The 220528-nt window shown below is 67.1% G+C and carries 229 protein-coding genes and 3 tRNA genes (2 of these 232 only partly in view); 135 read left to right on the top strand and 97 right to left on the bottom strand.

Features of this window, described 5'->3' with window-relative positions; genetic code table 11:
- Positions 1-1243 carry the 3' portion of a glucarate dehydratase gene (gene gudD, locus ABL840_RS27420; RefSeq protein ID WP_093303546.1) on the top strand. 119 nt of this gene lie to the left of the window's left edge, so only the last 1243 of its 1362 coding nucleotides appear in the window; the start codon falls outside the window, past its left edge; its stop codon occupies positions 1241-1243.
- A 90-nt stretch (positions 1244-1333) separates the two neighbouring features.
- On the top strand, positions 1334-2770 hold the full coding sequence (locus ABL840_RS27415; protein ID WP_093303548.1) for an aldehyde dehydrogenase family protein: 1437 nt from the start codon (positions 1334-1336) through the stop codon (positions 2768-2770).
- A 7-nt stretch (positions 2771-2777) separates the two neighbouring features.
- Here ABL840_RS27415 and ABL840_RS27410 read toward each other — a convergent pair whose 3' ends face one another.
- Positions 2778-4331 carry a glycine betaine ABC transporter substrate-binding protein gene (locus tag ABL840_RS27410; RefSeq protein WP_093303551.1) on the bottom strand — a complete coding sequence of 518 codons (1554 nt, stop codon included), beginning with the start codon at positions 4329-4331 and terminating at the stop codon, positions 2778-2780.
- A 111-nt stretch (positions 4332-4442) separates the two neighbouring features.
- Here ABL840_RS27410 and ABL840_RS27405 point away from each other — a divergent pair, with 111 nt between their 5' ends.
- Positions 4443-5516: an ROK family protein gene (locus ABL840_RS27405; RefSeq protein WP_093303553.1), complete on the top strand. Its 1074-nt coding sequence runs from the start codon at positions 4443-4445 to the stop codon at positions 5514-5516.
- Between the two features lie 5 nt (positions 5517-5521).
- On the opposite strand, the gene ABL840_RS27400 is transcribed toward ABL840_RS27405, so the two are convergent.
- From ABL840_RS27400 to ABL840_RS27375, 6 genes are all read right to left on the bottom strand, one after another.
- The gene (locus tag ABL840_RS27400) at positions 5522-7168 is read right to left on the bottom strand and encodes an Ig-like domain-containing protein (protein ID WP_418116024.1); all 1647 of its coding nucleotides are present in this window, start codon (positions 7166-7168) and stop codon (positions 5522-5524) included.
- Between the two features lie 307 nt (positions 7169-7475).
- Positions 7476-9011 (bottom strand): efflux transporter outer membrane subunit, encoded by a 1536-nt coding sequence (locus tag ABL840_RS27395; RefSeq protein ID WP_093303558.1) that lies wholly within the window; start codon positions 9009-9011, stop codon positions 7476-7478.
- 15 nt (positions 9012-9026) lie between these two features.
- Positions 9027-10154, bottom strand: a complete 1128-nt coding sequence (locus ABL840_RS27390; RefSeq protein ID WP_093303560.1) for an ABC transporter permease — start codon at positions 10152-10154, stop codon at positions 9027-9029.
- A 10-nt stretch (positions 10155-10164) separates the two neighbouring features.
- Complete coding sequence (locus ABL840_RS27385; protein WP_093303563.1) at positions 10165-11301, bottom strand: ABC transporter permease; 1137 nt, start codon at positions 11299-11301, stop codon at positions 10165-10167.
- Positions 11298-13079, bottom strand: coding sequence for an ATP-binding cassette domain-containing protein (locus tag ABL840_RS27380; protein ID WP_093303565.1), 1782 nt, complete (start codon positions 13077-13079; stop codon positions 11298-11300). The genes ABL840_RS27385 and ABL840_RS27380 overlap by 4 nt, the downstream gene beginning before the upstream one ends.
- Positions 13079-14119 (bottom strand): HlyD family efflux transporter periplasmic adaptor subunit, encoded by a 1041-nt coding sequence (locus tag ABL840_RS27375; protein WP_093303568.1) that lies wholly within the window; start codon positions 14117-14119, stop codon positions 13079-13081. Before ABL840_RS27375 ends, ABL840_RS27380 begins: the two co-directional genes overlap by 1 nt.
- Positions 14120-14219: 100 nt before the next feature.
- Here ABL840_RS27375 and ABL840_RS27370 point away from each other — a divergent pair, with 100 nt between their 5' ends.
- A complete protein-coding gene (locus tag ABL840_RS27370; protein WP_093303571.1) occupies positions 14220-14885 on the top strand; it encodes a TetR/AcrR family transcriptional regulator in 666 nt (221 codons plus the stop codon).
- Here the strand turns inward: ABL840_RS27370 and ABL840_RS27365 are convergent.
- From ABL840_RS27365 to ABL840_RS27355, 3 genes are read right to left on the bottom strand one after another with little or no spacing between them, the layout of a single operon-like run.
- Positions 14863-16239, bottom strand: coding sequence for a phospholipase D-like domain-containing protein (locus tag ABL840_RS27365; RefSeq protein ID WP_093303573.1), 1377 nt, complete (start codon positions 16237-16239; stop codon positions 14863-14865). The two genes, ABL840_RS27370 and ABL840_RS27365, sit on opposite strands and share 23 nt — an antisense overlap.
- 46 nt (positions 16240-16285) lie before the next feature.
- Complete coding sequence (locus tag ABL840_RS27360) at positions 16286-16951, bottom strand: glutathione S-transferase family protein (protein WP_093303576.1); 666 nt, start codon at positions 16949-16951, stop codon at positions 16286-16288.
- A gap of 28 nt (positions 16952-16979) precedes the next feature.
- Complete coding sequence (locus ABL840_RS27355; protein WP_093303579.1) at positions 16980-18101, bottom strand: 5-methyltetrahydropteroyltriglutamate--homocysteine S-methyltransferase; 1122 nt, start codon at positions 18099-18101, stop codon at positions 16980-16982.
- 149 nt (positions 18102-18250) lie between these two features.
- Between ABL840_RS27355 and ABL840_RS27350 the strand changes: the two genes are divergently transcribed.
- The 9 genes from ABL840_RS27350 to ABL840_RS27310 all read left to right on the top strand — a co-directional run bounded on the left by ABL840_RS27350 (position 18251) and on the right by ABL840_RS27310 (position 27715).
- Positions 18251-19357 carry an aromatic ring-hydroxylating dioxygenase subunit alpha gene (locus ABL840_RS27350; protein WP_093303583.1) on the top strand — a complete coding sequence of 369 codons (1107 nt, stop codon included), beginning with the start codon at positions 18251-18253 and terminating at the stop codon, positions 19355-19357.
- A 5-nt stretch (positions 19358-19362) separates the two neighbouring features.
- The gene (locus ABL840_RS27345; protein WP_176947532.1) at positions 19363-20139 is read left to right on the top strand and encodes a GntR family transcriptional regulator; all 777 of its coding nucleotides are present in this window, start codon (positions 19363-19365) and stop codon (positions 20137-20139) included.
- Positions 20140-20178: 39 nt separating this feature from the next.
- A complete protein-coding gene (locus ABL840_RS27340) occupies positions 20179-21168 on the top strand; it encodes a PDR/VanB family oxidoreductase (protein WP_093303586.1) in 990 nt (329 codons plus the stop codon).
- 165 nt (positions 21169-21333) lie between these two features.
- Positions 21334-22506, top strand: a complete 1173-nt coding sequence (locus ABL840_RS27335) for an ABC transporter substrate-binding protein (RefSeq protein WP_093203464.1) — start codon at positions 21334-21336, stop codon at positions 22504-22506.
- Positions 22507-22644: 138 nt separating this feature from the next.
- Positions 22645-23517 carry a branched-chain amino acid ABC transporter permease gene (locus tag ABL840_RS27330; protein WP_019655845.1) on the top strand — a complete coding sequence of 291 codons (873 nt, stop codon included), beginning with the start codon at positions 22645-22647 and terminating at the stop codon, positions 23515-23517.
- Entirely contained in the window at positions 23518-24519 is a 1002-nt protein-coding gene (locus tag ABL840_RS27325; RefSeq protein ID WP_093303590.1) for a branched-chain amino acid ABC transporter permease, read from the top strand. It abuts the gene before it with no gap.
- The gene (locus ABL840_RS27320) at positions 24516-25277 is read left to right on the top strand and encodes an ABC transporter ATP-binding protein (protein WP_093303593.1); all 762 of its coding nucleotides are present in this window, start codon (positions 24516-24518) and stop codon (positions 25275-25277) included. Before ABL840_RS27325 ends, ABL840_RS27320 begins: the two co-directional genes overlap by 4 nt.
- Positions 25270-25974 (top strand): ABC transporter ATP-binding protein, encoded by a 705-nt coding sequence (locus tag ABL840_RS27315; protein WP_093303596.1) that lies wholly within the window; start codon positions 25270-25272, stop codon positions 25972-25974. Before ABL840_RS27320 ends, ABL840_RS27315 begins: the two co-directional genes overlap by 8 nt.
- Positions 25975-26011: 37 nt before the next feature.
- Complete coding sequence (locus ABL840_RS27310) at positions 26012-27715, top strand: tannase/feruloyl esterase family alpha/beta hydrolase (protein WP_093303598.1); 1704 nt, start codon at positions 26012-26014, stop codon at positions 27713-27715.
- 18 nt (positions 27716-27733) lie between these two features.
- Here the strand turns inward: ABL840_RS27310 and ABL840_RS27305 are convergent, their stop codons facing one another.
- The 3 genes from ABL840_RS27305 to ABL840_RS27295 form a co-directional block, all read right to left on the bottom strand.
- Complete coding sequence (locus ABL840_RS27305) at positions 27734-28462, bottom strand: DsbA family protein (RefSeq protein WP_093303601.1); 729 nt, start codon at positions 28460-28462, stop codon at positions 27734-27736.
- Positions 28450-29349 (bottom strand): MBL fold metallo-hydrolase, encoded by a 900-nt coding sequence (locus ABL840_RS27300; RefSeq protein ID WP_093303603.1) that lies wholly within the window; start codon positions 29347-29349, stop codon positions 28450-28452. The genes ABL840_RS27305 and ABL840_RS27300 overlap by 13 nt, the downstream gene beginning before the upstream one ends.
- 143 nt (positions 29350-29492) lie before the next feature.
- Positions 29493-30395, bottom strand: a complete 903-nt coding sequence (locus tag ABL840_RS27295) for a LysR family transcriptional regulator (protein ID WP_093203453.1) — start codon at positions 30393-30395, stop codon at positions 29493-29495.
- Positions 30396-30498: 103 nt separating this feature from the next.
- Here ABL840_RS27295 and ABL840_RS27290 point away from each other — a divergent pair, with 103 nt between their 5' ends.
- From ABL840_RS27290 to ABL840_RS27280, 3 genes are read left to right on the top strand one after another with little or no spacing between them, the layout of a single operon-like run.
- Positions 30499-31446 carry a hydroxymethylglutaryl-CoA lyase gene (locus ABL840_RS27290; RefSeq protein ID WP_093303605.1) on the top strand — a complete coding sequence of 316 codons (948 nt, stop codon included), beginning with the start codon at positions 30499-30501 and terminating at the stop codon, positions 31444-31446.
- On the top strand, positions 31443-32651 hold the full coding sequence (locus tag ABL840_RS27285; RefSeq protein ID WP_093303608.1) for a CaiB/BaiF CoA transferase family protein: 1209 nt from the start codon (positions 31443-31445) through the stop codon (positions 32649-32651). The genes ABL840_RS27290 and ABL840_RS27285 overlap by 4 nt, the downstream gene beginning before the upstream one ends.
- A gap of 45 nt (positions 32652-32696) precedes the next feature.
- Entirely contained in the window at positions 32697-33686 is a 990-nt protein-coding gene (locus ABL840_RS27280; protein WP_418116023.1) for a tripartite tricarboxylate transporter substrate binding protein, read from the top strand.
- Positions 33687-33693: 7 nt separating this feature from the next.
- Here the strand turns inward: ABL840_RS27280 and sugE are convergent, their stop codons facing one another.
- The 5 genes from sugE to dnaG form a co-directional block, all read right to left on the bottom strand.
- The gene (gene sugE / locus ABL840_RS27275; RefSeq protein ID WP_093303611.1) at positions 33694-34014 is read right to left on the bottom strand and encodes a quaternary ammonium compound efflux SMR transporter SugE; all 321 of its coding nucleotides are present in this window, start codon (positions 34012-34014) and stop codon (positions 33694-33696) included.
- A 33-nt stretch (positions 34015-34047) separates the two neighbouring features.
- On the bottom strand, positions 34048-35181 hold the full coding sequence (locus ABL840_RS27270; RefSeq protein ID WP_093203606.1) for an HPP family protein: 1134 nt from the start codon (positions 35179-35181) through the stop codon (positions 34048-34050).
- A gap of 13 nt (positions 35182-35194) precedes the next feature.
- Positions 35195-36430 (bottom strand): multidrug effflux MFS transporter, encoded by a 1236-nt coding sequence (locus ABL840_RS27265; RefSeq protein WP_093203447.1) that lies wholly within the window; start codon positions 36428-36430, stop codon positions 35195-35197.
- A 101-nt stretch (positions 36431-36531) separates the two neighbouring features.
- Positions 36532-38865: an RNA polymerase sigma factor RpoD gene (gene rpoD / locus ABL840_RS27260; protein ID WP_093303613.1), complete on the bottom strand. Its 2334-nt coding sequence runs from the start codon at positions 38863-38865 to the stop codon at positions 36532-36534.
- Positions 38866-39162: 297 nt separating this feature from the next.
- Positions 39163-41193 (bottom strand): DNA primase, encoded by a 2031-nt coding sequence (dnaG, locus tag ABL840_RS27255; RefSeq protein ID WP_093304151.1) that lies wholly within the window; start codon positions 41191-41193, stop codon positions 39163-39165.
- A gap of 82 nt (positions 41194-41275) precedes the next feature.
- Between dnaG and ABL840_RS27250 the strand changes: the two genes are divergently transcribed.
- Complete coding sequence (locus ABL840_RS27250) at positions 41276-42226, top strand: YihY/virulence factor BrkB family protein (RefSeq protein ID WP_093303615.1); 951 nt, start codon at positions 41276-41278, stop codon at positions 42224-42226.
- Here the strand turns inward: ABL840_RS27250 and ABL840_RS27245 are convergent.
- Entirely contained in the window at positions 42174-42932 is a 759-nt protein-coding gene (locus tag ABL840_RS27245; protein ID WP_093303617.1) for a 3-hydroxyacyl-CoA dehydrogenase, read from the bottom strand. The genes ABL840_RS27250 and ABL840_RS27245 overlap by 53 nt on opposite strands.
- 127 nt (positions 42933-43059) lie before the next feature.
- A complete protein-coding gene (locus ABL840_RS27240; protein WP_093203441.1) occupies positions 43060-43611 on the bottom strand; it encodes a phasin family protein in 552 nt (183 codons plus the stop codon).
- A 221-nt stretch (positions 43612-43832) separates the two neighbouring features.
- On the opposite strand from ABL840_RS27240, the gene ABL840_RS27235 reads away from it, so the two are divergent.
- On the top strand, positions 43833-44279 hold the full coding sequence (locus ABL840_RS27235; RefSeq protein ID WP_093303620.1) for an acyl-CoA thioesterase: 447 nt from the start codon (positions 43833-43835) through the stop codon (positions 44277-44279).
- An 82-nt stretch (positions 44280-44361) separates the two neighbouring features.
- On the opposite strand, the gene ABL840_RS27230 is transcribed toward ABL840_RS27235, so the two are convergent.
- Together ABL840_RS27230 and ABL840_RS27225 are read right to left on the bottom strand one after the other, a co-directional pair.
- Positions 44362-44769 carry a hypothetical protein gene (locus ABL840_RS27230; protein WP_093203438.1) on the bottom strand — a complete coding sequence of 136 codons (408 nt, stop codon included), beginning with the start codon at positions 44767-44769 and terminating at the stop codon, positions 44362-44364.
- A gap of 67 nt (positions 44770-44836) precedes the next feature.
- Complete coding sequence (locus ABL840_RS27225) at positions 44837-45070, bottom strand: CsbD family protein (protein ID WP_093303623.1); 234 nt, start codon at positions 45068-45070, stop codon at positions 44837-44839.
- A 178-nt stretch (positions 45071-45248) separates the two neighbouring features.
- On the opposite strand from ABL840_RS27225, the gene pncB reads away from it, so the two are divergent.
- From pncB to ABL840_RS27185, 8 genes are all read left to right on the top strand, one after another.
- Positions 45249-46469, top strand: a complete 1221-nt coding sequence (gene pncB, locus ABL840_RS27220; protein ID WP_093203434.1) for a nicotinate phosphoribosyltransferase — start codon at positions 45249-45251, stop codon at positions 46467-46469.
- Positions 46470-46507: 38 nt separating this feature from the next.
- Positions 46508-47923, top strand: coding sequence for a sodium:proton antiporter (locus ABL840_RS27215; protein WP_093303626.1), 1416 nt, complete (start codon positions 46508-46510; stop codon positions 47921-47923).
- Between the two features lie 10 nt (positions 47924-47933).
- Entirely contained in the window at positions 47934-48920 is a 987-nt protein-coding gene (locus ABL840_RS27210) for a 2-hydroxyacid dehydrogenase (protein ID WP_093303629.1), read from the top strand.
- A gap of 22 nt (positions 48921-48942) precedes the next feature.
- Positions 48943-50337, top strand: coding sequence for a DNA recombination protein RmuC (locus ABL840_RS27205; protein ID WP_093303631.1), 1395 nt, complete (start codon positions 48943-48945; stop codon positions 50335-50337).
- The gene (locus ABL840_RS27200; protein WP_093203428.1) at positions 50334-51497 is read left to right on the top strand and encodes an MFS transporter; all 1164 of its coding nucleotides are present in this window, start codon (positions 50334-50336) and stop codon (positions 51495-51497) included. Before ABL840_RS27205 ends, ABL840_RS27200 begins: the two co-directional genes overlap by 4 nt.
- 107 nt (positions 51498-51604) lie before the next feature.
- Complete coding sequence (locus ABL840_RS27195) at positions 51605-53143, top strand: MFS transporter (RefSeq protein ID WP_093303633.1); 1539 nt, start codon at positions 51605-51607, stop codon at positions 53141-53143.
- 86 nt (positions 53144-53229) lie between these two features.
- On the top strand, positions 53230-53688 hold the full coding sequence (locus ABL840_RS27190; RefSeq protein WP_093303636.1) for a hypothetical protein: 459 nt from the start codon (positions 53230-53232) through the stop codon (positions 53686-53688).
- 8 nt (positions 53689-53696) lie between these two features.
- Positions 53697-54362, top strand: a complete 666-nt coding sequence (locus ABL840_RS27185; protein WP_093303638.1) for a TetR/AcrR family transcriptional regulator — start codon at positions 53697-53699, stop codon at positions 54360-54362.
- Between the two features lie 31 nt (positions 54363-54393).
- On the opposite strand, the gene ABL840_RS27180 is transcribed toward ABL840_RS27185, so the two are convergent.
- The 3 genes from ABL840_RS27180 to earP form a co-directional block, all read right to left on the bottom strand.
- Positions 54394-55257, bottom strand: a complete 864-nt coding sequence (locus ABL840_RS27180; RefSeq protein ID WP_093203601.1) for a TIGR00730 family Rossman fold protein — start codon at positions 55255-55257, stop codon at positions 54394-54396.
- Between the two features lie 140 nt (positions 55258-55397).
- Complete coding sequence (efp, locus tag ABL840_RS27175; protein WP_093203421.1) at positions 55398-55952, bottom strand: elongation factor P; 555 nt, start codon at positions 55950-55952, stop codon at positions 55398-55400.
- Positions 55953-56127: 175 nt separating this feature from the next.
- Positions 56128-57207: an elongation factor P maturation arginine rhamnosyltransferase EarP gene (gene earP, locus ABL840_RS27170; protein ID WP_093303641.1), complete on the bottom strand. Its 1080-nt coding sequence runs from the start codon at positions 57205-57207 to the stop codon at positions 56128-56130.
- A gap of 74 nt (positions 57208-57281) precedes the next feature.
- On the opposite strand from earP, the gene ABL840_RS27165 reads away from it, so the two are divergent.
- Positions 57282-58706 carry a M20/M25/M40 family metallo-hydrolase gene (locus ABL840_RS27165; RefSeq protein WP_093303644.1) on the top strand — a complete coding sequence of 475 codons (1425 nt, stop codon included), beginning with the start codon at positions 57282-57284 and terminating at the stop codon, positions 58704-58706.
- A gap of 42 nt (positions 58707-58748) precedes the next feature.
- Here ABL840_RS27165 and ggt read toward each other — a convergent pair whose 3' ends face one another.
- Positions 58749-60803, bottom strand: a complete 2055-nt coding sequence (gene ggt, locus ABL840_RS27160) for a gamma-glutamyltransferase (protein ID WP_093303646.1) — start codon at positions 60801-60803, stop codon at positions 58749-58751.
- Positions 60804-60945: 142 nt separating this feature from the next.
- Here ggt and uvrC point away from each other — a divergent pair, with 142 nt between their 5' ends.
- The 3 genes from uvrC to ABL840_RS27145 are packed head-to-tail and all read left to right on the top strand — an operon-like array spanning position 60946 to position 64409.
- Positions 60946-62910 (top strand): excinuclease ABC subunit UvrC, encoded by a 1965-nt coding sequence (gene uvrC / locus ABL840_RS27155; protein ID WP_093303649.1) that lies wholly within the window; start codon positions 60946-60948, stop codon positions 62908-62910.
- A 48-nt stretch (positions 62911-62958) separates the two neighbouring features.
- The gene (gene pgsA / locus ABL840_RS27150; RefSeq protein ID WP_093203413.1) at positions 62959-63525 is read left to right on the top strand and encodes a CDP-diacylglycerol--glycerol-3-phosphate 3-phosphatidyltransferase; all 567 of its coding nucleotides are present in this window, start codon (positions 62959-62961) and stop codon (positions 63523-63525) included.
- Positions 63522-64409 carry a DMT family transporter gene (locus tag ABL840_RS27145; protein WP_093303651.1) on the top strand — a complete coding sequence of 296 codons (888 nt, stop codon included), beginning with the start codon at positions 63522-63524 and terminating at the stop codon, positions 64407-64409. The genes pgsA and ABL840_RS27145 overlap by 4 nt, the downstream gene beginning before the upstream one ends.
- 19 nt (positions 64410-64428) lie before the next feature.
- On the opposite strand, the gene ABL840_RS27140 is transcribed toward ABL840_RS27145, so the two are convergent.
- A complete protein-coding gene (locus ABL840_RS27140; RefSeq protein ID WP_093303654.1) occupies positions 64429-65388 on the bottom strand; it encodes a LysR substrate-binding domain-containing protein in 960 nt (319 codons plus the stop codon).
- Positions 65389-65426: 38 nt separating this feature from the next.
- On the opposite strand from ABL840_RS27140, the gene ABL840_RS27135 reads away from it, so the two are divergent.
- From ABL840_RS27135 to ABL840_RS27110, 6 genes are all read left to right on the top strand, one after another.
- Positions 65427-66377, top strand: a complete 951-nt coding sequence (locus ABL840_RS27135; protein WP_418116022.1) for an alpha/beta fold hydrolase — start codon at positions 65427-65429, stop codon at positions 66375-66377.
- Positions 66374-67459 carry a tartrate dehydrogenase gene (locus ABL840_RS27130; RefSeq protein WP_093303656.1) on the top strand — a complete coding sequence of 362 codons (1086 nt, stop codon included), beginning with the start codon at positions 66374-66376 and terminating at the stop codon, positions 67457-67459. The genes ABL840_RS27135 and ABL840_RS27130 overlap by 4 nt, the downstream gene beginning before the upstream one ends.
- Before the next feature lie 220 nt (positions 67460-67679).
- Positions 67680-67952, top strand: a complete 273-nt coding sequence (locus ABL840_RS27125) for an HU family DNA-binding protein (RefSeq protein WP_007830705.1) — start codon at positions 67680-67682, stop codon at positions 67950-67952.
- Between the two features lie 29 nt (positions 67953-67981).
- A tRNA-Val gene (locus tag ABL840_RS27120) sits at positions 67982-68057 on the top strand.
- 77 nt (positions 68058-68134) lie between these two features.
- Entirely contained in the window at positions 68135-70048 is a 1914-nt protein-coding gene (locus tag ABL840_RS27115; protein ID WP_093303659.1) for a SurA N-terminal domain-containing protein, read from the top strand.
- Between the two features lie 123 nt (positions 70049-70171).
- Positions 70172-70846: a histidine phosphatase family protein gene (locus tag ABL840_RS27110; protein ID WP_093303661.1), complete on the top strand. Its 675-nt coding sequence runs from the start codon at positions 70172-70174 to the stop codon at positions 70844-70846.
- A 22-nt stretch (positions 70847-70868) separates the two neighbouring features.
- Here ABL840_RS27110 and ABL840_RS27105 read toward each other — a convergent pair whose 3' ends face one another.
- Together ABL840_RS27105 and ABL840_RS27100 are read right to left on the bottom strand one after the other, a co-directional pair.
- Entirely contained in the window at positions 70869-71201 is a 333-nt protein-coding gene (locus ABL840_RS27105; RefSeq protein ID WP_093203403.1) for a hypothetical protein, read from the bottom strand.
- Positions 71202-71251: 50 nt separating this feature from the next.
- Positions 71252-71500 carry a GlsB/YeaQ/YmgE family stress response membrane protein gene (locus tag ABL840_RS27100; protein WP_126472780.1) on the bottom strand — a complete coding sequence of 83 codons (249 nt, stop codon included), beginning with the start codon at positions 71498-71500 and terminating at the stop codon, positions 71252-71254.
- Between the two features lie 297 nt (positions 71501-71797).
- Between ABL840_RS27100 and ABL840_RS27095 the strand changes: the two genes are divergently transcribed.
- Positions 71798-71873: transfer RNA gene (locus ABL840_RS27095), tRNA-His, on the top strand.
- Positions 71874-71955: 82 nt separating this feature from the next.
- Here the strand turns inward: ABL840_RS27095 and ABL840_RS27090 are convergent.
- The 22 genes from ABL840_RS27090 to ABL840_RS26985 form a co-directional block, all read right to left on the bottom strand.
- Positions 71956-73017 (bottom strand): site-specific integrase, encoded by a 1062-nt coding sequence (locus ABL840_RS27090; protein ID WP_093303664.1) that lies wholly within the window; start codon positions 73015-73017, stop codon positions 71956-71958.
- Positions 73017-73265, bottom strand: coding sequence for a DUF4224 domain-containing protein (locus ABL840_RS27085; RefSeq protein ID WP_143093968.1), 249 nt, complete (start codon positions 73263-73265; stop codon positions 73017-73019). The genes ABL840_RS27090 and ABL840_RS27085 overlap by 1 nt, the downstream gene beginning before the upstream one ends.
- Complete coding sequence (locus tag ABL840_RS27080) at positions 73262-73531, bottom strand: hypothetical protein (RefSeq protein WP_176947518.1); 270 nt, start codon at positions 73529-73531, stop codon at positions 73262-73264. The genes ABL840_RS27085 and ABL840_RS27080 overlap by 4 nt, the downstream gene beginning before the upstream one ends.
- The gene (locus tag ABL840_RS27075; RefSeq protein WP_093303673.1) at positions 73528-73731 is read right to left on the bottom strand and encodes a hypothetical protein; all 204 of its coding nucleotides are present in this window, start codon (positions 73729-73731) and stop codon (positions 73528-73530) included. The genes ABL840_RS27080 and ABL840_RS27075 overlap by 4 nt, the downstream gene beginning before the upstream one ends.
- Positions 73728-74036, bottom strand: coding sequence for a hypothetical protein (locus ABL840_RS27070; RefSeq protein WP_093303676.1), 309 nt, complete (start codon positions 74034-74036; stop codon positions 73728-73730). Before ABL840_RS27070 ends, ABL840_RS27075 begins: the two co-directional genes overlap by 4 nt.
- Complete coding sequence (locus ABL840_RS27065; RefSeq protein ID WP_143042945.1) at positions 74024-74314, bottom strand: hypothetical protein; 291 nt, start codon at positions 74312-74314, stop codon at positions 74024-74026. The genes ABL840_RS27070 and ABL840_RS27065 overlap by 13 nt, the downstream gene beginning before the upstream one ends.
- Positions 74311-74850 carry a DUF1643 domain-containing protein gene (locus ABL840_RS27060; RefSeq protein ID WP_176947519.1) on the bottom strand — a complete coding sequence of 180 codons (540 nt, stop codon included), beginning with the start codon at positions 74848-74850 and terminating at the stop codon, positions 74311-74313. Before ABL840_RS27060 ends, ABL840_RS27065 begins: the two co-directional genes overlap by 4 nt.
- Positions 74847-75734: a hypothetical protein gene (locus tag ABL840_RS27055; RefSeq protein WP_418116021.1), complete on the bottom strand. Its 888-nt coding sequence runs from the start codon at positions 75732-75734 to the stop codon at positions 74847-74849. Before ABL840_RS27055 ends, ABL840_RS27060 begins: the two co-directional genes overlap by 4 nt.
- Positions 75721-76797 (bottom strand): phage Gp37/Gp68 family protein, encoded by a 1077-nt coding sequence (locus ABL840_RS27050; RefSeq protein WP_093303683.1) that lies wholly within the window; start codon positions 76795-76797, stop codon positions 75721-75723. Before ABL840_RS27050 ends, ABL840_RS27055 begins: the two co-directional genes overlap by 14 nt.
- 111 nt (positions 76798-76908) lie before the next feature.
- The gene (locus tag ABL840_RS27045) at positions 76909-77187 is read right to left on the bottom strand and encodes a KTSC domain-containing protein (RefSeq protein ID WP_418116020.1); all 279 of its coding nucleotides are present in this window, start codon (positions 77185-77187) and stop codon (positions 76909-76911) included.
- A 23-nt stretch (positions 77188-77210) separates the two neighbouring features.
- Positions 77211-77639 (bottom strand): hypothetical protein, encoded by a 429-nt coding sequence (locus ABL840_RS27040; protein WP_143042946.1) that lies wholly within the window; start codon positions 77637-77639, stop codon positions 77211-77213.
- A gap of 25 nt (positions 77640-77664) precedes the next feature.
- A complete protein-coding gene (locus tag ABL840_RS27035; protein ID WP_093303688.1) occupies positions 77665-78777 on the bottom strand; it encodes a hypothetical protein in 1113 nt (370 codons plus the stop codon).
- An 8-nt stretch (positions 78778-78785) separates the two neighbouring features.
- The gene (locus ABL840_RS27030; protein ID WP_176947520.1) at positions 78786-79721 is read right to left on the bottom strand and encodes a lambda exonuclease family protein; all 936 of its coding nucleotides are present in this window, start codon (positions 79719-79721) and stop codon (positions 78786-78788) included.
- Entirely contained in the window at positions 79718-80527 is an 810-nt protein-coding gene (locus ABL840_RS27025; protein ID WP_418116019.1) for an ERF family protein, read from the bottom strand. The genes ABL840_RS27030 and ABL840_RS27025 overlap by 4 nt, the downstream gene beginning before the upstream one ends.
- 5 nt (positions 80528-80532) lie before the next feature.
- Positions 80533-80772: a hypothetical protein gene (locus ABL840_RS27020; protein WP_093303693.1), complete on the bottom strand. Its 240-nt coding sequence runs from the start codon at positions 80770-80772 to the stop codon at positions 80533-80535.
- Positions 80773-80884: 112 nt separating this feature from the next.
- Positions 80885-81076: a hypothetical protein gene (locus tag ABL840_RS27015; protein WP_093303696.1), complete on the bottom strand. Its 192-nt coding sequence runs from the start codon at positions 81074-81076 to the stop codon at positions 80885-80887.
- Complete coding sequence (locus tag ABL840_RS27010) at positions 81073-81303, bottom strand: hypothetical protein (protein ID WP_093303698.1); 231 nt, start codon at positions 81301-81303, stop codon at positions 81073-81075. The genes ABL840_RS27015 and ABL840_RS27010 overlap by 4 nt, the downstream gene beginning before the upstream one ends.
- Entirely contained in the window at positions 81300-81524 is a 225-nt protein-coding gene (locus ABL840_RS27005; RefSeq protein WP_093303701.1) for a hypothetical protein, read from the bottom strand. Before ABL840_RS27005 ends, ABL840_RS27010 begins: the two co-directional genes overlap by 4 nt.
- Complete coding sequence (locus tag ABL840_RS27000) at positions 81517-81738, bottom strand: hypothetical protein (RefSeq protein WP_143042947.1); 222 nt, start codon at positions 81736-81738, stop codon at positions 81517-81519. Before ABL840_RS27000 ends, ABL840_RS27005 begins: the two co-directional genes overlap by 8 nt.
- The gene (locus ABL840_RS26995; protein WP_418116018.1) at positions 81735-81857 is read right to left on the bottom strand and encodes a hypothetical protein; all 123 of its coding nucleotides are present in this window, start codon (positions 81855-81857) and stop codon (positions 81735-81737) included. Before ABL840_RS26995 ends, ABL840_RS27000 begins: the two co-directional genes overlap by 4 nt.
- A complete protein-coding gene (locus ABL840_RS26990) occupies positions 81854-82054 on the bottom strand; it encodes a hypothetical protein (RefSeq protein WP_093303706.1) in 201 nt (66 codons plus the stop codon). The genes ABL840_RS26995 and ABL840_RS26990 overlap by 4 nt, the downstream gene beginning before the upstream one ends.
- A 163-nt stretch (positions 82055-82217) precedes the next feature.
- On the bottom strand, positions 82218-82973 hold the full coding sequence (locus ABL840_RS26985) for a S24 family peptidase (protein ID WP_176947521.1): 756 nt from the start codon (positions 82971-82973) through the stop codon (positions 82218-82220).
- A 70-nt stretch (positions 82974-83043) separates the two neighbouring features.
- On the opposite strand from ABL840_RS26985, the gene ABL840_RS26980 reads away from it, so the two are divergent.
- The 17 genes from ABL840_RS26980 to ABL840_RS26900 are packed head-to-tail and all read left to right on the top strand — an operon-like array spanning position 83044 to position 94041.
- Positions 83044-83241 (top strand): helix-turn-helix domain-containing protein, encoded by a 198-nt coding sequence (locus tag ABL840_RS26980; RefSeq protein WP_093303708.1) that lies wholly within the window; start codon positions 83044-83046, stop codon positions 83239-83241.
- Complete coding sequence (locus ABL840_RS26975; RefSeq protein ID WP_093303710.1) at positions 83241-83420, top strand: hypothetical protein; 180 nt, start codon at positions 83241-83243, stop codon at positions 83418-83420. Before ABL840_RS26980 ends, ABL840_RS26975 begins: the two co-directional genes overlap by 1 nt.
- Before the next feature lie 27 nt (positions 83421-83447).
- Positions 83448-83762 (top strand): hypothetical protein, encoded by a 315-nt coding sequence (locus tag ABL840_RS26970; RefSeq protein WP_093303713.1) that lies wholly within the window; start codon positions 83448-83450, stop codon positions 83760-83762.
- Positions 83762-86323, top strand: coding sequence for a DNA methyltransferase (locus ABL840_RS26965; protein WP_093303715.1), 2562 nt, complete (start codon positions 83762-83764; stop codon positions 86321-86323). The genes ABL840_RS26970 and ABL840_RS26965 overlap by 1 nt, the downstream gene beginning before the upstream one ends.
- Positions 86320-87114 (top strand): hypothetical protein, encoded by a 795-nt coding sequence (locus ABL840_RS26960; protein WP_093303717.1) that lies wholly within the window; start codon positions 86320-86322, stop codon positions 87112-87114. The genes ABL840_RS26965 and ABL840_RS26960 overlap by 4 nt, the downstream gene beginning before the upstream one ends.
- Positions 87111-87419 carry a hypothetical protein gene (locus ABL840_RS26955; RefSeq protein ID WP_093303720.1) on the top strand — a complete coding sequence of 103 codons (309 nt, stop codon included), beginning with the start codon at positions 87111-87113 and terminating at the stop codon, positions 87417-87419. The genes ABL840_RS26960 and ABL840_RS26955 overlap by 4 nt, the downstream gene beginning before the upstream one ends.
- Positions 87413-89221: a DNA cytosine methyltransferase gene (locus ABL840_RS26950; protein WP_093303723.1), complete on the top strand. Its 1809-nt coding sequence runs from the start codon at positions 87413-87415 to the stop codon at positions 89219-89221. Before ABL840_RS26955 ends, ABL840_RS26950 begins: the two co-directional genes overlap by 7 nt.
- Positions 89218-90183: a hypothetical protein gene (locus ABL840_RS26945; RefSeq protein WP_093303725.1), complete on the top strand. Its 966-nt coding sequence runs from the start codon at positions 89218-89220 to the stop codon at positions 90181-90183. Before ABL840_RS26950 ends, ABL840_RS26945 begins: the two co-directional genes overlap by 4 nt.
- Positions 90180-90410, top strand: coding sequence for a hypothetical protein (locus ABL840_RS26940; RefSeq protein ID WP_093303728.1), 231 nt, complete (start codon positions 90180-90182; stop codon positions 90408-90410). The genes ABL840_RS26945 and ABL840_RS26940 overlap by 4 nt, the downstream gene beginning before the upstream one ends.
- A complete protein-coding gene (locus ABL840_RS26935) occupies positions 90407-90934 on the top strand; it encodes a hypothetical protein (protein ID WP_093303730.1) in 528 nt (175 codons plus the stop codon). The genes ABL840_RS26940 and ABL840_RS26935 overlap by 4 nt, the downstream gene beginning before the upstream one ends.
- Positions 90934-91368 (top strand): hypothetical protein, encoded by a 435-nt coding sequence (locus tag ABL840_RS26930; RefSeq protein WP_093303732.1) that lies wholly within the window; start codon positions 90934-90936, stop codon positions 91366-91368. Before ABL840_RS26935 ends, ABL840_RS26930 begins: the two co-directional genes overlap by 1 nt.
- Positions 91365-91628: a hypothetical protein gene (locus ABL840_RS26925; protein WP_093303735.1), complete on the top strand. Its 264-nt coding sequence runs from the start codon at positions 91365-91367 to the stop codon at positions 91626-91628. The genes ABL840_RS26930 and ABL840_RS26925 overlap by 4 nt, the downstream gene beginning before the upstream one ends.
- Positions 91625-92059, top strand: a complete 435-nt coding sequence (locus tag ABL840_RS26920) for a hypothetical protein (RefSeq protein WP_093303737.1) — start codon at positions 91625-91627, stop codon at positions 92057-92059. Before ABL840_RS26925 ends, ABL840_RS26920 begins: the two co-directional genes overlap by 4 nt.
- Positions 92056-92556, top strand: coding sequence for a hypothetical protein (locus ABL840_RS26915; RefSeq protein ID WP_093303740.1), 501 nt, complete (start codon positions 92056-92058; stop codon positions 92554-92556). Before ABL840_RS26920 ends, ABL840_RS26915 begins: the two co-directional genes overlap by 4 nt.
- Positions 92553-92774: a hypothetical protein gene (locus ABL840_RS26910; protein ID WP_093429329.1), complete on the top strand. Its 222-nt coding sequence runs from the start codon at positions 92553-92555 to the stop codon at positions 92772-92774. Before ABL840_RS26915 ends, ABL840_RS26910 begins: the two co-directional genes overlap by 4 nt.
- The gene (locus ABL840_RS26905) at positions 92771-93316 is read left to right on the top strand and encodes a nuclease domain-containing protein (RefSeq protein ID WP_418116017.1); all 546 of its coding nucleotides are present in this window, start codon (positions 92771-92773) and stop codon (positions 93314-93316) included. Before ABL840_RS26910 ends, ABL840_RS26905 begins: the two co-directional genes overlap by 4 nt.
- Before the next feature lie 26 nt (positions 93317-93342).
- The gene (locus tag ABL840_RS26900) at positions 93343-94041 is read left to right on the top strand and encodes a hypothetical protein (protein WP_093303746.1); all 699 of its coding nucleotides are present in this window, start codon (positions 93343-93345) and stop codon (positions 94039-94041) included.
- Here the strand turns inward: ABL840_RS26900 and ABL840_RS26895 are convergent.
- Complete coding sequence (locus ABL840_RS26895) at positions 94014-94487, bottom strand: hypothetical protein (protein WP_176947522.1); 474 nt, start codon at positions 94485-94487, stop codon at positions 94014-94016. The two genes, ABL840_RS26900 and ABL840_RS26895, sit on opposite strands and share 28 nt — an antisense overlap.
- Positions 94488-94598: 111 nt before the next feature.
- Between ABL840_RS26895 and ABL840_RS26890 the strand changes: the two genes are divergently transcribed.
- From ABL840_RS26890 to ABL840_RS26765, 26 genes are all read left to right on the top strand, one after another.
- Positions 94599-94675 (top strand) — tRNA-Met (locus ABL840_RS26890).
- Between the two features lie 425 nt (positions 94676-95100).
- On the top strand, positions 95101-95394 hold the full coding sequence (locus ABL840_RS26885; RefSeq protein WP_093303748.1) for a hypothetical protein: 294 nt from the start codon (positions 95101-95103) through the stop codon (positions 95392-95394).
- 362 nt (positions 95395-95756) lie between these two features.
- A complete protein-coding gene (locus tag ABL840_RS26880) occupies positions 95757-96338 on the top strand; it encodes a hypothetical protein (RefSeq protein WP_093303751.1) in 582 nt (193 codons plus the stop codon).
- 53 nt (positions 96339-96391) lie between these two features.
- Positions 96392-97372, top strand: coding sequence for a terminase small subunit (locus ABL840_RS26875; protein WP_093303753.1), 981 nt, complete (start codon positions 96392-96394; stop codon positions 97370-97372).
- Positions 97356-99107 (top strand): terminase, encoded by a 1752-nt coding sequence (locus ABL840_RS26870; protein WP_093303756.1) that lies wholly within the window; start codon positions 97356-97358, stop codon positions 99105-99107. The genes ABL840_RS26875 and ABL840_RS26870 overlap by 17 nt, the downstream gene beginning before the upstream one ends.
- A 9-nt stretch (positions 99108-99116) precedes the next feature.
- Positions 99117-101462 (top strand): hypothetical protein, encoded by a 2346-nt coding sequence (locus tag ABL840_RS26865; RefSeq protein ID WP_093303760.1) that lies wholly within the window; start codon positions 99117-99119, stop codon positions 101460-101462.
- A gap of 54 nt (positions 101463-101516) precedes the next feature.
- On the top strand, positions 101517-101906 hold the full coding sequence (locus tag ABL840_RS26860) for a hypothetical protein (protein ID WP_143042948.1): 390 nt from the start codon (positions 101517-101519) through the stop codon (positions 101904-101906).
- A gap of 186 nt (positions 101907-102092) precedes the next feature.
- The gene (locus ABL840_RS26855) at positions 102093-103232 is read left to right on the top strand and encodes a Gp49 family protein (RefSeq protein ID WP_418116016.1); all 1140 of its coding nucleotides are present in this window, start codon (positions 102093-102095) and stop codon (positions 103230-103232) included.
- 235 nt (positions 103233-103467) lie between these two features.
- A complete protein-coding gene (locus ABL840_RS26850) occupies positions 103468-104577 on the top strand; it encodes a hypothetical protein (protein WP_176947523.1) in 1110 nt (369 codons plus the stop codon).
- Between the two features lie 40 nt (positions 104578-104617).
- Complete coding sequence (locus ABL840_RS26845) at positions 104618-105907, top strand: DUF4043 family protein (protein WP_093303768.1); 1290 nt, start codon at positions 104618-104620, stop codon at positions 105905-105907.
- Positions 105908-105962: 55 nt separating this feature from the next.
- A complete protein-coding gene (locus tag ABL840_RS26840) occupies positions 105963-106442 on the top strand; it encodes a hypothetical protein (RefSeq protein WP_093303770.1) in 480 nt (159 codons plus the stop codon).
- A 59-nt stretch (positions 106443-106501) separates the two neighbouring features.
- Positions 106502-107110 carry a hypothetical protein gene (locus ABL840_RS26835; RefSeq protein ID WP_093303773.1) on the top strand — a complete coding sequence of 203 codons (609 nt, stop codon included), beginning with the start codon at positions 106502-106504 and terminating at the stop codon, positions 107108-107110.
- Between the two features lie 3 nt (positions 107111-107113).
- Positions 107114-107788 (top strand): DUF6682 family protein, encoded by a 675-nt coding sequence (locus tag ABL840_RS26830; RefSeq protein WP_093303774.1) that lies wholly within the window; start codon positions 107114-107116, stop codon positions 107786-107788.
- A complete protein-coding gene (locus tag ABL840_RS26825; protein ID WP_093429328.1) occupies positions 107788-108009 on the top strand; it encodes a hypothetical protein in 222 nt (73 codons plus the stop codon). Before ABL840_RS26830 ends, ABL840_RS26825 begins: the two co-directional genes overlap by 1 nt.
- Entirely contained in the window at positions 107990-108397 is a 408-nt protein-coding gene (locus ABL840_RS26820; protein WP_093303776.1) for a hypothetical protein, read from the top strand. Before ABL840_RS26825 ends, ABL840_RS26820 begins: the two co-directional genes overlap by 20 nt.
- Positions 108398-108414: 17 nt before the next feature.
- Positions 108415-108756, top strand: coding sequence for a hypothetical protein (locus ABL840_RS26815; RefSeq protein ID WP_093303778.1), 342 nt, complete (start codon positions 108415-108417; stop codon positions 108754-108756).
- Positions 108753-109715, top strand: a complete 963-nt coding sequence (locus ABL840_RS26810) for a hypothetical protein (RefSeq protein WP_093303781.1) — start codon at positions 108753-108755, stop codon at positions 109713-109715. The genes ABL840_RS26815 and ABL840_RS26810 overlap by 4 nt, the downstream gene beginning before the upstream one ends.
- Before the next feature lie 3 nt (positions 109716-109718).
- Positions 109719-110072, top strand: coding sequence for a hypothetical protein (locus ABL840_RS26805; RefSeq protein ID WP_143042949.1), 354 nt, complete (start codon positions 109719-109721; stop codon positions 110070-110072).
- A gap of 9 nt (positions 110073-110081) precedes the next feature.
- Positions 110082-110741: a discoidin domain-containing protein gene (locus tag ABL840_RS26800; RefSeq protein ID WP_093303783.1), complete on the top strand. Its 660-nt coding sequence runs from the start codon at positions 110082-110084 to the stop codon at positions 110739-110741.
- Between the two features lie 3 nt (positions 110742-110744).
- The gene (locus ABL840_RS26795; protein ID WP_143042950.1) at positions 110745-111122 is read left to right on the top strand and encodes a hypothetical protein; all 378 of its coding nucleotides are present in this window, start codon (positions 110745-110747) and stop codon (positions 111120-111122) included.
- Between the two features lie 11 nt (positions 111123-111133).
- Positions 111134-114043, top strand: a complete 2910-nt coding sequence (locus ABL840_RS26790; RefSeq protein WP_093303789.1) for a hypothetical protein — start codon at positions 111134-111136, stop codon at positions 114041-114043.
- The gene (locus ABL840_RS26785; protein WP_093303791.1) at positions 114043-115230 is read left to right on the top strand and encodes a hypothetical protein; all 1188 of its coding nucleotides are present in this window, start codon (positions 114043-114045) and stop codon (positions 115228-115230) included. The genes ABL840_RS26790 and ABL840_RS26785 overlap by 1 nt, the downstream gene beginning before the upstream one ends.
- Positions 115231-115304: 74 nt before the next feature.
- Positions 115305-115892, top strand: a complete 588-nt coding sequence (locus ABL840_RS26780; protein WP_093303794.1) for a hypothetical protein — start codon at positions 115305-115307, stop codon at positions 115890-115892.
- A gap of 3 nt (positions 115893-115895) precedes the next feature.
- The gene (locus tag ABL840_RS26775) at positions 115896-118493 is read left to right on the top strand and encodes a hypothetical protein (protein ID WP_093303796.1); all 2598 of its coding nucleotides are present in this window, start codon (positions 115896-115898) and stop codon (positions 118491-118493) included.
- Positions 118486-119637, top strand: coding sequence for a hypothetical protein (locus ABL840_RS26770; protein WP_176947524.1), 1152 nt, complete (start codon positions 118486-118488; stop codon positions 119635-119637). The genes ABL840_RS26775 and ABL840_RS26770 overlap by 8 nt, the downstream gene beginning before the upstream one ends.
- Positions 119637-121529: a hypothetical protein gene (locus ABL840_RS26765; protein WP_093303799.1), complete on the top strand. Its 1893-nt coding sequence runs from the start codon at positions 119637-119639 to the stop codon at positions 121527-121529. The genes ABL840_RS26770 and ABL840_RS26765 overlap by 1 nt, the downstream gene beginning before the upstream one ends.
- Here the strand turns inward: ABL840_RS26765 and ABL840_RS26760 are convergent, their stop codons facing one another.
- On the bottom strand, positions 121530-122153 hold the full coding sequence (locus ABL840_RS26760; protein WP_176947525.1) for a DUF4124 domain-containing protein: 624 nt from the start codon (positions 122151-122153) through the stop codon (positions 121530-121532). It lies immediately after the preceding gene.
- A 106-nt stretch (positions 122154-122259) separates the two neighbouring features.
- Here ABL840_RS26760 and ABL840_RS26755 point away from each other — a divergent pair, with 106 nt between their 5' ends.
- Complete coding sequence (locus ABL840_RS26755; RefSeq protein ID WP_143042951.1) at positions 122260-124266, top strand: hypothetical protein; 2007 nt, start codon at positions 122260-122262, stop codon at positions 124264-124266.
- Positions 124267-124533: 267 nt separating this feature from the next.
- Here the strand turns inward: ABL840_RS26755 and ABL840_RS26750 are convergent, their stop codons facing one another.
- Complete coding sequence (locus ABL840_RS26750) at positions 124534-125016, bottom strand: hypothetical protein (protein WP_143042952.1); 483 nt, start codon at positions 125014-125016, stop codon at positions 124534-124536.
- An 84-nt stretch (positions 125017-125100) separates the two neighbouring features.
- Between ABL840_RS26750 and ABL840_RS26745 the strand changes: the two genes are divergently transcribed.
- The 5 genes from ABL840_RS26745 to ABL840_RS26725 are packed head-to-tail and all read left to right on the top strand — an operon-like array spanning position 125101 to position 136527.
- A complete protein-coding gene (locus tag ABL840_RS26745; RefSeq protein ID WP_093303809.1) occupies positions 125101-134484 on the top strand; it encodes a PLxRFG domain-containing protein in 9384 nt (3127 codons plus the stop codon).
- Between the two features lie 51 nt (positions 134485-134535).
- On the top strand, positions 134536-134847 hold the full coding sequence (locus ABL840_RS26740; RefSeq protein ID WP_093303812.1) for a hypothetical protein: 312 nt from the start codon (positions 134536-134538) through the stop codon (positions 134845-134847).
- Positions 134847-135407, top strand: coding sequence for a glycoside hydrolase family protein (locus tag ABL840_RS26735; protein WP_093303815.1), 561 nt, complete (start codon positions 134847-134849; stop codon positions 135405-135407). Before ABL840_RS26740 ends, ABL840_RS26735 begins: the two co-directional genes overlap by 1 nt.
- Positions 135408-135431: 24 nt before the next feature.
- A complete protein-coding gene (locus ABL840_RS26730; protein ID WP_176947513.1) occupies positions 135432-136004 on the top strand; it encodes a hypothetical protein in 573 nt (190 codons plus the stop codon).
- Position 136005: 1 nt separating this feature from the next.
- A complete protein-coding gene (locus tag ABL840_RS26725) occupies positions 136006-136527 on the top strand; it encodes a DUF2514 family protein (RefSeq protein ID WP_176947526.1) in 522 nt (173 codons plus the stop codon).
- On the opposite strand, the gene ABL840_RS26720 is transcribed toward ABL840_RS26725, so the two are convergent.
- Genes ABL840_RS26720 through ABL840_RS26710 form a run of 3 tightly spaced genes read right to left on the bottom strand, consistent with a single transcriptional unit; the run spans position 136524 to position 138340 of the window.
- Positions 136524-137036, bottom strand: coding sequence for a nucleoside 2-deoxyribosyltransferase (locus tag ABL840_RS26720; RefSeq protein ID WP_093303820.1), 513 nt, complete (start codon positions 137034-137036; stop codon positions 136524-136526). The two genes, ABL840_RS26725 and ABL840_RS26720, sit on opposite strands and share 4 nt — an antisense overlap.
- 18 nt (positions 137037-137054) lie before the next feature.
- Positions 137055-137795, bottom strand: coding sequence for an SOS response-associated peptidase (locus ABL840_RS26715; protein WP_093303822.1), 741 nt, complete (start codon positions 137793-137795; stop codon positions 137055-137057).
- 23 nt (positions 137796-137818) lie between these two features.
- On the bottom strand, positions 137819-138340 hold the full coding sequence (locus ABL840_RS26710) for a hypothetical protein (RefSeq protein ID WP_143042953.1): 522 nt from the start codon (positions 138338-138340) through the stop codon (positions 137819-137821).
- A gap of 73 nt (positions 138341-138413) precedes the next feature.
- Here ABL840_RS26710 and ABL840_RS26705 point away from each other — a divergent pair, with 73 nt between their 5' ends.
- The gene (locus ABL840_RS26705) at positions 138414-138740 is read left to right on the top strand and encodes a hypothetical protein (RefSeq protein ID WP_093429324.1); all 327 of its coding nucleotides are present in this window, start codon (positions 138414-138416) and stop codon (positions 138738-138740) included.
- A 450-nt stretch (positions 138741-139190) separates the two neighbouring features.
- Entirely contained in the window at positions 139191-139535 is a 345-nt protein-coding gene (locus ABL840_RS26700) for an H-NS family nucleoid-associated regulatory protein (RefSeq protein WP_093303831.1), read from the top strand.
- A gap of 93 nt (positions 139536-139628) precedes the next feature.
- On the opposite strand, the gene ABL840_RS26695 is transcribed toward ABL840_RS26700, so the two are convergent.
- On the bottom strand, positions 139629-140615 hold the full coding sequence (locus tag ABL840_RS26695) for an NADPH:quinone oxidoreductase family protein (RefSeq protein ID WP_093203395.1): 987 nt from the start codon (positions 140613-140615) through the stop codon (positions 139629-139631).
- Between the two features lie 127 nt (positions 140616-140742).
- On the opposite strand from ABL840_RS26695, the gene surE reads away from it, so the two are divergent.
- The 5 genes from surE to rlmD are packed head-to-tail and all read left to right on the top strand — an operon-like array spanning position 140743 to position 145727.
- The gene (gene surE, locus ABL840_RS26690) at positions 140743-141501 is read left to right on the top strand and encodes a 5'/3'-nucleotidase SurE (protein WP_093303834.1); all 759 of its coding nucleotides are present in this window, start codon (positions 140743-140745) and stop codon (positions 141499-141501) included.
- A gap of 1 nt (position 141502) precedes the next feature.
- Positions 141503-142276 carry a protein-L-isoaspartate(D-aspartate) O-methyltransferase gene (locus tag ABL840_RS26685; protein WP_093303836.1) on the top strand — a complete coding sequence of 258 codons (774 nt, stop codon included), beginning with the start codon at positions 141503-141505 and terminating at the stop codon, positions 142274-142276.
- An 11-nt stretch (positions 142277-142287) separates the two neighbouring features.
- Complete coding sequence (locus ABL840_RS26680) at positions 142288-143208, top strand: peptidoglycan DD-metalloendopeptidase family protein (RefSeq protein WP_093203388.1); 921 nt, start codon at positions 142288-142290, stop codon at positions 143206-143208.
- 4 nt (positions 143209-143212) lie between these two features.
- Positions 143213-144259 (top strand): sigma-70 family RNA polymerase sigma factor, encoded by a 1047-nt coding sequence (locus ABL840_RS26675; protein WP_093303838.1) that lies wholly within the window; start codon positions 143213-143215, stop codon positions 144257-144259.
- Between the two features lie 31 nt (positions 144260-144290).
- Entirely contained in the window at positions 144291-145727 is a 1437-nt protein-coding gene (rlmD, locus tag ABL840_RS26670; RefSeq protein ID WP_093303841.1) for a 23S rRNA (uracil(1939)-C(5))-methyltransferase RlmD, read from the top strand.
- 48 nt (positions 145728-145775) lie between these two features.
- On the opposite strand, the gene ABL840_RS26665 is transcribed toward rlmD, so the two are convergent.
- Positions 145776-146477, bottom strand: a complete 702-nt coding sequence (locus tag ABL840_RS26665; RefSeq protein ID WP_093203380.1) for a Bax inhibitor-1/YccA family protein — start codon at positions 146475-146477, stop codon at positions 145776-145778.
- 177 nt (positions 146478-146654) lie between these two features.
- Here ABL840_RS26665 and ABL840_RS26660 point away from each other — a divergent pair, with 177 nt between their 5' ends.
- On the top strand, positions 146655-147062 hold the full coding sequence (locus tag ABL840_RS26660) for a GlcG/HbpS family heme-binding protein (RefSeq protein ID WP_019655898.1): 408 nt from the start codon (positions 146655-146657) through the stop codon (positions 147060-147062).
- Positions 147063-147246: 184 nt separating this feature from the next.
- Here ABL840_RS26660 and hemP read toward each other — a convergent pair whose 3' ends face one another.
- The 13 genes from hemP to bfr all read right to left on the bottom strand — a co-directional run bounded on the left by hemP (position 147247) and on the right by bfr (position 158421).
- Positions 147247-147459, bottom strand: a complete 213-nt coding sequence (gene hemP, locus ABL840_RS26655) for a hemin uptake protein HemP (RefSeq protein ID WP_019655899.1) — start codon at positions 147457-147459, stop codon at positions 147247-147249.
- A 100-nt stretch (positions 147460-147559) separates the two neighbouring features.
- Positions 147560-147973: an ExbD/TolR family protein gene (locus ABL840_RS26650; protein ID WP_093203378.1), complete on the bottom strand. Its 414-nt coding sequence runs from the start codon at positions 147971-147973 to the stop codon at positions 147560-147562.
- Between the two features lie 5 nt (positions 147974-147978).
- Positions 147979-148695, bottom strand: a complete 717-nt coding sequence (locus ABL840_RS26645) for a MotA/TolQ/ExbB proton channel family protein (RefSeq protein ID WP_093203375.1) — start codon at positions 148693-148695, stop codon at positions 147979-147981.
- A gap of 22 nt (positions 148696-148717) precedes the next feature.
- Complete coding sequence (locus ABL840_RS26640; protein ID WP_371287184.1) at positions 148718-149404, bottom strand: energy transducer TonB; 687 nt, start codon at positions 149402-149404, stop codon at positions 148718-148720.
- A 113-nt stretch (positions 149405-149517) separates the two neighbouring features.
- Positions 149518-149790, bottom strand: coding sequence for a (2Fe-2S)-binding protein (locus tag ABL840_RS26635; protein ID WP_093203373.1), 273 nt, complete (start codon positions 149788-149790; stop codon positions 149518-149520).
- A gap of 113 nt (positions 149791-149903) precedes the next feature.
- Positions 149904-150584, bottom strand: coding sequence for a Fe2+-dependent dioxygenase (locus ABL840_RS26630; RefSeq protein WP_093303844.1), 681 nt, complete (start codon positions 150582-150584; stop codon positions 149904-149906).
- Between the two features lie 93 nt (positions 150585-150677).
- Complete coding sequence (locus tag ABL840_RS26625; RefSeq protein WP_093303847.1) at positions 150678-153071, bottom strand: catecholate siderophore receptor Fiu; 2394 nt, start codon at positions 153069-153071, stop codon at positions 150678-150680.
- 236 nt (positions 153072-153307) lie between these two features.
- Positions 153308-154699: a sulfite reductase subunit alpha gene (locus ABL840_RS26620; RefSeq protein ID WP_418116015.1), complete on the bottom strand. Its 1392-nt coding sequence runs from the start codon at positions 154697-154699 to the stop codon at positions 153308-153310.
- Positions 154675-155685: an FAD:protein FMN transferase gene (locus ABL840_RS26615; RefSeq protein ID WP_093303850.1), complete on the bottom strand. Its 1011-nt coding sequence runs from the start codon at positions 155683-155685 to the stop codon at positions 154675-154677. The genes ABL840_RS26620 and ABL840_RS26615 overlap by 25 nt, the downstream gene beginning before the upstream one ends.
- Positions 155686-155723: 38 nt before the next feature.
- On the bottom strand, positions 155724-156536 hold the full coding sequence (locus ABL840_RS26610) for a DUF4198 domain-containing protein (protein WP_093303854.1): 813 nt from the start codon (positions 156534-156536) through the stop codon (positions 155724-155726).
- Positions 156537-156600: 64 nt separating this feature from the next.
- Positions 156601-157101 carry a DUF2271 domain-containing protein gene (locus tag ABL840_RS26605; protein ID WP_418116378.1) on the bottom strand — a complete coding sequence of 167 codons (501 nt, stop codon included), beginning with the start codon at positions 157099-157101 and terminating at the stop codon, positions 156601-156603.
- Positions 157102-157176: 75 nt separating this feature from the next.
- Positions 157177-157824 carry a PepSY-associated TM helix domain-containing protein gene (locus tag ABL840_RS26600; protein ID WP_093203357.1) on the bottom strand — a complete coding sequence of 216 codons (648 nt, stop codon included), beginning with the start codon at positions 157822-157824 and terminating at the stop codon, positions 157177-157179.
- A 120-nt stretch (positions 157825-157944) separates the two neighbouring features.
- Positions 157945-158421, bottom strand: coding sequence for a bacterioferritin (bfr, locus tag ABL840_RS26595; protein ID WP_056583098.1), 477 nt, complete (start codon positions 158419-158421; stop codon positions 157945-157947).
- Between the two features lie 254 nt (positions 158422-158675).
- Between bfr and ahpC the strand changes: the two genes are divergently transcribed.
- The 7 genes from ahpC to ABL840_RS26560 all read left to right on the top strand — a co-directional run bounded on the left by ahpC (position 158676) and on the right by ABL840_RS26560 (position 167164).
- Positions 158676-159248 (top strand): alkyl hydroperoxide reductase subunit C, encoded by a 573-nt coding sequence (ahpC, locus tag ABL840_RS26590; RefSeq protein WP_093203355.1) that lies wholly within the window; start codon positions 158676-158678, stop codon positions 159246-159248.
- Between the two features lie 91 nt (positions 159249-159339).
- On the top strand, positions 159340-160896 hold the full coding sequence (gene ahpF, locus ABL840_RS26585; protein WP_093303859.1) for an alkyl hydroperoxide reductase subunit F: 1557 nt from the start codon (positions 159340-159342) through the stop codon (positions 160894-160896).
- A gap of 159 nt (positions 160897-161055) precedes the next feature.
- Complete coding sequence (locus tag ABL840_RS26580; protein WP_093303862.1) at positions 161056-163284, top strand: TonB-dependent hemoglobin/transferrin/lactoferrin family receptor; 2229 nt, start codon at positions 161056-161058, stop codon at positions 163282-163284.
- A 43-nt stretch (positions 163285-163327) separates the two neighbouring features.
- Complete coding sequence (locus tag ABL840_RS26575; RefSeq protein ID WP_093304171.1) at positions 163328-164431, top strand: ChuX/HutX family heme-like substrate-binding protein; 1104 nt, start codon at positions 163328-163330, stop codon at positions 164429-164431.
- The gene (locus ABL840_RS26570; protein WP_418116014.1) at positions 164428-165330 is read left to right on the top strand and encodes a heme/hemin ABC transporter substrate-binding protein; all 903 of its coding nucleotides are present in this window, start codon (positions 164428-164430) and stop codon (positions 165328-165330) included. Before ABL840_RS26575 ends, ABL840_RS26570 begins: the two co-directional genes overlap by 4 nt.
- A complete protein-coding gene (locus ABL840_RS26565) occupies positions 165327-166361 on the top strand; it encodes a FecCD family ABC transporter permease (RefSeq protein WP_093303864.1) in 1035 nt (344 codons plus the stop codon). The genes ABL840_RS26570 and ABL840_RS26565 overlap by 4 nt, the downstream gene beginning before the upstream one ends.
- 20 nt (positions 166362-166381) lie before the next feature.
- Positions 166382-167164, top strand: a complete 783-nt coding sequence (locus tag ABL840_RS26560; protein ID WP_093304176.1) for a heme ABC transporter ATP-binding protein — start codon at positions 166382-166384, stop codon at positions 167162-167164.
- A gap of 39 nt (positions 167165-167203) precedes the next feature.
- On the opposite strand, the gene ABL840_RS26555 is transcribed toward ABL840_RS26560, so the two are convergent.
- Complete coding sequence (locus ABL840_RS26555; protein WP_093203586.1) at positions 167204-168025, bottom strand: pyruvate, water dikinase regulatory protein; 822 nt, start codon at positions 168023-168025, stop codon at positions 167204-167206.
- A 184-nt stretch (positions 168026-168209) separates the two neighbouring features.
- Between ABL840_RS26555 and ppsA the strand changes: the two genes are divergently transcribed.
- The 7 genes from ppsA (at position 168210) to dnaB (ending at position 174361) form a co-directional block, all read left to right on the top strand.
- Positions 168210-170603, top strand: coding sequence for a phosphoenolpyruvate synthase (ppsA, locus tag ABL840_RS26550; RefSeq protein ID WP_093303867.1), 2394 nt, complete (start codon positions 168210-168212; stop codon positions 170601-170603).
- Between the two features lie 145 nt (positions 170604-170748).
- Positions 170749-171198: a hypothetical protein gene (locus ABL840_RS26545; RefSeq protein ID WP_093303869.1), complete on the top strand. Its 450-nt coding sequence runs from the start codon at positions 170749-170751 to the stop codon at positions 171196-171198.
- Between the two features lie 115 nt (positions 171199-171313).
- Positions 171314-171688 (top strand): 30S ribosomal protein S6, encoded by a 375-nt coding sequence (gene rpsF / locus ABL840_RS26540; protein WP_019655917.1) that lies wholly within the window; start codon positions 171314-171316, stop codon positions 171686-171688.
- A gap of 4 nt (positions 171689-171692) precedes the next feature.
- A complete protein-coding gene (gene priB / locus ABL840_RS26535; RefSeq protein WP_093203337.1) occupies positions 171693-172007 on the top strand; it encodes a primosomal replication protein N in 315 nt (104 codons plus the stop codon).
- A gap of 21 nt (positions 172008-172028) precedes the next feature.
- Positions 172029-172310, top strand: coding sequence for a 30S ribosomal protein S18 (rpsR, locus tag ABL840_RS26530; RefSeq protein WP_007830781.1), 282 nt, complete (start codon positions 172029-172031; stop codon positions 172308-172310).
- A gap of 12 nt (positions 172311-172322) precedes the next feature.
- The gene (rplI, locus tag ABL840_RS26525) at positions 172323-172775 is read left to right on the top strand and encodes a 50S ribosomal protein L9 (RefSeq protein WP_093203335.1); all 453 of its coding nucleotides are present in this window, start codon (positions 172323-172325) and stop codon (positions 172773-172775) included.
- Between the two features lie 179 nt (positions 172776-172954).
- Positions 172955-174361, top strand: coding sequence for a replicative DNA helicase (gene dnaB, locus ABL840_RS26520; protein ID WP_093203332.1), 1407 nt, complete (start codon positions 172955-172957; stop codon positions 174359-174361).
- 37 nt (positions 174362-174398) lie between these two features.
- Here dnaB and ABL840_RS26515 read toward each other — a convergent pair whose 3' ends face one another.
- From ABL840_RS26515 to ABL840_RS26480, 8 genes are all read right to left on the bottom strand, one after another.
- On the bottom strand, positions 174399-175163 hold the full coding sequence (locus ABL840_RS26515; RefSeq protein ID WP_093203329.1) for a helix-turn-helix transcriptional regulator: 765 nt from the start codon (positions 175161-175163) through the stop codon (positions 174399-174401).
- Positions 175163-175633 carry an MGMT family protein gene (locus ABL840_RS26510; RefSeq protein WP_093303872.1) on the bottom strand — a complete coding sequence of 157 codons (471 nt, stop codon included), beginning with the start codon at positions 175631-175633 and terminating at the stop codon, positions 175163-175165. The genes ABL840_RS26515 and ABL840_RS26510 overlap by 1 nt, the downstream gene beginning before the upstream one ends.
- Positions 175630-176079: a GyrI-like domain-containing protein gene (locus tag ABL840_RS26505; RefSeq protein WP_093203324.1), complete on the bottom strand. Its 450-nt coding sequence runs from the start codon at positions 176077-176079 to the stop codon at positions 175630-175632. The genes ABL840_RS26510 and ABL840_RS26505 overlap by 4 nt, the downstream gene beginning before the upstream one ends.
- 11 nt (positions 176080-176090) lie before the next feature.
- Complete coding sequence (locus ABL840_RS26500) at positions 176091-176540, bottom strand: EVE domain-containing protein (protein WP_093303875.1); 450 nt, start codon at positions 176538-176540, stop codon at positions 176091-176093.
- 6 nt (positions 176541-176546) lie between these two features.
- Entirely contained in the window at positions 176547-176918 is a 372-nt protein-coding gene (locus tag ABL840_RS26495) for a VOC family protein (protein ID WP_093303877.1), read from the bottom strand.
- A 158-nt stretch (positions 176919-177076) separates the two neighbouring features.
- Positions 177077-178855 carry a PhoH family protein gene (locus tag ABL840_RS26490; protein ID WP_093303880.1) on the bottom strand — a complete coding sequence of 593 codons (1779 nt, stop codon included), beginning with the start codon at positions 178853-178855 and terminating at the stop codon, positions 177077-177079.
- A 211-nt stretch (positions 178856-179066) separates the two neighbouring features.
- On the bottom strand, positions 179067-179543 hold the full coding sequence (locus ABL840_RS26485; RefSeq protein ID WP_019655927.1) for a peroxiredoxin: 477 nt from the start codon (positions 179541-179543) through the stop codon (positions 179067-179069).
- Positions 179544-179692: 149 nt separating this feature from the next.
- Positions 179693-180076: an Mth938-like domain-containing protein gene (locus ABL840_RS26480; RefSeq protein WP_093077666.1), complete on the bottom strand. Its 384-nt coding sequence runs from the start codon at positions 180074-180076 to the stop codon at positions 179693-179695.
- A 110-nt stretch (positions 180077-180186) separates the two neighbouring features.
- On the opposite strand from ABL840_RS26480, the gene ABL840_RS26475 reads away from it, so the two are divergent.
- Genes ABL840_RS26475 through ABL840_RS26440 form a run of 8 tightly spaced genes read left to right on the top strand, consistent with a single transcriptional unit; the run spans position 180187 to position 187668 of the window.
- Positions 180187-181419 (top strand): pyridoxal phosphate-dependent aminotransferase, encoded by a 1233-nt coding sequence (locus ABL840_RS26475; protein ID WP_093303884.1) that lies wholly within the window; start codon positions 180187-180189, stop codon positions 181417-181419.
- Positions 181416-182456: a DUF1176 domain-containing protein gene (locus ABL840_RS26470; RefSeq protein ID WP_093303886.1), complete on the top strand. Its 1041-nt coding sequence runs from the start codon at positions 181416-181418 to the stop codon at positions 182454-182456. Before ABL840_RS26475 ends, ABL840_RS26470 begins: the two co-directional genes overlap by 4 nt.
- Positions 182457-182479: 23 nt before the next feature.
- The gene (locus ABL840_RS26465; RefSeq protein ID WP_093203307.1) at positions 182480-183802 is read left to right on the top strand and encodes a homoserine dehydrogenase; all 1323 of its coding nucleotides are present in this window, start codon (positions 182480-182482) and stop codon (positions 183800-183802) included.
- A 26-nt stretch (positions 183803-183828) separates the two neighbouring features.
- Positions 183829-184143 (top strand): response regulator, encoded by a 315-nt coding sequence (locus ABL840_RS26460; RefSeq protein ID WP_093303889.1) that lies wholly within the window; start codon positions 183829-183831, stop codon positions 184141-184143.
- 9 nt (positions 184144-184152) lie between these two features.
- Positions 184153-185568, top strand: a complete 1416-nt coding sequence (gene thrC, locus ABL840_RS26455; protein WP_093203304.1) for a threonine synthase — start codon at positions 184153-184155, stop codon at positions 185566-185568.
- A gap of 18 nt (positions 185569-185586) precedes the next feature.
- The gene (gene mobB, locus ABL840_RS26450) at positions 185587-186132 is read left to right on the top strand and encodes a molybdopterin-guanine dinucleotide biosynthesis protein B (protein WP_093203301.1); all 546 of its coding nucleotides are present in this window, start codon (positions 185587-185589) and stop codon (positions 186130-186132) included.
- The gene (gene glp, locus ABL840_RS26445; RefSeq protein WP_093303891.1) at positions 186125-187411 is read left to right on the top strand and encodes a gephyrin-like molybdotransferase Glp; all 1287 of its coding nucleotides are present in this window, start codon (positions 186125-186127) and stop codon (positions 187409-187411) included. The genes mobB and glp overlap by 8 nt, the downstream gene beginning before the upstream one ends.
- Positions 187412-187416: 5 nt before the next feature.
- On the top strand, positions 187417-187668 hold the full coding sequence (locus tag ABL840_RS26440) for a MoaD/ThiS family protein (protein ID WP_093303893.1): 252 nt from the start codon (positions 187417-187419) through the stop codon (positions 187666-187668).
- Here the strand turns inward: ABL840_RS26440 and dapA are convergent.
- Positions 187655-188551: a 4-hydroxy-tetrahydrodipicolinate synthase gene (gene dapA, locus ABL840_RS26435; RefSeq protein WP_093303895.1), complete on the bottom strand. Its 897-nt coding sequence runs from the start codon at positions 188549-188551 to the stop codon at positions 187655-187657. The genes ABL840_RS26440 and dapA overlap by 14 nt on opposite strands.
- Positions 188552-188815: 264 nt before the next feature.
- Between dapA and ABL840_RS26430 the strand changes: the two genes are divergently transcribed.
- Complete coding sequence (locus ABL840_RS26430) at positions 188816-189292, top strand: molybdenum cofactor biosynthesis protein MoaE (protein ID WP_093303898.1); 477 nt, start codon at positions 188816-188818, stop codon at positions 189290-189292.
- 9 nt (positions 189293-189301) lie between these two features.
- Here ABL840_RS26430 and ABL840_RS26425 read toward each other — a convergent pair whose 3' ends face one another.
- The gene (locus tag ABL840_RS26425; RefSeq protein ID WP_093203289.1) at positions 189302-190294 is read right to left on the bottom strand and encodes a Bug family tripartite tricarboxylate transporter substrate binding protein; all 993 of its coding nucleotides are present in this window, start codon (positions 190292-190294) and stop codon (positions 189302-189304) included.
- A 109-nt stretch (positions 190295-190403) separates the two neighbouring features.
- Between ABL840_RS26425 and clpB the strand changes: the two genes are divergently transcribed.
- The 4 genes from clpB to arfB all read left to right on the top strand — a co-directional run bounded on the left by clpB (position 190404) and on the right by arfB (position 195101).
- Positions 190404-193025, top strand: a complete 2622-nt coding sequence (clpB, locus tag ABL840_RS26420) for an ATP-dependent chaperone ClpB (RefSeq protein ID WP_093203286.1) — start codon at positions 190404-190406, stop codon at positions 193023-193025.
- Positions 193026-193031: 6 nt separating this feature from the next.
- On the top strand, positions 193032-193379 hold the full coding sequence (locus tag ABL840_RS26415) for a hypothetical protein (protein ID WP_093203284.1): 348 nt from the start codon (positions 193032-193034) through the stop codon (positions 193377-193379).
- A 124-nt stretch (positions 193380-193503) separates the two neighbouring features.
- Positions 193504-194688 (top strand): acetyl-CoA C-acyltransferase family protein, encoded by a 1185-nt coding sequence (locus ABL840_RS26410; protein ID WP_093303901.1) that lies wholly within the window; start codon positions 193504-193506, stop codon positions 194686-194688.
- A 5-nt stretch (positions 194689-194693) separates the two neighbouring features.
- Positions 194694-195101 (top strand): alternative ribosome rescue aminoacyl-tRNA hydrolase ArfB, encoded by a 408-nt coding sequence (gene arfB / locus ABL840_RS26405; protein ID WP_093303903.1) that lies wholly within the window; start codon positions 194694-194696, stop codon positions 195099-195101.
- Here arfB and ABL840_RS26400 read toward each other — a convergent pair.
- Entirely contained in the window at positions 195070-195603 is a 534-nt protein-coding gene (locus ABL840_RS26400) for a hypothetical protein (RefSeq protein WP_093304180.1), read from the bottom strand. The genes arfB and ABL840_RS26400 overlap by 32 nt on opposite strands.
- Before the next feature lie 128 nt (positions 195604-195731).
- Here ABL840_RS26400 and ABL840_RS26395 point away from each other — a divergent pair, with 128 nt between their 5' ends.
- Complete coding sequence (locus tag ABL840_RS26395) at positions 195732-196316, top strand: DUF3299 domain-containing protein (RefSeq protein ID WP_093303906.1); 585 nt, start codon at positions 195732-195734, stop codon at positions 196314-196316.
- A 10-nt stretch (positions 196317-196326) separates the two neighbouring features.
- Here ABL840_RS26395 and ABL840_RS26390 read toward each other — a convergent pair whose 3' ends face one another.
- The 4 genes from ABL840_RS26390 to ABL840_RS26375 form a co-directional block, all read right to left on the bottom strand.
- Positions 196327-197214 carry a LysR substrate-binding domain-containing protein gene (locus tag ABL840_RS26390; RefSeq protein ID WP_093203274.1) on the bottom strand — a complete coding sequence of 296 codons (888 nt, stop codon included), beginning with the start codon at positions 197212-197214 and terminating at the stop codon, positions 196327-196329.
- A 13-nt stretch (positions 197215-197227) separates the two neighbouring features.
- Positions 197228-198946 carry a SulP family inorganic anion transporter gene (locus ABL840_RS26385; RefSeq protein ID WP_093203271.1) on the bottom strand — a complete coding sequence of 573 codons (1719 nt, stop codon included), beginning with the start codon at positions 198944-198946 and terminating at the stop codon, positions 197228-197230.
- A gap of 82 nt (positions 198947-199028) precedes the next feature.
- Positions 199029-199493: a DUF2501 domain-containing protein gene (locus ABL840_RS26380; RefSeq protein ID WP_093203269.1), complete on the bottom strand. Its 465-nt coding sequence runs from the start codon at positions 199491-199493 to the stop codon at positions 199029-199031.
- 95 nt (positions 199494-199588) lie between these two features.
- A complete protein-coding gene (locus ABL840_RS26375) occupies positions 199589-200953 on the bottom strand; it encodes a M20/M25/M40 family metallo-hydrolase (RefSeq protein WP_093303907.1) in 1365 nt (454 codons plus the stop codon).
- 157 nt (positions 200954-201110) lie between these two features.
- Between ABL840_RS26375 and ABL840_RS26370 the strand changes: the two genes are divergently transcribed.
- Positions 201111-202022, top strand: coding sequence for a LysR substrate-binding domain-containing protein (locus ABL840_RS26370; RefSeq protein ID WP_093303910.1), 912 nt, complete (start codon positions 201111-201113; stop codon positions 202020-202022).
- Here the strand turns inward: ABL840_RS26370 and ABL840_RS26365 are convergent.
- The 4 genes from ABL840_RS26365 to ABL840_RS26350 form a co-directional block, all read right to left on the bottom strand.
- The gene (locus ABL840_RS26365) at positions 202019-203227 is read right to left on the bottom strand and encodes a beta-ketoacyl-[acyl-carrier-protein] synthase family protein (protein WP_093203261.1); all 1209 of its coding nucleotides are present in this window, start codon (positions 203225-203227) and stop codon (positions 202019-202021) included. The two genes, ABL840_RS26370 and ABL840_RS26365, sit on opposite strands and share 4 nt — an antisense overlap.
- Entirely contained in the window at positions 203224-203466 is a 243-nt protein-coding gene (locus ABL840_RS26360; protein WP_093203258.1) for an acyl carrier protein, read from the bottom strand. Before ABL840_RS26360 ends, ABL840_RS26365 begins: the two co-directional genes overlap by 4 nt.
- Before the next feature lie 96 nt (positions 203467-203562).
- The gene (locus ABL840_RS26355; RefSeq protein ID WP_093303913.1) at positions 203563-204297 is read right to left on the bottom strand and encodes a phosphatase PAP2 family protein; all 735 of its coding nucleotides are present in this window, start codon (positions 204295-204297) and stop codon (positions 203563-203565) included.
- A gap of 62 nt (positions 204298-204359) precedes the next feature.
- Positions 204360-205238: an AraC family transcriptional regulator gene (locus ABL840_RS26350; RefSeq protein ID WP_093203253.1), complete on the bottom strand. Its 879-nt coding sequence runs from the start codon at positions 205236-205238 to the stop codon at positions 204360-204362.
- 89 nt (positions 205239-205327) lie between these two features.
- Between ABL840_RS26350 and ABL840_RS26345 the strand changes: the two genes are divergently transcribed.
- Together ABL840_RS26345 and ABL840_RS26340 are read left to right on the top strand one after the other, a co-directional pair.
- Positions 205328-206593 (top strand): MFS transporter, encoded by a 1266-nt coding sequence (locus tag ABL840_RS26345; RefSeq protein ID WP_093303915.1) that lies wholly within the window; start codon positions 205328-205330, stop codon positions 206591-206593.
- 49 nt (positions 206594-206642) lie between these two features.
- A complete protein-coding gene (locus tag ABL840_RS26340; RefSeq protein WP_093303918.1) occupies positions 206643-207395 on the top strand; it encodes a sulfite exporter TauE/SafE family protein in 753 nt (250 codons plus the stop codon).
- A gap of 559 nt (positions 207396-207954) precedes the next feature.
- Here the strand turns inward: ABL840_RS26340 and ABL840_RS26335 are convergent.
- A complete protein-coding gene (locus tag ABL840_RS26335; protein ID WP_176947535.1) occupies positions 207955-208872 on the bottom strand; it encodes an AEC family transporter in 918 nt (305 codons plus the stop codon).
- Between the two features lie 110 nt (positions 208873-208982).
- On the opposite strand from ABL840_RS26335, the gene ABL840_RS26330 reads away from it, so the two are divergent.
- The 7 genes from ABL840_RS26330 (at position 208983) to ABL840_RS26300 (ending at position 215371) form a co-directional block, all read left to right on the top strand.
- Complete coding sequence (locus tag ABL840_RS26330) at positions 208983-209957, top strand: tripartite tricarboxylate transporter substrate binding protein BugE (protein ID WP_093203242.1); 975 nt, start codon at positions 208983-208985, stop codon at positions 209955-209957.
- A gap of 70 nt (positions 209958-210027) precedes the next feature.
- Positions 210028-210948: a site-specific tyrosine recombinase XerD gene (gene xerD, locus ABL840_RS26325; RefSeq protein WP_093303922.1), complete on the top strand. Its 921-nt coding sequence runs from the start codon at positions 210028-210030 to the stop codon at positions 210946-210948.
- 43 nt (positions 210949-210991) lie between these two features.
- Positions 210992-211963 (top strand): Bug family tripartite tricarboxylate transporter substrate binding protein, encoded by a 972-nt coding sequence (locus tag ABL840_RS26320; RefSeq protein ID WP_176947527.1) that lies wholly within the window; start codon positions 210992-210994, stop codon positions 211961-211963.
- A 51-nt stretch (positions 211964-212014) separates the two neighbouring features.
- Entirely contained in the window at positions 212015-213007 is a 993-nt protein-coding gene (locus ABL840_RS26315; RefSeq protein WP_093203237.1) for a Bug family tripartite tricarboxylate transporter substrate binding protein, read from the top strand.
- A gap of 55 nt (positions 213008-213062) precedes the next feature.
- A complete protein-coding gene (locus ABL840_RS26310) occupies positions 213063-213638 on the top strand; it encodes a TetR/AcrR family transcriptional regulator (protein ID WP_093303926.1) in 576 nt (191 codons plus the stop codon).
- Between the two features lie 95 nt (positions 213639-213733).
- Positions 213734-214867 (top strand): thiolase family protein, encoded by a 1134-nt coding sequence (locus ABL840_RS26305; protein ID WP_093303928.1) that lies wholly within the window; start codon positions 213734-213736, stop codon positions 214865-214867.
- 51 nt (positions 214868-214918) lie between these two features.
- Complete coding sequence (locus ABL840_RS26300; RefSeq protein ID WP_093303930.1) at positions 214919-215371, top strand: MaoC family dehydratase; 453 nt, start codon at positions 214919-214921, stop codon at positions 215369-215371.
- A gap of 7 nt (positions 215372-215378) precedes the next feature.
- Here the strand turns inward: ABL840_RS26300 and ABL840_RS26295 are convergent, their stop codons facing one another.
- Together ABL840_RS26295 and ABL840_RS26290 are read right to left on the bottom strand one after the other, a co-directional pair.
- Entirely contained in the window at positions 215379-216065 is a 687-nt protein-coding gene (locus ABL840_RS26295) for a pentapeptide repeat-containing protein (RefSeq protein WP_093303933.1), read from the bottom strand.
- On the bottom strand, positions 216062-216874 hold the full coding sequence (locus ABL840_RS26290) for a ferritin-like domain-containing protein (RefSeq protein WP_093303935.1): 813 nt from the start codon (positions 216872-216874) through the stop codon (positions 216062-216064). Before ABL840_RS26290 ends, ABL840_RS26295 begins: the two co-directional genes overlap by 4 nt.
- 41 nt (positions 216875-216915) lie before the next feature.
- Between ABL840_RS26290 and ABL840_RS26285 the strand changes: the two genes are divergently transcribed.
- Both ABL840_RS26285 and ABL840_RS26280 read left to right on the top strand, forming a co-directional pair.
- The gene (locus ABL840_RS26285) at positions 216916-217440 is read left to right on the top strand and encodes a gamma carbonic anhydrase family protein (protein WP_093303938.1); all 525 of its coding nucleotides are present in this window, start codon (positions 216916-216918) and stop codon (positions 217438-217440) included.
- 124 nt (positions 217441-217564) lie between these two features.
- Positions 217565-218563, top strand: a complete 999-nt coding sequence (locus ABL840_RS26280; RefSeq protein ID WP_093303940.1) for an Hsp33 family molecular chaperone HslO — start codon at positions 217565-217567, stop codon at positions 218561-218563.
- A 21-nt stretch (positions 218564-218584) separates the two neighbouring features.
- On the opposite strand, the gene ABL840_RS26275 is transcribed toward ABL840_RS26280, so the two are convergent.
- Together ABL840_RS26275 and ABL840_RS26270 are read right to left on the bottom strand one after the other, a co-directional pair.
- Entirely contained in the window at positions 218585-219439 is an 855-nt protein-coding gene (locus ABL840_RS26275) for an NAD(P)-dependent oxidoreductase (protein ID WP_093303943.1), read from the bottom strand.
- A gap of 34 nt (positions 219440-219473) precedes the next feature.
- Positions 219474-220241 (bottom strand): SDR family oxidoreductase, encoded by a 768-nt coding sequence (locus tag ABL840_RS26270; RefSeq protein ID WP_093303945.1) that lies wholly within the window; start codon positions 220239-220241, stop codon positions 219474-219476.
- Between the two features lie 145 nt (positions 220242-220386).
- On the opposite strand from ABL840_RS26270, the gene ABL840_RS26265 reads away from it, so the two are divergent.
- Positions 220387-220528: the start of an AraC family transcriptional regulator gene (locus tag ABL840_RS26265; protein WP_093303947.1), read on the top strand. It continues 662 nt past the right edge of the window; the window shows 142 of its 804 coding nt (coding positions 1-142); it begins with the start codon at positions 220387-220389; its stop codon lies off the right edge, out of view.

The raw sequence follows: 220528 nt of genomic DNA, 5'->3' as shown, positions 1-220528 counted from the left end.
CGGCCCGTTCTTCACGCGCAACCTGCTGATCCTGACCGACAGCGCCGGCCACACCGGCGTGGGCGAAGTGCCCGGCGGCGAGAAGATCCGCCAGACGCTGGAAGACGCGCGCGATCTCATCGTCGGCCAGCCCATCGGCCGCCACAACGCGATCCTCAACAGCATGCGCAGCGCTTTTGCCGGCCGCGACAGCGGCGGGCGCGGCCTGCAGACCTTCGACCTGCGCGTGACCATCCATGCGGTCACCGCCGTCGAAGCCGCGCTGCTCGACCTGCTGGGCCAGTTCCTCGAAGTGCCTGTGGCGGCCCTGCTCGGCGAAGGCCAGCAGCGCGACGCGGTGCAGATGCTCGGCTATCTCTTCTACGTGGGCGACCGCAAGAAGACCGATCTGCCTTACGAGAGCGCCCCCGGCGCCGACAACGACTGGTTCCGCTTGCGCCACGAGGAAGCCATGACGCCCGAGGCCATCGTGCGCCTGGCCGAGGCCACGCATGCGCGCTACGGTTTCACCGACTTCAAGCTCAAGGGCGGCGTGCTGCGCGGCGAGGAAGAAGTCGAGGCGATCCGTGCGCTGCACGAGCGCTTTCCGAATGCCCGCGTCACGCTCGACCCCAACGGCGGCTGGCTGCTGCAGGACGCGATCCGCCTGTGCCGCGACCTGCACGGCGTGATGGCCTATGCCGAAGACCCGTGCGGCGCCGAGGGCGTGTTCTCGGGCCGCGAGGTCATGGCCGAGTTCCGCCGCGCCACCGGGCTGCCGACCGCGACCAACATGGTCGCCACCGACTGGCGCGAGATGGTGCACAGCCTCTCGCTGCAGTCTGTCGACATCCCGCTGGCCGATCCGCATTTCTGGACCATGCAGGGCTCGGTGCGCGTGGCGCAGCTGTGCCAGGCCTGGGGCCTGACCTGGGGCTCGCACTCGAACAACCACTTCGACGTGTCGCTCGCGATGTTCACGCACGTGGCCGCAGCGGCGCCGGGCAAGGTGACCGCCATCGACACGCACTGGATCTGGCAGGACGGCCAGCGCCTGACCAAGGCACCGCTGCAGATCGAGGAAGGCTTCGTGAAGGTGCCCACGCGCGGCGGCCTGGGCGTGGAGCTCGACATGGACGAAGTCGAGAAGGCGCACCAGCTCTATCTGAAGCACGGCCTCGGCGCACGCAACGATGCGCAGGCGATGCAGTACCTGATTCCCAACTGGACCTTCGACAACAAGAAGCCCTGCATGGTCAGGTAAAGGCGTAGTCTCCGTTTCTCATCATTCCCGCAGCCGGAGCCCTCGCTCCGGCTTCTTTCTTTTCATCCATCGAGCAGCAAGGAACCCAACATGCAGAACTTCGACAACCTCATCGGCGGCGAATGGCGTGCCGGCGCGGGCTACGGCCCGAACGTCAATCCGAGCAACCTGTCGGACGTGATCGGCCAGTACACACAGGGCGATGCCTCGCACGTCGACGCGGCAGTGGCCGCCGCCACCGCGGCCTTCCCGGCCTGGGCCACGGGCAGCGTGCAGGCGCGCTCCGACGCGCTCGACAAGATCGGCAACGAGATCCTCGCGCGCAAGGAAGAGCTGGGCACGCTGCTCGCTCGCGAAGAAGGCAAGACCAAGGCCGAAGGCATCGGCGAGGCCGCGCGCGCGGGCTACATCTTCAAGTTCTTCGCGGGCGAGTGCCTGCGCCTGTCGGGCGAGGTGCTGCCTTCGGTGCGGCCCAACATCGGCGTGGAGATCACGCGCGAGCCTGTCGGCGTGGTTGGCCTCATCACGCCATGGAACTTTCCGATTGCCATTCCGGCCTGGAAGATCGCGCCTGCACTGGCCTTCGGCAATTGCGTGGTGCTGAAGCCCGCCGACCTCGTGCCGGGCTGCGCCTGGGCGATCGCGGAAATCATCAGCCGCTCGGGCATTCCGGCGGGCGTGTTCAACCTCGTGATGGGGCGCGGCAGCGTGATCGGCAATGCGCTGGTCAACCACCCCGGCATCCACGCGATCAGCTTCACCGGCTCGGTGGGCGTGGGGCGCAACATCGCGGTGCAGTGCGTCACCAACCACAAGAAGGTGCAGCTCGAGATGGGCGGCAAGAACCCGCAGGTGGTGCTCGACGACGCCGACCTCGCGCAGGCCGTGGAGCTCAGCGTGCAGAGCGCGTTCTACTCGACCGGCCAGCGTTGCACTGCGTCGAGCCGGCTCATCGTCACCGAAGGCATCTATCCGAAGTTCATCGACGCCATGAAGGAACGCATGGCGAAGATCAAGGTGGGCGACGCGCTCGCGCAGGGCACCGACATGGGCCCGGTCTCGTCGAAGTCGCAGCTCGACCAGGACATGGAATACGTCGCCATCGGCAAGGGCGAGGGCGCCACGCTGGCCGCTGGCGGCGAGCTGCTGAAGCTGGAGACCGACGGCTACTACATGTCTCCCGCACTCTTCAGCGAATCGTCGGCCGCGATGCGCATCAACAAGGAAGAGATCTTCGGCCCGGTGGCCAGCGTGATCCGCGTGAAGAACTACGAGGAAGCACTGGCCACGGCCAACGACACCGAGTTCGGGCTCTCGGCCGGCATCGCCACCACCTCGCTTAAGTACGCCACGCACTTCAAGCGCCACAGCCAGGCCGGCATGGTGATGGTCAACCTGCCGACGGCGGGTGTCGACTACCACGTGCCTTTCGGCGGTCGCAAGGGCAGCAGCTACGGCCCGCGCGAGCAGGGTCGCTACGCCCAGGAGTTCTTCACGACGGTGAAGACGGCCTACACGCTGGCCTGATCGATATTCAGGCGGGCGGAAGCGAAGACGGCGGCGCGCGGCGGCGTCTTCGCATGATGTATTCGACGAGCTCGAACACGCCTTCGCTCAGCAGTGCCAGCGCGGCTGCAGGCAGCGCGCCCGCCACCAGCAGCTCGCGGTCGTTGAGCGCCAGCCCCGTCACGATGCGCTCGCCGAATCCGCCAGCGCCGATGAAGGCCGCGATGGTCGCCGTGCCGATGGCGATCGCCGTGGCCGTGCGCACGCCCGCCAGCAGCGTGGGCAGCGCGAGCGGCAGCAGCACCAGCCGGAGGCTCTGCGGCGGCGTCATGCCAAGTGCCGTGCCTGCCAAGCGCAGGCCGTTAGGCACTTCGGTCAGCCCCGTCACCGTGTTACGCATGATCGGCAGCAGCGAATAGAGCGTGAGCGCGATCAGCGCCGGCAGCGCGCCGATGGCTCCCAGCATCGAGATCAGCACGGCCAGCAGCGCCAGCGAGGGCACGGTCTGCAGCAGGCTCGCGAAGCCCAGCACCACCGCGCGCAGCCGCACATGAGGGAACACCAGGATCGCGATCGGCACGCCGACGAGGATGGCGATGCCCACCGACAGCGCCACCAGCAGCAGGTGCTGGCGCGCGAGCTTCCACAGATCGGGCCCGAACAGCTTGGCTGTGAAGCCGCGGCGTTCTTCCTGCGGCTGTGCACTTGCACCCTTGCCTGTGCTCGCAATGAAGTCGCGCGCGATCGCATCGAAGGGCACGCCCTGCAGCTCGGCCCGCGCATTCATCGCGATCATCGCGTGCTCGTCGACCTTGCCTTCCAGCGTCTTCAGCGCGGCCCAGGCCTTGGGCAGCCGGGTGGGCAGGTCGAGCTTGTAGAGCACCACGGCGTCGTAGCGCGGAAAGTACTTCCTGTCGTCCTCCAGCACGCGCAGGCCGAGGTGGTCGATCTTGGCGTCGGTGGTGTAGATGTCGATCACGTCGATCTGCTTCGCGGCCACCGCGTCGTAGGCCAGCCCGTGGTCGAGGCCGGTGGGCGTCTGCGTGAAGCCGTAGCGTCCGGCCAGGCCCTTCCAGCCGTCGGCGCGGCCGATGAATTCGTTGGACAGGCCGAACTTCAGCTCGGGGTGCTTCGCCAGGTCGCTCAGCGTTCGGAGGCCCAGCCGCTCGGCGTCGGCGGCGCGCACCGCGAGCGCATAGCCGTCGTTGAAGCCCAGCGGGATCGCCACGCCCAGGCCCATCGGCGCGAGCGCGGCGTTCATTGCTTCGCGCGTGTCGGCCGGTGCGCCCTTGAGAATCTCGAGCGCGATGGTGCCGGTGTATTCGGCGTACAGGTCGATGGCGCCCGAGCGCAGCGCCTCGTACACGATGGCCGTGTTGCCCAGCCCCTGCCGCACGACGGGCGGCGTGGCCGTGTGCGGTGCCGCCGTCTGCGCCAGCAGCTCGGCCAGGATGTACGACTCGGTGAAGCGCTTGGAGCCGACGCGCAGCGTCTCGTCCGCCGCCCGCGCGATGCCGCAGACGGCAAGCCAGGCGAGGGCGAAGAGCAGGGCGGCGCGCAGGAAGCTGCGGGGCAGGTGCATCCGGGCCAGTGTATAGACAACGCCCCGTTCGGCGTACCCGCCAATCTCCTACACGCCATGGTGCGCCGAGCCGATGGGGCGGGCGGCCGGCGAGGCTCACAGTCGGGTGCGATGAAGAAGACCAAGCCCGCGAAAGAAGAAGTCGACCTTCCCGGCCCCGACGTCCACGGCCTGCGCGAACTGCCAGGCCTGCAGGTCGACGGCTACAGCCTGCAGTTGCGCGACAAGGACGGCTTCGTCGGCGACCAGGCCAGCCAGACCGCATTTCGCGAACTGCTCGAACACTGGCGCAAGCGCCGCCGCAGGAAGGGCAAGGATCCGCTGGGCAAATCGCATTCGCGCGACCTCGCCAAGAAGGAGCTCGACCGCGTGCTGCAGGAGAAGAAGGCGTCCGAAGCCACCGACCTGATGCATGTGGCCATCGAGGAGTTCGCGCAGGAACTGGCCTCCGTGATCCAGCGCTTCATGCGCCAGCCCTCGTGGAAGAAGGTCGAGCGCATCGTGATCGGCGGCGGCTTTCCCGAGAGCGACGTGGGCGAGCGCGCCATCCTGCAGACCGCCGCCATCCTCGAGGAGCTTGGCCTGCACGTGCAGATCGCCCGCCTGTCGCACGACGTGGACGATGGCGGCCTGATCGGCTGGGCGCACCTCGTGCCGCCCGCCATGCTGAAGGGCCACGACGCGATCCTCGCCGTGGACATAGGCGGCACCAACGTGCGCTGCGGCATCGTGAAGACGCGCCACCGCAAGGCGCCCGACTTCTCGCTGGCGAAGGTGGTGCGCCGCGAGAAGTGGCGCCACGCGGACGAAGGCCCGAACCGAGGCGGCATGGTCGACCACATCGCCGGCATGCTCGAGGAGATGGTGCGCTACAGCGAGCGCAAGAAGATCCGGCTCGCGCCCTTTGTCGGCATCGGCTGCCCGGGGCTGATCCGGCCCGACGGCTCCATCGCGCGCGGCGCGCAGAACCTGCCGGGCGACTGGGAGGGCCACGCCTTCCACCTGCCCAGCCAGCTGTGGCGCCGCATGCCGATGATGGGCTCCGGCCCGACGCTGGTGCTGATGCACAACGACGCGGTGGTGCAGGGCCTGAGCGAGCTGCCTTTCATGCGCGACGTGAGGCACTGGGGCGTGCTGACCATCGGCACGGGGCTCGGCAACGCGAGCTTTACCAACAGGGACTGACCGGGTCAGAGGTCTTCTGGCCGTAGGCCTTCGATGCGCATGCCGGCCGAGCTGGAAGCGACGTTGCCGGCCGCATCCATGGCGCGCGCCTCGATGTTCACGGCGCCGGGTCTCTTCGGCGTCCACGCGCACACGTACGGCGCGGCGCGCAGCGTGCACGCGGTCTTGCCGTCGACGATGAACTTCAGCTCGGCCACGGCCACGTTGTCGGAAGCAGTGGCGGTGAGCCTTGCCGCAATGCCGGTCGCGACGCTCGCGGGCGCGGAGAGCGCCACGGTGGGCGGCACCGTGTCCGAGGGCGGATTGACGATCACGTTGGCCGAGGCCACGGCCGAGTTGCCCGCCGCGTCGACGGCGACCACGCGGATCGTCTGCACGCCTGGCGCGCTCGGTGTCCAGCTGCAGGTGTAGGGCGGGGCGGTGAAGGTGCAGATCGGGATGCTGTCCCTGCCCAGCACCTTGACGCCCCACACGCCGGCGTTGTCCACCACGGCCGGCGCGATGACCGTGAGCTGCCCGACGGTGGCCATGGAGGGCGCGGCCACCGACACGGTGGGCGGCGCGGTGTCGGCACCGCCGAGCGCCAGGTCGATGGTGAACATCTGCTGGCCCTGCACCGCCTTCTGCTCGAAGGCATCGAAGATGGTGAACCAGCTCGCGCCGGGCGCGCGGTTGGCGGCGCGGGCCTTGACCAGCAGCGTCGTCTTGCCGGTGGCGAAGCAGCTGAAGCCGCAGTCCCAGTCGAACACGAAACGGCCGGAGGCGTCGGCCACGCCGGTCACCAGCATCGTCAGCGGCTTGCCGGCGCCCGGGTTGCGCCACACCGAGACCTGCGCGCCGGGCAGGGCGGTGCCGGTGTCGCGATCGGTCACGCGCACCTGGGTGGCGTTGGTGCCGGCCATGAACTTCGAGCTGCCGAGCTTGGGCCAGTCGGTCCAGTCGGTGTTGATGTTGGCCTTGGTGCCTTCGGTGAAGCGGATCAGCTCGAGCGTGGCGACGCGGTTGGCCGCCGGATCGCGGCGCTGCTCGAAGACGGTGCCCAGAAGGGGGTCGAGCCGCCAGTGCTGACGGGGCCACCAGTAGCGGTCGGCATCGTTGGCCAGCGCCAGATCGGTGACTGGCGCGACGCCGGTGGTGTCGGCGACGGCGATGCCGTTGTAGTACTCGCCCGCGCCGGCGCCGAACACATGCTCCAGCTCGTGCATCAGCGTCTTGAGCTGGCGGCCCAGGTAGTCCTTCTCGGTGGATTCGGGGGCGCCCGGCGTGGGCGCGCGCGAGAGGCGCAGCGGGTCGTGGATGGCGATCCAGTTCAGGTTCCAAGCCACGCCCTTCTGCGGAAAGGTCCAGCTCATCGACAGCCCGCCGTGGCTGTAGCCGCGCGTGGACTTCGAGACGCACACCACCACCTCGCCGTTGACCAGCCCGTTGTAGCTGCACTGCGGCGCGTTCGCGGGCGCGAGCAGCTGCAGGTCGGCAGCGGGGTCGAAGGCGAAGCTGCGCACCGTCTCGCGCGTGAACACGGTGTTGACGTCGGCCACGTACTGGGCGAGCCGGCGGCCGGCTTCGGCGGGGCCGATGTCGGCGGCGAGCTCGGGGTCGACGATGAACTTCAGGCGATGAGTGCTGGGGGCGGCCCGGCCGACCTCGTCCATGGCGGCGAAGGCGGGCGTCGCGATTCCAGACAGTGCGAATACCGTTGGTATGGCAGCAAACGCCAGATTGGCCAGGGTGCGCAGCGAGAAGAAAGCTCGCATCGGTTTTCCCCGGAGGCCGGGGCGCAGGACTCGGACGGACGGCGCTTCGGTCGGCCCCGCGGGAGGCCGTGCCCAAGCGGGCTACCCCGCTACGCAGGGGGTGCAGGGAGATCCGTTCGAGCCCTTCCGATGGCGAACCGGTGGCTGGGCAAGCCTGTCAATCCCCGAAACCGGTAGGTATTTTAGTCTGCATGTTCAATTGGTTTCAATTGTGTTGCATTTGTGCTTCCGGCGCCACAGCTTCGCCGCCCAGTGCCTTGTAGACCGCCACCAGCCCCACCGCCAGCCGGCTGGAGCTTTGTGCCTGGTCGCGCCTCGCCTGCAGCAGGGTGCGGCGCGCGTCGAGCTCCACGCCGAAGTCGGTGAGCCCGCCCTTGTAGCGCGCCGACGCTAGCACCAGCGCGTCGCGGCTGCGGCGCTCGCGCTCGGCCAGTTCGGCTTGCCGTTGCCGCTCGGCGGCGTAGGCGGTGAGGGCCGAGTCGATCTCGTGCCAGGCCTTGAGCACGGTCTGCTGGAACGCCACGGCCGCTTCCTGCTGCTGCAGCTCGCGCAGCTCGACGGTGCCGCGGCGACGGCCGCCGTCGAAGATCGGCAGACTGATCGACGGCCCCACGTGCCATTGCCTGCTGCCCCATTCGCCGAAGCGCTCGCTGCCCACCGATTCGTAGCCGAAGCCGGCGCCCAGCGTCACGCGCGGATAGAGGTCGGCCACCGCCACGCCGACGCGGGCTGTGGCCGCGTGCAGTTGCGCCTCGGCGGCCGCGATGTCGGGGCGGCGGCGCGCGAGTTCGCCCGGCTGGCCCAGCGCGAGCGCGGGCAGCGTGGGGGTATCGAGTGCGTCGCCGGCTGCGGTGTCGGCCAGTTCGGCGTTCAGCGTGCCCGGCGCGGCGCCGGCCAGCAGCGTGATGCGGTTCATCGCGTCGGCCTCTTGCTGCAGCAGCGCGGGAATGCGTGCGCGAAGTTCGGCGAGCAGCGCGCGCTGGCGCGCCGGGTCCAGGTCGGTCACGAGGCCGCCGTCGGCGCGCGCCTGAACCAGCTCGAGCGATTCGGCGGCCGCCGCGTTGTCGGCGCGCGCAATGCGCAACTCGCGCTGCGTGCCACGCAGCTCGAAGTAGTTGCGCGCCAGCTCGGCCTGCACGCTGAGCCGGGCCTGCCGCAGCAGCGCGGCCGAGGCGCCTGCGTCGGCATCGGCGGCCTCGATGGAGCGGCGCACGCGGCCCCACAGGTCGATTTCCCACGAGGCATCGAAGCCGGCCTGGTAGAGGTTGTAGGGCTCGCTGAGCGTGCGGATGAGCTGGTCGCGGTTGGAGACCGACGAGCCCAGCGCGTCGATCATCCGCGTGGCGGCGCCGGTCTCGCTCTGGCGCTGCCGGGTGACGCCCGCGCTGGCATTGAGCTGCGGCCCTTGTTGCGCCGCTGTGGTGGTGCGCTGCACGCGGCTTTGCGCGAAGCGCAGCGCGGCCGTCTGCAGATCGGGGTTGCTGGCGAGCACCATGGCTTCGAGGCGGTCCAGCACCGGATCGCCGAAGGCCTTCCAGTCGCCCGATGCGATGCCGGTGCCCGCGGCGCTCTGCCGTTCCGCGCCGAGCAGCGTGGGCGAACCGCCATGCCATGTGGACCAGTCGGCGGGCGCATCGGTCTTTGGCGACTGGTGATCGGGCCCCACGGCGCAGCCGGCAAGAGCGAGGGCGAGCGAGAGCGATGCAGCGGCGCAGGCAAGGGAAGAAAGAGGATGGGACATGGCGTGCTCCCGTTTTCAGACAAGGCGATTGCGGAACAGCCACGCCGCCAGCGGCAGCGTGACGGCGGCGATGACGGCCAGCGGAATCAGGTTGTGCCAGACCGTGGCCAGCCCGACGCCTTCGAGGTACACGCGCTGCACCAGGTCGATGGCGAAGCGCAGCGGATTGGCCAGCGTCGCCACCTGCAGCGCGTGCGGCATGTTGCGCACCGGCGTGGTCAGGCCCGACAGCAGCATCAACGGCATCAGCAGCACGAAGGCGTAGAGCATGGCCTGCTGCATGTTGGCCGACACGGCGGAGATCGACAGGCCGATGCCCACGCTCGCCACCGTGAAGAACAAGAGCCCCGTGTAGAGCGTGACGAGCGAGCCCGCCATCGGAATGCGGAACCAGAAGAGCGCCACCAGCAGGATCAGCGAGGACTGCACCAGCCCCACGAGCACCGGCGGCAGCGCTTTGCCGATCATGATTTCGAGCGGCGACATCGGCGTCACCAGCAGCTGGTCGAAGGTGCCTTGCTCGCGTTCGCGTGCCACCGACAGCGCCGTGAGCAGCAGCGTTTGCAGCATGCTGAGCGCGGCGATCATGCCCGGCAGCAGGTTCCAGCGCGTCTCCAGGTTCGGGTTGAACCATGCGCGCGATTCGACGGTCAGCGAAGGCGGCGGCGCGCCCGCGCGCATGCGCAGCTCGGCGTTGTAGCGCTCGACCACCGCGCTCACGTAGCCCGCCGCCGAGCCCGCGGTGTTGGAGTTGCGCGCATCCAGGATGAGCTGGATGGGCGCCGTCTGCCCCGAGCTGAGCTGTTGCTCGAAGTTCGCCGGAATCTGGATGACGAGCAGCGCCTTCTCGGTATCGATCACTTCGCGGATGTCGGCCTGCGAGCGCAGCGTGGCCACGCGGTGGAACACGCCCGTGCTGTCGAGGTGTGCGATCAGTTCCGACGATGCGCCGTTGCGGCTCTGGTCGAGCAGCGCATAGGGCACGTCGTTGAGGTCGTAGGTGGCGCCGTAGCCGAAGACCAGGCTCTGCATGATCGCCGGCGCCACCAGGATGGCGCGCGTGGCAGGGTCCTTGAGGATGGTCAGAAGCTCCTTGCGGCAGAGGTTGGCCACGCGAAGAAAGAAGTCGATGAGGGCGTTCATGGCCGTGCTTTCAGTCGAGGCTCTTTCGCGTCACCGCACGGGCCACCAGCAGCAGGCCCACGGCGTACGCCAGCAGGATCGCGCAGTTGCGCCACACCAGCGGCCAGACGTCGCCCGCGAGGAACAGCGTCTTGATGAGGTCCATGAAATAGGTCGCCGGCAGCAGGTGGCCGATCACCCACACAGCGGTGGGCACGTTGCGCAGGTCGAAGAGAAAGCCCGACAGCATCATCGAGGGCATGAAGGTCGCGATCAGTGCCACCTGGCTCGCGAGGAACTGGTTGCGCGTGACCGAGGAGATCACCAGGCCCAGGCTCACCGCCACGATCAGGTAGAGCATCGAGGCGAACACCACCACGATGAGCGAGCCGTACATCGGCACCGCGAACAGGTAGCGCGCCGACAGCAGGCACAGTGCGAGGCCGAGCATGCCGACCGCGAAGTACGGAATGATCTTCGCCAGCAGGATCTCCACCGGCCGCACCGGCGTGACGAAGAGCGCCTCCAGCGTGCCGCGCTCCCACTCGCGCGCCATCACCAGCGCGGTGAGGAAGGCGCCCACCAGCGTCATGATGAGCACGATGAGCCCCGGCACCAGGTACCAGGTGCTGGTGTTCGCCGCGTTGAACCACATGCGCTGCTCGACCGTGACGCTGCCGGTGGGCGGTGCGTCGGCGCCGGTGCTGTTGCCGCCCCGGTCGAGCCGCCGCACCGACGACTGCATGAGCGCACCCGTCACGTAGGCCTGGATGATGCTCGCGCGCCCCGCGTCGGAGCCGTGCACGATGAGCTGCACGCGCGCATTGCCCGCGGCGAGCGAGCGCGAGAAGTCGGAGGGCACGCGCACGATGCCGTCGACCTTGCGCTCGCGCATGAGCTCCTCGGCGTCGTGCATCGAGCCCAGCAGCACCGGCGCGATGGTGGGCGAGAGCTCCAGCCCGGCGATGGCCTCGTGCGCCGCGGGTGAGGCGTCTTCCATCACCACCGCCACGGGCGCGTTCTTCACGTCGAGCGACATGCCGTAGCCGAAGATCAGGATCAGCACCATCGGCAGCAGGATGCCGATGGCCAGGTTGCTGCGGTCGCGCAGCAGCTGGCGGAACTCCTTGCGCGTGAGGGAGAGCAGGCGGGACCAGAAGCCGCTCATGCCGGTACCTCTGCGCGGACCTTGCGCCGCGCCTTCTCGACGATGCCGATGAAGGCCTGTTCCATGTCGATGCGCTTTTCCTTGTCGTCGCCGAGTGCCTGCGCGCGCACCTCCTGCGGCGTGCCGATGGCCAGCACCTTGCCCACGTCCTGGATCACGATGCGGTCGCAGTACTCGGCCTCCTCCATGAAGTGCGTGGTGATGACGACCGTGGTGCCGCCTTCGGCCAGCGCGGTGATGCGCCGCCAGAACTCGCGGCGCGCGAGCGGGTCGGCACCGCTGGTGGGCTCGTCGAGGAACAGGATCTCGGGCTCGTGCAGCAGGCCCGTGGCCATGGCCAGGCGCTGCTTGTAGCCGCCGGGCAGCTGGCCGCTGGGCGAGTCGAGCGAGTGGGCGAGGTCGAACTGGCGCAGCACCGTGTCCATGCGCTCGCGCAGCTTCGCTCCGCGCAGGCCGTAGGCGCCGCCGAAGAACGAGAGGTTCTCGCGCACCGTGAGGTTGCCGTAGAGCGCGAACTTCTGCGAGACATAGCCGATGCGCTGGCGCGCCTGCGCACGGGCATGCCGAAGGTCGACGCCGGCCACGCGCAGTTGCCCGCCGCTGGCCGGCAGCAGGCCGCACAGCATGCGGAAGGTGGTCGTCTTGCCCGCGCCGTTGGGGCCGAGCAGGCCGAAGATCTCGCCGCGACGCACCGAGAAGCTGGTGCTGGCCACCGCGACGAAATCGCCGAAGCGGCGCACGAGGTCCTTCACTTCGATGACCACTTCGCCGGGCTGGCCGGCGTCTTGCCGCGGCGTGGCTGGCATGGCCGCCGGCGTGGTGTCTTCATGCGAGGCCTGGGTGCGCAGCAGCGTCATGAAGCCGTCTTCGAGGCGCGGCGCGACGGGCTCGGCGTGTGCGCCTTCCAGCAGTTCGTCGAGCCGCGCTTCGCCCGTTGCCTCGCGACGGATGAATCGCACCTCGCCGCCCTGGGGCACCGCATCGACGATCTCCTGCCGCGCATCGAGCAGGCGGGCCTGCAGCAGCCGCGGCGGCTCGTCGCCGGGCGGCGTGGCGACGAAGCACAGGCCGTCCGCACGGTCGCGCAACTCGGCCGGCGCTCCCTGCGCCAGCAGCTTGCCGCCGTGCAGCACGAACACATGGCTGCAGCGCTCGGCCTCGTCGAGGTAGGCGGTGCTGACGATGACGGAGAGCTTTTCCTCGTCCACCAGCTGCTGCACGATCTCCCACAGCTCGCGCCGCGAGAGCGGGTCGACGCCCACGGTCGGCTCGTCGAGCAGCAGGAGGTCGGGCGAACGCACCAGCGTGCAGGCCAGCCCGAGCTTCTGCTTCATGCCGCCCGAGAGCTTGCCTGCCGGGCGGTCGGTGAAGCGGCCGAGGTCGATCATCTCCATCAGCCGCGCGTAGCGCTCGCGCCGCCTGTCGCGGGGCACGCCGTGCAGGTCGGCGTAGAGGTCGAGGTTCTCCTGCACGCTCAGGTCGTCGTAGAGGCCGAAGCGCTGCGGCATGTAGCTGATGCGGTCCTGCACCGACTGCGGATCGGCCGACACGTCGATGCCGAGCACGCGCAGTTCGCCCGAATCGGCGCGCATCAGGCCGGCCATGAGGCGCAGCAGCGTGGTCTTGCCGGCGCCGTCGGGGCCGACCAGCGCGGTGAGCGTGCCGGCGGGAATTTCGAGCGACACGTCGTCGAGCGCATGCACGGCCGCGGCCGGCGGCTTCGGCACGAAGCGCTTGTGCAGCGAGCGTCCGGCCACGGCCGGCCCGGTGGCGGTCATCAGGGCTTGCCGGTGGCAGTGGAGGAAGAACCGGAAGAGGGCGGTGGCGACAGCTGCAGCCGCACGGTGGCCGGCATGCCGAGGCGAAGCCGGTCCTGCGGGTCGTCGACCATCACGCGGACTTCGTAGACCAGGCTGCTGCGCAGCTCCTCGGTCTGCACGGTCTTGGGCGTGAACTCGGCCACCGACGAGATGTAGCCGACCTTGCCCGCGATGGTCTCGCCGGGCTGGCTGTCGGTGCTCACGCGGGCTTCCTGCCCAGCGCGCACGCGGCCGAGGTCTGGTTCAGCCACGTAGGTCCGCACCCACTTGGGATCGGTGATGGCGAGCGTGAAGGCCGGGCGCTGCGGAGAGGCCATGTCGCCGGGTTCGAGCAGGCGGGCGCGCACGATGGCGTCGATCGGCGCCTTGAGCTCGGCCTCGGTCAACTGGTGGTTCATGAGCGCGAGTTCGGCGCGGGCCGATGCGAGCTGGGCCTGCGCCTGTCCGATGTCTTCCTTGCGCGGGCCGGTCACCACCAGCTGCTGCGCCTTGCGTGCGTTGTCGAGCTGCGCCAGCGCCACCTTGCGCCGGGCCTGCGCGCTGTCGAGATCCTGCTGGCTCACTGCCCGGCCGGCGGTGGTGGTGCCGATGGCCTGCAGGCGAGCGAGCTGCTGCTGCGCCAGTTCGGCGTCGGCCTGCGCGGCGGCCACCTGTGCGCGTGCCTGCGCCACTTCCTCGGGACGGCTGCCGGTCTTCAGGCGCAGCAGGGCCTGTTCCTGCACGCCGATGCGCGCCTGCGACTGCGCCACGCGCAGCACCAGCGAGCGGGTGTCGAGCCGGCCCAGCACCTGCCCGGCGCGCACGCGGTCGCCCTCGCGCACCGTCAGCTCGGCGATGCGGTCGTTGGCGTTGAAGGCCAGCGAGACCTGTCGCAGGTCGACGTTGCCGTACAGCACGAGCTGGTCGGAGGGCGTGGCGGAGCGGTTCGCGTACCACCAGCCGCCCGCCGCGGTGGCGATGGCCACGACGGCGACGGCGATGAGGGGTTTCCTGTTCATGGCGTGTTTCCTGGCGGGGCTGCTGCCCGGGAGTCGGCGCGATGTTATCAAATTGAAATTTGAATTTGAAGTATTTTTTTGTTTGGGTTAGCCTCGGGGCATGGCAACCCGCACTCCGCGCACCGACGGCAACGCAACGCGCCTGCACATCCTCGAAACCGCCGGACAGCTGTTCGCGGCGCAAGGCTTCGCGGAAAGCACCAGCAAGGAAATCTGCACCCGCGCCGGCACCAACATGGCGGCCATCAACTACCACTTCGGCGGCCGAGACGGCCTCTACGAGGCGGTGCTGATCGATGCGCACAGGCAACTGGTGAGCCTCGACGAGCTGATGGCGCTGTCGGTGGAGTCGAGCGATCCGCGCCAGAAGCTGCGCGCCTTTCTCGCGCACATGGTCGAGATGAGCGCGCAGCCGAAGGCGCCCTGGGGCTTTCGCGTGGTGCTGCGCGAGGCGCTGTCGCCGTCGCCGGCCATGCCGGCGCTGATCCAGCGCGCTGTGCTCCCTAAGGCCAAGCTGCTGCGCGGCATCGTCGGCGAGATCATGGGCCTGCCCGACGACCATCCCTCGGTGCAGCGCAGCCTGCTGCTCACGGTGCTCCCTTGCCTGGTGATGACGGTGGCGCCCAAGGATCTGAGCAGCAAGGTGCTGCCGGCGCTGAAGGACACGCAGGCCCTGGCCGACGAAGTCGTGCGCTACGTGCTTGCAGGGCTCGACGCGGTGGCAAAGGCCGCCGAGCCGCCGCCTAAAGCTGGAAAGCGACGGTGAGCAGCAGGCCTTCTGCCACGTCGCGCACCAGCCCCGGCCTGCGCGCGCGATAAGGCTCGCCGGCCGAAGCGGTGGTCTCGATCCACTCGGCCAGCCACTCGATGTGGTCGTGGCCGTAGAACACCACGGCAGCCTCGTGGTTCAGCAGCAGGCTGCGCAGGTCGAGGTTGATCGATCCGCACATCGCGAGCTCCTCGTCCACCACCACCGCCTTGGCGTGCGCCATGAAGGGCAGCATGCGAAAGCTCACGCCTGCGCGCGCCAGGTCGCGCATGGCGCGTGCGCGCACGAAGTCGGCCAGCCGGTGGTTGGATTGCGCGGGCATCGCGATGGTCACCTGCACACCGCGTCGCGCAGCCAGCCGTAGTGCGTCGCGCAGGCCGTCGCCGGGCACGAAGTAGGGCGTGATCGCCAGGATGCGGTGCTCGGCACGGAAGCAGGCGTCGATCAGCAGCGCGTGCGCCGTGTCCTCCGTCTGGTCGGGGCCGCTCGGCAGGAACTGCGCCATGGCCGTGTCCGGGCCTGCGGCATCGGGAGCGGTGATGGCGCGCGCCTTGCGGCTGCGCACCGAGGCCCAGTCGTGGTCGAACTGCCGCGCCGCCGCGGCCGCCACGCTGCCGCGCAGGTCGAACGAAAGGTCGCGCCAGGCCTCGGGATGCTTGTCGTTGCCGGTGAAGTATTCGCCCGCGAGGTTGCGTCCGCCCGACCATAGCCAGCGGTCGTCGGCGATGGTGAACTTGCGGTGGTTGCGCAGGTTGCGCGGGCCGATGCGGCGCAGGCTGAAGAAGGGGCGGAACACCGCCACCTCGCCGCCCGCCGCGCGCAGCCGGTCGAAATGATGGCGCGGCAGCGAGAGCGCGCCGAAGCCGTCGAGCAGCACCCGCACCTTGATGCCTTCGCGCGCCCGCCGGGCCAGCCGGTCGAGCACCGCGTGACCGAGGGCGTCGTCGCCGATGATGAAGGTGCACACGTCGATGCGCTCGCGCGCACCGTCGATCACCTCCCACAGCGCGTCGCGCGCGGCCTCGCCGTCGGCATGCATGCGGATCGCGCAGCGCCCCGGCGGCGCGAGGCCGAAGCTCTCGATCAGGTCGGCCGCCCAGTGGCCCGGCGGCACCGAGCGCGGCGGCCGGGGCGAGCCCGCCGGGCGCAGCTTGCGCTGGCCGAACAGCAGGTACATCGGAAGGATGAAGTAGGGCATCAGCACCAGCCCCATGACCCAGGCGATGGCGGTGGTGGGAGCGCGCTGCTCGCGGCGCGCTCGCGTGGTCAGCACGTAGACCAGCAGCGCGAAAGTGACGACGAGGAAATGCTGCGAGGGAGAGGGCAGCCAGTCGAACTCTTTGGTCGGCATGGATCGATGATGCCTCAGCGTCGTCTGCCGTGCCTTCAGTGTCCCTTCAGCGTTGCAGGAAGGCGGGCACCTCACGTCCTTCCGAGGCGAGGAACCGCATCATCGGCTCGACCACCGCGCGCACCGCGGGCCGGTCGCCCACGCGCGTGCGCCAGGCCAGCAGGCGGGGCGTGGCGCCGGTCATGCCCGCGCCCTTGCGGTCGGCGAAGATGCAGGCCATGTAGAAGGCGATGTCGGCGAAGGAGTAGGGGCCGGCGATGTACTCGCGCGTGGCGAGCAGGCCTTCCATCTCCTCGTAGAAGCGCGCGCAGCCGGCGCAGGCCGCGATCGCCGGAGCGCTCTGCATGGCCTCCTGCAGGCCGAAGAGCTTGATGACGTTGGGGAAGAAGACCTCGTCCGACTTCTGTTCCAGCTGCCGCGCGCGGGCCCGCTCGGCAATGCCCTCGGGCCACAGCGCGGGGCTGGGATAGCGGTCTTCCAGGTACTCGAAGATCTGCGTCGAGTCGAAGAGCGACACCTCGTCGTCGACCAGCACCGGAACCTGCTGCTTGACGGGATTGACCCGAAGCACCTCGGGGTGCTTGGGCTCGTAGTGGTCGCCTTCGATGAAGGGCACCATGACCAGCTCGAAGGGCACGCCTTTCTCGCGTGCCGCGATCTCGACCTTGGCGCCGAACATGCTGAGGGGACCGGAATAGATGTGAGTCGTCATGGTCCCCGACTTCAACAGAAACCGGGCTTCAGGTCGAGCCCCAGACCTCCTGCGCCGTCTCGACCACCAGGCGCAGCTTGTTGCGCTGCGCTTCCACCGCGATGTTGTTGCCGTGCACGGTGCTGGAGAAGCCGCACTGCGGCGACAGCGCGAGCTGGTCGAGCGAGGCGTACTTGCTCGCGTCCTCGATGCGGCGCTTGAGCTCGTCCTTGTCTTCCATCTCGCCGAACTTGGTGGTCACGAGGCCGAGCACCACGGTCTTGCCCTTGGGCAGGTAGCGCAGCGGCTTGAAGTCGCCCGAGCGGGCGTCGTCGTATTCCATGAAGTAGGCGTCGAGGTCCATCTCCTTGAGCAGCGCCTCGGCCACGGGCTCGTAGTTGCCGGCGGCGGCGTGCGTGCTCTTGAAGTTGCCGCGGCACAGGTGCATGGCCAGCAGCATGCCCGGCGGCTTCTGCGCCACCACCTTGTTGATGAAGGCGGCGTAGCGGTGCGGCAGTTCGTTCGGATCGTCGCCGCGCTTGCGGGCGGCTTCGCGCATGTGCTCGTCGCACAGGTAGGCGAGGTTGGTGTCGTCCATCTGCACGTAGGTGCAGCCGGCGGCGGCCAGCGAGCGCAGCTCGTCGCCGTAGGCCTTGGCCACGTCGTCGTAGAACGTGGGGTCGAGCTCGGGGTAGGCGTCCTTGCTGATGCCGGCGCGGCCGCCGCGGAAGTGCAGCATGGTCGGCGAGGGAATCGTCACCTTCGGCGTACGGCCGGCCGAGACCTGGCTCTTGAGGTACCGGAAGTCGGCAAGCTGGATGTCCTTGACGTGGCGGACCTTGTCGATCACGCGCATCGCGGGCGGCGCGAGCTCCTCGGTGCCGTCAGGCTTGCGGATGGTGACCGGAATGTCGGTCTTCACGCCGCCGAGCTGGTCGAGGAAGTCGATGTGGAAGTACGTGCGGCGGAACTCGCCGTCGGTGATGCTTTTCAGGCCGATGTCTTCCTGGAACCGGACGATCTCGGTGATCGCCTTGTCCTCGACGAGGCGAAGCTGCTCGGGCGTGATCTCGCCCTTGGCCTTCTGCTCGCGGGCTTCGAGCAGGTACTTGGGACGCAGGAAACTGCCCACGTGGTCGTAGCGGGCAGGCAAGGCGGCGTGCTGTGTCATGGATGACTCCGTCGGGATTCTTTGGGGAATGAGCGGAACATCGTATCGCCTTCGAAAAGGTGATTGCTGTATACAGATATCTCGGTGTTTACCCTCGAAATACCTCGAAAGGCTGGAAATTTCCTGTTTTCTGTATACATTGAGTATTCATGAAAACGCCCACGACCGCCTTTCCCCTGAACGCCTGGTACGCAGCCGCCTACGACGTCGAAGTGCGCCATGCACTGCTGCCTCGCACCATCTGCAACCAGAAAGTGGTGCTGTTCCGCCGTACCGACGGGCAGGTCGCCGTGCTCGAGGACGCCTGCTGGCACAGGCTGATGCCGCTGTCGCTCGGCCGCCTGGAGGGCGACGAACTGGTCTGCGGCTATCACGGCCTCGTCTACAACAGCCAGGGCCGCTGTACGCACATGCCCAGCCAGGAAACGCTGAACCCCTCGGCCTGCGTGCGCAGCTTTCCGGTGGCGGAGAAGCACCGCTTCGTGTGGATCTGGCCCGGCGACCCGGCCAAGGCCGACCCGGCGCTCATTCCCGACATGCACTGGAACGACGACCCCGCCTGGGCCGGCGACGGCAAGATGATCCGCGTCAACTGCGACTACCGCCTCGTGGTCGACAACCTCATGGACCTGACGCACGAGACCTTCGTGCACGGCTCCTCCATCGGCAACCGCGAAGTCGCCGAGGCCCCCTTCGTCGCCACGCACGGCGACCGCTCGGCCACCGTCACGCGCTGGATGGAGAACATCGATCCGCCGCCGTTCTGGGGCAGCCAGATCCGCCATGCGCGTGGCTACACCGGCAAGGTCGACCGCTGGCAGATCATCCGCTTCGAAGGCCCGTGCACAGTGAACATCGACGTCGGCGTGGCCGAGGCCGGCAGCGGCGCGGTGCCGGGCAACGGCAACCCTGGCGACCGCAGCAAGGGCGTGAACGGCTACGTGCTCAACACCATCACGCCCGAGACCGACAAGACGTGTCTCTACTTCTGGGCTTTCGCGCGCAACTACTGCCTGGGCGAACAGCGCCTCACGCACGAGCTGCGCGAGGGCGTGTCGGGCATCTTCCGCGAGGACGAGCTCGTGCTCGAGGCGCAGCAGAAGGCCATCGACGAGCACCCCGACCACCAGTTCTACAACCTCAACATCGACGCAGGCTCGATGTGGGCGCGCAAGCTGATCGACCGCATGGTCGAGAAGGAGAAGCCCGCGCGCGCGGCGATCCCGATCCGGCCGGTAGAGAAGGAGGCCGCGTGAACCGCGTGAAGGTCGCGGCAGTGTCCAACGCCGCCGAGCCTGGCGACAGCGGCAGTTCGCAGGCCGTGAAGGCGCAGCTGAGGCTGCGCGAGATGATCCTCGCGGGCGAGCTGCCCGGCGGTGCGCGCATTGCCGAGGTGGCGATCTCCGAGCAGCTCGGCGTGTCGCGCACGCCGGTGCGCACCGCGCTCATGCGGCTGGAACAGGAAGGCCTGCTCGAGGCGCTGCCCAACGGCGGCTATGCAGTGCGCACTTTCTCCGAGCGCGACGTGGCCGATGCCATCGAGCTGCGCGGCACGCTCGAAGGCCTGGTGGCCCGGCTCGCAGCCGAGCGCGGCGCGGCGCCGGTGGTGCTGCGCGAGGCGCGCGCCTGCCTGCAGCGCATCGATGAACTGCTGCGCGAGCCCGCGCTCGACGACGCGGCCTTCTCGCGCTACGTGACGCACAACGAGCGCTTCCATGCGCTGCTGTGCGAGATGGCGGGCAGCCCCGTCATCGCGCAGCAGCTGGAGCGCGTGGTCAACCTGCCGTTCGCCTCGCCCTCGGGCTTCGTCGTGGTGCAGGCCAACTCGCCGGCCGCGCGCGACATGCTCGTGGTCGCGCAGGACCAGCACGTGCAGGTGCTCGACGCCATCGAGTCCGGCGAAGGCTCGCGCGCCGAGGCGCTGATGCGTGAGCACAGCCGCATCGCGCGACGCAACCTGCGCGAGGCGCTGCATGGCACGCCCACGGCGGAACAGCGTCCGCTGCCGGGCGTGCAGCTGATCCGCAGGCGCGGCTGATTCCATCTTTCTCCCATTTCTCCTTCCTGTTGTTCCCCGATGAAAAGCGATCTTCAATGGATGCAGGCGCAGGTCGTCGCGCTGCGCGACGTGACGCCCACCGTGCGCGAGTTCGAGCTGCGCCCCGATGGCGGATTCGCCGCCGCCCATGAACCCGGCGCCCATCTGCAGGTGCAGGTGATGACGGCGCAGGGGCGCGTGCAGACCCGCTCGTACTCGCTGGTAGGCGAGGGCGACGGCAAGTGCTGGCGCATCGCCGTCAAGCGGCTCGACGACGGCCGCGGCGGCTCGCTCGCGATGTGGCGGCTCGCGGTGGGTGATCGCCTGCAGGTGAGCGCGCCGCAGAACCACTTTCCGCTCGACCTCTCCGCGCCGGGCTATTTGCTGGTGGCCGGCGGCATCGGCATCACGCCGCTGGTGCTGATGGCGCAGCGGCTGGGCGCGCACGCGAAGCGCACCGGCGTGCCGGTGAAGATGCTCTATGGCGCGCGCAATGCGGGCGAGTTCGGCTACCTGCCGCACCTGCGCGAGGCGCTGGGCGAGAGCGGTGTCGAAGCCCACGAAGGCGCGACGCCGATCGACTTCGCCGCCGCCATCGCCGCGCTGCCGCCAGGCGGCCAGCTCTACACCTGCGGCCCGGTGCCGATGCTCGAAGCCGTCAAGCGCGCGTGGCACGCTGCCGGGCGTGCCATCGAGGACCTGCGCTTCGAGACCTTCGGCAGCAGCGGCCGCCTAGCCACGCAGCCCTTCCAGGTGCGCATTCCACGGCACGACCTGGCCATCACCGTGCCGGCCGACTGCACGCTGCTCGAGGCGCTCGACGCGGCGGGTGTGCAGACGCTTTCCGACTGCAAGCGCGGCGAATGCGGCCTGTGCGCCATGGACGTGATCTCCGTCGACGGCGAGATCGACCATCGCGACGTGTTCCTCAGCGAGCACGAGAAGAAGTCGGTCACGCGCATCTGCGCCTGCGTGTCACGTGCCGTGGGTACGCTCACGCTCGACTCCGCGTACCGCGCCGACAGCTGACCGGCTCCCCCGGAATACACCCTGCGCGATGATCGCGCAGTTAATTTGTCAATCGCGCAACAAAGGCCGGCGACGGCGACCGGCTAGGTGATTGCCTGCCCCGCCGGATGTTGCAAAGTGTTCAAAATAGCCCCGGTTCGCGTTCAGCCCCTCAAAGGAAAAAACATGCAAAGACGCCATCTCATCCAGACCGCCGCCCTGTCGGCTCTTGCGCTTTCGATGTCGCTGGCCAGCGCCCAGGACAACAAGTTCAAGATCGGCCTGATCCTTCCGATGACGGGCCAGTCGGCCTCCACGGGCCGCCAGATCGAAGCCGCCGCGCGCCTGTACATGGCCCAGAACGGCGACACCGTGGCCGGCAAGAAGGTGGAACTCATCGTCAAGGACGACACCGGCCTGCCCGACGTGACCAAGCGCCTCGCGCAGGAGCTGGTGGTGAACGACAAGGTCAACGTGCTGGCCGGCTTCGGCCTGACGCCGCTGGCCCTCGCGGTGGCGCCCATCGCCACCCAGTCGAAGACGCCCGAGGTGGTGATGGCCGCAGCCACGTCGAGCATCACCGAGGCATCGCCCTACATCATCCGCTCGAGCTTCACGCTGCCGCAGGTGTCGGTGGCCATGGGCGACTGGGCGCCGAAGAACGGCGTGAAGACGGTCGTGACGCTGGTGGCCGACTACGGCCCGGGCAACGACGCCGAGAAGTTCTTCACCGAGCGCTTCCAGCTCAACGGCGGCAAGGTGCTCGACAAGCTGCGCGTGCCGCTGCGCAACCCCGACTTCGCTCCCTTCCTGCAGAAGGTGCGCGACGTGAAGCCCGATGCGCTCTTCGTCTTCGTGCCCTCCGGCGCGGGCGCGGCGGTGATGAAGCAGTTCCTGGAGCGCGGCATGGACAAGGCCGGCATCCGCATGATCGCCACCGGCGACGTGACCGACGACGACCAGCTCAACGACATGGGCGACGGCGCGCTCGGCGTGGTCACCTCGCACCACTACTCGGCGGCGCACCCCTCGGCGATGAACAAGAAGTTCGTCGAGGCCTTCGAGAAGGCCAACCCCAAGATGCGCCCCAACTTCATGGCCGTGGGCGGCTATGACGGCATGCGCGTGATCTACGAGGCGCTCAAGGCCACCAAGGGCCAGGGCGGCGGCGAGGCGCTGCTGGCGGCCATGAAGGGCCAGGTCTTCGAGAGCCCGCGCGGCCAGGTGCTGATCGACGCGCAGACGCGCGACATCGTGCAGGACGTGTACCTGCGCAAGGTCGAGAAGAAGGACGGGCAGCTCTACAACGTCGAGTTCGACGTGATCAAGGGCGTGAAGGACCCGGGCAAAGCAAAATAAAGGCTCGCCCCCAGGCTGCGCGCACTTCGTGTCGCTTCGCCAACCCCCTACCGGGGGCAACACCGCAGGCCCGGCAAAGCCGGTTCCTGGGTGTTCCCGAAGGAGTCGCGCCGTGCGGCAAGCTGCTGAGTCGCTCATATGTTGACCATCCTTTTCGACGGCATCGCCTACGGCATGCTGCTCTTCGTGCTCGCCGTCGGGCTGGCCGTGACGCTGGGGCTGATGAACTTCATCAACCTCGCGCACGGCGCCTTCGCCATGGCGGGCGGCTATCTCACGGTGTTCGCGATGCAGAAGCTGGGCGTGCCGTTCCTGGCTTGCCTGCCGCTCGCGTTCATCGTCGTCGCGCTGGCCGGCGCGCTGCTGGAGCGAACGCTCTACCGACCGATGTACGGCAAGCCGCACCTCGACCAGGTGCTCTTTTCCATCGGCCTGGCCTTCATGGCCGTGGCTGCCGTCGACTACTTCGTGGGCTCGTCGCAGCAGAACGTGCAGCTGCCCGAATGGCTGCGCGGTCGCACCGAGATCGGTGACGGCGCGCTGCTGCTGGGCATGGGGCACTACCGGCTCTTCATCATCGGCGTGTGCGCGGTGCTCACGGTGGTGCTGCAACTCATCCTCTCGAAGACGCGCTTCGGCAGCCGGCTGCGCGCCGCGGTCGACGACCCGCGCGTGGCGGCGGGGCTGGGCATCAACGTGAACGTCGTGTTCCTGCTGACCTTCGCCGTGGGCTCGGGGCTCGCGGGGCTGGGCGGTGCGCTGGGCGCGGAGATTCTCGGGCTCGATCCGACCTTCCCGCTCAAGTACATGATCTATTTCCTGATCGTGGTCTCGGTCGGCGGCACCTCGTCGATCACCGGGCCGCTTGCGGCGGCGCTGCTGCTGGGCATCGCCGACGTGGCGGGCAAGTACTTCATTCCGAAGATGGGCGCGTTCACCGTCTACCTGCTGATGATCCTGATCCTGATGTGGCGCCCGCAGGGCCTGTTCACGCGCAAAGGGGGCCGCTGAATGAGCACGCCTCCCGTCGTTGCCGATTTCCAGTCGGCCCTGCTGCGCAAGGCGCGCTGGCGTCCGCTCGAGTTCGTCGTCTGGGCCGCGGCCTTCGCGCTGCCGCTGGTGATGCCGTCGCACTCGCTGCTGGTCAACGAGATCGCCATCGTCGCGCTGTTCGCGATGTCGCTGGACCTGATCCTGGGCTACACCGGCATCGTGTCGCTGGGCCATGCGGCCTTCTTCGGCTTCGGTGCTTATGCGGCGGCACTCTTCGCCAAGCTCGTGATGCCCGACCCGACCGTGGGCCTGCTGTTCGCGACCGTGCTGGCCGCGCTGCTGGGCCTGGTGGCCAGCGTGACGATCCTGCGCGGCAGCGACCTCACGCGGCTGATGGTCACGCTGGGCACGGCGCTGTTGCTGCTCGAACTCGCCAACAAGCTCGACTGGCTCACCGGCGGCGCCGACGGCCTGCAGGGCGTGGTGATGGGGCCGGTGCTCGGCATGTTCGAGTTCGACCTGTACGGCCGCACGGCAGCCTGGTATTCGCTGGCGGTGATGCTGGTGCTGTTCCTCGTGATGCGCCGCCTCGTGCATTCGCCCTTCGGAGCCACGCTCAAGGCCATTCGCGACAACCGGCTGCGCGCCATGGCCATCGGCATCCCGGTGGTGTCGCGTCTGGTGGTGATCTACACGGTGGCGGCGGGCATCGCCGGCGCTGCCGGTGCGCTGCTGGCGCAGACCACCGGCTTCGCCTCGCTCGACGTGCTGGCCTTCGATCGCTCGGCCGACGTGCTGCTGATGCTGGTCATCGGCGGCGTGGGCTGGCTCTACGGCGGTGTGGCGGGCGCCATCGTCTTCAAGCTGCTGCAGACCTGGCTGTCGGTCGTGACGCCGCAGTACTGGATGTTCTGGATCGGCCTGATCCTCGTGCTGCTGGTGCTCGTCGGGCGCGACCGCCTGCTCAAGCCGTGGGCGTGGTTCGGCGCAAGCAAGGGCAAGAAGGGCGGTGCGGCATGACCGACACCGTGCTTTCCACCCACGGCCTCGTGATGCGCTTCGGCGGCATCACGGCCACCAACAACGTGACGATGGAGCTCAGGCGTGGCGCACGCCATGCGCTCATCGGCCCGAACGGCGCCGGCAAGACCACGCTGATCAACCAGCTCACCGGCGTGCTCACGCCCACCGAGGGTCGCATCACGCTGATGGGCGAGGACATCACCTCGCTCGCACCGCACAAGCGCGTGGCGCGCGGGCTGGTGCGCACCTTCCAGATCAACCAGCTGTTCGACTCGATGACGCCGCTCGAAACGCTGGCGCTCGTGGTGTCGCAGCACCAGGGCATCGGCGCGCAGTGGTGGAAGCCGCTGGGTTCGAGCAAGGCCATTGCCGAGCGTGCGGCGCAGTTGCTGGAGCAGTTCCACCTCAGTGACGTGGCGCAACAGCAGGTGAAGCACCTGGCCTACGGCAAGCGCCGCCTGCTTGAAATCGCCATCGCGCTGGCCTGCGAGCCGCGCGTGCTGCTGCTCGACGAACCGGTGGCGGGCGTGCCCGCCGGCGAGCGCGAGGAACTGCTGCAGACCGTGGCCGCGCTGCCGGCCGACGTGTCGGTGCTGCTGATCGAGCACGACATGGACCTGGTGTTCAGCTTCGCCGACCGCATGACGGTGCTGGTCAACGGCACCTTGCTGACCGAAGGCGACCCTGAGGCCATCGCCAACGATCCGAAGGTGAAGGAGGTCTATCTGGGCCACGGGGAGAGCGCGCATGTCTGAACTCCTGCGCATCGAGAACCTGAGTGCCGGCTACGGCGAGGCCGTGGTGCTGCACGACGTGGCCTTCTCGCTCGGAGAGGGACAGACGCTCGCGCTGCTGGGGCGCAACGGCACGGGCAAGACCACGTTGATCAACACGCTCGCGGGCGCGACGCGCCAGCACGGCGGCAGCATCGCGCTGGGCGGCCAGGCCCTGCACAAGCTTGCGCCGCACCTGCGCGCGGCGGCCGGCATCGGCTGGGTGCCGCAGGAGCGCAACATCTTCAAGTCGCTCACGGTGCATGAGAACCTCACCGCGGTGGAGCGGCCCGGCAAGTGGAATCCGCAGCGCGTGTACGAGATGTTCCCGCGCCTTGCCGAGCGCAAGACCAACCTCGGCACGCAGCTCTCGGGCGGCGAACAGCAGATGCTGGCCGTGGGCCGCGCGCTGGTGCTCAACCCGAAGCTGCTGCTGCTCGACGAGCCGCTCGAGGGCCTCGCGCCCATCATCGTGGAAGAACTGCTGCGCGCCATTCGCCGCATCACGCAGGACGAAGGGCTGGCCGCGATCATCGTGGAGCAGCACCCGCAGGCGATCCTCGCGATCTCCGACGAGGCGGTGGTGCTCGATCACGGCACCATCGTCCACACCGACAGCGCCGCGGCGCTGCGCAGCCAGCCGCAGGTGCTCGACCGGCTGCTGGGCGTGGCGCGGTAGCAGGCAGACACGACAAACCAAAAAAGGAGACAGACAGATGGCGACCCCGAAGACAGTGTTCAGCGGGGGCGCCATGCTGGCGACCGCCGCGTTGTTGCTCGCCGCGTGCGGCACCACCACCGGCCCGAAGAGCCTCTCGCTCGGCGGCAATCCGGCGACGGCCTGCGCGGCGCTGGTCGCGCCGGTCGCTGCGTCGGCGATAGGCCTGCCGAGCGGCGCGGCGACCATCGATTCCGCGACGCTGGTGCCGGCCTCCGCGCTCGCGGTGGCCGAGCGCGGGCCCAGCCCCGCGGCACGCATCACGCCGGCGATGCCCTCGTACTGCAAGGTGCTGGGCCGCATCGCGCCTGTCGATGCCAGCGCCCCGCCCATCCTGTTCCAGGTCAACCTGCCGCTCGCGTGGAACGGGCGCAGCGTGCAGTACGGCGGGGGCGGCTTCAACGGCGTGCTGATCACCGGCCTCTCGCTGGTGCCGGCCGCGCGCTTCGACCTGCCCACGCCGCTGGCGCAGGGCTACGTGACCTACGGCACCGACTCAGGTCACCAGACCGTGGCCGGCCAGCCGCCGCAGGCCTTCGCGCTCAACGACGAGGCACTGGCCAACTTCGCGCACGCCTCGTACAAGAAGGTGCGCGACGTGGCCGTGGCTCTGATGCAGCGCGCCTACGGGCAGGCGCCGCAGAAGCTGTACTTCATGGGCAGCTCCGAAGGCGGACGCGAGGCGCTCACGATGGCGCAGCGCTATCCGCAGGACTTCGACGGCATCTTCAGCCGCGTGCCGGTGATCAACTGGACGGGACTGCAGCACGCCGGCACGCGCAACGGCATCGCCACCTTCGGCGAGGGCTGGCTGCGGCCGGCGCAGGTGCAGCTGGTGCACGACGCGGTGCTCGCGTCGTGCGACGCGGCGGACGGCGTAGCCGACCGCATCGTGTCGAACCCGGTGGCCTGCCTGCAGCGCTTCGATCCGGCCGCGCTGCGCTGCGCGGCGGGCACGAGCGGCGACAACTGCCTCAACGATGCGCAGGTGCAGGCGGTGCGCACGCTGCGTACGCCGTGGCGCGCGCCGGTGCCGCTGGCCAACGGCATCAACGAGTACCCCGGCTGGGGCATCGGCGGCGAGGCGACGCCGGCCTTCGCCTCCATGGGGGGCTGGAACGCATGGTGGACCGGCACCGCCGCGCCGACCGTGCCGCCGCAGCCCAGCAACGGCATCGCATGGTTCTACGGCAGCGGCGCGCTGCAGTATTTCTATGCACGCAATCCTTCGCTCGACGTGCGCAACTACCGCGCTGAAGACTATGCCGCGCGCATCGCCACGGTGTCGCAGCTCATGGACTCGACCAACCCCGACCTGAGCGCATTCAACGCCCGCGGCGGTAAGCTGCTGATGCTGGAGCACATGGCCGACTACGCGCAGAGCCCGTTCGCCGGCATCCGCTACTACGAGTCGGTGGTCGCGCGCCTGGGCCGCGACAACGTGGACCGCTTCATGCGCCTGTACACCGCGCCCGGCGTCGACCACGTGGGAAGCGGCGCTCCGGCCAATGTCGACATGCTCGGCGCGCTGGCCGACTGGGTCGAGCGCGGAAAGGCGCCTGGCGGCCTGCAGTTGGTGGAGCAGGAAGTGCAGCCGCCGTTCAAGGTCACGCGTGCGCGTCCGCTGTGCGAGTGGCCGATGTGGCCGCGCTACGTGAGCGGCGACGCTTCGCAGGCGGCGAGCTTCCAGTGCAGCAGGTAGCGCGAAGCTTCTGACTGGTCAGATCGCGCAGCCGTCCGGCCCGCACGCGTTCGGCTCCGCGGAGGGCGACTGCGGCGGCGCGACGAACGCGCCGAGTTGCGCCTTCCACTCGTTCGCGCGGCCGAGCCATGGGCCGATGTCGACGCGGCTCGCGCTGCCGTCGGGTTGCGCGAGCACGAAGGTCGGAAAGCCCTGGCCGCCCGCCTGCTGCAGCAGACGGCGGCTCTGCGCGATGTGCCGCGCGGTCGCTTCCCCCGACTGGCTATCGAAGGCCGATGCGAAGGCCGTGGCATCGAAGCCGAGTTCGGCGGCGATCGCCTTCAGCACTTCCACGTCGGCGATGCGGCGGCCCTCGACGTAGTGCGCCTGCTGCAGGCGATGAATCATGTCCAGCCCGCCGCCGGTGCGCAGCGAGTCGGCCGCGAGGATGGCGGTGGTCGGCGGTTCGGAATCCATCACCGCGCCGGTGTCGCGCAGCAATCCCTCGAAGTAGCGCTCGCCGAAGGGCTGGCCCGTCATCTCGGCGATGCGGTGGTCGTGCGGCATCACGTAGTCGCGCCATTGCGGCGTGATCGAGCGGCGGTTGGCGCCGGTCATCATGCCGCCGCCGTGGAACTCGACCTTCAGGCCCGGCACTTCGCGCGCCGCGTCGACCAGCGGCGCGGCCGCGTAGCACCAGCCGCACAGCGGATCGAAGATGTAGTGCAGCGTGGCGCCGTTGCTCACGGCGTCGTTCATTGCGGCCATTTCATCTCTCCCTTGATGACCTTGGCGCCGAGTTCCAGCGACGAGGCGTCTTCCAGCTTCGGGTAGCGCTTCTTCATCGCGGCGATGAGCGCAGTGGAGTCCTTGGCCCTGGCGGCTTCCACCTCGAAGGCCTTGAGGTAGTCGCGCGTGAACTTCACCGACGCGAGCGAGTAGGGCGCGCTGCCGTTCGCGTTCGGCAGGTAGTGGCCGGGCACCACGGTCTTGGGATGCAGTGCTTCGATGCGGCCCAATGTCCTGATCCAGTCGAGGCGCGATTCGGGCGTCTGCGTGTCGGCCACCCACACGTGGATGTTGGCCGACACCGGGATGCCGCCGACCACCGCCTTCAGCGAGGGAATCCACGCGAAGCTGCGCTCGGGCGTGGGGCCGTCGAGGCCGACGACCTGGATCTTGCGGCCCTCGAGCTCGATGCTGTCGCCGGCCAGCGGCTGCGGCACCACCAGCGCCTTGGGCGCGTTGTCCTTCAGGATCGGACCCCAGTGCGCGAGCTTGCCGTCCTTCGAGGCCTGGATGGCGGCCACGGTCTGCGGCGTGGCGACGATCTTCGCGTCGGGGAATGCGGCCTGGATCACGTCGAGGCCGAAGTAGTAGTCGGGGTCGCTGTGGCTGATGTAGACCGTGGTGAGCTTCTTGCCCGTGGCCTTGATCTTCTGCACCAGCGCCTCGGCGTCGTTGCGCTGGAACTGGGCGTCGATCAGCACGGCATCGGTCTGGCCGGTGACGATCTCCGAGGAGACCGGGAACATCGACTTCGCGCCGGGGTTGTACACGTCGAGCTTGAGCGGCTGCGCGGCCTGGGCAGCGAGCGGTGCGACGAGGCCGAAGCTGACAACGAGGGCGGAGGAGAGGAGGGCTCTGCGGAACATGGCGGCGATCTTTCTGTGCGTGATTCGATTCGGGGTGGATGGGTGACAGCGCTGAATGCCTCGAATATTAGGTTGCGCGAATCGAAACAAAAACCCGACGATCCACAACGGATAGTTTCCAAATCCGGACGAATCTGGACGAATCAGTCGCTGGCACGCCGCTCCAGATGCGCCACCAGCAGCTGCGCCGAGGGCGACAGCTCCGTGTCGCCCCGAAAGCAGATCGCGAACCGCCGCCGCGCCCACGGGTCGGTCAGCGGCATCAGCCGCAGCCCGAAGGCCTCGGCGAAGGGCCGGGCCACCTCGGCAGGCACCACGCTGATCGCCAGCCCGGCGCGCACCACGCGCAGCGCCGCGTCGAAGTTGGACACCAGCACCCGGTACACCAGCGGCTTGCCCGCCACGGCCGCCTCGCGCGCGAGCATGAGCTGCACCGCGCTCAGCGCAGGCATGCCGACGAATTCGTGGTCGAGCACCTGCTCGAAGCGCACGCTCTCGCACTGCGCCACCGGGTGGGACGGATGCGCCACGATGGCGAGATGGTCGCTGCGGTAGTCGCGCCGCTCCAGGCCTTCGAGGTCGGCCGCGTCCCAGCACAGGCCGATGGAGGCGGTGCCCTCGCGGATACCGCGCACGATCTCCGGGCTCACGCGCTCCTCCATGTCGACGCGGATGTTGCGGTGCGCCGGGTCCTGCAGGAAGTCGGCCACGTCCTCGGCCAGCGACTCGGCCATGACCGAAGCCGAGGCCAGGATGCGCACGTGCCCGCGCACGCCGCCGGCGTAGGCCGCCATGTCGCGCTCGATGCGGTTCACGCTGCCGAGCATCGCGCGGGCGTGCTCCAGCAGGGTTTCGCCGGCGGGCGTGGGCACCACGCCCCGGCGCTTGCGCAGCAGCAGCGGCGTGCCGACGGTTTCTTCCAGCTGGGCCAGCCGCTTGCTGATGGCCGAGCCGACGATGCTGGCCTGCTCGCCGGCGCGCGCGATGCTGCGCGTTTCGCAGACGGCGACGAAGAGGCGCAGGGTGGTCAGGTCGAGGTCTCTCATGGTGTTCCGTTCTGGAATCAGATGACTTCCAAAATATAGCTTCTGGATCGATTCGGAACTTCTACCATCCGTCGGGTACTTTCACTCACGATGGAGACAAGACTTGATTCACGCTTTCCTGCCGCCGCGCGCGGTCGTCCGCGAAGTGGGCCTGCGCGACGGCCTCCAGAGCATCGCGCGCGTGCTGCCCACCGAACGCAAGCTCGAATGGATCCGCGACGCGCACGCCGCCGGGCAGCGCGAGATCGAGGTCGGCTCCTTCGTGCCCGCGCACCTGCTGCCGCAGTTGGCCGACACGGCCGAGCTGCTGGCCTATGCGAAGACGCTGCCGGGGCTTTTCGCCTCGGTGCTGGTGCCCAACCTCAAGGGGGCCGAGCGGGCCATCGCCGGCGGGGCCGACCTGATGATCGTGCCGCTCTCGGCGAGTCACGCGCACAGCCTCGCCAACCTGCGCAAGACGCCCGATGAGGTGGTGGCCGAGGTCGGGCGTATCCGCGCCGCGCGCGACGCCGCGGGCTCGAAGACGCTGATCGACGGCGGCGTGGGCACCGCCTTCGGCTGCACGCTGCAGGGTCACGTCGAGGCCGAAGAGGTGCTGCGGCTGATGCAGGCGCTGCTCGACGCAGGCGCCGACCGGGTGAGCCTTGCCGACACTGTCGGCTACGCCGATCCGGCGATGGTGCGCAGCCTGTTCGAGCGCGCGCTGCGCATCGCGGGCGACCGGCTGTGGTGCGGCCATTTCCACGACACGCGCGGCATGGGGCTCGCGAATGCGTATGCGGCGCTCGAAGTCGGCATCACGCGCTTCGACGCATGCCTGGCCGGCATCGGCGGCTGTCCGCATGCGCCGGGCGCCAGCGGCAATGTCGACACCGAAGATCTGGTCTTCATGCTGGAGAGCATGGGTGTCGCCACCGGCGTCGACCTGCCGAAGCTGCTCGACCTGCGCCGCCGCGTGGCGGGCTGGCTCGAGGGCGAGACCCTGCAGGGCACGGTGTGGCGCGCGGGCTTTCCGAAGACCTTTACGGCCATGGAAGGCGTCGCGGCATGAGCACGGCAGGCACCGAAGAAAAGCGCCTGCCGCTCGCCGGCATCCGCGTGGTCGAGTTCACGCACATGGTGATGGGGCCGACCTGCGGCATGGTTCTGGCGGACCTGGGTGCGGAAGTCATCAAGGTCGAGCCCATCGAGGGTGACCGCACGCGGCACCTGCTGGGCGCGGGCGCGGGCTTCTTCCCGATGTTCAACCGCAACAAGAAGAGCATCGCGCTCGACCTGCGGCATCCGCAAGGCGTGGAGGCCGCGCTGCGGCTGTGCGTCACCGCCGACGTGGTGGCGCAGAACTTCAAGCCCGGCACCATGGACAAGTACGGCCTGGGCTACGCCGCGCTGGGCAAGCTCAACCCACGGCTCGTGTACGTGAACCACACGGGCTTCCTGCCCGGCCCCTACGAGCACCGCACCGCGCTCGACGAGGTGGTGCAGATGATGGGCGGGCTGGCCTACATGACGGGCCGCCCGGGCGATCCGCTGCGCGCGGGCACCAGCGTGAACGACATCATGGGCGGCATGTTCGGCGCCATCGGCGCGATCGCCGCGCTCATGCAGCGCACCGAGACCGGCAAGGGCCAGGAGGTGAAGTCGGCGCTGTTCGAGAACAACGTGTTCCTGGTCGGCCAGCACATGCTGCAGTACGCGATCACCGGAGAGGCGGCGGCGCCGATGCCCGAGCGCATCTCGGCCTGGGCGCTGTACGACGTGTTCACCGTGAAGGACGGCGAGCAGATCTTCCTCGCTGCCGTGAGCGATGCGCAGTGGAAGACCTTCTGCGAGGCGCTGGGCTTCGATGACCTGAAGGCCGACCCGGCCCTGCGCACCAACAACGACAGGGTGCGCCTGCGGCCCACGCTGCTGGCCGATTTGCGCGAGCGCCTCGCGCAGCGCTCGGCGGCGGAGCTGTCGGCGATCTTCGAGGCCAGCGGACTGCCGTTCGCGCCCATCACGCGGCCCGAGGACCTGTATGCCGATCCGCACCTGAAGGCCACGGGCGGGCTCGCCGACATTCGCCTGCCCGACGGCGAGCGTGCCGGCGAGATGGCGCAGACGACGCTGTTCCCGATCACGCTCGACGGCGAGCGCCTCGGCGTGAGGCTGCATCCGCCGATGCTGGGCGAGCACACCCGCGAGCTGCTGGCCGGGCTGGGCTATGCGCACGAGGAGATCGATGCGCTGCACGCCGGATCGGCCGTGGCCTGAGCGACGCACTTATTTCCCAGAACCATAAAGAAGAGAGACAAGACCATGACGAACGCACTTCCCCTGAAGATGAACCGCCGCGCACTGCTCGGCCTCGGCGCATGCGCCGCCGCGGTGGCCGCATGCCCCGCGCTCGCGCAGGGCTCGGACAAGCCCATCCGCTTCATCCTGCCGATCAGCGCGGGCTCGGGCGTCGACGCCATCGTGCGCGCGGCCGCGCCGGCGCTCGGCAAGGCCTTCGGCCAGCCGGTGGTGATCGAGAACCTGCCGGGCGCAGGCGGCATCACCGGTGCGGCGGCCATCGTCAAGGCCGCGCCGGACGGCCTCACGCTGGGCATGGTGTCGAACAACCACGTCATCAATCCGGCGGTGTTCAGGAAGATGCCCTTCGATGCGATCAACGACGTCACGCCGATCAGCGTGATCGGCGCCACGCCGCTGGTGCTGGTGGCCAACCCGAAGCTGCCCGCGAAGAACGTCCAGGAACTGATCGCTCTGCTGCGCGCGAAGCCGGGCGGCTACAACTACGCCTCGTCGGGCAACGGCACCATCCTGCACCTGGCCGACGAGATGTTCCTGGACGAGGCGGGCGTGAAGGCGCGGCACATTCCCTACAAGGGCACCGGGCCGATGATGACCGACATGATCGGCGGGCAGGTCGAGATGGGCGTGATCGCGCTGCCGGCCGTGCAGCAGCACATCAAGAGCGGCGCGCTGCGCGCCATCGGCCTGTGCGGCGCGCAACGCTCGCCGGCCGCGCCCGACATCCCGACCATCGCCGAGCAGGGGCTGCCCAACTACGCGGTCGAGGGCTGGTTCGCGGTGATCGGGCCGGCGAAGATGCAGCCGACCGATGTCCAGCGCGTGCACGGCGCCGTGGTTGCTGCGTTCGGCAGCGCGGAGGTGCGCGAGGCGATGGACAGGCAGGGCAATGTCATCAGGCCCACGACGCCGGAGCAGGCCGCGAGCTTCTTCCGCAGCGAGGCAGCGCGCTATGCCGCGCTGGTGAAGAAGGCGAACGTGACGCTGGAATAGCGCAGGCTCAGGCCGCGCTCGTGAACTTGAGCCCCAGGATGCCCGCGATGATCAGCCCCACGCACACCAGCCGCGCGGCGTTCGCAGGCTCGTTGAACAGCACGATGCCCAGCGCCACGGTGCCGACCGCGCCGATGCCGGTCCACACCGCGTAGGCCGTGCCCACCGGCAGCGTGCGCATCGCCCAGCCCAGCAGCACCACGCTGAGCACCATCGAGATCGCGGTGCCGACCGACGGCCAGAGCCTGGTGAAGCCTTCGGTGTACTTGAGGCCGATGGCCCAGCCCATCTCGAGCAGGCCTGCGATGAACAACACGATCCACGCCATGTGCGCTCCTTCTCCTTGGATGAAAGGGACTCTCTAGCTTTCCGGCCGCACGGCACGGTAGAGGGCGCGCACGAAATCCGACTGGGTGATCATGCCGGCCAGCCGCTTTTCAGCGTCGATGATGGGGATATGGTGGTGGCCGCCCTCGGAGAACAGCGGCACCAGGTCGACCACGGGCCGGTCGGCGCTGGCCACGCGCACCTGGCGCGTCATGATCTGGCCCACCACCTCGGGCTTGTTCGACATCACCGTGCGGGTCGCGCGGATCAGGTCGCGCAGCTTGGCCGCGATGCCCTCGTGGTGCTGCAGGTCGAGCTGGCGGAAGAAGTCGGCCTGCGTGACGATGCCCACCACGCGGCGCGTGCGGTCGGTAATGGGCAGGGCCTTGATGCGGCGCTCGTGCATCAGCGCCCAGGCTTCCTGCAGCGGCGTGCCGAACTCCACCGAGATCGGCACCCTGGACATGATGTCCGCGCAGCTCAGCGTGCCGAGGCGGCGCTTGTACGACTCGAGCTCGGTCTCGCGGATCAGCGACTCGAGGTCGTCGCGGCTGATGTCGAGCACCTGGTTGTAGCGGGCCAGCACCGCGTCGATGTCGGCCTGGCTGAAGCGTGCGTCCGAGCCGGGCGGTCGCTGCGCCACCTGCACGTGCGGATAGCGGCGACCCGTGAGCGTGTTGTAGGCCACGCCCGCCAGCACCAGCAGCAGCGAATTGGTGAAGAAGGGGAAGAGGGCCGACGAGAAATGCGTGGTGTGCGTCAGCACCGCGAGCAGTGCCGCGGCGCCGCCGGGCGGATGCAGGCAGCGCGCGCTGAACATCAGGCCGATTGCGCCAGCCACCGCGACGGCGGCGGCCAGCGCCGGATCGGGAATCCAGTTGGCGGCCGCGATGCCGACCACCGCCGACAGCGTGTTGCCGCCGATGACCGACCACGGCTGCGCCAGCGGACTGGCCGGCACCGCGAACACCAGCACCGCGCTGGCCCCCAGCGGCGCGATCAGCCAGACCGAGGCGGCCAGCGGACCGGCCAGCCACCGGCACAGCAGCGCGGTGAACAGCAGGCCGATGCCCGCACCCATGACGGCGCGCAGCCGCTCACGGGCATCGACGGTGGTGCGCGCCGGCAGCCAGGCGCGCGCATGGGTCAGGATTGCCGGGAAGCGCATCGCCATGCCTGCCTCAGCCTTCGTGCGCCACCTTGCGCCCGATGTCGGGCCAGCGGTCGTGCAGCCACACCCAGGCGACCAGCCCGATGCCGAGCATGCCCATGGAGGTGAGCGCCAGCGCGAGCGTGGAGTGCATCACCAGCGGCGCCACCGCGCCGGCCACGATGCCGTTGGCGGTGGAGCCGATCACGGCCTGCAGCGACGAGGCCATGCCGCGGCGCTCGGGGTGCAGGTCGAGCACCAGCAGCGTGACCACCGGCACCATCAGCGCCCAGCCGAAGGCGAACACCGCCAGCGGCCACAGCGCCCATGCCACGTGCGCCTGGAAGAAGGTGTTGGCCACCACGTTGACCACCGAGGTGACCAGCATGATGACGAAGCCGTCGCGGATCTGCCGCTTGGGCGCCACCTTGCCGGCCATGCGGCCGCTGGCGCGCGCGCCGAGCATGATGCCGCCGATGGTCAGCAGGAAGAACCAGAAGAACTGCTGCGGCTGCAGCGCGAGGTGGTCGCCGAGGAAGGCGGGCGCGGCCAGCACGTAGAGGAACATGCCGTTGAAGGGCACGCCGCTGGCGAAGGCCAGCAGCAGGAAGCGCGGGTCGGAGCACAGGTCCCAGTAGCCGCGCATCAGGTGCCGCACCTGGAAAGGCTGGCGATGGTCCTTGTGCAGCGTCTCGGGCAGCAGCTTGTAGTTGGCCGCGAACAGCACCACGCCCACTGCCACAAGGAACCAGAACACCGCGTGCCAGCCCGCGTGCACGAAGAGAAAGCCACCCACGATGGGCGCGATGGCCGGAGCCACGCCGAAGTAGATCGTGACTTGGCTCATCACCCGCTGCGCCTCGGCGGGCGGGAACATGTCGCGGATCACCGCGCGCGAGACCACGATGCCGGCGCCGGTCGACAGCCCCTGCAGGCCGCGGAACAGCACCAGTTGCGTGATGTTCTGCGAGAGCGCGCAGCCCAGCGATGCCAGCGTGAATACCGCCAGGCCCCACAGCACCACGGGGCGGCGACCGAAGCTGTCGGACAGCGCACCGTGGAACAGGTTCATGAACGCGAAGCCGAAGAGGTAGGCCGAGAGCGTCTGCTGCATCTCGGCCGGCGTTGCGCCGATGGATTGCGCGATGCCCGAGAAGGCCGGGATGTAGGTGTCGATGGAGAAGGGCCCGAGCATGCCGAGCACCGCGAGCAGCACGGCAAGCGCCCAGCGCGGGGCCTGCCAGAGTTTGTCTGCATCGGGATTCATGGTGAGGTTTGCTCCATTCTTCTTATGCGAGTCTTGCGAGTACCAAAAAAGAAAGCGCCCTTGCGGGCGCCTCCTCGTCGGGGAAATACCGGGAGACCGGATCAGAGCGTATCAATAAAGCTGCGCAGCTTGTCCGAACGCGACGGATGCTTGAGCTTGCGCAGGGCCTTCGCCTCGATCTGGCGGATGCGCTCGCGGGTCACGTCGAACTGCTTGCCGACTTCTTCCAGCGTGTGGTCCGTGCTCATCTCGATGCCGAAGCGCATGCGCAGCACCTTGGCTTCGCGCGGCGTGAGGCTGTCGAGGATGTCCTTGACCACGTCGCGCAGGCCGGCCTGCATCGCGGCTTCGATGGGAGCCGTGTTGCTGCTGTCCTCGATGAAGTCACCCAGGTGCGAATCGTCGTCGTCGCCGATGGGGGTTTCCATCGAGATCGGCTCCTTCGCGATCTTCATGATCTTGCGGATCTTGTCTTCCGGGATCTCCATCTTCGCGGCCAGGATGCCGGCGTCGGGCTCGAAGCCGAACTCCTGCAGATGCTGGCGCGAGATGCGGTTCATCTTGTTGATCGTCTCGATCATGTGCACCGGGATGCGGATGGTGCGCGCCTGGTCGGCGATCGAGCGGGTGATGGCCTGGCGGATCCACCACGTCGCGTAGGTCGAGAACTTGTAGCCGCGACGGTATTCGAACTTGTCGACCGCCTTCATCAGACCGATGTTGCCTTCCTGGATCAGGTCGAGGAACTGCAGGCCGCGGTTCGTGTACTTCTTGGCGATGGAGATCACGAGGCGCAGGTTGGCCTCGATCATTTCCTTCTTGGCGTCGCGCGAGGACGATTCGCCCTCGTTCATGCGCTTGTTGATGTCCTTCAGCTCCGACAGCGGCACCACCACGCGCGACTGGATGTCGGCGAGCTTTTGCTGCAGTTCCTGCACCGGCGGGATGTTGCGCGACAGCACCATGCTCCAGGGCTTGCCGGCGGCGGCCTGCTTCTCGACCCACTTCAGGTTCAGCAGGTTGGAGGCGATGCGGTTGCCGTTCTTGTCGTAGCCGCTGAAGTCGCGGATGAACTCGTCCTGCGGGAAGCCGCACTTGTCCACGATGATGCGGCGCAGCTCGCGTTCCTTCTTGCGAACGTCGTCCACCTGCGTGCGCACCAGGTCGCACAGCTTCTCGATGGTGCGGGCGGTGAAGCGGATGGTCATCAGCTCGTCGGACACGGCCTGCTGGGCCTTGGCGTACGCCGACGTGCCGTAGCCTTCCTTCTCGTAGATCTTGTGGATCTTCTCGAACAGCTCGGCGATGCGGTCGAAGCGCGAGAGGGCCTCGTTCTTGAGTTCCTCGAGCTTCTTGGTCAGGGCCTTGGAGCCGCCCTTGCCGTCGTCGTCGTCTTCCTCGTCGAATTCGTCGAAGTCTTCCTCGGCCACGTAGTCGTCGGCCTCGTTGGGGTTGGAGAAGCCGTCGACGATGGTCGAGATGACGACCTTGCCTTCACGGATCTCGCCGGCCAGGCGCAGGATCTCGGCGATGGTGGCGGGGGAGGCCGAAATGGCTTCCATCATGGCCATCAGGCCGCCTTCGATGCGCTTGGCGATCTCGATTTCGCCTTCGCGCGTCAGCAGCTCGACCGTGCCCATCTCGCGCATGTACATGCGCACCGGGTCGGTGGTGCGGCCGAATTCGCTGTCCACCGTGGAGAGCGCGGCTTCGGCTTCTTCCTCGGCTTCTTCCACCGTGGTGGCGGTGGGCGCGGTGTTGTTCAGCAGCAGGGTTTCGGCGTCGGGCGTCTGCTCGTACACCGCCACGCCCATGTCGTTGAGCATGGTGACCACGACTTCCATGGTCTCGGCGTCGACCAGCTTGTCGGGAAGGTGGTCGGAGATTTCGCCGTGCGTCAGGTAGCCGCGCGTCTTGCCCAGCGTGATCAGGGTCTTCAGGCGCGAGCGGCGCTTGGCCAGGTCTTCTTCGGAGAGCACGGTCTCGTCGAGGCCGAACTCCTTCATCAAGGCGCGTTCCTTCGCCTTGCTGATCTTCATGCGAAGCGGCTTGACCTTTTCCTCGGTCGCAGCGGCCGCGGGCTCGTCACCCGCCAGATCGTCCTCGATGTCCGACAGGTCGACGTCGCTCTCGGGGGCTTCCTTGTCGGCCTTGGGCTTGCGGCCGCGCTTGGCGCCGGTGGTGGTCGAGGCGGCGCCGGCGGCCTTGGGCGGGCGGCCGACCTTCTTGGCTGCCGGAGCGGCTGCTTTCTTGGGATCTTCGAGGGAGGTCGATTTCGTGGGCACGGTTTTCACTTTCGTAGCGGCGGCCGATTTGGATGCGGCGGCAGCCGTCTTGGTTGCCGGCTTTGCGCTGGCTTTCAACGGTTTTTCTGTTGCGGGCTTGGTGGCGACGCTTTTGGCAAGTGAAGGAGCAGGCTTCTTTGAACTGGGCATACGACCTCGTTACGGCAAGAAAAGACAAGCGGAATCACAGGCGCACCGTCACGCGGACAGCGCCACCGAGCCCATGCACAGGCATGGACTGGAAACAATTGGGAAAGAGGAATTAATTCCTCAACAGGCAAGATGTCGGGCGAACATTTGGTATGCAGTCCTTGCGGTTATTGGCCCTTTCCGCCGGAATCTACCGTTGGAGTGCGTTGCGCTAGGGGCCGGCCCGGAGGTGCTGCTGTCGCTCTTGCCTAATTTCGCCAGTTGCGAAGCCCTACATTATAGCGTGTTGCGCAAATTTCAAGCAGTTTCTGATCCCGACGCGCGCAATCGGGCTCGCAATTCGAGCCGCCGCGCCTGGATTGCCCTGAAACGATCGGGTGCATCGGGGTCTTTCCCGAAAGCTGCAATTGCCTCGTTCTCCTGCTTTTTCAAGAGCTCCTCGAGCATGAAATCGAGCACGCTGGCGAGCTCCCGGGCGGCGTCGGCCAGGTGCTGCGCTTCCTCGCCCTCGGGAATGGGGCCGGCTTCGGCGACGGACATCAGCCGTTCGGCCAGGGGCTCGAACTCGAGCCCGCGCAGGCCTTCGCGCAAAGCCGCCCAGGGCTGGACGCCGTGCTCGTGCAGCTGGCTGTCGAGCCAGGTGAAGAGGGCGCCGTGCTGGCCGGGCAGGTCGCACAGCATCACGTGGAGTTCGTGCGACAGCGCTTCCCACTGGGCCATGTTCGACAGCAGCAGTCGCACCGCCACGTCAGGACGGCTCGGCGGTGCGCCACGGCCTCGCAGCGGCTCGATGGGCTCCTCGAACTTCCCGCCCCAGCGCTTGCCGCCCTTGCCCGTGAACTTGCGCTGCTGGAACTTGGGCTTGCTATCGCTTTCATAGCGGGGCGGCTCATAGTCCTGCGGCGGAGGCATGTCCGGGTAGTAGTCGTCTCCGCCTGCGTCGCCGTAGCTCGGGGGCTCGTCGTGGCGCCGCTGCTGCGCGGGAGCGCCGCCGGCCTTGCGCGGACCGGGCGTGGAGGCCCACAGCTCCGACAGCGCGGATGCGTCGAGCTGCACCAGCGTCGCGATCTCGCTCAGCAGCTGTCGTTTCAGCGCGCCGTCGGGCATCGCGCCCCAGAGCGGGCGCACGTTGCTCGTCATGTGGGCGCGGCCTTCGGCGGTGGTCAGGTCGCAGCCTTCGCGGGCGGCTTCGATCATGAAGCGCGACAACGGCGTGGCTTCGTTGACGAAGCGGGCGAAGGCCTCGGCGCCGTGCTCGCGGATGAAGCTGTCGGGGTCGTGCTCCGTCGGGAGGAACAGGAACTTGATGCTGCGCACGTCGGTGGCATAGGGCAGCGCGCCGTCGAGTGCCTTGCGGGCGGCGCGGCGGCCGGCGGCGTCGCCGTCGAAGCTGAACACCACCGATTCGGTGAAGCGGAAGAGCTTCTGCACGTGCTCCGTCGTGCAGGCCGTACCGAGCGTGGCCACGGCGTTCGGAAAGCCCAGCTGCGCCAGCGCCACCACGTCCATGTAGCCCTCGGTGACGAGCGCATAGCCCCGGTCGCGGAAGGCCGAGCGGGCTTCGTAGAGGCCGTAGAGCTCGCGGCCCTTGCTGAACACCGGCGTCTCGGGCGAATTCAGGTACTTGGGCTTCTCGTCGCCCAGCACGCGGCCGCCGAAGCCGATGCATTCGCCCTTCACGTTGCGGATGGGGAACATCACGCGGTCGCGGAAGCGGTCGTAGCGCTTGGCTTCTTCCTCGCTGAGCTTGCCTTCCTCGTTGTTGACGATCACCAGGCCGCTCTCGGCGAGAAGCGGGTCGTCGTAGTCGGGAAACACGCTCGCCAGGGCGCGCCAGCCGGCCGGCGCATAGCCGATGCCGAACTGCTTGGCCACCTCGCCCGAGACGCCGCGGCCCTTCAGGTATTCGATGGCGCCGGGGGCCTGCCGCAGGTGCTTGCGATAGGCGTCGCCGGCCTTCTCGAGCACGTCGGTCAGCGTGGCCTGCTTCTGACGCTGGCTGGCGGCGCGGGCGCGCTCGGCGGGGGAGACGTCGTCCTCGGGCACCTGCATGCCGTATTGGCCGGCGAGGTCGTGGACCGCCTCGACGAAACCCATGCCCGCGTGTTCCATCAGGAAGCCGATGGCGTTGCCATGCACTCCGCAGCCGAAGCAGTGATAGAACTGCTTGGTCGGGCTGACGGAGAAAGAGGGCGATTTCTCGCCGTGGAACGGGCACAGCCCCATGAAATTGGCGCCGGCCTTCTTGAGCTGCACATAGCGGCCGACGATCTCGACCACATCGGCGCGCGCGATGAGTTCCTGGATGAATGAAGCGGGGATGGTCATGTAGGCGAAGAGCGGCAAATCATACGCAAGCAGCCGAAGGTTCACCGCCGGGCGGCATACTGAAAGCGACCGGAATCCACGCATGACGACGCCCAAACCGCTGCAACACGTCGCGCCGCTGCTGCGCCATCCCCTCAGATTCTTCTGGGACGCCCTCAAGGAATTCCGCGCCAACCAGGGCCTGCTGCTCGCGGGCGCGGTGGCGTACTACGCGTTGCTGTCCATCGTGCCGCTGCTGATCGTGAGCGTGATCGCGCTGTCTCATGTCATCGAGCAGGCCGAGCTGCTGCGCACCATCGGGCGGTACCTCGAATGGCTGCTGCCGGGGCAGTCGAAGGCCATCGTGGCGGAACTGTCGAGCTTCCTGGACCACCGCGACGTGCTCGGCCCGGTGCTGCTGGTGACGATGATCTTCTTCAGCTCGCTGGCCTTCAGCGTGCTCGAAAGCGCGATGGCGGTGATCTTTCACCACCGCAAGGCCGACCACAAGCGGCACTTCCTGGTGTCGGTGGCCATGCCCTACGTCTACATCCTGTGCCTGTGCGTGGGGCTGCTGCTGGTCACGCTGGTGTCGGGGGCGCTGCAACTGGTGGGACAGGAAAGCGTCGACCTGCTGGGGCGCAGCTGGTCGCTTTCGGGCATTTCGGGGCTGCTGCTTTACCTGCTGGGGCTGGGCGGCGAGATCTTCATGCTGACCTCGCTGTACCTCGTGATGCCGGCTGGGCGCATGTCGCTGCGCCATGCGTTGCTGGGCGGCGTGACGGCCGCGCTGCTGTGGGAGGCCACGCGGCGCGTGCTGATCTGGTATTTCTCGACGCTGTCGCAGGTGAACGTGGTCTACGGCTCGCTCACCACGGCCATCGTCGTGCTGCTGAGCCTGGAGATCGCCGCCACGCTCGTGCTGCTCGGGGCCCAGGTGATCGCGCAGTACGAGCGCCTTGACCGCACCGGCAGCACGAAGCTGCCGGAATCCGAAAGGGTCAGCGGGGAGCCAGTCGAATCGCTCCGTCCAGGCGGATCACCTCGCCGTTGAGCATGTCGTTCTCGATGATGTGCTTGGCGAGCTTGGCGTAGTCCTCGGGCGTGCCAAGGCGCGAAGGGAAGGGCACGCTGGCGGCCAGCGCGTCCTGCACTTCCTGCGGCATGCCGAAGAGCATGGGCGTGCCGAAGATGCCGGGGGCGATGGTCATGTTGCGGATGCCGCTGCGCGCGAGGTCGCGGGCGATAGGCAGGGTCATGCCGACCACGCCGCCCTTCGAGGCGCTGTAGGCAGCCTGCCCGATCTGGCCGTCGTAGGCGGCTACGGAGGCGGTGGAAATCAGCACGCCGCGCTCGCCGGTGGATTCGGGTTCGTTCTTGCCCATGGCGTCGGACGCCAGGCGGATCATGTTGAAACTGCCGATCAGGTTGACCGTGACGGTCTTGCTGAAGGTGGCCAGCGCGTGAGGGCCGTTCTTGCCCACGGTTTTCTCGGCGGGCGCGATGCCGGCGCAGTTGACGAGGCCGACCAGCTTGCCGAGCTTGAGCGCCGCCGCCACGACGGCCTGGCCGTCGGCTTCCTGGCTCACGTCGCACTTGACGAACACGCCGCCGATTTCCTTGGCAACGGCTTCGCCCTTTTCAGCCTGCATGTCGGCGATCACCACCTTGCCGCCGTTGGCCGCCAGCATGCGCGCCGTGCCTTCGCCGAGGCCCGAAGCGCCGCCGGTCACGATAAAAACCTTGCCATCGATCTGCATTGAAGTCTCCTGAATGAACGCCGCATTATCGAAGACGCGCGAAGGCAAAAAAAAGGCCTCATCCGAGGATGAGGCCCTGAATTGGATCCGTGAGGACCCAAGGAGACAACTGGTGGTGGTCGGTTGCTTAGCGCTTGCGCGAAGCGGTAGCGGTCTTCGCAGCGGCGACGGCTTGGGTCGACACGGCGTTGAAGTTGGCTTCGGCGACGTCCGACGCTTGCTTGACGGCCTTCTGGACCGATTCGAAAGCGTTGTTGGCGGCAGCCACGGCGCTCTTCAGGACGGCAACGGCGGTTTCCGAACCGGCGGGAGCGTTCTTGGAAGCGCTGTCGACCAGGCCGACGAAGGCTTGCTGGGCTTCGGTCGCCTTGGCTTCGAAGGCCTTGGTGAATTCGGCGCCGGTGCCTTGGGCGATGTCGTACAGGTGACGGCTGTAGGCGGCGGTCTTCTCGGCCAGGGGCTGGAACAGGCTGGCTTGCAGCGTCAGCAGTTCTTGCGCGTCCTTCACGCTCAGGGCGGCCTGGGCGGTGTTCTGGGCTTCGGCCAGGGCGGCCTTCGAGGCGGTCACGTTCAGTTCGACGAGCTTCTCGACGCCTTCGAAAGCCTTGGTGGTCAGGCCGAAGAGGGTTTCGAGGTTTGCTTTTTGAGCGGCGAGGATTTGGTCAGCGGTCAGGGCCATTTGAGATCTCCAAGAAGGGATGGTGGGTGGTCGGTTCACGTTGCGCTGTCTCGCCGTCAATGTTGCGGTGCAGCATGGGCTCAAGTATAGGCAGCTGGGTTTTGCGATCAAGGGGTTTTTGTTGCTCCGCAGCAATTTAGAAGCCGTCATCTAAATTCGGCTGCCGGGCCGGTCTCCAAGGTGGCTTTCCACCTCGGGAGCCGCTGGCAAAATGCCGCGCGATGAGCGCCCCGACCACCAAACCCACCCCCCATGCGCGCAGCGGCTATCGCGCATTCCGCAGCATTCCGACGCGCTGGGCCGACAACGACATGTACGGCCACGTCAACAACGTCGTCTACTACAGCTGGTTCGACACGGCGGTGAATGCGCTGCTGATCGAGCGCGGCGCGCTCGACATCCACCAGGGCCAGACCATCGGCTTCGTGGTGGAGACGCAGTGCAACTACTTCGCGCCGATCGCGTTCCCGCAGACGGTGGAGGCGGGCGTGCGGGTCGCCCAGGCGGGGCGGTCGAGCGTCAGGTACGAAATCGCGCTCTTCGCCGAGGGCTCCGATACCGCCGCGGCCCAGGGCCACTTCATCCACGTCTACGTGGACCGCGCCACGCAGCGCCCGGTGCAGCTGCCCGAGGCGCTGCAGCAGGTGGTCGATTCGCTTAAGGCCTGATCGGGCCGCCCGCCCGTTTCCGGGCTCCAACGAAAGACGGCGCCCGAGGGCGCCGTCGATGCTGCGAATGCCCGGAAGACCGTTACATGGTCTTCTTCATGGCCTTGATCTCGGCCTTGCCCTGGGCTTCGTCAGCCTTGGCCTGCTTCTCGCAAGCGGTCTTGGCTTCACCCTTCTGGTCGTCGCACTTTTCCTTCGCGACTTCATAGGTGGCCTTCACCTTTTCCTCGGCCACCTTGCGGGCGTGGCTGTCGCTGGGCTGGTATTGCTGCTCGAGTTCGGCCTTGGCGACATCTTCCTTGCCCTTGGCTTCCTTCATGCAGACGTCCTTGGCGTTGTCCTTCATGGTGCCGCACTGGGTCTTGGCGACCTTGTAGTCGGCCTCGATCTTTTCCTTGGCGACCTTGTATTCGTCCTTGGTCATGGCACTGGCCTGCGTCGCGATGAAACAGGTGGAGGCGAGGGCCAGCATGAGAAGGTGCTTTTTCATGGGATGTTCTCCTTCGGGGGATTGGATGGATCGGATCGGATTCGGCAGGGGAGAAGTCCGGCGGCGCTCAGTAGCGCTCGAACCAGAGCGCGTCCGGCGAGCGGCCGTCGCGCGATTCCCAGTCCTTGACCTGCTTCTCGGCTTCGTCGCGGCTGATGCCGTGGCGCTCCTGGATGCGGCCGAGCAGCTGGTCGCGCTTGCCGGCGATGACGTCGAAGTCGTCGTCGGTCAGCTTCCCCCACTGCTCCTTGACCTTGCCCTTGAGCTGCTTCCAGTTGCCTTCGATGGTGTCCTTGTTCATGCGAATCTCCTTTGAGGCTGTTGACTCGGCGGGGCTTCGTCCGCCGCCGTGAAATCACTGTCGCCCGGGGTATTCGCCCTGCCGGTAGGACGTGCTGTCCGGCCCCCGTAGGCAGAGGCCGACGCGCGCCGTGATAATCGAACGGCCGCCGAAAGATTGAGACAACGCGCCCAGCACCATGATCATTCACAGCCTGCTCGACACCGACCTCTACAAGTTCACGATGATGCAGGTGGTCCTGCATCACTTCCCGGGCGCCAGGGTCGAGTACCGCTTCAAGTGCCGCAACCCGGGTGTCGACCTCGCCCAGTTCGCCGGGCAGATCCGCGAAGAGGTGCGGGGCCTGTGTTCGCTGCAGTTCCGCGACGCCGAACTGGCCTACCTGCGCTCCATGCGCTTCATCAAGAGCGACTTCGTCGACTTCCTGGGGCTCTTCCGGCTCAACGAGAAGTACATCAACATCATTCCCCAGCCCTCGGGCGAGCTCGAGATCCGCATCAAGGGGCCGTGGCTGCACACCATCCTGTTCGAGATCCCGGTGCTGGCCATCGTCAACGAGGTCTATTTCCGCAACACGCAGAAGAACCCCAACTTCCAGGAAGGCCGCCGCCGGCTCGAGACCAAGATCGCCCAGCTGCAGGAAGCCGGCCTCGGCGACCTGAAGATCGCCGACTACGGCACGCGCCGCCGCTTCTCCAAGGACTGGCACGAGGAAGTGCTGCGCACCGCGGCCGCCCGCCTCGGCGCCGTCACCTCGCCGCCGGTGCAGGCGCCGCCCGGCGCCCGGCTGCCGCAGCTGGCGGGCACCAGCAACGTGCTGTACGCCATGAAGCTCGGCATGATCCCGCTGGGCACCATGGCGCACGAGTACCTGCAGGCCTGCCAGGCGCTCGGCCCGCGGCTGCGCGACAGCCAGATCTTCGGTTTCGAGAGCTGGGCTCGCGAGTACCGCGGCGACCTGGGCATCGCGCTGTCCGACGTGTACGGCATGAGCGCCTTCCTGCGCGACTTCGACCTGTACTTCTGCAAGCTCTTCGACGGCGCCCGCCACGACAGCGGAGACCCCTTCGTCTGGGGCGAGCGCATGCTGGCGCACTACATCGCCAACCGGGTCGATCCGCGCACCAAGACGCTGATCTTCAGCGACGGCCTCACGGTGCCGCGCACCATCGAGCTCTACCAGCAGTTCCGCGGCCGCTGCCAGCTGGCCTTCGGCATCGGCACCAATCTCACCAACGACCTGGGCTACGAGCCGCTGCAGATCGTCATCAAGATGATCGAGTGCAACGGCCAGCCGGTGGCCAAGCTGTCGGACACGCCGTCCAAGAACATGTGCGAGGACGAGAAATACCTGGCCTACCTGCGCCAGGTCTTCGAGATCGAACAACCCCCGGCGTGAAGGCTGTACTGACCTGTCTGGTACGGTACGGCCTCCCCATGCAAAAAAAGACCCGACCGAAGGCGGCCGCGCTGCCGTTGCTGTTCCTGTTCCCCGCCCTGGCTTCGGCCGCCGAGTTCGACGGCGCCAGCCTCTCTCCGCTGTGGGGCGTGCCGTTCGCGGGCATCCTGCTGTCGATCGCGCTGCTGCCGCTGCTGGCGCCGGCGTTCTGGCACCACCACTACGGCAAGGTCTCAGCCGCCTGGGCGCTGGCCTTCCTGGTGCCCTTCGCGGCGGCCTTCGGCGTGCGGTTCGCCGGCGTGCAGTTCGTGCACGCGCTGGTGGCCGAATACATCCCGTTCATCATCCTGCTGACCGCGCTCTTCACGGTGGCGGGCGGCATCCACATCCGCGGCAACCTGCGCGGCGCGCCGGGGCTGAACACGGCGATCCTCGCCATCGGCGCGGTGCTCGCGAGCTTCATGGGCACCACTGGTGCGTCGATGCTGCTGATCCGGCCGCTGATCCGCGCCAACGACAACCGCGTGCACAAGGTGCACGTGATCGTGTTCTTCATCTTCATCGTGTCGAACGCGGGCGGCGCGCTCACGCCGCTGGGCGATCCGCCGCTGTTCCTCGGCTTCCTGAAGGGCGTGGGCTTCTTCTGGACCGCGCAGAACATCCTGTTCGAAACGCTCTTCATCCTGGCCGTGCTGCTCGCGCTCTTCTACGCGGTCGACCGCCACTACTACCGCAAGGAAGGCGTGCTGCCCTTCGACCCCACGCCCGACACGCCGGGCATCGGCTTCGACGGCGCCGCCAACTTCTGGCTGCTGGGCGGGGTGGTCGCGCTGGTGCTGCTCAGCGGCTTCTGGAAGTCGCCCGTGGTCTTCGATGTGTTCGGTACCGAGGTCGGCCTGCCGGGGCTGGTGCGTGACGTGGGGCTGGCGGTGATCGCTGTGGTCTCGTACAAGCTCACTTCGCCCAAGGTGCATGCCGACAACCAGTTCGAATGGGGCCCGATGGCCGAGGTGGCCAAGCTGTTCGCGGGCATCTTCCTGACCATCATCCCGGTGATCGCGATGCTCAAGGCGGGCACGCAGGGGCCGTTCGGCGCCATCGTCTCGGCCGTGACGCGCGCCGATGGCCAGCCCGACCCGGCGATGTACTTCTGGGCCACCGGCGTGCTGAGCTCCTTCCTGGACAACGCGCCGACCTACCTGGTGTTCTTCAATACCGCGGGCGGCGACCCGGCGGCGCTGATGACCACCTACGCGAGCACGCTGGCCGCCATCTCGGCCGGCGCCGTGTTCATGGGCGCCAACACCTACATCGGCAACGCGCCCAACCTCATGGTCAAGGCCATCGCCGAAAGCCGCGGCGTGCGCATGCCGAGCTTCTTCGGCTACATGGCGTGGTCCGTCGTCATCCTGGTTCCGCTGTTCGTCCTTTCCACCTTCCTCTTCTTCCGCTGAGAGACAAATCATGAGCAAGCCCAAGATCCTGGTCGCGCGCGCGATCTTTCCCGAGACCATCGAGCGCCTGTCGCAGCAGTTCGAGGTCGAGTCGAACCAGTCGGACGAGAGCTGGAGCAAGGAGCAGCTGATCGCGAAGCTGCAGGGCAAGCAGGGCGCCTTCACCACCGGCAGCGAGCGCATCGACGCCGCGGTGCTCGACGCCTGCCCCGACCTGAAGATCTGCGCCAACATGGCCGTGGGCTACAACAATTTCGACGTCGACGCGATGGCCGCGCGCGGCGTGCTGGGCACCAACGCGCCCGACGTGCTGACCGAGACCACGGCCGATTTCGGCTTCGCGCTGCTGATGGCCACGGCCCGCCGCATCGCCGAGAGCGAACACTTCCTGCGCGCGGGCAAGTGGCAGAAGTGGAGCTTCGACATGTTCGCGGGCTCCGACATCCACGGTTCCACGCTCGGCATCATCGGCATGGGCCGCATCGGGCAGGGCATCGCCAGGCGCGGCGCGCACGGCTTCGGCATGAAGGTGGTCTATCACAACCGCTCCAGGCTCGACGCCGCGCTCGAGGCCGAATGCAAGGCCAGCTACGTGGGCAAGGAAGAGCTGCTGAAGACGGCCGACCACGTGGTGCTGGTGGTGCCTTACTCGCCGGCCTCGCACCACACCATCGGCGCGGCCGAGATCGCGCTGATGAAGCCGACCGCCACGCTCATCAACATCGCGCGCGGCGGCATCGTCGACGACGCGGCGCTGGCCGTGGCTCTGCGCGAGAAGCGCATCGCCGCCGCCGGCCTGGACGTGTTCGAGGGCGAGCCCAAGGTACATCCCGACCTGCTGACCGTGCCCAACGTGGTGCTGACGCCGCACATCGCCAGCGCCACCGTGCCCACGCGCCGCGCCATGGCCGACCTCGCGGCCGACAACCTCATCGCGTACTTCGGCGGCAAGGGCCCGCTGACGCCCGTGACACCGGTTCCGGCGGCCAGCAAGTAAGCAGAGAGGCAGCACCGCAACCTTGGACGCCTCGCTGATCCTCGTCGGACTGGCCGTGCTCGCGGCCATCCAGCTCGTGCTGGTGATCTGGCTGCTGGCCCGCCGGCAGCCTCCGCCCGACCTCAGCGAGGTGTCGCGCATGCTGGCCACGCTGGGCGCGGCCAACGAGCGCACCGAGCGCGAACTGCGTCGCGAGATCGCTGAAAGCTCGCGCGGCGCCCGGCAGGAGACCTCGCAGGCCTTCGCCACTTTCCAGCAGGCGCTGGTGCAGCAGGGCGCCGAAGCCACGCGCACGCAGAACGCCCAGCTCGACGCCTTCGCGCTGCAGCTCGCATCGCTGCAGAAGACGCTGGCCGACACGCTCAACAACCAGCTGCAGGGCCTCAGCGAAGCGAACGCGCGACGCCTGTCGGAAGTGCGCGCCACCATGGAGGCACAGCTCGCGCAGCTGCAGCAGACCAATGCCGCCAAGCTCGACGAGATGCGCAAGACCGTCGACGAGAAGCTGCAGAGCACCCTCGAGGCCCGCCTGGGCGAGAGCTTCCGGCAGGTGGCCGACCGGCTGGAGCAGGTGCACAAGGGCCTGGGCGAGATGCAGACGCTGGCCGTGGGCGTCGGCAGCCTGCAGCGCGTGCTGACCAACGTGAAGACGCGCGGCATGTTCGGCGAAGTGCAGCTCGAGGCGCTGCTCGAGCAGGTGCTCACGCCCGAGCAGTACGCCCGGCAGATCGAGACCAAGCCGCGCAGCGGGCAGCGCGTGGATTTCGCCATCCGCTTCCCGGGCCGCGGCGACGACGGCGCGCCGGTGTGGCTGCCCATCGACGCCAAGTTTCCGCGCGACGACTACGAGCGACTCATCGACGCGCACGAACGCGCCGACGCCGCGGGCGCCGATCTGGCCGCCAAGGCGCTCGAAGCGCGCATCCGCACCGAGGCCAAGTCGATCGCCGACAACTACCTCGCGGCGCCGCACACGACCGATTTCGCGATCCTGTTCCTGCCGGTGGAAAGCCTCTATGCGGAAGTGCTGCGCCGGCCCGGCCTGATGGACGCGCTGCAGCGCCAGCACCGCGTGACGCTGGCCGGCCCGACCACCTTGCTCGCGATGCTCAACAGCCTGCACATGGGCTTCCGCACGCTGGCGCTGGAGCGCCAGGCCTCCGAGGTCTGGAAGGTGCTGGGCGCGGTGAAGACCGAATTCGAGCGCTACGGCGAATGGGTCGCCCGCATCAAGGAACAGGTGGCCAAGGCTTCCGACACCATCGACAAGGCCGACACGCGCGCCCGACAGATGCGCCTGGCGCTGCGCAAGGTCGAGGCACTGCCCGAGGCGCAGGTCCAGGCGCTGCTGCCGCCCACCACCTCCGGCACCGAAGCCGACAACAACGAGAAAGAAGAGGGCGAAAACTCCCCGTGAAAGGTTCCGAACTGCTGCGTGTCATCGGCGCCCAGGTGTGCCTGCACGCGACCATGGCCGGCATGCGGCTCGCCACGCCGCTGCTGGCACTTCAACAGGGGTACAGCGCGGCCGCGGTGGGCGTGCTGATCTCATTGTTCGCGCTGACCCAGGTTTTCCTCGCTTTGCCGGCCGGGCGCTTTGCCGACCGGTATGGCTTCAAGCGGCCGCTCTGGCTTTCGGTGATCGCTGCGGTCGTCGGCGCCGGGCTGGTGGTGATCTTCCCGGTGTTCCCGGTGATGTGCCTCGCGGCGCTGCTGACCGGCGGCGCAACCGGCGCGACGGTGATCGCGCTGCAGCGGCACGTGGGCCGCTCGGCCACCAACGCGACGCAGCTCAAGCGCGTGTTCAGCTGGCTCGCCATCGCGCCGGCCGTGGCCAACTTCGTCGGGCCGTTCCTGGCGGGGATGCTGATCGACCACGCGGGCCGCACGCCCGCCGACATGCTCGCGTTCCGTATTTCCTTCGGCGTGATGGCGGCGCTGCCCATTCTTTGCTGGATGCTCGCGCGCGGCGCGCACGAGTCGCCGCCCGCTCCGCCCGTGGCGGGCGCCAAGCCGACGCGCGCCTGGGAACTGCTGCGCGAGCCGATGTTCCGCCGGCTGCTCTTCGTGAACTGGCTGCAGTCGTCGAGCTGGGACGTGCACGCCTTCGTGCTGCCCATCCTCGGGCACGACCGGGGCATCAGCGCTTCGGTGATCGGCTCGATCCTCGGCGCCTTCGCCATCGCGGCGGCGGTGATCCGCGTGATCCTGCCGGTGATCGCCTCGCGCGCTTCGGAGCGCAACGTGATCCTGATCTCGACGGCGGTCACGGCGCTGGTGTTCGCGGTCTATCCGCTGCTGGACTCGGCCTGGACCATGGGCATCTGCTCGGTGGTGCTCGGCTTCGCGCTGGGCGCGGTGCAGCCGATGGTGATGAGCATGCTGCACCAGATCACGCCGCATACGCGGCACGGCGAGGCGCTGGGCCTGCGGCTGATGACCATCAACGCGTCGAGCGTGGCGATGCCGATGCTGTTCGGCTCGCTCGGCGCGCTGATCGGCATCGCCGGCGTGTTCTGGGTAGTGGGGGGCGTCGTGGCTCTCGGGGCGAGGGCGACCTGGGGGCTGAAGGTTTGACCGGAGCGTGAAATCCACGTTTCAAATAAGAGTAATTCTCATTTGATTGACAATTTACTGACTCAAAGTCAGTATCGGCGCCTTCCTCAACGACCTTGAAGGCGTCCATGGACTCCCTTGTTCAGGCCCAGGCAGCGGCCGACCCGCGCCGCCGCCTGGCGCTGGTTGCCGCGGTGTATCTCGGCAGCTTCATCGCCACGCTCGACGTGAGCATCGTCAACGTCGCGCTGCCCACGCTGCAGCGCGCGTTGTCCACCGACCTCGCCGGCCTGCAGTGGGTGATCGACATCTATGCGCTGTGCCTCTCGGCCTTCATGCTGTCGGCCGGGCCGCTGGGCGATCGCTACGGCCGCAAGCGCGCATGGCTGGCCGGCGTGGCCGTGTTTACCCTCGGCTCGGCGATGTGCGCGATGGCCGGCAGCCTGCCGACGCTGCTGGCGGGCAGGGCGGTGCAGGGAGTGGCCGGCGCGCTGATGATCCCGGGTGCGCTGTCGCTGCTGGCGCATGCGTTTCCGGACCCGGCCGAGCGGGCGCGGGTCATCGGCGGGTGGTCGTCCTTCACGGCGCTGTCGCTGATCCTCGGGCCGCTGCTCGGCGGGCTGCTGGTGGACCACGCGGGCTGGCAGAGCATCTTCCTCATCAACATCCCGATCGGCGTGCTGACGGTGGGGCTGGGCCTCTGGGGCATCCGGGAGACGTCGCACCCCGAGCATGCGGCGCTCGACCCGGTCGGGCAGGTGCTCAGCGTGCTGTGGCTGGGGGCGCTGACCTACGGGTTGATCGCCGCCGGCGAGCATGGATGGGGCTCGTTGCATGCGGCGAGCGCGCTGGTTGCGGCGGCCGTCGGCCTGGTGCTGTTCCTGATGGTGGAGGCGCGCGTGGCGCGGCCGCTGCTGCCCCTGGGGCTGTTCCGCGACGCGCGCTTCTCGGCCGCCAACTTCGCTTCGTTCGTGCTCGGGTTCTCGGCGTATGCCAGCCTGTTCTTCTTCTCGCTGTTCCTGCAGCAGGTGCAGGGCTGGTCGCCCAGCGACACCGGCTGGCGGCTGGTGCCGCAGTTCGTCGCGACCGGCATCGTGGCCTCGCAGTTCGGCCGCCTGGCGAGACGCTTCGACGTGCACGCGCTGATGATCGCCGGCTACGGCCTCATCGGCGGCGCGATGCTGCTGCTGACGCTGTTCTCCGCCGGCACGCCCTACGTCTTCCTGGCGTTGCTGTTCGTGTTCCTCGGCGCGGGCACCGGCCTGGCCGTGCCGGCGACGAGCACTGCCGTGATGGCGCTGGTGCCGGCGCAGCGCTCCGGCATGGCCTCGGCCACGATGAACGCGCTGCGCCAGGCCGGCATGCTGATCGGCATCGCGCTGCTCGGCACGCTGATGAGCACGCGCGCCACCTCGCTGCTGGCCGACGCGCTGGCGCAGGCCGGGCTTCACGACGCCCGGCAGGCGGCGGTTGCCGCGGTCGGACGGCACGACCTGGGTGCGCTGGCCTCGCTCGATGCAACCACCGCTCGCGATCTCCTGGCCGCAGCGCTGGCCGGCGGCTTCCATGCCGCCATGGCCTGCGCCGGCCTCGTCGGCCTGCTGGCCGCAGGGCTGCTTGTCAGCGTGCGGCCTCGCGCCGCCGCCTTGCCCGTCCGCACGACCTGAGGCTCCGTTCCGCCATGCCCGCCGCCCGTGTGCCGGTGGTGCGCTTCCGCGCGCGCCTTCGTTCGGTTTTTTCCAAGGAGCTTTCCATGATCCATCACGAACTCAGTCAATGGCCTCTCGTCATCAGCGTTTCAGCGGGGCTTCAGACACTCGACGGCATGCGCGCCTTCACCGACGACTGGAACCGCTGGCTCGACCGCGGCGAACCCTTCGCGTCCCTGCGGGTGTTCGCGGACGCCGACGCGCTGGTCCATCCCGAGGGCAGCGCCCAGAGCGCCAAGCAGTGGCTGCAGGAGCGCGGGGCCGACATCCGCAGCCATATGATGGGCATGGCGAGCGTGGTGCCCGCCGACCAGTACGAGAAAATGCGCAAGATGAATGTCGAGAAACTCTTCGGCGTGCCCGCCAGCACCTTCGCCGATGCCGACGATGCACTCGTGTGGCTCGGCGAGCGCGTGATGGAGCCGCGTGGCCTGCGTTTCGACCTTGCCGCCGTGCGCGCGGCGATCCGCTCGGCCCGCGCGGCCGTGACGGCTGCTTCCTGAGGCTGCAGATGGCGAAGAGCGACGGCACTGCCACGACTCCCACGTCCCCCGAAGGCGAGGCTGCGCCGCGCCGTCGCACCAAGGCCCCCGAGACACGCGCCGGCGCGCTGATGGATGCCGCCGAGCGCCTCTTCATCGAGAAGGGCATCGCCACCACCAGCATCGACGAGATCGCGGCCGGTGCGCAGGTGGCCAAGGGCACCTTCTATCTGTACTTTCCGTCGAAGGAGGCGCTGCTCGGCGCGCTGCAGCAGCGCTTCGTCGACAGCTTCTGCGCGCGGCTGCAGGAGGCCATGGATCGCCATCGGCCAGACAACTACCACGCGCGCCTGAAGGCCTGGGTGGAAACGGGCCTGGAGACCTACCTCGACAACGTCGCGCTGCACGACGTGGTGTTCCACGAATACAGGCCAGAAGACCGCCGCATGCGCAACGACAACGCGGTCATCACGCAGCTGGTCACGCTGCTGAAGCAGGGCGACGGCGCCGGCTTCTGGGACGTGGAGGATCCGACCCTCACGGCCGTGATCCTCTTCAATGCGCTGCACGGCGTGGCCGACGACTCGGTGGCGATGGGCCAGACCGGCGCGGCGGAGCGCAAGCGCCGCGCGCGGGCGCTCACGAAGTTCCTGGAGCAGGCGCTGCATCCCGCCGAGGACGACAGCGCCGACTGACCGGGCGGATCAGGAGCGGCTCAGGAGCGGATCAGAGCTTGTAGAAGCGCTTGATCGCGTTCCACGCGTCTTCCGGCGCGTCGACGTACTCGAAGAGCTTCACGTCGCCCGGCGAGATCACGCCTTCGTCGACCAGGAAGTCGAAGTCGATCAGCCGCTTCCAGTAGTCCGAGCCGAACAGCACGATCGGCACCGGCTTCGACTTCTTCGTCTGCACCAGCGTGATCACCTCGAAGAGCTCGTCGAGCGTGCCGAAGCCGCCCGGGAACGCCACCAGCGCCTTCGCACGCATCATGAAATGCATCTTGCGGATGGCGAAGTAGTGGAACTTGAAGCTCAGCGCCGGCGTAACGTAGGGGTTGGCTTCTTCTTCCATCGGCAGCGCGATCGCCAGGCCGACCGACAGGCCGCCGCCCTCGTGCGCGCCGCGATTGGCCGCCTGCATGATGCCGGGGCCGCCGCCGGTGCAGATGAAGAGCTTGTCCTGCGGCTCCTTGCCGTTGCTGTACTCGGCCACCAGCTTGCCGAAGGCGCGCGCCTTCTCGTAGTAGTGCGAGTTGCGCGCCAGCCGGCGCCAGCGCTCGGACGCCGTGGTGTCGCCGCCGAGCTCGGCCTGCGCGATCATGGCTGCGGCGTCTTCCTCGCTGCGGAAGCGCGCGCTGCCGAACACCACCACGGTGTTCTCGATGCCGTGGGCTCGCTGCTCGATGTCGGGCTTCATCAGCTCGAGCTGCATGCGGATGCCGCGCGTCTCGCGGCGCAGCAGGAACTCGGGGTCGGCGAAGGCGAGGCGCGAAGGATCGGGATCGAGCGGAAGGCCTTGGTCCGCATGGGTCTGGAGCGTGGCCCAGGCATCGGCCAGGCGCTTGTCGTGAAGGTTGTGCGTGTTGTTCATGGAGAAAGCGGACAGGTTGACCAAGGTGATTGTGCAGCGTCGCAACCATCGTGCCCAACGCGCGGCAGATGTCCCGGAAACGAAAAAGGCTCCTTGCGGAGCCTTTTTTCGGGGTGGTGGTCAGCCGGTGGAACCGGGACTCAGACGCGCTTGCGGTATTCGCCGGTGCGCGTGTCGATTTCGATCTTGTCGCCTTGCGACACGAACAGCGGCACGCCGATTTCGAAGCCGGTGGCGATCTTGGCGGGCTTCATGACCTTGCCCGAGGTGTCGCCCTTGACGGCCGGCTCGGTCCAGGTGATTTCGCGCTCGACGCTGGTGGGCAGTTCGACCGAGATGGCCTTACCTTCGTAGAACACCACTTCGACGGCCATGCCGTCTTCGAGGTAGTTCAGGGCGTCGCCCATGTTCTCGGCTTCGACTTCGTACTGGTTGTATTCGGTGTCCATGCAGACGTACATGGGGTCTGCGAAGTAGGAGTAGGTGCACTCCTTCTTGTCGAGCACGATCTGGTCGATCTTGTCGTCGGCCTTGAAGACCACTTCGGTGTTGAAGTTGGCGATCAGGCTCTTCATCTTCATGCGCACGGTGGCGGAGTTGCGGCCGCCGCGGCTGTATTCGGTCTTGAGGACGACCATCGGGTCCTTGCCGTGCATGATGACGTTGCCGGCGCGGATTTCTTGAGCGATTTTCATATCAGGGTCTCTGGATGTTGGCCGCTCGGTGCGCGGGGCCTTCGGCTGCCGTCTCGATGTGTGTTTCGACGTTCGCCGGGATGTCTGGCCCCGCGGTACATGTCCCGCGGCAGGTTTAGCGGAAGGGCACCCCGGATCGGTGAGATCCGGGCCGGAATCCGCAAAGCCCGCTATTTTAGCTTTTTTGGGCGATGAATTTCCGCAGTTGGGTGACCAGGTCTTCCTGCGCGAGCAGCCGCGCGCGGGCGTCCCGGGCTGTTTCCAGCCACAGGCCCTGCATTTCCGGCTCGGGCAGGGCGCCGTTGCCGAAGCCGTTCCACGCGTGGTGAAAAAGCCTCAGCGAGGGCGGCGCACCGAGCCAGTCGAGCCAGGCGTTCAGCTTGACGTGGTGGGCGTCGTCGTCCTGGGGGTAGATCTGCCAGACCAGCGGCGTCCCGGCCCAGAGGGCACGCACCAGCGAATCCTCGCCGCGCACGAAGTTCAGGTCGCAGGCCCACAGCAAGTGGTCGAAATCGGGCTGCGCGAGATAGGGCAGGTATGAAATTGATAGCGCGCCGCGGCCGTGGGGCAAGGGGGCGTCGGCGAAAAGAGCCTGAACCGCTTGTGCGGCGCGCCCCGCCGTCACCAGCAGTCGCGTGGGCTGGTCGCTTTCGGCGAGGCGAGCCAGCAGGCCGGCAAGCGCCGGGGGCTCGTAGCAGAAAAGGGAGACGAGGCGCTCGTTTTCCTGCCAGGGGATCTGCCGCGCCGCCAGCCAGGATGCGCGATCGAAGCCTGCCCTGCGCTCCATCAAGCCGGGCTCGCGCAGCAGTCCGCCGGTGGCGGTCGTGAAGCCGGGATAGAAGAAGCGCTTGGTCAAGCCGGCGCCGGGGCCCTTGAACACCGGCGAGGGCAACCCGTGCAGCCGCTCGACGTACGGCTCCGCGGACAGGTATTCGAGGTTGATCCAGGCAATGCCCGGCCGCTCGGCGAAACGGGCGATCAGCTCCGGTGCCGGCTCGCAGCCGAAGCCCTCGATCAGCACGTCGGGCGCCGGCTGCGCCACGGCCGCCCGCAGTGCTGTGGGGTCGAGCCAGTCGATCACTTCCACGCCGTCATGGCCCGAGGGCGCCATCCAGCCCAGGGCCGAGGTGTCGTCGACCCATAGTCGCACCCGTTCGCCGAGCCCGGCCAGCTGGGAGGCCAGCCGCCAGCACACGCCGAGGTCGCCGTGGTTGTCGATGACCTTGCAGAAGATGTCCCATCGCATGGATTGCATGGTCGCGAGTGTGCCCGCGTTCGCGGGTGGTGCTTGCTATGCTGTCCGGACAACCACCACCGGAGAGAGAACCCATGAGGATGAAGACCTTCCGTGCCGCGAAAACCGTGCTCGCCGTCTCCCTGGCGCTTTGCGGCATGGCCGCCGCCGTGGCGCAGACGCAGACTCCGCCGTCGCTCACGCCGCAGCAGCAGCGTTTCCACGACATCTACAAGGAGCTGATCGAGATCAACACCACCCATTCGGTGGGTGACAACACCGCGGCGGCGCGGGCCATGGAAAAGCGTCTGGTCGAAGCGGGCTTCGCTCCGGGTGACATCCAGATCTTCGAGCCCTTCCCGAAGAAGGGCAACCTGGTGCTTCGCTTCAAGGGCGACGGGAGCAAGAAGCCGCTGCTCCTGCTGGCCCACATCGACGTGGTCGAGGCCCGCCGCGAGGACTGGAAGACCGATCCCTTCAAGCTGCAGGAAACCGGCGGCTACTTCACCGCGCGCGGCGCCATCGACGACAAAGCCATGGCCGCGGCGCTGGTCTCGGTAGTGGGTCAGCTGAAGCAGGAAGGCTTCAAGCCCAAGCGCGACCTGATCCTGGCGTTGACCGCCGACGAGGAACGCGGTGACGCGCTGAGCAACGGCGCCTTCTGGCTCATCAACAACAAGCCCGAGCTGCTGCAGGCCGAGTTCGGCATCAACGAAGGCGGCGGCGGCGAACTGCGCGGCGGCAAGCCCAACCTGCACCGGATGCAGGTGGCCGAGAAGATGTACACCACCTACATGCTGGAGGCGCGCGACGTGGGCGGCCACAGCTCGGTGCCGACGAAGAGCAACCCGATCTACGCGCTGTCGGCCGGCCTGGAGCGGCTGGGCAACTACAGCTTTCCGGTGAAGCTCGCCGATGTCACCAGGACCTACTTCGCGCGCAGCGCACCGTTCGCCACCGGCCAGCTCGCCGAGGACATGCGCGCCGTCGGCAACGGCAACCCCGACCCGGCGGTGATCGAGCGCATGTCGGCCAACCCGGCCTACAGCGCCCAGTTCCGCACCACCTGCGTGGCGACGATGGTGCAGGCCGGCCACGCCGAGAACGCATTGCCGCAGTCGGCCAAGGCCACGGTCAACTGCCGCATCCTGCCGCACGACGACCCCGACGAAGTGGAGCGCCTGCTGACCCAGGCCATCGGCAACGACAAGATCGTGGTGCGCAACATGGGCAAGCCGCTGCGCAGCCCGGCCTCGCCGCTGAACGGTGATCTCGTGAAGACTGTGGAGTCGATCACGCAGCAGATGTGGCCCGGCGTGCCCGTGGTGCCCGCGATGAGCACCGGCGCCACCGACAGCCGCTTCATGCGCAATGCCGGCATCCCGATGTACGGCGTGACCGGCATGTTCCTGGAGCCGTCCGACGCGCGCGCGCACGGGCTGGACGAGCGCATCGAGATCCAGCGCCTGTACGACGGGCGCGAGTTCCTGTACCGGCTGGTCAGCGAGCTCGCGAAGTAGGCAGCACAGGGCACCTCAGGGCCGCGAGGGCCCTGCGGGTTCTCAGGGCGTGAAGGTGTCGCCCAGCACGATGCCTTCGCGCCGCGGGTCGGCGCCACCGCTCAGCACCGGCTTGCCGCCGACGTTGGTGCGGATGATGGTGCTGATGCCGCTGGATTGGGCCGACGTCACCACCGTGTGACCCAGTGCGCGCAGGCCGGTGATCAGCGCGTCGTTGTTGCCGCTGTTGCTGGTGTCCACGTTCGGATGCTCGCCGCCCACGTTGGTGTTGACGCTGTTGGACGCGCCGAAGTCGACCAGCGACGTGGCCTGCTGCGCATCGAGTCCCCAGTCGAGCGCGCCGACCAGCGTCTTCACGACGTACTGGATGATGGTGCCGCCGCCCGGCGAGCCGGTGCCCATGACGAACTCGCCCATGCTGCCGTCGGCGTTCTTCCTGAACACCAGCGTCGGCGCCATCGTGCTGCGCGGACGCTTGCCGGGGGCGACGCGGTTGGCTACCTTGACGCTCGGAGTCACGCTGGTGTCGTCGGGGTTGGACGCAAAGTCGGTCAGCTGGTTGTTCAGCATGAAGCCCTGCGTCATGTGATACGAGCCGAGCGTGGACTCCACCGTGGTGGTCATCGAGACCACGTTGCCCTGCTTGTCGACGATGGTGAAGTGCGTGGTGCCGTGCTCCTCAGTCTTGTCGATGCCCAGCGGCACCGAGCCGAGGTTGCCGGCCTGGGCGACGCCCATGCTCTTCGTCAGGCTGATGAGGCTGGCCCGGCTCTGCAGGTAGGGCTTGTTGATCATGGTGTCGACCGAACCGCCCGGCAGCGGCACGAAATCGGTGTCGGCCACGTACTTGTCGCGGTCGGCGTAGGCCAGGCGCTCGGCCTCGCTCACCAGGTGCACGCCCATCACGGTCGGCCTGCCGCCCTCGATGTCGATGGCAGTCGGCTTGTACAGACCCAGGTTGAAGGTCTCGAGGATGCCCAGGCTGGCCACCACGGCAATGCCGCCGGAGGAGGGCGGTGACATGCTGCAGACGTAGTAGTCGCGATAGGTGCCGCAGACCGGATCGCGCCGCTTGGCCTTGTAGTTGGCCAGGTCGGCCATCGTGGTCATGCCGGGCGTGATGGCCGAGCCGTCGTTCGCCGCGGTCGTGATGCCGATCTTGTCGACGATGCCCTGCGCGATGTCGCCTGTGTAGAAGGCGCTGGCACCCTGCGTGGCGATGGCGTTCAGCGTTTTCGCATACGCCGGGTTTTTCAGCTTCGTCCCCAGCGCCTTGGGCGAGCCGTCCGCATTGAGGAAGTACGCCGTGGCTTCGGCGTCGCGCTTGAGGCTGGTGGCCGACGAGGAGATGGCGGCGGCCATGCGCCCGCCGATCGAGAAGCCGTCGGAGGCCAAAGTGATGCCGTAGCCGAAGAGATCCTTCCACGGCAGCTTGCCGTGGTCCTGGTAAGCGATGTCGAGCATGCGCACCGCTCCCGGCGTGCCGATGGAGCGTCCGCTGGCGCGAGCCCCGCCGGGCTTGGGCGCCGTGGTGTCGGCGCCGGTCGGGTCGATGTAGCGCAGGTAGTTCTCGTTGGCCGCGGCCGGAGCGGTCTCGCGGCCGTCATAGGCCTGCACCTTCTTCGTGGCCGCGTCGTAGTAGAGCATGAAGGCTCCGCCGCCCAGCCCGCTCGATTGCGGCTCGACCAGCCCGAGCACCGCCTGTACCGCCACGGCCGCATCGACCGCGCTGCCGCCGGCCTTGAGGATGTCGCAGCCGGCGCGCGTGGCCAGCGGGTGGTTGGCGACCACCATGTAGTTCTTCGCGTACACCAGCTTGTGGCCAGGCACGTAGCCCGAGGCAGGTTCGGGCGCTGCCGGATCGCCTGCGTCGCCCGAGCCGACCACCACCGAAGAGCCGCCGCTCGGGGTCAGGCAGCCGGTATCGGGCGCGGCCGGTGCCGGCTGGTTCGCCGCGTTGATCGCGGCGATGGCCGCAAGCGTGGCTGCCGTGTTCTGGGCGTCGTTGTTGGAGCCGCCGCCGCAGGCCGTGAGGCTCAGCGAGAGCGCGACAGGCGTCAGCGCCCACCAGACGCGTCTGTTGTTGCTTTTCTTCATGGAGAGTCCCGAGTAGGTTTTTAGAAAAAACACGGGCGCTCCTCGCGCCCGTGCCTCATCTTCAGCACATTTCGTTCCAGCCGCGTCGGGGTTTGCGCTCAGACGGCCGCCGGGCCCCATGCCGCGCGCCACAATAGCCGCCATGTCAGACGTGCATTCCGAACAACTGCTCAGCGAAGTGGCGGCCCTGCCGCAACTGCCTGGCGTGTACCGCTATTTCGACGCGGCCGGCGCGGTGCTCTACGTGGGCAAGGCGCGCAACCTGAAGAAGCGGGTCGCCAACTACTTCCAGAAGAACCACGGCGGCACCCGCATCGGTCACATGATCTCGAAGATCGTGCGCATGGAGACCACCGTGGTGCGCTCGGAGGCCGAGGCGCTGCTGCTCGAGAACAATCTCATCAAGACGCTCAAGCCGCGCTACAACATCCTGTTTCGCGACGACAAGAGCTACCCCTATCTCAAGATTGCCTCGCACCAGTTTCCGCGGCTGGCCTATTACCGCGGCGCGGTCGACAAGAAGCATCGCTACTTCGGGCCGTACCCCAGCGCCTGGGCGGTGAAGGAGTCGATCCAGCTGCTGCAGAAGGTGTTCCGCCTGCGCACCTGCGAGGACACGGTGTATGCCAACCGCACGCGGCCCTGCCTGCTCTACCAGATCAAGCGTTGCAGCGGTCCGTGCGTGGGCCACATCGCGCCCGAGGCCTACGCGCAGGACGTGGCCAGCGCCGAGGCCTTCCTGATGGGCGACACCCAGCTCGTGCTCTCCAAGCTCGAGCAGCGCATGACGGCGCATGCCGAGAAGCTCGAGTTCGAGCAGGCGGCCGAGCTGCGCAACCAGATGTCGGCGATTTCGCGCGTGCTGCACCAGCAGTCCATCGAGATCGCGTCCGACAAGGACGTGGACATCCTTGCCGTGAAGGTGCAGGGCGGCAAGGCCTGCGTGAACCTGGCCATGGTGCGCGGTGGTCGGCACCTGGGCGACCGGCCGTACTTTCCGGTGCACGTGGAAGACGCGGCGCAGATCCATCACGGCGAGCTCGACGACGAGGAGGGCGCTCCGCCCGCCGTCGCAGTCCCGGTCGAGGTGCAGGTGCTCGAGGCCTTCATCGCCCAGCACTACATCGACGTGCCCGTGCCCGCCACGCTGGTGCTGAGCGAGCAGGTGAGCCGCGAGCTGATCGAGGCGATCTCGCAGCAGGCCGGCTCGCGTGTGACGGCGGTGTTCCAGCCGCGCGAGCAGCGCCGGCACTGGCTCGAGATGGCCGAGACCAACGCCAAGTTGCAGCTGGCCCGGCTGCTGGCCGAGGAGGGCTCGCAGCAGGCGCGCACGCGCGCGCTGGCCGATGCGCTGGAGCTGGCCTCGGACGACCTCGACAACTTCCGCGTCGAATGCTTCGACATCTCGCATACCGCGGGCGAGGCGACGCAGGCTTCGTGCGTGGTGTTCGAACACCACGCCATGCAGAACAAGGAGTACCGCCGCTACAACATCGAAGGCATCACGCCCGGCGATGACTACGCGGCCATGCGCCAGGTGCTGCACCGACGCTATGGCAAGCTGGCCGAGGCGATGGCGGCCGAGACCGATGCCTTGCCCCCGGGCGACGCCGAGAGCGACGGCAGCGAGGCGCCCGCGAAGACCCGGACCACCGCGCGCATGCCCGACCTGGTGCTGGTCGACGGCGGCAAGGGGCAGGTGTCGATGGCGCGCGAGGTGTTCGGCGAGCTGGGCCTGCCGCTGTCGCTGATCGTCGGGGTCGAGAAGGGCGAGGGCCGCAAGGTCGGGCTCGAGGAGCTCGTGTTCGCCGACGGCCGCGAGAAGGTCTACCTGGGCAAGGACTCGGCCGCGCTGATGCTGGTGGCCCAGATCCGCGACGAGGCGCACCGCTTCGCCATCACCGGCATGCGGGCCAAGCGCGCCAAGGTGCGGGTGGGCGGCAGCCAGCTCGAGGACATTCCGGGCATCGGGCCCAAGCGGCGCGCGCGGCTGCTGCAGCGCTTCGGCGGCATCCGGGGCGTGGCGGCTGCGAGCGTCGAGGACATCGCCTCGGTCGAGGGCATCGCCGCCGACCTGGCGGAAGAAATCTACAAGGCGTTGCACTGATCGCGCGACCCCCGCAGGGGGTTAACGCCGCCATGACACAATCAAGCGATGTTCTGGACGCTACCGACCATCATGACCTGGACGCGCATCGTCGCGATCCCTTTGATCGTCGGCGTGTTCTACCTGCCGATGGCCGAGCCGATGCGCAACCTGATCGCCACGGTCATGTTCATCGTCTTCGCCGCGACCGACTGGCTCGACGGCTTCCTGGCACGCCGGCTCAACCAGACCTCGGCCTTCGGGGCCTTTCTCGATCCGGTGGCCGACAAGTTCCTGGTGTGCGCCTCGCTGTTGGTGCTGGTGCACCTGAACCGGGCCGATGTGTTCGTGGCGCTCATCATCATCGGCCGCGAGATCGCCATTTCGGCGCTGCGCGAATGGATGGCGCAGATCGGCGCCAGCAAGAGCGTGGCGGTGCACATGATCGGCAAGGTCAAGACGACCGTGCAGATGATCGCCATTCCCTTCCTGCTCTATGACGGGCGCCTGTTCGGCGTGATCGACACCGGTGTCTGGGGCCAGTGGCTGATCTGGATCTCTGCCGTGCTCACCATCTGGTCGATGGTGTACTACCTGCAGAAGGCCATTCCGGAAATCCGGGCCCGTACCAAATGACGCCGGCAGCCGCGGGCCGCGGCGCAGGCTGGCTGCGGGCGATGCCGGCGATCTTCGTGCTGATCTGGAGCACGGGCTTCATCGTCGCGCGCTACGGCATGCCGTATGCGCCGCCCCTCAAGTTCCTGGCCGTTCGCTTCGCGCTGTCGCTCGCGTGCTTCGCCGCATGGGTCGCGCTGGCGCGGGTCGAGTGGCCGAAGCAGCGCGCCCAGTGGGGGCACCTGGCCGTCACCGGCATCCTGATGCAGGCGGGCTACCTCGGCGGCGTCTGGGCCGCGGTGCGCGAGGGCATGGGCGCGGGGCTGGTGGCGCTGCTGGTCGGCATCCAGCCTGTGCTGACGGCCGTCTGGCTGTCTTTCACCGGCGGGCGCATTACGGGGCGCCAATGGGCCGGACTGGGGCTGGGCTTCGCGGGCCTTGTGCTGGTGGTGCTGCGCAAGCTGGGGCAGGGCGGCGAGGTCAGCGTGCAGACGATGGCGCTCGCGCTGATGGCGCTGGTGTCGATCACTGCGGGCACGCTCTACCAGAAGCGCTTCGTCGCGCCTTGCGACGTGCGCAGTGCGAGCGCCGTGCAGATGGCGGCTGCCGTGCTGGTCACCCTGCCGTTCGCGGCGCTGGAGTCCGACAACATCCATTGGAACCTGCATTCGGGCGGGGCGATGGCGTGGTCGGTGCTGGCGCTGTCGCTGGGCGGCAGCTCGCTGCTCTACATGCTGATCCAGCGCGGCACGGCCACCGCCGTCACCAGCCTGCTCTATCTGGTGCCACCCTGCACGGCGGTGATGGCGTGGCTGCTTTTCTCCGAGCCGATCACGCTGGTGACGGTGCTGGGCATCGGGCTTACCGCTGTGGGCGTGAGCCTCGTGGTGCGCAACGGACGCTGAGCGGTCCGATCCTTCTTTTCTAGCGCCCGCCGGCCTTGCCCGGCTTCCAGGGCTCGCCGCGAAACTGCTCGACGAGGTGATCGACCAGCAGGCGTACGCGGCGCGGCGTCTTCGGGCGCCAGGGCGCGATCCAGTGGATGTCGGCTTCCGCCATCGCGTATTGCGGCAGCAGGCGCACGAGCTCGCCGCTGGCGAGTTGCGGCGCGATATCCCAAAGACTGCGCAGCATGATCCCGTGTCCGGCCAGGCACCAGTCGCGCACCATCTCGCCCGAGTTGCTGGCCAGCGCGCCCTGCACGCGCACGCGCGCCGTGCTGCCGTCGCGCGCGTGGCGCAGGGTCCACACGGCGTGCTGGCGCTGGCTGGCGTCGCCGTTCTCGCGCGCGACCAGGCAGTCGTGCGAGGCCAGCGCCTCGACCGTGGCCGGCGTGCCGCGGCGCTTCAGGTAGTCGGGCGAGGCGGCGAGCACGCGCTGGTTGCGCGCGATGCGCCGCGAGATCCAGTCGGCCGCATGGCGCTGCTGCACGGCCCAGAGCCAGACTGCGCCGTCGTAGCCCTCGGCGCCGAGGTCGGGCAGTTGCTCGGTCAGCATCAGTTCGATCTGCAGCGCCGGGTGCCGCGCCTGGAAGGCGGCCACCGCCGGCCCGAGCCAGCGCCGGCCGAAGCCGAAGGTGGCGGCCAGGCGGATCGTGCCGGTCAGCTCGTTCTGTCGCTCGCCGAGTTCGTTCTCGAGCGCGACGAAGCCGTCGAGCAGTGCCCGTGCGTGCAGGCAGACCGCTTCGCCCTCGGCCGTGGCGTTGAGGCGGCGGGTTGTGCGCTCGAACAGGCGCTGCCCCAGGCGCGCCTCCAGCGCACCGAGCCGCTTGGTGACGACGGAGGGCACGACGTCGAGCGTGGCTGCCGCGCCCGCCAGGCTGCCCTGGTCGCGGATCGCCAGCACCAGTGCCAGGTCGCCGCGGTCCATCGATGGTGGATTCATGCCAGATTGGAAAGTATGAATTGGCTGATTGTTGCTTGATGGCCGGCAGGGCGCAACGCACAATCGTCGCCGTGACGGCCTCTTTCCTTTCCCTCCCCACCTTCGACATCGAGCGAGACGGCGTGCGCATTCGCGGGCGCATCGGCGGGCAGGGGGCTCCCCTGTTGCTGCTGCACGGCCATCCGCAGACGCATGCGATCTGGCATCGCGTGGCACCCGCCCTGGCCGAGAAGTTCACGGTGGTGGCGCTCGACCTGCGCGGCTACGGCGACTCGGGCCGGCCGGCGGCCGATGCCGAACATGCTGTCTACAGCAAGCGCGAGATGGCGCTCGACGCGCTCGCCGCCATGCGGCACCACGGCTTCGACCGCTTCGGCGTGCTGGCGCATGACCGCGGAGCACGCGTCGCGCACCGGCTCGCGATGGACCATCCCGTGGCCGTCGAGCGCATGCTGCTGCTCGACATCGCGCCCACGCTCGCGATGTACGAGCAGACATCCGAAGCCTTCGCGAAGGCCTACTGGCACTGGTTCTTTCTCATCCAGCCGCCGCCGTTGCCCGAGGCGCTGATCGCGTCCGACCCCGTGCGCTACGTGCGCAGCGTGATGGGCGGGCGGCACGCCGGCCTCGCTCCCTTCGCGCCCGAGGTGCTGGCCGAGTACGAGCGCTGCGCCGCCATCGCAGGCACGGCTGAATCGATCTGCGAGGACTACCGCGCCTCCGCCACCATCGACCTCGAGCACGACCGCGCCGACATCGCCGCGGGCCGGCAGCTTGCGCTGCCGCTGCGCGTGCTGTGGGGCGAGCATGGCGCCGTGGGCAAGGCCTTCGACGTGCTCGCGCTGTGGCGCGAGCGCGCCGCCGATGTGTCGGGCCGCGCGCTGCCGTGCGGCCACTATGTTCCCGAAGAGGCTCCGGACGAGCTGCTCGCCGAAGCCCTGGCCTTCTTTTCACCTTTGCAACAAGCACACGCAGGAGCCAATCCATGAGCACCCACAGAATCGCAGTCATCGCCGGCGACGGCATCGGCAAGGAAACCATGCCCGAGGGTGTGCGTGTGCTCGATGCTGCGGCGCGCAAGTTCGGCATCGACCTGAAGTTCGACTACTTCGACTTCTCGAGCTGGGATTACTACGAGAAGCACGGCCAGATGCTGCCCGACAACTGGAAGGACCAGATCGGCGGGCATGACGCCATCTTCTTCGGCGCGGTGGGCTGGCCCGAGAAGATTCCCGACCACGTGTCGCTGTGGGGATCGTTGCTGATGTTCCGCCGCGAGTTCGACCAGTACATCAACCTGCGTCCCGCGCGCCTGATGCCCGGCATCATCGCGCCCGTGGTGCGGCGCGACGGCACGCCGCGCGAGCCCGGCGAGATCGACATGTACATCGTGCGCGAGAACACCGAAGGCGAGTACTCCAGCATCGGCGGGCGCATGTACCAGGGCACGCCGCGCGAGATCGTGGTGCAGGAAACGGTAATGTCGCGCGTGGGCGTCGACCGGGTGTTGAAGTTCGCGTTCGAGCTCGCGCAGTCGCGGCCGAAGAAGCACCTGACGAGCGCCACCAAGTCGAACGGCATCTCGATCACCATGCCGTACTGGGACGAGCGCGTGGCCGAGATGGGCAAGAGCTACCCCGACATCAGGCTCGACAAGTTCCACATCGACATCCTCACCGCCCACTTCGTGCAACGGCCCGACTTCTTCGACGTGGTGGTGGCGAGCAACCTGTTCGGCGACATCCTGTCGGACCTGGGGCCGGCCTGCACGGGCACCATCGGCATCGCGCCCAGCGCCAATCTCAACCCCGACCGCACCATGCCGTCGCTGTTCGAGCCGGTGCACGGCTCGGCTCCCGACATCGCTGGCAAGGGCATCGCCAACCCGATCGGCCAGATCTGGTGCGGCGCGATGATGCTGGAGTTCCTGGGCCACAAGCAGGCGCACGACGCCATCCTGTCGACCATCGAGAAGGTGCTCGCGCCCCAAAGCGGAGCACCGCGCACCCCCGACATCGGCGGCAAGGCCAGCACTTCCGACCTGGGCAAGGCCATCGCCGATGTGCTTTGAGCCGCCACGAAAAAGGACTTCACGAAACGCCCCTAAAATCGCGCGCTCCGCTGCTCGGCATGGCCTCGTGTCTTATTGACACCCTGCAGACCAGTGGTTGTAATCCTCGCTGGCAGCGCGCTGCCGAGGCGTCAGGCCTGCCAGGTTCTTGTGTCGCACCGTTTGCGGCCAGGTCGCAGCTGACGAAAGCCGACCAACTTTTTTTCTACAAGGGGCCCTTGTGAACAAGACCGAACTGATTGAGCACATCGCAAAGAACGCCGATATTTCCAAAGCCGCAGCGACCCGCGCGCTCGAATCCACCATCGGCGCCATTCGTACCACGCTCAAAAAGGGCGGCTCTGTTTCGCTCGTCGGTTTCGGCACTTTCGCAGTAGGCAAACGCGCGGCCCGCACCGGCCGTAATCCCCGTACCGGCGACGCTATTAAAATCAAGGCCGCCAAGATCCCGAAGTTCCGTCCCGGCAAGGCGCTGAAAGACGCGCTGAACTGAGGCGTTAGACTCGGGGAGTATTTCCGGTGGGGTGCTTAGCTCAGTTGGTAGAGCGGCGCCCTTACAAGGCGTAGGTCGGGGGTTCGAGCCCCTCAGCACCCACCACCACCCGATGCAAAGGCGAACCACAAGTTCGCCTTTTTTGTTGCCGTCCGACAGCCGTCGAAAAAGAGTGTTCAAGCATGTTTGATACCTTCCGCAAGTACAACAAAGTCGTGATGATTTTCTTGTTCTTGCTGATCATTCCCTCGTTCGTGTTCTTCGGTGTCGAGCGCTATCAGGGGTTCGGCCGCGACGAGAAGGTCGCACGCGTCGAAGGGCATGACATCACGAAGCCCGAGTGGGATCAGCAGCACCGCGTCGAGACGGACCGCATCCGCCAGCAGTCGCCCAACGTCGACCCGACGCTCCTGGAGTCCGACGCATTGCGCTATGCCACGCTGGAGCGCATGGTGCGCGATCGCGTGCTGGCCGCAGCGGCTGCCAAGGCCAACATGACGGTGTCCGAAGACCGCCTGTCGCGCATCTTCGCGCAGGACCAGGGCCTGGCCAGCTTCCGCACGCCCGACGGCAAGTTCGACCGCGAGGCCTTCCAGCGCGTGACCGGCCGCACGCCGGAGCAGTACGAGGCCTCCGTTCGTTCCGATCTGGCGACGCAGCAGGTGCTGCTGGGCATCTCGAGCACGGCCTTCACGCCGCCGGCCTTGGCGGCCACCACCATCAACGCGTTCTACGACACGCGCGAGATCCAGGTCGCCCGCTTCACCCCCGACAGCTTTGCCTCGAAGGTGACGGTGAGCGATGCCGACGTCGAGGCCTACTACAAGGACCACACGGCACAGTTCCAGGCGCCCGAGCAGGCCAGCATCGAATACCTGGTGCTCGACCTCGATGCGGCGAAGAAGAACGTCGTCGTGAACGAGGCCGACCTCAAGACCTACTACGAGCAGAACGCCTCGCGCTTCGGCTCCAAGGAAGAGCGCCGCGCGAGCCACATCCTGATCACCGCGCCGGCCAGCGCGTCTGCCGCCGACCGCGAGAAGGCCAAGGCCAAGGCTGAGCAACTGCTGGCCGACGTGAAGAAGGCTCCCAACACCTTCGCCGAAGTGGCACGCAAGAATTCGCAGGACCCGGGCTCGGCGGAGAAGGGCGGCGACCTCGACTTCGTGACCAAGGGCGCGATGGTCAAGCCTTTCGAGGATGCGATGTTCGCGCTGAAGAAGGGCGAGATCAGCAACGTCGTCGAGACCGAGTTCGGCTATCACATCATTCACCTGACCGACATCAAGCCGGCCGTGGTGCCTCCCTTCGAGCAGGTGCGCGCAACCATCGAGAACGACATGCGCTCGCAGCAGGCAACGCAGGAATTCGCGAAGGCCGCGGAGACCTTCACCGACGCGGTCTACCAGACGCCCGACAGCCTCAAGCCCGCGGCCGAGAAGCTCAAGCTCACGATCAAGACGGCCGACAACGTCGCGCGTACCGCGGCACCCGGCGCAACCGGACCGCTGGCCAACCGCAACTTCCTGAACGCGCTGTTCGCCGCCGACTCGCTCGAGCGCAAGCAGAACACCGAAGCGATCGAAGTCGGCCCCAGCCAGCTCGCGTCGGGCCGCGTGACGAAGTACTCGCCGGCGCATCCGGTGCCGCTGGCCGACGTGAAGGACAAGATCCGCGCCCAGCTCGTCGCCGAACGTGCCGCCGTGCTGGCCAAGACCGAAGGCGAAGCAAAGCTCGCTGCCTGGACCGCGAAGGCCGATGGCGCAACCTTCGGCGCGCCCGTGACGGTGTCGCGTCGCGACGTGCAATCGCAGCCGCTGCCGGTCATCGACGCCGCGCTGCGTGCCGACCCCTCCAAGCTGCCCGTGCTCGTCGGCGTGGACCTGGGTGCGCAGGGCTACACGGTGGTGCGCGTGACCAAGGTCGTGCCGCGCACGCCGCCTCCGGCCGAACTCGCCAAGCAGGAGCAGTCGCAGGTCGGTCAGTCGATTGCTGCCGCCGAGGATGCCGCCTACTACAACCTCCTGAAGGACCGCTTCAAGGCGGAGATCCTGGTGTCGAAGCCGGCGGAGACGCTGCCGCCCGCCGCGCGCTGATACGCACGCGCGGTACGCCACCAGACACAAGGCCCGAGCCAATGGCTCGGGCTTTTTTCATGGGGCGCAGGCAGGTCGCACGAGGGACAACTTGCGCGTTGGCTTCTTGCCAGAATCCCGCCCATGGGAACCCTCTACCTCGTGCGCCACGGACAGGCCAGCTTCGGTGCTGCCGACTATGACAACCTGAGCGAACTCGGACACCGTCAGTCCGTGCGCCTCGGTGAGTACTGGCGCGAGCGCGGCGTGAAGTTCGATGCCGTCATCACCGGCACTCTGAAGCGCCATCGCCAGACCTGGGAAGGCATCGCCAAGGGGCTCGGTCTCGAACGCGACGACGTGCTTCCGTGGCCCGGCCTCAACGAGTACGACAGCGAGGCGGTCATCGCCACCATCCACGAAGGCAAGCTGGAGAAGCCGGATTCACCCGAGATGTACAGGCACCACTTCCGCCTGCTGCGTGAGGGGTTGGGCGCGTGGATGCAGGGGAAGACGGCGCCGGTGGGAATGCCGAGCTATGTCGACTTTCTCGCCGGAGTGACGACGGCACTCGACCATGTGCGAGACAGGCATCACGGCGCGAAGGTTCTGGTGGTGTCGAGCGGAGGGCCGATCAGCACGGCAGTGGGGCATGTGCTGGGTACGAGTGCCGAGACAACGATCGAACTCAACCTGCGCATCCGCAACACATCGGTGACCGAGTTCGCCTTCACGCCCAAGCGGCACATGCTCGTGACGTACAACACGCTGCCGCACCTCGATGGTCCGGCGTACGAAGACTGGATCACCTACTCCTGAAGACGGGCTGCGGCATCCGGCGTCAGGCCTGCCAGACGCCGTAGCCGGCCTTGCGCAGTGCGATGCCGAGGTCGACTTCCATCAGGCGAGCGTCCTCGTAGGTCATGGGGTTGTAGCGTTCGTAGAGTGCGGGCAGCAGTCGCAGGCCGAACTCCTGCACGAAGCTGTTGGCCTGGATGCCGGCCTTGTGCTTGTCGAAACGGATGTCGGGGTCCAGGCCGGTCATGCCGACGTAGACGAAAGGCTTGCCGAGTTGGTAGTCGGGGTTGGCGCGCCTGAAGCGGCCGTTGTTCCATACGCGGTCGTCCAGCTCGACCACATAGACATGATGCTTGGCGCGCGCCTTGCGGGGCATCACAGTGGCGGCCGTGCGCGCGGAGCGACACGGCCTTTTACTTGTCTTGATCAGCTCTTGCGCTTGATCAGGCCGTAGATGAAGAGCAGCACGATCGCACCCAGCACCGAGGCAATGAAGCCCGCACCTTGGCCGGCGGTGTACCAGCCCAGCGACTGGCCGACGTACGTGACGATCAGCGAGCCTGCGATGCCGATGAGGGTTGTGACGATGAAGCCTGCCGAGTCGTCGCCCGGCTTGACCGCCCGTGCCACAAGACCTACGACGAACCCGATCAGGATGGTCCAGACGATGCTCATGAAGAATTCCTTTGGTTGTGGTGAAGGGGGCGTTGGCCGGAAGCCACGCCTGTCTGCGCGGGGCGCATTCATGATAGCGGAGCGATGTGTGTACCAGCGAAGGCAGCGAACATCGAGCGGGCGCGTGGGAATTTGTGCCTGACTTCGCGGCGCGTGCGTTGCGCGGCGTCCTACAAATCTGGTGCCGGCGAGCCTGGGCAGACCTGTGTTTGCAGGGCGAAATGTGGCTTTCGAGCTGTTTGATCGATGGCGCCGGCCAAAACGGCGATTTTTAACGCTACAATCGTAGGCTCTGCGGTGGCTGTAGCTCAGCTGGTAGAGTCCCAGATTGTGATTCTGGTCGTCGTGGGTTCGAGTCCCATCAGCCACCCCAAGAAATTCAAGGCGCTACAGCTATCAAAGTTGTAGCGCCTTTCTCGTTTTATTCCCACCGTGGGAATATCCGCCGGCCCCTGTCACAGCGCCGAGCGCTTCACCTCTCTATTGCGGTCATAAACCTTTGCGGTCGTCGCGGGGTTGGTGTGCAAATCGGGCAATTCGCCGTGCACCTGCTTGTGCAGCGTCGCGTAGTAGGCGCGCAGGTCGTGGAAGGTGAATCGGTCGCTTTCCGCCAACACCTTTTTTTCAATTGCCAGAATTACGCAGCGCTGCCAGAGCGTTTTAAATCCGCGCGCAGTGTAGGCATTGTTATCGCGGGTGGGAAACACATAAAGGCAGTCCACGCCGCGCTGCTTGTGCAATTCCTGTAGGCGGTCCAGCAGGGCCCCAAGTGCCGGCGTGATCGCAATTATTTCCACGATCCGCTCGCGCTTTTTGCCGCGCTGCTTTGCCCGGAAGACGCGAATTTCTCCCGCCACGCGGTCGACCTGCGGCCACGTGAGCGGCAGGAATTCGATTTTCCGGTTTCCGGCCAAGCTGGCATATTCCGCGGCCATGCCGATGATGCGGCGCTGCGGGGTCTGCTCGGCCAGCCATTTAAGGAATCTGGCCAGCACGGCCGTATCCGGCGCCTCGGTGCGGGCCTCGCTGCCGTGCGGCTCCACGCCGATCGTGCTGTTGATCGTGCACACACCCAGCTTGATGGCGTGGCCAAAAAGACGCGACAGCAGGCTCTTCTCGATGTCGGCGCGCCTGGGAGAGCCCGCGCGCTCGATGTGGATATAGCGCGCGACCACGGTGGTGCTGATCTCGGTCATGTGCATGTGGCCGAGCCGGTCGTTGATCTGCTTCCAAGCCAGCGCGTAGTCGTTGCGGGTCCCCTGTGTCAGTTTTTTCCAACGGGGCGACTCCTGAAAGCGCTGCCAGACCCATTTCAGCGTGCCCATGCCGTCGCCCGGCGCGCCGCCGTTCATGTCGAGCACCTTGCGCAGCGCCACCGAAAGGTCTGTGCCCAGGCTGATCGGCTTGCCCCCCACCGGATGGAATCGGTAAGTGATCGTCTTGCCGTCGGACCAGGGGCGGGCCTCCATCCTTGGAAGCAGGCCGGCCGCCGAGGCGCGGTCGCGCGTTCTGGCCATCAGCGACCTCCCGCTGGTGTTTTCCAGCGCGGGCCATTGCTGGCTGCCGGCGGCGCTTCCGTCGCCTTCGGCCCGTAAAGGCGGGCCCATTCGACGCGCGCCACCAGCGGGCGCCCGTTCGGGCGGCGGTCGACCCGCAGCCCGAGGCGGCGCAGGTGCCGCACCTTGGCGGCGTTCTGGGTGAGCCCTTCGCAGAGCCCATCGATTTCTTCGTCGCTCATGTCCGGGCGATTGGGGTCGGTGCTCACGATGCAATACTCGAATAATGAAAAAGACAGGTCGAACCGCCCGCCAGCTGCAGCAGATCCTGATTGAGCGCATTGAGGCGCTGCCAGGCTTGGCAGGTGAGGTCACCGACGTGCATGTCGGCGGCGTGCGGTGGATGGATGGGGGCGAAGGCGGCCCGACGTGGACGGTGCCGATCCTTCGCGATCGCGACCAGCACCGTCCAGACATTGCCCGCGTCATCAGGCAGGCGCAGATGGAGTTCGACCTCGAGGAGGATTGAGGTCATGGGGCGCTAGCCTCCTGCGCCGCCGGCACGGGCGCTGGCTCAGGGTCGCCGCACATCCACACCAGCGCCTCGCGCGGCAGCGTGCGCTCCGATGGAAAGGGCCAACCGGGCGTGTGGGTGCGCAGGTGGACCAGGTCGCCCGTGCGCTCCAGCTCAACGCCGAACGCATCCTCGCCCTTCACCTTGTACGTGCGGGTCATGCTCGAGCCAAGCCTCCCGACGACTCGAAGCCGCTGCGAACCCGGGATCGCTTCGTGTAGAGCGCTCCGGGCGTGAGCGGGGGCCGCGGCGCATTGGCGCCTGGGCCCGCGACGTAGATCGCGATCGGTTTGCCGCCGCGCGGCTGGCGAAGCCAGTCGCCGATATGGGCCTCGCGCCCGAGCAGCACCAGGGCGGCGAGCTCAACGCTCACGGTCTTGATGCTGCGCTGGGCGCGCTGGGCCAGCTGCGCCTGGGTTCCCGGCATTGCCGCGATGAGGATGTCCCGGCAGCTCAAGGCGAGCACCCCGCATCGAGGCGCGCGTCGATTCCGCGGCACACGGCCGCCCGGTCGTCGCTGTGCAGCACCGGCAGGCCGATGCCTTCGACGGTGCGCCACCGGCCCAGCGGGGAGCCCTCGGCGCGACGGCTGTCGAACACGATGACCTCGCCCCTGTAGCTCCAGCGGTTCAGGCCGATGGGCTCCATGGGATAGGCAATCCGCTCGTTGCACGGCGCCGCCGCGGGAGCAGGCGTCGGCACTGTTGCGGGCGGCCCCGGTTCCGAAAAGAGATCGAATGTCATAGGGCATCGCTCCAAGCCAGAAGTGGGGCGTTTTTCGGGACCTTGTGCTTGCCGCGGGCCAACGGGTGCTTCGGATGCCCGTTGGCGCACTTGCCGATCACGTAGACCGGTTTGTGCTGGCAGTGGTCGCGCACGGCTCCGAGCGTGGCCGAGCACCAGTCGCCAGCGCGGTGGCCCATCGCGCCCCAGGCCAGCAACACGGCGCTAGCGGCGTCCATTTCCTTTTCGATGAGCGCGAGGTTTCTCCACAGAATGGCGCGGAGTTCGAGGTCGCCGTCGACCTGCGAGCGGTCGAGCATGTCGAAGGCGCGGCCGGGCGCAGAGCTGCGCAGCGGGCACATGTTCACGACCACCACGCCGCCGAAGCCGTTGTGGCTGGCAATGTGGCAGACCAGCGTGATGGTCGGATCGTCGATCTCGTGGTCCGCGTCGCTGGGGTTGAACATGCACACCAGCAGGACCGGGCGCTCGTCCCAGGTGCGGGTGAGGGTCCAGCGGTAGGTGCCGCAAGCCGAAAGGTGAGCGGTGCGCTTCATGTGTTCTCCTTCGTGGTGATGGAAGAAGAGTCCCCGGCGAACACGCGCCGGAAGGTCACGGCCCATACCCAAGGGTTCAAGGTCCAGCTGTCGGGGCCGTTAATCTGCTCCCACAGGCGCATGTACGACGCCTTGGCCGTGGCCCACACGAAGCCATCGTGGCCGTCGTGGCGATACCCGGTGTGGCCGACGCCTAGCCCGTCGTGGAGTTGGGCGCCTTCGGCGATAGCGTCCTCTTCGCTGATGTCCTGCAGGCGTTGGACTCGCAGGTCCGTGATTTCGAGGTCGATGCGGCTGGCCGCGCGCGGCATGAAGATCGCCGGCCGCTTCCACCACTTGGGCGTGACCCCGCCATCGCGCTTGCCTGCAAGCGGCTGCGGGTGTGGATGGTCGGCGCCGTACAGGTAGGTCTTGCCGCACTCGACGGTCATGTCCACGAAGTGCCATTCGTCTCGGCGCTTCTTTGCGCTGTAGCGCGTCTCCCAGCGGCCGAACGCGAAGTGCGTCTCGCGTACCCACAGCCGGTCGCCTCGTTTTCGTGCGTAGGGGCAATGGCATTGGTCTTGTTTGCCGTCCGGCCAATCGGGCGCATGCTCGATGGCTACCCACGGTTGCGCCCATCCGCCGCGGCGCGCGGCCTCGTCGTCCGGATGCCCACGCTGCCCGAAAAGCGTGTAATCGGTAAACGCATGCTGTTTCTGACGCTTCATCACGCGCCGCGTCTGCGTCTTCGTGCCGTCGAGCAGCGCGCGCACCATGGGCGCGGAGAACAGGATCGGCAGCTCGCGCGTATCGCCCTGAGGCGATTTCTGCGCGACATCGGCTACAGGCGATACGCGGTGCACGCGCAGCGGGGTGGCGCGCACGAATTCAGGCGGCGCCATGGGGCACCTCGTTCCATTCGCGGCCGTCCAGCAGGCGGCCGGCGGCCTTCTTGCCGACCCGGAAGACCTCAGGCCGCAGCGATGCCAGCTCCACGCCGCGCTGAATCGGGCCAGGCCACTCATGCCGCGGCACGCCGCCATCCGCCCGATCCGCCTCCCACCAACCATGCTGAGCACGCCCAGTCTGCTCGATGGAGCTCTCCTCCCCCCACTCGCCCCATTGCTTGAACAGGAAGGGCACGCCCGCTGCGTTGCATTGGTGGCGCAGGCTGCGGGCCCAGTCAGGGTTCATGGGGCGCGCTCCCGGGCCGCTTTCGCCGCCGACGATCACCCAGTCGATGCGCGGCAGGTCGGGCATCGGGTTGCCATCGTCGTCTTCGCAGCCGGTGGTGCCGTGCAGCGGGTAAATCTCGCCGTGCCCGCCCACGTCGATGACGGTCAGGTTCACCATCCCGAGGAGCGGCTCCATGCTCAGAAACCGCACGCGCGCCGGCGTCGCCAGCAACTTGGGGACGTCGCGGTCGGCTTCCACCGGGTTCACGATGGTGGACCCGAGCCAGACGTTCGTCGGGGCATCACCTGCCAGCCAGCGCTCGATCCAGCGCAGCAGCGCGACGGATTCTTCCGAGGCGGTGGCCAGCCCCTCGCGGAGCCATTCCGCCGCTGCCTCCAGCCGGCCACGCCAGTTGCCGATCCGCTTCGACAGCAGCAGCCAGTCGAGATCCGGCGTGCGGCGAATCAGGCCCAGCAGGTCGACCAGCCATTCGATGTCGACGGCGTTGTCGAGCCAATCGGCCAGGCTCGCGCAGAACACGCGCTGGCGATGCCCGTGCTGCATGAAAAAGGAGCTGTGCTGCGCGTTCCACCGCAGGGGCAGGTTCCAGGTGGTGGCGCTGGTGCGGCGCCGCGGCGCGCCCGGGCCCCAGTTGATGGCCTGGCCGCCGGCGAACCGCGCGTTGCGCGTCTCGGCGTAGCAGTTGTCGCAGCCGGGGCCGACCTTCTGGCAGCCTTCCCAGGGGTTGAAGGTGTGGGTGGCCCACTCGATCTTGGTGTTCTCGCTCATATTGTTTCGCTCGTGTGGAGTGAAGAAAAGAGGGCGCCGCTCACGCGGGCCAGTCGGGAATGGAGGAGGGAGGGAGGAGGTGAACCGACTGGCGAGTCGCCCGAAAATTGATCAGTCGGCCGCCGGCGGCGCGAACTTCTTGCAGGCCAGCGGCCTGATGTGTTTGCCGAAGTAGGAGCCGAGGGAGTCGGCAGTCATGAGGTCGGCAAACACCTTCGCGTCCACGTTCGGGTACTGGTAGACGGTGCCGGGCCCGCGCGTGAACGTCGCGGCGAGGGTCCTGCTGTCGGCGTCGTAGCCGATGGAAGCGATCTGCTGCGACTGAACGGGCTTCATCGCGATGACGATCAGCTCGGCGCCGTCTTCGGCTGGGGTGTGGGTCTTGGACACAGGTGCTCCTGGTAGTGGTGCAGTCAGGAGGCGATCTCGGCCAGGTCAATGACGATGCCGCGGCAGTACTTCTCGCCGTCATCCAAGATGTCGAAGGTGGCGCACGGTGCGGACGTCTCGATGACCCAGGAGTAGTCGCCTTCGGCCCATTTGGCGTTGATCTCGAAGCCGCCGTTTTTGCGGGCGAAGTAGTCGGCGCATGCGTCCTCGTCGTCGTGGTCGACGCTGTCCCAGTCCGGCACGAAGCCTTTGGCGTCGATCCGGAGGGTGGCGCTCCCGTAGGTGCCGGCTTCGTCGTGCAGCGCGCCGCGCAACTCCGTCAGGTCATCGCTGGCGCCGAAGATGACCAGCAGGCCGTTGGCCTTCGCTTCGGCTTCTTCCTCGGCGGTGATTTCTTTGCAGTACTCGCGCCCATTCAACAGGGCTGCGAGAGAGTCTTTCGTCATGGGCATGGTTGCTCCTCGGAGTGGTCGGAGTTCAGGCGGCCAGGCGCTGCGCGTGGGCAGCGGCGGCTTCGTTGGCGCGGTTCGCGATGGCTGCGCAGATCTCGGGGAACTGGTGCTCGTGGTACAGCGTGGCGCCGCGCTCGCGGGCCGCAGGCTCGATGCCCAGGCTGCGCAGCTGCTCGGCGGTCATGGTCCAGCCGAGACGCGCGGCGATGTCGCCGATGCGCAGCGTGGGCGTGCTGGCCGTGCCCGCGTCGTTGGCAGCGATCGCGCCCACCTCGAACTGACGGACCGGCGCGGTGGCCGGTGCAGGATCCGTGGCAGCGGTCACGCGGCCGGCAGGGCGTGGCGCGACCGCAGGGGCCGGGCAAGCCGGTTCTGGGGCATCTTGTCGCTCGGCCGCGGGGTCTTGAACGGCGGCAGCAGGCGCCGGTTCCGGCGCGGCGGCAGGGGCGGCGGCCTGCTGGCGCTGCAGGTCGGCGAGCTGGGCGCGAAGCCGCTCGTTCTCCAGACGTTGCTCCTCGGCGGCGGCGCGCTCGCGCGCTTCGGTGATCTTCTTCTCCAGCGCTCGGATGGTCGCTTCCTTCTGCGCGGCAGCCCGCGGCGCGAAGTCCTCGAACACAGCCTCGCTGACGTCGATCTCGCGCACGTAGGCCAGGCCGATTTCAATGCGTGCGATCGGCAAACCTTCGGCCTTGGCGATGTAGCCTTCGATCTTTTCGATCGCGTCCAGGTGCTTCTGCGTGCGCTCGGCTTCGATGCGTTCGCGCTCAGCCTTTTCGTCGGCGAGCTTCTTCTCGTGCACCTTGATCTGCTCGTCGACGAAGGTTTCCACCGGCTCCACGATGGCGATCAGACGCGTGGCCTCGCCGTCGATGACCTTCTTGCAGTCGTTGAGCTGGTCCTTCGTCTTGTCGCGCAGACGCTGGATTGCGAAGCGGCCGGACTCGCGGAGCTCGAGGCGCGCATCCTTGGCGGCCTTGAAGCCCTTCGGCGTGCTCATGTCGAAGACGACGTCGCGATGGCGTGTGGCCAGGACCTGCATGTCGTTCTCCAGCGGCGAGAACAGGGCGAGCGCCGCCTGGGCGATCGTCGTGGGCTGGGTGCTGACTTCAGTGGAAGTGGGGGTGCTCAGTTCGGACATGGGACCTCTCAGAACGGGTTGTCGACAACGGCGTGGCCGCCGCGCGGGGGCGTGGCGGGATCGGGGAACAGGGGAAGTTCGGCGGCGGCAGCAGGTGCCGCTGTAGGGGAGGGGGCGGGGGCGCTCGCTGGCGCGGGCGCGTCGGTCGGGGCGACCTTGGGGGCACCGGACATCTTGGTGGGTGTGCGCAGCACCTCGAGGTGGCTGTCCACCAGCCGCATGAAGCCGATCAAGTCCGCTTCGAGAGCGGCTATGGCGTCCTCGTTGCGGTAGATGCGCTTGACGAACAGGTCCTTGCCGACAGGCTCCAGCCAGGGGCAATACACGACCAGGTCGCACCACTGGCGCCCGGTGATCCAGAGACCGCCGTTGATCTGGTCGATGTATTCGAGGTGCGCGGTCTCCGGACTGGCCCAGACCTGCCCCAGCTTGTCGCAGGCGAGGGGGCACTTGATTTCGACCATGCCGTCGTCGTCGATCAGTCCGTCCGACGAATAGCCGAATCGCTCGTCGTCGGTCAGGATCAAGCTGACCTCTTCGACCAGCGCGCCGGTACGCTTCTCGTAGACCATGCGCGCACGCGGTTCGAGATCCCGCCCGCGGCGCATCGCGTAGGTGACGAACGTGTCGTCGAGCGGCTCGCGGCTAATGGTCTCGATGGCAACGAGCCATGCGTACTTGATCGCCGCAGCGCCTGGCTCTTCGATGGGCTCGCCGTTGAGTGCCTTCGTGACGGCGGTTGCGCTGGGCTTCTTCTTGTAGCCGGCCTTCGCGCAAGCATCGGGCTCGGCCATGCCGGCCATCAGGGCATCGACATACAGGCGCTGCTGCTCGGTCAGGCCGCCGACTTTCTCGCGAGCCTCACTGAAGCGCGAGGCCGTGGCCACGCCGCAGCGCGCGCGTAGCCAGTCTTCGCTTCCCTGAGGATGGTTCAGCAGGATCACGAGCGACCTCCTGCCTTCAGCTTCCGGCGGTGGGTGATCACCGACTCCTTGAACTCGTCGTAGAGGTCGCGGCGCTTCGTCTCCGCCAGCGCGACGCAACCCTCCGCCCACAGGGCTGCGGCCTGGGCGTCGGTCTTGGTCTGCTGGAGGCGCTGGAACAGTCCGTCTGCGAGCCGGTCGGCTTCGGTTGCCTGCCGAATGTCGTCTGCGCCCGGGGTGCGGCCCGCGCCGTTGCCGTCGTCGTCGGTCTCGCCGATGGCGACGTTGAATATCAGCTTCAGCAGGTAGCGCTGGGAGTACGTCATCGCCGAGCCCTGGGCGTGGGTCTTCGTCATGACGTCGCCGCCCTTTGCGCCCTTGCCGTCCGCCGGCATGTCGCACTTGTAGGTGCGCATGTGCCCGGCCGCGTGCGACACGTAGCAGAGCACGCGGATGTGGTTCTCCTTCGGGCTGTCGTCGGTGTCGAAGCTGAGCGCGAAGCCGTTCTTCGTGTAGATCGGACGCAGCGCGCGGTTCAGCTGCGCGTAGCTGGCGTAGGTGCTGCGGGTCTGCGGATTGACCGCGTCGGCCGAGATCGGGCCCATCGCGGCCTGGGCCTTGGTCATCGCCGCGTTGAACTTCTGCTCGTTGGCGCGGGCGTGCATGCGCTCGTGCATGCTCAACAGCCGCTCCATCTTGTCGATGTCGACACTGGGGTCGTGGGCAGCGGCGGTGATCGCGTGCAGCACAGTCGCAATCTCGTTGCGTGGCGGCAGGACGACCGAGGGGCGCGACGCGAAGGCCGGCTGGTCTTCTTGGGCGAGCACGGCAGTCACTTCGTGGCTCCCCAGAGAGCGAGCCAGGAGCCCTTCGCACCGTCTCCGTACAGGGCGAGCAGCACCGCGGCGAGGATGAGCAGCAGGACCAGGCCGGCGACGATCAGGTTGTCGCGGCTGGTGGACGGAAACCAGAGGCCGCCGATGGAATCGTCGTTGGCTGCTGGCGGGAAGCCGTTCGGTGCGGCGCTGGTGCCGGCCTGCGGGCGCGGCGGATGGACAAGGCGAACGCTCACGATGCGATCCTTTCGTAGATGAGGAGGGCGATGACGAAAAGGCCGGCCAGCGCGCAGGCGGCGGTGACCACCATGTGCGGGTCGGCGAGGGCGAGGCGGAGCCGGGCGCGATTCATCGCGGACCTTTCGCGGTCGCGAGCTGGGCGGCTCGGTCGTTGGACTCGGCGATGGACAGGCGCAGCGCGTCGGCCTCCGCCTTTCTGCAGTCCATCCATGCCATGAGCATCAGCAGGCCGAAGCAGGCGAGGGTGCCCAGCGCCCAGTCGACTGCGTGCTGCATGAGGGTGCGGCGCGTGATGCTCACGACGGGGTCCCTTCCTCGGGACCGGCAACCTGGGCTTCGCTGCCGAGCATCCGCTGGTGCTGCTGCGTCAGGCTCGCGAGCAGCTTGGCTCGCGTTTTCGGCTTGTCGTGAAGCGCCGAGAACGCCAGCTCAAGGCCGTCAGCGATGCCGCCCTTGTAGTCCATCACCATTCCGCCCGTGCGGAGCTTCATGGTCAGCACGATGCCGAGCTTCGGTGTGGTGCTCATCCTGCGACCTCCGGCGCCGCGGCAGCGGCCGCGCGGGCCTCCCGCTCGGTGCGTGCAGCTTCGATCTGCTGGCAGTCGCGAAGGCACTGGCCGACCTGCGTGTGCATGCCGTGGCTGAAGTCGGCGCCGTAGCGGGCCTGCAGCTGACGCAGCAGGAACCCGGCGCCGATGCAGACGGATTCGAGGCGCGCGATGCGCTTGGCGGCGGATTTCTTAGCCATGGCTGGTGCTCCCCGAGGCCGGCAGGGGGCCATGCCCGTCCAGGGGCCAGTCGATCGGCAAGCGGAGCAGGATCGTGGCGTTGAACCCACTGGTTTCCGCCTGCACGAAGAAGTCGGACAGACCGAACTTCGTGAGATACCGGGCGACGTCGTGAAGATTGCCGCCGAGGTTCATCGAGACGAGCTTCGTCTGCGGCGTGTGCTGCGTGCTCATGCCGCGCACCACTCGAGTGGTGCCATGGAGCGCTCGCGGCGCACCTCGGCGTAGCGGCGCCGCATGGCGGCAATCTGGCGCTGAATTTCCAGCAGCTGGGCTTGCAGGACCGCCTTCATGCCAGCCTCGCCGAGCGGTTGTGGGAGAGATCCAGGCTCACGGCGGCCGCGACCCGCATCTGGTCCAGGGCGCCCGTGTCCTTGGCGACCGCATAGGCGCGGTCGAAGGCGATCAGCTGCTCTTCAGTGAAGTCGGCGCCGGGCGGCGCTACGGCGGCCGGCTTGGCGTGGGCGGTTCGCCCGGGGTTGTTTTGCATTTGCGCTCCTCGCGTGCCGTTCGGTGGCCGCGAAGTGCATTATGCAGAACTGCATTGAAGTGTCAATGCACTTGTGCATTGTTTTTCCGGGGAATCGGTCGCCCCTGTTGCGTGGCGCGTAAAAAAGCCCGCTCGCGGCGGGCCTTGTGACCGGGGGCAGAAGTCAGTACTGCTCGCTCTTCCAGACGGTGAGGATCTTGCCAATGATGTGAAGGTGCGGGTTCTTGGGCGAGATGTCGTAGGGGGGGAAATCGTCCTTGTTCTTCGAGATCACGCGCAACACAAAGCCGGGCCCATTGAACTCGGGGACGCGCTGCAGGATCTTGATGTAGCCCTCATCGCCCACTCGGAAGAAGTACACGCCTTCGTGGTCGACGCGATTCACGCCGCGGTCCATCAGCAGCGGGTCGCCCGGGTTAAACATCCCCTTCATCGAGGGACCGAACCCCGTGACGATGCAGAGGTTCGCTAGGCTGGTGTACGAGCGAACATTGAGCTGCAGCCATTCGCGATCCACTCTCCAGCTCTTGATGATGCCTGGCGGTTCGGCTTCGAGCAGCAGCTTTCCTCGCGTGTCCATGCCGCCGCTGACCTCGTACTGGACGATCACAACTTCCCCTGCATCAGCGTGCGGCGCAGATGCAGGTGGGGCGCTGGGAAGTCCTTCTTCCGGAGCATTTCCTTCGACGCGCGCCCACTCGCGCTCCGCCAAGTCCTCGTCATAGAAGGCGAGCGCATCGACGCCCAGGAAGCGCGCGGCCAGGTCGAAACTTTCTGTTCGCCGAGGTTGCTTTATGTCGCCCTTCTTGAAGCGGTCGAAGCCCGACTGAGCAGTCGGGCGCTTGATAGCGGCGGCCAGCGACGTCGGGTTTAGTCCACGTTTCGCCAGGAGCTTGTTGAAGAGGGTGACTCCGTCCATGCCTCGACTATGCAGAAATACTTAATGCAATACTGCTTGAAATAGCAATGCAGAAGTGCATAATCACTGCATGACCCAAATTCAAGCGGTGATCCGACAGCTTCGCGCCACGCTGTCGCAGTCCGAAATTGCCAGGCGCACCGGCATCGCGCAATCCAAGATTTCGCGCTGGGAAGCAGGGAAGGTGGCGGCAGGTGCCGAAGAGGCTCTCAAGTTGGCGGCACTCGCGCAGCAATTGCCAGCTGCTCAGTCGAAGGAGGCCGCGTGATGCACGTCAAGCCTCTCTCCTCACTGAGCCACGAAGAGGTCGCCGACATCGCCGCGCAGGCTGCCGAGCGGGGCGAAGAGCTCGCCCTGGCGAACCCGTTCCCCGAAGGCAGTTGGCGCCACACCGTCTTCCGCGACGTGTTCGCTGCCCGCGTCGCCGACCTGCAGCCGATCGGCTGACCACTTCACCCCCACCACGAGTTCGAGATGTCCACCATCGACCAAGACCAAGAGCCGGCCTTCGCCCGCGGCATCGCCGGGCCACTCGGAAAGCTGACCGAGGACCTGAAGACCAAGGTTGACCAGACGACTGACGAGGTATTCCGTCGTCACTGCGCTCTGAGCAACACCGACACCGCCACGCTGCTGCGCGACTTCATTTACCTGACCTGCTACGGCAAGACGTGGCGACAAATGGTTGCGGAGAAGTTGATTCATGACGGGGAGCGTACCGACGCGATGCGCAAACTGACAGGGCCTTTTGAGGGCCCCGAATTCGCGCAGCGGGGAGGTCACGCCTGATGGGCTACATCGACTTCCTTCGCGACAAGATCAAGCTCGCCCCGGCCAACGGCTTCGAGGTGGCGCGCGAAGCCATCAACCCTGCTCTGAGGCCGCACACCGGCGACATCGTGCAGTGGATGGCCAAGGGCGGCAGTCGCGCGTGCTTTGCCAGCTTCGGGCTCCACAAGACAGCCACGCTGCTGGAGCTACTTCGCCAGGTGGGCAGCCGCTTCCCCGACGCCTATCGGCTCGGCGTCATCCCGCTGGGCGTGCGCCAGGAGTTCTTCCGCGAGGCCGAGCAGCGCTTCCTCGGCGACTGCGCAATCGACCTGCGCTTCATCCGCCGCGACAGCGAGATCGATGACCCGGCGACGATCTACCTGACGAACTACGAGGCTGTGCGCGAGGGCAACATCACGCCGGCGCGCTTCCGCGCAACCGGCCTGGACGAAGCCAGCGTCCTGCGCAGCTATGGCAGCAAGACCTATCAGGAGTTCCTGCCAGCCTTCGCGCCCGTCGAGTTCAAGTCGGTCTTCACCGCCACGCCGGACCCGAACCGCTTCAAGGAGCTGATCCACTACGCCGCCTACCTCGGCATCATGGATTCTGGCCAGGCCCTCACTCGCTTTTTCCAGCGCGATAGCGAGAAGGCCGGCAACCTCACTCTCTACCCGCACAAGGAGCGGGAGTTCTGGATGTGGGTGGCCAGCTGGGCCGTGGTTATCACGAAGCCCAGCGACCTCGGCCACAGCGACGACGGCTACATCCTGCCGGCGCTGGATGTCCGCTGGCACGAGATTCCGAGCGACTACTCGGCCGCGGGCACGGACAAGGTCGGGCAGGGCCTGCTGATCCAGAACACCTCGCTGAGCCTGTCGGCGACCGCGAACGAGAAGCGTACGACCATCCCCGAGCGCGTGGCGAAGGTGCAGGAGTTGATCAATGAGGCGCCGGCGGACCACTTCGTCATCTGGCACGACCTCGAGGATGAGCGACATGCGCTGCAAGAGGCTATCCCCGAGGCCGTCAGCGTGTGGGGGACCCAGGACCTGGAGGAGCGTGAGAGCCGCATCGTCGGCTTCAGCGATGGCGAATTCCGGATCCTGTCCACGAAGCCGATCATCGCGGGCAGCGGTTGCAACTTCCAGCGGCACTGCCACCGCGAGATCTTTGCGGGCATCGGCCACAAGTTCAACGACTTCATCCAGGCCATTCACCGCGTCTACCGCTTCGGCGGATCGCTCGAGGTGCCGGCGCGCATCGACATCATCCACACGGAAGCCGAGCGCGAGGTCGTTGCTAGCCTGAAGGCGAAATGGCAGCGGCACGACGAGCAGCAGCACCGGATGGCCGACCTCGTGCGCACCTTCGGGCTGGACCACCTCTCCATGCACGAGCAGCTGGCCAGGACCATCGGCGTCGAGCGCCGCGTGGTGAAAGGTGAGTGCTTCGAGGTGGCGCACAACGACGCCGTCCTCGAAGCGATGGAGCGGCCGGACAACTCCGTCGACCTGATCGTCACCTCGATCCCGTTCGGCAACCACTACGAGTACTGCGCGAGCTACAACGACTTCGGCCATACGGACGGCAACGATCACTTCTGGCAGCAGATGGACTTCCTGACGCCGCAGCTGTACCGGATCCTGAAGCCCGGGCGAATCGCGGCAATCCACGTCAAGGACCGCGTGCTTTTCGGCAGCGTCACCGGCCTGGGGCGCCCGACGATGGACTGCTTCCACGAGGAGACGGTCTTCCACTTCCGCAAGCACGGTTTCCACAAGCTGGGTCTGATCCAGATCGACACCGATGTCGTCGCGGAGAACAACCAGACCTATCGCCTGAGCTACACCGAAATGTGCAAGGACGGCACGAAGATGGGCGTCGGCTGCCCGGAGTACGTCGTGCTGCTGTTCAAGCCGCAGACCGACCTGACCCGCGGCTACGCCGACGAGCCGGTGGCGAAGTCCAAGGACGACTACAGCCTGGCGCGCTGGCAGATCGATGCGCATGCGCACTGGCGTTCGAGCGGCAACCGGCTGCTGACCGTGGAGGAGCTGGCGGCGATGGGGCCGGCGAAGCTGGCCAAGTACTTCACCGAAGACAGCCTGCGCAGGATCTACGACTTCGAGGACCACGTCGCCATTGGCGAGAAGCTCGATGAGCGTGGCGCGCTGCCGCGCAAGTTCATGTGTCTGGCGCCGGGCAGCAACTCGCCCTGGATCTGGCACGACATCGTGCGCATGCGAACCCTCAACGGCGAGCAGTCGAGCCGCAACGTCGAGAAGCACGTCTGCCCGCTGCAGTTCGACACGGTCGACCGTCTGATCGAGCGCTACAGCAACCGCGGTGACCTGGTCTACGACCCGTTCCATGGCTTGGGCACGGTGGGCGTGCGGTCGATCAAGCTCGGGCGCCGCGCCGGCGGAAGCGAGCTCAACGCAGGCTATTTCCGAGACCAGGTGCACTACTTGTGCGAGGCCGAGCGCGACGCACTGACCCCCAGCCTTTTCGACTTCATGGAGCAGGAGCCGCGGCGCCGCACAGCTGCCAACGATCCGACACGCGAGGAGGCCGCATGAGCCAGCTGCAGCTTGACGACGTAGGCGCGGACGCGCCGGCACGCGGGAAGGTCACCACGGCCATGGTGAACCAGCACATGGCTGCCACCTTCGGCGAGGCCAACGGTTACGCATGCCTCTTCGAAGTGGCGAGCGGCACGGGCTCGAACGCGCGGACCTTCGCCGACATCGTGGTGATGAATCTGTGGCCGTCCCGCGGAATGGACTTGGTCGGCTACGAGGTCAAGACCTCGCGGTCGGACTGGCAGCGCGAAATGAAGCTGCCGGCGAAAGCCTGGCCGGTGATGCAGTACATGGACCGCTGGTTCCTGCTGGCCGCGCCCGGCGTAGCGAAGCTGGACGAGATCCCGACCAACTGGGGCTTCATCGAGTTCGATGGCGCCAGGCTGAAGTACTTGAAGCCGGCGCCCAAGCTGGAGCCGATCGCGCTGTCCAAGACCTTCCTCGGCGCGCTGCTGCGCAAGCCCGTGCGCGACGTGGAGGGCATGGTCAAGCGCGCCACCGAGGAAGCGCTGTCGAAGGTCGACAAGACCGTCGAGGAGCGCATCGCCAAAGAAATGCGCCGCCGCGGCGAGAAGCACCAGGAGCTGGTCGACAAGCTGGCGAAGCTCAAGGACGCCACAGGCATCGACCTGCTCGAGTGGCAGCCGGAAGAAAGCCAGGTGCACGCGATCAAGTTCGCGCTGAAGGCCGACCCGATGACCTCGTGGCGCGGGCTGCCAGCTGCTGTACGGAATGTCGAGCAAGCGCTCGAAACGCTGCGCGAGCTGCACGGGAAGGTGGCCGAATGACCGTTGCCGAAACCTCTGCCGAAGCCTTTCATTCCCTGTCGCCGCGGTTCTACCTGTCGCCGAAGGAAGAACAGGTCATGCGCTTGTTCCAGCGGCCGGGCGTCTCGCTCAGCCGCCAACAGATCAGCCAGAAGGCCCGCATGCCCATCAATGGCGTGTGCGGCCGCGTGGACTCCCTACTTGCCGCCGGTCACCTCGAGGAGCGCGGCTTCCGCATCGACCCCCACACCAACAAGCGCCAGAAGCTGCTGCGCATTCCGCAGCCCGATCAGGCCCAACTTTTCCCGGAGACCCGCCCTTGCTGACCCCTCAGTTCATCCTCGCGCTGTCCGCCAAGCTGGTGATCGACCTGTTCGCCGGCGGCGGCGGTGCAAGCACCGGCATCGAGAAGGCGATCGGTCGCCATGTCGACATCGCCGTCAACCACGACGCCGATGCGATCGGCATGCACGAGAAGAATCATCCCCAGACCCGGCACTTCCGCGCCGATGTCTGGGAGGTCGATCCGCTCGCCGTCGTGCGCGGCCAGCAGGTCGGCCTGCTGCATGCTTCGCCCGACTGTACCGACCATAGCCAAGCCAAGGGCGGGCAGCCGCGCTCGAAGAAGATTCGCGCGCTAGCCTGGGTGGTGCATCGCTGGGCGGGAAAGGTGCGCCCCGACGTCATCACGCTCGAGAACGTCGAGCAGATGTTGCAATGGTCGCCACTGATCGCCAAGCGCGACCCGAAGACCGGGCGCGTGGTGACCCTGGACGAGGTCGTCGACCCGGTCACGAAACGCAAGTCGTTCCGCGTGGCCGAGGCCGGCGAGCATGTGCCGCGGCACCGCCAGTTCCTGGTGGCTGACAAGAAGAAGCTCGGCCGCAACTGGGGGCACTTCGTGGAGGGCCTGCGGGCCATGGGCTACGTGGTGCAGTGGCGCGTGATCTGCAATGCAGACCTGGGCGCGCACAGCACCCGGACGCGGCTGTACATGGTGGCGCGCTGCGACGGCCTGCCGATCGTGTGGCCGGAGAAGACGCACGCCAAGAGGCCGACAGGCAAGTTGAAGGCCCACCGGCCGGCAGCCGAATGCATCAACTGGAGCATCCAGGGCCAGAGCATCTTCAACCGGAAGAAGCCGCTGGCCGACGCGACGATGCGCCGCATCGCGCACGGCATGCGCAAGTTCGTACTGGACTGCCCGGAGCCGTTCATCGTCAACAACATGGCGAACAACGTGCCGCGGCCGGTGTCCGACCCCATCGGCCCCGTGCTGACGGGCGGCCACAAGATGCTTCTGGCACCCACGCTGGTGCCGGTGACGCACACGCGGGACGTCGCCTTCGATGTGCGGGAGCCGCAGCGCACCATCACCACCGCCAAAGGGGGCGAGACGGCGCTGGCGGCTGCAGTGCTGGTGCAGATGGGATACGGCGAGCGCGATGGCCAGGCGCCGCGAGTTCTTGACCTTCAGAAGGCGCTGGGCACCGTCACCGCGGGCGGGAAGAAGCATGGCCTGACGACGGCATTCATGGTGCAGGCGAACGGCGGCTTCAACACTACGCATGCACGCGATGTCCGCGAGCCGGTTTCGGCCGTGACGGCGAGCGGCAGCCAGCAGCAGCTCATCACAGCGCACCTGACCACGTTGCGCCGCAACAGCGAGGGCCGCGATGCCCGAGATCCGCTGACCACGATCGCGGCCGCCGGCGAGCATCAGGCGCTGGTCGAGTACCACCTGGGCAAGGAGCACGAGGAGGGCGCACTGCGCTGCGCCGCCTTCCTCATGCGCTATCACGCCTCGGGCGGCCAGTGGGCCGACCTCCGCGACCCGGCCACCACCATCACCACGCACGACCGCCTGGCGCTGGTCACCGTGTGGCTCAAGGGCGAGCCGTGGGTCATCGTGGACATCTGCCTGCGCATGCTCACGCCGCGAGAGCTCTACAACGCCCAGGACTTCCCGCCCACCTACACGATCGACCGCACGGCCAGCGGCAAGCTGCTGACGAAGACGGCGCAGGTGCGCATGTGCGGCAATTCGGTGAGTCCGCTGCCCATGAGGCTTCTGGTCGCCGCCAACTACAGCGACTACGGCCACGAGCAGGAGAGGAAGGCCGCGTGACACGTCCAGTTCCATACCCTGCAGAAACTCGGGCGAAGGGCTGGCGCTTCGAGCTGGACCACGAGCGTATCGAGCAATCAGACACGTGGGCGCTGGCGCCAGCGGACGTGAAGCCTTGGCTCCTGATGCTGTGGCTGTCCGCATGGAGGCAGGAGCCCTGCGGCTCGCTGCCCAACGAAGATGAGCTGATCGCCGTGCGCATCGGCATGCCGATGAAGACCTTCGCCAAGGTGCGCTCCAAGCTCATGCGCGGCTGGTGGGAGGCCGAGGACGGCCGCCTGTACCACGACACAGTGACGAAGCGTGTGCTGGAAATGCTGGCCGCCCGCGAGGCGGAGCGCCGCCGGAAGGCCGAGTACCGCCAACGGAAAGAGGCGGAAAGGACTGGTCTGTCCCATGGGACAGACGATGGACGCCAGCAGGACGACACCCGGAGCGACACCGGGAGAGACGGCACCGGAACCGGAACCGGAACCGGAACCGGAACCAGTACTGGTAAAGAAGAAAACCACCACCACGCCCGAACTACGGCCGCATCGGTGGGGGGTGAGGGGCAAAGCCCGACGAAGGCGGGGGAGGTGTGCCGCGCGATCAAGGACCGGAAGGTCGCTGACGTCAACCCGTCGAGCCCGGAGCTGCTTGCGCTCATCGCCAAGGGCGTGCCCATCGAGACCTTCCAAGCTGCGGCGGACATCTGCGCGAAGTCGGTCCCGCCCAAGGGCTTCAACTACCTGCTGGGCATCGTCAAGCGTCAGCTCGGCGAGGCCGCGCAGATCGCCGCCGGCGTCGGGATGCCCGAGAAGCCGTGGGACGAGAACCGTTCGACCATCGAAGCCAAGGCCGTAGAGCTCGGCCTGGGTCGGTGGAACGAGCACGACCTGAGCGTCGACCGCGAGACGTTCCCCCAATTCACTGCCCGCGTCCGCCGGGCCGTGGAGCAACGACAAGGAATTCCAGCATGACCACTGCATTCACCATCGCCCAGGTGGCGGTGTCCGCTCAGCGCAACCTCCATCAGATCGCCGTGTACGAGCGCTCGCTGCATCAGCGCGCCGCACCGGCAGCGGCGGCCGCCCTGCGCCCGTACCGAGCCGTCGAACGTGCCCGCCTCGATGCGTGTGCCGAGCACTTCGCCGCGCTGCAGCCCGCCAACGACCTCGCTTTCGAACAGAGCCCGGAGCACGCATGATTCCGTCGATCAATCCCTGGGATGCCGAGATCGAGGTGTTCGAGCAGCTGACGCTCGCGCGCCTGCTGAAGCACACCGAGCCCGAAGGCGAATGCCTCGCCTGGACGGGCCACGCCAACCTCGGCCGCAGCCCGCAGATCCGCCTTGGCGGCGCCAAGGGCCGGGCCTACAACGTCCGTCGGGTGCTGTGGGTGCTGACGCGCGGCAGCATCCGCGCTGATCGCGTGGTCACGGTGAAGTGCGACTGCGAACTATGCGTTCACCCCGACTGCCTGATCGCGGTCCACCAGTCGAAGCTGCAGAAGGGGCAACCGAAGTCGCTGCTGGCATCGCGTCGCATTGCGACGGCACAACGCCGGCTGTCGCCGATCACTGAGGACATGGTTCAGGAGATCCGAAGCAGCTCCGTTCCCGCGGTCGAGTTCGATCGGCGCTGGGGACTCGGCATCGGCACCTCCGCGCACATCCGGTCCGGATCGCGCCGCGCCCCGATGGGCCTGGGCATGTTGGGAGGTGCTGTCTGATGGCCCGCCGCCGTACCACCACGCTCGGGTTGATCGCCCGGGCCCTCATCGAGAAACAGTGGCATGCGACAGCCGTGCGCGCGCAGATCCACGCCATCCTGGGCGACGACAGCGACCAGTTCGTGGCCGCGGCCGGCCGAGTGTTGTTCGTGGTGCTGGGCGCGCTCATGGCCGAAGACATTGACCACGACCTGCCGGACGTGCGCATCGTGCGCGGTGCATGCAACGCCCTGTACGAGCAGGCGGGGGTGCCGGTCATCGACCCGACGCGCCGGGCTTCGCTTCGCTCGGGGTTGGAGGCCTGTGACCGTCTCGTCGACGGCCTGCAGCGCAAGTCGCTGATCGATGCCGCATGCGACCTGGAGCTCAAGCTGAAGACCGGACACCTCGACTGGGCCTCCTTCGAGTCTCTGCTGGAGGGCATCGCAGCATGACGTGCCCGAACTGCGAAAAGGCAGCCATCCGCGCCGACTGGCCGGGCTACACGGCCAACTGCCGGGAATGCCTCGCCCGAGGCATCGCCAACGGGCCGGAGTACTGGCGCTCGCGCCAGGACGGGACGCTGCGCGACGAATACAAGACCGCCCTGCGCACCATCTGGGGCAAGGACTGGAAGGTCGGCCACGAGGCCGTCAAGACCGCGGCCGCCCGTATGGAAGCGCTGCGCACCTCGCCCCAAGGAGCCCTGCTGTGACGGTCCACATCCTCGGCATCGATCCGGGTGCCAGCACCGGCCTCGCCGCTTTCGACGGCGGCGTCATCACGTTCCTGAAGACCATCGAGCCGCACTCCATCGAGCACAACCTGCGCCACTACATGCCGGCGCGCGTGGTGTTCGAGGACAGCCGGCTGGAGCGGCGCGTCTGGAACGCCCGGTCTAAGAAGGACTACGGCGCCGCGCTGGCCACGGCCCGCTCGCTTGGCCAGGTCGATGCCTGGTGCAGCCTCATCACCGCGGTGTGCGCTGACCTGGGCATCCCCGCCCACGGCATCAGCCCGACCGCCAAGGGCGCCAAGCTGGACGCGGCAGCCTTCGAGCTCGTGACCCGCTGGGCCACGCGCAGCAATCAACACGAACGCGACGCCGCCATGGTGGCGTGGCCCTACCGGAGAACCGCTCGATGACCGACCTTGCCCTCACTGTTGTTTGGCCCGACCAGGAGCGGGCCCGCTCCAGCTTCCTCGAGCGCGTTGCGCCGTGGTGCAAGGAGCAGTGGGCAGCGGGCCGTCGCCTCGAAATCGAGATTCGCCTGCATGAAGATGCAAAGACCGATCGGCAGCGGAAGTACTACCACGGGGTGGTGCTGAAGACGATCGCGGCGCAGGCGCGACCGAACGGGGCCCAGTTCACACTCAAGGTCTGGAAGGAGCACTTCCGCGAGGAGTACTTGGGCTACAAGACCGTCACGACCAAGAACCCTCTCACGGGCAAGAAGGTGCGCCGGCGCGTGCGCGTCAGCTCCGAGGACCTCGGCGTGAAGGGCTACAGCCGGTTCATTGACCGAGTGAGCGCGTTCGCCGCCACCGAGCTCGGCGTGACGTTCCCCGCCAGCTTCGAACAGTGGGAGCGGATGCAGGTCGACCCGGATACGGGCGAAATCGTCGGAGCGGTTTGCCCGTGACGGTCGTTCTGTTCCCGAGCCCGGCCGCGGCGCAGCTGGAAGGAGGCATTACCCACGAGCAGGCGGCCGAGGTGTTTCGCCGCTTCTGCGAGCAAAGGCAGGCCGCGCCAACCATCGCGCACGTCATGAGCGTTCCTTACGAGTCCGTGTGCCAGCTCCTCGGCGGCGCAATCTTTTCCGACCTCTGGCGCCATTGGTGTGATCGGGTCATGCCATGAAGCGCAGCGCGCCCCTGAAGCGAACCGCGTTCAAGCGCCCACGGCCCAAGGTCATCGGCGTGGACCTGGCCGCGGGCCCGGACATCACGGTGCTGGTCCGCGTGCAGCAGGTGTCAGGCCGCATCGTTCGCATGGCTGCGATCAACGATGCGGACTTCCGGGGCGGCGCGCCGAAGACCGAAGCACAGCGCAACCCGGCGCTGCTGTCGATGGCGCGCGGCCAGCGCTGCCTGCTGTCGGTGCCCGGCATCTGCCGGCCAGACCCGGCCACCACGGTGGCATGCCATAGCAACCAGTCGGTGCATGGCAAGGCCGGCGCGCGCAAGGCTGATGACCAGTGGCACGTGTACGGCTGCGCGCCATGCCATCGATGGCTGGACCAAGGCCCGGCGCCGGCGGCGGAGAAGATCGAGCGTTTCGCGGCCGCCCACCGTTGGATGGTGGCCATCTGGCAGGACATCGTCGCGGGCATGCAGCCGGCCACGCCTCGCGAGCGCCGCGCCGCCGAATGGGCGCTTGCTCGTGTCCAGCACATCGTATAAAGCACCACCCGGAGAAGGAGACCTACATGGACGACGACGACAAAATCCGCCGCAATCTCATTGTCACGAGCGCCGTCATCATCGGCGTTGCGTGGTTCAACGTGTCGCTGCCAGATGTGCTCGAGCGACTCTTCTCGATCAAGAGCGCGGCAGGCGCCCAGGCAGTGCAGGTGTCCGACTGGAAAGTCTGGGTCGCTGCGCTGGCGATGCTGACCTACATGGCATGGCGCTATCGCTGGTCGGAGGAGGTCGAGAAGGCCAGGGCGCTTTTTCAGGGCACCGTCATTGCCCGATACGGGGTGCTCTTCCAGCGTGTCTACCTTCGCGAGGTCGCCAAGTGGTTCCGTGATGGCGCCTACCCGAAGAGCGCCCACCCGCAGATGGCCGTCCTTTACAACCAGGTGGTACCCCAGATCCTCTTCGAGCAGTTGGGGCGTCGCCCTGATGCCGTATCGATCAAGGTTCGCGGTACCGCAAACCCGTCCAACGGGAACGAGAACGTGGAAGCCAGCGCTGACTGGAATGACAAGGGCTCCGGATCCCACGGAAACACCATTCAGGGAAGCGTCTACATCGACGTGCCCCGGCAACGCGCGCTTATCTGGCGAGCAAGGGCACACACGATGATCAATTCGAAGGAATCGATGTCCCTCATGTGGCCGGCCCTGTTTGCCGTCGCGGCCGCGACCATCGCGGTCTACAAGCTGGTCCTGTCGCTCATTTGAGCAGTGCCAATGCAATTTAACGAGGAGAACAATCGATGCCCGATGCCCGCAAATCCACAACCGCCCTGGTGCTCGAAGCCGTGCAGGACCTGCACAACCAAGAGCAGATCGTGACTCGGGAGACGCTCGCCGAGCTCACGGGTCTGAAGCTCACCGTCATCGACGACCGGCTGGGCACGCTGACCGACGACGGCATGTTGCTGCGCGTGCAGCGCGGCGTCTACGTCCCGGCCGTCCAGCATCCCGCGGCGCGCCCGATGTCGAAGACGGTGATGCCCGATGGCATGGTGAAGATCGAGATCGGCGACGAGGTGCTCACGCTCACGCCGCGCGAGGACCGCGCCCTGGCCAACCTCATGGCCGGCGCCGCTGCCCAGGCCGCCGCGATCGAGACCGGCCGCAACGCAGCCATCCTGGCGGCCGAGCTCGGCGAGGAGGTGAAGCAACTGCGCCGCAAGGTGACCGCACTCGAGGCGCGCATCGATCCGAACCAGGGCCAGCTGTTCGCCACCCCCTGTAGGGCGGGCGCGCCGGCGGCGAACGGGGCAAAGTTCGATCGCGGTGTAGCTCAGCCTGGTAGAGCACAGGGCTCATAACCCAGTGGTCGGCAGTTCAAATCTGCCCATCGCAACCAGACATTTGTGAAGCGTGACTGCCGGACCTACCTGCATTCGACCCGGGCAACGGGTGAAGGGACGGAGGAAGGGATTGGGAAAGCCGAGGCGAGCAGGCGCCGGCCCCATGGATGCCCGGAAGCGGGGCCATCATCGAAGCGGCAATAGCTACGGCTTGCGACGTTAAAAACGCGGAGGGGTGGTGCCCTCCTGCATCCTGCGCCCTGTACACCTCGATGGGCGACGTGAGACTGCAAGAGCCGGTTTCAATCCCGGCCCGCTTCGATGATGGTGAATGCGCAGGCTGATGCGCGGCGCATGGGCGCGAACCAGCGTGGACAGACCTCCTAGGCCGGTTTCCCGGCTGCTATGAAAACAGGCGCGCCACCTTGAGCCGGAGATCAGCACCGGCCACCACTCTCACACCACCAGCGAAAATGGCCTGGTGAACATCAAGACCTCCGAACTCGCCGGCAAAGAGCTGGAATCCTGGGTAGCCAAGGCCCTCGGCGCCCAGGCCTTCGCCAGCATCTGGCCCGACTTCGAGCAGCTCATCGAGCGCTACGCCATCCAATCCTCTCCGATGCCAGGCAAGGGCCTTCAGTGGTGCGCTGTTGTCGTTGGCAGGCCGGGCACGAACATTCCCGGTGGACCATGGCTTGAGGGCCCCACGCCGCGCATTGCCGTCGGCCGCGCGATCGTTGCCGCCCGCTTTGGGCTGGAACTCACCGCCACCTGATCGGTCGCCCCCCTGTAGGGGTTCGCTGAGTCGGCAAGGCGCGAGAACATTCCCCTCGCCGATCACGGACCCCGAACACGGCGTCAGCCCTGACGTTGGAGTGGGGGGTAAGCCACTCCGGATATTTCCCCCTGCTTGTCCCAGGGGATGCAGGGTGGGACGAGAACCGCACGGTCCAGCGCGCATTGCGTGCGTAGTCAGATGGACCGAACCCCCGGCGCTTTCGCCGGACAGTTGTCTCCTCGCCTGCTACCTTGCGGGTGATTCGCCCGCCGGGTTCGCCCGAGCGGGCTTTTTTCATTCTCAGTCATAGACTCGGCGTTTCTCATCTTTCCCAACGCGATCGCGAAAGGCCTGCTCAAATGCTGTTCAACCGAGATACCGTAGACCTTCTGAAGCAGGATGGCACGCGCGTCAGCGGCATTCCTTGCACCGTCGACAGCTCCATGGTCTATATGAAGGCCGACCATCGCGTTGACCCGGGGGACTTGATCTTTAGGGCCATCCCGAATGGTGCGGAAGAGACCTACCAGGTCATCGATCCAGTGTTCTACAAGGGTACGGTTGGAATCGGGCCTCACTACCAGATCAAGGTCAAGAAGCTGGGCATCCCCGAGGCACGTTCAGCGGTGCAGCACATCACGTACACGGTGACCGGCAACAATGCACGCGTCAACGTCAACTCGGTGGACAACTCGATCAACGTGGTGCATGTCCAATCCGATGTTGCGGAGCAGATCGAAACGATCATGGCTGCCATCCGCACGGCAAACCTGTCGAACGAAGAGAAGGCTGAAGCGGTTGAGGCTGTAGAAGAGGTGAAAAGCCAGTTCGCGTCGGGTGCGCCGAAGCGGTCAGTGGTTCGCTCGTTGCTGAATGGGTTGCCCAAGGCCCTGGAGATTGGCGCATCCATCGCCACAATTCTGAGCGCCCTGCCTGGGTAGACGCCACCCTGTAGGGTTCGACCGACTCGGGAGCGCGCGGAACACTCGCGCGCATGGCACCACGCAAGCCTGCCAAGAAGCAGGCACCCGCACCGAAGAAGACCACCACCAAGCCCGCAGCCGCCAAGAAGGCCGCGGGCGCATCTGCGCGCAAGAAGCCTCCGCCGGCGAAGGCGAAGGCGAAGGCGAAGGCGAAGAAGCCTACCCGGGCAGCTCGACCAGCACCAGCACCCAAGCCTGAACCCGCACAGCTCGGACTTACCGACCTGCAGCAGCGCTTCGTGGATGAGTACTTGGTGGACCTGAACGGCACTCAGGCTGCCATCCGAGCCGGCTACAGCGCCACCACGGCGCGGCAGATGGCCTCCGAGAACCTGTCAAAACCGTACATCCAGGCTGCCATCGCGGACGCCAGGAAGGCGCAGCAGGAACGCACCCAGGTGGATGCCGATCGCGTGGTGACCGAGGCGTGGAACATCATGCTGGCCGACCCGCGCGAGCTGGTGCAGGTGAAGGTTGGATGCTGCCGGCACTGCTGGGGCGAGGGCTTCAAGTTCCAGCGCACCGTGGGAGAGTTCAACCACGACCGCGAGCAGCACGCCCTGAAGGCTGGCAACCTGGCTGACTTCGACGAGAAGGGTGGCATCGGCTTCGATCCGCTCAAGGCGCCGCACCCGTCCTGCCCGGACTGTGGCGGTGATGGCTATCCGCGCGCCGTGCTGGCCGACACGCGCCGGCTGTCGCCGCGGGCGCTGTCTCTGTACGCCGGCGCGAAGATGACGAAGTACGGCATCGAGATCGCCATGCACGACAAGGGCGCGGCGATGGAGAAGCTGTTCCGGCACCTCGGCCTCTACGAGAAGGACAACCAGCAGAAGACCGACCCGCTGGCCGCGCTGCTGCACAGCATCGCCAACGGCAACAGCAACGGCTTCCGTCCCGTGGCCGACGATCCGGAGGCGCCTGCCGCGCCCGAGGCCGGCACGAACAGCCTGATGCCCCGCCAGGATCCGGACGATGGCAGCCCAGGCTAAGGCGGCGGCGCACCTGGCTGACCCGGGCACGCTGGATGAAGACGACACCGTGCTGACGGTGGAGCCCGGCCGCGCGGTCGACGCGCAGCTGGGGCATCGGTGGGACAACCGCCGCCGGCCCAAGCGCGGGCCGCACATCGCCAAGCACGCCGACCAGCTCCCCACCAATGCCGAGGAGCTCGAGCGCTGCCTGCGGAATCCGGAATGGCGCCTGTTCAGCGGGTGCCTGTACCAGATCATCGTCAAGGGCGAGCCCGTCAAGAACGAGCAGGGCGAGCTGATCGACGAGGGCGAATCCTTCGTCATGCCCTTCAAGCCCAACCGGGCCCAGCGGCGCTTCATCACCCGGCTCTGGCACCGCAACGCCATCCTCAAGGCGCGGCAGCTGGGCTTCACCACACTGGTTGCCATCCTGTGGCTCGACCACGCGCTGTTCAACGGTAACCAGCGCTGCGGCATGATCGCCCAAGACCGCGAGACGGCCGAGGCCATCTTCCGCGACAAGGTGGTGTTCGCCTACGACCATCTGCCTGAGGAGATCCGGCAGCGCTTCCCGCTCGCGCGAGCCAGTACGAAGGAGCTGCTATTCGGCCACAACAACAGCAGCATCCGCGTGGCGACCAGCGTGCGCGGCGGCACCATCCACCGCCTGCACGTCTCCGAGTTCGGGAAGATCTGCGCCAAGTTCCCCGCGAAGGCCAACGAAGTGGTGACCGGCTCGTTCCAGGCCGTGCCGCAGTCGGGCATCCTGGTCATCGAGAGCACGGCCGAAGGTACCGAGGGTGAGTTCTACGAGATCTGCCAGCGGGCCCAGGCGATGGTGGCGGGCGCGCGCAAGCTGACGGCGAGCCAGTACCGTTTCCACTTCTACGCCTGGTGGCAGGACCCGGCCTACTCGATCGACCCGGCCGGCGTGCCCATCACGCCCGAGCAGCACGACTACTTCGACGAGCTCGAAACGAAGATCGACGCCAAGATCGATCTCGGCCAGCGCGCCTGGTACGTGGAGAAGCTGCGCAACGACTTCTCGGGCAAAGAGGAGCGCATGTGGCAGGAGTACCCCTCGACGCCCGAGGAGGCATTCCAGCAGTCCACGGCGGGCCACTACTACGCGAAGGACATGGCGCTGCTGCGCAAGCGCGGCGCCATCTGCCAGGTGCCGCTACTGGACCTGCCGGTGTTCACGTTCTGGGACATCGGCAACAGCGACGGCACGGCCATCTGGTTCATGCAGATCCTGCGCAGCGAGGACCGCTTCATCGGCTACTACGAGGAGCACGGCGAGGATCTGCGCCATTACGCCCGCATCCTTCAGGAACGGGGCTACCTGTACGGCGGCCACTTCCTGCCGCACGACGCCGACCACAAGCGGCTCGGCGACTACAACAAGAGCACGCGCGAGCAGTTACAGCAGCTGATGCCCGGCCATTCTTTCTTCGTCGTGCCGCGCGTCACCGAGCTGATGACAGGCATCTACGCCGTGCGCAAGCACATCAAGGGCGCCTTCTTCGACGTCGACGGCACGAAGCAGGGCATCGAGCGCATCCAGGGCTACAAGAAAAAGTACAGCACGTCCGAGAACCGCTACCTCGACCAGCCCGACAAGAGCAATGGCTGCACCGAAGGTGCGGACGCGCTGCGCCAGTGGGCCCAGGCCAAGGAGCTGGGAATGCTGGCCAACCTCACCGAGAACACCGCCTATGTCGAAGCACCAGTCGGCGACTGGCGCGCGTAGGAGCACCAAATGAACATGAACAACAGCACCACCACCCCCAGCATCGAGGACGAGATCGACGCCGACGGCGCGCTCACGCTCGAGGAGTACCGTCAGTTCGTCTACGAGATCGAACAGCAGCCGCCGTGGCGCGCCGTAGCCGACAAGGAGCTCGACTATGCCGACGGCAATCAGCTGGACACCGAGTTGCTGCGCGCGCAGAAGGAACTGGGCATCCCGCCGGCGAAGGAAGACCTGATCGGGCCGGCCCTCCTGGCCATTCAGGGGTACGAGGCCACGGTGCGCACCGACTGGCGCGTCACGCCCAACGGGCAGCCGGACGGCCAGGACGTCGCAGAGGCGCTGAACTTCCGCCTCAATGAGGCCGAGCGCCACTCCAAGGCCGACCAGGCATGCTCGAAGGCCTTCCGCCCGCAGGCGGCGGTAGGCCTCGGTTGGGTGGAGGTCTCGCGCGAGTCCGACCCCTTCAAGTATTCCTACCGCTGCACCGCCGTGCATCGCAACGAGATCCACTGGGACTTCTACGCCAAGGAAGACGACCTGAGCGATGCGCGCTACCTGCGCCGTGAGCGCTGGTTGCCCCCGAGCCGCATCGCGAAGGTGTTCCCGAAGCATCGCGAGCTCATCCTCGAATGCGGTCGGCACGGCCAATCCTGGTGGGTGAACCTGTCTCCTGAAGCACTGGATGGCGGCGGCTCGACCGGGCTGACGACTGGCGCCTGGGATGCGGCGCGGGGTTGGACGGTGGCCGAGCACAACTGGTATGACCCGGTCAGCAAGGACATGTGCCTGGCCGAGGTCTGGTACCGGCGCTGGGCGGAGGCGACGGTGCTGCGCTCGCCCGACGGCCGCGTGGTGGAGTACGACGCCGAGAATCCGGTGCACAACTACTCGCTGGCCCGCGGGCTCGTGCGGCCGCAGCACGCCGTCATCCCGCGTGTGCGTCGCAGCTTCTGGCTCGGGCCGCACCGCCTGCACGACGGGCCCAGCCCGTACACCCACCGGCACTTCCCCTACGTGCCGTTCTGGGGCTACCGCGAGGACGGCACGCGCGTGCCCTATGGCCTGGTGCGCGGCATGATCTTCCAGCAGGATCGATTGAACAGCGGCACTGCCACGATGACGTGGGGCATGAGCGCCTATCGCGTGGAGCGGACCAAGGGCGCAGTGGCCATGACTGACGAGCAGCTGCGCCGCCAGGTCGGGCGCCGCAATGCCGACATCGTGCTGGACCCGGCGCAGATGGCACAGCCGGGCGCGCGGTTCGAGGTGAAGCGCGACGTGCAGCTCACCGACCAGCAGCTGCAGATGCTCAACGACGCGCGCATGGCGCTCGAGCGCGTCGCGCCGGCCGCGGCCGCCGCGTTCTCGGGCCGGCGCGGCACGGCCACCAGCGGCGTCCAAGAGGAGACGCAGGTCGAACAGGCGAACCAGGGCCTGGCCCACCTCATGGATAACTTCAGGGCAGCGCGCACCCAGGTGGGCGAGCTGCTGCTGGCCATGATCGTGGAGGACATGGGCAAGGAGCCACACACCATCGTCATCGAGGGCGACGCCATCACGCCCGACCGCACAGTCTTCATCAACAAGCCCGAGACCGATCCAACGACCGGCGTGGCCTACCTGAGCAACGACCTGCAGCGGACGCGCCTGAAGGTCGCGCTGGAAGACGTGCCGAGCAGCTCGAGCTACCGCGGCCAGCAGCTCAACGCGATGAGCGAGGCGGTCAAGAGCCTGCCGGCGCAGTACCAGGCCGCGGCCATGCCGTTCCTGGCCAGCCTCATGGACGTGCCGTTCAAGCGCGACCTGGTGCAGGCACTGCGCGCGGCTGGCCAGCAGGCATCGCCGGAGGAGATCGAGCGGCAGGTCCAGGAGCGAGTGGCGCAGGAGGTCAAGATGGCCGGCCACGACCTGAAGGCTCGCGAACTCGACATGAAGGAGCGGCTGACCGACGCACAGATCAAGCAGCTGATGGCCCAGGCCGTGCAGACCGGGGTGCAGGCCGCCTTCGCTGCGATGCAGGGCGGCGCGCAGGTGGCGCAAATGCCGATGATCGCGCCGATCGCCGATGCCATCATGCAGGGGGCGGGCTATACGCGGCCCAGCCCGGGCGGCGACGATCCGAACTTCCCGACGCCGACGCAGACGGCGGCCATGAACATCAAGAGCCCGTACATCCAGGGGCAGGGCGCCGCGACCGTCGCGCCCGCGGCACAGGAAGAGGCGGGCGCCGCGCCGCCGGTTCGCGAGAACACCAGCCCGACGTTCCCAGCTCGGGCAGGCGCGGGCGGCAGCGGCATGGACGGTATCGAGACGGCACGCACCACCGACAACATCGAGCAAGAGCTTGCATAGTGGGTTGCCGAGCGCGTCAGAATCGGCTCTGCGACAACAGGCGGAGACGGCAGCATGGCAACCAAAGGACGCTCGGATTGGGCGGACTCCGATCCGGAGGAATTTCTCGACTGCGTCCCCGAGTATCTTGCTGATTGCGAGACCTTCTTGGAGGAGATGGCCGCGCGTCGTCTACCGCAAGTGACATCTGAGGAACTGTCGCTTGCGGTCATCGGGATATGGGTTGCCTCAGGTGATGCAGAAGCAGGCTGCCCCGAGCCGCCGCCAGTTCGAATGTTGTACACCGATGCAGCCGAGGGCAAAGGCGTGGACTTTCGCAAGGTCGCAGAGGCGTTGCCAAAGTTCATCAAGCAGATGAAGCCACTGATCGAGCAGCAGGTCCGTCGGCGCCGGCCGCCGGTCGCGCCGGCCATGACTCCACCCAACGACGACGTGCCGTTCTGACGCCCACGACGCGGCCCCCTGTAGGGTTCGCGTGAGACCGCCCCGCCAACGACGATGACCTCGTCAACGGGTAGCGGCCAAGACAACCAACCCAGAGCCCTGTGCTCTGGCATCCCACCTCCGCGAGGAGGACGGCCGCTACCGGGGATGCCAGAGCACAGGGCTTTTTGTCTTCTCAGGAGCCTCATGAGCAACATCAGCCCCATCATCATTCCGACCGTCGGCCGCGTCGTCTGGTTCTACCCGGCGCCGAAGAGCGGCGAGGCCGGCTTCGCCTGCAATGAGAGCGGCGGCCCCTACGCAGCCGTCGTTGCCCGCGTCTGGAACGACAACATGGTCAACCTGTGCGTGTTCGACGCGAACGGCGCGCCGCACAGCAGGACCAGCGTTCACCTGGTGCAAGGCGATGAAGCTGCACCGGACAGCGCTTTCTGCGGGTGGATGCCCTTCCAGCGCGGCCAGGCCGCGAAGCAGGACATGCAGGCAAAGGAAGCGAACAGCGGGCCGCGCATCCGCAGTCACCGCGACGAGCTCGAACAGTCCGCTGCGCACGCGATCGCCGCGCGCGTGTCCGAGCTGGGAGGCAACGGTACACGCATCGGCCACGAGGTTCGGCAGGCACTCGATGCCCTGGTGAACTACGGCGCCAAAGCCGCGGAGCCGGCCGGCGAGACCCATGCCTCGCGCGTGCTCTACCCGGCGATTCGCAATGCAATGGAAGAGCTGTCGGCTCTGCATCCAGGCTTCAACGACCACGTCAACCGCGCATGGAACTACCTGCACGGCGCGTTCTGGAGCGAGGTGCCCGCACCAGCGTCGGCGCTGGGTCTCCGCGATTCCAGTCCCGGGTCTGAGCCAGGACTGGTCCATTTGCCCGTGCGCGACCATCACCGCGAGGAGCCGCCGATCGCCGTTGCAACCGATGCGGTCTCCGCCGTGACCGAGCAGGAACTGGCCGCCAAGGCCGTCGCCCCGCGCGTGTCGCTCGCAGACATCGAAGCGGCCATCGCCAGCGAGCACTACTTCACCGCTCAGCACGGTGTCGACGGCGCGATGGCGAAGCTGGAGCTCCACCAACAACACCACGACTACGACACGCTGACCCAGAGGCCGCCCGCAACGACGCCCTTCCAGGCCTTGAGCTTGCTGACCTTCTGCGTGCTGGTGCTGCGCAACGGAATCAAGATCGTCGGCGTGAACACCGGGCCGGTTTCGCAGGAGAACTTCGATGCCGAGATCGGCCGCACATATGCGCGCGAACATGCCGTCGACCAGGTGTGGCCGCTGCTGGGCTACGAGCTACGCAGCCGGCTTGCCGGCGCCTGAGGAGGGCCCAGCACCCACGACAAGCCGCCGTAAAGGCGGCTTTTTCGTCCGTGCCCCCTGTAGGGTTTCGGCTTTGCCTTCCCGTTCTTGACACTGCCTTCAAGCACCGCGCGCGAGCGTTGGGGCGATGTCACGGCGGCAACGCCGTGGATTCAAGGCAGATGGCGCGGGCCCTCGTGGTTCGCACCGGATTGCTGGCCCCTTTGCGGCCACGGCGATATGTGGCGGGACAGGCATGACGACATCCAACGACTTTTTCCAGACCAACGAAATCAACGGCGCACTGACGCCGCAGCAGGCCGCCGAGCTCCTCGAGATCGCGGCATCGGGCGACACCAGCTTTGGGCTGGATGACGGTGGCGCGCCCGCGTCCACCACTGCTGCAGCAGCTCCCGCTTCCGCACCCGCTGCGGCAGGCAGCGCCGATACGAACAGCAGCGCAGCTGCGCCGGCTCCGGCCGCGTCTCCTGCCCCTGCGCCCGCCCCAGCAGCAACGCCCGCCGCGGCGCCTGCAGCAGCTTCCGCCGAGCCCGATGCGTCCAACGCTGTCGTGCTCGCGAAGGATGGAAAGCACACCATCCCCTACGAGAAGCTGGTGCAGGCCCGCGAGGGTGAGCAGCACTGGCGGGCGCAGGCGGAGACGGCCCAACGGCAGCTCACCGAGTTGCAGGCTCGGGCGCAGCAGCGCGCCGATGCAGGGCAAGCGCCGACCCAGACCGACAACCAGGTGGCGGCCGCGCAAGCGGCCATCGACAAGGGCGTCGATCCGGCCATCTTCGGAGACTTCTCCGAAGAGGCGCTGGCCAAGGGCATCCAGACGCTGGTGGCGCAGCAGGTGCAGGAGCAGGTCCAGGCCCAAGTTGGCAAGGCCATGGCTCCGTACCAGCAGCAGCACCAGCTCAGCGCTCGCGAGGCCCATTACGACGCCATCTACAAGGCGCACCCCGATGCGGACTCCATGGCGGAGAGCGCGGAGCTGCAGCGGTGGATCGGGGCCCAACCCAGCTACGTGCAGCCCACGCTGCGCGGCGTGTTGGAGAAGGGCACCTCGGCGCAGGTGGTCGAGCTGTTCAACGATTTCAAGAAGGCCACCGCAGCTCCGGCTGCGGCACCGGCCGCTGGAGCAAGCCAAGCCGCGGCAGCCGATCCCAAGGCCGCTGCGCAAGCCGTCATCGCTGCGGCGGCGCAGGCCGTTCCGTCCTCCCTCTCGGACATCCCGGGCGGGCGGGCAGACGCCCTGTCGCCGCACGAGCGATTGGCAGCCATGGACCCCGCATCGATGGCGGAGGCGATGCAAGGCATGTCGCCCGAGCAGATCGATGCGTTCCTGAACCGATCCCTGTGAGCCGTCAGGCACACGCAGCACCACAACACAAGGAGGTCAAATGACCGCAACCAAGACGCAAACCGCGTATGGCGACCCGAAAGCGATGGTCCAGCAAGCAGCTGGCGTCTTCGCCGTCAGCCAGCAGCGCAACACCACCATCAACCGCCTCGTCGGCAAGATGCCGAAGCTCGAAGGCGCGATCGCCACGATCAAGAAGCAGTCCAGCAACCACATGCCCATCGTGCAGGTGCAGGACCTGGGCAAGGGCCGCGGCGACGAGGTGAAGTTCAACCTCATCAACCCGAGCGGTGGCTACCCGATCATGGGCAGCAAGTACGCCAAGGGCAAGGGCGTGGGTGTGAAGCTGTCCGAAGACCGGCTGCGCGTGAACCAGGCGCGCTTCCCGATCGACATGGGCGATGTCATGTCGCAGATCCGCAGCCCGGTGGACCTGCGTCGTGTCGGTCGGCCGCTGGCGCAGCAGAAGGCGAACGACTACCTGGACCAGTCCATCCTGGTCCACATGGGCGGCGCTCGTGGTTTCCACGACAACATCGAATGGCGCGTGCCCGTCGAGACGCACCCCGATTTCCAGGAAATCCTGGTCAATCCCGTGAAGGCGCCTACCAAGAACCGCCACTTCATGGCGAAGGCAGGTGTCATCGACCAGTTCACGGTCAACGCGGGTGAGGTGGACATCGCTTCGACTGACCTGCTGAAGATGGGCACGGTCGACGCCGTGCGCGCCTACATCGATCAGATCGCGCTGCCGCCTCCGCCAGTGCAGTTCGATGGCGACCAGGCTGCCACCGACAGCCCGATCCGGGTGATGCTGCTTTCGCCCGCGCAGTACAGCGGCTTCGCGACCGATCCGGCGTTTCGCAACTTCCAGGCCGCCGCCGTGGCGCGCGCACGCCTCATCAAGGACCATCCGCTGTTCCTCGGTGACGCAGGCCTGTGGAACGGCATCCTGATGGTCAAGATGCCGAAGCCGATTCGTTTCTACGCCAACGATGTGATCCGCTACTGCGCGGCTTACGACGCCGAGACCGAGAGCCAAGCTGTTGTGCCGGCCAGCTTCACCACGAAGTTCGCCATCGACCGCGCCATCCTGCTGGGTGGGCAGGCCCTCGGCCAGGCATTCGCCGCTTCGGAGCACAGCGGCATGCCGTTCTTCTGGAGCGAGGAGGACGACGACCACGGCGACAAACTGGAAATCCTGATCGGGGTCATCCAGGGCCTGTCGAAGATCCGCTTCGCGGTGGACCACGGCGACGAGGTGCAGTTCACCGACCACGGCGTGACGGTGCTTGACACCGTGGTGCCGATCATCAAGCCGCGCGGCTGATGACCCAGGGCCGGGGCAACCCGGCCTCTCCCTTCACCCAATCAAGGAGCCACCAATGGCCAACATCAAACTCAAGGGACTGGGCATCAACCAGTTCGGCGGCATGGCCGCCTACGGCAACGTCACAACGCTGCGCGCGGTGCTCGAAACCGACGCGACGGGCGCAGCAGTGCGAGCCAACGCAACCACGCCTCTCGGCGTCGGCGACAAGGTCTACCTGCAAAGCCTGCCGGCGGGCTTCCGCCTGGAAGACCTGCAGCTGATCGTGTCCACCGCCATGACCGCGGCCGTTACCGGCTCGCTGGGCTTCGAGTACGCCGATGGCGTGGACAGCGCCGACGTGCCGCAGGACCTCGCGTACTTCGGTACGGGCCTCGTGCTCAACGCGGCTGCTCGCCTGCGCACGACCTCGTCGAAGGCGCCGGTCACGCTGGCGAAGGAGGCCTTCCTGGTGCTGACGCTCGCCGGCGCGGCGAACGCCAAGGCCAGCCGCGTCGACTTCATCGTCCACGGCGAACGCCTGGGCGCGAAGTGATGCGAGCGGGGGAGGGCGATCGCCTTCCCCCGTCCTTTCCCCGTTCTGAAGGAACCACCATGACCTCCAAGACCGCCGGCGTGCCCGTCAAGTACATCGGGCGCGAAGACCCGTTCTACGACCGCCTTTACGGCTCGAATCTCTCGTTCGTGCCCGGGCAGACACGCACCATCCCCGACCTCGATCTGGTCGCCAAGTTTCTGCGACATTCCGACTGCTTCGAGCGCGATGTCGTGGCACCTGTCGCGCCCGTGTCGGCCCCTGCACCCGCTCCCGCACCTGCACCGGTGCCACCCTCTGGCGAGACCGGCACGCTGGGCGGCGAGAGCACTGGCGCCGAAGGTGGCAGTTCGGGCGAGGGCGGGAGCACATCCGACGGGCAGTCGCCTGTCGCGCCCACCGGCGATTCCAAACCCGAGGGCGAGTCGGCCGAGGAGCCTGCGGACGACACCGAGGATCGGCTGGCGGAAGCCAACAAGACTGAGGCGGACCGCCAGCGCGCCGATCAGAACCGCCTGGACCTGGTGCAGACCCTGGACTCGATGGACAAGGACGCGCTGCAGGACTGGGGCATGGAGAAGTTCTCCCAGAAGGTGCCTAAGAACCTGTCGGTCGAGAACATGCGCGCGCGCATCGTCGAAATGATCGACCAATACGGCGTGCCTTGATCCATGACGCTGAAGGACCTCATCCGCCGCTTTCGCACGCTGGCATTCGACCTGGCGATTCCGCCTTTCTGGCCGGATGCCGACGTGCGCGACTGGCTCAACGACGCCCAGGCGCAGGCGGCGGTGCGAGGTCGACTCCTGCTCGAGGATGCCAAGCCAGAAATCTGCGAGATCGCCATCCAGGCCGGCCAGCACACCTATCCGCTTCATGCGACGTTGTACGAGCTGGTGCACCTGCAGGTCGAAGGCGCCCAGTTCGAGACGACGACGCCGAAGTTGGTGACGCGGGAATGGCTCGATCGCAAGGTGCCTGGCTGGCGTGCGGGTGAGCACCTGCAAGCCGGCGAGATCCTGTTCGCTATTCAGGGGGAAACGACCATCAGGCTCGTGAGCACTCCTGTGCGCGCCGGCATCCTTCGCCTCGAGGGCTACAGGCTCCCGCTCGTACCGATGGCGGATGACAACGACACGCCCGAGATCCACGCGGCCCACCATGAGCACCTGGTGCAGTGGGCGCTGCACCGTGGGTTCTCGATCCCTGACACCGAGAGCTTTGACCCCGCCCGCTCGGCGGCCGCCGAAGCCGCGTTCACCGCCTACTTCGGTCCGTTGCCGGATTCGGACCTGAGGCGCAGCACGCGCGACGACACCGACCACGTCACCGTGGTACATCCGTAATGGCCAGCACGCTGCACCACATCGAGCTCCGGGCGGGGGAAACCGTCCGCATTGGCGACGCTCTGGTCACTCTCACCCACAAGTCGGGCCAGCGCGCACGCCTCGCGATCTGCGCTGACCCCAAGACCCCGATCGTGCGCCCAGGCGGGCGCATCCACACCGGCGCGCAGGAGTGCGCCTCTTCTCCTGAAGAGGCCGCAAATGGCAAACACCCTGTATGACGCTGCGCGGCAGCGCTTCCTCGAAGGCCAGTTCAACTGGCTGACCGACACCATCAAGATCATCCTGGTGGACACCGGCGCGTACACGCCGCAGACGGCCATTCACCAGTACCTGTCCGACATCCCGACCTCGGCGCGCATCGCCGGGCCTGTGACGCTGACAGCGAAGACCACCACGGGCGGCGCGGCAGACGGCGCAGACGTGACCTTCACTGCTGTGTCGGGCGCCAGCATCGAGGCCATCGTGATCTATCGCGACACGGGGACCGAGTCCACCTCGCCGCTGATCGCCTACATCGACACGGCCACAGGGCTGCCCATCACGCCCAACGGCGGCGACATCATCGTCACCTGGGACAACGGCACCAACAAGATCTTCAAAGTCTGAACACCGGGAGCGCAGGAGTGCAAAACACCCAATCTGCCGCGGCCGAGCCGCAGAAGCCAGCGCCGCAGCGCGTCGGCGTGGAGGGCATCGCCCCGAAGCCCATCGAGCTGACGCCGGCGCCGCCTATCGTCGTCGACTGGCGCAAGGTCGGCGCGCTGCCACCGTTCCAGATGTTCGTGCACGAGCTGGCACCGTGCCCGCCCGAGCGCGACTCCCAGCAGTGGGCTATCGACTACGCGCTCCGCTACGCCGCCCAGCGCGGCGATGACGCGCTGCTGGTGGAGTACGGGGCCTGGCACGAGGACAAGGGCTACTGGGCCAACGAGACGCCGTTCGGGGTGCTAAAGGACGGCGCATGACCAAAGTGGCGTTCAATACCCTCTTAGTCACCTCGGCGTCGGCCTCCACGGTCGATGACTTCAAGCGCGTGTGCCAAGAGCTGCATGACAAGCTTCTGGAAGCCGGCCTTGTTGCGGGAACCGATACAGGGCAGCTCGATTTCAGCGCGATCACGACGCTGACTTCCAATACGAACTACGGCTATCGCATCTACAAGCTGAACGACGGCAACACGTTGCCCATCTTCCTGAAAATTCGCTTCGTCACACCGGCGCAGACCACAACAACCCGGCTTTTGTGGTCCTTTTACCTGTCGATTGGCTTGGGAACGAACGGAGCTGGAACCCTCACAAGTGCTACGCCCGAATATGTCGCGGGCGCCAATCAGTCGAGCGGGCAGTATCAGCGCAATGCGACCTTTGGCCAGGCACTTCAGTCATACATCTGTGTCTTGCCGGGATTCCTGGGGGTGTCCTTCAAGCAGTTGGCTATCGATCCGAGCACGTCCTATGGGCCCTCCGCCGCAGTCGCAGATTCGCCACCGCTGGCGTCCTTCTTCATTTGTCGTGACACGAACGACTCCGGTGAGCCAACGGCCGAGGGCGCTTCGTTGATCGTGGTCGCGCCTGGTGGAACCTATAACGGCTACTTCGGCGATGCGCCAATTGCTGCCTACCTGAGCAAGACAGGCGTGGTGACTGTTTCAAGTCGCTGCGCACTTGCGCTCGGTGCGGAGAACGTTGCGACGGTGGACGGCAAGATCCCGATCTACAACTTCCATACGATGACGCCGGCGCCGAAGCGCCTCGCGCAGTTGCTCTGTGTTCGACGCGGGCCCGGAGCGGTCGGGAACGATGAATTCACTGCCGCGGCAGTGGGCACGCAGACACGGAACTTCATGGCGATGAATCCCGTGTGGCCCGGCGATGTCTTCAACGGGACTTCCGTGCGCGCTGCAGTCGCCATGCTGTGGGAGTAGGGCATGGCCCAATACATCCTGGCGACACCCTACGACTCGCGCCGCATCATCGCCGGCGGGCACGGCGTGCGCCCGGCGGTGCGAAACCTCCCACCTAGCGGTACGGGCTATCTCGCTGGCGAATTCCCGGATGGCATTACCAGCGTTCAAGGCGTGCCTCAAAGCGCCGTTGTGCGCATCCTCTACCGTCCCGCCAGTGCAGCACCCGGTGATGGAGTCGTTGTCGCCGAGGTGGTATCGGCTGCGGACGGCACCTGGCGAGTGGACGGGCTCAATCTCGCGCTGAAGTTCGATGTCGTGGGGCGCAAGAACGGTCACAACGACGTGATCGTCGCGAACGTCTCGCCAAGCATCTAGGAGCGCAGCATGGCGACTGCTTTCAAGTTCTACAGGCTGAAGTTCACGAAGAACTCCAGCGGCGACCTGCGCTACTACTGCGTGGCCGAATGGGCGATGTTTGAGGCGGCGGACGCGAGCGGGCTGGACGTGATGCGCAGTGGCACGATGTCAGCGAACGGGGTCTACGAGTCGTTCGTCCCCGCCAATGCAAACGATGGAAATGCAGCCACCTACTGGGAATCTGACAACCGAGTGACGGCGGGCACGCCATCGATGCTGAGCGTGGAACTGCCTGCTGCCGTGGTCGTGCGGTCCATGCGACTGGTCTCGACCGCGCAGCCACTGGAGTATCCGCGCGACTTCGAGCTGCAAGGCTCCAACGATGGGAGTGCTTGGACAACCATCGTCGCATTCGTGGACTTCATGGTCTCTGGCGGTCCGACCACGAAGACGAGCGCCATCTGGACGCAGGTGCGCGGAACGTCGCGCCTGGAAGGCGGCGTGGCAGCAAGCCGTGTGCTGATTCAAAACTGGAGCACTGGCGCTCTATTGGCGTCCCTGACGCCCGCGGCTAATGGCACCTGGTCGTGGCCAGCGCCTAGCCTCGACCAGGTGCTGGTCACTCATCTGGGGCCGTCCGGGTATCGCCCAATCGCCGACGGCCCGATCACCCCCGCGGAGGTCTGACCCATGGGGTACGGACCACCCACCGGATTGCGTGCCGGCCGGATGCTCACAGCCGGCTATGTGGCGCCAGCGGCGAATCTGGTCAATGCCGATGTGCCTGGCGCCGATGCCTACGTTGCGGGCACTGGGTATCTGGCCGGAACCTATCCTGGAGGCATCACGAAGATCGAAGGCGTGCCCGGTCCGGCGGAGGTCCGAGTACTGCTTCGGACGGCCACGGGCGCGTTGGGCGACGGGATGCTGGTGGGGTCGGTGATGTCCGGCGTTGATGGCACCTGGCGCATCGACGGGTTGAGCACGGCCCTGCGGTTTGACGTTGTGTGCCGCCATGCTGGTTACAACGACATGATCTTGGCCAACGTCTCGGCGAAGGCTGCGTGACCGAATAGCGCATGCCCTATATCCCGCCAGCGTCGGACGCACTCACGTTCAATTTCGTGGGACCGGGGTATGTCGCACCGGATGGCGCGGCGGCCGCGTTCAACCTCGTCGACCGCCCGCCGTATCAGCCGCCGCTCGGCAAGAACGTCGCACTCGACTTCGGGCCATCGGGCTACCTGCCGCCCGCGGGCAAGGTTGTCGGCCTTGAGTTTGTTCAGGACGAAGGCGCGGGCGGGGATACCCAGTACCTGTTTCCCGCGTCCGTCGCCGAGGCGCCGGCTGGTGTGCCTGTCGTGCGCAATGGACGTGAGTTCGTTCGGCCGACCGGCTCTGCGCTTCAGGCGTTCGGTGTTGCCACCGCATGGAGGTATCACACCTACGTTGTCGTGGCTGGGTTCAACGCTTCGGCGTTCGGTGCAACCAACGCACAGCTGAAACACCGTCCGGTGGTGCCGGGCGGCTTCGACGCGATGGCCGGCGGCAACCCGACCATCATCAACCGCAACCGCTACATCGCGGCCGGGAACATCGTGCCGCCAGCGTTGGGCACGAACTCGACAGTCTGGCTCTACACGCGCTACCTGCTGCCGACCGGGCTGGTGGCCACCAGCATTGCCAACACGAACCGCGTCAGCCACGACCGGCAGTACGCGCAGCTCACCGCGGGCATCCCGACGCCGGGCTTCGGCACGGCCTGGATCAGCCAGGGCACGCGCATGCTGGCGCCGGCGGGCGCTTTCCTCGATGCGGTGGCCCGGCCGAACGTGGGTGGCACGCGCTTCCTCTCGCCGCCGGGGTGGGACTCGTCGGCCTTCGGCACGCGCATCATCCCGGTCTCGCAGACGGTGGCACCGCAAGGCTTCCGCGAGGTGTGGGGCGCGACGACGATCAAGAACTACCTGTCCTTCGTGCTGCCGCCGGGCTTCGAGACGAACGTGCAGGAGCAATTCCGGTGGGGTCGCGCGCAGGCCTACAACCTTCGCCAGATCGTGCTGCAGCAGTACGACCCGAACGACGGGTTGAACCCGCCCGCATGGTCGCAGTGGACCGCCGTCGAGAACCGAAACAAGACGGTCGCGACTTTCAGCACCGCGCCGCCGCGGCCCGGCGAGCCGCTCGTCTTCAACAATGCGCGCGTCATCGCCCCGGCCGGCATGACGCCGCCAGGCTACCCAGGCACCACGCCGTCGGGCTTGGTCGCCTATGGCGTGCGGCAACTGCCGATGGATGGGATAGAGCCGCCGCCCGTGCTCCGCTGGACGGCGGTCTACAACGCTGCGCGCGTGATCGCGCCGGCGGGCGAAGACGCGAAGGCCTTCGGCCTGGCCGCGCTGGAGAACACCCGCCGCTACTACCAGCGCATCGGCGACATCGACTCGGCCGTCTATGGCGTGCCCTTCATCGACTTCGCCATCCGCACGCTCGCGCTCGAGCCTCGCTACGCAATCCAGCCGCCCGACGTTCCGCTGCCCGAGGTCAAGCTGTACACCCGGTACGTCGACTCGAAGGGTGACGACATGGCGCGCGTCGGCCTGGCCGCGCTGACGATTCACTTCAACATCGTGGCGCCGAAGTGGGCGCACCGGGACATCTTCGGCGAGCCGCGTGTGCACAACGTGACCCCGGAGATGCGCGGCTACGGTTGGAACGCAGAGGAATTCGGGGACGCCTTCGTGCGCTTGCAGTTCCGGCCGGTGGCGCCCGACGGCAACAGCATGCAGCTGTTCGGCCAGGCCAAGATCGCGGACCGGAAGCAGAGCATCGCGGTGCCGGGCAACAATTTCATGCGCATCGGCGACAAGCTGGTGGTGACCCGGACCGGTGCGCCGCCGTACTCGCCGCAGTGGATCATCCAGGACGGCGAGCCGGTGGACTCGTTGAGCGTGTTCGGCAAGCCGGGGCTGAACCAATACGTCCTGTATCCCTTCGGCATCGACGCGCTGAAGGTCGGTGACGCCACGGTGCGCAGCAACGGAATCATGGTCGATGCTGGCATCAAGGTGGACGGCTACGGCGTGCCGACCGTGGGCCTCAAGAGGCGCGTGCTCACCGTTCAGGAGTGGCCGGGCGCCGAGGTGTTCGAACCTTCCCCTGCGCGCATCACGCCGCACACGATCTGGGCCGTGGTCGAGGCGCCGGCGCAGGCCATTCGCAACCACGGGGCGAACAACCTGCACTACGTTGGCCAGACGCTGGAGTACGGGCCGGGAGCACGTTTCGGGCGGCATTCGGTCCGCACCTACCGAGGTGTCCTGGAGCCCTATTCGTTGGGGAACACTGCACAGGTCGGCGCCGCGTCTGTGCAGCTGCACCGACGCTACCTGGAACCGGCCGGAATCCAGGCCTATCGCATGGGTTGGGTGATCCTCGGGGACGGCACGCAGGTCGTGAAGCAGTTCGGCGGCGCCGACATGCAGCTGTTCGGGCAGTCGTCGGTCGCTCGCGGCCCCTTCCTTGGACCGCAGACGGTGCGGCCGGTGGGATTGGCGCCGGCGGGGTTTGGGGTTACCTGGGCCTCGCTGCTTCACCGCACCTTCCAGCTCGCCGGCTTCAACGCCCTCGCAATGGGCGGCTCGCGCGGGGAGCCTCCATACCAGTGGCAGTCCCTGCACGTTGGTCCTCTGATGCCAACGAAGCCTCCCGGCTTCGACGCGGCCGGCTTTGGCTCCGCATGGATCTCGCTGCGCATTCGCGGGCTGGAGCCGCCGGGCTTCGAGGCCTTCGCCAGCGAGTACGACCCCGAGCACTTCAACGCGCGCATGCGCGTGCGCAACGCCTTCGTGCCTCCGGGCCCGGCCGCGCGCACTGTGGGGCCTGTGGGTGTGGATCTGTCCGCCATGGGCGTGCCCAATGCCAAGCCCGCTGTGCACTTCATCCGCCCCGACGGCAACGCGGACCAGTACCGAAAAGGAGCCTTCTGATGGACGACATTTCCCTCATGCCGCTGGCCGGCATCAACAACGTGGCCGAGGACGAGGCGATGAAGCGCGGCGGCGACTCGGCGCGGGTCTACCTGCGCGATGCGCTGAACGTGGACATCACGGCGGCGGGCCGGGCGAGCGTGCGCACGGGGGAACGGCGCGTGTCCACGGTCCGGTACCGCGACGTGTGGCAGAGCCCGCTGCACCGCGACACCTTTGGCACGCTGGAGGGGCAGTGGGTCAAGATCGACCCGAGGAGCTGGACGCATGAGTCGCTGGCGAACGTCGGAGAGGGCGCAGGACACGTGGTGCTCAACAGCCTGGTCTGCGTTGCAGGACCGGCAGGCCTTTTCACCTTCGACGGCAATGTGGCGCAGCGCCTCACCATCGAGACGCCGGCGGCACCGCTGCTGACCGCAGGCGCGGGCTCGCTGGAGCCGGGCACCTACGGCGCGGCGCTCGCTTGGCTGCGCGGCGCGCAGGAGTCCGCCACCTCCGAGCTGGCAACCGCTGAAGTGGGCGCCGCCGGCGCGCTCGAGGTCGCGCTGCCGATCTGGCTGGATCCGACGCTCACCGGAGTGCGCCTGTACCTGACGAGGCGGGACGGCGGCGAGCTGCTGCGCGCCGGCGACTGGCCGGCCGGTACTGCGACCATTCATTTGCCGCTGCTGCCGCAGTTGGGCGCGCCCGCGCAGTTCCGCCACCTGGCGCCGATGCCCACGGGCCGTTTTTTTGCACAGTGGCGCGGTCGGCTGCTCACCGCTCGCGGCAACGTGCTTCGATGGTCCGAGGCCCTGGCCTACCATCTGCACGACGAGCGGCACGGCTTCGTGCAGATGCCTCAGCGCATCACGTTCGTGCAGCCAGTCGATGCCGGGATATGGGTCGGGCAGGTCGACCACGTGGTGTTCCTGCGCGGCAGCGCCCCGGAGGAGTTCTCGGTGGAGCGGAAGGGCGGCCGCGCGCCGGTGCCGGGTAGCGCCGTGCTGGCGCCGCCGGACACGCTGGGCGGCGACCTCACCGCTGGCGGGACCGAGGCCGCAATCTGGCTGGCGGACAACGGCTACGTGGTGGGCACTGCCGCCGGCGCGCTGGTCGAGTTGCAGGCGGGCGTGATGAAGGGCATCGCCGCGCGGTCCGGGACCTCTGTAGTGTTTGGTCGCCGACTGCTGACCGCGGTAGCCTGAGGTTTTCTTGCCCGGCGTGCTGTCGGGCCCATTCAGCTGCGCAGGAGTGCGGCATAGGACCACTGGAGCTTCCTATGACCCTGCGCAACAAACTGGCCCGCGCGCTCGTTCGAGCCCTCGATCGCGAGATTTTCGACGTCACCGACGCCGGGCTCGCCTTTCCGACCTTGGGCGTGCACGCCGCGGGCGAGTACTTCGACCGCGTCAACGGCGGCGCGTGGCAGCGCACGCCCAACCTGATCGTGACCGAGGGCCTCGCGCACATCCTGAACGTGGCTCTGGGCGGCAAGGCAAAGCCGGCGGGCGCCTACTTGGCGCTGTTCAGCGGCGCTGCTGCGCCGGCACCGAACTGGACCGCGGCGAGCTTCGCAGCCGTCGCCTCCGAGATCGTCAGCCTGACGGAGGGCTACACGAGCCCGACGCGCCCGGTCTGGACGCCGGTCGACACGGCCGGCAACAGCATCGACAACATGGCGGCCGTGGCCACGCTCACGATTGCCACCGCTGGCCAGCTGAACGTGACGGGCGCTGCGCTGCTCACGAACAACACGAAGGGCGGCACCACCGGTACGCTGGTCTCGGCGACGAAGTACGCCGCGGCGCGCGTGTTCCAGAACGCCGACACCTACGACGTGGGCTACCGACTGAGCCTCACCGTCTGACCCATGCACGCGCCGCGCCCCTACGGGCGCTTTGCCGAGCAGGCGGAGCTGTCCCAGGAAGATTCCGCCGCTGTCGAGCGGCTGGCCAGGTCTGTGACGAACTTCAAGCAGTTGTCCGGCCTGGACAGCCTGAAGCGCGTCGCGGACCTGCCCAGCGGCCGGCAGGCGGTGGCGATCGACATGGGCGGCGTGTTCAGGATCCTGGTGCTGGAGCGGCACGAGAACCCAGAGCACGAGCTCACCGGGCTGGCCGAGACGAACGTGCCGATGCTGTTCTCAGGCGTCATCACCCGCGCGCAGGTGCTCGAGGGAGAGGGCGTGGGCATCAAGTTGACCGAGGAAACGCGCCGACGGCTCGTTGGCTATCGTGACGACGTGGACCTGCCGCCGAAGGACGTTGCGCTGCAGCGCTTCCGCATCGACTACCACGATCGATTCGCCTACTTCCGGCCGGAGTACAGCGGCATCTACACGTTCACGCAGTACGTGAAGCATCGGCCGACCTGGTACAGCGGCGCCATGGCCGAGGTTGCGCAGGTGGTGGGCGGGTACGGCCGGCAGGTACTGGCCGACCTGCCGGACGACCCCATCGAGCGGGCCCGGATGCGCGTGCCCGAGCGCTACATGCGCGAGATCCGGCGCGAGGTCGCGGGCCTGCGGCTGCCGGGCTACACCGGCTTCCCGGATCGCGAGGGCCAGTTCCAGTACGCCTACCAGCACGGGGAGGGGCATGCCGTCTCCTTCGACAGCAGCGGCAAGCCGTGGTTGCTGCGCGTCAACGCCCGCGGCGTGTTCGCGATGCCCCTGCCGCTGGTGCCGGCCACCACGGCCGCGGCCTTCCGCGACTACATCGAAGAGGTCGGCGATGCCGAACTGCTGAAGGTGCTCGATCGCTTCGGCGGCCTGCCGTCGGGCGAGACGTTCCCAGACGACGAGCACGACTTCGAGGCGTGGAGGCGCGCCGGCGTGTTCATCAAGGTGTGCGACTGCGCGGACTTCTATTCGCGGCAGGCCTTCTATGCCGCCGGCGGCTGGTCCTTCAACAGCCGCGGCCGCGAGGGCTTCAATACCTGTTGGGATCGCGACGGCGCGGGCCTGCTGCGTGCGCACGCCTACAAGATGAAGCTGCAGCTGGGCGCCGCTGAAAACGGTGGGCGCTTGAAGGCCGCATGGCAGTTCGACAGCGAGGACGAGACGGCGCGCGCGCAGGGCTACCTGATCCGGCTGTTCGAGCAGTTGCGCGACAGTTCGCACCGGTCCCGCGCGATCGCCTACAAGGTGCGGCGCGCGACCGCGGGCCAGATCCTGGCGCGCGCCGGGGTGTCGAACGGGCCCGACAAGGACTACTGGGACGCCCTCGAGCTGGAGCCGATCGCCACGCATCAGGGCAACGTCGCGCGGGTCGGTACCGGCCCGATGTACTGGCCCGGCAAGAACCCGAAGTCGATGGGACGGCTGAAGTTTCCGGAGCTCCGCGGGCAGGGCTGCGAGTCCTTCGTGATGGTGTCGGAGGACTATGCGGGCCCGGCGGTGAAGTGCGACACCATCGTTTTCGGCTGCTACGTCGATGACGAGCTGCAGGTGGTCAAGTACTTCTACGACGAGCGGAAGTTTCAGGAGGAGGAGCAGAGCACCTTCGAGAAGAACATGATCGTCGGGCAATGGGAGAAGACCGTCACGACCGGCTACTCCGGCCTGATGGGCTACTTCTACACCTCGGCATTCGACGATCGCCAGGTGGCGCCGCCGGTTAGCACGACCACGCACATCACCGGGATCGACATGGGCTATGGCCAGCCCGCTTTCGCGACGCCGCCGATCCTGTACTGTGTGGGCTCGCTCTCCCGGGCTCGCTACTACTACCACCGGACGAAGGTGAAGAGCACATCCGGCTTCGGCATCGACGTGGCCGCGTGCGTGCCAGTGTTCGAGCGCGACTGCATCCTCTACCCCTACACGGACAGCACCTCGGGCCGAGCCGAGTCGGAGAAGACCGAGCAGTTCGCGATTGCGGACCCGACCTCCTACCAGCTGTGGTGCTACGACAACCTGTTCCACTGGATGGGGCAGACCGACAACCACAACAAGGGGGACCCGCCCTCGAAAGACGGCGTGCCCGTCTACATCGACACGCTGGTGTATTCGCCCACCGAGGTGAGCGACTACGCGGACAGCGGCAACTGGTACAACCTGCCGCCCGGCGGTTTTCTCGACGTGACGGCCATCTGCGGGCCCTACACATCGCGCTCGTCCGGCACCCAGCACGCCAACGGCGTCGTCATCGGCGGCGAGGCGCCGGGCTTCGAGCCATTCTCCAGCGAGAAGCTGTTCCCCGCCGAGCAATCGGGGCGGCTGAGCGTGTCGATGAAGGGTGCCGGCTCTGTCATCGCGCATCGAGACATTCCGCACTCCTGGTACTTCGGCTTCTCGCCGGAAGACCAGACCTACTTCTATCGCGACGCCGTGCACGTGGCCATCGGCGACAGCAGCTACGCGAGCATCTACGAGCAGGACCAGAACGGGCTGCGCCGGCGCTGGGGGTACACGGCGCTGGCCGACAGCCGCAGCGCGCACCACTTCATCGGGGTCATCAATGAGTAGCTACCGAGACGACGTTCAAGAAACCGCTGTTGCCAGCAGCTCTGTCTGGCTCGGGCTGGCCAGCGTGACCGAGGAGATCGCGCGCGCGTCGAGCGCGCTGCTGTTCGGGCTCCTGGTGCTGCACGCTGATGCGGCCCAGCTCTCCGATGCGGTGATCGACCGGCCCGGCGGTATCGTCATCGAGTACGCGACGATCAGCGACCAGGTGATCGACGCACGAGCAAGCCGCGAGGTGATTGCGGAGCGCGCCGCCGCGAGCGATCAGGCGCTGGGCCGCCTGCGCGTCCTTCATGCGGATGGCGCCCAGATCGGCGACCAGGTGATCGAGCGCACCGGTTCGCTAGTTGTCGAGTCGGCGGTGGCGAGCGATGCGGTGCTTGCGCAGCGCAGGGTGGCCAGCGAAGTGCTCGAGTCGGCGCGAATCGCCGACTCGGCGCCGAGCTTTGCCTCGATGCTGGTGCAGGAGGTCGCGCAAGCCCAGGACTTCACCACGGGCAGGGCGCACGCGGTCGACCTGGTGGTCGCGGCTGCAGCCGCGGCGGACGATGTGATCGATGCTCGCCAGACCGGCGCGCCGGTCACCGAGTTGGCGCACGCGGCGGACGCGGTGATCGACCAGTTGCATGCCGTCGACCTGGTGCGCGACGGCGCGATGGCCGACGACCAGATGGTCGGCGAGCCAGTGCGCGCGCAAGTCTGGACGGCAAACACCGATTCCTGGGCGATGTCGCGGCACGACCCAGTGCCGTTCACCGCGCTGGTGGTCATCGACGGCGCGCTGTACGGGCTGGCCGAAGACGGCGTGTTCGCGCTGGACACGCCAACGGCGCAAGCCGCAGTGCTGCGCACCGCACCGGTCGACGTCGGCCAGGGCGTGCTCGTGCACCCGCTGCAGGCGTTCCTCGAATACGAGCTGGAGGAGGGCGCCGCCAGCATGGAGGTCACAACCACCCAGTCGGGGGAGGCCCAGACCTATGCCTACGCGCTGCAGGCCGAACTGGCCAAGCGGCTGACGAACGGCCGCTTCATCTTCGGGCGCGGCCTGCGCGGCCGGCATTTCACCTTCGCGCTCAAGCTGAACGGCAAGCGCGGACACATCAACGACCTGAGCGTCAGCGTGGCGCCAACGAAAAGGAGAGTGTGATGGGCATCGCACCTGACAGCATTCTGGGCGTGGCGGTCGAGACCGTCACCGAGAAGATGGCCGAGATAGAGGTCTTGGCGAACCGCTACAACGCCATGCTGAGCAGCGCGCTGGCGCAGATCGGCGAGGTGAAGGTGGCGGAGGTGCCGGCGCCGACGCGGCCGGCCGCGCCAGTCGCGAACCCGCCAGCGGTCAATCTCGGCGACGTGCCTACGTTCAGCCCGCCGAATCTGGTCCTGCCGTCGGCGCCCGACGACATCAACATCGACGCGCTGCTGAATGACCTGGAGCTCGGAGACCTGGGCGACCTGCCGGAGCCGCCGACGGCCATCCCGATCAACATCCCCGACGCGCCGGGGATGGCCGACCTGGCAGCGCCGCAACGCCCCCAGATCGACACCGATGTCGAACTGCCCGCGGCGCCGGCGATCGTCATGCCGGAAATGGAGGCGCTCGAGCGCCTCACGTTGCCGGCCTTCGAATTCCCGCAGTTGCCGACCTTCGACGCCGCGCCGCCAAACGCCGACGGCATCGCCGTGCCCGACGTCTTCATCAACTGGGCCGAGCCGGCCTACGAGTCCGAGGTGCTGGGCGACCTGCAGGCCAAGGTGAAGGCCATGATGGCGGGCGGTACCGGGCTGCCCGCGCCGATCGAGGAGGCGCTCTTCGCCCGCGCCCGGGAGCGCGATAGCGCCGAGACAACGCGCGCGGTGCAGGAGGCGGTCGATACGTGGGCCGCGCGCGGGTTCTCCATGCCGCCGGGCATGCTGGCGAAGCAGAGCGCAGTGATTCGCGAGCAGGGCCGCCTGAAGGCGGCCGAGCTGAACCGGGACATCCTGATTCAGGCAGCCCAGTGGGAAATCGAGAACATCCGCTTCGCGGTGCAGCAGGGCATGGCGCTCGAGCAGCTGACCCAGAACCTCTACGAGAACATGGCCAAGCGCCTGTTCGAGGTCGCCCGCTTCGGCGCCGAGAGCCAGATCAACGTGTTCAACGCGCGCGTGAGCCTCTTCAACGCGCAGAACGCGGCTTTCGCCACGCTGGCGCAGGTCTTCCGCACGCGCCTGGACGCGGCGCTGGCCAAGCTGACGGCCTACAAGACGGCCGTCGACGGCCAGGTGGCGCTGGGCCAGATCAACCAGCAGCGCGTCGAGGTGTTCAAGGCGAAGCTCGCCGGCGTGCAGTCCACGGTGGAGGTCTTCACCTCGCTCATGCGTGGCGCCCAGGTGCGCGCGGACGTCATCAAGAACCAGTTCGACGCCTACCGCGCCGACGTGCAGGCCTTCGCCGAGCAGGTGGGTGCCGAGAAGGCGAAGTTCGATGCCTACGAGTCCCGCGTGAAGGGCGAAGCGGCGAAAGCGGGGGTGCTGGAGTCCCAGTCGCGCGCCTACGCTGCCACGGTACAGGCGGTGACCAACAAGGCCGAGATCAAGGTCAAGGGCGCGCAGATCAAGATGGAGGCCGCGCGCACCAAGGTCTCAAAGTTCCTGGCCGACGTTGACGGGTTCAAGGCGCGCATCGACGCCGGCATGCGCGAGGTGCTCTACAGCACGCAGGTCTACCAGGCGCAGGTGGAGGGCTGGCGCGCGAAGACCAACGCGGTGGTGGCGGATGCCGAGATGCAGTCGCGCTTCGCCGACATGAACACCCGGACCAACATCGCCTACGCGCAGATGCAGATCAGCGAGTACCAGGCGAAGATCCAGAACGCGGTGCAGCAGGCGCAAGTCGCGCTGGAGGCGGCCAAGGCGCTGGGGCAGTTCTCGGCCCAGCTCGCGGCCGGCGCGATGTCCGCAATGCACGTGTCGGCAGGGATCACCGGAACCGGGTCGGCCACTTCGACGGAATCCAACGGTACGAGCACGAACTACAACTACAGCTTCCCGGCCTAGTCATCGCCCACCGGAGCATTGAAGAGAGCCGGGGACGTTCTGGCAAATTTCGCCGGAGGTGCCGAATACGGTGTTGCCAGCGCCCTTGTTGTAGACGCCCCCGACGTTGTCGAAGCAGACCGACTCATTGCAGTTAGTGATGAATCGAGGCGTGTTGGCGCGGGCTTCCCGTCGACGCGCTGCGTCAGCTGCTCGGGCGCCCGCCATGTTCGTGCCGCACGCAGCGTCGACGCGGTACTCCGCATCCTTCACGGCGACGCCGAACTTGCCAGGATGGCCGCCCCTTGAGACCTCCGTGCGCATGCGGCTACTCGCCATGTCCAGGTCGCGCCGCGCCGCGCGACAGGCTTGATCGTCCACAGGTTGGACGGAGCCTTGGCTGCGTCCGGTGGCGCTCGTTGAATCCTCGACAGGATGGTTGTCGGTGCGCATCCGTGCTGCAGCGGCGCGGTCACCAGAGCCATCGAGCACGTTGGCGGTGGTGTTGACGCGCGAATCTGCCGCGCCCGCTGGGCAGGGCCCGTCACTGTATGTGATCTTTCCGTTCGGAAGAGTGCATTTCGTGACCTGCGCTGACGCGCAGCATGAGGCCAGCACCAGGACCAGAAAGACGAACCGTTTCATGTCACCCACCTCCGAGTTTTGCGAAATGTTACTCGTACCCCCGTGGGGTTCGACGTAAGGGCCCCGCCTTCGAACAATGGCGCGCATCGAGATCGAGAGGTAGACCATGCACGGCTTCATTTCCGCCCCCAAGCGCGTTCCGGCGCAGCACCTTGCCGAGGGAGGCCTCGTGCGTGGTCTCGTGCGGCGAGTGATGGGAATTCCCGAACCGGTGGACGTAGGCGCGCCGGCACCTGCAGTAGCGCCTGCGCCCGTGGCGGCGCCCGCGCCGGCACCCGCGCCCGAACGCGCCCTGACGCAGTACGCCGGTATGAGCGCGACCGAGCGGCGTATGAAGGCCGCGGGCCTCAAGGACGGCGGGCCGGTGCGCGGGCCCGGCACCGGCACGTCGGACAGCATCGAGACGGAGGCGCGTCCTGGCAGCTACATCATGCCGGCCGACTCCACCGAGCAGATTGGAGAGGACGGCGTGGCCGCCCTCGGATTCAGTCCCGCCAAGGTCCCGGTGAACCTGAGCAACGGCGAGTACCAGTTGCCCCCCGAGCAGGTGCATGCCGTCGGCGTGCAGGCACTTGATGCAATCAAGGACGCGACGCACGCGCCGGCGGACGCGTCGGGTGGCTTCCGCCCGGGCGACGAAGACCAGGAGCTCTTCTTTGCCGATGGCGGCCTGGTCGACGATGAGTCGCGCCGCAGGGCGACTGGCGCTCCCAGAGGAGGGACGGACGTCAGCGCCAGCATCCCGGCGCCGCTTCCGATGCTGACTGCATCCATGGCGCCGAGCCCGCAGGCGCTCCCGGCACCCGCGGCCGTGCCTGCACCGCGCGCCGAGACGAATCCGCTCGCGCAGACGCAAGGTGCTGCGTTCGGCGTGTTTCGCCGTGAACCGACTGCAGGTACGCGCGGCGGCATGATGCAGCCCTACGTCGCCACCGGCCCGGCCACGTTCGAGCCAGCCAAGGTGCAAGACGGTCCCGGGCGCCTCGATGCCTTCAACGACCCACGATCCCTCCTGTACAAGGGCGATGCGGCTGCGAGCACCGCGCCAACCAGTCGCGGTTTCGCGGGCGTCGGCGAAGGTTGGGGCCATGGCGGCGCCGGATCCGCCGCGACTGCGGTGCCGGTGGCGGCGGGTGCGCGGCCTGCAACACCCGCCCCAGTAGCAGCGCCAGCAGACGCGCCGGCCCCCGGCGCTGCGGATGGCCAGGTCGGCACCGCAGCAGCGCAGGTCATGCCCGGAGTGTTCCGGCAGGGCAACAGCTACGGCGATTCGCCTGCGGCAGCCGCGGCGGGATTCGCGCCGCGCTCGGGGCCCAGCGCGCAGAACTTGGCCGCGGCTGATGCGCTCGAGGCTCGCGGCATTGCCGAGCGCGCAGGCGAGCGCGCCGCGGGTGCTGGCATCGCAGCTGGATTTCAGCCTGGAGGCGTGGCGGTCATCGCCGACGGCGATGCGGGTCGCCGCGATGCGCGCAACGCTTCAGTCGGCTCTACCAACTTCGGGCTGCCCGGGCGAGGTGACGCCGCCATCGGCGCAGTTCGAGCCCTGCGAGGAGAACGCGAGGATCGTGCTGATGCCAGGGAGCAGGTGCGCATCGGCGCGCAGTCTAGAGAGTCCGCGGCGCGCGACGCAGCAGCTTTGCAACGAGAAATGGTGCAGCAGGCCGGCGCGACCGGTCGCACGCTGACCAGCGAGGTGGGCGCGAACGCGCGCGCCAGCGCGACCAATGACGTCCAGCGCGGCGAGCTCGCGCTGCGTCAGGAGTCTCAAGGCTTTCAGACGCGCGCGGCACGGCGCGCCGAGGATCTGTTTTCGCAATATGAGAAGGCCAAGCCAGAAGACCGCGCAGCGATCGCAGAGCAAATCCGGACTGTCACTGGCAAGGAGCACCCGAATCGCTTCACTGTGGTGGCCGGCGGCCAGGAAGTCGACCCGACTACGCAGCAGCTCACGACGCGCCCGGCGCGGGTGTTCAATAACCAGACCGGCCAGTTCGTGGACCAGGCTCAGCCAGCCCGAGCAGGCCTGCCGCCGGGCATGACGAAGCAGGTCGGCACCTCGGGCGGCAAGCCGGTCTACGAGGACGCGCAAGGCAAGCGCTTCGTGGGAGGGTAGCTGGGCAGCCGAGGTCGTCACTGGCCAAATATGGCGACATTTGTTATCATGGGGGTGTTGGGTCTCTGCAAGAGCATTTGGTGAGGGCTTGGTCAGTTATTTGGCCTTCACACTACGGGCAGCGGCGTAGCTGACATCGTCGACAGTAGAGGCTGGGAGAAATCTCAGGAGCTCCGAACCACCGGCAACGGTAGCTAAGGAGAGGCATCTACCTACCTTGGACCCAACCATTCTTCTGAAAAGCGGCCTTTTGGGCCGCTTTTTTCATTACAGCGTACCGATGATGGCTCCATGCACTCGCGACGTGGAAAACGCCGTCACGATGCTATAGAAAACGTTGTTCCGGCCATCGAACTTGCGCTCGACAACGACCACGCCGTTCGGGCCGCGAAAGACGGTGGAGCGCTCGCCCGCGCTGCCCAAGCCGTATTCGTAGTAGATGGTGGCTCCTGGCACCAGAACAGTGTTGAGCAGATTGGCGACCAATGGGGTCGCATCGTCGGCTGTCGGAACAGACGCGAAGTGAGCCTGCCAAATATGCTCCAGACCCCACCCTCGATTTGGACCGAAGTGCTCGCCATAGCGAAGATAAATTGGGCCAGCTTCGAACTCTGCACCCGGCACACTGATAGCTGGAAACGTGCCGAAACTGGCTGTCCCGGTCAATGGATTGTTGATCGGTGTCGCGCGGCTGGGCTTCTTTGCGTACACCGGATTGCCCGCGATTTGAATCGTCTGCTTTCTTTTCACTCGATCCTCGTCTCCTGACAACGAGTGTAGCTGGCGCCCCCCGTAGGGTTCGACGCTCAGGGACATCCTCGGAAGACTGGCGCAATGGCCAGTTCCGACCTCAAACCCTTCGATGGGCAACTCGACGCCCCGCCACAGAGCCTCAAGCCGTTCTCGGGTGAGCTCGACCCTCCAGAGAACCCAAAGCGCTCCGCTCTCGATGTCGCGAAGGACGTCGGCATCACAGCACTGAAGGGCGCCGTCGGGCTGCCGCAGGCGGTCGTGGGTCTTGCAGACATTCCGACAGGCGGCCGTGTCGGCAAGGCGCTCGACGACGCGGGCATCCGGTTCAAGGACACCCAGGAATTTCTCGGCGACCAGTACTCCGATGCGCAGAAGGCCGCGAACAGGAAGGTCGCGGCTGCGGACGGATTCGTTGGTACGACCCAGGCAATGCTCGAGAACCCGAGCACGATTGCCACCAGCATCGGCGAGTCGATCCCGCAGATGCTGGGCGGCGCGGGTGTCGCCCGCGGCCTGCTGAAGGTCGTGCCGAAGATCGGCGCCGCCGTCGCGGGCGCCGCCGGCGAGGGCGTGATCGGAGCTGGCTCGCAGGCCGAGCAGATCCGGGGCGAGACCAAGGATGGGTTGCTCACGCCGGCGCAGGCAGCACTGGCGGCGGCAACGGGCGCCACGACGGCAGCCTTCGGCGCCGCCGGCGGCAAGCTGGCGCAGCGCCTGGGCATCAGCGATGCGGAGACGATGCTCGCGCAAGGTTCGATCCACGGGCCCGGCCCTGCGTCGCAGCGTTCGCTCGCGCGCCAGGTCGCGTCCGGTGCACTGGCCGAAGGCCTGCTGGAGGAGGTGCCGCAATCCGTGGCCGAGCAGGCGCTGCAGAACCTCGCGCTCGATAAGCCCGTGGGCGAGGGCGTCGGTGCAGCGGCAGCGCAGGGCCTGCTCGCTGGCGGTGCGATGGGCGGCGGCGCGGCACTCGTGCACGGCGTGGGTGCGCGCGGGGAGCCTGCGACAGCGCAGGCCGCGCTTGGCGCTCCCGACGGAATGGCGCTCTCGCCGACCGAGCAGCAGCCCGCGCCCGCGGCGCCCGGTGATGCGCTGCCTAGCGTGGAAGGCGGAGGGGCCAGCATTCAGCGCACCTTCGATCCGCGTGACCCCGGCAGCCGGCCGCCGCTGGAGGTGATGCCGACGGTACCGACGGACGGAGTGCCGTTCGAGGCCAGCCCGAACGCGGCGCAGCGCGAATTCGATACTGGCGGCCTGGCGTTGGCGGAGCGTGCAGCACCGGTCCGACCGTCGGAAGCCATGGGCATTGACCCCGCAGCAGGCCCGCTGTCCGCCGGCGCGGCGATTGCCGTCGATTCCGGTGTGCACGGCCAGGTGCTGCAGGATGCGCAGCAGCAAGCCGATGCGGCCGCGCTCGCCGAGCAGGAACAGGTCGCGGCGGCGAACCGAGCCGCCCCGCCCGTCCTCGACTACTCCGACCTGGACGAGCGCGACCGATCGCTTTATGACGACTACTTCCGCACGCTGGACCGCGCGACCGAGGGCCACATGGCCGCGGCGCTCGAGGACGACGTGCCTGACTTCGGCGACCGCAACGTCACCGATGACCAATTCCTCCGCGCCCTCGGCGCAAACGAACAGGAGATTGCAGATGCCCTTCAAACTACCCGCCGAGCCGCAGGCCCGGAAGAACGTACTGGCGGCCCTGTTGCGACTGCGCCAGATGTCGCCGAAGGCGCGCGACCGGTTGCTGCTGCAGCTCCGATCGAGCAAGGACAAGCCCAGCCCACGCAAGCAGTAGCCGCACCGGCTGCGGCCACGGCCCCCGCGACTGCAGCGCCGGCACCGGCACCGGCCAGCCTGCAGGAAGGCATTTCGCGCGCGCGCGGCCGCCGCACTGAGCAGCCGTCGGCAGCAGCGCCAGCTGTGGCGCCTGCCGGTGTGGTTGCCGCCGGCGGAGTGCCCGCGGCAAAGCGCGAGAAGGCGGCGCAGCGTGTGGAGCAAGGGAAGGCGTGGTTCCTGTCGCAGGAGAAGGCGGACGCCTTCGTAAACGATTCGGGTCTGAGCGACACGCACCAGGTGGTGCCCGACAACCGCCGGTTCGTGGTGCAGCTGAAGTCTGCCGACCCGGTTGCCGCGGCTCCCGCTGTAGCGCCGCCGCCTGTTGAACCAAATCGCAAGACCTCGAACGGGGAGTGGGCGACGTTCGCGAACGACTCGGGCACCAAGGGCGTGCCACGGGCTCAGATGCCGCAAATCAAAGCCGAACACCGCGGCGCCATGACCAACTTCATGAACGCGCGCGGAATTGCGCACGCCGAAGAGACCGTGCCAGCGGCAAGTCTCAAGCCCACGCAGGCCGAGTTCAGCCCGGCGCGCGTGCAGCAGGCGAAAGAATTCCAAGGGGGCGATCGCGCCATCCTGGTGTCGCGCGACGGGCATGTGCTCGATGGCCACCACCAATGGCTCGCTGCGCGTGACCGGGGCGGCGATGTCCGCGTCATCCGGTTGGATGCACCCATCGACGACCTGCTCACGGCTGCTCACGAGTTTCCCAGCTCCACAACCGACGTGTCGAGCGCGAGCGCCCCGGCGCGGTCGGCTGCGGTGGCTAGCGCCGCGCCCGCTGCCGAGCCCGAGAAGACCAGTGGCGAAAGCGATGCACCCGCGAAGCCTGCACGAGGTGTTGTTGCCAAGGTTCGGGAGGTCAAAGCCAAGCGGGAACTGAAGGCCGACCGTATCGCCCGCGAGGCGGAGGAAGCCCGTGCCTCGTACTTCACGCCGGGCAACGTGGTGCGCAGCTACGGCCAAGGTTTTGATCAAGTTATCAGCTACAAGCCAGCCGACCAAGAGGGCAATTGGTCGGTCACGGTGCGCGCCGCGCGCAAGGTCGGCCCGGCGCAGTTCGAGCCCGTTCCGGGCGAGCGCGAGCGCACGCACAGTACGCAGCCGAGCGAGCGCGAACTGCGGGTTGGGCCGGCAGCGCGCTTGGCTACGCCCTCGGAGGTGCAGACGCCAGTCGCAGCACCGTCTGAATCCGACCCGGACGACGGCAAGATCGTGGACTTCGGCGAGAAGATCGGCGGCGCTCGGAAAGACCGCGCCGAGAAATCGGGCACGCGCGCGTCGGCCGCGCCGAAGGATGGCCGTCCAGCGTGGGCGCGCCGGTTCGAGGTGTCGCAGATCGCGAAGAGCCGCAATGCGAGTGAGGAAGGCCGCTGGGTAATTCGCGATGCCCGCTCGCTCGATGCCTTCAAGCAGCCGCGGCAGGTGGGGCGCGATTCCTACGCGACCCGCGAGGAGGCAGAGGCGGCGATTCCGCTGGCGGCCGTCGCCATGAAGCACCGCGTGACTTCCACGCGCGATGGCAATTTCGAGATCTGGCGCGATGTGACCGATCGCAAGCGCGTGAAGGTGGTAGAGCAGTCCTTCGAGACGCGCGAGGATGCTCTTCGCTACATGCTCCAAAACGCGCAGGCGATCATCGAGACCAACACGACCTTCGGCGAGGCGGACCTACCCCGCCCGGCCGCCGAGCAGCGCATAGGGCCGGCGCGGCGCGAGTCCGACGTGAAGGACAACGACTTCACCAGCACCTTCGGCTTCCGCGGAGTGGAGTTCGGCAACTGGAACAACCAGGCAGATCGGCAGCAACTGCTGAACGATGCCTACGATGGCCTGCTGGACCTGGCCGACGTGATGGGCATTCCGCCCCGCGCGATCAGCCTCAATGGCGAACTGGCGCTGGCCTTCGGCGCCCGCGGCAGCGGACTGAGCGGCGCGCGCGCGCACTATGAGCCGGCGAAGGCGGTCATCAACCTGACGAAGATGAACGGCGCGGGGTCGCTGGCGCACGAGTGGTTCCATGCCCTTGACCACTACTTCGGCCGTCAGGACGGCAAGGCGCCCACCGAATGGGTGACCGACAAGGACGGAACGCGATCGCTGAAGATCAACAACGACTTCGAGCGCAACGCTGCCAGCGGCGGCACGCGGGGCGAGCGGTCGGGCATGTGCGCCGAGGTTCAGGAGGCCTATCGCGACCTGATGAACACCATGACGCGCAAGGCCGAGCAGTACATTGAGGACACCGCGAAGGCCGACAGGTTCGTGGGCGCGTCGCGCAAGGACGTGGAGGACCGACTGGCAGGCATCCGGAAGAACCTTTCGGAGAAGCTGCCCGACTATTTCAAGCGCAACAACAAGCCGGCAACGGCCGCGCAGCTGGCCGAGTTCGACACGCTGGCCCAGCAGATCATCAACGGTGAGGCGCTGGAGCTTCGCATCCAATCCAAGAACCCGTCGGCTGCCGCGCGCCTGGCCGGTTACCGGTGGACGAATGACGTGCTGGAGAAGATGAGCGGCATTCTCAAGGCTGTGCGCGGCCAAGGCGGCTTCAGTGCGGACCAGAGGGGCACGCTCGATACCTTGCGCGGCGACATGCAGCGCTACAGCCAGCGTTTGAAGATGCTGGCGGACGCGCAGCAGAGCACCGAGAAGATCCGTTCCGTGCCAACCAGTTTCGCCATGGACGCGCGTGAACTGGACCAGGGGCGGGGACAGGACTACTGGACCTCGCCGCACGAGATGGCGGCCCGCGCCTTCCAGGGCTACGTTGAGGACAAGGTTGCAGAGCGCGGCGGCGTGAGTCCATTCCTGAACTATGGGCCGGAGAACGCCGCCATCATGACGCCCTGGGGCGTCAAGCGCCCCTTCCCGCATGGAGCGGAGCGCATTGCCATCAACCAGGCGTTGGACAAGCTGGTCGGTGTGATCCAGACGCGCGAAGGCGATGGCGGCAACGTGGCTCTGTTCCGCCGCTCAGATGACGGTCTCTCAAGCATGACGCCGGCTGCCGCTGAAGCAATGCGCCTGCTGAGCCGCATGCCGTACTCGCCGCGCGCGCGCATTCAGGCAGTGCACAGCGTGCAGAAGACGGTCGACGCCATCCGCCGCGCCTGGGGGAATGCCCCGGAGATCGTGGTGGCCTTCGACATGAACGATGCGGTCGTCCCCGAGGCGGCCCGCCGCGCCGACCTGCGCCAGCGCAGCGGCGGAGCCCGCGGCGCACCGGAGGGGTTCTACTACCGCGGCAAGGCCTACCTGATGGCATCACGGCTGGCCAGCCAAGAGGATGCGGCGCGTGTGCTGTACCACGAGGTGCTCGGCCACCACGGCCTGCGCGGCGCGTTCGGCAAGCAGCTCGACGACGTGCTCAACCAGATCGCCACGATGCGGCGCGCGGACGTGGACGCGAAGATCCGCGAGTACGGCCTGCGAGGCGTCAGCAAGCTCGACCGCCGGGCGGCGGCCGAAGAGGTGCTGGCGGAGATGGCGCAGAACACTCCGGAGCTGCACTTCGTGCGGCGCGCGGTGGCAGCGATCCGCACCTGGTTGCGCGAGCACGTCCCGGGCTTCCGAGGCCTGCGCTTGACCGACGACGAGATCATCCGCAACTTCATCTTGCCGGCGCGCCAGTTCGTGGAACGCGGTGCCGGCGCTGCCAAGTCGGGCGCCCGGCTGGCCTTCAGCCGCGCAGAGGGCGCCGATGCTGACGCCGACAGCCGCGAGTTCCTGGAAGGCGCGCCGGTGGCGGCAATGACCGGGAAAGAATTCGCGGCCGACGGCGTGCCGCTGACCGAGAAGGTGACCCAGTTCTACGAGAGCACGGGCAACGCGCAGGTCGACGTGCCGGGTATCGGGCTGGTGTCGCTAGACCGGCAGGCCGTGAAGAGCAGCCTGTTCCACGGCATCGGCCGCGACAAGGCAACCGCCTTTGCCGCGGTGCCCGACGTGTTGAAGAACGGCAAGATCATCCACGCCGAGGCGATGGAAGGCTCGCGCGACGCTGGCATGGTCTACCACGTGGCCGCGCCGGTACGCATTGGCGATCGCGACATGGTGGAGGTAGTGCTGGTGAGGGCGGACTCGAATGCCAAGCGCATGTACGTGCACGAGGTAGTCCTGAAAGAAAAACTCCGGCAGACCGCCTTCAAAACTGGTGCAGATGCAGCGGAAGCTGGGGTGCAGGCCAGAGCGGGTGCCGGAGCAATCCGTAGTGTCCTCGATCGCATCTACAGCGTCAACCCGACGGCCGAGGCGGCCGCCGGCGCGGACCAGACCGACGAGCCCGCATTCCGCGCGTGGTTTGGGGACAGCAAGGTGGTGGACGACGCGGGCAAACCACTCGTTGTCTATCACGGCACCGACCAAGCCTTCACGGCCTTCGATGACGATTTCATCGGCGAGGGCAACGGCAACACCGATTGGGGCAATGGCTTCTACTTCACTGACTCGAAGCAGGCGGCGGACGGCTATGCGCAGGGAGACGAAGGTCGAACGCTCGAGGTCTACCTGTCGATCAAGAACCCCGCCCCGATGGACGTGGTCAACGAGGTGATGGAGCAGCCCGGGGCCGAAATGGACGCGGACTACGTCCGACAAGAGCTCGCCAGCCGTGGCTACGACGGCATCATCGTGAACCACAAGGGCGGCGAGCGCGAGTTCGTTGCCTTCCAGCCGACGCAGATCAAGAGTGCGAACCGCAACGCTGGCACCTTCGATGAGTCGAACCCGGACATCATGTTCAGCCGGTCGACCGTGGGCGAGTACGCGCGCACCGCTGCGGCCGAGCTCAACAAGACATTCTCCGCGCCAGGCCGGCTCAGCTGGTGGCACAAGACTATCGGCACCATGTACAACCTGGCAGAGCGCTCGCCGGCCTTCAAGCCGGTGTTCGATGCTGCCCAGGGCTTCGTCGACGACGTGAGCCACTACGCGACCGACGCGGCTGAGCTGGCGCCCAAGCTGCTGCCGAAGCTCGAAACGTGGCGCGACATAAAGAAGTCGCCGATCTCCGCCGCCGCCAACACGGCAGTGGCCAAGCCCGTCTTCGAGGGAACGCTGACCTGGGCGCGAGACGAGCAGGGCAAGCCTGTGCAGGTGCAGGAACTGATCGATGCCGCGGCCGGGTTCACCGCCGAGCAGAAGGCGCAGCGCCTGCTGCGCAACGGCATGATCGACGAGCGCATGCTCAAGGCCTGGCAGGGCATGCCACTCGAGTCCTACGAGAAGGCGGTGGCCTCACGCTACGAATCGCGCATGCTGCAGCCCGGGGTCGTCTGGAGCGACGCCGAGCTGCGCAGCATGTTCCAGCTGAACGATGACCAGGTCGCGCTGTACCGAGAGTTCCGAGACGCGACGAACCGCAGCCTCGACACCATGGCGCGCGCCGACATGCTGCGCTTCGCCGGCGATGATGCGAAGGGCCTGCGCACGATGGTGATGGATGCGCCGGACGCGCAGGCGGCCGCAGTGCTGATCCGCGATCACCTTGCGCAGCTGGCCACCGACCAGCCCGACCGCTCCACGATGCTGATGAACACCGCCAACGGCATCATCGACCGGGCCGACAAGGTGCGCGACCTGCAGGCGCGCGGCTACGCGCCTCTGTCGCGCTTCGGCCGCTACACGGTCGACGTCGTGGACGCGAAGGGCGACCGGCAGTACTTCGGCTTGTTCGAGACCGCGCGCGAGGCCAACACGATGGCGGCGCGCATGCGCGCCGAGTTCGGGGAGGACGCCGTGGGGCAGGGCACGCTGTCCGAGGAGGCCTTCAAGATGTTCGCCGGCGTGACACCGGAAACACTCGAGCTGTTTGGCAACGCGCTGGGCCTCGACTCCACCGGCGATCGCGCACAGGACCAGGCCTTCCAGGAGTACCTGAAGCTCACGAAGACCAACCGCAGCGCGATGCGGCGCCTGATCCACCGCAAGGGCATCGCCGGCTTCAGCGAGGACGTGGGCCGCGTGCTGGCCAGCTTCATCTACTCCAACGCGCGGCAGACCGCCGCCGGCCTGAACATGGGCGACCTGGGCGAAGCGGTCACGGCGATCCCGAAGGAGCAGGGCGAGCTGAAGGACGTGGCGGTCCGCTTGGCCGAGTATGTGAAGAACCCGCAGGAGGAGGCCCAGGCCGTGCGCGGCCTGCTCTTCGCGCAGTACCTGGGCGGTTCGATCGCGTCGGCGTTCGTGAACATGACCCAACCCGTGGCGGTGACCTTCCCGTGGCTCAGTCAGTTCGGTGGAGCGCGCAAGGCGGCCGCGGCGCTGGGCGGCGCCGCCAAGGACATGGCCACGAAGGGCTTTCAGTACGAGCCGGATCTCGCGAAGGCCTTGAAGGCTGCCGAGGAGGACGGCGTCGTCAGCCCGCAAGAGGTGCACCAGCTGATGGCCCAGGCCCGCGGCTCGGGCTCGCTGCGGGCCGGCGACGGCACGCGGTTGGGCGAGGCGCGCGCTGCCGGACAGAATGCGCTGTCCCGCCTCTCGCTCGCCTGGGGCAAGGTCTTCGGCGCGGCCGAGCAGGTCAACCGCCGCATCACTTTCATAGCGGCATACCGCGTGGCGCGCGATCGCGGCGAGGCGGATCCTGCCGCGTTCGCCAGCCGGGCCGTGAAGGAGACGCAGTTCGTCTATTCGAAGGCCTCGAAGATGCAGTGGGGGCGCGGCGCCGTCGGCGGCACGCTGATGACGTTCAAGACCTACTCCATCGCCTATCTCGAGCTCCTGCACCGCATGTACACGCAGGGTGGACCGGAAGGGAAGCGCGCCGCGCTGTTGGCGCTGGGCACCCTGATGATGATGGGAGGCTCGGGCGGCTTGCCGTTCGCGGAAGACATCGAGGACGCGGTCGACGGGCTGGCCCAGCTGCTGGGCTACAACTTCTCGGCGAAGAAGGCGCGCCAGGAAGCGCTGGAAGCCATGCTGCCGAAGGGCATCGCGGACTTCCTCGACAAGGGCGTGAGCGGCCTGCCTGGCGCGCCGCTTGACGTCTCGGGCCGCTTGGGCATGGGCAACCTGATCCCGGGCACTGGCCTGCTGCAGCAGAAGACCAACCACACGCGAGACGTGCTCGAGATCGCCGGGCCCGCGGGCGACTTCGTCAGCCGCATCTTCTCCGGCGCTTTGAAGGTCGCGCAAGGCAACGTTGGAGCGGGCGCGATGGAGATCGCCCCCACGGCCGTGCGCAACGCTGCGAAGGGCGTGGACATGGCTGCAACGGGCATGTACCGCGACGCCAAGGGGTACAAGGTCTTGGAGACGACCCAGCTTGAGGCGGCGCTGAAGGCGATCGGATTCCAGCCGCAGAGCGTGGCCACGATCCAGGAGGCCAACAGCATCAACCAGCAGGCCAAGGGCTTCTACAACATGCGGGCGCAGGAGATCCGCGCGCAGTGGGCCGCGGGCATCTTCGAAAAGGACGAGACGAAGGTGCGCGATGCGCGCGCGGCTGTGGCCGACTGGAACGCCAAGAATCCCGAGCAGCCGATGCTGATCCGCATCCCCGACGTCATGCGTCGTGTGCGGGAAATGCAGAAGTCGAAGGACCAGCGGATCGCCGACACGGCACCGCGCGCCATGCGCGCCCAGATGCGCGAGGAGGCGGCGCGAGCGCGGGCGGAGGTGTAGGAGGCCCCTGTAGGGTTTCGCTTCGCAACGCATGCCCGGAATCATTCGGGCATGAACGAAGACCCCACCACCATCAGCGCACCCGCCGTGAAGGCCGGGGCCGCGATCGCATCCGCCGCCGGGGCGCAGGTCGTGGAGAGCGCGAGCAAGGCGACGTCGATGTTTTCCGACCTGCTCGTGCTGAACTGGCCGAACATCGCGTCGGCAGCCGCCGCCATCTACACCGTGGCGCTGCTCGCGGAGTTCTGCTGGAAGAAGTTCTGGCGCCCCTTCTTCGAGCGAATCGGCTGGATCAAACCCAAGCCGCGCCTGGTGCTCACGCCCAGCGAATGGGCAGCTCTGCGCCCGACGGAGACAGACTGATGGCCGCCCCCAGCCGTGTACGCATCGCGGTCGCGGTTCTCACGCTGTCGGCAGCGGGCTTCGGCGCCTGGAAGGCGCAGGAGGGCGATGGGCCGGTGACGGTGCGGGAAGATGGTGTGGAGGTGCTACACCCCTATGTCCCGACGCAAGGCGACGTGCCGACCATAGGGCACGGCTCGACCCGCTATGAAGATGGCCAGCGTGTAACGCTCGCGGATCCTCCGATCACGCGCCAGCGCGCCGAGGAGCTCGCGCGCAACCTGAACCGGGCGGAAGAGCAACGCTTCGCCGCATCCTTGCCGGGCGTGAAGCTGACCCAGGAGGAGTTCGATCTCTATCTCGACTTCGTGGGGCAGTACGGCATGCGCAACTGGACGGATTCGAGCATGCGCCGCGAGCTGCTGGCCGGGCGGCCGCGCGCCGCCTGCGATGCACTTCCGCGCTACCGCTTCCAGGCCGGCCGCGACTGCGCGTTGCCGCAGAACTGGGGACCGAAGGGCTGCAAGGGCGTGTGGTTGCGCCAGCAGGCGCGACACCGTGCCTGCGTGGCTGCCCAGTAGATCAATTCAGAAAGGACAGCTTCTATGGCAATCACCGAATACCGGCTCGTTCACGCGCCGATGAACCAGATCGACACGATCATGGCGGCCCGCATCGCCGAAGGCTTCCAGCCCTTCGGCCCGCCGTTCGCTGTCGCCCTCTATCCCGACGAAGTGGTGCAAGTCGTTATCAAGGGTACGCCGGATGGAGGTTCCGGCGGCCCGTCGACGGTCACGTCCGACGACATCACCGATGCGAGCGCGATCGGAAGATCGGTCCTGACGTCGGCCGATGCCGCTGCCGTACGCTCGGCTATCGGCGCAGGCACCAGCAGCCTAGCGATCGGGACTACAGCGGCCACGGCCAAGGCGGGCAACTATGCGCCCGCGTGGAGCGAGGTGACCAGCAAGCCTGCCGTCATTGCTGCGGGAGCGGATGCGGCCGCGGCGCGAACCGCCATCGGCGCCGGCACCTCGAACTTGGCAGTGGGCACCGCCGCTGGCACAGCGTTGGCCGGCAACACGCCCAGGCTCAGTGCCGGCGCAATCACCGCCATCGGCACGCTCACGGCCGCCAGCACGGCCGCCGACATCGTGGCCGCACTGCAGGTCGCTTGACATGCCGGATCTGCGCAACATTGCGATATGGCTGTTGGCGGCCGTCGCGGTCGCTGGGTGGGGCGTTGGATGCGTCGAGCGCACGCGCGCGGCCGACGCTCGCACCGATGCCGCCGCGGCGCAGAAGGAGTTCGCCGACTACCGCGCCGTAGCCGCAGAGTCCGCACGCTTCGCGGAGCGCGCGCAGCGCACCCAAGAACAGACCTGGCGCGCTCGCGTCGACGGAGTGACTCAAGATGGCCAACAAAAAATTGCCGCAGCTCGTGCTGATGCTGCTTCCGCTGCTGGTGCTGAGCTCCGGGTGCGCGCACAACTCGACGCCTTCCGCGCCGCCGTCCGTGCAGCCAGCGCTGCGCCCCTCGTTGCCGGTGGAAGCCCGCCAGCCGAAGCCGCCCTCGATCTGCTTACCGAGCTGCTCGGCGGGAGTGGAGCGGCTCTTCGGGAGCTGGGGCGATTCGCTGACGCTTCCCACGGCGCCGGCACCATCTGCGAGCGATACGCCGACGCGTTGACTGAGCCCTAAGCCGAGGCCTTCAGCAGTTCGGCAAGCTGCTTCAGCGCGTCCTCGGCGTCAGCGGCCTGGGTGACTGAGTGCGAGAGCATCAGGTTCAGCCGAAGGCCGAAGTCCTCAACTTCCATCCCGTCCGGATCTCGGAGCACTCCGCCAGCGTCGCGGTGCAGCGGTGCACGCTCGCCAACGCGGTTTACGTAATCGCCTGGCGGCACACCGTAGGCGACAACTGGAAGCCCGAGCATCACCGCCACGCCCACCTCGAACACGGTGCCTGAATCCGGCTCAGCGCCGCGGAAGGGCTCAAGGTTGGCCACCACGCCCTGTGCCGCTCGCAGCTTCTGCATATTCGCCTCGTAGATTGCTTGCGGCGAGGTCGCTGCGGTTACCTGATCGTCGAACGGCACCAATGCCTCCAGGCCGAGGCAGTCGCATACCGCCGTCAGCACGGCGAAGTGCTCGGCCGCGTTCGGCCGAAAAACATCAGGGCCGGCAAGGTAGATGCGTGGGCGAGTCGTCATGGCGCGATCGTAGAGGGTCTAAAAGAGGTCCAACTGCGGAGGAGGTGGTGTCGGTGTTCCCTTGGCTGCGCGCTTCGGAGCTCGCTCGCCAGTGGGGCGCTCTTTCTTCAACCGCGGGGCCAGCGGCGCCTCGTGGGTTTCCAGCTGTCCCATCCATTGCTGGAGGAAGCGCGGGGCCTCGTGCACGGGGCAGCTCAGCCAGTCGTCGTAGTCCTCAGGATCAAGGATCACGACCATGCGCTTCTCTTCGCCGGGCCGGTGGAAGCGCGACATTACCGGATGGCCATCAGCGTTGATCGTGATCATCGCGAAGCTGAAAAGCTCTTCGCCGGTTTCCGGGGTCGTCCACTTTTCCCAGATCCCGGCGAGGCCCATGGGTACCTCGCCAGGCTGTTGGATGCGATAGCGCACGGACTTCGACTCGTCCGTTTCGTAGTAGGGCTCGAAGATCGCTTCAGCAGGAATCACGCAGCGTTGGCCCGTGCGCCAGGCGCTCCGGAAGCTCGGCAGCGTGGCGATGGTTTCGGCCTTGGCGTTGTAGGTCTTCTTGCCGTAGACGAGCTCCTTGGCGAACCCGGGCAGCAGGCCGAAAGCACCGTCATCGACGCGGCGGTTGCCGGACCCGTCTTCGGCAAGTCGGATGAACGGAGCCATGCCCGTTGGCCAGGTGAGCACCGGACGGTCATCGTCCTCTCGGATGACCCCGAAGAACGACAGCAGGCGGTCCTTGCGGGAAACAGCTTCGTAGTTGCTGCACATGGGCGGAGGATAGGGCAGGGGCCTCAGAAATAGCCTGGGCTGTTTCCCGAGGCCGTCTCCGGGTTGTAGGGCATCCTGCGGGTCGGCCGGCGGTTGATCGCCTCCGCGATGCGCACCGCTTCAGCCGAGTGCTCGAACTCCCTGGCTTGGCGGCGTGACTCGGCCGGTGATGGTCGAGGGATCTCGTCGTGCTCGAAGCCGCTGTTCGTCATCGCGACTGGGCGGCACCACCAGGTCTGCGGGTAGTTGTCGGAGCGGATGTTCTTCATGCCGCGGCCGCGCGGCACGATCTCGATGCCGCTGATGAGAATGCCTCCACTGATCTTTCGAAGGCGAGCGCGGTCCAGCACCGGAATGATGTAGGTCTCGCGGTCATCGCGCAGCAGCATCGCGGCCCACACCCCGCGTCCCGGCCGGGCGCCTGGCACCCGCTCTATGTAGACCAAATCGCCGACGGCGCGCGTGTGCTTGACTGCCTCCGGAGAGGGCAGCTTGCTGCCTTCAAATCGGGTGCGGAACACCTCGTAAAGAATTCGGAACGACACTGTATGAATATACAGCTTTCGACTTCAGGCGACGGGCAAAATCCGCGCTCATCTAAAAACTTTGAGGACGACGATGAGCACCAACTACGTGAAAGACGATTTCAGCACCAACGATGTCTCCGGCGCGATTGCTGTAGCCGTGGTGCGGGACCTGCACGTGAACGGCCATGCCTTTCGTGGCTTTCCTTCTGTATCCATCAAGGACACTGAAGGCGGTTTTGAAGTCTCCCTCGGCCTAGACGGACTCACCACACCAACGCTCACTCTCACTTTTGCCGAAGGCAAAAAGCTCGCGAAGGATTTTCAAAAGAAGCGCGAGCTCGATCGCGAGTGGATGAAGAAAGTGCAGGGCATGCTCGTGGAACTGGAAAGGGCCTACGGCGCAAAAACCGGGCGCTAGACTGCCGCCTGCGCGTGGGAACCGAGAACCCGCGGACCGCGCCAGAGCACCGCTGAAATGCTGCTAAAATTCCCACGAACATCGCTGCAGCCTGCGTAGATGTTGGGTTGTGACCACAGATTGTGATTCTGGTCGTCGTGGGTTCGAGTCCCATCAGCCACCCCAAAAAATATCTCCTTGCCGCTATTGCGCAATAGCGGCATTCAAAGGATCTCGACGCCGGGCTTGTCCCGGCGTTGTCTTTTCCGGTCGCCGCATCTCCACTGCCTGCGTGCCGAAGACTCTTTTTCCCATCCTGCCTGCATATAAGACGTCAACTGCGGCGTGCACTTTACGTTGCGAGTTGTTGCACTAATGCAATGCGCCGCCGTTTTTTTCGCCCGGTAAGGCACTTGTGGCAAATGTAAACTGAATTAAAATCGCCCCGTTTTCAATTCCAGGAGTCCAACAATGGCTTCGACCCTCGCCGATATCAATTCCCAGATCAAGAAGCATGACGAGCAGATTGCGCAATTGCGCAAGCAGGCCGAAGACCTGCGCAACCAGGAGCGCGCCGGTGTGGTCGAGGAGTTGCGCAGGAAGATTGCCGAATACGGTTTGACGGCTTCCGACCTGAAGCTGGCTGGTCGTGCGGGCTCCGCCAAACGCAGCGCAGGCGCCGCGCCGGCCAAGGCAGCCGCCAAATATCGCAGCCCGACCGGCGAAACCTGGTCCGGTGGCCGTGGCCGCAAGCCGCGCTGGGTGACCGAGGCACTGGCCGCGGGCAAGTCGCTTTCCGATTACGAGATCAAGTAAGTGCCCCTGTTTTCCCTGGGCAGGTGCCCAATAAAAAAGCCCGCTCATGCGGGCTTTTTTATTGGGCGTCGAAGATGAAGAGGCGCGGCGCGCTCAGTTCACCATCACCAGTTTTCCTTTGACGCCGCGCGAACCCATGTGAGCGTATGCGGCCTTCAATTCCGCCATCGGCATCGTGCTGTCGATCACCGGTTTGATCTTTCCCTGGCCGTACCACTGTGCCAATTCCGCCATCATCTGCGCATTGGCCTTGGGCTCGCGTTTCGCGAAATCGCCCCAGAACACGCCGACGAGAGAGGCGCCTTTCAGCAGCGTCAGATTCAATGGCAGCGACGGAATCGGGCCGGATGCAAAACCGACCACCAAATAACGACCGCGCCATCCGATGGAGCGAAACGCAGGCTCTGCAAAATCGCCGCCTACCGGGTCGTAAATGACATCGGGTCCTTTGCCGTCGGTGGCTGCCTTGATGGCGTCGCGAAAACCGTTGGGCAGTGCATGGGTCGTGTAGTTGATCGTCGCGTCGGCGCCAATAGAGCGGCAGAGCTCGCATTTCTCGTCGGTGGAGGCTGCAGCGATCACCTTGGCCCCGGCGGCCTTGGCGATCTGGATGGCCGCGGTGCCCACGCCGCCTGCTGCACCGAGCACCAGCACGGTCTCGCCGGCCTTGAGCTGCGCGCGATCCATCAGTGCATGCCACGAGGTGGCGTAGATCATGATGAAGGCCGCCGCGTCGACATGACCGAAGCCTTCCGGCAGCGGCATGCACAGCGCCGCGGGCGCCAGCGTATGGGTGCCGAAGCCGCCGGTACCGGAGAGGCAGGCCACGTTCTGCCCCACCTTGAGGTGCGTCACGCCTTCGCCGACCGCCTGGATGACGCCCGCGTACTCGGAGCCGGGCACGAAGGGCAGCGGCGGTTTCATCTGATATTTGTTCTGCACGATCAGCAGATCGGGGAAATTCAGGCTGGCCGCCTTGATCTCGATGAGCACCTGGCCCGGCCCCGGGGTGGGGGTGGGCAATTCCTTCCAGGTCAGCGCGTCGACGCCAACGGGGTTCTCGCAAAGCCATGCGTGCATGCCAGGGTCTCCTTCAGACAAGTAATGTTGGGGCAATGAAGCGGGCGATGATAGGTGCCGCGGCGGGGTGGCCTTGTCCCTGCTGCGACGCACCCGAAGCCTACAATCCGGTGCATCCAGAAGCACCATGAAGATACTTATTTCCAACGACGACGGCTTCCAGGCGCCGGGCATCGTCGCACTGCACGAAGCACTCAAGGACATCGCCGAAGTCGAGGTGGTCGCTCCGGAGCACAACAACAGCGCCAAGTCGAATGCGTTGACCCTGGCGGCTCCGCTGTATGTGCGCGAGGCGCACAACGGCTTTCGCTACGTGACCGGCACGCCGGCCGACTGCGTGCACATCGCGCTCAAGGGCTTGCTCGACTACCGGCCCGACCTGGTGGTTTCCGGCATCAACAACGGCGCCAACATGGGTGACGACACCATCTATTCGGGCACCGTCGGCGCGGCGATGGAGGCCTACCTGTTCGGCATTCCGGCCATTGCCTTCTCGCAGATCGAGAAGGGCTGGGCGCACGTGGACGCGGCCGCGCAGGTGGCGCGGCGGCTGGTGCAGCAGATCGAGCGCGAGCGCATGCTCGAAGGCGGCGCCTTCCTGCTCAACGTGAACGTGCCGAACCTGCCTTTCGACGAGCTGAAGCCCGTCAAGGTCTGCCGGCTCGGCCGGCGCCACGCGGCGGAAAAAGTGATCACGCAGGACAGCCCGCGCGGCGAGACCATGTACTGGATCGCCGGTGCTGGCGGCGCCAAGGACAGTGGCGAAGGCACCGACTTCCACGCCACCGCGGCCGGCCACATCGCGCTGACGCCATTGCAGATCGACCTGACCGACCACGCCAACCTTGGCCAATGGCGCGAGACGGTGGCCCGTCTCGGCAACTGACATGGCCACACAGCGGCCCAGCTTCCCCGTCCGCCTGACACCCACCGCCTCGGCCGCCACGCGCGGGCGCATGCCCGCCGCGCCGGTCAAGCCCGTGGTGCCGTCCACGCCCTCGATGGCCTCCGACGCCGTGCGCGCGCGCATGGTGCAGAAGCTCGCCGCGCAGGGCATTTCCGACGCGCGCGTGCTGCGTGCGATGGGCACCGTGGAGCGGCATCGCTTCGTCGACAGCGCCCTGGTCAACCAGGCCTATGAAGACACCAGCCTGCCGATCGGACTGGGGCAGACCATTTCGAAGCCCAACGTGGTGGCTCGCATGATCGAGCTGCTGATGGGCGCTCCCGCCCTCGCGGGAAAGCCCGACGCCAAGCTGGGCCGGGTGCTCGAGATCGGTACGGGCTGCGGTTACCAGGCAGCGGTGCTGAATCACGTGGCGACCGAGGTCTACAGCATCGAGCGTCTGCGCGGCTTGCACGAGCGCGCACGGGCCAATCTGAGGCACTTCCGGCTCGCGACCGTGCACCTGATGTTGGGTGACGGGATGATCGGCTACGCCAAGGGCGCGCCCTATGCCGGCATCATCGCCGCGGCAGGCGGCGAGGCGGTGCCGGAGGCATGGATCGAACAGCTTGCGGTGGGTGGGCGCATCGTCGCGCCGACCCACTCCGTGAAGGGTGGCCAAGCCCTTGTCGTCATCGACAAGACCCCCCGGGGACTGGAGCGTCTCATTCTTGAGGCGGTTCACTTTGTCCCCCTAAAATCTGGTATTGCTTGAAGGAATAACAAATGCAGGGTTTTGGCAATCGGAGTTGGTTCGCTGGCGTCACGTTGGCCTTTGTGCTCGTGATCGCGGGCTGTTCCACACCTCGCGGGCCGGCTCCAGTCGAAGACCGCGGCACGATGACGCGCGCTCCAGCCGCGACCGTGCCCGGCGGCCCACCCATCACGACCGACGCCAACGGCAAGCCGCTCGCCGGCATCGAGAACTATGGCAAGCCCGGCTACTACGCCGTGCGTCCGGGCGACACCATTCGCCGCATCGGTATCGAGACCGGCCAGCGCTGGCAGGATCTCGTCCGCTGGAACAATCTCGACAACCCGGACCTGATCGAAGTCGGCCAGGTGCTGCGCGTGATTCCGCCCGCCGGTTCGGGAACGGTCGTTGCGACGGCTCCCGTGACGTCGCCGCCTGGCGCTGCTTCCCCCGACGGCGTCGTCACGAAGCCGGTGACGCCGCAGCCCGTGGTGGTGCCTACAACGCCATCCAGCGGCGCGACCAAGCCGACGGCTCCGGTCACGGCTTCACCGGCCAGCCCCGGCAGCGGCGGTTCGGGTGACGAAGACCTCGGGTGGATCTGGCCCGCGAGCGGTTCGCTGATCGCAGGCTTCGACGAGGCCAAGAACAAGGGCTACGACATCAGCGGCAAGGCGGGCGATCCGGTGCTGGCTGCCGCCGATGGTCGCGTGGTCTATGCGGGCGCGGGCCTGCGTGGCTACGGCAACCTGATCATCCTGAAGCACAACAACACCTACCTCACGGCATACGCGCACAACCAGACGCTGCTCGTGAAGGAAGACCAGTCGGTTCAGAAGGGCCAGAAGATCGCCGAAATGGGCAACAGCGACGCCGATCGCGTGAAGCTGCATTTCGAGATCCGCCGCCAGGGCAAGCCCGTCGATCCTTCGCGCTACCTGCCCAACCGGTGATGCCATGGCTGCCTCCCGCTCCCGCCGCACGCTGCTGCCTGTGCGCGGGTCGGCGGGCAGGGGCAGCATGCCGTCGGGCAACGGCCAGTCCGAATTTGACGGCGAGAGCGCGCATCCTCCTGAAGAAGACGTAGATTCGCCGACGGCGGATGCTCCGCTGCCCGCCAACGGTGCCGTGGGCGAGATGGTCGGAGGCGAGGGTGCCGATGCGCTGACCATCTACCTGCGCCAGGTCCGGCGCACCGAGCTCTTCACGCCTGCCGAGGAATACCAGACCGCATGCGCCGCACGCGCGGGCGACTTCGCCGCGCGGCAGTCGATGATCGAGCACAACCTGCGGCTGGTGGTCAATATCGCCAAGGGCTACCTGGGGAGGGGCGTGCCGCTGTCTGACCTCATCGAGGAAGGCAATCTCGGACTGATGCACGCGATCACCAAGTTCGAGCCCGAACGCGGCTTTCGCTTTTCCACGTATGCGACCTGGTGGATCCGCCAGTCCGTCGAGCGCGCGGTCATGACGCAGGCGCGCGCCATCCGGCTGCCGGTGCACGTGGTGCGCGAACTGCAGCAGGTGCTGAAGGCTCGCCGCACTCTCGAGGGTGATGCCGAATTCGTCGCGCACAGGCCGGACGGCGTGCGCGTGGAAGACATCGCCGCGCTGCTGGGCCGCGACGTTCAGGCGGTGGCCGATCTGCTGGCTCTCTCCGAGGCCCCGCGCTCACTCGACGCGGGCGATTCCCGGGGAGACGAGGGCTTCACGCTGGCCGACACCGTGGCCTCCGAGGACGAGCAGGGCAGCCCGACCGACGTGGCGCACACGCGCGAGGTGGAGCGCCTGCTCGACCAATGGGTGCATGCCCTCGACGCGCGCGAGCGCGAGGTGCTGGAGGGGCGCTACGGCCTGCACGACCGTGAGCCCGAAACGCTGGAGGTGCTGAGCGTGCGGCTGGGGCTCACGCGGGAGCGCGTACGGCAGATCCAGAACGAGGCGCTGGCAAAGATGCGTCGCCAGCTGGCCCGTTCCGGCGTGGGGCGCGACGCGCTGTTCTAGGGCCATCCGGCCACGCTGAGACAATCGGGGGATGACGGAATCCATCGAAGAAAAGAAAGTCCCCGCGAATCCCGGTGAAGAGTGGCTGAAAGTCGAGTCCCTCGACCTCGACGCGCAAGGCGTGGCGCACAAGGCCGACGGCATGGTCGTGTTCATCGAAGGCGCGCTGCCTTTCGAGGAAGTGCAGTTCAACGTCCACCGCCGAAAGAACAACTGGGAGCAGGGCACGGTCACCACCATCCGCCGCGAATCGTCGCAGCGGGTGCGCCCGGGCTGCCCGCATTTCGGCCTGCATACGGGCGCATGCGGCGGTTGCAAGATGCAGCACCTCGATGCGGCCGCCCAGGTGGCCGTGAAGCAGCGTGCGCTGGAAGACAACCTCTGGCACCTCGGCAAGGTCAAGCCCGAAAACCTGCTGCGGCCGCTCGAAGGTCCGGCCTGGCACTACCGCTACCGCGCGCGCCTTTCGGTGCGCCACGTGGTCAAGAAGGGCACGGTGCTGATCGGTTTTCACGAGCGCAAGAGCCGCTACCTGGCTGACATGCAGGTGTGCCCGGTGCTGCCGAAGCAGGTGAGCGAAATGCTGATGCCGCTGCGCGAGCTGATCGGCTCGATGGACGCGCGCGACACCTGCCCCCAGATCGAACTGGCCTGCGGCGACGCGCCCGATTCGACGCGGCTCGGCACGATCGCCCTGGTGCTGCGCCACCTCGAGCCGCTCTCGCGTGCCGACATCGACCGCCTGAAGGCCTTTGCCGCGAAGAACGAAGGCGTCCAGTGGTGGCTGCAGCCCAAGGGCCCGGACACCGTGAAGCTGCTGGAAGAAGGCAGCACGCCGCTGGCGTACAGGCTGCCGGAGTTCGGCGTCACGATGCCGTTCAAGCCCACCGATTTCACGCAGGTCAACCCGCACATCAACCGGGCGCTGGTGGGCAAGGCGTTGCGCCTGCTCGATGTTCAGTCCGACGAGCGCGTGATCGACTGGTTCTGCGGCCTCGGCAACTTCACGCTGCCGCTGGCAAGTCAGGCGCGCGAGGTGCTGGGCATCGAGGGCAGCGACACCCTGGTGGCGCGCGCGACCGACAACTTCAAGAGGAATCAGCCGGCCACTTCGGCTCGCCGTGAGCTGTCTTCCGCGACGTTCGTGGCGCGCAACCTGTTCGAGATGACGCCGGAGATGCTGGTGGCCGACGGCAGCGCCGACAAGTGGCTGGTCGATCCGCCGCGCGAAGGGGCGTTCGCGCTGGCGAAGGCCATCGCCGATCTCCATCAGCAGCCCGAACTGCGCACCGACGGCTGGACGCCGCCGAAACGCATCGTGTACGTCAGCTGCAATCCGTCGACGCTTGCGCGCGATGCCGGCCTGCTGGTGCATCAGGCGGGTTATCGCTGCACCTATGCGGGAGTGGTCAACATGTTCCCGCACACGGCGCACGTCGAGTCGATCGCGGTATTCGAGCTGGAATGAAAAAGGGCCCCTCGGGGCCCTTGCTGTTGGTGCGGTTGATCCGCTCGCTCAGTCGCGTTCGCCGCCGAAGATGCCCAGCAGCGCCAGCAGGCTCTGGAACACGTTGAACAGGTCGAGGTAAAGGGCGAGCGTGGCGCTGATGTAGTTGGTTTCGCCGCCGTCCATGATCTGCTTCAGGTCATAGAGCATGTAGGCCGAGAAGATGCCGATGGCGGCAACCGAGATGACCAGCATGCCGGTGGTCGAGCCGACGAACACGTTGATGATCGCGCCGACCATCAGCACCAGCGCGCCGACGAACAGGAACTTGCCCATGCCCGACAGGTCGCGCTTGATGACGGTGGCCAGCGAAGCCATCACGAAGAACACGCCGGCGGTACCGCCGAAGGCCGTCATGATCAGCTCGGAGCCGTTCTTGAAGCCGAGCACCATCGCGATCAGGCGCGACAGCATCAGGCCCATGAAGAAGGTGAAGGCCAGCAGCACCGGCACGCCGGCGGCCGAGTTCTTGGTTTTCTCGATGGCGAACATGAAACCGAAGGCGCCGCCGAGGAAGACGATGAGGCCGAGGCCGCCCGTAAGCGAGCGGGTGATGCCGGTGCTGACGCCGACCCAGGCGCCCAGCACGGTGGGCAGCAGGCTCAGCGCGAGCAGCCAGTAGGTGTTGCGCAGCACGCGCTGGCGTTCGGCTTGAGCCAATGGCTGTCCGTAGCCGGAGGAAGTGTCTAGGGTGGTGACGCGGTCGTTCATGGCCGGAGCTCCTGTGGTTGCTGCATGGATGCAGTTGGGCGCATTCTAGGGGGCTGCAAGAGGGGGTATCGAAAAGACCGTATGCGGGGTGTTCCCAAGCTCTGAAGCCGCCTTGCCGGGATGGCGGCGGCATGGCCGTTATGCTCTTGGGTTTTCAGCAAGCAGAGCTCATCCATCATGAAGACCAAATCCTTTCTCGAACTCGCCGACGTCAAGGCCATCGCAGCAGCGGCCGAGGCCGAAGCCCTCAAGAACAACTGGGCGGTGACCATCGCGATCTCGGACGACGCCGGCAACCTGCTCTGGCTGCAGCGCCTGGACGGCGCCGCCGCGCTGTCCTCGCACATCGCTCCCGCCAAGGCGCATACGGCTGCCATGGGCCGCCGCGAGAGCAAGGTCTACGAAGACATCATCAACGGCGGCCGGACGGCTTTCCTGACGGCGCCCGAAGTGCAGGGCCTGCTCGAAGGCGGCGTGCCGATCGTCAAGGACGGCCACGTGATCGGCGCGGTCGGCGTGAGCGGTGTGAAGTCGAACGAAGACGCGCAGATCGCCAAGGCTGGCATCGCGGCTCTCGGCCTCTGATTCTTTTCTTTCGCGCAAAGCAAAACGCCGACTTCGAGGTCGGCGTTTTCGTTTGGGCTGCTTCAGCGTGGAAAAAAAGCTTGGCTAGTCGGCGAACCGTTGGCTAGCAAAAAACGACCCTTCGGAGATGAATCTCCTTGAGTCGCCCCACGATGAAACTTGCGCGAAGGGCGGGCTGGATGACTTACTTGGTCAGGATCAGCTTGCCGAGTTTGGTGGCCTGGAGCCGATAGAGGGAGCCGTTGTGCATGATGCCCACGGTCTTGCTTCCTTTCAGAAGCTCCGTGCTTTCGAGCATCGGCACCGGACGCGTTGCCTGGATGGACGCATGGCCGCCACCCGATTGGTCGAGCGAAGGATGGTTCAGGACAGAGAAGGCATTCGGTGTGGCTGGCATCTGGAGTTCCCTTATCGAAGCGATGAGTGAATGATAATGATTCGCAACAAGAAGTCAATCGCCGCGATCAACTTTTTTTCCTTGTGCCTTTTCCTTCAGATCACTTCGCGTCGGGTTCGGTGATGAAACCGATCTTGCGCACGCCGGCTTCCCGGGCTTCCGACATCGCCTTGGCCACGCGCTCGTAGCGGACGGCCTTGTCGCCGCGGATGTGCAGTTCGGGCTGCGGTTCCTTGGCGGCTTCCGCGGCGAGGCGGCCGGGCAGCTCGCTGTCGTCGATCTTCTGCTCGTTCCAGTAGTAGGCGCCGTCGGCCGTCACGCTGAACAGGATGTTCTGCGGCTTGGGCTGCTCGGGCTCGCTCGTGGCGCGCGGAAGGTCGATGTTGACCGCGTGCTTCATCACCGGCACGGTGATGATGAAGATGATGAGCAGCACCAGCATGACGTCGACCAGCGGCGTCATGTTGATCTCGTTCATCACCTCATCGGGTTCGTCTTGTGTTCCGAAGGCCATGATGCTCAGCCCTTCTTGAGCGGAACCACGATGGCGTCGCCGCTGCCGCTCTGGACGCGGGCACCGGTCACGAAGTAGGCGTGCAGGTCGTGGGCAAAGGCGTTGAGCTTGGTCAGCACGAACTTGTTGCCGCGCACCAGTGCGTTGTAGCCCAGCACCGCGGGAATGGCGACGGCCAGGCCGAGCGCCGTCATGATCAGCGCTTCACCGATCGGGCCTGCCACCTTGTCGATGGTCGCCTGGCCGGCCGAGCCGATGCTCATGAGGGCGTGGTAGATGCCCCAGACGGTGCCGAACAGACCGATGAACGGAGCCGTCGAGCCGACCGAAGCCAGGATCGCGAGGCCGGTCTGCAGGCGGGCGGTGAAGGCGTCGATGCCGTTGCGCAGTGCGCGCGTGATCCAGTCGCTCACATCCAGTGCATCGTGCAGATGAGCCTTGGTGTTGCGGTGGTGCGCTGCCGCTTCGCGGCCTTCGAGGGCCAATGCCCGGAATGGGTTGCTGTCGTCCTGACCCAGCTTGTTCAGCGCGGTGGCGAAGTCTTCGCTGTGCCAGAAGTCCTGCGAGTGCTTGGCGAGGCGCTTGTAGCGGATGACGTCGAGTGCCTTGACGATGATCACGATCCACGACGCGAGCGACATGCCGATCAGCAGCACCGCCACGGCCTTGGTGACGAAGTCGCCCTGATTCCAGACGTTCATCAAGCCAAAATGGGAATCCATACGAAGTTGCTCCAGAGAAAAATTAGTTCAGGACGTAGTTGACGGGGGCGTCATAGGACATGGCCTGCACCACGCCGTTGACCTTGCCGGGAACGAACCGGCATTTCATGATGAATTCCACCGCGGCCTCGTCGAGGCGATCGAAGCCGCTGGATTTCTTGACCTCCGCGCTCTTCGGCAGGCCGTCGACGCCCACGAGCACGCGCACGATCACCTTGCCCTGTTCGCCGAGCCGCTTGCTCATGGCGGGGTAGGTGGGCTTCGGGTTTTGCAGGTAGTCGGCGTTGCTCGACGGCAGTTGCACCGCGGGCGGTGCCGGTGGTGCCGGCGGCGGAGCGGGTGGGGCCGGTGGAGCGGGGGGCGCAGGAGGCGTGGCCGGTGGCGGCGGCTCTGTGGTCCCGACGGGCGCCTGGGGAGCCGGGGTGGGCTTCGGCTCGCGAATGGCCTGGGGCCGCGGCGGAGGCGGTGCCTTGGCCTTGGGTTGAGGCGGGGGAGGGGGCGGAGGAGGCGGATCGGCCTTCGGCTTGGGCGGTTCGACGAACTGGCTCAGTATTTCGACGGGAACCACCACTTCGGCGGCGCGGCGCAGCAGACCGCTCTGGAGCGCCCACAGCGCAGCGGCATGAAACAGGACGACGCCGCCCGCAATGACGACATTGCGCGAAAGGCCGAAGAGGGAAGGAGGGGGGGCGAAGCGGTCAGACACGATCAACCATTCGAATGCGGGCACCGCCAAAGGTGCCCCGATTGCAGCAAAACCGCTACGAAGACGCCAATGGCGCTACTTGCGAAAGATCCACCAGACCGAACCCGCGACGAGGATCAGGCTGCCGCCGAGGGCCGAGACGAGTTCCATGCTTTGCTTTCCTTGATGGAGTTGGCAAGCTGGATCGCTCTCGGACCCGATTCGCAATTCAAGGCGGCGACCGGGTGCGAAGCGCTGCACTGCGCGACGATATCGCGCGCACAGCCTTCACATTGACCACACTGGGTGGCTACGCCAAGTTCGAACTGGACTTCGTCGAAAGTCATGCCGGCCCGCACGTGACGTGCGATTTCTCGGTCGGAGACTCGGCGGCAGACACAAACGATCATGGCGGTGAAAGCGGCAGTTGGCTGGCTGTTGGATGCGATGATTATAAATAAGAATCCATCGCATTCACAATAACTATGTGTTACTGATTCATGCGACACCCGGGCGCCTGAAATCAGACTTCCGACCAGAGCCGCAGCAGGTTGTGGTAATGCCCGGTCAGCGCCACCGTCTCCTCGCACTCGCCCAGGCGTGCGCGCAGCTTCTGGATGTTCTGGTCCAGCTCGAAAAGCACGCCCCGCTGCTGATCGCTGCGCACCATGCTCTGCAGCCAGAAGAACGAGCAGACCCGCGCCCCCTGCGTCACGGGATGAACGCGGTGAAGGCTGCTCGCCGGGTAAAGAATGAGGTCGCCGGCCGGCAGCTTCACCTCATGCGAGCCGTAGGTGTCGATCACCTCCAGCTCGCCGCCCTCGTAATCTTCCGGATCGCACAGGAAAAGGGTGCATGACAGGTCCGTGCGCAGTTGCTGCCCACTGCCAGGCAAAGCCCGCACCGCCCCGTCGACATGAACGCCGTAGTGCTCGCCACCCTCATAGCGATTGAAAAGCGGCGGTACGAAGCGCGACGGAAGCGCCGCCGAGAAGAACAGCGCGTTGCGCGCCAGCGCGGCGAGCACGATGTTGCCGAGCTCCTTGCCGACCGGCGAATGCTCCGGTAGCTGTCGATTGCGCTTGACCTGCGCTCCCTGCGCGCCGACCGTCTCGCGTCCGTCGGTCCATTGCGTGGCGTCGAGCGCGGCGCGCATCTCGCGCACCTGGTCGGGGCTCAGCACTTCGGGCACATGCAGCATCATTTTTCGGGAACTCCGCAATGAGAAAAGCCCCGGCGCGGGCCGGGGCTCGAGTGTCGCACCGCACCGGCCGGGGCCGGTGCGCGCAGGAAACCGTCAGAACGCGAAGTTCGCGGTGATCTTGGCCGAGCGCGGGGTACCCGGCGTGTAGCGGTAGCCGCTCTTGTTGATGGCCGCCACGTAGTCCTTGTTGAACAGGTTGTACACGTTCAGCTGGATGTCGATGTTCTTGTTGATGCGGTAGGAGGCCATCGCATCGAACACCCAGTACGAGTCGACGTACGCCGGCGTGCCCACCGCGCCGTCGGTACCGCGCTGCAGCTTGCCGTTGTAGCGGGCGCCGCCGCCGAGCGTCAGGCCGAACGGGAACTGGTAGGTGGTCCAGAGCGTGAAGGCCTTCTTCGGTGTGTAGGCGAGGGCGGTCGAGCCATCCGCCAGCACCGAGGGGCCGCTCAGCACGCGGGTGTTCATGGTGGTGAAGCCCGAGCTCACGCCCCAGTTGTCGGTCAGTGCGCCCGACACGCCGAGTTCGACGCCCTGCACGCGCTTCTTGCCGGTCTGGAAGTACTGCTGCGTGACCGAGTCCTGCACCACCTCGTTGCTCACGTCGGTGCGATACAGGGCTGCCGTCAGGGCCACGCGCTTGTTCAGCACGTCCCACTTGGTGCCGACCTCGTAGGTCTTGGCCTTCTGCGGCAGGAAGTCGGTGCGCGCGGCGCTGTTGCCGGTGCCGCCGGCGGCCAGCTGGAAGTTGGCGCCGCCCGGCGGCTGGGCGGCGGTGCCGTAGGCCGCGTAAACGCTGCTGTTCTCGGTCGGCTTGTAGACCAGGCCGATCTTGCCGGAGAGCAGGTTGTCCGACAGCTTCAGGTTGGTCGGCGTGATCGTCGAGGTCTGCGGGCCGTTGCCGGTGCGAGCCAGCGTCAGCGCGGTGGCGTTGTACGTGGTCGAGTAGTGGTCGTAGCGCAGGCCGGCGGTCAGCTGCCATTGCTCGTTGAACTTCAGCGTGTCGAAGGCGTAGAGGCCGATGGTGTCGGTGCTGCCGTCCGAGCCGGTGCCGTTGGCGATGCGGTTGTAGCCGCTCACGTACGGATTCGGGTTGTACAGGTTGGCCGCAGGCCACGAACCGGCGGCGGCCAGCGTGGTGCCCACGCTTGCGTAGCCCGGCGCGTAGAAGTTGTTGGCGGTCTGCTTCTCGCGGATGAACTCGATGCCGCCGTTGAACGAGTGGCTGATGCTGCCCGTGTTGAACTTGGCCGACACGCTCGTCTGGTTGGTGAAGATCGTGTTTTCCTGGTCCTTGTTGGTGGGCAGGTTGCGCGTGATCGTCCAGCTTGCCGGGATCGTCGGGATCACGGTGTTCAGGAAGCCGGCCGTCACGGCGGGCAGGGTGCCGACGCCGTTCGTCGACGTCAGGCCGCCGCCCATGAACGACGTCAGCATGTAGTCCTGCGAGGTCTTGCCGTAGCGCGTGGTGTTGCGGATGGTGATGTCCGGCGTCAGGTCGTGCTCGATGCGAGCGGTGAACATGTCGGCCGTGACGTTGTCGAAGTCGGAGCTCGTGCCGTAGAAGTTGCTCGAATCGACGCGCTGTGCGTAGTTCAGGTAGGTGCGGCGGGCCAGGCCGCGGGTGATCGCGGTGGCGTCCGGCGTGGTGTAGCCCGGCAGGCCGATGGTGGGCACGCCGCCGTCGGGAATGTTGTTCTGCTTGACGTGCAGGTAGTCGAGGAAGATGCGCGTCGGGCTGTTCAGGCCGAGGGCCAGCGACGGTGCGATCGCCCAGCGCTTGTTCTTGACGAAGTCGCGGCCGGCAACGCCGCCGTCTTCGCTCACCGCATTCAGGCGGAAGGCCGCGCCGATGCCGTTGGCGCTGCTCAGCGACTTGTTCCAGTCGACGCTGCCGCGCTTGAAGTCGGCGCTGCCGTAGCTCAGCGAGCCCATGAAGCTGTCTTCGAGCTTGGGCTTCTTGGTAACGAGGTTGATGTAGCCGGTCGGCGAGGTGCGGCCCACGTCGGTGCCCGACGGACCCTTCACGACCTCGACCTGTTCGATGTTGAACACGTCGCGCGACACCGAGCCCAGGTCGCGGATGCCGTCGACGAAGATGGCGCTCGAGCTGTCGAAGCCGCGCATGAAGACGGCGTCGCCCGTGTTGGTGTTGCCGTTCTCGCCGAGGAAGAAGGTGCCCACGCCGGGCGTGTTGCGCAGAGCTTCGGTCAGCGTGGTCGCGCCCTGGTCGCGAATGATCTGTTCCTTGATGACTTGGATGGTCTGGGGCGTGTTGACCAGCGGGGCCGTGAACTTGGGATTCGACGAGTTGTCGGTCTTGTAGTCGGCGGCGGTGGTGTCCTGCACGCGGACTTCGGGAAGGGCGCCTCCCGACTGGGCCAGGGCGCCGGGTGCCGCAATGGCCATCAGCGTGGCGGCGGCAGCGCCTGAGAGATGAGGAACGGCGCGCGCAACGGTGTGTTTGCGGCTCTTGATGTAGGCCATGAAGTTTTCTCCGAAAGAGGCGGGCGGCAGGACTCGACTGGCGATGTCCGGACGGCCTGCGTTCCTTGGTTGGAGAAACGAGGGGGACTGGCTGGGTGAGTCGATTCACGAAGCGTCGTAAATCGCCGCGAATGATATTGGTTCTCAATACCAAAAATACGCAGTCGAACTAAATTAATCCAAAAGTTGTGCCAGATCGTTGCTGTCACGCAACTGATGGGACCGCCGCGGCCGGTTCAGTAGACGTCGCGGCGGTAGCGTCCGCTGGCCGTCAGCTCGCTGACCAGCGTGTCGCCCGCGACCTGCCGCAGAGCGGCATCCACGCCAGACGCCATGCCTTGCAGGCTCCCGCAGACGTAGATGGCCGCCCCGTCGTCCAGCCAGTGCAGCAGGGCGTCGGCCGACTGCAGCAGCCGGTGCTGGACGTAGAAGCGCTCGGCCTGATCGCGCGAGAAGACCATGTCGAGCCGCTTCAGCACGCCATCGGCCTGCCACGCTTCGATTTCTTCGCGATAGAGGAAGTCATGGGCTGCCTGGCGCTCGCCGAACACCAGCCAGTTGTCGTGCCTGCCCGCGACTGCCCGTGCCCGAAGATGCGCGCGCAGGCCCGCGATTCCGGTTCCGTTGCCGACGAGGATCAAGGGCCGCGTCTCGTTGCCTTCCAGCCGGAAGCCCTGGTGCGGCCGCACGCGCAGGGCCACCGTGTCGCCGATGCTGAGCGTGGATGTGAGCAGGCCCGATGCGGCGCCGAGCGTGCCGTCCGGATGCTGCTCTTGCCGCACCAGCAGCTGCAGCTCGCCATCGGCGTGCACCGAGGCGATGGAATAGTCGCGCGGCCGAGTCGGATCGCTCGCCACGGCCACCTGGGCGAGGTCGCCCGAGGCCCAGGGCGGCATCGGGCCCGATTGCGGCACCAGCCCGAGGTGGAAGACCGGCCCGCCCGCGCTACCCGGATTGAGGCGCTCGCGCGCAACGAGCCGCCATTGGGCGAAGCTGTCGGCGGCCGCATCGCCAATGCCGGGTTCCGGCACTTCGCCCCATTGCGCCTGCCACGTAGCCAGCGCGGCCGGGTCGCTGTTGTCGACCTCGATGCGATCGAATTCGCGCCTGGCGCCTGCGGCCTGCAGCCACTCGTCGAGCGCGCGGCCGAAGCCGCAGAAATTGGCGTACTGCCGGTCGCCCAGGGCCAGCACCGAGTAGCTCAGCGAAGGCAGCGCAGGTGGCGAACTCGCCATCATCGTGCGCTCGACGAACACGCTGGCGCCATCGGGTGCATCGCCTTCGCCGTAGGTGCTGGCGATGAAGAGCGCGCGGCGCGTTGCGGCCAGCGTGGGGGCATCCAGTGCGTTCAGTTCCATGACGCGCGCCGGGATGCCCGCAGCGCCCAGCTGCCGGGCTGTCTGCCACGCGATGGCTTCGGCCTGGCCGGTCTGGCTGGCGAACAGCACGAGCACCGGGGGCTCGTCGCTGCTTCCTGAGAGGGCCGCCGAATCGCGCGCGGCCGCGGCTTTTCGCCTGTGCTCGCGCAGGTAGATCGACGCACAGAGCGCCGCATATGCCGCAAGGGTGGAACCCGCGCCGAGCGCGCGCCAGCCGAAGTCGTTCATGTCCCGGCCGGCGCAGGCCATGCGGGCGTGGCCTTTGCAGCGGGCGAAGGAACGCCATGGCTCACGAACAGCGCGGCAATGCCGTGTTGCCGCGCAAAGTCGAATCCTTCATCCGGGCCCAGCACCGTCAGCACCGTGGCCAGCGCATCGGCCTGCATGCATTCGGCGTGCAGCACGGTGACGCTGGCCAGCGCATGCGCGACCGGCTCGCCCGTTCGCGGATCGATGGTGTGCGACCAGCGGCGCCCTTCGTGCGAGCGCTGGTGCCACCGGTCGCCCGAGGTGGCGATGGCCATGTCGGCAAGCGCCACGCGCCTTGCCCCGGCCGGATCGCCGTCGACTAGCACCTGCCACGGTTGCCCACCGGGGCGCTTGCCCATGCCCCGCAGTTCTCCGCCGATCTCGAGAAGCGCGTTCGCGATGCCCAGTGCACGCAAGGCCTCGATGCCCTGATCAACCGCGAAGCCCTTGGCAATACCCGAGAGATCCAGCGTGGCGCCCCCGGGCTGCAGCAACGAGCCACCGGCGGCATCGAATGCCAGCCGCGACCAGCCGACGCGCTCTCGTGCCCCGGCCAGCGCATCCGTGGTGGGCAGGGCGTTTTCAGCCCCGGCTTCAGGGCCGAAGCCCCAGCAGGCGACCAGCGGGCCGACGGTCGGATCGATCGCTCCGCCGCTGGCCGTCGACCACCGGGACGCGCATCGCATCACCGTGGCGAACTCGGCCGGCAGGATGTGGCGCGACCCGGCCTGGGCGCGGTTGAACCGGCTGATGTCCGATTCGGGCTCCCAGTGGCTCATCTGCGCAATCACGCGGCCGAGAGCCGATTCGACAGCCGCGCGCACCTCCGCCAGCGGCTGCATCCGCGGGTTGTCGAAGCGCAGCGACCAGGTGGTGCCCATGGTCTCGGCGCCCAGCTGCTGCAGGGTGGCGGGATCGGCGGGGCGCGGCACGGCCGCATTGGCGTAGCCGCCGGCGCGCCAGGTACTACTGAACGAAAGGCCCAAGGTGGTCCGTCTGCAGTCGCGCAGGAAGCCTCAGGGCTTCAGGGCATCACTTCGAGGGTGGCCGCGTAGTTCAGGCGGCGTTCCTTGGCCTGCGGCACCGTGGTCTTGTTGTCCTTGGTGCTGGCGTCGAGCCAGTACATGCCGGCGGTTGGCCAGGTCACGCTGAACTGGCCCTTGTCGTCGGTCTTGAGCTTGATTTCCTCGAGCTTGTCGCGGTACTGCGTGTTGCCCGCCGTCACCGTCACTTCGAGTCCCTTGGCGGGCTGGCCGTCGAGGTTCAGCGTGAAGGTCGCCTTCTCGCCCTTGACCAGGTCGGTCGGGCTGCCGGCGGCGATGAGCTCCAGGCCCTGGCCGATCGGCTTGAGCGCGGAAGGCTTGCCGACCGTCACGAAGGTCTCGATGCGGCCGGACGACTGGGTGACCGTCACGTCCTGCGCGTCGGCCGGAATTTCCTTGCCGATGGTTTCGGCCGTGCCGCGCGCGCGCTTGGTCTGGCCCGTGGCCTTGTCCTTCCAGCTCGCGAAGGCACCGGCGTTGATCACCGCGATGCGGTAGGTGCCGGCCTGTGCCACGCTCACGTCGAACACGTTGCGCAGCTTGAGCTTGGCTTCGGTCTCGGGCTTGACGATGCTGCCGTCGGGCGCGGTGATCTGCAGGCCGTCGAGGCGCAGCGGCGCATGGTTGGCGACGAACAGGTCGTTCGACACGGCAGCGTCGACCGTCACGGTGTCGGCCTTGGAGAACACGGTGGAGGAGGGCAGCAGCCAGGCGTTGTGCGCCTGGGCGAGCGATGCGGCGGCCGACAGGGCGATGGCGAGGGAGGCAACGCGCAGGTTGATGAATCGGGTCATGGCAGTTCCTTGTGTGTGGAGGGCCGGCGGTGAAAGGGCCGTGCGGTGCTGGGGCGGGTACTGATCAGGGCTTGAGTTCGAGCTTGATCTCGCCGAGCTCTTCCTTGCCCGTGGCGGTCGGCTGCGCCGCCGCCGTCGGAGGCCACTGGAAGGGAATGCTCACGACCTCGCGGCCGCCGACTTCGCGCGCAGCCTCGACCATGAGCTTGTAGGCGCCCGGCGCGAGCTTGGGCATCGGTGCCGTGCCTTCGGTGAAGCTCAGCTGGTGCTTGCCTGCGGGCTTGGTCGCGCCCGTCACGCCGTCGACCGGAACCGAGAGTTCGCGGCCGCCGCGGCGCCACCACTGGCGCATGTCCTTCAGCCACTTCGTGCCTTCGCCCTCGGGGTTGTTGGTCTTGGTGCGCACGTCGTACCAGACGGCCAGCGTGCCGGCGACGGTGTTGTCCGCGCGCTCGATCCAGGTCGCCACGTAGGGGCGGTGGTACTCGGAGACGTTCAGCCGGGGAATTTCGATGTTGACGGCCAGCCCCGACGCGAAGGCCGGAGCCGCGAACAGCGCCGACATGGCCAGCGGCGCGAGTGAGTAGCGAACGTGCACGGGAAACCTCTTTCCTGGATCTGGATGGATTGATGAACGAAATCAGTGAATGAACAGCAGCGCGAGCAGCACCGGCACGACCAGCCCCATGCCGACCATCGGCCAGGTGAAAGGCCGGTTGCCCGCATGCATCTTGAGAATGAAGAGGCCCGTGATCGAGAAGACCAGGGCGGCGCCCGCGAAGATGTCGATGAACCAGCTCCACGCGGCGCCGGTGTTGCGGCCCTTGTGGAGGTCGTTGAGGTAGGAGAGCCAGCCGCGGTCGGTGCGCTCGTATTCGATCTCGCCGTCGGACAGGCTCAGGCGCAGCCAGGCGTCGCCGCCGGGGCGGGGGAGCGAAAGGTAGATCTCGTCGTCGGACCACTCGGCCTCGCGGCCGGAGGTGCCGATGTCCCAGTGCTTCTGCACCCAGGCCTGGAGTTCGGTGGGAAGAGGGGCCTTGCCCTTGAGGGCCTTGGCGGCGGGCAGCTGCTTTTCGAGCTGGGCGCGCAGGGCTTCGTCGATCGTGCCGTTCAGCTTGGTGACGACGGGCTTGGCCTCGATCTGGCTCGCGTGATTAAGGGTGAAGCCCGTCACGCTGAACAGGATCATGCCGATGAGGCAGATCGCCGAACTCACCCAGTGCCATTCGTGCAGGGTCTTGAGCCAATAGGCACGGCGGCGGTTGTCGGGGCGAGTGGCGGCAGTCATCGAAGGCGCGGATTTTATCCGTGCGAATGAGAATGACTGTTATTCGTGGGCGGTTAAGTTACGTAAAGCAATAAAAAACGGGACCGAAGTCCCGTCGATTGGTGAGAGGCAGGCCCCGCCTTATTCGAGTTCGCCCATCTGCGACTGCAGGTAGTTCTGCAGCCCGACCCTGTCGATCAGGTCGATCTGGGTCTCGAGGAAGTCGATGTGTTCCTCGGTGTCGTCCAGGATCTCCTGGAGCAGGTCGCGCGAGACATAGTCGCGCACCGATTCGCAATGCGCGATGCCGTCCTTGATGGTGGCCTGCGCGCCGGTCTCGGCGCCGAGGTCGCAGCGCAGCAGCTCGGGCACGTCCTCGCCGATGTTCAGCTTGCCCAGGTCCTGCAGGTTCGGCAGGCCGTCGAGCATGAAGATGCGGTCCATCAGCTTGTCGGCGTGCTTCATCTCGCCGATGGATTCCTCATATTCCTTCTTCGCCAGCTTGTCCAGGCCCCAGTGCTTGAGCATGCGGTAGTGCAGGAAGTACTGGTTGATCGCGGTCAGCTCGTTCTTGAGCTGCGCCTGCAGGTGTTCGATGACTTTGGGGTCGCCCTTCATGATTTTTTCCTTGTTCTGAAAGCGGTGATTGTCAGAGGCGAAAAGGAGCGTTTGCAAGCAAACCCATGCTGCGCCGGTCTGCATGCGTGTGATGGTGATACACGTTCGTATTGAGGCGGCTGCGAGGGTGTTCCGAAGCCATCGTGAACATAGCGACTTGCAATACTTTTAATAGATATCAACTATCAAAATTATCTGATTGGTAGTTATACTGATGGCTCGCCCTTTTCATCAGCCATCACAAGGAAGCATCAATGTCCCTGATCAATACCGAAATCATCCCCTTCAAGGCCACCGCTTATCACAACGGCAAGTTCGTGCCCGTCAGCAACGAGAACTTCAAGGGCAAGTGGTCGGTCGTGGTGTTCTACCCGGCTGACTTTACGTTCGTGTGTCCCACCGAACTCGGCGACCTGGCCGATCACTACGCCGAATTCCAGAAGCTGGGCGTCGAGATCTATGGCGTGTCGACCGACACCCACTTCACCCACAAGGCATGGCACGACACCTCGGACACCATCGGCAAGGTCAAGTACCCGCTGATCGGCGACCCGAGCCAGCAACTGGCCCGTGCTTTCCAGGTGCTGATCGAAGAAGGCGAAGACGCCGGCCTGGCCTACCGTGGCACCTTCGTGATCGACCCCGAAGGCAAGATCAAGACCATCGAAGTGCACGACAACGGCATCGGCCGTGACGCCGCCGAACTGCTGCGCCGCGTGAAGGCTGCCCAGTACGTCGCCGCTCACCCCGGTGAAGTCTGCCCCGCCAAGTGGACCGAAGGCGCCGAAACGCTGAAGCCCTCGTTCGACCTCGTCGGCAAGATCTAAGCGCCTCCCGCGCGAAAGCCCGGGCGCTCACGAGGCCCCGGGCTTTTTTGTCCCCAGTTGATAGTTTCCAGTTATCGAAAGAGAGTCCCTCATGCTCGACGCAAGCACCAAAGCCCAATTGAAGAGTTACCTCGAACGCGCCACACAGCCGATCGAGATCGTCGCCTCGCTCGACGACAGCAAGGCCTCGGGCGAGATGCTGTCGCTGCTGAAGGACGTCGCCGAGTCGTCCCCGCTGGTCAGGCTGACCGAAAGCCGCGACGACAACCACCGCAAGCCCTCGTTCTCGGTCAACCGCCCGAGCGAAAACCATGGCCCGCGCTTTGCCGGCCTGCCGATGGGCCACGAATTCACGTCGCTGATCCTTGCCCTGCTGCAGATCGGCGGCTATCCCCCGAAGGTCGAGCAGGCCGTGCTCGACCAGATCAAGGCGCTCGACGGCGACTTCGAGTTCGAGATCTACGTCTCGCTCACCTGTCACAACTGCCCCGACGTGGTCCAGGCACTGAACCTGATGGCCGTGCAGAACCCGCGCATCCGCACCACGATGATCGAAGGCGGCACCTTCCAGGACGAAGTCAAGGAACGCCAGATCATGGCCGTGCCGACCGTGTTCCTCAACGGCACCGAGTTCGGCCAGGGCCGCATGAGCCTGGAGGAAATCCTCGCCAAGATCGACACCAGCGGCGTCGAGCGCGAAGCGAAGAAGATCGCCGGCAAGGACCCGTTCGACGTGCTGATCGTCGGCGGCGGCCCCGCGGGCGCCGCGGCTGCCGTGTACGCCGCGCGCAAGGGCATTCGCACCGGCGTCGCCTCCGAGCGTTTCGGCGGCCAGGTGCTCGACACTATGGGCATCGAGAACTTCATCTCGATCAAGGAAACCGAAGGACCGAAGTTCGCTCACGCGCTCGAGGAGCATGTGCGCGACTACGACGTCGACATCATGAACCTGCAGCGCGCCAAGGCGCTGGTGCCGGGCAACGGCCTCATCGAAGTGCAGCTCGAGAGCGGTGCCTCGCTCAAGAGCAAGTCGGTCATCATCTCGACCGGCGCGCGCTGGCGCAACATCAACGTGCCCGGCGAGCACGAGTTCAAGAACAAGGGCGTGGCCTACTGCCCGCACTGCGACGGCCCGCTGTTCAAGGGCAAGCGCGTCGCGGTGATCGGCGGCGGCAACTCGGGCGTCGAGGCGGCGATCGACCTCGCCGGCATCGTGGGCCACGTCACTCTGATCGAGTTCGACACGCAGCTTCGCGCCGACGCGGTCCTGCAGCGCAAGCTCAGGAGCCTGAAGAACGTCGACGTGTTCACCAACGCGCAGACCACCGAGATCACCGGCGACCAGAAGGTCAACGGCCTGATCTACAAGGACCGCGCGACGGGCGAGTCGAAGACGGTCGAGCTCGAGGGCGTGTTCATCCAGATCGGCCTGGTGCCCAACACCGACTGGCTCAAGGGCACGGTCGAGCTGTCGAGGCACGGCGAGATCATCGTCGACGCGCGCGGCCAGACCTCCGTGCCGGGCGTGTTCGCGGCGGGCGATGCGACCACGGTGCCGTTCAAGCAGATCATCATCGCTGCCGGCGACGGCGCGAAGGCTGCACTGGGTGCGTTCGACCATCTGATCCGCACATCGGCCCCAGCATAAGTAAGCATTTGGTTGTTTAGTTGAGAATTATTCTCATAAAATGACCGGCTCGGGCCCCGCAGTGTCGGGGCCCTTCAATGCCAGCCAGGTCACCATGCGCAGCCGCCTGCGCCAAGAGGTCCAGCGAGCAGTTTCTTAACTGTTTTCTGGACCTTTTTCGTGGCCGCCCAAACCAAGCTCCGTCCTTCCCATCGCCTTGCCCCTCGCGTTGCTCTTCTGCCTTGCCTGATCGCCTCCGGGCTCGGCCTTGCCGCGCCCTCGTGGGCACAGCAGCGCGTCGCGGCGCTCAACGAAGTGGTGGTGAGCGGTTCGCGCTCCGAGCAGGCGAGGGACGACCTCGCGGTGAGCACCGAGGTCATCGGCCGCGACGACATCGAATCGAAGCAGATCACCGACATCCGCGATGCCGTGCGCGACCTGCCGAACGTGTCGGTCAAGCGCTCTCCCGCGCGCTTCGGCCTCGCGCAGGGCAACACCGGCCGCGACGGCAACGCCGGCTTCAACATCCGCGGCCTCGACGGCAACCGCGTACTGCTGCTGACCGACGGCATCCGCACGCCGCGCAGCTATGTTTTCAGCGCCAACGCATTCGGGCGCGACTACTTCGACATCGGCCTCGTCGAGCGCATCGAGATCATCAAGGGCCCGGCCTCCGCGCTCTACGGCTCCGACGGCCTCGCGGGCCTGGTGAACTTCATCACGCGCGACCCTTCGTCCTACCTGCGCGACGGCAAGAGCTTCGGCGGCAGCGCCAGCATCGGCTACAGCGGCGACGACAACGGCACGCGCGGCGGCGTCACGCTCGCAGGCAAGGCCAACGACACGCTGCAGTGGCTCATCTCGGCCAACGTGGGCCGCTCCAGCGCGCTGGAGAACATGGGCACCAACAACGCAGCCAACGTCGACCGCACCACGCCCAACCCGCAGCGCGACCGCAACAAGGCGCTGCTCGCCAAGGTCATCCTCACGCCCAACGCCGACCAGCGCCACGGCTTCACCTTCGAGCACATCGACAAGACCAGCCGCTACGACCTGCTCTCGGGCGCCTCCAAGCCGCCCTTTGCGTCCACGTCGGTTATCGGCCTCAACGCGAAGACCGACCTGCAGCGCGACCGCTTCACCTACGACGGCCGCCTGCGCCTGAACGCCGCCGTGGCCGACAACCTGCTCGCCGTGGTGAGCTACCAGAAGGCGAAGTCGCGAGAGTTCATCTACGAAGACCGCTACACCGCCGCCGACCGCACGCGCGACGTCACCTACGACGAGAGCACCTGGCAGCTCGGCCTGCAGGCCGACAAGACCATCCGCATGGGTGACTGGGCGCAGAAGATCACCTACGGCTTCGACTACACCCGCACCAACGTCGAGAACCTGCAGACCGGCCTGGTGCCGCCGACCGGCGAGAGCTACCCGCTCAAGCGCTTCCCCGACACGCGCGAGACCTCGTCGGCGTTCTACGTGCAGGACGAGTTCATCCACGACCGCTGGAGCATCACGCCCGGCATCCGCTTCGACCGCTTCTCGCTCGACGCCAAGCAGGCCGGCTTCAATGCGCAGGCCGTGTCGCTCTCGGGTTCGGCCGTTTCGCCCAAGCTGGGCGTGCTGTTCCGTGCTACGCCGCAGTGGAGCGTGTACGGCAACTACGCCTCGGGCTTCAAGGCTCCCAACGCCTTTCAGGTCAACAACTTCTTCGAGAACGTGATCTCGGGCTACAGGACCATTCCCAACCCGAACCTCAAGCCCGAGAAGAGCCAGAACATCGAACTCGGCCTGCGCGGGCGCACCGGCATCCTGAGCTTCGACGTGGCCGCCTTCACCGGCGACTACAAGGACCTGATCGAGAACGACCGCCAGGTCGGCGGCGTGTTCGGCTCGCGCACCAACCCGGCCACCTTCCAGTCGGTCAACATCGGGCGCGCACGCATCAGCGGCTTCGAGATCAAGGGCGAGCTCGATTTCACCAACGACGGCAACGGCTTCTCCGTGCCCTTCGCCTACGGACAGACGCGCGGCCGCGACCGCACCAACAACCGGCCGCTCAATTCGATCGACCCGAGCAAGGCCAGCGTCGGCATCAAGTACCAGGCGCCGGTGTGGAGCGTGCGCCTCGACGCCGTGAACCACGCGCGCAAGAAGTGGTCCGACATCGACGGCACCGAGGTCACGACCGGTACCCAGTTCCAGACACCCGCTGCCACCACCTTCGACCTGAGCGCGCAGTGGCGAATCCGCAAGGACCTGCGCCTGAACGCATCGATCACCAACCTCACCAACAAGCGCTACTGGATGTGGAGCGACGTGCGCGGCCTGACCTCGACGTCGAACATCCGCGACGCCTACACCCAGCCGGGGCGCAGCTTCAACGTGTCGCTGGTGGCGGACTTCTGATCGACCCCGCCGCCGTCCCCGAACAAGGAAAGGAAACCCGATGATGAATGCCGAAGACATCCGAGATCGTTTCGCCGCGCTGCGTGCCAAGGGCATGCGCCACAAGGACGCTGCCGCGGCCATGAGCCTGTCTGAAGGCGCGGCGGTGGCCGCGCACACCGGCGCGCACGACAAGGCCCTGCGCGCCACGCGCCTGCGCGGTCCCTGGGTGGAGCTGCTGCAGGCGCTGGAGCTGTGCGGGCCCTTGCTCGCGCTCACGCGCAACGAGACTACCGTGCACGAGAAGACCGGCGTCTACGAGAAGGTGTCGGGCAGCGAGGCGATGGGGCTCGCGCTGGGCGAGGCCATCGACCTGCGCCTGTTCTTCAGCCGCTGGCATGCGGGCTTCGCGGTGAGCGAGGCCGCCGCGAACCCCGGCGTGCTGCCTTCGCTGAGCCTGCAATTCTTCAATCCGGAGGGCGTGGCCGTGCACAAGATCTTCGTGCGCGAAGCCACCGACCGGGATGCGTTCCAGTCGGTCGTCGACAGCTTCACTGCAACACCCGACGAGCCTGTCGCCTTTGCCGCAGCGGAGGACAAGGCTGCACCGCGCGAGGACGGCGCCATCGACGCCGGCGGCCTCTCCGAAGCCTGGCGCGGCATGCAGGATACGCACGAGTTCTTCGGCTTGCTGAAGAAGTTCGACGTCGAGCGCCAGCAGAGCTTTCGTCTCACCGAGGGCGAATTCACGCAGCGCGCCGATGCGAGTGCCATTCGCGGACTGCTGCACGAGGCCGCGTTCGACGGCACGCCGATCATGGTGTTCGTCGGCAGCCCTGGCTGCATCCAGATCCATACCGGCCCGGTGATCCGCATCGAGCCGATGGAGATGAAGAACCCCGACGAGAACGCTCCGCCAATCCGCTGGCTCAACGTGCTCGACCCGGGCTTCAACCTGCACCTGCGCGAAGACCGCATCGCCAGCGTGTGGATCGTCGAGAAGCCGACCAGCGACGGCGTGGTGACCTCGGTCGAGGCCTTCGACCAGCATGGCGAGCTGATGGCGATGTTCTTCGGCGCGCGCAAGCCCGGCGTGCCGGAGCGCGAAGAATGGCGGCGCATCGTGCGCGAGCTTCCGCGTCTTCAACCTACGGCACAGAACCAATGACCGGCTTCGACGAAATGTCCCACCGCCTTCCCCAGCGCCGCGACGTGCTGCGCCTGCTCGGCGCATCGTCGCTCAGCACCACCGTACTGCCGCTGTTCGCGCAGGATGCGAAACTGCCGAAGCTCGTGACCGTCAGCGGCGCGATCACCGAAGTCGTGTACCTGCTGGGCGCGCAGGCCCAGCTCGTCGGCACCGACACGACCAGCCTCTATCCCGCGGCCGCGCGCTCCACGCCCAAGGTAGGCTACATGCGCCAGCTCTCGGCCGAGGGCCTGCTGTCGCTCAAGCCCGACGCGATCATCGCCACCAACGAGTCGGGTCCGGCCGTGGTGCTCGACCAGGTCCGCAGCGCGGGCGTGAAGGTCGAGATCATCGAGGCCGACCACAGCTGGGGCGAGGTGCAGCGCAAGGTGCAGGCCGTCGGCCGCGCCGCTGCGCGCGAGGCGCAGGCGCGCGAACTGCAGGCACGGCTCGATGCCGAGTGGAACCAGGTGCAGCAGCGAGTGGCCGCCGCCGCTGGAAAGGGGCGCAAGCCGCGCGTGCTGTTCGTGCTCTCGCACAGCGCGAGCCCGCAGGTCTCGGGCGAAAAGACCGCCGCGCATTCGGTGATCGGCTTCGCCGGCGGCGTCAATGCGCTCGGCGGCTTCCAGGGCTACAGGCCGATGACGGCCGAGGCCATGGCCAGCGCCGCGCCGGACATCATCCTCACCAGTACGCAGAGCATCGAGGCCCACGGCGGCGTCGACAGGTTCTGGGAGCGGCCCGAGCTCGCGCTCACGCCGGCGTTCAGGAAGCGCAGCCTCATCACGCAGGACGCGCTGCTCCTGCTGGGCTTCGGCCCGCGCATGCCGTCGGCCGTTGCGGAGCTGCACGAGAAATTCCTGGCCGCGCTGGCATGACGCAGCGCTTCACGGCCCGGGCTGTGCTGGGCGGCAGCGCGCTGCTGCTCGTCGCGGCCCTCGTGGTGGGGGCGGTGTCGGGCGCCTATGCCATCAGCCTGCCGCAGCTCTGGAATGTGCTGGCGACGCTGGGGCAGGGCGCCGACAAGTCGCCCGAGCACCTCGTGTTCCTCAACATCCGCCTGCCGCGCCTCGTGCTCGGCGTGGCGGCCGGCGCGGGCCTCGGCATGGCGGGCACGCTGATGCAGGGGCTGTTCCGCAACCCGCTGGCCGATCCGGGGCTGGTGGGCATCAGCAGCGGCGCGGCGCTTGCGGCGGGCATGACGATCATCCTCGGCGCGTGGTTCTGGCCGGTGCTGCCGCGCACGCTCGGCAGCTGGACTCTGGTGCTCATGGCCTTCGGCGGCGGGCTGTCGGTGACCCTGCTGATCTACACCCTGTCGCGCAGCGAGGGCGGCACGCGCATGGCGCTGATGCTGCTCGCTGGCATTGCGGTGAATGCGCTGGCGAGCGCGGGGCTCGGTTTTCTCAGCGTGATGGCGACCGACGAGCAGTTGCGCAGCCTGCAGTTCTGGCTGCTGGGCAGCCTGGGCGGCGCGCGCTGGAGCGCCGTGCTGCTGGTCGGCGCGGCGGTGCTGCTTGCGTGCGTGGCGGCGCGATCGCTGGTGGCACCGCTCAATGCCATCGCGCTGGGCGAGGCGCAGGCGGCGTTGCTCGGCGTGGACGTGGAGCGCGTCAAGCGGCGCGCCATCCTCGTCACGGCAGTGGCCGTGGGCGCGGTGACGGCGACGACCGGGATCATCGGCTTCATCGGCCTGATCGCGCCGCACTGGGTGCGCATGGTGGCGGGGCCGGATCACCGTGTGGTGCTGCCGGCGTCGGCGCTGCTCGGTGCTGCGCTGGTGCTGGCCGCCGATACCGTGGCGCGCACGGCGATGGCACCGGCCGAGCTGCCGCTGGGCGTGCTCACGGCCTTCATCGGCGTGCCGATGTTCCTCTGGATGCTGCGGCGCTTCAGGGGGCGCATATGACTGCGGTGCAACGCGATCCGATGGCCTTGTGCTGCTCCGACGTGGAGGTCCAGGTGGGCGGCAAGACGCTGCTGGCCGGCGCCTCGGTCCATCTCGCGCCGGGCAGGGTGACCGCCATCCTCGGGCCCAACGGCGCGGGCAAGTCGACGCTGCTTTCGGTGCTGGCCGGCCAGCGCGCACCGACCCGGGGCAGCGTGTCGCTCGACGGCCGCCCGCTCGCGGAACACGGCATGCCCGAACTGGCGCTGCGCCGGGCGCTGATGCCGCAGGAGAGCGCGGTCGCCTTCGACTTCACCGCGCAGGAGATCGTGGCGCTGGGCCGTTACCCGCATCGCCGCGCGCCGGGGCTGGACGAGGACGCGATCGTCGACGAGGCGATGTCGCTGACCGACGTGTCGGCGCTGGCGCCACGCATCCTCAACACCCTGTCGGGCGGCGAGAAGGCGAGGGCGCACATGGCGCGGGCGCTGGCCCAGCTGTGGCATCCGAGGCACGACGGCGCGAGCCGCTGGCTGCTGCTCGACGAGCCCACGGCGGCGCTGGATCTCGCCCATCAGCACTCGGCGATGCGCCTGCTGCGCGACTGGGCCGCTCGCGGCGTGGGCGTGGTGGCCGTGCTGCACGACCTGAACCTGGCGCGGCGCTATGCCGACGAGGTGGTGGTGCTCGGCGGAGCCTCGGGTGGGCTGGTGCAGGGCGCGGCGGCCGAGGTGCTGCAGCCGGGGCTGATCGAAGCCGTGTGGGGCACGCCATGCCAGCCCGTAACCAGCACGGACGGCACGGTCCAGTATCTCTTCGGCTAGGGCCGCCGGATGCCGTTTGCTATTTGAAAGATAGCGAGCTCAGTAGACCAGCCGCTCCGGCCGCAGCTCCTGCAGGATCGTGGTGGCGATTTCCTCGATCGACTTGGTGGTGGTCGAGAGCCAGCGGATGCCCGCGCGCCGCATCATCGCCTCGGCCTCGGCCACCTCGTGGCGGCAGTTCTCGATGCTGGCGTAGCGCGAATTGGGCCGCCGCTCGTTGCGGATCTCGCTGAGCCGCTCGGGCTGGATGGTCAGGCCGAAGATCTTCTTGCGATGCGGAATCAGGGCCGGCGGAAGCTGGCGGCGGTCGAAATCTTCCGGAATCAGCGGGTAGTTGGCCGCCTTCAGGCCGTGCTGCATCGCCAGGTAGAGCGAGGTGGGCGTCTTGCCGCTACGGCTCACGCCCACCAGGATCACGTCGGCGCCCTCGAGATCGCGGTTGCTCTGGCCGTCGTCGTGCTGCAGGCTGAAGTCGATCGCGGCGATGCGGTCGTTGTATTCCTTGCTCTTGCTGACGTCGCTGAAGCGGCCGATGCGGTGGTTCGACTTCATGGCCAGTTCGATCTCGAGGGGGCGCACGAAGGTGCCGAACATGTCCAGCAGCATGCCCTTGCAGCCGGTTTCGATCACTTCCAGCACGTCCATGTTGGCCAGCGTGGTGAAGACGATGGGCCGGACGCCCTCGATTTCGGCGGTGTGGTTTATTTGCCTCACCGCCTGGTGGGCCTTGTCGACCGTGTCTGTGAAAGGCAGCCGCACGTGGCGCGGCTTCATCTCGAACTGGGCCAGAACGGCGTTGCCGAAGGTCTCGGCGGTGATGCCGGTGCCGTCTGAAACAAAGAAAACAGTGCGTGAATGCATGGTCATGCGGCCTTGTCCTGCGGCAGGGACAACCTTGCCCCGCCTACAATCAGGGCCATTATCGGGAATCCGCTTTCCCAACCCCAATTCTCTCCATGCACACCGCGCCCGCACCCAAAGCAACGAGAACGATCGTGCCGCGCCGTCTGCATGCGGCACAGGTTTCAACTTCTGGAGCTTTCCCATGTCTGCACTATTCGACGCGACCGCCCTGGTCGTACCGTTTGAAAACCTGAGAATGACCGACGTCGAGGCGGTTGGCGGCAAGAACGCCAGCCTCGGCGAAATGATCTCGCAGCTGCCACAAGGCGTGCGGGTGCCCACCGGTTTCGCGACCACGGCGCACGCATTTCGCCAGTTCCTGGCCCATGACGGCCTGGCCGACAAGATCAGCAAGCGCCTGGCCGCCCTGAACGTCGAAGACGTGCGTGCTCTTGCCGCCGCCGGCGCCGAGATCCGCGGCATGGTCGAGGCCCAGCCGTTCCCGGCCGATCTGCAGAAGGCCATCACCGCGGCTTTCGCCACGCTGAGCGCCGGCAATCCGTCGGCATCGTTCGCCGTGCGTTCCTCGGCCACCGCTGAAGACCTGCCCGACGCCTCCTTCGCTGGCCAGCAGGAAACCTTCCTGAACGTGGTCGGCATCGACGACGTGCTGCACAAGATGAAGGAGGTGTTCGCCTCCCTCTACAACGACCGCGCCATCAGCTACCGCGTGCACAAGGGCTTCGAGCACGACGTGGTCGCGCTGTCTGCCGGCGTGCAGCGCATGGTGCGCTCCGACCTCGGCGCCGCGGGCGTGATGTTCACCATCGACACCGAGTCGGGCTTCGAGGACGTGGTATTCATCACCTCCAGCTACGGCCTGGGCGAGACGGTGGTGCAGGGCGCGGTGAACCCCGACGAGTTCTACGTGCACAAGCCGACCCTGAAGGCCGGCAAGAAGGCCGTCATCCGCCGCAACCTCGGTTCCAAGCTGATCCAGATGGAGTTCGCCACGCCTGAAGAAAAGAAGGCGACCGGCAAGCTGGTGAAGACCACCGACGTCAAGGCCGAGCAGCGCAACCGCTATTCGCTGACCGACTCCGAGGTCGAGCAACTGGCCAAGTACGCACTGGTGATCGAGCAGCACTACGGCCGCCCGATGGACATCGAGTGGGGCAAGGACGGCACCGACGGCCAGCTCTACATCCTGCAGGCCCGTCCCGAGACGGTGAAGAGCCAGCAGCAGGGCAAGGCCGAGCAGCGCTACAAGCTGCTCGGCAAGGGCGCGGTGCTGGCCGAAGGCCGTGCCATCGGCCAGAAGATCGGCACCGGCCCCGTGCGGCTCGTGCACAGCATCAGCGAAATGGACCAGGTGCAGGCCGGCGACGTGCTCGTCACCGACATGACCGACCCCAACTGGGAACCGGTGATGAAGCGTGCCTCTGCCATCGTCACCAACCGCGGCGGGCGCACCTGCCACGCGGCCATCATCGCGCGCGAGCTGGGCATTCCGGCCGTGGTCGGCTGTGGCGACGCCACCGACCTGCTGAAGGACGGCACGCTGGTCACGGTGAGCTGCGCCGAGGGCGACACCGGCCTCATCTACGACGGCCTGCTCGAGACCGAAGTGACCGAGGTGCAGCGCGGCGTGATGCCCGAGATCGACATCCAGCTGATGATGAACGTGGGCAACCCCCAGCTCGCCTTCGACTTCGCGCAGCTGCCGAACCACGGCGTGGGTCTGGCGCGGCTCGAGTTCATCATCAACAACAACATCGGCGTGCACCCGAAGGCGATCCTCGACTACCCGAACGTCGACAACGACCTGAAGAAGGCCGTTGAGTCGGTGGCCCGAGGCCATGCCTCGCCGCGCGCCTTCTACGTCGACAAGGTGGCCGAGGGCATCGCGACCATCGCCGCGGCCTTCTGGCCGAAGAAGGTCATCGTGCGCCTGTCGGACTTCAAGTCGAACGAGTACCGCAAGCTGATCGGCGGCAGCCGCTACGAGCCGGAGGAAGAGAACCCGATGCTGGGCTTCCGCGGCGCCGCGCGCTACCTGAGCGCCGACTTCGGCGAGGCCTTCGCCATGGAATGCGAGGCGCTCAAGCGCGTGCGCAACGACATGGGCCTGACCAACGTGCAGATCATGGTGCCCTTCGTGCGCACCCTGGGCCAGGCCGAGCGCGTGACCGGCCTGCTGGCCGAGCACGGCCTGAAGCGCGGCGAGAACGAGCTCAAGCTGATCATGATGTGCGAGGTGCCGAGCAACGCCGTGCTGGCCGACGAGTTCCTGGAGTACTTCGATGGCTTCTCGATCGGCTCGAACGACCTGACCCAGCTCACGCTGGGCTTGGACCGCGACTCGGGCCTCGAGCTGCTGGCCGCCGACTTCGACGAGCGCGATCCGGCCGTCAAGGCCATGCTGAGCCGCGCCATCAAGGCCTGCAAGTCGCAGGGCAAGTACGTCGGCATCTGCGGCCAGGGCCCCAGCGACCATCCCGACTTCGCGCTGTGGCTGGCGGAGCAGGGGATCGAATCGATCTCGCTGAACCCCGACAGCGTGATCGACACCTGGCAGCAGCTCGCCAAGCGCTGAGCAAGCAGGTCGAAGGCCGAAGCTCCTGGATTGCGGTAATCCCCATGGGGGGATTCCCGCGACCCGGGAGTGCGATTGAAACAAATTGCGTATTTGATGCCAGACTGGCGGGACTCACGGGCGTATCCCGGAAGGGAAGACCACCATGATCCTCGTCAAGACAGAAGCCGGCCACCAGGCACTGAAGGACCGCTCGGTCCCGCTTTCGCCACGCCAGCGCTCGGCGTTCATCCTGTTCGACGGCAAGCGCTCGGTCGATGACGTGCTGGCTGCCGGCATGGGCATCGTCCGCGAAGACATCGACCAGATGGTCGCTCTGGGTGTGCTGGAGCCGGTGGCGGGAAGCGCGACGCCTTCTGCGGAGAGTGCCGCGCCTGTCCAGGGCTCTTCCGGTCGCAGCAAGCAGCAGCGCTATAAGGATGCCTATCCCATCGCGACCCAGCTGACCGGCGGCCTGGGGCTGAAGGGCTTCCGGCTCAACCTCCAGGTCGAGGCCGCGACGGGCTACGACGACCTGCTGGCGCTGGCGCCGAAGATCCGCGCGGCCGTCGGCGCCGAGAAGGCCGCGCCGCTCGACAAGGCGCTCAACGACTGAGCAACTTGCCGGATCGCTTCCGGCAGGGCTATAATTGCCGGCTTTGCCTTGCCACACTGCGCCCGACGCTGCAGGTGGCTTTTCCTCTTCCTCGGAAGAATCCACAAGGAGTGCCATGCGTCACTACGAAATCATTTTGCTGATCCACCCGGATCAGAGCGAACAAGTTCCGGCCATGCTGGAGCGCTACAAGGGCCTGATCACGGCCGGCGGCGGCAAGGTCCACCGCGTTGAAGACTGGGGCCGCCGTCAGCTGGCCTACCAGATCAACAAGCTCAACAAGGCCCACTACCTGTGCGTCAACATCGAAGCTGAGCAAACCGTGATGGGCGAACTGGAACACGCGTTCAAGTTCAACGACGCCGTTCTGCGTCACCTGACCGTCCAGAAGAAGAAGGCCGAAACTGGTCCTTCGTCGATGATGAAGACGGTCGAGCGCGAAGAGGCCCGCAAGGCCCAGCAGGCCGAGTACGCCGCCAACAACAACTGATGGCGTGACTGCCGCCGCTGCGGCAACCGGGGTCAACCAGCTTCTGCTGACCGCCTCCGTTGCCGAACTCGGAACCCTGCGATTCACGCCAGCCGGCTTGCCAGCCATAGATCTGAAGCTCGAACACGAGTCGACGCTCCAGGAGGCAGGAAAGCCCAGGCAGGTGAAGACGGCCCTCAAGGCCGTTGCCTTCGGCGCCATCGCCGAACGGCTCGCAAGACAGTCGATGGGAAGTCTCTGGCGTTTTCAGGGCTTCCTCGCGACACCGGGCAACGGCAAGCATCCGGTCCTGCACATCCAGGATTTTCAGCAAGATTAATTTTCGACAAGAGGTCCCGAAATGGCCACGTTCAAGAAATTCAACAAAGACAAGCGCCCGAAGCGCAACACCCAGTCGCTGCTGTTCAAGCGCAAGCGCTTCTGCCGCTTCACCGTCGCTGGCGTCGAGGAAATCGACTACAAGGACATCGACACGCTGCGTGACTTCATCAGCGAAAACGGCAAGATCATCCCCGCACGCCTGACCGGCACGCGCGCGATCTACCAGCGCCAGCTGAACACCGCCATCAAGCGCGCGCGCTTCCTGGCCATGGTGCCGTACAGCGACCAGCACCGCGTCTAAGGAGCCGACACCATGCAAATCATTCTTCTGGACAAGGTTGTCAACGTCGGCGCCCTGGGCGACATCGTCAAGGTCAAGGACGGCTACGCACGTAACTTCCTGATCCCGTCGGGTCGCGCTCGCCGCGCTACCGCCGCCAACAAGGCCGAATTCGAAGCCAAGCGCGCCGAACTCGAAAAGGCTGCGGCCGCCAAGCTGGCCGAATCGCAAGCCCAAGGCGAAAAGCTCGGTGGCACGACCATCAAGCTGACGCAAAAGGCTGGCGTCGACGGCCGTCTGTTCGGCTCGGTCACCAACGGCGACATCGCCGAAGAACTGGGCAAGCAAGGCTACAAGGTTGCCAAGGCGCAAGTGCGCCTGCCCAACGGTCCGATCAAGATCGTTGGCGACAGCACCGTGAGCGTTGCCCTGCACACCGACGTGGTGGTCGACATCACCGTGACGGTCTACGGCGAAACCGCCTGATCTTCCACAGCGCCTCGTGCGCTGCACAAAAGCCGCCTTCGGGCGGCTTTTGTTTTTCTGGGAGCGAGTTGTCCCGTCTTTTCCAGCCGATTGCACTGGAAGATCACCGTTTATTCACAACCTTGTCCACACGCGCATCGACCTGCGCGGCTTAGCATGCAGGGTTGCAAGGGAAGTCCATGTCCGCCGTTTTCTCCTATGCCGACAACGATCCGTCGGCAGACCGCCAAGTCGCTCAACTGCGCATTCCGCCTCACTCCATCGAGGCCGAATCGAGCGTGCTCGGCGGCCTGCTGCTCGACAACGGCGCCTGGGACCGCATGGGCGACCTGCTGGTCGACGGCGACTTCTACCGCCATGAGCACAAGCTGATCTACGCGGCCATCGGCGGGCTGATCAACGCCAGCAAGCCGGCCGACGTGATCACCGTCTACGAGCAGCTGCAGAACCTCGGCAAGGCCGACGAGATCGGCGGGCTGGTCTACCTGAATTCGCTCGCGCAGTACGTGCCCAGCGCGAGCAACATTCGCCGCTATGCCGAGATCGTGCGCGAGCGCTCCATTCTTCGCAAACTGGTTTCCGCCAGCGACGAGATCGCCACCAACGCCTTCAATCCGCAAGGCAAGGCGGTGGACAAGATCCTCGACGAGGCCGAGCAGAAGATCTTCAACATCGGCGAGGAAGGCACGCGGATGAAGCAGGGCTTCCAGAGCATGGATGCCCTGGTGGTCGACCTGCTCGACCGCGTGACGGAGATGGCCGAGAACCCGAACGACATCACGGGCGTTCGGACCGGCTTCAACGACTTCGACAAGATGACTTCGGGCCTGCAGCCGGGCGACATGATCGTGCTGGCCGCGCGCCCCTCGATGGGCAAGACCTCGCTCGCGATCAACATCGCCGAGCATGTGGCGCTCGACGAAGGCCTGCCGGTGGCCGTGTTCTCCATGGAAATGGGCGCCGCCCAGCTGGCGGTGCGTATCGTGGGCTCCATCGGCCGCATCGACCAGGGTCACCTGCGCACCGGCAAGCTCACCGACGAGGAATGGCCGCGGCTCACCGAAGCCATCGAGAAGCTGCGCACCGTGTCGCTGCACATCGACGAGACGCCGGGCCTCTCGACCAGCGAGCTGCGCGCCAACGCACGCCGCCTGGCGCGCCAGTACGGGCGCCTGGGCCTGATCGTGGTCGACTACCTGCAGCTCATGTCGACCAGCAGCTCGGGCGACGAGAACCGCGCCACTGCCGTGGGCGAAATCTCGCGCGGCCTGAAGATGCTTGCGAAGGAGCTGAAGTGCCCGGTGATCGCGCTGTCGCAGCTCAGCCGCGGCGTGGAGAGTCGTACCGACAAGCGTCCCATGATGAGCGACTTGCGCGAATCCGGCGCCATCGAGCAGGACGCGGACATCATCATGTTCATCTACCGCGACGACTACTACAACAAGGAGTCGAAGGAGCCGGGCGTGGCCGAGGTGATCATCAGCAAGCACCGTAACGGCCCGACCGGCACCGTCAAGCTGGCCTTCCTGAAGCCGCTCACCAAGTTCGAGAACCTGGTCGGCTACAGCAACAACGACGAGTACTGATCCGGCGCCGCCAAGGCGTTGAAGAAGAAGAGGGCCGTCAGCCCGTGTTGCCGTTCTTGCCGCTGCCGTTGTTCCACGGCGGCGGCGTGCCCGGCTTCTGCGGCACCACCTTGCCTTGCGCCGTCTCGGCGTTGACCTGCCGCAGCAGGTCGGCCAGCGTCTTGCCTGCTTCGTCGCGAAATCGATCGGGCAGCACTTCGATCGCATCCATGCGGTCCAGGCGGAAGCCCCGGAAGTCGTCGCGCAGCTCGCACCATGTCGAGAGCGTCCAGACCTTGCCCCAATAGAAGCAGCCCAGCGGACGCACCGTGCGCTCGCTGGCGTCGCCCGATACGTCGCGGTAGTGCAGCCGCAGCTTGTTGTGCGACTGCGTCGCCTCGCGCAGCGTCTGCAGCCGCGCGCGCAGGGTGTCGTCCAGGCCCAGTCCCGGGGCATAGAGCGCCAGCGCCTCGGCCGAGACGCGCGCCGCGGGCGGCAGCACCGACAGGATCTTGCCCAGCCCGGTCTCGATGTCGCGCGCCAGTGCCGGATCGACCCAGCTCTGCGCGAGCCGCGCCGCGGCCACGAGCGCCGCGGCCTCGTCCTGCGTGAACATCAGCGGCGGCAGCTCGAAGCCCGCGCCCAGCCGGTAGCCCACGCCGGCCTCGCCCTCGATGGGCACGCCCTGGTGCTGCAGGTCGGCGATGTCGCGATACACCGTGCGCTCCGACACCTCGAGGCGCTGCGCAAGGAATGCGGCCGTAGTCAGCCGGCGGCCGCGGATGAGCTGCACGAGCTGGAAGAGGCGGTCGGCGCGGCGCATCAGCGGGCTCCGTTGAGCTTCTTTGCGAAGTCTTCGACGAAATAGCGCTTGCCGCGCTGCACGACCGTGTGGCCCTCGGCCTCGAGCCTCGACATCTGTGCTTCGATGCCGCCGGGGTACTTGGGGTTGAGCTCGCCGCCGATCTTGAGGGTGCGCCACCAGGGCGCTGCGCTTTCCGTCTTCGGTGTTTCCTCGGCGGCGTGCGCGACCATGTGCGCGAAGATCGCCGTGGTCACGGTGCAGCCGATGGTCGCCTGGTGGCGCAGCGCGATGTCTTCGCCGATGCCCATCACCGTCGCGAGTCGGCCCTCGGGAATGTTGCGCATCGCTGCCTCTACTTCCTGCGGCGATGGCGTGGCGATGGTTCCCTCGCCGTGCCGGGAGCGCATGGCGGCGGGAATCTCCTTGACGCTCGGCAGGTGGGGGTAGCTGGCCAGTCGGTCGCGCCAGCTCTTCTTCGTGGTGCTCATGAAACTCCGATGTGGATCGCCACCTTGTCCGGCCCTTCATAGGCTTCGAAGTCGCTGCGATACCGGCGGGCAACCTCGGGGTGCGCCTCGAAATACTGCCAGATGCGCTCCCAGGTGGCGATCACCATCTGCGGCATCTGGCCCTGGCCGTTGAAGACCAGATAGTCGCCGGCCTCCACGGGAAGGCTGCCATCGCCGCCGGAGACGGCGACGCCCGCCGTCACGTCGAAGGCGCCGTGGGCGTCCGATTCGTAGGCCGAGTAGACGCTGAAGATGCGGGCGTCGCCGGTGCGGTCCGGCGTCGATGCATAGGTTTCCTCGCCGAAGAAGCGGCCCCACAGCTTTCCGATGCGTGCCGTGGCCGGGTCGCTCTCCTCGCGGTTGGTGGTGCGGATGGTGAGGCCCGCGACGCGGAACGCGTCATGGTGCTGGCGAACTGGTTCCATTTGGTTTTTCCTCAGAGCGATAGTGTTTTCAGGTCGGCCTTCATGGCCTGGGCGATCAGTTTCATGTCGGCATCGGTGACGTCGAACATGCCGAAGCGGAACTTGTAGCCCCACTGCTTTGGGTTCTCGATGAAGGCCAGCCGCTCGATCAGCGGGGCGATCGGCGTCTCGTGCCCGGCAGCGTAGACCATGTCGCGCCGCCACGGCACGAAGCCGTTGCCCATGTCGAATTCGTACGGCTCGCCCGGCTGCACGATGCCGATCGACACGAAGCTTTGCAGCTTGTCCGTGCCTCCGAACACCGAGGCCGGCGAGTAGTAGGCCACGCGGTCGCCCGCCGAGAGCCGCTTGAGCGGCGCGTGCTTGCCGTGGCCGACCTGCATGTAGCCGAGCGGCCGGTGGTCGCGGCCGCGCCGTGCATGCTCGGCGCTGGCCACAGCGATCCAGTTGCGCTGTGCCACGGTGGATCACTCCTGCGCGTGCAGGCCGACTTCGTTGCCCTCGGTGTCGCGCAGGTGGGCGATGAAGCCCAGGCCGGGCGGCAGGGCGGACTTGGGCGCCACGATCTGCCCGCCGGCCGCCTCGACGCGTGCCAGCACGGCGTCGATGCTGGGGTTGCAGTCGAGATAGATGCGGATGCCCGTGCCGGCGCGTGCGCTGCCATTGGCGCCGGCCTGCAGCGCGCCGCCTGTGGCGGGCTTGTCGTGGGGGAAGATGGCCAGCGTCTCGCCGCCGAAGTCCTCGCGGCGCAGCTTGCGCGCGAGCACTGTCTCGTAGAAGGCCTGGGCGCGGTCGATGTCGGTGACCGGGATCTCGAACCAGGTGATGGCGTTCTGCATTTCGAGGCTCTCTTTCTTTCGTTGCGTTGGAAGGAGCCCGGATGGTGCTGCCGGCCTACTGACAGCGTCTTGTCAGTAGCCTGTCACCACGGATGAAAAAAGCCCGCGCTGCTCGGGGAGAGCAGGCGCGGGCTCGTGTGGGGCGGTGCCCCGGGGGATCAGAGGACGTCGCTGGCGAAATCGGCCAGTCGCGAGCGTTCGCCGCGCGCCAGCGTGATGTGCCCGCCATGCGGCCAGCCCTTGAACTTGTCGACCGCGAAGGTCAGGCCCGAGGAGCCTTCCGTGAGGTACGGCGTGTCGATCTGCGCGAGGTTGCCCATGCAGATGATCTTCGTGCCGGGGCCGGCGCGGGTGATCAGCGTCTTCATCTGCTTGGGCGTGAGGTTCTGCGCCTCGTCGATGATCACGTACTTGTTGAGGAAGGTGCGCCCGCGCATGAAGTTCATGCTCTTGACCTTGATGCGGCTGCGGATCAGCTCGTTGGTGGCCGCGCGGCCCCATTCGCCGGCGCCGCCGCCGTCACCCTTGGCCAGGAACTCGAGGTTGTCGTCGAGCGCGCCCATCCAGGGGCCCATCTTTTCCTCTTCGGTGCCGGGCAGGAAGCCGATGTCCTCGCCCACGCTCACGGTGGCGCGGGTCATGATGATCTCGGTGTAGCGGCGGTCGTCCAGCACCTGCGTGAGGCCCGAGGCCAGCGCCATCAGGGTCTTGCCGGTGCCGGCGGTGCCGGTCAGCGTGACGAAGTCGATCTCCGGGTCCATCAGCAGGTTCATCGCGAAGTTCTGCTCGCGGTTGCGGGTGTTCACGCCCCACACGGCGTTCTTGCCCGAGCTGTAGTCCTTGAGCGTCTTGAGCACCGCCGTCTTGTCGCGGATCTCGGTGACGCGGGCATACATGCTCGGCTCGCCGGGCGCCTCGAAGTACACGAACTGGTTGATGAACAGGTTGGGCACCAGCGGGCCGGTGATCCGGTAGAAGGTGTTGCTGCCGCTCTGCCAGCTTTCGATGGTCTTGCTCTGGCGGGTCCAGAAGTCGGCCGGCAGCGCCAGCGAACCCGCGTAGAGCAGGTCGCCGTCTTCCAGCGTCTTGTCGTTCTGGTAGTCGTCGGCGGCCAGGCCCAGCGCGCGCGCCTTGACGCGCATGTTGATGTCCTTCGACACCAGCACCACTTCCTGCTTCGGCCGGCCGGGGCGGTCCTTGGCGTATTCGTCGCGCAGCGCGTGCACCACGCCGAGGATCTGGTTGTCGGCCTTGCCCTGGGGCAGGCTGATCGGCAGGGAGTAGTCGAGCGGGGCGGTCTGGAAGAACAGCCGGCCGCCGGCCTCGCGGTGGCCGGTGGTGTCGAGCTTCAGGCCCTTGTCGATGTCGGCGTCCTGGGCGGCGGCCAGAGCGTCGAGCGTGCGGCTGGTCTGGCGGCCGTTGCGGGCGACTTCGGTGGTGCCCTTCTTGTGGCCGTCGAGCTCCTCCAGCACGATCATCGGCAGGAAGATGTCGTGTTCCTCGAAGCGGAACAGGCACATCGGGTCGTGCAGCAGCACGTTGGTGTCGAGCACGAACAGCTTGGCCGGACCGGTCGATTTGCTGCGCTTGGCGCGCGCCGGAGGCTGCGGCGCTGCAGCGGGAGCCGAGACGGGCTCTGCGGCGGGCACCTTGGTTTCGACCTGCACGAGCGCCTGCGGCTGCGGTGCGCTCACGGGTGCGGGCGTGGATTTCGACGATTTGGCCCGGCGCGCCGGGCGCACGCCTTCGCCGCCGCCAGCGCCTTCGGTGCCTAGGCTGTCGAACAATTCCAGTGGCTGAGGACTGCGCGCCACGGCTTCGTCAGCGCGCGAATCACCGGAGCGTCGCGAGCCGCGGTGCGAGGATCGGGCGGGCGCGTCGAGTGCGTCCGGCGAGAGCAGTGCAGCGCGTTTCGTGGGTGCGGGAGGCAGTGGCATGTGTCAGATCGCTCGCAGAAAGTGGGAACCAGAAAACGAAAAAGCCGCCTGAAGACCAAGGCGGCTTTGTTCGGAGGATGCGGTCGTGGAGCTCAACGGCATGAGGCCATTATGCACACCGCGGATGACGCGCCGGAGGCTCTTTACGCGCCGCGTTGGGCAATTCCCACGCGGAAGCGGAAAAGCGCACGACCGGCTTGCCGGACGGCGGTCAGGCGGCCTTCTTGAGTGCCTTGACGGCCTTGAGCACGTCGTCGACATGGCCGGGAACCTTGAGCCCGCGCCATTCGGCCTTCAGGATGCCGTCGGCGCCGATCAGGAAGGTGCTGCGCTCGATGCCCTTGACCTTCTTGCCGTACATGATCTTGTTCTTGACCACGCCGAACATGTGGCACATTTTTTCTTCGGTGTCGGCGATGAGCTCGAAGGGCAGCTCGAGCTTGGCCTTGAATTCGTCGTGCGACTTCATGTTGTCGCGCGACACGCCGAACACGGTGGCGCCGGCCTTTTCGAAGTCCTTGTAACGATCGCGGAACTGCATCGCTTCGGTGGTGCACCCCGGAGTGTTATCTTTCGGGTAAAAATACATGACCAGCACGTGGCCGAGATGCGAGGTGTTCGAGACCTTGATGCCGCCCGTGGCGTTGGCGTCGAATTCAGGAATGGGTTTGTTGACAACGATCGCCATGAAACTTGTTTTCTCCGTTAGATTCCGTTCCCGAGCCCTCTCGCCCTGTTTCGCCCAGGGCTTGCTCAAGGAATGGAGGATTGGTCGTTGCTAACTTTGGGGTAGCCGGCCTGTTCGCAACCCGGTATTTTACCCCGAAAACACCTCTATCAGCCACCCGCCGGGCTCTCGACCAGCAGGGCGGCGATCACGTGCCGGCCTTCTCCGGCCAGGATGTTGTAGGTCCGGCAGGCTGCCGCCGTATCCATGGTCTCCACGCCGGTGCGCTGGGCCATCAGCGGCTTCAGCCAGGCGGGCTGGGGGAAGCGGATGCGGTTTCCGCTGCCGAAAATGATCAATTCGGCGCCCAGGGTCGCCAATTGCGCGAAATGTTCGGCGCCGAGCTGGTCGAAGCTCGAACAATTCCACTCGAAGCGCTCGCCGCGCGAGCCAACCACTACGCTGCCTTCTACTTTTTCGTTGTTGATCGCCACCCAGCCTGGGCCGTGTGCGGTGAGCGATTGAGCGTCGGATTTGTCGGGCTGGAGCTTCATCTGGGCGCTGGGAACTGTGGTCAAATTATAGGTTTTCCCTAGTGCCACGGGGCTCGCAAGGGCCTTTGATTCCGCGTAAGCAAACTCTAACCCGCGCCCGGGAGGGCCCTTTGAAGCAGCTCAAGAAATCGGCCAAGCTGGCCAACGTCCTCTATGACATCCGCGGTCCCATCATGGACGCGGCCAAGCAGATGGAAGAGGACGGCCAGAAGATCATCAAGCTCAACATCGGCAACCTTGCCGTGTTCGGTTTCGATGCTCCGGAGGAAATCCAGCAGGACATGATCCGCAACCTGCCCACCTCGGCCGGTTACTCCGACAGCAAGGGCGTCTTCGCGGCACGCAAGGCGGTGATGCATGAGACGCAGAAGCAGGGCATCGCGGGCGTCACCCTCGACGACATCTACCTGGGCAACGGCGCCAGCGAGCTGATCGCCATGTCCACCAACGCGCTGCTCAACGACGGCGACGAGCTGCTTCTGCCGGCCCCCGACTACCCGCTGTGGACCGCCTCCACCAGCCTGTCCGGCGGCACGCCGGTGCACTATCTGTGCGACGAGGCCAACGGCTGGATGCCCAACCTCGACGACATCCGCGCCAAGATCACGCCGCGCACCAAGGGCATCGTGGTCATCAACCCGAACAACCCGACTGGCGCGCTGTACTCCGACGCGCTGCTCAAGAGCATCGTCGACATCGCGCGCGAGCACGGCCTCGTGATCTTCGCCGACGAGGTCTACGACAAGGTGCTCTACGACGGCGCGAAGCACACGGCCATCGCCAGCCTGTCGACCGACGTGCTCACGCTCACCTTCAACTCGCTTTCCAAGAGCTACCGCTCCTGCGGCTACCGCGCCGGCTGGCTCGTGGTGTCGGGCGACAAGCGCAGCGCGCAGGACTACATCGAGGGCCTGAACATGCTCTCGAACATGCGCCTGTGCGCCAACGTGCCTGGCCAGTGGGCCATCCAGACAGCGCTCGGCGGCTACCAGAGCATCAACGACCTCGTCTGCGATGGCGGCCGCCTGCGCCGCCAGCGCGACCTGGCCTACGAGCTGATCACCGCCATCCCGGGCGTGAGCTGCGTCAAGCCGACCGCCGCGCTCTACATGTTCCCCAAGCTCGACCCGGAGGTCTATCCGATCGAGGACGACCGCCAGTTCTTCCTCGAGCTGCTGAAGGAAACCCGCGTGATGCTGGTGCAGGGCACCGGCTTCAACTGGGCCACGCCCGACCACTTCCGCATCGTGTTCCTGCCCCATGAGGACGACCTGCGCGAGGCCATCAACCGCATCGCGAAGTTCCTGGAGCAGTACCGCTTGCGCCGCAAGTCGCGCCAATGATCCCTGCCCGCATCGCTGCCGCAGCGGCGCTGTCGTTCGCCGCACTGTCCGCCGGCGCCGCCGGCAAGGACGGCGTCTCGTTCTCGCACAACGACTGGGAGCTGGCCTGCGACAACACCCGTACCTGCCGTGCCGCCGGCTACCAGTCCGAAGGCGCGGACATCACGGAACCGGTGTCGATGCTCATCACGCGCAAAGCGGGCCCGGGCACATCCATCGAAATCGAACTCCAGACCGGCGGCGAGAAGGCAACCAAGGGCCCGGTGCGCTTCAAGGTCGGCAAGGCCACCTTGTCCAGCCTCAAGGACAGCTCCACCAGCCTCGACCAGGATCAGGTCCGCGCGGTGCTCCCCGAGTTGCTCAAGAACGACGATGCCACGCTCATGGACCGCGGCGGACAGAAGTGGGTTCTCTCGCTCTCCGGCCTCAATGCCGTGCTGCTGAAGATGGACGAGGTCCAGGGCCGTGTCGGTACGCCGGGCGCGCTCGTGCGCCGCGGCAGCAAGCCCGAATCCACGGTGCTGCCGCCGGTGCCAGCGCCCGTCGTGCACGTGGTCGTGCCGCCGAAGGCGCGCCCCGGCGATGACGGCCTGGCCGCGCGCATCTTCCCCTCGCTGAAGCAGTCCGATGCCAAGGACGGTTGCAACAACCACGACGACTTCAACGCCAAGTCGCTGAACGTCTCGCGCCTGACCGATCGCAAGGTGCTGCTGTCCTTCGGCTGCGGCATGGGCGCCTACAACTACTCCAGCCTGCTCTGGATCGCCAACGACAAGCCGCCCTATGCGCCCGTCGCCATCGAGGCCAACGGCGACTTCGACGAGAAGGACGGCAGCGTCACCTCCTCGATGAAGGGCCGCGGCATCGGCGACTGCTGGTCGAGCGAGACCTGGAGCTTCAACGGCAAGGACTTCGTGCGCACCGCCGCCGCGGGCGACGGCATGTGCCGCGGCTTCGCGGGCGGTGCCTGGAGCCTGCCGCGCTATGTCACCCGCGTGGAGCTTTCCGAGCCGTCCGCCACCCCATCCAAACCATGAACGCCATGAGTGCGATCCTCCCAATGAAACCCATCCAAGTAGGCCTGCTCGGTGCAGGCACGGTCGGCAGCGGCACCTTCAAGGTGCTCCAGCGCAACCAGGAAGAAATCAAGCGCCGCGCCGGCCGCGGCATCGAGATCACCATGGTGGCCGACCTCGACACCGCCCGCGCCCGCGAAGTGGCAGGCGAGGGCGTGAAGGTGGTCAGCGATGCGCGCGAAGTCATCGCCAACCCCGAGATCGACATCGTCATCGAGCTCATCGGCGGCTACGGCATCGCCAAGCAGCTGGTGCTCGAGGCCATTGCGGCCGGCAAGCACGTGGTCACGGCCAACAAGGCGCTGCTCGCGGTGCACGGCACCGAGATCTTCGCGGCCGCGCACGCCAAGGGCGTGATGGTGGCCTTCGAGGCCGCGGTGGCCGGCGGCATCCCGATCATCAAGGCGCTGCGCGAGGGCCTCACGGCCAACAGCATCCAGTGGCTGGCCGGCATCATCAACGGCACCACCAACTTCATCCTCTCGGAGATGCGCGACAAGGGCCTGGACTTCGCGACCGTGCTCAAGGAAGCGCAGCGCCTGGGCTACGCCGAAGCCGACCCGACCTTCGACATCGAGGGCGTGGACGCGGGCCACAAGGTCACGCTGATGAGCGCCATCGCCTTCGGCATCCCGGTGCAGTTCGACAAGGCGCACATCGAGGGCATCACCAAGCTCGCCGCGCAGGACATCAGGTACGCCGAGCAGCTGGGCTACCGCATCAAGCTGCTGGGCGTGACCAAGCGCACCGCCAAGGGCATCGAGCTGCGCGTGCATCCCTCGCTGGTGCCGTCGAAGCGTCTGCTGGCCAACGTCGAAGGCGCGATGAACGCGGTGGTGGTGCACGGCGACGCCGTTGGCACCACGCTCTACTACGGCAAGGGCGCAGGCAGCGAACCCACCGCCAGCGCCGTGATCGCCGACCTGGTCGACATCACCCGCCTGCACACGGCAGACGCCGCGCACCGCGTGCCGCACCTGGCCTTCCACCCCGATGCGATGAGCGACCTGAAGGTGCTGCCGATGTCGGAAGTCGTCACCAGCTACTACCTGCGCCTGCGCGTGGCCGACCAGGCCGGCGTGCTCGCGAAGGTCACGGGCCTGCTCGCCACCGCCGGCATCAGCATCGACGCCGTGCTGCAGCGCGAAGCCGATGAAGTGGGCGGCGAAGGCTCGACCCAGACCGACCTGATCATTCTCACGCACGACGCGCGCGAAGGCACAGTCAACGACGTGCTGGCCGAGCTGCAGGCGCTGCCGACCGTGCTGGAGCCGATCGTGCGCATCCGCAAGGAAGAGCTGTCCTGAGCTGATCGTCGCCATGGAATGCCGTCGTGCCCACGCTCATCGCCACATTCGCGCTGGTCGGATTGCTCCGCTTCGCGCACGTGGACATGCCGCGCTGGCACCTGGCGTTTGGGTTCGCGGTGCTGGTCGTGCTGGCCTTGTTCGCCAGCCTCGGCTGGCGGCAGCTCGTGCTCAACGGCGCGGGCAGCTTTCTCGCGGCCTGGGCGTATTTCTCGGCGCTCGATGCGACCGACAACGTCGAGTACCGCGTCCCGCACTACTTCATTCTTTTCTTCGGCATGCTGGCGCTGATCGGCTCCCGCTTCTGGCTTGATCTGCGCCACTATGGAATTGGCCTCTAGGAACATCCCGTGAACTACCTGAGCACCCGCGGTCACCCCGACCGCAAGCGCTTCTGCGAAATCCTCCTCGAAGGCCTCGCGCCCGATGGCGGCCTCTACCTGCCCGAGCAGTACCCGCAGATCGACACCGCCACGCTCGCCAAATGGCGCAAGCTGCCGTACGCCGAGCTGGCCTTCGAGATCCTCTCGCTCTACATCGACGACATTCCGTCGGCCGACCTGAAGGCGATCTGCGCGAAGACCTACACCGCCGAGGTGTTCGGCACGGACGAGATCGTTCCGCTGCGCGAGCTGGAAGACGGCGTGTACCTCGAAGCCCTGTCCAACGGCCCCACGCTGGCCTTCAAGGACATGGCGATGCAGCTGCTGGGCAACCTGTTCGAGTACGAGCTGGCCCGCCGCGGCGCCGAGCTCAACATCCTGGGCGCCACCAGCGGCGACACCGGCAGCGCGGCCGAGTACGCCATGCGCGGCAAGAAGGGCGTGCGCGTCTTCATGACCTCGCCCGACGGCCGCATGAGCCCGTTCCAGCAGGCGCAGATGTTCAGCCTGCAGGACGCGAACATCCACAACATCGCCATCACCGGCGTGTTCGACGACTGCCAGGACATCGTCAAGGCGGTGTCGAACGACCTGGCCTTCAAGCGCAAGTACCGCATCGGCACGGTCAACTCGATCAACTGGGCGCGGCTGCTGGCGCAGGTCGTCTATTACTTCGCCGGCTACTTCCAGGCCACCGCGAGCAACGACAAGCCGGTGAGCTTCACCGTGCCCTCGGGCAACTTCGGCAACGTCTGCGCGGGCCACGTGGCCCGCTCGATGGGCCTGCCGATCCACACGCTGGTGGTCGCCACCAACGAGAACGACGTGCTCGACGAGTTCTTCCGCACCGGCGTCTACCGCGTGCGCGCCGCGGTCGACACGCACGAGACCTCCAGCCCGTCGATGGACATCAGCAAGGCCAGCAACTTCGAACGCTTCGTGTTCGACCTGGTCGGCCGCGATCCCGCCAAGCTGCGCAAGCTGTTCGTGGACGACCTGGGCCTGAACGGCAGCTTCGACCTGAGCGCCGATCCGGCGTTCGCGCAGGCCGCCGGGCGCTTCGGCTTCCGCAGCGGCCGCAGCACGCATGCCGACCGTCTGGCCACCATCCGCGACACCGACAAGCGCTTCGCCACGCTGGTCGATCCGCACACGGCCGACGGCCTCAAGGCCGCTCGCGAGCAACTCACCCCCGGCGTGCCGATGGTGGTGCTCGAAACCGCGCTGCCTATCAAGTTCGCCGCCACGCTGGTCGAAGCGCTTGGCGAGGAGCCCGCGCGTCCGAAGAAGTTCGAGGGCATCGAGGCGCTGCCCAAGCGCGTCGTCAAGCTGCCGGCCGACGCGGAAGCCGTGAAGGCTTTCATCGCAGAAAACTGTGACTGACGGCGGCGGCTCTCCGGCATGAAGGTCGTCGGTTTCGCCGGCTACTCGGGCGCGGGCAAGACCACGCTGCTCGAGCGCCTCATTCCCGCGCTCAAGCGGCTCGGCCAGCGCGTGTCGGTGGTCAAGCACGCGCACCACAAGTTCGACATCGACCATCCCGGCAAGGACACGTACCGCCATCGCGAGGCCGGTGCCTTCGAGGTGGTCGTCGCTTCCGACAAGCGGCTGGCGGTGATGCGCGAGTTCGAGGTTCCCGTCGAGCTCAGCGTGCACCAGCTGCTGGCCGAGGCGCATCCGGCCGCCGACTGGGTGCTGGTCGAGGGTTTCCGGCACAGCGACCTGCCCAAGATCGAGATCTGGCGCGAGCCGGGGGCGGGCGAGGCTTTGCGCCCCGTGCTGTATCCCGACGATCCCTTCGTCGTCGCCGTGGCCACCGATGCGCCCGCCGGCCTGCCGCAGCCCACCGAGCGGCCGCTCTTCGACCTCAACGATGCCGAGGCCATTGCGAAGTGGTTGATCGACAGCGGCGACCGCTTCGAATACAACCCCGATCACCATGGCTGATTCACCCGTTCCCTTCGCCGCTTCGTCCTCGCGCCCGCCGCTGATGCCTCTCGACGAGGCGATCGCGACGCTGCTCGCGAAGGCGACGCCGGTGCTGCCCTCCGAAAGCGTCGGCACCTTCGACGCCGATGGCCGCGTGCTGGCGCAGGATCTCGTTTCCGGCCTCACGGTGCCGCCGCGCGACAACAGCGCGATGGACGGCTACGCCGTGCGCGTGGCCGACTGCGCCGCGCCGGGCGCGGAGCTGAAGGTGGCCCAGCGCATTCCCGCCGGCACCGTGGGCGCGCCGCTCGTGGCCGGCACCGCGGCGCGCATCTTCACTGGCGCGCAGATCCCCGAGGGCGCCGACGCCGTCGTGATGCAGGAAGACACCGCCGCCACGCCGCAGGAAGGCGGCCTGGGTTCGGTGCGCATCGCCATCGTCCCGGCAGCCGGCCAGTGGATTCGCCGCGCGGGCGAGGACGTGGCCTCCGGCGACGTCGTGCTCAAGAAGGGCGAGCGCCTGACCCCCGCGGCGCTGGGCCTTGCGGCCAGCGTCGGTTTCGACCGCCTGCAGGTCGCGCGCAAGCCGCGCGTGGCCATGCTCTCCACCGGCGACGAGCTGGTGATGCCCGGCGAGGTCGCCCCCGGCGCGATGAAGCCCGGCGCCATCTACAACTCCAACCGCTTCTTCATGCGGGCCCTGCTGCACAGGTTGGGCTGCGAGGTGAACGACCTGGGCATCGTGCCCGACAACCGCGAAGCCACCATCGTGGCGCTGCGCGACGCGGCCGAGGCGAGCGACCTGATCATCACGACCGGCGGTGTTTCCGTCGGCGAGGAAGACCACATCCGCGCGGCGCTGCAGTCGCTGGGCGAGCTGCAGCTGTGGTCGCTGTCGATGAAGCCCGGCAAGCCCTTCGCCTACGGCTCCATCGCGCGCAGCAGCGGGCAGGGCGCCTGCCATGTGACGGGGCTGCCGGGCAACCCGGTGTCGAGCTTCCTCACCTTCCTGATGCTGGTGAGGCCCTTCCTGCTGACGCTTCAGGGCGCCACGCGCGTTGCGCCCGAGTCGGTGAAGATCCGCGCCGATTTCGACTGGCCGCGCGCCGACAAGCGCCGCGAGTTCCTGCGCGTGCGGCGCAATGCGGCCGGCGGCCTCGATCTGTTCGGCAACCAGAGTTCGGGCGTGCTCACCTCGATGGTCTGGGGCGACGGCGTGGTCGACAACCCGGCGGGCAGGACGATCAAGTCGGGCGACATCGTCGACTTCATTCCCTTCGCATCGCTGCTGGGCTGAATCGCATGAAAGTCCAGGTCCGTTATTTCGCCTCGGTGCGCGAGGCGCTTTCCAGCAGCGGCGAAGCCGTCGAGACGCGAGCCGAAACGCTTTCGGCCCTGCGCGACGAGTTCATCGGCAGGGGCGGCGCCTACGCCACCGCGCTTGCTCGCGGCAAGGCGGTGCGCATGGCGCTCGACCAGGTCATGAGCGACGAAGCCGCGGCCCTGCGAGAAGGCTGCGAGGTCGCCTTCTTCCCGCCCGTTACGGGCGGTTGAGCCGGGCGTCCAGCGCCACGAGGCGCTCGCGCAGGCTGTCGGACGCACGGGTCATCGGCGAGCGCAGTTCGTCGCGCATTTCGCCGGCGTGGGCCAGAAGCGCCTTCACCGGACCGGGATTCGGCTCGGCAAACAGCAGTTCCACCAGCGGCTGCAGCGCCTGCCATTCAGCGCGGGCCTCCGCCAGCCGGTTGTCCGCCAGCAGCTTCACCAGCCGCACGAAGCGCCGTGTCTGCACATTGCCGCTGGCCGCTATGGCGCCCACGCCGCCTTCGGCCATGGTGCCGAAGATCTGGTGGTCCTCGCCCGTCAGCACCTGCAGACGGCCGTCGGCGATCACCGCGCGCGTCTTGGCCATGTCGCCGCCGCAGTCCTTGATACCGCGGATGCGGGGATGCTCGGCCAGCGCCAGCAGTGTCTCGCGGGCGATGCTGACGCCGGTGCGGTAGGGAATGTCATAGACCAGCACGGGCACCGAGCTGGCGTCGGCGATGGCATGGAACCATTCGAGCAGACCGGCCTGCGAGGGGCGAACATAGTGCGGCGCGGCCACCAGAAGGCCCGCCAGCGGGCGTTCGGAGAGCCTGCGTGCCCAGGCCGTGGCCTTGCCCAGGTGATAGCCGGAGATCCCCATCACGACCGGCAGGCCGCCGGCCGCGCCCAGCACCGTGTCGAGCACGGCCAGCTGCTCGGTCTCGTCGAGCGCGGCGGCCTCGCCGGTGGAGCCGCAGGGCACGAAGCCGGTCACGCCGTCGTCGGCAAGGCGCCGGACCAGCGAGGCGAGGGCGGTGTGGTCGACCGCGCCGTCGCGGAACGGAGTGACGAGGGCCACCCAGAAACCGGAAAAGTCGGGGGTGTCGGGGCTTGGTTGTTGTTGAGGCACGCGGGCTTCCTTTCAGGAATCGACCGATGGAAAGAACCACCGTCCGATGCGCGCGCAACCCAGGAGGGGCCAAAGCCTTCTGCAGGTTCCGTCGCTCATCCGACGACGGAACCTCGGCTCCGGTCAGACGAGCTTTGGTTTTTTGGCTTTGTTGCTGCTGCCTTGGCCTGCGCGGCGGCCTTCGGGGTGCGAAGGCACCGGGAAGAGCGTGGGCGTGGCGAGGCAGGGCATCGGCGCAGTCTATCGCGATGCCACAATTCGGACATGAGCGTTGCGCGTGTTTCGATCCAGACGAACGATTTCGACCTCTCGCGGGAGGTCGCCACGTTGCGCGACGGCGACAAACGCGTGGGCGCCGTCTGCAGCTTCGTCGGCACGGTGCGCGACCGCAACGACGGCAGCAGCGTCTCGTCGATGGAGCTGGAGCACTACCCCGGCATGACCGAGAAGGCCATCGAGGCCATGATCGACGAGGCCCATCGCCGCTTCGACATCCTGGGGGCGCGCGTGATCCATCGCGTCGGGCTGCTGCAGCCCGAGGACCAGATCATGATGGTGGCGGTGGTCTCGGCCCATCGCGGCCAGAGCTTCGAGGCCTGCGAGTTCCTGATGGACTACCTCAAGACCCAGGCGCCCTTCTGGAAGAAGGAGCAGACGCCCGAAGGCGCCCGCTGGGTCGATGCGCGCGTAGCCGACGACGCGGCCCTGGCGCGCTGGGGCATCAGCGCCCCGAACGCCTGAGAACCCTGTTCAGAGTGGCTTGAAGCCGCTCGATTGAATGATCTTTTCCCAGGTCTGCGTGTACGTGCGCACGCGCCCCGCGAACTGGCCCTGCGGCTCGTAGCCCACCGTCAGGCCCATGGTCGTGAGCTTCTGCTTCACGTCGGGCATGGCCAGCACCTTCTGCAGCGCGTCGCCGTACTTGTCGATGATCGGTTGCGGCGTGCCCACGGGCGCGAAGATGCCGTAGTAGGGCAGGTCTTCCAGGTTCGAGAAGCCCAGCTCGGTGAAGGTCGGCACGTTCGGGATCACGGCCTGCCGCTTGGAACCGATGGAGGCCACGATGCGCACCTTGCCCGCCTTGTGGTTCTCGATGAAGTCCGGCACCGAGGCGATGCCCGCGGTGATCTGGTTGCCCAGCATGTCGGCCGTCATGGGCGCGCTGCCGCGGTAGGGCGCGGGCTGCACGTCGATCTTGTACTTGTCCGAGATCATCTTCACCAGGAACTCCGGAATCGAGGCCGGCGCCGGGATGCCGATGGTTTCCTTGCCGCCCTTCTGCGTGCGGACCCATTTCACGTACTCGTCGATGCTCTTGGCCGGCGTGCCGCCCGACACCGCCAGCACGTTGGCGAAGGTGGCGAAGCCGGCCACGGGCACGAAGTCGGTGGCGGGGTTGAAGCCCGGGTTCTTCACCACCTGCGGCAGGATCGAGATGGTGTGGTCGTGCGACAGGAACAGCGTGTGGCCGTCGGCCGGCGAAGACTTCAGCACCGTCGCCGCGATCTGGCCGCCCGCGCCGGCGCGGTTCTCGACCACCACCGGCACGCCCAGCACGTCCTTGAGTTTTTCGCCCAGCGTGCGTGCAATGGCGTCGGTGCCGGCACCGGCGGGGAAGCCCACCAGCAGGCGGATCGGCGTGCCGCTCTGCGCCTGGGCCGGTGCCAGCGCGGCACCCGACAGACCCAGCGCCAGCAGCATTTGCACCCCGAGCGACACGACATTGCGCCTTGAAAAGGACATGATGGACTCCAAAAACAGCAGAAGTGGAAAGAACAAGAAAAAGCCCCGCAAGCGTTTTCGCACTTGAAGGGACGGCCGACGTCCCTATTTTGAATGCAGGAATCAAGCCATGCGACAAGACAAACTCACCACCAAATTTCAGGAAGCACTGGGCGACGCGCAGTCGCTCGCACTGGGCAACGACAACGCCTACATCGAACCAGCCCACCTGCTGGTCGCGATGCTGCGCCAGGACGACGGCCCGCGCGCCCTGCTGGAGCGTGCCGGCGTCAACGTCCCGGGCCTGACGCAGGCGGCCGAGGCCGCCATCAAGAAGCTGCCGCAGGTGCAGGGCCACGACATCGTGCAGGTCGGCCCCGAGCTCGGCAAGCTGCTGCAGGCCACCGAGAAGGAAGCCATCAAGCGCAATGACCAGTTCATCGCCGGCGAACTCTTCCTGCTGGCGCTGGCCGACAGCAAGGCTGACATCGGCAAGATCGCCAAGGAAAACGGCCTGAGCCGCAAGTCGCTCGAGGCCGCCATCGACGCCGTGCGCGGCGGGCAGGGCGTGAACAGCGCCGACGCCGAAGGCCAGCGCGAAGCCCTCAAGAAATACACCCTCGACCTCACCGAGCGCGCCCGGCTGGGCAAGCTCGACCCGGTCATCGGCCGCGACGAGGAAATCCGCCGCGCCATCCAGGTGCTGCAGCGCCGCACCAAGAACAACCCCGTGCTCATCGGCGAACCCGGCGTGGGCAAGACCGCCATCGTCGAAGGCCTGGCGCAGCGCATCGTTGCGGGCGAAGTGCCCGATTCGCTCAAGGGCAAGCGCGTGCTGTCGCTCGACATGGCTGCGCTGCTGGCCGGTGCCAAGTTCCGCGGTGAATTCGAAGAGCGCCTGAAGACCGTGCTCAACGAGCTTGCGAAGGACGAAGGCCAGACCATCGTCTTCATCGACGAGCTGCACACCATGGTCGGCGCCGGCAAGGCCGAGGGCGCCATGGACGCGGGCAACATGCTCAAGCCGGCGCTCGCGCGCGGCGAGCTGCACTGCGTGGGCGCCACCACGCTCGACGAGTACCGCAAGTACATCGAGAAAGACGCCGCCCTGGAGCGCCGCTTCCAGAAGATCATCGTGGGCGAGCCCAGCGTGGAGGCCACCATCGCCATCCTGCGCGGCCTGCAGGAGAAGTACGAAGTGCACCACGGCGTGCAGATCACCGACCCGGCCATCGTGGCCGCGGCCGAGCTGAGTGACCGCTACATCACCGACCGCTTCCTGCCCGACAAGGCCATCGACCTGATCGACGAGGCCGCGGCCAAGATCAAGATCGAGATGGACTCCAAGCCCGAGGTCATGGACCGCCTCGACCGCCGGCTGATCCAGCTGCAGATCGAGCGCGAAGCCGTGCGCCGCGAGAAGGACGAGGCCTCGCAGAAGCGCCTCGGCCTGATCGAGGACGAGATCGAGAAGCTGCAGAAGGAGATCGCCGACTACGACGAGATCTGGCAGGCCGAGAAGGCCCAGGCCCAGGGCAGCGCGCAGGTGCGCGAAGACGTGGACAAGATCAAGTTCCAGATCGAGGAATGGAAGCGCAAGGGCGACTTCAACAAGGTCGCCGAGCTCCAGTACGGCCAGCTGCCGGCGCTCGAGAAGCGCCTGAAGGAAGCCGAGGCCAGCGAGGCCACCAAGGGCAAGTCCAGCGCGCCCACGTTGCTGCGCACGCAGGTCGGTTCGGAAGAAATCGCCGAGGTCGTGGCTCGTGCCACCGGCATTCCGGTCGCCAAGCTGATGCAGGGCGAGCGCGACAAGCTGCTCGTGATGGAAGACAAGCTGCACGAGCGCGTGGTCGGCCAGGACGAGGCCATCGGCGCGGTCGCCAACGCGATCCGCCGCTCGCGCTCGGGCCTCTCCGATCCGAACCGCCCGACCGGCTCGTTCCTGTTCCTCGGCCCCACGGGCGTGGGCAAGACCGAGCTGTGCAAGGCGCTCGCGGGCTTCCTGTTCGACAGCGAAGACCACCTGATCCGCATCGACATGAGCGAGTTCATGGAGAAGCATTCGGTCGCACGCCTGATCGGCGCGCCGCCGGGCTACGTGGGCTACGAGGAGGGCGGCTACCTCACGGAAGCCGTGCGCCGCAAGCCCTACAGCGTGGTGCTGCTCGACGAGGTCGAGAAGGCCCACCCCGACGTGTTCAACGTGCTGCTGCAGGTGCTCGACGATGGCCGCCTCACGGACGGCCAGGGCCGTACCGTGGACTTCAAGAACACCGTGATCGTGATGACGAGCAACATCGGCTCGCCCATCATCCAGGCCATGGTGGGCAAGCCCTCGGAAGAGATCAAGGAAGCGGTGTGGGACGAGCTGAAGAACTACTTCCGCCCCGAGTTCCTGAACCGCATCGACGAGACGGTCGTGTTCCATGCGCTCGACGCGAAGAACATCGAATCGATCGCTGCGATCCAGCTCAAGGTGCTGCAGGCGCGGCTCGCGAAGATGGACCTGGGCCTGGAGGTGTCGCCGGCGGCGCTGGCGGAGATCGCCAAGGTCGGCTTCGATCCGGTGTTCGGCGCGCGTCCGCTGAAGCGCGCGATCCAGCAGCGCATCGAGAACCCGCTGTCGAAGCTGCTGCTCGACGGAAGCTTCGGGCCGAAGGACACGATCGAGGTCACGACCGACCCGATCCAGTCGCCCGGCCAGTTCGCCTTCCGAAAGGCGGGGGAACCAACGGCGGTCGCTTCGGCCTAAAGTCGGATGATGAACTTCGTAATACGCGTCATTCTTCTGCTCCTGGGGCTGGTTTTCGCGGCCAGCCTGGCTGTTGCGGTCATGCTGCTGGCGGCCGTCTGGGGCGTTCGCTACGCCTGGGGGCGCCTCACGGGCAAGCCCGTGACGCCCTGGATGGCTTCGATGGGCGGGCGCTTCAATCCCCGCTCGGGCTTCGACCGATTTCGCAATGCGGCACAGCCGGCCGAACCGACCGCTGCCGACGTTGCCAACGCCCGGGCACGCGGCGAATCGGTGGAGCGCCCGGTGCGCATCCGAGGCAGCGCCAGCGACGTGACCGACGTTTCGCCCAAGTCGGTTTCTCCGCGCGGCTGACCGGCCGGCATCCGGCGCTATTTCGAGCGCGACAGCCGGTCGCGCCGTTCGCCGTCAGAATCGTCCTCCTGGAGCCGCGGCTCGCCAGCCGCGGCTTTTTGCTTTCATCCAGGAGAGACACCCAATGACTTCGCGCGACATCTTCGTGGTCGGCATCGCCCGCACCGCCATCGGCACCTTCGGCGGCTCGCTGAAGGACGTGCCCAACACCCAGCTTGCCACCACCGCCGTCAAGGCAGCCATCGAGCGCAGCGGCGTCGCAGCCGATGCCATCGGCCACGTGGTCATGGGCAACGTGATCCCCACCGACGTGAAAGACGCCTACCTGAGCCGCGTGGCGGCCATCGACGCGGGCTGCCCCATCGAGACGCCGGCCTTCAACGTCAACCGCCTCTGCGGCTCGGGCCTGCAGGCCATCGTGTCGGCCGCGCAGGCCATCGCATTGGGCGACTGCGACATCGCCATCGGCGGCGGCTCGGAGTCGATGAGCCGCGGTCCGTATTTCGACACCTCGGCACGCTACGGCGCGCGCATGGGCGATGCGGTGCTGGTCGACTACATGCTCGGCATCCTCCACGACCCGTGGGAGAAGATCCACATGGGCATCACGGCCGAGAACGTGGCCGCGCGCTATGGCATCACGCGCGATCAGATGGACGAACTGGCGGTGAGCAGCCAGCAGCGCGCGGCGGCCGCCATCGCGGCGGGCCGCTTCAAGGAGCAGATCGTTCCGGTCGAGGTGAAGACGCGCAAGGGTGTCGTGCTCTTCGACACCGACGAGCACGTGCGCGCCGACACCACCGTCGAGACGCTGTCGAAGATGAAGCCCGCGTTCAAGAAGGACGGCCTCGTCACCGCCGGCAACGCCTCGGGCATCAACGACGGCGCGGCCGCAGTGGTGTTGGCCAGCGGCGAGAGCGTCAAGGCGCGCGGGCTGAAGCCGCTGGCGCGCCTTGTCGGCTATGCGCACGCCGGCGTCGAGCCCGCGTACATGGGCATCGGCCCGGTGCCGGCCACGCGCAAGGTGCTGGAGCGCACCGGCCTGAAGGTGAGCGACTTCGACGTGATCGAGTCGAACGAAGCCTTCGCGGCGCAGGCCTGCGCGGTCATCAAGGAACTGGGCTTCGATCCGGCCAAGGTCAATCCGAACGGCTCGGGCATTTCGCTGGGCCATCCTGTGGGCGCGACCGGCGCGATCATCACGACGAAGGCGATCGCCGAGCTGCAGCGCACTGGCGGTCGCTATGCGCTGGTCACGATGTGCATCGGCGGCGGGCAGGGCATCGCGGCCGTCTTCGAACGCGTCTGAGCCGCATGCTCCGTCCGCTCGTCCTGATCGACCCTGACGAGGTCGACTTCAGCGCCATCCGGGCGCAGGGCGCGGGCGGGCAGAACGTCAACAAGGTGTCGAGCGCGGTGCACCTGCGCTACGACATCCATGCCAGCTCATTGCCGGCCGACGTGAAGGAACGGCTGCTCGCGCTGCGCGACAGCCGCATCACGCAGGAAGGCGTGTTCGTGCTCAAGGCGCAGCAGCACCGCACGCAGGAGATGAACCGTGCCGACGCGCTCGCGCGCCTGCAGGCGGTGGTCGACAGCGTGGCCGTCGCTCCTCGCGTGCGGCGCGTGACCAAGCCCACCTACGGCTCGAAGCAGCGCCGGCTCGAAGGCAAGAGCCAGCGCTCGCAGATCAAGAGCCTGCGCGGGCCGGTTCGGGACTGAGCGTTCCGGCACCGCCGCGCAGCCGGCGAATCTGCAGGCCGACGCCGATCAGGTACAGCACGAACAGCACGCCCGTGATCGCCTTGAGCTCCGGCGCGTCGGCATTCGGCAGCAGCGGGGCGCCGAGCGGCAGGCGCGTGAGCGTTTCGGTGAAGGCCGGGATCCAGTGGAACAGGAAGCTCGCCGAGAACGCGATGGCCTCCACGTAGCGCGCCCACTTGCCGAAGAGCACGCCACGCCCGGCGAGCGCGCCCACGGCCAGCGCGAGCAGCGTGATGATGCCCAGCGCATGCGGCTTGCCGAAGCCGCCGTGCTGGAAGATGCCGAAGCCCGTGAGGCAGGTCAGCACGGTGGTCCACACGAAGAGCCGGCCCAGCCCGGTGCGCATCGTGATTTCCTTGTAGCGGAACAGGGCCAGGAGCCCCGCGACGACGGCGATCAGGCTGATCGCGGTGTGAACGATACCCAGGGACGTGAGCCCCAGCCATCCTGTCGGTGCCATGCGGACCTCCTCGTGATCGTGGTGCGGCATTCTGGCGCTTTGTTTCAAATTTGCCGAATCTGGGATGAATTGAGTGCCAAAGGCCCTGCTTTACGGGTCTGAAACATCTCCCAAGCACAATCGTATTCATGAGAAGAGTTCTCTTTCCGCGTGCGAGGCTTGCTGCAGCGCTCCTTTTGGTGCCGCTGGCCGTGCTGCTGAGCGCCTGTGGCCCGGGCGTGGCCGGGCCGGTGCAGAGCACCGCCGCGGCGCCCGAGCTCAAGTGGGAAGAGCTGATCCCCAAGAGCTGGGACCCCACCAGGCGCTACCGCAACATCAGCCTCGAAGCCCTGCGCGACAACGATCCGCGCGCGATCCAGATGCTCGACGAGATGCGCGCCGTCTGGGACAACGCGCCGGTCAACGTCGCGCTCGACGGCAAGGCGGCCAAGCTCGCCGGTTTCGTCGTCCCGCTGGACAACACGCAGGAGGGCATCCGCGAATTCCTGCTGGTGCCGTACTTCGGCGCCTGCATCCATACCCCGCCGCCGCCCGCCAACCAGATCGTGCGCGTGGTCGCGGCCTCGACCGTGAAGGGCCTGCACGCGATGGACACGGTGTACGTCAGCGGCACGCTGAAGGCGGCGCGCTACTCGTCGGCGGACATGGGCGTGAGCGGCTACGAGATCAAGTCGGCCGCGGTCGAGCGCTTCGTGCCGAAGCAGCCGCAGTGAGCGGCCGTGCTCAGCCGCCCATGCGGCGAGACAGGAAATCCAGGAACGACGTGATGCGCGCCGACAGCTGCGTGTTGCGGTAGTACACGGCATTCACCGGCTGGCGCACGTCCGCCGTCTCCTTTGCCAGCACCTGCACCAGCGCGCCGCTTTCGCGGTCGGCGCCCGTCATGAAGTCCGACAGGCAGACGATGCCCACGCCCGCCAGCGCCAGCTGACGCAGCGTTTCACCGCTCGACGCCACCAGCGTGGGCGCGATGTTCCATTCGTCGCCGTGCACGCCGCGCAGGGGCCAGCGGTTCAGCGATTCGGGTTGCGTGAAGCCCAGCAGGGTGTGGTCGGCCAGGTCGGCCACCTTGCGCGGCTTGCCGTGCGCCTCGAGATACGCCGGGCTCGCGAGCACGCGCAGCCGGTGCGTGCCCAGCGGGCGCGCATGCAGCGTCGAGTCGCGCAGCGGGCCGATGCGGATCGCGATGTCGGTGCGGCGCTCCAGCAGGTCGATGGGCAGGTCGTCGGTGTCGAGCTCGAGGCTGATCTGCGGATAGAGGCTGCGGAACTCGGGCACCAGCGGCACGATGGCATGCAGCATGAAGGGCGAGGCCGCGTTCACGCGCAGCCGGCCCGCAGGCTGCTGGCGGCGCGCGGCCATGTGCTCCTCGGCGTCGTCGATGGCATCGAGGATCGCGCGCGTGCGCTGCAGGAAGGCCGCGCCTTCCTCCGTGAGCTCGAGCCGCCGCGTGGTTCGGCGAAGCAGCGTGGTGTCGAGCTTCTGCTCGAGCCGGCTCAGCGCGCGGCTGATGCCCGAGACGGTCTGCGACAGCTGCTCCGACGCGGCCGTGATCGAGCCCGTGTCCACCACCGTGCGGAACGCGACGAGTTCTTCGATGGTGGTCTTCATGGGGGCTGGCGTGTCAGGCGGCGGCTTCATGCTCCGCAGGCACCTCGACGCGCGGCATCAGTGCAGCGAGCGCCTCGCCGTCGGTGCGATAGCTGAACAGCATCGGCCCCGGCGCCAGCAGCCCGGCGCTTTCCAGCACCTGCATCGCGGGCAGCTTCATCCCGCTCAGGTGAAGGCGGATGCCCTTGGATTCCATCATCCGGCGGATCGAGCCGAACACTTCGGCGCCGGTGATGTCGATGCGGTTGATGGGCTGCGCGAACAGGCACACGTCGGTGAGCCCGGGCTGCTCGGCCACCGCCACCGTGAGTGCGCGTTCCAGCGTGGAGGCGGAGGCGAAGTCGAGTTCGGCGTCCATGCGCAGCGCATAGAGATTCGGCGCCAGCGGCGGCAGCTTCCACAGGTGGCGGTCGCGCAGGCTGCCGTCGGGGTGCAGGCCCACCTCGATGATGCGCGGGTGCAGGTGCCGGTACATGTAGTGCGCCAGGGCGGCAAGCAGCCCGCCGAGAACGCCCCAGTAGATGCTCGGCGCGGTCGCGATGGTCAGCACGAAGGTGCCGAAGGCGATGCCTGCCTCGATGCGCGAGATGCGCCACAGCGCGGTGAAGCTCGCCGGCTTCACCAGCCCGAGGATGGCCGTGACCACCACTGCCGCCAGCACCGCCTGCGGCACGTGATAGAGCAGCGGCATCAGCCACAGCAACGCACCGGCCACCACGACCACGCTGAAGAGCGTCGCCCAGCCGGTCTGCGCGCCCGCGTACAGCGTGATGGCCGAACGCGAGAAGGACGAGCTGGTGGGAAACGCACCCGTGAAGCCCGATGCCAGCTTGGCCAGGCCCTGGCCGATCAGGTCCTGGTTTTCGTTCCAGAGCGTGCCGGCGCGCGCGTTGTCGACCTTGGCGCTGGACGCCGTCTCGAGAAAGCTCACCAGAGTGATCATCAGCGCCGGCAGCACCAGCGCGCTGAAGGTGCTCAGCGGCAGCAGGCCGGGCCAGTAGAACGAGGGCAGGCCCGAGGGCAGGGTGCCCACCACCGCGCCGCCGCGCAGCGCGTAGTCGACCAGCCAGCTGATGGCCGCCGCGCCGGCCACCAGCGCCATGGTGGTCGGAAAGCGCGGCAGCAGGCGCTTGCCCAGCCACAGCACCGCAATGCTGCCGAGGCCGAATGCGATGGCCACGAGGTCGGGCAGCGGCCCGCCCTGCAGCACCTGCGGAATGGTCCGCCCGGTGAAGCCCAGCAATGCCGGCAGCTGTGAAATGGCGATCAGCACCGCCGCGCCCTGCGTGAAGCCGATGAGCACCGGCGAATTCACCAGCCGCAGCAGCCAGCCGAAACGTCCGGCGCCCAGCACGATCTGGATCGCGCCCGACATCAGCGTGAGCCACACCGCCATCGCCACCCACTCGGCGCTGCCTGCCACGGCCAGCGGCGCGAGCGAGGCGCCGACCAGCAGGCTGGTGAGCGCCGTGGGCCCCACCGACAGCCGCTGCGAGGAACTGAACATCACCGCGATCAGCGCCGGGAACAGCGCCGCGTACACGCCCGTGACCAGCGGCATGCCCGCCAGCGCCGCATAGGCCACGCCCTGCGGAATGACCATCAGCGCCACGGTGATGCCGGCCATCGCCTCGTTGCGCAGCAGCGCTGCGGAAGGACGGGGCCAGGCCAGGCAGGGAACCCAGCGGGACAGGCGCTGGCGCAGGGAAGGAGAGGGGGCAGCCGGGGTCATGGATGTTTGCGGGCGCACGGGAGAGAACTGCAGGCACATGCGCGGTGCGCCGCGCGGGAGCGATGCGGAATGCGGGGCGAGGTCAGATCAGTGAAGTGGCGTTCTTGAGCACGTAGTCGCAGGCCTTTTCCTTGACCTTCGACGACAGGCCCTTGAAGTTCAGCGACTTGCCGTCGCCGCCCTGCAGCAGGCCCTTGGCGCCGCTGGCGAAGCCGGTCTCCTGCTTCTTCTGCCCGGTGATCTTGGCGAGCAGCTTGTCCTTCACCGAGGCGGCGTCGCCGCCCAGGTAGTTGTTCTTCACGCAGTACTGCAGCACGCCGGCCGCGTTGCCCATGGTGCTGGTGCCGATGGCCGGCATCTTGAAGCCAAGGCTGCTGCCCAGGTTGCCGAGCGCCGATCCGCCTGTGCTGCTGCCTGCGCCGCCTTGCGAGTTGGCGGTGGCCGCCTCGCCGGCCTTTTCCTTCAGCTGGTCGAGCAGGTTGTTGGCTTGTGCCGAGGCGCCTGCGGCGAGCAGCGCCAGGGCGATGAGGGTGGAACGGGCGTGCATGTTGTCCTCCTGTCGGTAGCGTGGTGGAAAGCGGCCACCAGCATAACGGAGACGCCGGGGCGAGGCCCCGGCTGCAGTCGCCCTCGCGCCTGTGCTTACTTCGAACGCGGCGGGCGCTTTTCGAGCAGCGGTGCGCTGGTGCCTTGCACGCCGACCAGGCCGAGCACCGTCACCAGCGAGTTCTGCGCGCCCTTCCAGCCGTCGGTCACGTCGATCCACTCGCTGAGCGCGTGGAAGCCGCCGGTCTTGCCGCCGCCGCCGATGATGATGGCCGGGATGCCCAGCGACATCGGCACGTTGGCGTCGGTGCTCGCGCCGGTCAGCAGCGTCTTGTGGCCGAAGGCCGCGTTCGAGCGCGTTGCGGCCTCGACGATCACCGTGTCCGACTGCGTGCGGCCGCCCGGACGGTCGCCGATGAGCTTGGTGCTCACGCTCAGCGTGTTGACGTTCCAGCGCTTGTTCTCCTCGACCACGGCTTCGTCGATGGCGGCCAGGATCTTCTTCTCGGTCTCGAGCAGCGGCGCCATTTCGTCTGAGCGGATGTCGACCGCCATGCGCGCGTCGGGCGCGATGGTGTTCACCGAAGTGCCGCCGCCGACCGTGCCGACCGTGAACGTCGTCTTGGGGAAGCTCGGCGTGCGGATGTCGGCGATCTTCGCGATGGCGCGGCCCATGCCGTGAATGGCGCTCGGCACCTGGCCGAAGGCGCCGTAGCTGTGGCCGCCGGGGCCCTTGAAGGTCACTTCGTAGCGGTGGCTGCCCGTGCCCAGCATCAGTACCGTGCCGTCGGCGGCGGGCTCCAGGCCGACCATGCCGTCGATGTCGAGGTTGTCGCGAAAGATCGCCTTGATGCCGCGCAGGTTGCCGAGCTCTTCCTCGCCCACGTTGCCCACGATGAGCAGGTCGCCCACGGTCTGGATCTTGTTGTCGTTCAGCACCTTGAGCCACGACAGCAGCACCGACAGGCCGCGCGTGTCGTCGGAGATGCCGGGTGCGTAGAGCTTGCCGTCGCGCTCCTTGACCTTCACGTCGGTGCCGGCGGGGAACACGGTGTCGAGGTGGGCGGAGATCAGCAGCTTCGGCCCGTTGCCCGTGCCCTTGCGCAGGCCGACCACGTTGCCTTCGGCGTCGATCTTCGCGTCCGTGAGGCCCAGCGCCTTCATGCGGGCCAGGAAGGCCTCGGCGCGCTTCTGCTCCTTGAAGGGCGGGGCCTCGATCTCGGTGAGCATCTTCAGGTCCTCGACCGAGCGGTCGTGGTCGGCCTTGACGGCCTCCAGCAGCTTCTGGATCGCGGGCGAGGCCATCAGCTGGGTGTAGGCCTTGTCCACTTCGGGCCGCACCTGCGTCGGCGTGGCGGCGACGGAGCCGCCCTGGGCATGGGCGATGCCGGTGGCCGCAGCGGCCAGGGCAAAGACGACCGAGGCGAGCGGGGCGAGGCGAAGCGGCGCGTGACGAGGCATGGTGCGGGGATGTCCTTGTATTTGAGGCGAACCAGGTCGAGGTGAACGGCGCCGCGGAAGCTGGCCGGGTGCGGCGTCGTCAGCAATTCTTATGGCTGTGTTAGGCGCGCGCTCTGGTTTAATCTTCCGCGTTGTCAGTTTTTCTAACGAGGCTCCCATGCGCCGCCACATTCCCAGCACCCGAGCGCTGCTGATATTCGACGCGGTGGCTCGCCACCACGGCGTCGGCAAGGCCGCCGAGGAGCTGTGCCTCACGCACAGCGCAGTGAGCCAGCAGCTGCGGCTGCTGGAGGAGCAGATCGGCGTGCGGCTCGTGCAGCGCACCGCGCGCGGCACTGAGCTCACCGAGGCCGGGCGGCGCTATCACGGGCAGATTTCCGGCGACCTGCTGCGGCTGCAGAACCACACGCTGGAAGCCATGGCGCAGCGCGCCGACGGCCTGCGCCTGCTGGTGGGCGCTGTGCCGGTGCTGGCCGAGGGCTGGCTCACGCCGCGGCTGCCCGAGTTCGTCTCGCGGAATCCGGGCTGCAGCCTGCACCTGCAGGTGTTCCCTACGCATCTCTACATGGAGGACCAGCCCTTCGACGTGGGCGTGCAGTACGACGACGCCGTATGGCCGGGCGCGAATGCGCAGCCGTTGATGGGCGAATCCTGCGTCGCGGTGTGTTCTCCCCGGGCGAAGGGGCGCGCGGCCATGGCTCGGGGTGACTTCCGCGCGGCACAGCTGCTGCAACTGCGCACGCGCATGGGGGCGTGGGAGGAGTGGTTCGGGCAGGTCCCGAACCTGCGCGCGCCGGACAACCTGGTGGCGGGGCACCGCTTCGACCTGTTCTCGTCGCTGGTCGCGGCGGTGCGGGCGGACCTCGGCGTGGGGCTCGTGCCCGACTACTTCGTGGAGCGCGAACTGCGTTCGGGTGAACTGGTGCTGGCCTGCCCGCATCGTGCACCCTCGAGCCGGGGCTACAGCGTGTTCGTGGCGCCAAGCCGCACGGATGACCTGCTGGTCGGCGCCTTCGTGGCATGGCTGCGCGCGGCGGCCGCGCCGCCAGTGCAGGCGGTGGCCGCCTAGGCGCGCTTGAAAAGCAGCACCGAGTTCGTGCCGCCGAAGGCGAACGAGTTGCTGACGGCGGCTTCGAGCGACGGTGCTGCCGCGTCGTCCTGCGTCACGAGGTTGAGCTGGCAGTCGGGGTCGATCTCGCGGCAGTTCGCGTTGGGCGGCAGCTGCCGCTGGTTCAGCGCGAGCACGGTGACGAGCGCCTCGATGGCGCCCGCCGCACCGAGCATGTGGCCATGCAGCGCCTTGGTGGAGCTCACGCGCAGCGCGTCGAGATCGTCGCCCCACACCTCGGCCAGCGCGTTGCGCTCGACCACGTCGCCGATGCGCGTTGCCGTGCCGTGGGCGTTGCAGTAACCCACGTCGCGCGGCTGCAGTCCGGCCGTGCGCAACGCGGCGCGCAGCGCGCGGGCCTGGCCCGGCGAGTCGGGCTTGGTGAGATGGGTGGCATCGCTGCTCAGGCCCCAGCCGGCCAGCGTGGCGTAGCTGCGAGCGCCGCGCGCGCGTGCGCGTTCTGCCGATTCGAGGATCAGGAAGGCCGCGCCTTCACCGAGTACGAAGCCGCTGCGGTCGGTGGCGAAGGGCCGCACCGCGCCGGCAGCCTCGCCGGGCTGGAAGCTGGCCAGCGTCTGCATGGCCTGCCAGGCCACCACCACGCCCGGCACGATCAGCGCCTCGCTGCCGCCGGCAATGGCGAAGTCGACTTCGCCGCGCTGCACGGCCTTGGCCGCCTCGGCGATCGCGACCGACGACGAGGCGCAGGCGACCGAATAGGTGAGCACCGGGCCCTGCACGCCCTGGCGCATTGCCACATGGGCGGCCGGCGCGTTGGGCATGAAGGCGGGAATGGTGAGCGGCGACACGCGGCCGTTGCCGCGGTAGGCCGCCTCGAGTGCCGCGGCTCCGCCCATGCCGCAGCCGGAGAAGACGCCGACGCGCTCGGGGTCGGCATCTGAAACGGCCAGGCCCGCGTCGCGCATCGCCAGGTCGGCGGCGGCCACGGCCAGCTGGCTCACGCGGTCGACGCCGGCGAGCTGCAGCTTGGTGAACCAGCGGGTTTCGTCGAATGCCGCGGTGGCCGCGGCTGCCGGCTTGGGCAGGTCGGGAAAGACGGGCTGTATGGCGGAGCGGCCCTGCAGCAGGGCCTGGAACAGGGCGCCGGGTTCGTCGCCATGCGGTGCGACGACACCCAGCCCGGTGACTGCGACCTCGTGGTTCACGCGGCTTTCGCGGCCCTGACCTTGTCGACCAGCAGCGCGAGTTCGGCCAGGGTGTCGATGCTCGCGTCCTCGTCGGGCATGGTGATGCCGAAATGGTCTTCGATGGCGAACAGAAACTCGGCGAGGGCCAGCGAATCGAGTCCGCCGGTTTCACGCATGGAGGCGTGAGGGTCGAGCTTCGACGGTTCGATGCCGTACTTCTCGTGGATCAGGTCCTGCAATTCCTTCAGCGAACTCATCGTGCAATGCCTGTCGTCGTGTGCCGTCCGATCGATCGCCGCCCTGTGCGGTCCTTGAGTCAATCGATCCCTTCCTCGTCGGCCAGTGGTGAGTGGTCAGTGTTTACGGATGATATCCGCTCCCACGCAAGGGGAATCCCTGCGCTCGCGCGCGCCCGGCCGCCAGCGCATCGAGGGTAGGGCGAACGCCATACCCAGCAGCGCCCCGGCCGCCACGTCGAGCGCCACGTGCTGCTTGACCGCCAGCGTCGAATAGGCGATGGCGGCGAACCAGGCCCAGTTCAGCACACGCCAGAAGGCCGGCGTGCGCGCCTCGCGCAGCACGTCCTCGATGCGGATGGCGGTGAAGATGGCCACCGCCACGTGCATCGACGGGCAGGCATTGCCCGCCGCGTCCACGCCCTGCAGCATCGCGAAGCCCGGGTAGCCGGAGACGTCGATGGCCAAAGGGGGTATCTGGGTCGGCCAGAAGTAGAAGATGCCCAGGCCGGTGACGCACAGCCCCCCGATCCACAGCCCGTAGACCACCAGTTCGCGGAAGGTGAGCTGCAGCCCCGGCGCGATGCCCACGTACACCCAGAGCGAGAGGTACGGGCCCAGCAGGAAGGCCTGGAACGGGATCAGGTGGTCCAGCGGCGTCAACGGCATCACGACGATCGGGAACGACGGATTGCGCAGCAGGTGGAAGTAGCCGATGAAGAACAGCCACGTGAAGACCGTGGTGCCGACCGCCTTCAGCAGGAAATGGCGGCGCACGCGCAGCCAGATGTCGGCGGTCCATGTGGGCGGCCTGGCGCCGGATGCTGCGTTCAGGGAGATCGGTGAGTGCATGGTGTTTGTCGGCCGCCGATCTTGCCAGAGCGCCGTGAAGCACCCGCCGCTGCGTCGCCGTGTCAGGCGGGCGCGGGCCGCTTGCGGTGCTGGAACGAGGTGGGCGAGCGGCCTGTGGCGGCCTTGAACATCGCGCAGAAGGCGCTGTCGGTGGCGTAGCCGCTGGCGGCGGCCACCTGGCTCACCGCCATGCCGCGCGCCAGCAGCGGCAGCGCATGCGCCATCACGGCCTGCTGGCGCCACTGCTGCCAGCTCATGCCGAGCTGGTCACGAAACAGGCGCGCCACCGTGCGCTCGCTGGCGCCGATGGCGGCGGCGCGCTCGGCCAGCGTGGCGCGGTCGGCCGGGTTGCGCAGCAGCGTCTCGCAGAGCTGGCGCAGGCGCTTGTCGGTGGGCAGCGGCACGTCGATGCGGATCTGCGTGGCGCGCTCCAGCTCGTCGACCAGCAGCGGCGCGATCATGCGTTCGCGCTGCGGCGCATGCGCGTCGGCCGGCGGCAGGCCGTCGGGCGTGGTGTCGAGCGCGAGCATCAGCGCGCGCAGCAGGGGGCTGATCTCGAGCACCTCGCACTTCTCCCACGAGGGCGCGATCCAGGCGTGCAGGTAGACGGTGCGCAGCTCGGCGTCTTCGATGAGCGTGATGCTGTGCGGCATGTTGGCCGGCACCCAGAGCGCCCGCGAGGGCGGCACGATGTAGCTGCCGTCCTGCGTGCTCAGGCGGATCACGCCGCGCGTGGAAAAGGTGAGCTGCGGCCACGGGTGCTCGTGCAGCTCGACGAGCGTGTCGGCGCTCAGGAAATGCTCCTTGGCGCGCAGCGGCCGCACCGCGTCGGGCGCGTAGAGGTGCGGCGTGAGGGAGGCAACGCTGTTGATCGGGGTGGGCCCGCGCAGCCTGGCGGCGGACGCGGCGCTCCTTGGGGGGGATGAGGCGGCGCTTGGCATGGTTTCGACAAATGTTGTCGCTGTATCGCCATTCTGCCGCTTCCCCGCCGCATAGCATCGGTGCCCGCCCCGTTTTTTTGTAGCAATCCATGTCTTCAACCTCGTCCACGAGCGCAGCTTCCTCCTCCCCCCAGACAACTTTGCGCACTGACGCCAAGCTCATCGGACTGGTCGGCCTGGCCCATGCGGTCAGCCACTTCAGCCAGCTCATCCTGGCGCCGCTGTTCCCGTGGCTGAAGGACGCGTTCAACGTGAGCTACCTCGAACTGGGCGCGGTGCTCACCGTGTTCTTCGTGGTCTCGTGCATCGTGCAGGCGGCTTCGGGCTTCATCGTCGACAAGCTGGGGCCGCGGCCGGTGCTGTTCGTCGGACTCGGGGCGCTGGGGCTGGCGGCCTTCGGCTACTCGGTGGCCCAGAGCTACTGGATGCTGCTGGTGTGCGCGGTGGTTGGAGGCATCGGCAACGGCGTGTTCCACCCGGTCGACTACACGCTGTTCAACCGCAAGGTCGCGCCGACCCGCCTGGGCCATGCCTACAGCGTGCACGGCATCACGGGCAGCCTGGGCTGGGCGCTGGCGCCGGCCTTCGTGGTGCCGATCGCCATCGCCTTCTCGTGGCGCGTGGCGCTGGCCTCGGCCGGCGCGGTGGCGCTGCTGGTGCTGCTGGTGCTGTGGGTCTACCGCAGCGTGCTGTCGCTCGACGCGGCGGCCGTGCACAAGGCCACGGGGCAGGGCGAGCACGCACCCGCCGGCGGCGAGTTCGACTTCCTGCGCATCCCGGCCGTGTGGATGTGCTTCGGTTTCTTCTTCTTCTATGCCGTGGTGATCAGCGTGGTGCAGACCTTCGCGCCCGTGGCCGCTGGGCACCTGCATGCCGTGCCGGTGGCGCTGGTGGCGGTGTGCCTCACGGTCTACATGGTGGCGAGCGCCGCGGGCATGGTGGTAGGCGGCTTCCTGGCTTCCGATCCCTCGCGCTGCGAGCGCATCGTGGGCGTGGGCTTCGGCGTCGCCGCTGCGCTGGCTCTCGCGCTGGCCTTCGCCGACTTCCCGCCGATCGTGGTGCCGGTGCTCTTCGGTGCCATGGGCTTCGTCTCGGGTGTCGCGGGCCCGTCGCGCGACCTGCTGGTGAAGAAATCGACCCCGCCCAATGCGACCGGGCGCGTCTACGGCGTGGTGTACGCCGGCCTCGACATCGGACAGGCCGTGGCGCCGCTGGTGTTCGGCCGGCTCATGGACCACGGCCAGTACACCAGCGTGATCGTGGGCCTGGCGCTGGTGCAGGGCGTGCTGATCGCCAGTGCCTTCAACGTGCGTCGCGTGCGGCGCACGGCGCTGGTGGTGCCGGCCTCCGCCTGAGTCTGCGGCCCACGCGGCTGAACGAAGTGCGGTCGATATCATCGACCGCATGCAAGCCTTGTATGTCTATGTGGTCGCCGGCGCCGTGCTGGCGGGTTTCGTGCAGGGCCTGTCGGGCTTTGCGTTCGGACTGGTGGCGATGTCCGTCTGGGCGTGGACCCTGGAGCCACAGCTTGCCGCCGTGCTCGCCTTGTTCGGGGCGCTGACGGGGCAGGTGATTGCCGCGGTCACCGTGCGGCGTTCCTTCGACAAGAGCGTTCTCTGGCCCTTCGTGCTCGGCGGGCTGGTCGGGGTGCCGTTCGGCGTCTGGTTGCTGCCGCACCTCGATCTTGTCGTCTTCAAGCTTTGTCTCGGTGTGTTGCTGGTGCTGTGGTGCCCGGCGATGCTGATGTCGCAGCATCTGCCGAAGGTCGAGTTCGGGGGGCGCGCGGCTGATGCTGTGGCCGGTGCCATCGGGGGAGCTATGGCGGGCATCGGAGGGTTCTCGGGGACCATTCCTACGCTGTGGTGCACGTTGCGTGGGTTTCAGCGGGATACGCAGCGGGCTGTGATCCAGAACTTCAATCTTTCGATGTTGCTGGTGGCGTTCGGGATTCACGTTTTCAGCGGGAATATCGGGCGGGCTGTTGTGCCTTTGCTGGGGGTTGTTGCGCTGGCTGTTGCTGTGCCTGTTTTGTTGGGGGCTCGGCTTTATATCGGGATCAGTGAAGGGGCGTTTCGGAAGGTTGTGTTGGGGTTGTTGACGGCTTCCGGGGTGGCTTTGTTGGCTTCTGCTGTTCCTGCTTTGTTGGCTCGTGGTTGAGGTTTTTTTGGGTGTTTGCTTCCCGGGGCCGGGTCTCGGCCCGGCGGCCGACTCACTTTCTTTTGCTTCGCCAAAAGAAAGTAAGCAAAGAAAAGGCGACCCTACTGTCTGCGTCCCTCCGCTTCGCTGCGGGCAACCTGCGGTGCTCGCGTTTCGCGGGGTCTCGCAGAACTCGCTTCGCTCAAACAGCTGCGGCCCTTATCCCTCCTACGTCTGCGCTCCTCGGCGCAGCCAGAAGGGAGGGGGAACAATTGGGCCATCGCGTTGCTCGGCCCCCAAGGCACTGCAAGCGCTTCGCGCTTGCAGTGCTTGGAATGGATCGTTGGTCTCGTTGGAGGCGCTGGAACTGAATACGTGGCCGAGCGAAGCGAAGGCCAGTCCAGGCTGTTCAGAAGGCCGAGCGCAGCGATGGCCTGCTCGGTCTCCAACTCCCTTCTGGCTGCGCCGAGGAGCGCAGACAGTAGGGTCGCCTTTTCTTTGCCTACTTTCTTTTGGCGAAGCAAAAGAAAGTAGGTCCGCCGCCGGGCGGAGACCCGGCCCCGGGAAGCAAACACTCCGCTTACCGAGGCAACGCCAAAGCAAACGGCAAACTGACAACCCCCAGCAAGGTAGACAAGGTCACCAGCCCAGCCACATAAGGCCCGTTGTACCCCATACGAGCCGCCAACACATAAGCACTAGAAGCAGTAGGCACAGCAGAAAACGCCATCAACACAGCCCCCTGAGCAGCATCGAGCCGCAACAACCGAGCCAGCCCCCAGGCCACCAACGGCAGAAACAGATGCCGTATAGCCAGCACGGACACCGCCAGCGTCTTCCCCGCCCCCAGAGTAGAGAACTTCATCCCCGCCCCCGCGGCCAGCAGCCCGAGCGCCAGCGACGCAGCCCCGATTCGCGTAAGCGTAGGCGTGGCCCACGTAGGCACCGTGAGCCCCAGCACATTGGCCAGCAACCCCGCCACCGTCGCGACGATCAGCGGATTGCGCACCAGCTGCCGCACGAACCCCGTCTGCGCATGCCGCGTCATAGGCCACACGGCCGCGATGTTGAAGATGGGCACGCACACGCCGATCAGCACGGCGATCAGCAGCAGTCCCTCGGAGCCTCCGAGCCGTTCGGCCAGCGCCAGGCAGATGAAGGAGTTGAAGCGGAAGGCGATCTGCGCGCTGGCCGCGTGGTCGCGCCGGTCGATGTGGGTGCCCAGGCCCGGGATGAAGGGCAGGGCATAGGCCAGCGCGATGCCGCAGGCTCCTACGCCGACGCCCGCGGTGAGCAGGCTCGAGGTCGCGCCGAAGTCGAGCGGGCTGCGCACGATGGAGTGGAACAGCAGTACAGGAAAGAGAAAGTAGTAAACCAGGCTCTCGACCTGGTCCCACACGCGACGATCGAGGGCGGTGTAGCGGCAAAGGAGCCAGCCGATGGCGATGAGGGAGAAGTCGGGGAAGAGCAGCTGCGCGTAATTCACCGCTTCGAGGATAAACCCGCTTGACCATGGGTAATCCAGAGCACGGAGAACGCCCCCGAGCCGCTAGCATCCGTGCTTCGTTTTTCGACATCGGTCGAGTCAGATCAAATAAGGAGTTTTCGATGCAACGTCGTCAATGGGGCGCAATGGTGGGAGCCGCGGCACTGGTCATGGTCGCGGGTCAGAGCTTTGCGCAGGGTTATCCCAACAAGCCCGTCGAACTGAGCGTTCCGTTCGCACCGGGCGGCACGACGGACATCGTGGCGCGCGTGATCTCCGATCCGCTGGGTAAGGTGCTGGGCCAGCCCGTTGTGGTGATCAACCGCGCCGGTGGCGGCGGCATCGTCGGCGCGGCCGAGACGGCACGCGCCACGCCCGACGGCTACAAGCTCGGCATCGCCACGGTCTCGAGCACGGCGGCCAACCCGGCCATCAACCCGAAGACGCCGTACGACCCGATCAACGACTTCACGCCGATCATCAACATCGCGGCCACGCCGAACATCATCGCGGTCAATCCGAGCTTCCCGGCCAAGAACTACGCCGAGTTCGTGGCCGAGCTGAAGAAAAACCCCGGCAAGTACTCGTACGCCTCGTCGGGCACGGGCGGCATCGGCCATCTGCTGATGGAGCTCTACAAGAGCCTGACCAACACCTTCGTCACGCACATCCCGTACCGCGGCGCGGGCCCGGCGCTGAACGACGTGGTGGCCGGCCAGGTGCCGATCATGTTCGACAACATCCCCTCGGCAATGCCCTTCATCCAGAGCGGCAGGCTGGTTCCCATCGTGGTGTCGGCCCCGCAGCGTCTGGCCGCGCTGCCCAACGTGCCCACCTTCAAGGAAGTGGGCCTGGAGCCGGTGAACCGCATGGCCTACTACGGCATCCTCGGCCCGAAGGGCCTGCCGAAGGAGGTGGTCGAGAAGATCAGCGCGGGCGTGAAGAAGGCCGTGGAAGAGCCGGCGGTGCGCAAGCGCATCGAGGACACGGGCTCGCTGATCGTGGCGAACACGCCCGACCAGTTCTCGGCGCAGATCAAGGCCGAGTACGAGGTCTACAAGCAGGTCGTGAAGAAGCAGAACCTGAAGCTCGACTGACCGTCGCTCCTCGCACCAGTAAAGCCGCCCGCGTGCCGGGCGGCTTTTTCTTTTTGCTATCTTGCAAGGCATGACCGAGGCCGCCCCGCAGACACAGACGAAGACACCCGAGATCGACGATTTCATCGACGCCCTGTGGCTCGAGGACGGGCTGTCCAAGAACACGCTGGCGGCCTATCGCCGCGATCTCGCGCTGTTCGCGCAGTGGCTGGATGCGCAGCGCGGCGGCGCGGGGCTCGATGCGGCGAAGGAGACCGACCTGCAGGCCTACATGGGCGCGCGGCTGTCCTCCAAGGGCAAGGCCACGTCGGCCAACCGCCGGCTCACGGTGTTCAAGCGCTACTACCGCTGGGCACTGCGCGAGCGCCGCATCACGGCCGACCCGAGCATCAGGCTCATGCCCGCAAGGCAGATGCCGCGCGCGATCAAGACGCTGTCCGAGAAGCAGGTCGACGACCTGCTGGCCGCGCCCGACGTCGAATCGCCGCTGGGCCTGCGCGACCGCGCGATGCTGGAGCTGATGTACGCGAGCGGCCTGCGCGTGAGCGAGCTGGTGGCGCTCAAGGCCACCGACATGAGCCTCAACGACGGCGTGCTGCGCGTGCTCGGCAAGGGCAGCAAGGAGCGGCTCGTGCCTTTCGGCGGCGAGGCGCGGCGCTGGATCGAGCGCTACCTGGAAGAGTCGCGCCCGGCCATCCTCGACGGGCAGCAGACGCCCGACCTGTTCGTGACCGCACGCGGCGCGGGCATGACGCGCGTGATGTTCTGGATCATCGTGAAGAAGCACGCCACCGCGGCCGGCATCCACGTGCCGCTGTCGCCGCACACGCTGCGACATGCCTTCGCCACGCACCTGCTGAACCACGGCGTCGACCTGCGCGCGGTGCAGCTGCTGCTGGGGCACGCCGACATCTCCACGACGACGATCTACACGCACGTGGCGCGCGAGCGCCTGAAGCAGCTGCATGCGCAGCACCATCCGCGCGGTTGAGGGCGCGCGGTTTCTTTCCCCGAAAAACAAGGAGACACGATTCATGAAAAAGAAGATGACGACGCTGCTCGCGGCAGCACTGCTGGCTGCGGGCACCGCTGCGTTCGCGCAGGGCTTTCCGACAGCCAAGCCCATTCGCCTGATCGTCGGCTATCCGCCCGGCGGCGGCATCGACTTCGCGGCGCGCACGGTGCAGGTGCCGCTGCAGGAGGCGCTCAAGCAGCAGCTGGTGGTCGACTACAAGCCCGGCGCGAGCGGCATGATCGCGGCCACCGAGCTCACGCGCCAGCCCGCCGACGGCTACACGCTGCTGCTGGCCAACACGGGGCCGTTCGCCATCGCGCCGTACCTGCAGAGCAAGCCGCCGTACGACCCGATCAGGCAGTTCACCTACATCGGGCAGATCAGCCAGGGCAGCTACATCGCGGTGACGCGACCCGACCATCCGGCGAAGAACCTCAAGGAGTTCGTCGCCTGGGCCAAGGGGCAGCCGGGGAAGGTCAACTTCGCCTCGGGCGGCAACGGCACCTCGACGCACCTCAACGGCGAGCTGATGAACCAGGTCACGGGGCTCGACATGACCCACGTGCCGTACAAGGGCAGCGCGCCCGCCGTGCAGGACCTGATCGGCGGGCAGACGCAGATCCTGATCGACGCGGGCAGCGTGCTGCTGCCGCAGGTGAAGGGCGGCAAGCTCAAGGCGCTGGCGGTGACCGGCCCGGTGCGCGATCCGCAGCTGCCCGACGTGCCGACGGTGAAGGAGCTTGGCCTTGCGGGCATGGAGTCGGTCGGCTTCCAGGGGCTGGTCGGGCCGGCCAACATGCCGAAGGAGATCGTCGAGCGGCTCTCCGGCGGGCTGGCGAAGGCGCTGGCGCAGCCGGAGATCAAGGCCAAGTTCGCGACGGCGGGCGCCGAGGTGCATTCGCTCGGCCCGGTCGAGTTCGCGGCTTTCGTGAAGGCGGACAATGAGAAGTGGTCCAGGCTGATCAAGGAGCGCAAGCTGCAGCTGGACTGACGCCATCCATCACGCAAGCAGGCAGACGATCCGGGCTGCCAAACACACGACATGAATTTCCTCGCTTCCTCGAAGCCTTCGCGCCGCACGGCGACCCGACTCCTCGCCGCCGCCGCGCTTTGCGCCGCATCCGGCGCTTTCGCGCAGGCCGTGCCCAAGACCGTGCGCCTCATCGTCGCCTACCCGGCGGGCGGCGTCAGCGACGTGGTCGCGCGCGCACTGGGCGACCGGCTCGCGGCGCAGATGGGCGTCACCGTGATCGTGGACAACCGTGCCGGCGCGAGCGGCGCCATCGGCATGGACGCGGTCGCCAAGGCCGCGCCCGACGGCGCGACGCTGGGCTTCTCGGCCATCAGCCCTCTGGTGCTGAGCCCGCACCTGGGCAAGCTGCCGTTCGATCCGCTGAAGGACGTGGCGCCGGTGGCCAGCGTGATGTATTCGCCGGTGCTGCTGATCGCCACGCCGGCGAGCAAGGCCAAGGACTTCAAGGCGCTGATCGACGATGCCAAGGCGCATCCGGGTGCGGTGCGCTGGGCCACCTCGGGGCCGGCCTCGCTCGGCCACATCGTGCTGGAGCAGCTGCGCGCGGCGGCCGGCGTCGACATCACGCACGTGCCCTACAAGGGCGGCGGACAGCAGCTCAACGACGCGATCGGCGGGCAGTTCGAGATCCTGTCTACCAACGCGAGCCCGACGCTCTCTTCGCACATCCAGTCGGGCAAGCTGCGCCCGCTGGCGGTGGGCGCACCCGCGCGGCTCGAGAGCCTGCCGCAGGTGCCCACGCTGGGCGAGCTGGGCTACAAGGCGGCCAACATCAATTCGCTGTTCGGCGTGTTCGCGCCCGCAGCCACGCCTGCCGCGCTGGTCGCGAAGTACAACGCCGAGATCAACAAGGCGCTGGCCAGCCCCGAGTTGCGCGCCAAGCTCACGGCCACCGACAACGTGCCGACCGGCGGCACTTCGGCGGCGTTCGCGAAGGAAATCGCCAGCGAATTCGAGAGCAACGGCCGCATCGTCAAGGCCGCCGGCATCAAGGCCGACTGACGCCTTCATGACACCTCGGCTTGTGGGTTGATCGTCCCTACCTTATAGTAGGTAGATGACCAACGCCACGGCCCTCGCCACCGGCAGCACCCGCGAGCAGATCCTCGCGGTGGCGCGCGGCTTCATCGAAACGCGCTCCTACCTGGGCTTCAGCTTCCAGGACGTGGCCGACGCGGTCGGCGTGCGCAAGGCCAGCCTGTATCACCACTTCCCGACCAAGGAAGCGCTGGGCGTCGCGGTGATCCGAGGGGCGACGCAGGGCTTCAAGGACTGGGACGCCGCCCGGGCGCGCGAGCCGAAGGACGCGCTCGAATCGTATTTCCGCATGTACCGCAATACGCTGCGGGCCGGCTCGGGCATGTGCCCTGCGGGGGCGGTGGCTCCCGGCTGGGGCGTCATCAACGACGAACTGCGCCTGGCCGTGCAGGAGCTGCGCAACACGCAGGTGACATGGCTCACCGGCGTGCTGGGCGCGCTGATGCCGGAGCGCAAGACGGGCGCCTCGGTGGCTTCGCTGGCCGGCTATGTGTTCTCGGTCTGCCAGGGTGCGCTGCTGTCTGCGCGCATGACGGGCCGCGTCGACGACTTCGACGAAGCCATCGCCCAACTCAGGAGTTCCTTGCCGGGCTGAGCGCCCGGCCTCGCGCAGGCACGCTTCGGCGTGCTTACTTTTCGACCTCGAAGCCTACCGATTGGAAGGTAGTCAAACCCGCTGGAGCACATCCCATGAAAGCCGTCATTTCCGCCTACGCCCGTTCCCCGTTCCATTTCGCGAAGAAAGGCGCGCTCGCCGAAGTACGGCCCGACACGCTCGCCGCCGGCGTGGTGCGCGGCCTGCTGCAGCGCACCGATCTCGATCCCGCGCTGCTCGAAGACGTCATCCTCGGCTGCGCCTACCCCGAGGCCTCGCAGGGCAACAACCTGGCGCGCATCGTCGGGCTGCTGGCCGGCCTGCCGCACGAGGTGGGCGGCATGACGGTCAACCGCTTCTGCGGCTCGTCGATGCAGGCCGTTCACATCGCCGCCGCGCAGATCGAGGCGGGCATGGGCGATGCGTTCCTGTGCGTGGGCGTGGAGTCGATGACGATGGTGCCGCAGGGCGGCTTCAACTTCTCGCCGAGCCCGGAGCTCAAGGAGAACACCGACGCCTACATCTCGATGGGCGAGACCGCCGAGAACGTCGCGCGGCGCTGGAACGTGAGCCGCGTCGACCAGGAAGCCCTCGCGGTGGAGTCGCACCGCAAGGCGGCCGAGGCGCGTGCGCAGGGGCGGCTGGCGGGCGAGATCGTGCCGGTGCGCCTGGCTTCGGGCGATGTCGTCGATGCCGACGGCTGCATCCGTCCGCCCACTTCCGCCGAGGCGCTGGCCAATCTGAAGCCCGCGTTCCGCCCCGACGGCGTGGTCACGGCCGGCACCTCCTCGCCGCTGACCGACGGCGCTGCGGCGGTGCTCGTCACCAGCGACGAATTCGCGGCGAAGCACGGGCTGAAGGCGCTGGCGCGCATCCGCTCGTTCGCGACCGTGGGCGTCGACCCGGCGATCATGGGCATCGGCCCGATCCCCGCCACGCGCAAGGCGCTGGCGCGCGCAGGCCTGAGCGCAGCCGACCTCGACGTGATCGAGATCAACGAAGCCTTCTCCTCGCAGGCGCTGGCCTGCATCCGCGATCTCGGGCTCGACCCGGCGAAGATCAACCTCGACGGCGGCGGCCTTTCCATCGGCCATCCGCTGGGCGCGACCGGTGCGCGCATCACCGGCAAGGCAGCGTCGCTGCTGGCGCGCGAGAACGGCCGCTATGCGCTGGCGACGCAGTGCATCGGCGGAGGGCAGGGCATCGCGACGATCCTCGAGCGCGTCTGAAAGCCGAGCCGTCCGAGAATGACGGCTGCCACTGACAACAAAGGAGACCTCATGGCCAAGCTGTATCTCGAAGACCTGAAGGTCGGCGACCGCTTCCGCAGCGGCGAGCACGCGCTGGATGTGGCGCAGATCAAGGCCTTCGCGCAGCAGTTCGATCCGCAGCCCTTCCACACCGACGAAGAAGCCGCGAAAGGCACCTTCTTCGGGGGCCTCGCCGCGAGCGGTTGGCACACGGCCGCGCTCACGATGAAGCTGCTGGTCGAGAGCGGCATCCCGCTGGCCGACGGCATCATCGGCTCGGGTGGCGAGCTGCAGTGGCCCAGGCCCACGCGGCCCGGCGACGTGCTGCACGTGGAGGGCGAAGTGACCGCGATCGTGCCTTCGCGCTCCAAGCCAGGCCGCGCGATGGTGACGATGCACTGCCAGACGCTCAACCAGCGCGGGGAGGTGCTCCAGGACTTCTCGCCGAAGCTGGTGGTGCACGCCAGGCCCGCATCGGCCTGAGCCGCGTTCAGACCACGCGCAGGCCCAGCTCCTCCACCAGCGAGGCGGCCTGCCGGTGCGAGATGGTGGCGCCCTTGAACTGCGCCGCGTTCGCGAGCCGCAGCCCGCCCAGGTCGACCTCGCGCAGGTCGGCGCCCTCGAAGCGCGCGAGCTTCAGATGCGCGTTGCGCAGGCTGCCGCCTTCGAACACCGCCTCGCGGAAATCGCAGCCGGACAGGTCGGCCTCGGAGAAGTCGAGTTGTTCGAGCTTCTGCTTGCGAAACGACATGCCGCGCAGGTGCGCGTCGACCAGCAGCGAATCCTTGAAACCGATGCCCAGCGCCGACACTTCGCCGAAGTGCGCGCCGGTGAGCTTCACGCCGCTGAAGAACGCCGAAGCCAGCTTGGCGCGCGCCCATTGCGTGTTGTTCAGGTCGCTGTCCTGGAAGCGGGCGTTCGTCAGGTCCGCGAGGCCGAAGTCGGCCTGGCGCGCCCTGCAGCCGGCCCAGCGGCTGTCCGACAGCAGGGTGCGGTCGAACGAGGTCTCGGCGAAGTTGCACAGCGTGAATTGCACGCCGCGCAGGTCGAGGCGCGACAGGTCGGCTTCGTCGAAATTGCAGCGCTCGAAGTGCAGCGGCTCGTTGCCCTTGCGGTCCTGCAGGCAGGCGAGCAGGTCGGGGCGCGACCAGGTCTGGTCGGAGATCACGGTGGTCATTCGGGGCGGGAGTCGGTCAGCGCACGAAGTTCTTCGGGGCTGAAGCCCGCCCGGCTGCGTGCCTCGAGGTTGAAGGGCGGCTTGTGGCGCGGCGCGTCGTAGCGCGCGACCAGCGCCGGGTAGGTTGCCTCCGCATCGAGGCCGGCGCCATCGCACAGCCAGCGATACCAGTGGTTGCCGATGGCCACGTGGCCCACTTCGTCGCGCAGGATGATGTCGAGGATCTCCACCGCGCGCAGCGCATCGGGCGTGTTCACGCGCTTGAGCTTGCCCTGGATGAGCGGCGTGGCGTCGAGCCCGCGTGCTTCGAGCGTGCGCGGCACCAGCGCCATGCGGGCGAGCACATCGTCCTTCGTCTTCTCGCACATGTTCCACAGGCCGTCGTGGCCGGGGAAGTCTCCGTAGCGCCAGCCCATGTCCTGCAGGTGCGCGTGCAGCAGGGTGAAGTGCAGCGCCTCCTCGTCGGCCACGCGAAGCCAGTCGCGGTAGTAGGCCTCGGGCATGCCGTCGTAGCGCCAGACGGCGTCGAGCGCGAGGTTGATCGCGTTGAACTCGATGTGGCAGATCGAATGGATCAGCGCGGCCCGGCCTTCGGTGGTGAAGGGCGAACGCTTCTGCACGGCGGTGGCGGCCACGCGTTGCGGCCTGTCGGGGCGACCCGGAACGCCGATGTCGTCGCCCGCGACGCGGATGGGGTCTGTTGCTATGGATTCGGTAGCGCCGGACGCCAATATGGCGCGCGTCGCCGCTACCTTTTCATCGGGGTCTGTAAGGCGAAGCGCGGCCAGCGCGCTCAATCGGGGGTGCATCCCTACAATTCTAGGTTTTGACCTTGCAGGGACCGGAAACAATGGCGCTCTACGAACTCGACGGTGTGGCACCCCAGGTGGGCGAAGGTGCATGGGTGGCCGACAGCGCGGAGGTGATGGGCAACGTCAGGCTGGCGGACAACGCCAACGTGTGGTTCGGCGCGGTGCTGCGCGGCGACACCGAGACGCTGAGCATCGGGCGCAACAGCAACATCCAGGACCTGTCGGTGCTGCATGCCGACATCGGCTGCCCCCTGACCGTCGGCGACAACGTGACCGTCGGCCACCAGGTGATGCTGCACGGCTGCACCATCGGCGACAACACGCTGATCGGCATCCAGGCCGTGGTCTTGAATAACGCGAGGATCGGCCGCAACTCGATCGTTGGCGCAGGCAGCGTGGTGACCGAGGGCAAGGAGTTTCCCGACAACTCGCTCATCATGGGATCGCCCGCCAAGGTGGTGCGCACCCTCGACGACGAGGCGGCCGCCAAGCTGCGCCACGGCGCGGAGAACTACGTGGCCAACGCCCGGCGCTTCGCCAAGGGCCTGAAGAAAATTGGCTAACCCCCAGGCTTGCCCACTTCGTGTGGCCGCCAACCCCCTTGCAGGGGGCAATACCGGCGGCCCGGCAAAGCCGGTTCCGCGGTATTCCGCGCGAAGACTGTTTTATTGAGAGAGGACCAATGTTTTGAGCGAGCTGCACAAATTCCTGTTCGATGGCCTGCCGGTGCGCGGCATGATCGTGCGCCTGACGGATGCGTGGCAGGAGATCCTCGCGCGGCGCGCCTCCAACACCTCCACCGGCGCCTATCCGCAGCCCGTGGTCGAACTGCTCGGCGAGATGACGGCGGCGGCCACGCTGATGCAGGCCAACATCAAGTTCAACGGCGCGCTGATCCTGCAGATCTTCGGCGACGGCCCCGTCAAGGTGGCGGTGGCCGAGTCCAAGCCCGACCTGAGCCTGCGCGCCACCGCCAAGGTGATGGGCGAGCTGCCCGCCGATGCGCACCTGCCCGACATGGTCAACGTGAACAACAAGGGCCGCTGCGCCATCACGCTCGACCCCAAGGACAAGCTGCCGGGTACCACCCCCTACCAGGGCGTCGTGCCGCTCTTCGGCGACAACGGCGAGAAGCTCGGCAAGCTCAGCGACGTGCTTCAGCACTACATGCTGCAAAGCGAGCAGCTCGACACCACGCTGGTGCTGGCCGCCGACGACAAGGTCGCCGCGGGCCTGCTGATCCAGCGCCTGCCGGTGAAGGGCGAGGGCAACCTCGAAGGCACCGCCGACAAGGACCACGACCAGGCCAACGAAGACCAGATCGGCCGCAACGAGGACTACAACCGCATCTCGATCCTCGCGTCGAGCCTGACGCGCGACGAGCTGCTCACGCTCGACGTCGAGACCATCCTGCGCCGCCTGTTCTGGGAAGAGAAGCTGCTGCGCTTCGAGCCGCAGGCCGGCATGCTCGGCCCGCGCTTCGCCTGCACCTGCGGCCGCGAGCGCGTGGCGCAGATGATCCGCGGCCTCGGCGAGCAGGAGGCCGAGAGCATCCTCGCCGAGCGCGGCAACATCGAGGTGGGCTGCGACTTCTGCGGCAAGCAGTACCGCTTCGACGCGGTCGACGCTGCGCAGCTGTTCACGCCGCTGGGCGACCAGATCCCGGGCAGCCCGGTCGTGCAGTGAGCGGCTGCGCCGACGAGCCTTTCAGCGCAGCACCTTGACCATCGCGGCGAGCCGCTCGTTCGCGTAGCCGGCCGCCAGCGCGCGGTCGAACATGCCGGCCAGGAAATCGGGAAAGCTCGCGTCCAGCTTCGCCTCTCGCGCCTGCTTCACGAACAGCCGGCCCGAACCCGCGCAGGTGGCCATCGAGCTCTCCGGCTCGCCGTAGCGTCCGGCCTCGATGGCGTCACCCTCGGCGCGGATCATTTCCCCCAGCACCGGCGATATCGCGCCGATCATCCGGCCGAACTCGCCCACGCCCAGCCCTTCGGACTCGCAGATGCGCGCGCCGTGGAAGAAACCGCTCATCGCGCCGAACATGCACGACAGCGTGGCCAGGTCCCAGGCCGCCGCGTTGCCGATGGCTTCGCCCATGTACATGAGATTGCCCGCGATGGTCTCGAGCACCGGGCGGCAGGCGGCCAGCGCGCGTTCCTCGCCGGAGATGAAGAGCGGCGTGTCGGGCCGGCCGATCTGTCCGGGCGTGGCGAGCAGGGCGCCGTCGAGATAGGCCACGCCGTCGGCGGCTGCCCAGGCCTCGCGCGCGTCTTGCGGCGTGCCGGTGCTCAGCTGCACGAGCACCTTGCCGCGCAAGGCCGCGGCCACGCCGGGCATGGCGAGGATCGAGCGCGCTGCCGCGTAGTCGGCCACGCACGTCAGCACGATGGGGCTCGCTTCGACGGCGCTGCGTGCGTCGGCCGCGAGCAGCGTGCCCTGGTTCAGCAGAGGCTTCGCACGCCCGGCGGTGCGGTTCCAGAGGGTCAGCGTGTACCGGGGCTGAAGGGCGCGCGCCAGCGCGATGCCCATGGGGCCGAGGCCGATGAGGGATACGTCGGTCATGTCGTTCTCCGTTCCTTTTCTTGTCTGTTCGTCGTCAGGCCGCGGCGGGCGTCAGCTTCTGGCCCAGCCCGCCGTCGACGGTGAGCCGCGCGCCGGTCGTGAAGGTCGCCTCGAAGGCGAAGAACAGCACCGCGCGCGCCACCTCGTCGGCGGTGCCGTGGCGCCGCATCGGCGTGATCTGGTCACCCAGCCGGATGAACTCCGCGCGCTCCTCCGGCGTCGCGTCGGCAACGCCTAGCGTGGGCGTGTCGATGAAGCCGGGGCTCACCACGTTCACACGGATGCCGCGCGCCAGCAGCTCCGCCGCGAAGCCGGAGGCGAAGGAGCGCAGCGCGGCCTTGGTCGCGCTGTAGACGCTCAGGCCGTGCATGCCGCCTTCATCCGCGATGGACGAGGTGACGACGATGGAGCCACCCTCGCGGATCAGCGGTGCGAGGCGCTGCACGGTGAAGAAGGGGCCCTTGGTGTTGATCGCGAAGGCGCGGTCGTAGCCGGCCTCCGTCACCTGGTCGAAGGGCTCCAGCGTGGAGATGCCCGCGTTGATGTGCAGCAGGTCGATCTGGCCGAAGCGCTCGCGCACGGTGGCTGCCAGCGCGTCGATGTCGGCCAGCGAGCCTGCGTCGGACGCCAGCACATGGGCACCCGAGCCGAGCGTGCGCCGCGCGGATTCGAGGTTCCCGGGGTTGCGCCCGGTCACCAGCACCTCGGCACCGCCCGCGAGCAGCGCCTGCGCTGTCGCGAGGCCCATGCCGATGGTTCCGCCGGTGATGACGGCCTTCTTGCCGCCGTAGATGTTCGTCATGATTCGCTTGCCTTTGAGTGGATGAAGTTCAAGGCTGCGAATGATCCGGATCGGTGCCCGCCGGGTCGCGCACGTTCGGCCGCGCCGGAGCACGAACGGACGACGCCGTGCGATGCCGTGAAGCACCGCGCTCGATAATGTTCCGATGAGCGACACCGATCTCGACACGAGCCTGCGCGTGGACCTGCGCGAGACGCCCGGCGGCATCGTCGGCTACGACGCGCTGCCCGATCACCGCATCAAGCTGCACATCGGCGGACCGGTGGCTGGCGCCTGCAGGCTGCACA

The sequence above is a fragment of the Variovorax sp. NFACC27 genome (assembly GCF_048301545.1).
GTDB lineage: Bacteria > Pseudomonadota > Gammaproteobacteria > Burkholderiales > Burkholderiaceae_C > Variovorax > Variovorax gossypii.
The sequence above is the reverse complement of the archived record's forward strand: the minus strand, read 5'-3'. Positions and strand labels throughout refer to the sequence as shown.

What these genes read in the sequence shown, in the direction of transcription:
- ABL840_RS26370 (WP_093303910.1), top strand. Translation starts at nt 201,111, where the DNA reads ATGCGCCGCCACATTCCCAGCACCCGAGCGCTGCTGATATTCGACGCG.
- ABL840_RS27075 (WP_093303673.1), bottom strand. Translation starts at nt 73,731, where the DNA reads ATGACCCGCACGTACAAGGTGAAGGGCGAGGATGCGTTCGGCGTTGAG.
- ABL840_RS26675 (WP_093303838.1), top strand. Translation starts at nt 143,213, where the DNA reads ATGGCTGCCTCCCGCTCCCGCCGCACGCTGCTGCCTGTGCGCGGGTCG.
- ABL840_RS27410 (WP_093303551.1), bottom strand. Translation starts at nt 4,331, where the DNA reads ATGCACCTGCCCCGCAGCTTCCTGCGCGCCGCCCTGCTCTTCGCCCTC.
- ABL840_RS26790 (WP_093303789.1), top strand. Translation starts at nt 111,134, where the DNA reads ATGCCCTATATCCCGCCAGCGTCGGACGCACTCACGTTCAATTTCGTG.
- ABL840_RS26980 (WP_093303708.1), top strand. Translation starts at nt 83,044, where the DNA reads ATGACCCAAATTCAAGCGGTGATCCGACAGCTTCGCGCCACGCTGTCG.
- ABL840_RS26575 (WP_093304171.1), top strand. Translation starts at nt 163,328, where the DNA reads ATGAATGCCGAAGACATCCGAGATCGTTTCGCCGCGCTGCGTGCCAAG.
- sugE (WP_093303611.1), bottom strand. Translation starts at nt 34,014, where the DNA reads ATGGCGTGGATCGTGTTGTTCATCGCAGGCCTGCTCGAGATGGGCTGG.
- ABL840_RS27195 (WP_093303633.1), top strand. Translation starts at nt 51,605, where the DNA reads ATGGACTCCCTTGTTCAGGCCCAGGCAGCGGCCGACCCGCGCCGCCGC.
- ABL840_RS27250 (WP_093303615.1), top strand. Translation starts at nt 41,276, where the DNA reads ATGACGACGCCCAAACCGCTGCAACACGTCGCGCCGCTGCTGCGCCAT.
- ABL840_RS26880 (WP_093303751.1), top strand. Translation starts at nt 95,757, where the DNA reads ATGCTGTTCAACCGAGATACCGTAGACCTTCTGAAGCAGGATGGCACG.
- ABL840_RS27055 (WP_418116021.1), bottom strand. Translation starts at nt 75,734, where the DNA reads ATGGCGCCGCCTGAATTCGTGCGCGCCACCCCGCTGCGCGTGCACCGC.
- ABL840_RS26470 (WP_093303886.1), top strand. Translation starts at nt 181,416, where the DNA reads ATGATCCCTGCCCGCATCGCTGCCGCAGCGGCGCTGTCGTTCGCCGCA.
- ABL840_RS26965 (WP_093303715.1), top strand. Translation starts at nt 83,762, where the DNA reads ATGGGCTACATCGACTTCCTTCGCGACAAGATCAAGCTCGCCCCGGCC.
- ABL840_RS26940 (WP_093303728.1), top strand. Translation starts at nt 90,180, where the DNA reads ATGACCACTGCATTCACCATCGCCCAGGTGGCGGTGTCCGCTCAGCGC.
- ABL840_RS26290 (WP_093303935.1), bottom strand. Translation starts at nt 216,874, where the DNA reads ATGCACCCCCGATTGAGCGCGCTGGCCGCGCTTCGCCTTACAGACCCC.
- ABL840_RS26685 (WP_093303836.1), top strand. Translation starts at nt 141,503, where the DNA reads ATGGCCACACAGCGGCCCAGCTTCCCCGTCCGCCTGACACCCACCGCC.
- ABL840_RS27270 (WP_093203606.1), bottom strand. Translation starts at nt 35,181, where the DNA reads ATGCGCTTCCCGGCAATCCTGACCCATGCGCGCGCCTGGCTGCCGGCG.
- ABL840_RS26845 (WP_093303768.1), top strand. Translation starts at nt 104,618, where the DNA reads ATGACCGCAACCAAGACGCAAACCGCGTATGGCGACCCGAAAGCGATG.
- ABL840_RS26425 (WP_093203289.1), bottom strand. Translation starts at nt 190,294, where the DNA reads ATGTCCTTTTCAAGGCGCAATGTCGTGTCGCTCGGGGTGCAAATGCTG.
- ABL840_RS26805 (WP_143042949.1), top strand. Translation starts at nt 109,719, where the DNA reads ATGGCCCAATACATCCTGGCGACACCCTACGACTCGCGCCGCATCATC.
- ABL840_RS26515 (WP_093203329.1), bottom strand. Translation starts at nt 175,163, where the DNA reads ATGCGCCGCGCCGACCGCCTCTTCCAGCTCGTGCAGCTCATCCGCGGC.
- ABL840_RS27100 (WP_126472780.1), bottom strand. Translation starts at nt 71,500, where the DNA reads ATGAGCATCGTCTGGACCATCCTGATCGGGTTCGTCGTAGGTCTTGTG.
- ABL840_RS26810 (WP_093303781.1), top strand. Translation starts at nt 108,753, where the DNA reads ATGACCAAAGTGGCGTTCAATACCCTCTTAGTCACCTCGGCGTCGGCC.
- ABL840_RS26870 (WP_093303756.1), top strand. Translation starts at nt 97,356, where the DNA reads ATGGCAGCCCAGGCTAAGGCGGCGGCGCACCTGGCTGACCCGGGCACG.
- ABL840_RS26935 (WP_093303730.1), top strand. Translation starts at nt 90,407, where the DNA reads ATGATTCCGTCGATCAATCCCTGGGATGCCGAGATCGAGGTGTTCGAG.
- surE (WP_093303834.1), top strand. Translation starts at nt 140,743, where the DNA reads ATGAAGATACTTATTTCCAACGACGACGGCTTCCAGGCGCCGGGCATC.
- ABL840_RS26825 (WP_093429328.1), top strand. Translation starts at nt 107,788, where the DNA reads ATGGCCAGCACGCTGCACCACATCGAGCTCCGGGCGGGGGAAACCGTC.
- ABL840_RS26660 (WP_019655898.1), top strand. Translation starts at nt 146,655, where the DNA reads ATGAAGACCAAATCCTTTCTCGAACTCGCCGACGTCAAGGCCATCGCA.
- ABL840_RS27235 (WP_093303620.1), top strand. Translation starts at nt 43,833, where the DNA reads ATGAGCGCCCCGACCACCAAACCCACCCCCCATGCGCGCAGCGGCTAT.
- ABL840_RS27325 (WP_093303590.1), top strand. Translation starts at nt 23,518, where the DNA reads ATGAGCACGCCTCCCGTCGTTGCCGATTTCCAGTCGGCCCTGCTGCGC.
- ABL840_RS27185 (WP_093303638.1), top strand. Translation starts at nt 53,697, where the DNA reads ATGGCGAAGAGCGACGGCACTGCCACGACTCCCACGTCCCCCGAAGGC.
- ABL840_RS27380 (WP_093303565.1), bottom strand. Translation starts at nt 13,079, where the DNA reads ATGACCGCCACCGGGCCGGCCGTGGCCGGACGCTCGCTGCACAAGCGC.
- ABL840_RS26545 (WP_093303869.1), top strand. Translation starts at nt 170,749, where the DNA reads ATGATCCTCGTCAAGACAGAAGCCGGCCACCAGGCACTGAAGGACCGC.
- ABL840_RS26605 (WP_418116378.1), bottom strand. Translation starts at nt 157,101, where the DNA reads ATGTCGGCGCTGTTCGCGGCTCCGGCCTTCGCGTCGGGGCTGGCCGTC.
- ABL840_RS27230 (WP_093203438.1), bottom strand. Translation starts at nt 44,769, where the DNA reads ATGAAAAAGCACCTTCTCATGCTGGCCCTCGCCTCCACCTGTTTCATC.
- dnaG (WP_093304151.1), bottom strand. Translation starts at nt 41,193, where the DNA reads ATGACCATCCCCGCTTCATTCATCCAGGAACTCATCGCGCGCGCCGAT.
- ABL840_RS26385 (WP_093203271.1), bottom strand. Translation starts at nt 198,946, where the DNA reads ATGACCCCGGCTGCCCCCTCTCCTTCCCTGCGCCAGCGCCTGTCCCGC.
- ahpF (WP_093303859.1), top strand. Translation starts at nt 159,340, where the DNA reads ATGCTCGACGCAAGCACCAAAGCCCAATTGAAGAGTTACCTCGAACGC.
- ABL840_RS27285 (WP_093303608.1), top strand. Translation starts at nt 31,443, where the DNA reads ATGAGCACGGCAGGCACCGAAGAAAAGCGCCTGCCGCTCGCCGGCATC.
- ABL840_RS26840 (WP_093303770.1), top strand. Translation starts at nt 105,963, where the DNA reads ATGGCCAACATCAAACTCAAGGGACTGGGCATCAACCAGTTCGGCGGC.
- ABL840_RS26565 (WP_093303864.1), top strand. Translation starts at nt 165,327, where the DNA reads ATGACGCAGCGCTTCACGGCCCGGGCTGTGCTGGGCGGCAGCGCGCTG.
- ABL840_RS26415 (WP_093203284.1), top strand. Translation starts at nt 193,032, where the DNA reads ATGATGAACTTCGTAATACGCGTCATTCTTCTGCTCCTGGGGCTGGTT.
- ABL840_RS27245 (WP_093303617.1), bottom strand. Translation starts at nt 42,932, where the DNA reads ATGCAGATCGATGGCAAGGTTTTTATCGTGACCGGCGGCGCTTCGGGC.
- pgsA (WP_093203413.1), top strand. Translation starts at nt 62,959, where the DNA reads ATGTTCTGGACGCTACCGACCATCATGACCTGGACGCGCATCGTCGCG.
- ABL840_RS27110 (WP_093303661.1), top strand. Translation starts at nt 70,172, where the DNA reads ATGGGAACCCTCTACCTCGTGCGCCACGGACAGGCCAGCTTCGGTGCT.
- ABL840_RS26775 (WP_093303796.1), top strand. Translation starts at nt 115,896, where the DNA reads ATGCACGCGCCGCGCCCCTACGGGCGCTTTGCCGAGCAGGCGGAGCTG.
- mobB (WP_093203301.1), top strand. Translation starts at nt 185,587, where the DNA reads ATGAAGGTCGTCGGTTTCGCCGGCTACTCGGGCGCGGGCAAGACCACG.
- ABL840_RS27000 (WP_143042947.1), bottom strand. Translation starts at nt 81,738, where the DNA reads ATGAGCACGCAGCACACGCCGCAGACGAAGCTCGTCTCGATGAACCTC.
- ABL840_RS27310 (WP_093303598.1), top strand. Translation starts at nt 26,012, where the DNA reads ATGGCGACCCCGAAGACAGTGTTCAGCGGGGGCGCCATGCTGGCGACC.
- ABL840_RS26620 (WP_418116015.1), bottom strand. Translation starts at nt 154,699, where the DNA reads ATGGCCTGCGCCGGCCGGGACATGAACGACTTCGGCTGGCGCGCGCTC.
- ABL840_RS26765 (WP_093303799.1), top strand. Translation starts at nt 119,637, where the DNA reads ATGGGCATCGCACCTGACAGCATTCTGGGCGTGGCGGTCGAGACCGTC.
- ABL840_RS26400 (WP_093304180.1), bottom strand. Translation starts at nt 195,603, where the DNA reads ATGGCACCGACAGGATGGCTGGGGCTCACGTCCCTGGGTATCGTTCAC.
- rplI (WP_093203335.1), top strand. Translation starts at nt 172,323, where the DNA reads ATGCAAATCATTCTTCTGGACAAGGTTGTCAACGTCGGCGCCCTGGGC.
- ABL840_RS27130 (WP_093303656.1), top strand. Translation starts at nt 66,374, where the DNA reads ATGAGCACCCACAGAATCGCAGTCATCGCCGGCGACGGCATCGGCAAG.
- ABL840_RS26725 (WP_176947526.1), top strand. Translation starts at nt 136,006, where the DNA reads ATGCCGGATCTGCGCAACATTGCGATATGGCTGTTGGCGGCCGTCGCG.
- ABL840_RS26390 (WP_093203274.1), bottom strand. Translation starts at nt 197,214, where the DNA reads ATGAAGACCACCATCGAAGAACTCGTCGCGTTCCGCACGGTGGTGGAC.
- ABL840_RS26760 (WP_176947525.1), bottom strand. Translation starts at nt 122,153, where the DNA reads ATGAAACGGTTCGTCTTTCTGGTCCTGGTGCTGGCCTCATGCTGCGCG.
- ABL840_RS27080 (WP_176947518.1), bottom strand. Translation starts at nt 73,531, where the DNA reads ATGACCTCAATCCTCCTCGAGGTCGAACTCCATCTGCGCCTGCCTGAT.
- ABL840_RS27225 (WP_093303623.1), bottom strand. Translation starts at nt 45,070, where the DNA reads ATGAACAAGGACACCATCGAAGGCAACTGGAAGCAGCTCAAGGGCAAG.
- ABL840_RS26720 (WP_093303820.1), bottom strand. Translation starts at nt 137,036, where the DNA reads ATGACGACTCGCCCACGCATCTACCTTGCCGGCCCTGATGTTTTTCGG.
- ABL840_RS27060 (WP_176947519.1), bottom strand. Translation starts at nt 74,850, where the DNA reads ATGAAGCGCACCGCTCACCTTTCGGCTTGCGGCACCTACCGCTGGACC.
- ahpC (WP_093203355.1), top strand. Translation starts at nt 158,676, where the DNA reads ATGTCCCTGATCAATACCGAAATCATCCCCTTCAAGGCCACCGCTTAT.
- ABL840_RS26900 (WP_093303746.1), top strand. Translation starts at nt 93,343, where the DNA reads ATGGACGACGACGACAAAATCCGCCGCAATCTCATTGTCACGAGCGCC.
- bfr (WP_056583098.1), bottom strand. Translation starts at nt 158,421, where the DNA reads ATGAAGGGCGACCCCAAAGTCATCGAACACCTGCAGGCGCAGCTCAAG.
- ABL840_RS26505 (WP_093203324.1), bottom strand. Translation starts at nt 176,079, where the DNA reads ATGGAACCAGTTCGCCAGCACCATGACGCGTTCCGCGTCGCGGGCCTC.
- ABL840_RS26855 (WP_418116016.1), top strand. Translation starts at nt 102,093, where the DNA reads ATGAGCAACATCAGCCCCATCATCATTCCGACCGTCGGCCGCGTCGTC.
- ABL840_RS26865 (WP_093303760.1), top strand. Translation starts at nt 99,117, where the DNA reads ATGAACATGAACAACAGCACCACCACCCCCAGCATCGAGGACGAGATC.
- ABL840_RS26315 (WP_093203237.1), top strand. Translation starts at nt 212,015, where the DNA reads ATGAATTTCCTCGCTTCCTCGAAGCCTTCGCGCCGCACGGCGACCCGA.
- ABL840_RS26360 (WP_093203258.1), bottom strand. Translation starts at nt 203,466, where the DNA reads ATGAGTTCGCTGAAGGAATTGCAGGACCTGATCCACGAGAAGTACGGC.
- ABL840_RS26600 (WP_093203357.1), bottom strand. Translation starts at nt 157,824, where the DNA reads ATGACTGCCGCCACTCGCCCCGACAACCGCCGCCGTGCCTATTGGCTC.
- ABL840_RS26560 (WP_093304176.1), top strand. Translation starts at nt 166,382, where the DNA reads ATGGCCTTGTGCTGCTCCGACGTGGAGGTCCAGGTGGGCGGCAAGACG.
- clpB (WP_093203286.1), top strand. Translation starts at nt 190,404, where the DNA reads ATGCGACAAGACAAACTCACCACCAAATTTCAGGAAGCACTGGGCGAC.
- ABL840_RS26630 (WP_093303844.1), bottom strand. Translation starts at nt 150,584, where the DNA reads ATGATGCTGCATGTGCCCGAAGTGCTGAGCCCCGACCAGGTGCGCGAG.
- ABL840_RS27320 (WP_093303593.1), top strand. Translation starts at nt 24,516, where the DNA reads ATGACCGACACCGTGCTTTCCACCCACGGCCTCGTGATGCGCTTCGGC.
- ABL840_RS26645 (WP_093203375.1), bottom strand. Translation starts at nt 148,695, where the DNA reads ATGGATTCCCATTTTGGCTTGATGAACGTCTGGAATCAGGGCGACTTC.
- ABL840_RS26305 (WP_093303928.1), top strand. Translation starts at nt 213,734, where the DNA reads ATGAAAGCCGTCATTTCCGCCTACGCCCGTTCCCCGTTCCATTTCGCG.
- ABL840_RS26665 (WP_093203380.1), bottom strand. Translation starts at nt 146,477, where the DNA reads ATGAACGACCGCGTCACCACCCTAGACACTTCCTCCGGCTACGGACAG.
- ABL840_RS27010 (WP_093303698.1), bottom strand. Translation starts at nt 81,303, where the DNA reads ATGAGCACCACACCGAAGCTCGGCATCGTGCTGACCATGAAGCTCCGC.
- ABL840_RS26510 (WP_093303872.1), bottom strand. Translation starts at nt 175,633, where the DNA reads ATGAGCACCACGAAGAAGAGCTGGCGCGACCGACTGGCCAGCTACCCC.
- ABL840_RS26340 (WP_093303918.1), top strand. Translation starts at nt 206,643, where the DNA reads ATGCAAGCCTTGTATGTCTATGTGGTCGCCGGCGCCGTGCTGGCGGGT.
- ppsA (WP_093303867.1), top strand. Translation starts at nt 168,210, where the DNA reads ATGTCTGCACTATTCGACGCGACCGCCCTGGTCGTACCGTTTGAAAAC.
- ABL840_RS26330 (WP_093203242.1), top strand. Translation starts at nt 208,983, where the DNA reads ATGCAACGTCGTCAATGGGGCGCAATGGTGGGAGCCGCGGCACTGGTC.
- ABL840_RS27215 (WP_093303626.1), top strand. Translation starts at nt 46,508, where the DNA reads ATGCAAAAAAAGACCCGACCGAAGGCGGCCGCGCTGCCGTTGCTGTTC.
- rpsR (WP_007830781.1), top strand. Translation starts at nt 172,029, where the DNA reads ATGGCCACGTTCAAGAAATTCAACAAAGACAAGCGCCCGAAGCGCAAC.
- ABL840_RS26715 (WP_093303822.1), bottom strand. Translation starts at nt 137,795, where the DNA reads ATGTGCAGCAACTACGAAGCTGTTTCCCGCAAGGACCGCCTGCTGTCG.
- ABL840_RS26355 (WP_093303913.1), bottom strand. Translation starts at nt 204,297, where the DNA reads ATGCACTCACCGATCTCCCTGAACGCAGCATCCGGCGCCAGGCCGCCC.
- ABL840_RS26755 (WP_143042951.1), top strand. Translation starts at nt 122,260, where the DNA reads ATGCACGGCTTCATTTCCGCCCCCAAGCGCGTTCCGGCGCAGCACCTT.
- ABL840_RS26480 (WP_093077666.1), bottom strand. Translation starts at nt 180,076, where the DNA reads ATGAAGCTCCAGCCCGACAAATCCGACGCTCAATCGCTCACCGCACAC.
- ABL840_RS26780 (WP_093303794.1), top strand. Translation starts at nt 115,305, where the DNA reads ATGACCCTGCGCAACAAACTGGCCCGCGCGCTCGTTCGAGCCCTCGAT.
- glp (WP_093303891.1), top strand. Translation starts at nt 186,125, where the DNA reads ATGGCTGATTCACCCGTTCCCTTCGCCGCTTCGTCCTCGCGCCCGCCG.
- ABL840_RS27390 (WP_093303560.1), bottom strand. Translation starts at nt 10,154, where the DNA reads ATGAACGCCCTCATCGACTTCTTTCTTCGCGTGGCCAACCTCTGCCGC.
- ABL840_RS26555 (WP_093203586.1), bottom strand. Translation starts at nt 168,025, where the DNA reads ATGCATTCACGCACTGTTTTCTTTGTTTCAGACGGCACCGGCATCACC.
- ABL840_RS26380 (WP_093203269.1), bottom strand. Translation starts at nt 199,493, where the DNA reads ATGCACGCCCGTTCCACCCTCATCGCCCTGGCGCTGCTCGCCGCAGGC.
- ABL840_RS26440 (WP_093303893.1), top strand. Translation starts at nt 187,417, where the DNA reads ATGAAAGTCCAGGTCCGTTATTTCGCCTCGGTGCGCGAGGCGCTTTCC.
- xerD (WP_093303922.1), top strand. Translation starts at nt 210,028, where the DNA reads ATGACCGAGGCCGCCCCGCAGACACAGACGAAGACACCCGAGATCGAC.
- ABL840_RS26610 (WP_093303854.1), bottom strand. Translation starts at nt 156,536, where the DNA reads ATGACCCGATTCATCAACCTGCGCGTTGCCTCCCTCGCCATCGCCCTG.
- dnaB (WP_093203332.1), top strand. Translation starts at nt 172,955, where the DNA reads ATGTCCGCCGTTTTCTCCTATGCCGACAACGATCCGTCGGCAGACCGC.
- earP (WP_093303641.1), bottom strand. Translation starts at nt 57,207, where the DNA reads ATGCAATCCATGCGATGGGACATCTTCTGCAAGGTCATCGACAACCAC.
- ABL840_RS26955 (WP_093303720.1), top strand. Translation starts at nt 87,111, where the DNA reads ATGACCGTTGCCGAAACCTCTGCCGAAGCCTTTCATTCCCTGTCGCCG.
- ABL840_RS26300 (WP_093303930.1), top strand. Translation starts at nt 214,919, where the DNA reads ATGGCCAAGCTGTATCTCGAAGACCTGAAGGTCGGCGACCGCTTCCGC.
- ABL840_RS27165 (WP_093303644.1), top strand. Translation starts at nt 57,282, where the DNA reads ATGAGGATGAAGACCTTCCGTGCCGCGAAAACCGTGCTCGCCGTCTCC.
- ABL840_RS26705 (WP_093429324.1), top strand. Translation starts at nt 138,414, where the DNA reads ATGAGCACCAACTACGTGAAAGACGATTTCAGCACCAACGATGTCTCC.
- ABL840_RS27405 (WP_093303553.1), top strand. Translation starts at nt 4,443, where the DNA reads ATGAAGAAGACCAAGCCCGCGAAAGAAGAAGTCGACCTTCCCGGCCCC.
- ABL840_RS27280 (WP_418116023.1), top strand. Translation starts at nt 32,697, where the DNA reads ATGACGAACGCACTTCCCCTGAAGATGAACCGCCGCGCACTGCTCGGC.
- ABL840_RS27295 (WP_093203453.1), bottom strand. Translation starts at nt 30,395, where the DNA reads ATGAGAGACCTCGACCTGACCACCCTGCGCCTCTTCGTCGCCGTCTGC.
- ABL840_RS27050 (WP_093303683.1), bottom strand. Translation starts at nt 76,797, where the DNA reads ATGAGCGAGAACACCAAGATCGAGTGGGCCACCCACACCTTCAACCCC.
- ABL840_RS26625 (WP_093303847.1), bottom strand. Translation starts at nt 153,071, where the DNA reads ATGGCCTACATCAAGAGCCGCAAACACACCGTTGCGCGCGCCGTTCCT.
- ABL840_RS26430 (WP_093303898.1), top strand. Translation starts at nt 188,816, where the DNA reads ATGAGCGTTGCGCGTGTTTCGATCCAGACGAACGATTTCGACCTCTCG.
- ABL840_RS26770 (WP_176947524.1), top strand. Translation starts at nt 118,486, where the DNA reads ATGAGTAGCTACCGAGACGACGTTCAAGAAACCGCTGTTGCCAGCAGC.
- ABL840_RS26745 (WP_093303809.1), top strand. Translation starts at nt 125,101, where the DNA reads ATGGCCAGTTCCGACCTCAAACCCTTCGATGGGCAACTCGACGCCCCG.
- ABL840_RS26985 (WP_176947521.1), bottom strand. Translation starts at nt 82,973, where the DNA reads ATGGACGGAGTCACCCTCTTCAACAAGCTCCTGGCGAAACGTGGACTA.
- ABL840_RS26485 (WP_019655927.1), bottom strand. Translation starts at nt 179,543, where the DNA reads ATGGCGATCGTTGTCAACAAACCCATTCCTGAATTCGACGCCAACGCC.
- ggt (WP_093303646.1), bottom strand. Translation starts at nt 60,803, where the DNA reads ATGAAGAAAAGCAACAACAGACGCGTCTGGTGGGCGCTGACGCCTGTC.
- ABL840_RS27145 (WP_093303651.1), top strand. Translation starts at nt 63,522, where the DNA reads ATGACGCCGGCAGCCGCGGGCCGCGGCGCAGGCTGGCTGCGGGCGATG.
- ABL840_RS26495 (WP_093303877.1), bottom strand. Translation starts at nt 176,918, where the DNA reads ATGCAGAACGCCATCACCTGGTTCGAGATCCCGGTCACCGACATCGAC.
- ABL840_RS27360 (WP_093303576.1), bottom strand. Translation starts at nt 16,951, where the DNA reads ATGACGACTCACATCTATTCCGGTCCCCTCAGCATGTTCGGCGCCAAG.
- ABL840_RS27105 (WP_093203403.1), bottom strand. Translation starts at nt 71,201, where the DNA reads ATGCCCCGCAAGGCGCGCGCCAAGCATCATGTCTATGTGGTCGAGCTG.
- ABL840_RS27305 (WP_093303601.1), bottom strand. Translation starts at nt 28,462, where the DNA reads ATGGCCGCAATGAACGACGCCGTGAGCAACGGCGCCACGCTGCACTAC.
- ABL840_RS26970 (WP_093303713.1), top strand. Translation starts at nt 83,448, where the DNA reads ATGTCCACCATCGACCAAGACCAAGAGCCGGCCTTCGCCCGCGGCATC.
- ABL840_RS26795 (WP_143042950.1), top strand. Translation starts at nt 110,745, where the DNA reads ATGGGGTACGGACCACCCACCGGATTGCGTGCCGGCCGGATGCTCACA.
- ABL840_RS27090 (WP_093303664.1), bottom strand. Translation starts at nt 73,017, where the DNA reads ATGGCCAGAACGCGCGACCGCGCCTCGGCGGCCGGCCTGCTTCCAAGG.
- ABL840_RS26995 (WP_418116018.1), bottom strand. Translation starts at nt 81,857, where the DNA reads ATGAAGGCGGTCCTGCAAGCCCAGCTGCTGGAAATTCAGCGCCAGATT.
- ABL840_RS26295 (WP_093303933.1), bottom strand. Translation starts at nt 216,065, where the DNA reads ATGACCACCGTGATCTCCGACCAGACCTGGTCGCGCCCCGACCTGCTC.
- ABL840_RS27265 (WP_093203447.1), bottom strand. Translation starts at nt 36,430, where the DNA reads ATGAATCCCGATGCAGACAAACTCTGGCAGGCCCCGCGCTGGGCGCTT.
- ABL840_RS26915 (WP_093303740.1), top strand. Translation starts at nt 92,056, where the DNA reads ATGACCGACCTTGCCCTCACTGTTGTTTGGCCCGACCAGGAGCGGGCC.
- ABL840_RS27190 (WP_093303636.1), top strand. Translation starts at nt 53,230, where the DNA reads ATGATCCATCACGAACTCAGTCAATGGCCTCTCGTCATCAGCGTTTCA.
- ABL840_RS26740 (WP_093303812.1), top strand. Translation starts at nt 134,536, where the DNA reads ATGAACGAAGACCCCACCACCATCAGCGCACCCGCCGTGAAGGCCGGG.
- ABL840_RS26850 (WP_176947523.1), top strand. Translation starts at nt 103,468, where the DNA reads ATGACGACATCCAACGACTTTTTCCAGACCAACGAAATCAACGGCGCA.
- ABL840_RS27315 (WP_093303596.1), top strand. Translation starts at nt 25,270, where the DNA reads ATGTCTGAACTCCTGCGCATCGAGAACCTGAGTGCCGGCTACGGCGAG.
- ABL840_RS26680 (WP_093203388.1), top strand. Translation starts at nt 142,288, where the DNA reads ATGCAGGGTTTTGGCAATCGGAGTTGGTTCGCTGGCGTCACGTTGGCC.
- rlmD (WP_093303841.1), top strand. Translation starts at nt 144,291, where the DNA reads ATGACGGAATCCATCGAAGAAAAGAAAGTCCCCGCGAATCCCGGTGAA.
- ABL840_RS26570 (WP_418116014.1), top strand. Translation starts at nt 164,428, where the DNA reads ATGACCGGCTTCGACGAAATGTCCCACCGCCTTCCCCAGCGCCGCGAC.
- ABL840_RS26320 (WP_176947527.1), top strand. Translation starts at nt 210,992, where the DNA reads ATGAAAAAGAAGATGACGACGCTGCTCGCGGCAGCACTGCTGGCTGCG.
- arfB (WP_093303903.1), top strand. Translation starts at nt 194,694, where the DNA reads ATGCTCCGTCCGCTCGTCCTGATCGACCCTGACGAGGTCGACTTCAGC.
- ABL840_RS26830 (WP_093303774.1), top strand. Translation starts at nt 107,114, where the DNA reads ATGACGCTGAAGGACCTCATCCGCCGCTTTCGCACGCTGGCATTCGAC.
- ABL840_RS27400 (WP_418116024.1), bottom strand. Translation starts at nt 7,168, where the DNA reads ATGGACGAGGTCGGCCGGGCCGCCCCCAGCACTCATCGCCTGAAGTTC.
- ABL840_RS26465 (WP_093203307.1), top strand. Translation starts at nt 182,480, where the DNA reads ATGAAACCCATCCAAGTAGGCCTGCTCGGTGCAGGCACGGTCGGCAGC.
- ABL840_RS26875 (WP_093303753.1), top strand. Translation starts at nt 96,392, where the DNA reads ATGGCACCACGCAAGCCTGCCAAGAAGCAGGCACCCGCACCGAAGAAG.
- ABL840_RS27385 (WP_093303563.1), bottom strand. Translation starts at nt 11,301, where the DNA reads ATGAGCGGCTTCTGGTCCCGCCTGCTCTCCCTCACGCGCAAGGAGTTC.
- ABL840_RS27375 (WP_093303568.1), bottom strand. Translation starts at nt 14,119, where the DNA reads ATGAACAGGAAACCCCTCATCGCCGTCGCCGTCGTGGCCATCGCCACC.
- ABL840_RS26695 (WP_093203395.1), bottom strand. Translation starts at nt 140,615, where the DNA reads ATGCACGCATGGCTTTGCGAGAACCCCGTTGGCGTCGACGCGCTGACC.
- ABL840_RS27240 (WP_093203441.1), bottom strand. Translation starts at nt 43,611, where the DNA reads ATGGCCCTGACCGCTGACCAAATCCTCGCCGCTCAAAAAGCAAACCTC.
- efp (WP_093203421.1), bottom strand. Translation starts at nt 55,952, where the DNA reads ATGAAAATCGCTCAAGAAATCCGCGCCGGCAACGTCATCATGCACGGC.
- ABL840_RS27135 (WP_418116022.1), top strand. Translation starts at nt 65,427, where the DNA reads ATGGCCGGCAGGGCGCAACGCACAATCGTCGCCGTGACGGCCTCTTTC.
- ABL840_RS26735 (WP_093303815.1), top strand. Translation starts at nt 134,847, where the DNA reads ATGGCCGCCCCCAGCCGTGTACGCATCGCGGTCGCGGTTCTCACGCTG.
- ABL840_RS26835 (WP_093303773.1), top strand. Translation starts at nt 106,502, where the DNA reads ATGACCTCCAAGACCGCCGGCGTGCCCGTCAAGTACATCGGGCGCGAA.
- ABL840_RS26490 (WP_093303880.1), bottom strand. Translation starts at nt 178,855, where the DNA reads ATGCCACTGCCTCCCGCACCCACGAAACGCGCTGCACTGCTCTCGCCG.
- ABL840_RS26310 (WP_093303926.1), top strand. Translation starts at nt 213,063, where the DNA reads ATGACCAACGCCACGGCCCTCGCCACCGGCAGCACCCGCGAGCAGATC.
- ABL840_RS26395 (WP_093303906.1), top strand. Translation starts at nt 195,732, where the DNA reads ATGAGAAGAGTTCTCTTTCCGCGTGCGAGGCTTGCTGCAGCGCTCCTT.
- ABL840_RS27035 (WP_093303688.1), bottom strand. Translation starts at nt 78,777, where the DNA reads ATGTCCGAACTGAGCACCCCCACTTCCACTGAAGTCAGCACCCAGCCC.
- ABL840_RS27065 (WP_143042945.1), bottom strand. Translation starts at nt 74,314, where the DNA reads ATGACATTCGATCTCTTTTCGGAACCGGGGCCGCCCGCAACAGTGCCG.
- ABL840_RS27330 (WP_019655845.1), top strand. Translation starts at nt 22,645, where the DNA reads ATGTTGACCATCCTTTTCGACGGCATCGCCTACGGCATGCTGCTCTTC.
- ABL840_RS26270 (WP_093303945.1), bottom strand. Translation starts at nt 220,241, where the DNA reads ATGACGAACATCTACGGCGGCAAGAAGGCCGTCATCACCGGCGGAACC.
- rpsF (WP_019655917.1), top strand. Translation starts at nt 171,314, where the DNA reads ATGCGTCACTACGAAATCATTTTGCTGATCCACCCGGATCAGAGCGAA.
- uvrC (WP_093303649.1), top strand. Translation starts at nt 60,946, where the DNA reads ATGTCAGACGTGCATTCCGAACAACTGCTCAGCGAAGTGGCGGCCCTG.
- ABL840_RS26960 (WP_093303717.1), top strand. Translation starts at nt 86,320, where the DNA reads ATGAGCCAGCTGCAGCTTGACGACGTAGGCGCGGACGCGCCGGCACGC.
- pncB (WP_093203434.1), top strand. Translation starts at nt 45,249, where the DNA reads ATGATCATTCACAGCCTGCTCGACACCGACCTCTACAAGTTCACGATG.
- ABL840_RS27350 (WP_093303583.1), top strand. Translation starts at nt 18,251, where the DNA reads ATGAAAACGCCCACGACCGCCTTTCCCCTGAACGCCTGGTACGCAGCC.
- ABL840_RS26635 (WP_093203373.1), bottom strand. Translation starts at nt 149,790, where the DNA reads ATGATCGTTTGTGTCTGCCGCCGAGTCTCCGACCGAGAAATCGCACGT.
- ABL840_RS27300 (WP_093303603.1), bottom strand. Translation starts at nt 29,349, where the DNA reads ATGTTCCGCAGAGCCCTCCTCTCCTCCGCCCTCGTTGTCAGCTTCGGC.
- ABL840_RS26275 (WP_093303943.1), bottom strand. Translation starts at nt 219,439, where the DNA reads ATGACCGACGTATCCCTCATCGGCCTCGGCCCCATGGGCATCGCGCTG.
- ABL840_RS26650 (WP_093203378.1), bottom strand. Translation starts at nt 147,973, where the DNA reads ATGGCCTTCGGAACACAAGACGAACCCGATGAGGTGATGAACGAGATC.
- ABL840_RS27365 (WP_093303573.1), bottom strand. Translation starts at nt 16,239, where the DNA reads ATGCCGACCAAAGAGTTCGACTGGCTGCCCTCTCCCTCGCAGCATTTC.
- ABL840_RS27370 (WP_093303571.1), top strand. Translation starts at nt 14,220, where the DNA reads ATGGCAACCCGCACTCCGCGCACCGACGGCAACGCAACGCGCCTGCAC.
- ABL840_RS26990 (WP_093303706.1), bottom strand. Translation starts at nt 82,054, where the DNA reads ATGCAAAACAACCCCGGGCGAACCGCCCACGCCAAGCCGGCCGCCGTA.
- ABL840_RS27180 (WP_093203601.1), bottom strand. Translation starts at nt 55,257, where the DNA reads ATGAACAACACGCACAACCTTCACGACAAGCGCCTGGCCGATGCCTGG.
- ABL840_RS27040 (WP_143042946.1), bottom strand. Translation starts at nt 77,639, where the DNA reads ATGCCCATGACGAAAGACTCTCTCGCAGCCCTGTTGAATGGGCGCGAG.
- ABL840_RS27005 (WP_093303701.1), bottom strand. Translation starts at nt 81,524, where the DNA reads ATGGCTAAGAAATCCGCCGCCAAGCGCATCGCGCGCCTCGAATCCGTC.
- ABL840_RS27340 (WP_093303586.1), top strand. Translation starts at nt 20,179, where the DNA reads ATGAAAAGCGATCTTCAATGGATGCAGGCGCAGGTCGTCGCGCTGCGC.
- ABL840_RS26905 (WP_418116017.1), top strand. Translation starts at nt 92,771, where the DNA reads ATGAAGCGCAGCGCGCCCCTGAAGCGAACCGCGTTCAAGCGCCCACGG.
- ABL840_RS26350 (WP_093203253.1), bottom strand. Translation starts at nt 205,238, where the DNA reads ATGCCAAGCGCCGCCTCATCCCCCCCAAGGAGCGCCGCGTCCGCCGCC.
- ABL840_RS26730 (WP_176947513.1), top strand. Translation starts at nt 135,432, where the DNA reads ATGGCAATCACCGAATACCGGCTCGTTCACGCGCCGATGAACCAGATC.
- ABL840_RS26785 (WP_093303791.1), top strand. Translation starts at nt 114,043, where the DNA reads ATGGACGACATTTCCCTCATGCCGCTGGCCGGCATCAACAACGTGGCC.
- ABL840_RS26860 (WP_143042948.1), top strand. Translation starts at nt 101,517, where the DNA reads ATGGCAACCAAAGGACGCTCGGATTGGGCGGACTCCGATCCGGAGGAA.
- ABL840_RS26410 (WP_093303901.1), top strand. Translation starts at nt 193,504, where the DNA reads ATGACTTCGCGCGACATCTTCGTGGTCGGCATCGCCCGCACCGCCATC.
- ABL840_RS26925 (WP_093303735.1), top strand. Translation starts at nt 91,365, where the DNA reads ATGACGTGCCCGAACTGCGAAAAGGCAGCCATCCGCGCCGACTGGCCG.
- ABL840_RS27415 (WP_093303548.1), top strand. Translation starts at nt 1,334, where the DNA reads ATGCAGAACTTCGACAACCTCATCGGCGGCGAATGGCGTGCCGGCGCG.
- ABL840_RS26975 (WP_093303710.1), top strand. Translation starts at nt 83,241, where the DNA reads ATGCACGTCAAGCCTCTCTCCTCACTGAGCCACGAAGAGGTCGCCGAC.
- ABL840_RS26800 (WP_093303783.1), top strand. Translation starts at nt 110,082, where the DNA reads ATGGCGACTGCTTTCAAGTTCTACAGGCTGAAGTTCACGAAGAACTCC.
- ABL840_RS27335 (WP_093203464.1), top strand. Translation starts at nt 21,334, where the DNA reads ATGCAAAGACGCCATCTCATCCAGACCGCCGCCCTGTCGGCTCTTGCG.
- ABL840_RS27115 (WP_093303659.1), top strand. Translation starts at nt 68,135, where the DNA reads ATGTTTGATACCTTCCGCAAGTACAACAAAGTCGTGATGATTTTCTTG.
- ABL840_RS26820 (WP_093303776.1), top strand. Translation starts at nt 107,990, where the DNA reads ATGGCAAACACCCTGTATGACGCTGCGCGGCAGCGCTTCCTCGAAGGC.
- ABL840_RS26285 (WP_093303938.1), top strand. Translation starts at nt 216,916, where the DNA reads ATGGCGCTCTACGAACTCGACGGTGTGGCACCCCAGGTGGGCGAAGGT.
- rpoD (WP_093303613.1), bottom strand. Translation starts at nt 38,865, where the DNA reads ATGCCCAGTTCAAAGAAGCCTGCTCCTTCACTTGCCAAAAGCGTCGCC.
- ABL840_RS27210 (WP_093303629.1), top strand. Translation starts at nt 47,934, where the DNA reads ATGAGCAAGCCCAAGATCCTGGTCGCGCGCGCGATCTTTCCCGAGACC.
- ABL840_RS26375 (WP_093303907.1), bottom strand. Translation starts at nt 200,953, where the DNA reads ATGCCTCGTCACGCGCCGCTTCGCCTCGCCCCGCTCGCCTCGGTCGTC.
- ABL840_RS26345 (WP_093303915.1), top strand. Translation starts at nt 205,328, where the DNA reads ATGTCTTCAACCTCGTCCACGAGCGCAGCTTCCTCCTCCCCCCAGACA.
- ABL840_RS26700 (WP_093303831.1), top strand. Translation starts at nt 139,191, where the DNA reads ATGGCTTCGACCCTCGCCGATATCAATTCCCAGATCAAGAAGCATGAC.
- ABL840_RS27395 (WP_093303558.1), bottom strand. Translation starts at nt 9,011, where the DNA reads ATGTCCCATCCTCTTTCTTCCCTTGCCTGCGCCGCTGCATCGCTCTCG.
- ABL840_RS27355 (WP_093303579.1), bottom strand. Translation starts at nt 18,101, where the DNA reads ATGACACAGCACGCCGCCTTGCCTGCCCGCTACGACCACGTGGGCAGT.
- ABL840_RS26930 (WP_093303732.1), top strand. Translation starts at nt 90,934, where the DNA reads ATGGCCCGCCGCCGTACCACCACGCTCGGGTTGATCGCCCGGGCCCTC.
- hemP (WP_019655899.1), bottom strand. Translation starts at nt 147,459, where the DNA reads ATGCCAGCCACACCGAATGCCTTCTCTGTCCTGAACCATCCTTCGCTC.
- ABL840_RS27140 (WP_093303654.1), bottom strand. Translation starts at nt 65,388, where the DNA reads ATGAATCCACCATCGATGGACCGCGGCGACCTGGCACTGGTGCTGGCG.